We start from the raw sequence: 230,686 nt of genomic DNA, 5'->3' as shown, positions 1-230,686 counted from the left end.
CGCGCTCGCCGGCTCGCTCGTCGCCGCGTCGCTCGTGGCGAAGTTCGGCCGCGGCGCGGTGATGCTGGGCGCCAACCTCGTCGCGGCGGTCAGCCTGGCCGCCGTCTGGGCGGCGCCCGAGGCGATCACCGCGACCATCGCCTACGGGCTGATGGCCGCGGCCGTCTCGGTGTGGAACGTGCCGTGGGGCGCGCTGCGTCAGACGATCGTTCCCGGTCACATGTTCGGCCGCGTGCTGGGCATCAGCCGCACCTTCACGTGGGGCATCTTCCCGTTCGCCACGCTCCTCGGCGGCTGGGTGGCGCGCATCGACCTGCGGCTGCCGTTCCTCATCGCCGCGGGCGTCACACTGGTCGCGACGCTGGTCGCCGTGCGGCTGCTCCTCTCGGCGTCGCAGCACAACGCCCCCGAGGAGTGAGGCCCGGCGCTCAGGCGAAGCCGTCGTCCGGATCGTGCCGGACGACGGCTTCGCCGTCCGCGTCCAGCGACACGATCACGCCGGTGTCGAGCTCCGCGATCGGCTTGCCCTCCAGCCACGTGAGCGTCCAGCGCGGGCGCGGCTGACCGAGCTGATCGGCCGGGATGGTCTCGTCGACGGAGCGGATGCCGCGCACCAACGCATCGGGGACGGCCTTCGGCGGCTCGTCGCCCGAGGTCCAGCGTGTTCCGAGCTGCATGTCAGTCCTCCTGCGGGGCGAGTTCGATCTCGGTGACGGAGACGGCCTCGCCCTCCACGTACGCGATCTCGGCGATCCGGCCGACGGCCTTGAGGTCGCCCTCTGCGAGCCGCAGCGCGTCGAGTGCCGCCGCGGGGCCGGCCAGGACGGCGCGGGCGACCGGGGTCTTCTGCGAGGCCTTCGCCTCGGTCTTCGCGCGGCGGACGCCGATCAGCGCGGCGCTCACGGCGGTCAGCACGGCGGAGTCGCCCCACTCCTCCTCCGGCGCGACGGGCCAGTCGGCCGTGTGCACTGAGCCGTCGTTGAACCACGACCAGGCCTCTTCGGTGGCGAATGCCAGCACCGGCGCGAGGAGCCGCAGCAGCGCCGACATCGCCAGGCGCAGCGCCAGCGCGGCGGAAGCCTGGCCGGCGTCGGTCTGGTTGTACGCGCGCTCCTTCACGAGCTCGAGATAGTCGTCGCAGAACGTCCAGAAGAACGACTCCGTGACTTCGAGCGCGCGGGCGTGGTCATAGTTCTCGAGCGCCTTCGTCGCGTCGCGCACGACGCCGTGGAGCGTCGCGAGCATCGAGGCGTCGAGGGCGTGGGTCACCTCGGCGCCCTCGGGCACCGGGAACGAGAGCACGAACTTCGCGGCGTTGAGCACCTTGATCGCGAGGCGGCGGCCGATCTTGATCTGCGTGGGGTTCTGCGGGTCGAACGCCGCGTCGGTGCCCAGGCGGCTCGAGGCCGCCCAGTACCGCACCGCGTCCGAGCCGTGCTGCGCCAGGATGTCGGCGGGCGTCACGACGTTGCCCTTCGACTTCGACATCTTCTTGCGGTCGGGATCGACGATGAAGCCGGAGATGGCAGCATCCGCCCACGGTGCGCGGTGGTCCTCGAGGGCGCTGCGCAGCATCGTCGAGAACAGCCACGTGCGGATGATGTCCTGACCCTGCGGACGCACGTCGAACGGCGCCACGAGGCTCCAGAGCTCCGGGTCGCGGTCCCAGCCGCCGGCGAGCTGCGGAGTCAGGGACGACGTCGCCCACGTGTCGAAGATGTCGTTCTCACCGTCGAAGCCGCCCGCGACGCCGCGCTGGTCGGCGGTGTAGCCCGGGGGCACGTCGGTCGACGGGTCGACCGGGAGCGACGCCAGGTCGGGGGTGAGCACCCGGTCGTAGTCGCGTTCGCCGTTCTCGTCGAGCCCGTACCACAGCGGGATCGGCACGCCGAAGAAGCGCTGACGCGACACGAGCCAGTCGCCGGTGAGGCCGTTGGTCCAGTTCTCGTAGCGCACCCGCATGAAATCGGGATGCCACGACATCTGCTGTCCGAGTGCGATGAGCTTGTCGCGCAGCTCGGCGTCGCGTGCGCCGTTGCGGATGTACCACTGGCGCGTCGAGACGATCTCCAGCGGGCGGTCGCCCTTCTCGAAGAACTTCACCGCGTGGCTGAACGGCTTGCCGACGGCCGTGATGTCGCCGGTCTCCTGCAGCTTCTCGACGAGCGCCTTGCGTGCGGAGAACACCGTCTTGCCGGCCATCTCGGCCTCGTACCACGCGCTCGCCTCGGCGTTCGCGACGATCGAGGGCGCCTGGGGCAGGAAGCGGCCGTCGAGGCCGATCGTGGTCATGTTCGGCAGGTGGCGGCCGTCGGTGGTGCGCAACTCGCGCCACCACACGATGTCGGTCACGTCGCCGAAGGTGCAGACCATCGCCGCGCCCGTGCCCTTGTCGGGCTGGGCGAGGTGGTGGCCGTGGATCTCGATGTCGGCGCCGAAGAAGGGACTCCGCACCTTCGTGCCGATGAGGTGCTTGTGCGGGCCCTCGGGGTGGGTGACGATCGCGACGCACGCGGGCAGCAGCTCGGGGCGGGTGGTCTCGATCGTGATCGCGCCGGAGCCGTCCGCGAACGGGAAGTCGATGGTGTGGAACGACGCCTGCTGCTCGCGGTCCTCGAGCTCGGCCTGCGCCACGGCGGTGCGGAAGTCGATGTCCCACATCGTGGGCGCCAGGTCCTGGTAGGCCTCGCCGCGCTCGAGGTTGCGCAGGAACGCGCGCTGGCTCGTGCGGATCGTGTCGTCGGAGATGGTGCGGTACGTCTGCGTCCAGTCGACGCTGAGGCCCAGCTGGCGGAAGAGCGCCTCGAACTGCTTCTCGTCCTCGACCGTGAGCTTCTCGCAGAGTTCGATGAAGTTGCGGCGGCTGATGGGCACCTGGTCGGCGGCACGGCTCGACTTGTTGTCGCCGCCCTCGAACGGCGGCGTGAAGTCGGCGTCATAGGGCAGCGACGGGTCGCAGCGTACGCCGTAGTAGTTCTGCACGCGGCGCTCGGTGGGAAGGCCGTTGTCGTCCCAGCCCATGGGGTAGAACGTGGTCTTGCCGCGCATGCGCTCGTAGCGCACCTTGAGGTCGGTGTGCGTGAACGAGAAGACGTGCCCGATGTGCAGGCTTCCCGACGCGGTGGGCGGGGGAGTGTCCACCGAGTACACGCCGGCGCGACCGACCTGTGCGGCGCGGGCGCGGTCGAACAGGTACGTGCCCTGCTCCGACCATGCGGCATCCCACTTCTCCTCGAGGCCCTCCAGCGCGGGCTTGTCCGGGATCTGACCCTGTGCGGGGCGGGCGTCGGTCATGGCGTCTCCTCGAGGCGATATGTGCGGCACTGTGTGAGCGTGCCTGAGTGTGGGATGTCGCTCGATTCTACCTGGAGTGCAGCTGCACCTGGAGCGGGACGGACGCTGCGGGCCGCAGCATCCGTCCTCGTTCAGGCGTTCGCCGTCGCGGTGGCGGGGTCACGAGACCGGCACGACGCCCGTCTCGGGCGACACGGCGACGCTCGAGCCGAACTGGGGGCCCGTTAAGGTCAGGGTGTACGTGAGCAGATCGGCACTGGGCGCATACGTCGCCTGGGTTCCGTCGGGAAGATCCGCGATGATCTCACCCTGAGGCGTCTGCAGCACCGACGTGCCGGGCGTGAGGGTGAGTTTTTCGGGGCGGGTGCCGCCGGCACTGTGCTGGTCGATGACGAACGCCGCCGTTCCGGCGGACTCCACCAGCGCCGCCTGCTCTTCGGCGGGCGATGCGAACTGCGGTGCGGGCGGCGTGGGCGAGAGCGTGTTGACGAGTGACGGCAGTCCCCACCACGCGAAGGCGAGGGCTCCAGCGATCGCGAACAGGCCCACCAGGCCTTGGCGCCGCTTGCGCCGGGATCGCGAGCTGCGGGCCGGGGCCGACGGTGCGGGCCGACGTGGCGGCTTCGACACCGGGCGAGGTGAGGCGCCTGTCGGCACTGCGCGCGCCGGCACGGCGGTCGCCGCGCTCGCCCGCGCACCCGCTTCGACGCGCGCTCGCAGCGCTTCGAACCGCAGCCGCAACTGGTCGCCGTCCGCTGCGGGCACGGGAAGCGGCGTCCACGTCTCGGGACGCACCGCTGCCTCGACGATGCGCGCCACCTGCTCGTCGCTGAAGACGCGCCGCCGGCCGCGGAGGAACTCCACCAGGTGCTCCGCGTCCATGACGTGCGCCTCGCGGTGGAGCAGCTCCGGGGGTGCCGTGACGGTCACCGCCGCGGCGTCCACCACAGCGATGACGCCGACGGCGTCGACCGCCAGCCCGGATGCGGCCTTGATGGCCGTCTCGGTCCTGCTGATCTCGAGCTCGAGATTGCGGAGGTGATGAACCTGGTGATTTTCGACGCGGAGTCCGTGTCCGGCGGCCCAGACGCGCTTTCCGAAGTGCCGCTTGGTGTTGATGATGTAGACGCCGGCGGGGCCGATCACGAGATGGTCGAGGTCGCTGCCGCGCTCGCCGACCGGCACGGCGTGCAGCACTGTGAAGCCGGGGTCGAGAGTGGCGAGCATCAATCCCACCCGGATCTCGCCGAGCGCACCGGAGTACCAGCTCTCGGCTTCCGGGTCGAGTGTGCAGCGCAGGTCGTCGTCCAGCGGCCGACTGCCGGCCGTGCGCTCCTGACTCGCGAGCAGCTGTTCGATGACGCCGTGGCCGGCGATGCGCGCACGAAGCCCCACGACTTCCGGCGCGATCGCGATCGGCGGCGGTGCAGGCGGTTCGACCTCGGACACGAGGCTCACCGTACTGGAGCGCCGCCTTCCCGAGCCACCGCGAGGCCCGAAGACGTCGCGAGAACGGATGCCGCGGGCCGCAGCATCCGTCCTCGTTCAGGCGTTCGCGGTCGCGGTGGCGGGGTCCGTCGCGAGCTCCGGCTCGACGGCGTGACGGGAGGCGAACCACGCCGAGACGAGCGTGATGGCCGACATGACCGCGAGGATCACGCCGGGGTGCCACCAGGCGAAGCCGGTGGCCACGCCGAGCTCGAAGGTCAGGTAGGGCACGAACCCGCTGATCGTCGCAGCGAGCGCGTACGAGAGCGACAACGCCGAGTAGCGGAAGCGGTCGGGGAAGAGGTCGTTCATCAGACCCCCGAGCGCCGCCCACGCCATCGTCGGCAGGATCCCGCCGACGAGCATCGTCGCGACGAGGATCGGGAACGTCGCGAACTGGAGCAGGAAGTACATCGGGAACGTGATGAGGAGCGTGCCGAGCGCTCCCCACACGACGACGTTCGCCGAGCCGACCCGGCTCGCCCAGGCGCCGAACAGCGGGATGGTGACGAGCTGAAGGAGGCCGCCGATCGTGGTCGCGATGAGCAGGTCCTGGAAGCTGAAGGCCAGCTGCTCCACACCGTAGTTGACCGTGTAGGTGTTCATCAGCGAGTACGACCCGATGCCGAGGAGGGCCGCGCCGATGGCGATCGCCATCGCGCCGGGGCGCTTGGCGAACATCGTGAGGAAGGGGACGCGGTCGCGGCGGCCCTCGGCGACGACGCGCTCGAACACCGGCGTCTCGGTGATCGACCACCGCAGGTACAGCGACACCAGCAGCAGCGGGAGCGCGAGGAGGAAGGGGATGCGCCAGCCCCACTCGGCGATCTGCTCCGCCGGGAGGACGGCGGTCAGAACGATGAACACGGTCGCCGACAGGATCGAGCCGACGGGGGATCCGAGCTGGGGGACCGCGGCGTAGAACGCGCGCTTCACGGGCCCGGAGTTCTCGGTCGCGATGAGGATCGAGCCGCCCCACTCGCCGCCGAGCGACAGCCCCTGCACGATGCGCAGGAGGATGAGCAGCACGGCGCCGAGCCAGCCCGCCTGCGCATAGGTCGGCAGCAGGCCGATGAGGCCCGTCGCGACGCCCATGATGGCGACGGTCCACAAGAGGGTCGTGCGGCGGCCGAGCCGGTCGCCCATGTAGCCGAAGATCACCGCACCGATCGGGCGCACGACGAAGGCCAGTGCGATGGTGAGGAACGCGGCGCTGGTGGCGCCGAACTCGCCCAGCGGGTCGAAGAACAGCGGGCCGACGAAGAACGCCGAGAAGTAGGCGAAGAGATAGAAGTCGAAGGATTCGAGCGAGGTGCCCACCATCGACGCCCACGCGACGCGGCGCGTCGGGGCGGTCTCGAGGGCGAGCGCGGTTTCGGGTGCTGCTGCGGTCACGGGCGTCAATCTTGGCACGAGTCCAGAAACCCCGGCGACCGCCTCCGCATTCCCCCTTGCATCGCCACGGTAGAATCGACCCACCAGCGCGGATCCGGCCATCACCGGGGAGCTCTCGGAAGAACAGGACGCCACGAACGCGGCGTTCCCCATTAGAACCGAGCGGGGCAGGCCCGTCACAGCCGCAGTGAGAGAGGACGGATGCCTCGGCACCGTCAATGCAGGGTGGTACCGCGGTACGTCTGGTCACGGATCCAGGCAGTGTCGTCCCCGCAGGAAGCACACGAGCGAGCACCTGCGAGAGAAGATGACCTACCCCCGCCCCTCCGCCTTCGGGCCCGCGGCCGACGCCGCGCCCGCCCCCGTCGTTCCGAGCCCCCGCTTCCCCGAGATCGAGCAGGAGACGCTCGCGTTCTGGGAGGCCGACGGCACCTTCCGCGCGTCGATCGACCAGCGTGACGGCGCCGACGAGTGGGTCTTCTACGACGGCCCGCCCTTCGCCAACGGCCTGCCGCACTACGGTCACCTCCTCACGGGCTACGCGAAGGACCTCTTCCCGCGCTTCCAGACGATGCGCGGCAAGAAGGTCGACCGCGTCTTCGGCTGGGACACGCACGGTCTGCCCGCCGAACTCGAGGCGATGAAGCAGCTCAGCATCACCGAGAAGAGCGAGATCGAGGCGATGGGCATCGCCACGTTCAACGCGAAGTCTCGCGAGTCGGTGTTGGCGTACACGCGCGAGTGGGAGGACTATGTCACCCGCCAGGCGCGCTGGGTCGACTTCGAGCGCGGGTACAAGACGCTCGACCTCACGTACATGGAATCCGTACTGTGGGCGTTCAAGACGATCTACGACAAGGGCCTCGCGTACGAGGGGCACCGCGTGCTCCCGTACTGCTGGCGTGATGAGACGCCGCTCTCGGCGCACGAGCTGCGCATGGACGACGACGTCTACAAGATGCGCCAGGACCCGTCGGTCACGATCACGTTCCCGCTCGTGGGCGCCAAGGCCGAGGCCCTCGGCCTTACCGCCGTGCGCGCGCTCGCCTGGACGACGACCCCGTGGACGCTGCCGACCAACCTCGCGCTCGCCGTCGGCCCCGGCATCCGCTACGTCGTCCTGCCCGGGGGCCCGAACGGCGCCGCCGACGTGCACCGCCACGACGAGCACGCCGAGGCCGAGTCGCACCGCTACCTCCTCGCCGAGGAGCTGCTCGCCGGCTATGCCAAGGACCTCGGCTACGACTCCGCCGAGGCGGCGCGCGATGCCGTCGAGCAGACGGTGCTCGGCGCCGACCTCGAGAACGTGTCGTACGACCGCCTGTTCGACTACTACGCGGATGACTCGATCTGGGGCACGCAGAACGCCTGGCGCATCCTCGTCGACGACTACGTGACGACCGGCGACGGCACCGGCATCGTGCACCAGGCCCCGGCCTTCGGTGAGGACGACCAGCGGGTGACGGAGGCCGCCGGCATCCCGCTCATCATGAGCCTCGACGACGGCGGCCGCTTCCTCCCGCAGGTGACCGACGTCGCCGGCGAGCTGTGGATGGACGCCAATCGGCCGCTCATCCGCCTGCTGAAGCAGGAGGGCCGGCTTCTCCGAGAGGCGAGCTACGAGCACTCGTACCCGCACTGCTGGCGCTGCCGGAACCCTCTGATCTACCGGGCGGTGTCGAGCTGGTTCGTGCGGGTGACCGACATCAAGGAGCGCATGCTCGCGGGCAACGAGCAGATCACCTGGGTGCCCGAGAACGTCAAGCACGGCCAGTTCGGCAAGTGGCTCGAGGGCGCGCGCGACTGGTCGATCAGCCGCAATCGCTACTGGGGCTCGCCGATCCCGGTGTGGAAGAGCGACGACCCCGAGCACCCGCGCGTCGACGTGTACGGCTCGCTCGAAGACATCGAGCGCGACTTCGGCCGGCTCCCGCGCAACGCGGAGGGGGAGGTCGACCTCCACCGTCCGTACATCGACGACCTCACGCGTCCCAACCCGGACGACCCCACCGGCAAGAGCACGATGCGCCGCATCGAGGACGTCTTCGACGTGTGGTTCGACTCGGGCTCGATGCCGTACGCCCAGGTGCACTACCCGTTCGAGAACCAGCAGTGGTTCGACGAGCACTCGCCGGCGGACTTCATCGTCGAGTACATCGGGCAGACGCGCGGCTGGTTCTACGTCATGCACGTGCTCTCGACGGCTCTCTTCGACCGGCCGGCGTTCACGGGCGTCTCGTGCCACGGCATCGTGCTCGGCAGCGACGGACTCAAGATGTCGAAGTCGCTGCGCAACTACCCCGACGTCAGCGAGGTGTTCGACCGGGACGGCTCCGACGCGATGCGCTGGTTCCTGATGTCGAGCTCGGTGCTGCGCGGCGGCAACCTCGTCGTCACCGAGGAGGGCATCCGCGCGGGCGTCCGCGAGTTCCTGCTGCCGCTCTGGAACGCGTGGTACTTCTTCGCGACGTACGCCAACGCCGCCGGCGGCGCGGGCGGCGAGGGCTATCAGGCCTCGTGGCGCACCGACTCGACCGACGTGCTCGACCGCTACATCCTCGCGCTCACCGGCGACCTCGTGCGCGACGTCGCCGCCGACCTCGAGGTGCTCGACTCGACCCTCGCGGCGGCGAAGGTGCGCGACTTCGCCGAGGCGCTGACCAACTGGTACATCCGCCGCTCGCGCGACCGGTTCTGGGTCGGCGTCTCCGCCGACGACCCGAAGAGCCGCGAGGCGTTCGACACGCTCTACACGGTGCTCGAGACGCTCACGCGCGTCGCCGCCCCGCTCATCCCGCTGGTCTCCGAGAAGATCTGGCAGGGCCTCACCGGCGGACGCAGCGTCCACCTGCAGGACTGGCCCGACGCCGACGCCTTCCCCGCGGCGGACGACATCCGCACCGCGATGGACGCCGTCCGCGAGGCGTCCAGCGTCGCGAATGCGCTGCGCAAGAAGGAGGGCCGTCGCGTGCGCCTGCCCCTTCCCACCCTGACGGTGGCGGTTCCGGATGCTGCGTCCCTCGCGCAGTTCGACGGCATCCTGCGCGATGAGCTCAACGTGAAGTCGGTCGAGCTCATCGAGCTCGGCGACGACGTGTCGGAGCGCTACGGCATCAGCAAGCGCCTCACCGTGAACGCCCGCGCCGCGGGTCCCCGCCTGGGCAAGCAGGTGCAGCACGTGATCTCGGGGGCGAAATCCGGTGTCTGGGAGGAGCGCGACGGTGTGGTGGTCGTCGACGGCATCGCCCTGGAGCCGGGCGAGTACGACCTGACCCTCGAGGCCGGCGGCGTCGCCGACGGCACGGCGATCGCACTCCTCGCGGGCGACGGCTTCGTGCTGCTCGACACGACGACGACGCCCGAGCTCGAGGCGGAGGGCCTGGCGCGCGACGTGATCCGCGCCGTCCAGGACACCCGCAAGTCGGCCGGCTTCGACGTCAGCGACCGCATCCAGCTCGGCCTGCTCTTCGACGACGTGGCGGACGGCGAAGCCGTCGCGGCGGCGTTCGACGTCGCCGACGTCGCGGGCGAGACGCTCGCGGTGGCGTACACGGTGCGCACCCGCACGGCCGAGCTGCGCTCCCGTGGCACCTCGGGCGCGGCGGTCGAGTTCGAGACCGACGTCGCCGCCGGCACCTATGCCAACCGCGGCGTCTTCACGGTGGACGTGGCGAGGGCCGCGGCATCCGTCATCGATTCCCAGAGCGAGCGAGGCGAGTCCTGATGAGCGATCGCGACCGGCGGCGCGCCGACGCCGTCTACGAGACCCTCCTGCAGAGGCAGGGGGAGCAGTGGGTGCAGCCGCGCGTCGAGCGCACGCGGCGGGTGCTCGAGCTGCTCGACGACCCGCAGAAGACGTACCGCGTGGTCCATGTCACCGGCACCAACGGCAAGACGTCGACGAGTCGCATGATCGAGAGCCTCGTGCGCGCGCACGGCCTGCGGACGGGCCTGTTCACGAGCCCGCATCTGGAGCGGTTCACCGAGCGCATCATGGTCGACGGCGAGCCGATCGAGGATGCCGCGGTCGCCGACGCGTGGGACGAGATCGCGCCGTTCGTCGACCTGGTCGACGCGGAGCTCGCCGCCGCCGGCGATGCCGCGCTGACCTTCTTCGAGCTGCTCACGGTGCTGGCCTTCGTCGCCTTCGCCGACGCGCCCATCGACGTGCTCGTGCTCGAAGTGGGCATGGGCGGGTCGTGGGACTCCACGAACACCGCCGACGGCGACGTCGCGGTGTTCGCGCCGATCGACCTCGACCACGCGGACCGCCTCGGCGACACCATCGCCGAGATCGCGAGCGTGAAGGCCGGGATCATCAAGGACGGCGCGTCCGTGGTCTCGGCACGACAGGATGCCGCCGCCGAAGCGGTGCTCCGCGACGCGGCCGCCGCGCACGGCGCCACGATCGCGTTCGAGGGCGCCGACTTCGCGCTCGCCGAGCAGCGACTCGCCGTGGGCGGACAGCAGATCAGCGTGCGCGGACTCGCCGGCACGTACGAGGGGGAGTACCTGCCGCTGTACGGCGCGCATCAGGGCTTCAACGCCGCCCTGGCGATCGCGGCGGTCGAGTCGCTCGTCGGCGGCGCGACGCAGCCGATCGCCGGCGACGTCCTCGCCGACGGCCTCGGCGCGGTGACCTCGCCCGGGCGCCTCCAGCTCGTCGGCGCGGCGCCGACGGTGCTCGTCGACGCCGCCCACAACCCTCACGGCGCGCGCGCCCTCGTGACCGCGCTGCGTGAGGCGTTCGACTTCGACGAGTGGGGCGTGGTGCTCGGGGTTCTCTCCGACAAGGACGCCGCCGGGATCGTCGCCGAGATCGCGCCGGTCGCGGCGCACGTGTTCGCCACCGCCCCTAACTCGGAGCGCGCGGAGGACGCCGACGCCATCGCCGACCTCGCCGAAGCGCACGACCTGCGTGTGTCGGTGCACCGCGACCTCGCAGAGGCCGCGGAAGCGGCGCGCGCGTGGGCCGCAGCATCAGATCGTCGCGCCGTCGTGATCGCGGGATCGGTCGTGCTCGCCGGCGAGGCGCTCGCCCTCGCGGCCGACGAGGACTGGAAGGCCGGGTGGAACGCGTGACCGACGCGAAGCAGCCGAAGCCCCGCCGCCCACGCGGAGCGGCCGAGTCGCTCGCCACGATCGTGCTCGGCTTCGAGTCGATCGTCGTGTTCCTCGGCGGACTGGTCGTCTACGGACTGAAGGCGCTGCCCGCCTCGATCGAACCGTGGTGGGGGATCATCGCCGGTGCCGTCGTCGCGGCGCTGATGATCGTCACGACGCGCGTGGTGCGCTACCGCTGGGGGATCGTGCTCGGCTGGGCACTGCAGGCGGTGGTGCTGCTCGGCGCGCTCCTCGTGCCGGCGCTCGCGATCGTCGCGCTCATTTTCGGCGGCATGTACGGGTATGCGACGATCAAGGGGGCCGCTCTCGACCGGCGCAACGCGCGCCTCGCAGCGGATCCTCCGCCCCACGCCTGATACGAACGAAAGGCTCCGCATGCCCATCGAAGAGACCCTCGTCCTCGTCAAGCCCGACGGCGTCGCACGTGGCCTCACCGGCGCGATCCTCGCCCGCATCGAGACGAAGGGCTACGCCCTCGTCGACATCCGCCTGGTCGAGCCCGACCGCGAGACGCTCGAGCGTCACTACGCCGAGCACGAGGGCAAGCCCTTCTACGAGCCGCTGCTCGAGTTCATGATGTCGGGCCCGTCGGTCGCGATCCGCCTCGCGGGCAACCGCGTGATCGAGGGCTTCCGCTCGCTCGCGGGCACGACCGACCCGACCACAGCCGCCCCGGGCACCGTCCGCGGCGACTACGGCCGTGACTGGGGCCTCAAGGTGCAGCAGAACCTCGTGCACGGCTCCGACAGCACCGAGTCGGCCGCGCGCGAGCTGGAGATCTGGTTCGGCTGATCGCTTGTTCGGCTGACCTCGCGAACACTCTTTCGGAGGTCAGCCGAACAGCGTCTGCCAGATGTTGACGACGGCGTTCATCTCGAGCTGCGCGAGCAGCAGGATGATCGCGTAGCTGACGATCGCCGCGAGCGGCACCCACGCCATCAGGCGGTCGGCCGCCTCGCGCACCCGATCGGAGGCGGGGACCAGGCGGGCGCGCAGCAGGTGCAGCGTCACCGCATAGAAGGTCGGGATCGTGACCGCCCAGGTCACCATGCACCAGGGGCACAGCGTGTGCAGGTTGGGTGCGTAGATGCTCTGGCTGATCAGCCAGATCACGAGGCCGAACGCGAAGGCGATGCCGGCCCAGAAGCACCACCAGAACCAGCGGGCGAACCGGGCGCGCGCGAGGATCGCCATGCCGACGACGATCGGCGCGACCCAGCCGGTGAGCCCGAGGATCGGATTCGGGAATCCGAACGCGCTGCCCTGCCAGGAGTCGAGGTTCGCGCTGCACTGCACCAGCACGCTCAGATCGCACGCGGCGATCGCGTCGGGGTTCGCGAGCTTCTCGAACTTCTCGATCGTCAGTGAGAAGGCCGCCCACCAGCCGATCACGCCCGCGATCACGAGCCATACGGCGAGTCCGGTCGGACGGGTGCGGGTCTGCTGCTCGGGCATGTGTCGGATTATGGCATCGAGATCTGCATGGATGCCTCACCCCCGCGCCGTGGCAAATCGCCGATCTCCGGCGTGGGGAAGGCAGGGTCGCACCACGAATGGGCATTCTGGCGGGGGAAGTGCGATAATGGGGGTCGATGACTCACGGCCGCGCCGTGACGATCATCACCAGAAGACTTCAGGGCGACGAATGCCCTTGGCAGCGCGAGCATCCGCCTAGCGGCGGACGGCCGCTGCAGACCGAGTGAGTTCGCGGCACCGCCCCGTCCAGAGGGGCATGGGCGGCGCTGCACGAGATTTCGCCGGGCGACGCGCGGTGTCGCCCCGCTAGGAGTACGCCAGTGATGGCTGATGGAACCGATGCAGAATTCACCCCTCAGACCGAACCCGACGCGCCGCTGATCCCAGCGGGCGACGAGGCGACTCCCGCGGCCGACGCGGACTCGCCGGTCGAGGAGCCGCAGGAGGCCGTCGAGGTCTCCGAGTCCGCCGACGAGAGCCCGGCCGAGGCGCCGGTCGACGAGGCCGGAGCGACCGAGCCCGCTGACGACGCGGCGCCCGAGGCCGTGGCGGAGCCCGAGGTTCCGGCGGAGCCCGAGGCCCCGGCGGAGCCCGAGATCCCGGCAGAGCCCGAAGCCCCGGCGGAGCCCGAGACCGTGACCGCCGTGAGCCTGGGGCTGCTGCCCGAGGTCTTCGTGTCGGCGGTGTCGACGCAGCTCATGTTCTACGCGCCCGAGATCACGCCGCTCCCGGCGCGTCCGGGGCGCCCGCAGCCCGAGCCGGAGCCCGAGGCCGCGCCGTCGTCGAGCACCTCGCGCCGGCGCAGCCGGCGCCGCGGCGAAGGCAGGGACGAGGCATCCACCCCTTCCGAGCCGTCGCAGCCGCGCCAGCGTGCCGTCGAGCTCATCACCGAGCCGCAGCGCATCAAGGGCTCGACGCGGCTCGAGGCCAAGAAGCAGCGCCGTCGCGACGGCCGCGAGGCCGGCCGGCGCCGTGCGGTCGTGACCGAGGCGGAATTCCTCGCTCGCCGTGAGGCGGTCGACCGCGACATGATCGTGCGCTCGCGCAACGGGCGCATCCAGATCGCCGTGCTCGAAGACAACGTGCTCGTCGAGCACTACGTCGCCCGCAACCAGGACGCGTCGCTCATCGGCAACGTGTACCTCGGCCGCGTGCAGAACGTGCTGCCCAGCATGGAGGCCGCCTTCGTCGACATCGGCCGTGGCCGCAACGCCGTGCTGTACTCCGGCGAGGTGGATTGGGACGCCGTCGAGACGGGCAACCAGCCGCGCCGCATCGAGCTCGCGCTCAAGACCGGCGACCGGGTGCTCGTGCAGGTCACCAAGGACCCGGTCGGGCACAAGGGCGCGCGCCTCACCAGCCAGATCTCGCTCCCCGGTCGCTACCTCGTGTACGTGCCGGGCGGCAACATGAACGGCATCTCGCGCAAGCTCCCCGACACCGAGCGCGCGCGCCTCAAGAAGATCCTCAAGGAGGTGCTGCCCGAGTCGTCGGGTGTCATCGTCCGCACCGCCGCCGAAGGCGCCACCGAGGACCAGCTGACGCGCGACGTGCAGCGCCTCACCAACCAGTGGGAGCACATCTCGAAGCAGATCGAGACGATCCAGGCGCCGGCGCTGCTGCACTCCGAGCCCGACCTGCTCGTCAAGATCGTCCGCGACGTCTTCAACGAGGACTTCTCGAAGATGCTCATCCAGGGCGACGACGCGCACCACACGATCTCGAAGTACCTCGAGTCGGTGGCGCCGGACCTCCTCGAGCGCGTCGAGCGCTACGAGGGCGAGCACGACCCGTTCGACGTGTTCCGCGTGACCGAGCAGATCGAGAAGGCCCTCGACCGCAAGGTGTGGCTGCCCTCGGGCGGCTCGCTGGTCATCGATCGCACCGAGGCCATGACGGTCGTCGACGTCAACACCGGCAAGTTCGTGGGTTCGGGCGGCAACCTCGAAGAGACGGTCACCAAGAACAACCTCGAGGCTGCGGAGGAGATCGTCCGCCAGCTGCGCCTGCGCGACATCGGCGGCATCATCGTGGTCGACTTCATCGACATGGTGCTCGAGTCCAACCGCGACCTCGTGCTGCGCCGCCTCGTCGAGTGCCTGAGCCGCGACCGCACGAAGCACCAGGTCGCCGAGGTCACCTCGCTCGGCCTCGTGCAGATGACCCGCAAGAAGCTGGGCCTAGGCCTCCTCGAGACCTTCAGCGAGGCGTGCGAGGTCTGCGCGGGCCGCGGGCTGATCGTGCACCACGACCCCGTCGTGAAGCACCGCGCGCCCGCCTCGGGCGGGGCGCCGTCGTCCGGTCGTCGCCCGCGCGGCGGCACGCCCGCTCCCGCGACCGGCGGCGGATCGAACGGGACCCACGTGATCACCGAGGGCGTGAAGTCGGCGCTGGCGCAGATCGCGGCATCCACGATCCACCACGAGGAGGCCCCGCACGCCGAGGCGGCGCCCGTCGTCGAGCAGGCTCCTGCCGAGCGTCCGAAGAAGCCGCGCAAGAAGCGTGGAGAGTCCGGCGCCAAGAAGGAGAACCGCACCGAGAAGGATCTCCTCCTCGACTCGGTGCTGAACGCCCTTCCCGAGCCCAAGGCTCCCGGTCAGGGGCGCTCCCGCCGGCGCGTGACGACCGCGGCGCTCACGGGCACTCCGGTGCCCCACACGCCCGCGGAGGACTGAGACCTGTCCGTCGAGCCCCGCCCTGCCTTCGTGCCGGGCGGGGCTCGACGCGTGTCGGGGCACTCGACGGACCCGGCCGCGGTGTGGGCGTTGCTCGAGATTTCGGCCGCCTCCGCGCCCGTGCGCTCAGTGGCGGTCTCGTCCGCGAACGCGCAGCCCGGAGGCGATGAGCCGCCTCACCAGCTCGTGTCCGCTCACATGGAGCGCGCCCGCGGCGACCAGGCGGGCGTGCGCCTCTTCGGGCACGTCGTAGTGGTCGAGGTCGAATCCGCGCGCGGGGATGCCGTTCGCCGCGGCGAACGCGTGAAGCTCGGCGAGGTCGGTGTCGGTCACCAGGTGCGCCCACAGCCGACCGTGCGCCGGCCAGAGAGGATCGTCGATCAGGATCGCCACGTGCAGATCTTACGCACCGGATGCCGCGACACGGCCCCGCCCGCTTTCGCGGTCTGTTCTGGCATCTGGTAAAGTAGACCCTTGGTGCGTCGAGATATCCGCACCAAGTCTTCGTTGACGTCCCCGAGTGCGTGCGCGCGCTCCCAGAAGAAACAGGTGTGAAGTGGTTTACGCAGTTGTGCGCGCCGGCGGCCGGCAGGAGAAGGTCGAGGTCGGCACGATCGTCGTCCTCGATCGTCAGGCGGCGAAGATCGGCGACAAGATCGAGCTCCCCGCGGTGCTCTTCGTCGACGGTGACACCGTCACGACCGACGCCGACAAGCTCGCGAAGGTCACCGTGACCGCCGAGGTGCTCGGTGAGGAGCGCGGCCCGAAGATCGTGATCCAGAAGTTCAAGAACAAGACCGGCTACAAGAAGCGCCAGGGGCACCGTCAGGACCTCACGCGCGTCAAGGTCACCGGCATCAAGTAAAGCCACAGGAGACGCAGAGATGGCACACAAAAAGGGCGCAAGCTCCACCCGCAACGGTCGTGACTCCAACGCTCAGCGCCTCGGCGTGAAGCGCTTCGGCGGCCAGGCCGTCAACGCCGGCGAGATCCTCGTCCGCCAGCGTGGCACGCACTTCCACCCCGGCGCCAACGTCGGCCGCGGTGGCGACGACACGCTGTTCGCGCTGGCCGCGGGTGCGGTCGAGTTCGGACACAAGGGCGGCCGCAAGGTCGTCAACGTCGTGGCGGTCGCGGAGTAATCCAGCGGGTCGCACAGACTTCCGGAAGGGGCGGGCTTCGGCTCGCCCCTTCCCTTTATCCGCCTCCCGGCACGCCGGGAAGCAACAACAGCTGAGGGGGACCGCATGGTCACGTTCGTCGATCGGGTGACGCTTCACCTGCGCGCCGGCAAGGGCGGCAACGGCTGCGTGTCGGTTAAGCGCGAGAAGTTCAAGCCGCTCGCCGGACCGGACGGCGGCAACGGCGGTCACGGCGGCGACGTCGTGCTCGTCGCCGACCCGCAGGTCACCACGCTGCTGTCGTACCACCACTCGCCGCATCGCTCCAGCGGCAACGGCGGTTTCGGCATGGGCGATCACCGCTCGGGAGCGCTGGGCGAGCCGCTCGAGCTGCCCGTCCCCGTCGGCACCGTGGTGAAGGACGCCTCCGGCGAGACGCTCGTCGACATGATCGAGCCGGGCATGCGCTTCGTCGCCGCCCCGGGCGGGCTCGGCGGGCTCGGCAACGCAGCCCTCGCAAACCCCAAGCGCAAGGCGCCGGGCTTCGCGCTGCTCGGCACTCCCGGCTGGGAGGGCGACGTCCTCCTCGAGCTGAAGACCGTCGCCGATGTGGCGCTCGTCGGTTTCCCCTCGGCGGGCAAGTCGAGCCTCATCGCGGCGATCTCGGCCGCGCGGCCCAAGATCGCCGAGTACCCCTTTACGACCCTGCACCCGAACCTCGGCGTCGTGCAGGCGGGGGAGCAGCGCTTCACCGTCGCCGACGTTCCCGGCCTCATCGAGGGCGCGAGCGAGGGCAAAGGGCTCGGGCTCGAGTTCCTCCGCCACGTCGAGCGGTGCACCGCGCTCGTGCACGTCCTCGACTGTGCGACGCTCGAGCCGGGCCGCGACCCGCTCAGCGACCTCGACGTCATCCTCGCCGAGCTCGCGGCCTATCCGGTTCCCGAAGGCCAGCTCCCGCTGCTCGAGCGCCCGCAGCTCGTGGCGCTCAACAAGGTCGACGTCCCCGAGGCGAAGGATCTCGCGGACCTCGTCCGCCCCGACCTCGAGGCGCGCGGCTTCCGCGTGTTCGAGATCTCGACGGTCAGCCACGAGGGTCTGCGTCAGCTGACGTTCGCGCTCGGCGACATCGTCGCGCAGCACCGCGCCGAGCAGGCCTCGGCTCCGGCACCGGAGCGCATCGTGATCCGCCCGAAGGGTTCGCAGAAGGAGTTCTCGGTCCGGGTCGAAGGCGGCACGTACGGCAACATCTACCGCATCCTCGGCGACAAGCCGCTCAAGTGGGTGCAGCAGACCGACTTCCAGAACGAGGAGGCCGTCGGATACCTCGGCGACCGCCTCGAGAAGCTGGGTGTCGAGGATGAGCTGTTCCGCGCCGGCGCCACGCCGGGCGCCACCGTGGTGATTGGCGAGGGCGACGGCATCGTCTTCGACTGGGAGCCCTCGATCTCGTCGAACGCCGAGCTGATGACCGCTCCGCGTGGGACCGACCCGCGCCTGCTGCGCGACAACCGCCGCACCACGTCCGAGCGCCGCGAGCGCTATCACGACATGATGGACGCCAAGGCCGAGGCGCGCGCCGAGCTCGAGGCCGAGCGCGTCGCCGAGCGCTACCGCGACCAGGAGGACGACGAGTGAGCGCGCGGGAGCGCATCGACCTCCCGTCCGCCCGCCGCGTCGTCGTCAAGGTCGGATCCTCGTCGATCAGCGGCGACAACGCCCACAAGATCGCACCGATCGTCGACGCCCTCGCCGTCGCACACGCGCGCGGCACCGAGGTCGTCCTCGTCTCCTCGGGCGCGATCGCGACCGGAATGCCGTATCTGCTCCTCGACGAGCGTCCCAGCGACCTCGCCACGCAGCAGGCGGCCGCCGCCGTGGGTCAGAACGTGCTCATCTACCGCTACCAGGACGCACTGCGACCGTTCCGCATCGTCGCCGGCCAGGTGCTCCTCACCGCCGGCGACCTCGAGAACGCCATGCACCGCTCCAACGCACGCCGCGCGATGGAGCGGCTCCTCGGGCTGCGCATCCTCCCGATCGTGAACGAGAACGACACGGTGGCGACCCACGAGATCCGCTTCGGCGACAACGACCGGCTCGCCGCCCTCGTGGCGCAGCTGATCGGCGCCGACGCCCTCGTCCTGCTCAGCGACATCGAGTGCCTCTACACGCGCCCACCGGACGAACCCGGCGCCGTCCCGATCCCGCGCGTCGCGTACGGCGACGACCTGCACGGCTTCGAGTTCGGCTCGGTCGTCGTCAACAGCGTCGGCACCGGCGGCGCGGCCACCAAGGTGTCCGCCGCGCGGCTGGCCGCAGCATCCGGAATCGGAGTCCTCGTCACGAGCGCGGACCTCGTGGGCGAAGCGCTGTCGGGCGACGAGATCGGCACCTGGTTCCAGCCGAATCCCGAGCCTGCGGCGCCCGCCGCGACCGGTCCCGTGCGAACGGCGGTCGATAGACTGGGTGGATGACCACCACCGCCACGACGGCACGTGAACGGATGCTGCTCGCCAAGGATGCGGCGCGCAGCATCGGCCTCCTCGGCGACGAGGCGAAGCGCGATGCGCTCCTCGCGATCGCCGACGCGATCGAGGCGGCGGCGCCGGAGATCGTGGCGGCGAATGCCGAGGATCTGCGTCGCGGCGCCGACACGGGACTGTCGACGGCGCTGCAGGACCGGCTCCGGCTCGACGAGCCGCGCGTCGCCTCGCTTGCCGCGGCCGTGCGCGAGGTCGCCGCTCTTCCCGATCCCGTCGGCCGCGTCCTCGACGAGCGGACGCTGGCGAACGGCGTCTCGCTCACCAAGGTCGCGGTGCCGTTCGGCGTCGTCGGCTCGATCTACGAGGCGCGTCCGAACGTGACGGTCGACATCGCCGCTCTGGCGCTGCGGTCCGGCAACGCGGTGGTCCTGCGCGGCGGCACCGCCGCCGAGCACACCAACGCAGCGCTCGTGCGCGCGATGCGCGGTGCGCTGGCCGAACGGGGGATCGACCCCGAGGGCATCCAGACGGTGGACGAGTTCGGGCGCGAGGGCGCGCGCGAGCTCATGCACGCCCGCGGCGTCGTCGACGTGCTCGTGCCGCGCGGCAGCGCACAGCTGATCGAGACGGTCGTGACGGAGTCCTCGGTCCCCGTCATCGAGACCGGCGCGGGCGTCGTGCACATCGTCCTCGACGAGACCGCGCCGCTCGACTGGGCCCGCGACATCGTCGTCAACGCCAAGACGCAACGGCCCAGCGTGTGCAACGCGGTCGAGACCGTCCTCGTGCACCGCGGCGCCGCCGACCGTCTCGTCGGCCCCGTCGTCGCAGCCCTTCAGCAGGGCGGTGTCACCGTCCACGGAGACGAGACCGTCGAGCGCCTCGCGGCCGGCGTCACGCCCGCGACCGACGAGGACTGGGCGACCGAGTACCTCAGCCTCGATCTCGCGATGCGCGTCGTCGACGACCTCGACGACGCGCTCGACCACATCCGCCGGTACTCGACGCACCACACCGAGTCGATCGTGACGCAGGACGCCGCCAACGAGGCCCGCTTCCTCGCCGAGGTCGATTCGGCCGTCGTCATGGCCAACACGTCGACCCGGTTCACCGACGGCGGCGAGTTCGGCTTCGGTGCCGAAGTCGGCATCTCGACGCAGAAACTGCACGCGCGCGGCCCGATGGGGCTCGCCGAGCTCACGAGCTCGAAGTGGCTCGCGCGCGGTGCCGGGCAGGTCCGCCCGTAACGGAATAGACTTGTCCAGTCCCGCGCCCCAGAGGCGAACCCGAACGGAGCCCGAATGACACTCGCCACGATGATCGCCTTTGCCGCCGAAGAGTCGGAGCACCACGGCAACGTCGCCCTCGAGACCGTCGGGTACGGCATCACCGCGATCGTGGTCTTCGCCGCGCTGGCGCTCGTGACGCTGTCGTACCGCAACGTGGCCAACCGCCACGCGCACAAGGCCGAGGCGTACGCCAAGGCTCACGCGAACGACGTCCAGCGAGCGGGGCACGGCCACTAAGGCTGCTGCATGTCCTTGGCGACAGCCCCGCGGATCGGGGTCATGGGCGGCACGTTCGACCCGATCCATCATGGGCACCTGGTCGCCGCCAGCGAGGTGGCGCAGTGGTTCGATCTCGACGAGGTCGTCTTCGTGCCGACGGGCGAGCCGTGGCAGAAGACCGAGGTCTCGCCGAGCGAGCACCGGTACCTCATGACCGTCATCGCCACGGCATCCAATCCCCGCTTCACGGTCAGCCGCGTCGACATCGATCGCGACGGGCCCACCTACACCATCGACACGCTCCGCGATCTGAAGGCCCAGCGCCCGGACGCGGAGCTGTTCTTCATCACCGGTGCCGACGCCATAGCGCAAATTCTCAGTTGGAGGGACCATGATGAGTTGTGGGATCTCGCCCACTTCGTCGCGGTGTCCAGGCCCGGTCACGTGCTGAACACGGACGGTCTGCCCAGCGACGACGTCAGCCAGCTCGAGATCCCCGCCCTCTCGATCTCATCGACGGACTGCCGCGATCGAGTTCAACGAGGACACCCCGTGTGGTACCTCGTCCCCGACGGGGTCGTCCAATACATTGCGAAGCACCATCTCTACCGGAGCAAGGAATGAGTACACCCGAGCACCCGGCGACGCCAGCCCTCACCCGTAAGCAGATCCGCGAACTGCGGAACACGGGCTCGACCCCCGTGATCACCGCGACGCCCGACGCCGACGCCGACGAGGCGCCCGACACCGCGGGCGAGTCGGTCGCGGCACCGGCGATCGATACGGCGCCGCCCGCGCCGGTCGCCTCCGCGCCGGTCGCCTCCGCGCCGTTCCCGCGCCCGTCCGAGCCGGCCGCCGTGGCCCCGGCCCCCGTTCCCGACTCGGCCGTCGACCTGGGCGTCTCGCCGCTCACCCGCCGTCAGGCGCGTCAGCAGGAGCGCATCCGCACCGCGTCGGTGCCCGTGATCACGCCCGAGGTCGTCGCCGCACACGCGGCCGCCACCGGCGGTGGCGCACCGGCGTTCACCTTCCCCGTCGCCCCGCCCGCAGTGGCGCCGTTCGACGAGCCGGCGCCGTCGCTCTTCACGCCGGCGCCCGACGACGCGCAGGTGTCGACCGACAGCGGCATGCACGCGCTGTTCGGCATCCCGCGCGAGAGCGAGGCCGCGCCCGCACCCGCACCGAGCTGGCAGCAGGCCGCGCCGGCAGCGCCCGTGCCGACGCCCGCCTTCACGGCCGAGCCCACGGCGCCCGAGGCCGACGATCACTCGCTCGGCGACGTGTTCGGCGCCGACGACGCCGAGGCGCCGGCCGCGCCGGTCGCCGCCAAGGCGGTCAGCCCGCTCCTCGGAGCGAGCCTGCTCGACGAGCCGCCCGCCGCCGGCCAGCCCGAAGCCGTCGAGTTCCCGCCGTCGTTCGACCAGCTCCTGACGCGCACCACCGGTGCGATCGCGATTCCCAACGCATTGATCGTGTCGCAGGCGCCCGAGGTCGCGCCGCTCGTGGCACCGGTCACCGCGACGGGCGAGGTCATCGTCACGGGCACGTTCAACCTGCCCGAGGGCCTCGGCTCGACCGGCCACGCGAAGGGCACCGCCGACGGCAAGGAGATCGACGCGACCCTCGTCGACGGCGAGCTGCCTTCGCACTCGTCGCCGACGCCGATCGCCGCGAGCGCTGCCGTCAGCACCTCGAAGGCACCAGGCGACGTCATCAAGCCGCCGGCACCCGAGAAGGGTGGCAAGCTCATGATGTCGCTCGCGATCACCGCGGGCGTGCTGGCCCTGGCCCTGGTCGGAGTGCTCATCCTGGCTTTCGCGACGGGGGTGTTCTCCTGATGGTGGCGAGCGCGCAGTCGCACGACATGCTCCAGATCGCCGCCGCTGCGGCGGACGCGAAGGGCGGCGAGGATCTCGTCGCGCTCGACGTGTCGGAGCCCCTTCCTCTCGTCGACATCTTCCTGCTCGTGACAGGGCGCAGCGAGCGCAACGTCGCGGCCATCGCAGACGAGATCGAAGACAAGCTGCTCGAGGCGGGCCACAAGCGCCTGCGTCGCGAGGGTCGCGAGGAGTCGCGCTGGATCCTCATCGACTTCGGCGACCTCGTGGTGCACGTGTTCCACGAGCAGGAGCGCGTGTACTACGGCCTCGAGCGGCTGTGGAAGGACTGCCCCGTGGTGCCGGTCACGCTGCCCGCACGGGCGACCGCCGAGGAGTGACCTTGGTACGGAGCACCCTTCGGAGTGTTGTAAGCTAGACGAGTTGCCCCGCGAGAGCGGGAACAGCGTCTGGGCCTGTGGCGCAGCTGGTAGCGCACCTGCATGGCATGCAGGGGGTCAGGGGTTCGAGTCCCCTCAGGTCCACCAAAACTCCCGGTAAAGCACCAAAACTTCACTCCCTGATCAGGGAGTTGGAATGTTTGGTAGTCAAGTACTGGACACTTCGCCGAGTAGCCGCAGGGCGCTTTCGAGCCTTCTAGAGCTATCTGGAAGGTACGCGGCGACGCCCGCGCACCTTGGCTATATGGATAGCGGTGGCACCTCAGAGTCGGGACTCGGCAACTACGTCTCGCTGGCTGAGCTTGCCGTCGAGTTGAAGGTCTCCGTTCAGACGATCTACGACCTGCGGAGCAAGGGCCGTGGGCCGCACGGATTCCGTGTCGGCACCCAGTTGAGGTTTCGCAAGGCCGAGATCGATGCGTGGGTCGAGCGCATGGAACAGGCTGACGAGCAGCGCCACGCCGGCGGTGAAGCATGAATGGTGGACGGCCACGCACACTGATCGGTTCCTACGGGGTCATCAGCATCAGCAGGCGCGGAACCTCGTACGTGGCTCTCGCGCGCATCCGCGACACCGACGGGCGCCTGCGCAGAGTCACCGGTGCTGCCCGCACCGAATCGGCGGCTCGAGCCCGGTTGAAGGAGCGCCTCCTCGACAGACCTGGTTTCGGATCCCGCGGCCTGCTCGACCTCAGTAGCTCGTTCCGAGACCTTGCTGACCTGTGGCTCGAAGATCTGGAGTTGCGCCAACTGTCGGACGGCACCAAGAAGAACTATCGCGACGATCTCCGGCTTCGAGTGAGGCCGCAATTCGAGCACTTCTCACTCGGGGAGATCACCACCGGCCGCGTCGAGTGGTTCCTTCGCTCGGAGGCTGCGGTGTCCCTATGGCGCGCACACAACTCGCGCACGGTTCTCAACCAGCTCTTCAATTTCGCTCTCCTGCACGACGCGATCCCGCGGAATCCGGTGCAGGGGACGAGTCAATTGCGGAGACCGAAGGGCGAGCGGCAGGCGCTGAACATCGAGCAGATTCGTGCAATCCGCGACGCCGCCGGTCGCTGGCGGACCGGTCCCGACGTCAAGGGACCCAAGCCCGACGGTCAGGTGCGCGACATCATCGAAGTGCTTCTCGGCACCGCGCTGCGCATCGGCGAGTGCCTGGCTCTTCGCGTATGCGATGTCGACGACGGTCCCAGCGGGATGACCATCTCCGTAACAGGAACGGTCGTGTTGCGCACCGGCAGCGGCGCGGTCCGGCAAGACCACCCCAAGACCGAGCACTCCATCCGCCGCATCGCCGTACCCGACTTCGCAGCTGCCGTGCTGCGCGCACGGCTCGCCTGCATCCCGACCAGCGACCCGCAACGGACGATCTTCGCCAATCGCGCGGGCAACCCTCTCAGCCCGTTCAACGTTCGACGGACCTTCCGCGCGTTCCTCGAGCTGGCGGGTCTTGCGGGAGAGGGGATCACCCTTCGCTGGTATCGCCGAACTGGCGCGACAGTCATCGCGCGCGGGTCGAGCGCCGATGCCGCCGCCACCTTCCTCGGCCACGGCTCGACCGCAATCACCGAAGGGCACTACATCGAGCCCGACCGCACCGTGGATCGGGCGCCGGCAGGAATTCTCGAGCGGACCCTGCGCCGCGAGAGCCCCGATGCTTCGCTTCTTTCGAACGATGATGGCGTGGCCGAGTTCCCCGCTCTCGACTTCCTTGATCACGAAGACACCGAAGCGGCGTAGGGCTTCTCGGCCTATCGCTCCCGTTCGTCCGTGCCCCAGCTGGCGATCGGTCCGCCGTTGGGGCCGTGGCTGCGTAGGAACTCGGCGTGCAGTCGCTCACACCCGAGGCGGAGGGTTGTGGACCAGCCGATGACGTCGCCGCGGAAGCTGACGCGGTAGCGGAGGTCGGTGGCGCTCACGCGACGCAGCTCGATCGTGCCGTAGACGCGGTCGAAGGCGTCGGTCAGGCTCCACATGCCCGTCGGACCTTCCCGCGCTGCGAGAAGCGGGTGCCATCGGCTCCGTTCGGCCATGAGCGTCCTCCCTCCGGCCGAACACGGAAGAGCGTAGGGCGAGTCTCAGACATCGCCGAGCGCTGTTGGGCGCCGCACGCGCACCTTCCTGCCATGAGCGATCGTGAGCGCGTTGACGCTGTCCTGGAGCACGTGGCTGTGCTGGCGTTCCTGTACTACCCCGGGATTGAGGATCATGATCCGGGCTACAGCCTCGCCGAGGACGTCGAGTGGTGTCTCGTACGGCTCGGTGATGTTTCCGACGTCGAGCGCGAACGGATGGGCGGGCTTTTCGCGCGAGCGATTACCGACCCGACGGCGACGCGTGAGGAGCTGTTCACGGCGCTCGCGGAGCTCGACGGCGTGCTCGCGGCGGACGGCCATGAGTGACGCGCAGTCGCGCGATGAGGAGCGCGCGGCGCGGCTGGCCGCGCAGCGGAAGGCATGGAACGACGCGCACCCTGGGTATTACGCGGAGTACCGTGACCGGAACCGTGAGGAGATCCGGAGGAAGAACCGCGAATACGCGCGTGGGCAGGCTCAGCGCGAGCGCGAGGAGAAGGAGCGGCGCCAGAAGGGGATCGATCGCGCGAAGGCGTGGGCGGCGGAACATCCCGAGGAGCGTCAGCAAGCCCGCGAGCGGTACAAGCAGAAGCATCCGGAGGAGTACAAGCAGGCTCAGCGCGACTACTACTACCGGAATCGTGAGGCGATCGCTGAGCGCCGGCGTGCTCGGGAGGCGGCGGATCCGGAGAAGGCGAACGAGGCGCGGCGTCGGGCGGTCGATCGGGCCCGGGAGGCCGGCCGGGATTCGGCCTGGTCACCGACGCCCGATCAGCGCGCGACCTACCGTAAGCGCGAGAACGAAGCGAGGCGCATGGCGCGTCGTCGTGCGCGCGCCGGATTGCCCGAGCGCCAGCTTCACCGGGTGCACGCGCCGGAGCGCCGCCACAACGATGTGGCGGCGGATGCCTTCTTTGCGCAGAAGCGCACGGGGGAGGACGTCGCTCGAATCCGTGCTCAGGACGAGCCGACGCCTCCCGATCTGGTCCAGGGTCTGCAGGAGCGGTCGGAGAACCGTCGCGTCGTGCGCGAGATCCTCGCCATCGCGGACGAGTACTTCGCCGAGCATGAGGTCGAGTTGCGGGCGCGGGTCGCCGAGGTGTCCCGCGCTCGTTTCCGGGGAGGGATGCTGCCCCTCGACGTCTACACCGAGCCGCGTCGTCACGCGCTGGAGTTCGCGAGTCGCGGTTACCTCCGTGCAAGCGTCGCGTCTCCGACGTCGTCATTGACGGTCTTCCGCTGGCTCACGACGGACCGGGCCAAGCGCGGGCCGGACATCTCGCTCTGATTGATTCTTATCGGAGTCGGGCTCTGCAGACCGTTTCGCGGGCAGTGGCGCCGCTTACCCCTAGGCTGAGCGAATGATCGACTATGGGGAAGTCGTTGGCGACGGCATCGCCGCCGGGCTCGGGATGCTGTGGTCGGGGATTACGGCAAACCCGTGGACGGTGATTCTCTTCGCGGGGATCATCGTTGGCGCGCTGTGGCTACAGCTCACCCCCACCCGCCGGCGTCGCCGCCGATGACGGCGACCGAATCGGCTGGCGGCATCGGAACGATCCCAGCTGCGGCAGTAATCGCCGCATGCCTGAGTGCCCAAGCTGGTGTATCGCGCCGGTCGCGAGTCGCCCGCGTCTTCGGTCGATCACCTCTGACGGAAGATTCCAAGCCGTGGTATCTCGGTGCCCTCGGCGAGCTGCAAGTCGCCGAACGGTTGGCGAGGCTCGGTCCCGACTGGAGAGTCCTGCATTCCGTACCCATCGGTGAGCGGGGGAGTGACATAGACCACGCCGTTGTTGGTCCTGCCGGGATCTTCACGATCAACACGAAGTTCCACGAGGACGCCCGTATCTGGGTCGGAAGTACGCGGCTACTTGTCAACGGACAGAAGACCGACCATCTGCGCAACTCCCGCTACGAGGCGCAACGGGTCGCGAAGAAGCTGACGGCGATGGCGGGTGAGCCGATCGCTGTCCATCCGGCGATCGTGCTCGTCGGCGCCCGCAGCGTTACGTTTCGGGAGCGTCCCGCAGATGTGATTGTGCTCCGCGACACGGAACTCGTCCGCTGGCTCACTCGCCGAGCTGCGACGCTAGACCCCGGCCGGCGCGACCGCGTCGCTGACATGCTGACACGCCCGGAGACACTGGCAACGATGTCCGGCACGCCAGCAGACGTGGATCTCCCGGCGTTCGCCGCTCTTCGTCACGAAGTGGGTGCGGCACGGCGCGTACGGATGCTGTGGGGAACGGCGGTGCTGCTCGCCGGCGCTGCGCTGGCAGCGACTGTCGCCATCAACACATACACAGCGCTCCTGGGTGGATGGGCCGGATGATGGACTCATGCCGCTGAGCTCGACCGTCGCGATGCTTCCCGAAACTCCCGACTCACGGCTGCTCGCCGAACTGAGTTCCTACTCGGACGACCTATCCGAGGCGGGCGACGCGATCGACCAGGCACTGGAAGCCGGCCACGACTCGCCCCTCTGGCAGCCGCTGACAAGCTACGCGGTGATCGCCTACATGCGCGCGTTCGCGCACTCCAACGTCCGCTCCGGCCTGCTCGCGCACATTCCCATCCCGGACGATCTGGTCGACACGCACGACTTGATTCGCGGCTACCGGAACACGACGATCGCGCACTCACAGTCGGAACTGTCGATGTCGCTGCCCCTGGCCACGCTCACGCCAGAGGGCACCGTCAGGAAGGTGATCCCGATCACCATCCGCCACAATCTGCCACAGACCACGGCGCGTCGCATCGCCGAAGCCGTCGACCGGATGAGCGGCCTTGTATCTGAGATGATCAAACCGCTTGCCGAGCGAATGACCGCCGAGTACCAGGATGCGAGCCCCGACGCCGTTGCGGCCTGGCCCGTTCCCGATCTTGACCACGAGCACGCCGACCGTTTCACCGCGCAATCCAGGAGACGGCGACAGCCACGCTTCGTCGCATACTGGGACGTCGAGGTAGTTCCCGTCGACGACCCTCTCTAGAGTGCAGCACAGGCATCGTCGTCTTCGACTCCGGCGATCCCTAAACGGGCAGCGCACGTGAGCGGAGCCTCCACCGTGCATCTATCTTGATTCTGTGCTCGAGCGCGCGAGCCGAAGGTCAGCGACAGGAGCACCCGCTGCAAACCGCTCGGCCGGTGGGCGGGGCTCTATCGCGCGTCCGCCGAGTGGTGACACCTGACTGCGGTTACGTTGACGGTATGGAGACGAAGATCGCCGGTACGACGATGCCCGTGCTCGAACTCACGCTGGCAGCAGGTGAGCGGATCATCGCCGAAGGAGGTGATGTGTCATGGCTGACGCCCGGGTTCGACATCGAGACGTCGACGGGATTCGGGTCTGGGGGCCAGGGCGGCTTCATGAGCGGCCTGAAGCGGATGGTCGGCGGTGGGCAGCTGTTCCTGACGCAGTACACCGCGTCGTCGGCCGGTGGCTTTGTGGCGTTCGCGGCGCAGCTGCCCGGCACGATCCGGGAGCTGGCGATCGATGCGGCGGACGAGTACATGGTGCAGTCGGGGTCGTACATGGCGAGCACCCCGGATGTCGAGGTGTCGGTCGGCCTGCAGAAGAAGCTGGGCGCGGGCATCTTCGGCGGCGCCGGGGTGGTGTTCCAGAAGCTCGCCGGCAACGGGACGGCGTGGGTGCAACTGGCCGGCGAGATCGTCGAATACGAGCTGCAGGCGGGTCAGTCGCTGCTGATCCACCCCGGCCATCTCGCGCTGTTCCGCGCGAACATGCAGCTGGAGTTCGCGAGCATCAAGGGCATCAAGAACAAGTTGTTCGGCGACTCGATGTTCCTCGCCCAGCTGCACGGTCCCGGACACGTCTGGCTGCAGTCGATGACGCCCGCCAAGCTGGCCGCCGCGATCGAGCCGTACCTGCCCGACAAGTCGTCGTCGAACAACAGCTGACCCGACGGAGCCGCCCGGGCCGCGGCATCCGTCTTCGTCAGATCTGCGGTGCTGTCACGGCTGCCGCGGCTGTCGCCTGCGTGCGCGCCTGGCTGCGGCGGTAGAGCAGGAACGCGAGCCCGGCGAGGATCGTCAGGAGGATCGCCCCGGGTACTCCGCCTTCGGGGCCGAATGATCCGCCGGTGAGCCAGTCGGCGGCGCCGGGGGTGGGTTCGAGGTAGATGAGTCCGGCGGTGCGGACGTTGATGCCGTCGACCTGGACACCCCAGATGTTGCCTTCGGCCCAGTTCCAGCCGCCGTGGATGCCGATGATCAGCCAGAGCGAGTTCTGCCAGAGCACGATGAACGCGGCGAAGATCGCGTACATCATGATCGTGGTGAACCCGATCGGTCGGCTGAGGACGCCGTGCATCAGGGTGAACAGCAGGGCCGGAAGGAGGATCGCGAGCCAGCCCGGCATCTGCAGGCCGGAGTTCTGCAGCAGGAAGCTGCGGATCAGGATCTCCTCGTTGCCGCCCTGCACCACGTGGGTGAGTGCCAGGGCGAGCACCAGTCCGACGGCCACCCAGCCGGTGGTGGCGTTCGCGGGTGCGGCGGTGAGTTGGTACGAGCCGGTCGCCCAGAGGAACAGGATGGGGATCGAGATGATCGCGGCGCCGATCGGGAGGCCGAGCAGGAGCAGCAGCAGACCGCGTCCGGGGCGGCGGAACCCCATGGTCTTGATGTGTCGGCGCTCGTAGAGCACTACCCACAGGATCATGAGCGCGGCGGGGATCAGGTTCGCCACCATTTCCAGCCACTGCGCCTCGGGTGAGCCTTCCTGCGTGGGGAAGATCAGCGCGAACACGCCCATCGTGCCGAACTGCACAATGAACACGAGCACCACGAACACGAGCGGGTAGGCGATCCACCAGCGGGTGACCCGCTTGCCGGTGGCGGCGTCCTGGACGAACGGGGTGTCGCGAATCGACATCAGGGAGTCCCTTCGGCGGGGTCAGGCGGCTGCCGCGGTAACGCGGCGCTTGACGGGGTCGGGGGCGAAGGTGAGGGTGCGGATGCTGCCGCCCGGCCAGGTGAGCTTCAGGTAGACGAAGACGAGAGCGATGATGGCGACCCGGGCCAGCATCCCCGGCAAGCCCGCCTCGGGGCCATACGCGCCGCCGTTGAGCAGTTCGGCGCCGTCGACGGAGGTGGAGGCCACCCACCCCGGCCAGCGAGTGCTGCCGCTGACCGGGAAGCCCCACAATGCTTGGCTGAGGTTCCACGAGATGTGCAGGAACAGCGGCAGCCAGATGGCGCGGGTGCCGAGGAACGCGATGCCGTAGATGAGTCCGCCGAGGGCGGTGCCGAACGCGCCGATGAGCGTCGCGTTCTCGTTCGTGAGGTGCACGGCGCCGAAGATCAGCGCGACGATCGCGACCGCGATCCATCGGCCCGCGGCGAGGCGCCGCAGCAGGATCACCAGCGCGGTGAGCATCAGCACCCGGAACAGCACCTCTTCGAACACCGCGTAGAAGACGATCTCGCCGAGCGCGCCGCCCAGTCCCGACCAGTCGCTCGCGCCGGCGGCGACCCGGATCGCTCCGAGCCCCCATTCGACGAGGAAGACGAGTCCGATCACCACGAGGGGGATCGCCAGGCCGATGACGATGTCCAGCAAGGTCCACCGGTTCACGGTGAACCCGAGGCTCCGCCACACGGGGCGATCGTTGCGGAGCAGCCACACGATCGCGAAGATCCCGAACGCGACCGCCACTCCCATGACCACGAGGTCCATGCGTCAGCCCTTCCCGTCGACGGTCCGAACCTGGCCGCTCACGCGACGTCCGCCACAGGGATCGCGGGCACCTCGGCGGAGCGTCGCGCGTCCCACCGGCGGTAGACGACGAACGCGACCGCTGCCGCGATGACCAGCACGATGACCGCGGGAAGGCTGGCCTCGGTGCCGAACTCGCCGCCGGTGAGCCAGTCCGGTGCACCGGCGGCGTGCTCGAGGAAGACCGCCGAGGTCGTCAGCGGCGGCAGGCCGGAGACGGGGACGCCGTAGATGTTGCCCATGGTGAAGTTCCAGCCGGCGTGGATGCCGATCACCAGCCACAGCGCGCCGGTGCGCAGCACGAGGAAGGACGCCATCAACGCGAACAGGAAGATCATCGCGAATGGCAGCGGCTTCAGCAGCACGCCGTGGATGAGCGTGAACAGCAGTGCGGGCAGCAGTACCGCGAGCCACCCGGGGAACTTCAGTCCCCCGTTCTGAAGCAGGAACCCACGGGTGAGGAGCTCCTCCACCCCGCCCTGCACCACGAACGTCAGCGCCAGCAGCACGAGCAGCCCGGCCGCGGCGGCGCCGCTCGTGGACTCCGCGGGCGGATCCACCTGCACATACGCGCCGGTCACCCATAGGAACATCGTGGGGATGGACAGCAGCGCGAACCCGACGACGAAGCCGACGAGGAGACTGACGAGGCCTCGTCCGGGGCGGCGGAATCCGAGGGTGCGGACTTTGCGGCGTTCGAACAACACCACCCACAGCACGAGCACGAGGCCCGCGGCGGCGAAGCCGATCATCTCTTGCAGTTGCGCTTCGGGCGTGCCGCGCTCGACGGGCCATGTCTGCGAGAACACCGCCAGCACGCCGGCCTGGACGCCGAGGATGAGGACGAGGAAGACGAGGATGTAGGCGAGCCACCACGGCGTCACCCGCTTGCCGGTCGCGGCATCTTGAACGAAGGGGGTGGTGCGGACAGACATCGGTCTCCTTGTGTGGGGCGAGCAACAGGCGGGAGGGGTGCTGGTCCGCTCACGCTATCGCATGGCGGAAAACGCATTCGCTGGATTCGCGGGCGTGCCGGAGGTCCCAGGCGTCGTTCGGTCGGATCCCTTAGCGCGCAGCGGCCGGTAGCGGGACGGCCAGCGCGCAAGCGGCGTCCGATAGTGCCAAAGGCGAGAGCCCTCCCGACCGTCAGTCACCCAGGTCCTCGCTCGGGCAGCGCTCGAAACCACACGTTTAGGGGGCGTGCCCGACGCGATCGTTGACCATGAGACGGAACGTCTATATCGTCGCGATCAAAGGGACAGTGCCGCTCCGGCCTCCGAATTCGACGCCTGGAGCCACAAAGGACGAGGACCGATGCCGCACTACTATTCGCCAGATTCGGCCGCCGGAGATCACGCGATCCGTGGACACATCGTCACCGTCAAGGCCGATCCATTCCTCTTCTCCGACGCCCTGGTCGAGTACAACGATGGGCTGATTATCATCGAGGGTGGCGTGATCACGGCGGTCGGTGAGTACGCCGAGATGAAAGATAAGCTGCAGCCGGACACACATGTCGATCACCACCCGGATGGGATCATCACGGCGGGGTTCATCGACACGCACGTCCACTATGTGCAGACGGGGATTATCGCGGCGTTCGGGGCACAGCTGATCGACTGGCTCAACACGTACACGTTCGTCGCGGAGCAGAAGTTCGCCGACAAGGCGTATGCGGATGCGGTCGCGAAGGTGTTCTTCGACCAGCTGCTCGCGAACGGGACCACTACGGCCCTGACGTTCTGCGCGGTGTACCCGGACTCGGTGGACGCGTTCTTCGAGGAGGCGTCCCGCCGCAACATGCGGATGGCGGGCGGCAAGGTGCTGATGAACCGCAACGCCCCCGAGCACCTGCTCGACACCACGCAGTCGGGGTACGACGATTCGAAGGCGCTGATCGAGAAGTGGCACGGCAAGGGCCGCAACCACTATGCGGTCACGCCGCGGTTCGCGCCCACCAGCACGCAGGACCAGCTCGAGGCTGCTGCGACGCTGCTGCGGGAGTACCCGGGCACGCTGATGCACACGCACGTCAGCGAGAACCTCGGCGAGATCGCCTGGGTGAAGTCTCTGTTCCCCGACGCGAACGGCTACCTCGACGTGTATGACCGCGCGGGGCTGCTGCAGCCAGGGGCAGTGCTCGCGCATGGCGTACATCTGACCGCGCATGAGCGTCTGCGGGTGCACGAGACGGGCTCGGCGATCTCGCACTGCCCGACCTCGAACCTGTTCCTGGGCAGCGGACTGTTCCACGTGCACCAGGCGAAGAACCACACGCACCCGATGAAGGTGGGGCTCGGCACGGACATCGGCGCGGGCACGAGCTTCTCTCTGTTGTCGACCATGAACGAGGCGTACAAGGTGGCCCAACTTGTCCAGTACCCGCTCGACGCGGTGAAGATGCTCTACCTCGCCACGCTCGGCAGCGCCGAGGCGATGGGGCTGGAGGACAAGATCGGGTCGATCGAGGTCGGCAAGGAGGCGGATCTCGTCGTCCTCGACACGAAGGCCACCCCGCTGCTCGAGTTCCGCAGCGCCCAGGTCGAGACTCTCGAGGAGCAGCTGTTCGTGCTCGCGACCATGGGCGACGACCGCGTCATCCACACCACCTACATCGCCGGCAACGTCGCGTACTCCCGCGACGGCCACTGAACTCGGAGGCTTCTGCATGAGTGAGACCGTGACGACCTCGAGCGGTCACGCCGCCTATCACGCCGCATCCAAGGGTTGGTTCCACGGCGACCACCGCCGCCTCGGCGGACCCGAAGCCTGGCTGATCTGGGTGCTGGCGACCACGTTCGTGGTGTGGCTGTTCGCGATCCAGACCGGGTACGCGGTGGTCTCGCCCGACATCCAGCAGGACGCGGGCCTGACCATCGGCCAGATCGGGCTCGCAGCATCCATCTACACGTGGGTGTTCGCGCTGGTGCAGTTCTTCTCCGGCGCACTGCTCGACAGGTTCGGGCCGCGCCCGCTCATGGCGATCGCTGTCGCGTTCGTCGCCGCCGGCGCCTTCCTCTACGCCGGGACCACCAACTTCGGCACCCTCGCGACCGCACAGGCCGTGCTCGCCATCGGGTCCTCGTTCGGGTTCGTCGGCGCGGGCTATCTCGGCGGCAACTGGTTCGGCGCGGCCAAGTACGGGCTCATGTTCGGCCTCGTGCAGACCTTTGCCTCGCTCGGCTCTGCGGTGGGTCAGCCGCTTATCCTCGCCACCCTCGACAACATGAGCTGGCAGCAGCTGCTCGTCGCGTTCGGCGTGTTCGGTGTGCTGCTGACGATCCTGTTCTTCGCGTTCGTCCGAAACCCTGCCCCGGCGCCCGGCGTCGTGGTCGAGAAGCCGCGGGGCAACGTCTTCGGCAACATCCTGCGCGACCTGGGCAAGACGTTCGCCAACATCCGGGTGGTGCTCGCCTCGATCCTCGCCGGTGCATCCTTCGGCGCCATGCTCGCCGTCGGCACCCTCTGGGGACCCCGGGTCATGGAAGCTCGCGGAGCCGACACTGACTTCGCGACCGTGCTCACCGCCCTCGCCTGGCTGGGCCTTGCCGTCGGGGCGCCGTTGGCGAACCTGGTCTCCAACCGATGGGGCAGCCGCAAGTGGCCCGCGTTCTACTCGCTGATCTTCCAGGCCCTGGCGATCGCGCTGGTGATCTACCTTCCCACCGAAGGTCAGGGCGCCGCACTGACGCTAATGTTCGCGATCGGGTTCTTCGCCGGCGGCCACATGCTGGGATTCACGATCGCCGGCGAAGTCGTCCCGGGCAGTCTCGTCGGCAGCGCCTCGGCGATCGTCAACGGCATCTGCTTCATCATCGGCGGCCTGCTGCAATCCATCCCCTCGCAGCTGCTGCCCGACGACGCAGACCTGTCCGACTTCCAGGCCGCACTGTGGCTGATCCCCGTCGTCGTCGTGGTCGGTGCGGTGGCTGCACTGGTCCTCCCCGAGAAGAAGACCGCAGCGGCCTCCGCATGACCGGAGTGCGCGGCGGATCGATCGGGGCATCGTGACCGAACCGGGTGTTGCGACGACCGCGCAACCCAAGAGCAGAATCGGCGGCCCCGAGGCGTGGCTGATCTGGGTACTGGCGACCACCTTCGTCGTGTGGTTGTTCGCGATCCAGACCGGGTACGCGGTCGTCTCACCTGAGATCCAGGACTCGGCCGACCTCACCCTCGCGCAGATCGGGTTAGCGGCATCCGTCTACACCTGGGTGTTCGCGTTCGTGCAGTTCTTCTCCGGATCGCTGCTCGACCGCTTCGGCAGCCGCCCCCTGCTCGGCATCGCCGTCATCCTCGTCGCCGTCGGCGCGTTCCTCTACGCGGGAACCACAGACTTCACCACCCTCGCGATTGCTCAGGCGGTGCTCGCCCTCGGCGCTGCGTTCGGCTTCGTCGGCGCCGGGTACATCGGCGGCAAATGGTTCCCCGCCGCCCGCTACGGCCTCATGTTCGGACTCGTGCAGGCAGCGGCCAGCCTCGGCTCGGCCGTCGGACAGCCGGTCATCCTGCTCGTCCTGCAGTCCCTGAGCTGGCAGCAGCTGCTCGTCGCATTCGGAACGTTCGGCGTCATCCTCGCCGTGCTGTTCTTCCTCATCGTCCGCGACCCCGTCCACCCGGCGCCGTCGGCGCCACGCGACCGCCCGAACGTATTCGCCGAGATCCTCCGCGACCTCGGCCGCTGCTTCGCGAACCTCAACGTCGTGCTCTCGGCGCTCTTCGCCGGCGCCGCGTTCGGCACCATGCTCGCGCTCGGCACGCTGTGGGGCCCGCGGATCATGGAGGCCCGCGGCGCGAGCACGGAGTTCGCGACGATCCTCACAGCGCTCGCGTGGCTGGGGTTGGCGGCCGGCGCACCGCTCGTCAACATCCGGTCGGATCGCGTAGGCAGCCGCCGCCGACCGGCGATCACCTGGCTAGCCCTGCAGACGCTCGCGATCGCCGCCGTCATCTATCTCCCGGTGGAGAGCAACGGCGTTGCCGCCGTACTCATGTTCGCCGTCGGCCTGTTCTCGGGCGTACAGATGCTGGGATTCACCGTCGCCGGAGAATCGATCGACGGAGCGCTGATCGGCAGCGCATCCGCGATCGTCAACGGGTTCTGCTTCCTCATCGGAGGCATGCTCACCTCCATCCCGTCCAGCTTCATGCCCTCCGACCCGACGCTGCAGGACTACCAGCGAACCCTCTGGCTACTGCCCGCCGTCCTCGTCGCGGGCGCCATCGCCGCAGGCTTCCTCCGCGGAACGAACCGATCGGCGTCGGCCCCGGCGACATGACCGGCTCGGCACAGCGCTCGAAGCCATCGCGCCCGCCGGTGTCGTGGTCGTGGCTCAACGCCGCGCATGGCGCGGTCCTCGCCATCCCCGCCGTCGTCGCATGCGTGTTCGACCCGGCGATCGGGCTCCCCCTCGCGGTCGGTGTGCTGCCCGCAGCGGCGCTCGGGTTGCGCCGGCCCCGCCGGCAGCGGTTCCTTGTGGTCATCGTGGGGGCGCTGGCCGGGGTGAGCATGATCATCGGCTCGCTGGTCGCACCGTTCCCCATGATCGCGGTGCTCACGGTCTTCGCACTGTGCGTGGTCGTCGCGGTACTTATGGTCAACCCGCGTCGACGCTTCGCGCCGCTGGCGCTCATGCTCGGGGTTCCGCTCATCGGCGTCGGCCTGTCCGAGACCCCCAGCGCGGCCCTGGCCGCGGGCGTGCTGATGCTCGTGGGCTCCGTGTACGCGTGGCTCGTCTCGCTCATCTGGCGGGACGCCCCTGCTCCGCCGCGGCCGGCGAAGCAGGCTGCCGACCGTCGCGCGATGCTGGTGTACGGCATCCAGATCGGTCTGGCAGGTGCCGCCGGCGCGGCCCTGGGATTCGCGCTCGGCGTCGACCACCCCGGCTGGGCATCCGCCGCCGCGATGCTCATCAGCCGGCCCGACCGCGACCTGCTCGATACCCGGAGCATCGGCCGCGTCGTCTCGGTGCTCCTCGGCGCGATCATCGCATGCGCGATCGCCGCGCTCAACCCGCCTGACCCGGTACTCGCGGGCGTCGCCCTGCTGGTCCTGGCCGGCGCCTCGGCCACCGCCGGTAGCCGGTGGTACGTGATGCCGTTCTTCTCCACCACCCTGGTGCTATCGATGCTCATCGGGAACGAGACCGAAACGGCCGCACACTGGTTCCTCGAACGCGTCCTCCTCACCCTCGCAGGCGCCGCGCTCGCGCTCCTCGCCGCCTGGATCGTCCCCAACATCGCAAGGTTCATTAGACCGCACGATCACCGCCCGACCTGAATCCATCCAGGCAATCTGTGGGAGGACAAGCCCGCACGCGCCTCTATCGGATCCCCGTACGGGCGATGCGCGAATGCGGGACCAGCGGGATGATCTCGGCCACCGAGTGCGTGAACTAACAGTCGGTCCGTGGCGATTCTGAACGCGAGCAACCATCGGACGAGTAGCGCCGACTCAGTGGCGGCGGAGATGTGCGACGAGGCCGGCAAAGTCCGGGTACACGCTGTGCTCAGTCATCAATTTTTGTGCGAGGTACTCACGAATCGCGGGCTTGGCCTCGGCCGTGATCCTGAAGCTAAACAGCGGCACGATGTTGGCATCGTTGGCTTTGGCGACGACGTCATGCCTCGACGGCACGCCGATGACGGAGGTTGCCCGTGTGATCTCATCGACTCGCCAGTCCGCGCCCATCGCCTCACTAAAGATTGCGAGAATTGGATCCGAAATGATGGGGCCAGCATCGAACAGGAAACCAGCGCGCTGCGCCCGCATCCGGTCGTTGAACGGGTTCGGAAACCATGACCATGTGCGGGTGCCTGTTCCCCATTCGACTCGTACTCGCTCTTGCTTCTCGTTCCATGCATGCCAGAACGGCAATGGCCCTTCGTCGCGCGGATCGTTCGGCTCAGCCGGCGCACTACGTTGTCGGGGAGCGGGTACACGACCCCACCCCACAACTCGTGCGGGTTGCTGGTCGTGTTCTGGGTGTGCCTCGACAGCGAACCAGACTGCGATCTCCGGATCGACCGAAGCATCTATCAAGCGAGTTGGAGCTCCACTGTGCTGCAGATCGGCAAGGAATCGCAGAGCTCGCGACGGTGGGAAGCCCCATCGCTCCGCCGTGGCGAACGCCCTAACTTCCTTCGCGATCAATTCGTCCTCGCTCGTCTGGCCGGCCGCTCCGATCTGTCGTGAAAGCGAACTTCGCACGGCCCAGGAGGCATCTTGCTGCCCGCGCCAGACGGGTCGAAGTCGTGCATGCTTCGTTTGTGCCCGCGCAAGTTCTTTGAGTAGGGGCTGGACACCGTCGATTAGGACCTCGTGGACTTCGAAGAACTGCTCAACCGTTCTCGATGACCGTGCAGGTGCGGGCTTCGCCGGCAGTTCTCGGTAGAGGGAAGGGCGTGACTGCGCCTTCAGCAATGAGTTGATTGTCACGCCGAGGGCGTTTGTATCCACAGGCGTCGACGCCGCCGCGATGTGTCGCCACAGCCGGTCGATCGCTTCGGACCTCTGCAGCGGGATGATGTTCGCTGTCGCTTCGCCAAGAAGGGTCCTCAGGCGTTCCCAACTCTCCGACGACGGGGCGACTGTCGACGACTCGACTATCTTGCGGAAGGACTCGAGCACCGCCGGGTCCTGCTCGAACACGAAGTTGGCAGCGGCGCGGGTCGGGTCGATTCGTCGCTCGACCTCCGAATGCTCGTCGGCGGGTTCTTCGTCGGTACCAGTCACGGAGCCAAGATAGCGGGCCAACGAACGATACAAGGTCTGGGAGTGGCCACGATTGCCACGCGACGATCGCTATTCGGACAGTTCCCGGGAGGGGATCGAGGAGTGCGCGTCAGGATTGTCGAATGCGCACCGTGAGCACGTCGGATCGGCAGCGCGGTCCCGCAGGCGCTCCCGGGGAAACTGAATCTGAAGCACTCGGCCGAGGATCTGTTCGCCTGCGGTAGCCGATCCTCACCAGTACATTCGTGAGCCTCGAGAACAGTCAGGCGTGATCCGATCTAACCATTGTCGGAGAGACCAATCAGCCGAGCATCGAGAAAGGCAACGACGTTGTAGAAGTACCTGTCTGAGACATACTTCTCGCGAGCGGCAATCAGTTGAGACGCGTCCGCGTTCTCGTATAGCAAACGCGCCGCGGTGAGCCGTGTTGAGTCCGTGCCACTACGAAGAAGTCGAAGGAGTACGGCCCTGGCCGGAGTTGCTTCTCGGCGGCGCAGTTCGACAATCGCGGCATCTACGACACTCTCCGACTCTTGAACCAGCAACTTCTTCAACTCTCGAGTCCGTGTGCGGGAGACAAGGTACTTCCGCCTGTCCGACTCGTAAGGCCCGACTGCGAGGATCCGCGTCTCTGGGCTAGGGCACATCTCGTCTACTAGTCGGGCCCAGGCGTCCCTACCGATTGTCGCCGACGCAGCCAGTTGCTGAACGGCATCCTGAACGGTCTGGTCCACGACCGACGCTCCGAGGGTCAGGAGGTACTGCGCGGCGTTGAACTGGATTGACTCGATCAGCACAGAGATGACTCGCTCCGCAGTTCCGGAAGAGCGCAACTGATCGGCATAGTGGCTCAGAACCGCGCTGTCGTCGGCCAACCAAGTCATTGCATCCGAAAGGTACTTCGCGTTGCCCGCGTGGGCCGCAAACGGAATGGCCTCCTCGGGGACCGCAGCTAGCCGGAGTAGCCGCTCGAAGGCGGGGCGGACCGAGTCGGACAGCGTCACGCGCGCGAGCCGCCATCGCCCCGGAATGTAGAGGACAGACCGCTTTCGCTTCGCGACGACGGCATCGATGGCAGCTGCCAGCAGTGGATCCGCCACGTTTCGTAACACTGCTAGCTCAAGCTCCGCTAGTGCCGGCGGCGTCGAAGTAGAGGACTCCTCCGTGTCGTCGATGAGCACCTCCACCAGCGACTGGGGGAGGTCCCTGCGGGTCGCGAGCTCTTGGAAGGCGACTTCCCTGACGACATCGGATGCGTAGCGGTTCGTTGCCATCGTGCCGAGTGTTTCGCTCGAGGCCTTATCGGCGACATCGGCGTCAAGGTAGGCGCGCAGGTGCTGACTGACGATCAAGTCGCGGTTGAGCAGGAGGAGCTCATCAGTGGTGCCGTCAGGCGCTGCTGCCGCCAGAATAGATGCCGCAACTCTGGCGGCGATATCGCTGTCTCCTTTGCTGAGTGCCCGGAGTAAGTACCCGTCACTTGTCTTCGATTGTCCGCACCAAAGGTCGACGGCCAGGCGCACGTCGTCGAGGGCGAGTCGCGACCAACGGGCGATGACGCCGCTCCTATCGTCGAGCTTCCTGCTCCAAAGGAGATCGGATCGCGTGTTTAGCGCAAGGCTGACTCGCGCCGCCCCCACCCGAACGTCTCTATCGTCGTCAGCATGGAGCTCGGCCGCACGACTCGCTATCTGCTCGGCGGCGGCGGGGCGGCGTGCAATTTCTCCAAGTGGAAACACCCTGCCCGCATGGTCAGCCGAGCGTCCGACATCAGCAAGATACGACCGTATCCACGACCGCCACTCGATCGTGCGGAGGTCCTCGATCTCGGGGCCCGAGGCGAGTCGATTAGCGAGGTGTACAGGAATATGTTCGTTATCTCGCGACGCGCTCAGTGCGAACAAGAGCAGGCGATCAGCGTCTGCATCGACCGCTGGGTCGTCGCCGGAAGCCAGGCTGGCGAACGCTTTCAGCGTTGATACAAGGGGAGCAGATGGAGCGGTGGTGTCTTGGCCGACCTCGATCTCGACTTGCGCACTTGATCGGCCGGGTGTGTGCCCGCGCGATGTATCAATCGCTTTGCGACGTGTGTGGAGCTGCTCGACCAGTAGGTGGAGAATCAGGGACTTGAATTGCTCGGGGGAGTCGAAGGTTTGATACAGAACGCGGTGATTCTTTTCGATTTCCCCGCGAAAGTCCATCACCCTCGCGAGTTGCGGCCCCGGGTCTTGCAGGCTCGGAGCATCGACGGCCTTGAAGTAAAGCGCGACAAACGGTGATCCCGTTCTGCGATAGCGGTCGAACGCGCGCTCAAACTCTTCTTGAAAGCCAGTCTCATACTCGCTTCCAGCAGGTGACCCCCACCTTCGATGGACAATCGCGATGAGTACGTCGCAACTGTCTACCCATTCGTTGATCTTGTCCTGGGGTCGCCCAGGCTGAGCCGTGAGTTGCTCATACCGCCGAACACTAATGTTGGCGTCGAGATGGTCGGAGATCGATGCGTTGAGAGTAGACGCCACGTCCTCTACTAGATCTCTTTCGATGCTTAGCCCGGCAGGGGAAGCGAGGAAGACTCGTAGCTCAAGCTTGTCGGGCAAGATGCTCCTCGAGGTTCGGGTCGAACCGCATACCATGTTCGACGAATAACGGGCGGACTGCAGTGCAGCGACGGCCTGACTCCCCGAAGCGGAAACCCAGCCAGCTACGATCTGGCGTTGAATGAGAGAGTCAAGTTCTCACCCATCCTCCGAACTATGCCCTAAGAGCGCCGGCTCCGCGGCTCGCGCGAACTCTCTCCTCGCCTTATCGACAACGATCGCTGTGCCCCATGCAAGGTCGACCGTGAACTTGGATTCCTTCGCCGTCTCTGGTGCGCTGGCAGGTCAGGTCGCGCTTTCCCGGTCACTCCACTGACGGAAGTCCATGAAGCCTTCACACGGTGCTAGGCATTCTTGGCAGTGGATCTCGCCCCGCTCGATCTTGGCCAGCAATTCTGGTTGAACGCTAAGGTCACCAAGGTCCAGTTCGAGTTCATGAATGCGCGCCATAGGGTACTGAGGCCTATCAACTATCGACGCCTCGCCCATCTTGATGTTTCGTGCGTTCCCAAAGGCCATCGTTTCATACGACTCGCCCACGACGTGATCACACCTGCTTGCATCACAGATGTTGCACTCGCCGCTCTCGGTCGTGGCCGCGACCTTCGCGTACTGCTGTCCCGAAATGTGCTCGTCGCAATCTTCGACGGGTAGCCCGCAGATCGAGCACTCGAAATCGCTCTCGATTCCGACCGACGCGCCCACCCGGATGTGGTGAATGCGCATCGAACACCGCGTCCACACTTCACCCGCCTTTGCATAGACGGCACAGCCCCCAAAGCCGCTACGCGCGAACGCCGCGCGATGAATCGCGGCGTGTGCGGCGTGTGCTAGTTCGTGATCCTCGAGGAAGTTGAGTGCCGCGACCGCGGAAGTTTCGGACCGCAGGAGGTGGGGGGTCACGGTCGCGATGATCTCGTCTGGCACTGTCGCATTGAAGGAGGCCCACTCCTTCGCCTTTTCCTTTTGGATCGCGATGCGCAACTGCCTGTCGGGCTCTGTCAACGGTGAGTGGACGATGGGCATCAACGATGCGAGATCACGGAGCAGGTCTAGGGCGATCGCATAGTGCTCGTCCGCATCAGCCAGCGCGCGCCGACCATTGGCGTCGAGGTACCCGTCTCGATACGGACCACCAGACGGGGGGACGGGCCCCCACGTCATGAGCATCAAGCCAACCCCGTGACCGCGGCCGCCTCCGAGGCTCACCCCTTGCCCTTGCCCTTGCTCTTGCCCTTCACGTTGAGTTCGCGAATGGCCTCAATCACTTCACTGCCTTTGCCTTCGATCTCCACGGTTCGTGAAGATTTCGTCTCCACGATTGAGATCTTGAGCGGCAGTTGCTGCGCTTGTTCGGGCGCCCAGCCCTGGGCTCGACCGCGCATGTCTATGAACGCCTGTGTGACGAAGATGAGCCAGTCGTTGCTCATGGTCAGCACCGCAAGTCCGAGCGCCCAGACGTCCGGGTCGATGCTGTACTCGGAGATGAACTTTCGCGAGCCACTGGGGATGGAGAACTCAACGGGCAGCCGTGGCTCCGAGTTCCGGGCCTCCCTCGGGAAGTACCGCATCTGGTCGGTGTACCGAGGCACTTTGTCGGCTTCGTCATCGTTGCTCACGGGCGTCCGCGTGGGGATGACGTAAACGATGTCATCGCTGATCTGCCCGGGCAGCGCTCCGGGCAGGGGAGTCCACTCGTCCTCCGTGATTCGGGCGGTCATGATCGGGAGCCTACCCGCGACTCGAGACAAAGTTTCATCAGCGGACTTCGTGGCGAAGGGCACGGCTTGGTCGACATGCCCGCACTGCGGTGGTCCAGCGAGTGCGGCGGGTAACCTTGGGCCAGTTTCGCGAAGGGGGCGACGTTGCCTAGCAACATCGGGCCGCTCGACATCACCTTCACCGCCACTCTTGGTCGAGTGCGGGAAGGCGACACGTGGATATGCGTGCAGTTGCCAGACTCGGCCATGATCTTCGGCACCCGTGGACTCGTCAAGGTGTCGGGAACCGCCGACGGTCACCCGTTTGACGGAGCGTTCATGGCCCTGGGTGACGGAACCCACAGACTCCCCATCTCCGCCGCGATCCGCCGCGCGATCGACAAGAACGAAGGCGACGAAGTCACCGTTCACCTCACCCACCGACGCAGCTAGACCAACCGGAAGTCGGTCGCTGATCGGTGCTTGCGAGGGCTGTGATCGAGTCAGCCGCAAATGGGTTCGGGGTTTCCCCCAGAAAGCTCGGCGGGGGTCCCCGTTCCGACTCAGGTGGCCAGTTCGTAGCTTCGAGGGATGACTTCTCCATCCCCGTCGTCTTCTGAACGGCCCCCTGCTCGACCTTCCACGCCCGCATCACGGAGGGGACTGGGGCTTCCACTTCTTGCAATCATCGGCCTCGCATGTCTCGCTGTTCCGCGGATCGTGGCGCACGATCTAGGCCTCGCCGCCCCAGGGAGCATCGCGAACTCCCTGCTGGCGATCGTCCCGCTCGTTGTCTGGGTGACTGTGGCGGTTGTGTGGTCGAACCGTCCGCTGGTCTCGCTCTTGGTCACGGGCGGGCTCTATGGTGTCGCGCTCGCTGTCGTGCACAACCTTTCCTGGGGCGTCGTCTTCGCCGACTCGGCACCGAAGCTGGGCGGGAACCTGGCGGGCACCTTCTCGCCCGCGGTGGAGGAACTCCTCATGCGTGGCGCGATCGTGGTCAGCGGACTTGCCACCGGGGTCGTCACGGGAATCGTCTGCGGGCTGATCGCTTGGGGTGTGCAAGCCCTGGCACGGACTGCGGGAGCCAGGCTTCCGCTCATCCCACGGTGAAGCACGGGAGCCAGAACCTCGCGGCGGGGGTGGCCGGTACAACCGCACCATGGATCGATCCCGGCTCAGATCACGGTCCGCTCCCGAGCGCTGCGCCCATCGCGGTGCTCGCGTGCAAGAAGCGCATTCGATCGCGGCCGCTCTGCGTGCGCCCATCGGTCCTGTTGACCTGAACACAGGGGAAGGGCGACGACTCAGTCCCAGGCTGCCTTTTCGTGGCGGCCGGCAAATGCGTAGTGCTCCTCCCATACGGACGCCTCGACGACGTCGACCCACATGAGTTTGAGAGGTGCGCCGTCGGGGTACACGAACTGGCCCTCGTGCAGCTCGCTTCTGATCTCGACGTCGTGTTCCCAACCGTCGTCCCAGCCATCAGGATGCCGCTTGGGCCAGTCCTCAGCCATCTCGAAGAACCATTCAATGAACTCCACCGGATTCACGAGGCGTGGCCGTCCCAGGAGCCGTCGAACCTGTTCGCGCCGGACGTCTACTCGCGTGGACAGAAACCCGACAAGAACGCGTTCGTCGTATACCCGGGCAAGGCCCATCCGAAAAGGATCTAACCGCGAGTCGGGCTCGGGGTCGGGACCTACGATCGTCCGCTTCATACTTGATTATTGACTAGCCATGCGACGACGCCCCCTGGGCGCTCACCGGGCGGAGTTGCTGCCTGTGCTGCCAGGTCGCCTGGGCTCAGCAGCGCCGCGTATTGCTCGCTTGTCGGTCCGCCACCGAGCGCGCTCGAGAGCGATTGGCCACAATGAACGTGTGCCATCAATCGACCCGGGGACGATTCTGCCGAACCTGATCTTTGGGGTGCTGGTGGTCTCGGCCGGCATCCCAATCGTGATCTATCGTCGGGTGCTCTTCAAGTCGACAGTTCGAAACCTTCAAGGGCTGAGCCGTGGGTCGAGCAGAGCGGTCGCGAGGTTGTCGTCGCCGTTCTGGGTCGGAGCCGTCGGCGTCGCCGCCATTGTCATTGGGCTGTTCATGATCGCCGGCGCGTTGGTTGGCGTCTTTCAGTTCGCTGCGTAGCGAACCGCCCACGACCGCCCGCCGCCCGGTGGGTCTGCGAGCGATGGGGAGTGATGCGCTCGGCGCACGCGAGGCCTTGCGTGGCACGGATGCGACGCGGACCGGCGTCGCCCGTATGAGCGGCGCGCCGAATTGAACGTCCGCGGTACGCCTTGCGAGCTGCGGTCGCTTGGCGGACCGCCGTCACAGGGCGCAGAGCAACGGCCGTCGAATGGCGCTACTCCGGTTGGTCGCGATCGGCCGCGATGAACGCGTCCTCGATGGCCCGGCGACGGGCGACGTCCTCGACGACGAAGGTGCGGAAGTCGGCGGCTCGATCGTGGATCGGCGCCTCGGCGATTGCGGGTGCGGGTTCCTCTCCCGGCCATGAGGTTTGCCGGGTGGCGCGGTCGCGGTCGAGGCGTGAGCCGCAGGCGGCTACCCAGTCGTGCAGTCGCTCGCGTGCTTCGGCGAAGTCTTGGTGCCAGCCGAGTGGGGCGGAGCCGTTCTGCTGCTCGTGGTAGGCGCCGAGCCAGTGGAGGTGGAGGGCAGAGAGTTCCCAGACGAGCTCTGGGTGGCGGTGCCAGAGCGGGGGAATGATGGATGGGCCGAGCCCGTAGGTGCGGCGCAGCCAGTTCACCCATCGGTCGAGTTCGACCCACTCGAATGCCGCCTGGTCTGAGGTGAGCAGGTTCCAGTTCACGGGGCGCGGGACCGGGGGAAGACCTTCTGCCTCGGCATCCGGTTCGTCCTGCGGGGGAGGGTCGAACTGGAAGCCAGGGAACTGAAGGGGCTCGTCGGCAGTCATCGGTCGACCTCAGAGCGAGACGGGCCGCACGGCCGGCTTTGAGTTCGACGGTGCCGACGGGGCGAGCTGCGGGGCGGTGCGGCGGCGCTGCAGGGTGTAGTTCGTCCGGGCGGAGTCATGTCCGAGGCGTTTTGCGACGAACTCTTCGGCCTCGACTGTTTCCCCGTCCCGTTGCCGTGTCGAGGTGTGGGTGTACCCCTCGGCGATGAAGGCGTCGCCCTTGTTGAACATGGCGTACGCGCGTTCCGCGTTCCGGCGGAACATCACGAGATCGTGATACGTCGTTTCGGTCTGGGTGAAGGTGCCGTCGTCGTTGCGTTCGAAGTGCTCCTGCCCGATGCGAACCCAGAATCGGGCCTCGCCCTTCGCATTGAACGCGAGCTGGGGTTCCGAGGCGATGAAGCCGGAGAGAGATTGCTGGGTCTGGATCGTCATCGGATTCTCCTCCCGAGGCGGCCGAGGTTCGGCCATCAACAAATAGGTGCGTGCGCTATCCCCGCCGCAGCTGCCCTTCCACATGCGCACGGTCAGCGCGCAACTGTGCACCGTCGGGCCTGGCCGACCACTCGCGCAGTTGCGTGACGATCGGCGGCGAAGCCCTCAGCATGAGCAGGGCGGTGCCGTAGGGCATGGTGCGGATCACGTCGGGAGGCATGATCGGAACCCGCCGGGTGGATCGTTGGTTGGAGCGCAGGCCGCGCTCGCCGACGGTGATCGAGTCGGTGATCTCGTCGCGCTCGCCGATGAGGGTGGAGATGTCTTGGAGGTCGCGAGATCCGGATGCTCCGCCGAGCACGATCTTGGCGATGCTGGCGTCCCAGATCGCTGTGGCGGCGTTGTCGCCCCAGCGTTGCCGGGCCTGCGCGAGGGACTGCAGCACCGGCATCGTGGTGATCCCGGTGCCGCCCCCTTCCGCCATCAGGACGGGCAGCGACGGCAGAGGTGCGAGGTTACCGATCTCATCGAGCGCGAGGAGAAGCGGCGGGTCGAGACGCGCGCCAGGGGAGCGGGCCGCCACTCGCCGCGTCGTCTCCACGAGGTCTTCCACAAGCGCGGCGACGAGGGACGAGGAGGCGCCAGCGCCGGCGCCGGTGGCCAGGAGGTAGAGCGTGCCGTTGTGGCGGAGGAAGGCTTCGGGATCGAAGTGCTCGTCCTCGTCGGGGCTGACGGCATCCAGCACCCGTGGATCGGCGAGCGCGGCGAGTGCGAGCGAGACGCCCTGCCAGATGGAGTCGCGGGTGCGGGGGTCGGCGTCGATCATCGCCTCGAGGGACTCCGCCCAGCCGGTGGCGGCGCCCGGGTTGGTCGTCAGGATCGCCACAGCGTCCTGCGCCGCAGCCGGGTCGAGCGTCCACCGGTACAGCTCGGCGGGTGACCTGCCGTCCAGCGCTGCCGCGTGAAGGAGAGCCTGCAGGGCTGTGCGTGTCTTTCCCTCCCAGAACCCGCCATTCTCGACGCCGACGCTCGATAGGCCGGTGCCGGCCGCGAGACCCGCAGCGCGGATCATCGCTGTCAGCGGGACTTCGCACCCGCGCACCGGCGACCAACGCAGGCCCGCAGGCACTCCCGGCGCGAGGTGTTGCGGATCGAACACGGCGACGGGCCCCCGCCTCATCCGCGCCCGAATTGTCGTCGTGAGGTTATCGGGCCGGGTCGACGTCGTGACGACGGCCCCCGGGGCGTCGAGGATCGCGTTGATGACGATATGGGCACCCTTACCTGATCGGGGAGGACCGATGACGAGGATCGAGTCCTCGACAGACGTCCAGACCTTCGATCCGCGCGCCACGCCGACGAGGTAGCCCACGTCGCCGGGCTGCGGTTTTGTGACGGATGCCCGAAGATGCGCGGCGCGTGAGAGTAGCGCGCGATCCGACGCGGCGCGGCGCACGTCGGCTGATGATGCGATCCCGGCGATCCGGTGGGGATCGGCCCGCGCGTGGCGACTGAGACTGCGGATGAGGCGCCACACCCACCACGCCGCGACACCCACCACAGCGACCAGCACAGTCACGGCGGCCCAATAGGCGATCGGGTTGAGGCCGGAGGAACCCAGGGGCGCCCCTGGGTCGCCGGGGGAGCCGAACACCCCGAAGCCGGCGGCGAGCCCACCCGTCGGTTGCTCGACACCGGTCACGAACGCGGCAAGGTTCCCTGCGACGCGAAGTACGCCGGCGATGGCGACGATCGCCCCGAGGGCGAGCAGCGCGAGGTTGGTCAGCCCGTCGTGACCGGAAACGTCGAGGCTGTTGTTGGCGCTCACGTCAGGCCCGCGACCACGCATGTGCCGGAGATACGGCCGACGAGAACGACTTCACCGTCCACGCTGACTCGGCAGAGGCCCGGTTCCAGCAGGGCTCGCGCTGAGCCATCCGCCGAAGCCTTGGTGTGACGGACGATGATTGCGACGGCGACCTCTTCGCCGGGGATGAACCCTTCTTCACCGAGTGCCACGCGCGGCGGGGCGATGACCGGTGCCGGGTCGAACAGGCCCTCGGTGGCGGGGGCCGACGTCGGGGCGCCGGGTTCCCGGCCCGGGGGCTGTGCGGCGGGGTCCAGCGTTCTCTGCAGTGGTTGGGTGACGAGATCGGTGAACACGGTGCCGTCGGCTTCGTAGACGAGGACGCGTACGGGCGACCCTCGCTCTGTCAGCACGGAATCGATGACGGTGGCGAACGATGACCGTTCCCACGGCGGTCCGAATGGCGGCGGTTCGAGTGGGACGCTGTCGACCGTGACAGTCATGGTGCCGTCCGCGGCGATCGTCATCGCGATCACGGGAAGGACCGGCGGCACGGCGATTGCCTCTGCCGCGGGTCGGACCGCATGGATTGTGCTCATTTCACGCCCTCCGTCATCCGGCTTGTCGTGTCGAACGCCGCGAGCTCCGCAGGATGCAGCTGGTGCTGCACGACGAAGCTCCGGTCCTTGATTCGCCAGAGTCCCTGACCCGTCCCCAGCCCCGGCAAGAGACTCTGCTCGGTGCCGGTCAGGCCGAGAGCACTCGCGGTGGCTCCGAGCTGGTCGGCTTCCTGCCGGTAGATGATCCGGGTCTCGGCGTTCGCGAGGAGGGATGACGCGATCGCGCGCATCGCGGAGCCCTGATCGCCGACGTTGTCGAGGTCGGACAGCTTGTGGAACACCAGCAGGTTGGCGATCCCGTAGTGCCGGGCGAGTCGCCACTGGGCATCCATCCGTCGCAGCAGCGCCGGGTGGGACATGAGGCGCCAGGCTTCGTCGTAGATGACCCAGCGTTGCCCGCCGTGCGGGTCGAGGAGTGCCGATTCCATCCACGCGGACGAGCACGTCATCAGGACGGAGACGAGCGTCGTGTTCTCGGCGACCCGCGAGAGGTCGAGGGAGATCATCGGGAGGCTGGGGTCGAACGTGACTGTGCTGGGGCCGTCGAACAGTCCGGCGAGGTCGCCGGCGACGAGGCGGCGGAGCGCGTGGCCGACGACTCTGCCGTCTTCGACGAGTCGTTGGTCGGCTTGGTATGACGCGTCGGGCGAGAGGATTCGTTCGACGACCATCGGCAGGATGGGCGTTTCGCACGAACGGACGGCGTCGGCGAGGGCCAGGTCGATCGCGGTGTGCTCGAGCGGGCTAAGGGGTCGCTCGAGCACAGTTTCGGTGAGCGCTCCGATGAGGTCGCGGCGGCGTGAGGCGACTTGGCCGGCCCAGTTCTCGTCGGTGAGGCCGGATGGGCGGTGTCCCTCGTCGAGCGGGTTGAGGCGGTTTGCCATGCCGTGGCCGAGCACGATCGCCTGTCCGCCGACTGCTTCGGCTACGGCCGTGTGCTCGCCTTTCGGGTCTCCTGGTACATAGACGCGTCGGCCGAAGGGGATCGACCTTGTGTAGAGACTCTTCACCAGCGACGACTTGCCCGAGCCCACGATCCCCGCGAGCACGATGTTCGGGGCGGTGATCATTCCGCGGGAGTAGAGCACCCAGGGGTCGTAGACGAACGACGCACCCGAGTAGAGGTCCTGTCCGACGAAGACGCCTTGAGAGCCGAGGCCGCCCTCGGCGAGGAACGGGTAGGCGCCGGCCAATGTCGCGCTGGTGTCTTGGTGACGTGGGAGGTGGAGGCGGCCAGGGGTGCGCAGCGCTGCCGGCCGGGGTTCGCCTGATGCGGGCAGGTAGGTGGTTGCTCGTTGGTCGGCGCGTAGCGCCTCGAACTCGGCGCGCTGAGCCGCAGTCGCGGCCGCTCGCGAGTCAGCGGTGAGCTTCTGGGATGCTGTCCGCCTGGCTCGACGATCCTTTCGCCGCTCGCCGGCCGGGTCGACGAGTACCGCGGTGTGAACCTTCTGGTCGTGGCGGGCGTTCACAGCGACATCCCGCTGCGTCGCCGACTCTTGGGTCTCGAGCCGGGGGAGAGGAAAGGTGCGGTGCGCTGGAAGGAGTCGCTCGCGTTGATCCTCGGCGCCATCGACTCGGGGACCGGGGACAGCGCGGCGGGGGTGGCGGAGTCCCACACGATGCGTCCGGAGTGCTGCGATGCGCGATCGACGGCCATCTCGGCTCGTGCGACAAGTGTCGACGCGTGGCGCAGCGCGCTTGCGGCTGCGTACGCTTCTTCGATCCCTGCCCAATAATCGCCGCCCTCGGCGCGGGGATTCGCGCTTTCACTCGTATGCGCGGAGGCGAGTTGGTCGAGCACTTGTCCGAGCGATCGGAGGCCTCCCAGCACGTCCCCGACGACGACGTAGGTTTCAGCCGGCTGCTCGAACGAGCGCGTTGCATGCGCGAGGGCTCGGAGCGCCTGGCACGCTTCCTCGCCATCGACGACGGGATCTTGGAATGTGGGCATTTCGCTTCCCTTGCAACGGGTTCATGGAGGAGGTGCGTGCGGGGTCCCCGGGTGGAGTCGGTCGACGGTCGGTCACTTCTCGGTCAGATCGTTCGGCACAGCGGCAGCGCGGCGGCCGCGAACGATTGCGCCTGCTGCCCGACGAGCCGTCGCGTTTCGCAGGCCGCCTGTACCGCGGCTTGCTCGATCGCGGCGACCGCGGCATCGAGATCGTCGGCGGAGGGCGCCGAGACGGCGACGAGGCCGGTGTAGCGCAGGACGCCGTGACCTGCGGTCAGGTCTGACTCCTGCTGGATGACGTCGTTGTACTCGGCCGTGCGCGCGGCATCCTCGATCTGGCCGATCTTCGCCCGCTGCGCGGCATCCGACAGGAGTCCCACCTTCTTCCTCCGGATGTCTCGTGCCGCGACATCGGCACGGACCGGGGTGCAGATGAGACTGAAGGTGCGCTGGATGCCGGAGGTCAGCAGCAGCGGGGAGAGGAAGCCGGGGAAGACCTGCGATCGCGGCCACTCCGAGATCCAGAGGACCGCGTGGTGGGCGGAATCGGTGCGAAGTCGATCCCAGGACTCGGTGACGGCTATCGGTCCCGCGGTGGCGAGCGATCTGCCGATGTCGCCGTGTCGCTCGAGTGCGGGGGCGGCCGCGGGGTCGTAGGCGGAGCGGAGGGCGACGGCGACTTCGCCAGGTGTGAGCCATTCGGTGGGTGTCAGGTCGGCGGCACGCAGCGCGGTCGCGAAAGTGGTCATCTCTTGCCGGAGGACGCTCGCCGCGCCCTTCATCCCACCGCCGGCGGCGCGGATCTGGCGGGCGGCGGCACGCAGGTCCAGTGCGAGCGAGATCGTGGTCGCGTGGCGTTCGCCGGCGGGACCGGCGCGTTCGATGAGCTCCTTGTATGTCACCGCCGGCCAGGACTCGTCGTCGATACCGTGGCGGGCCCACCACTCGGCAAGGCCGCTCCCGGAACTGGGGACGGTGCGCTCCGAGATCTGGACGCGGGCGATGCGACTCGATCGGCACACGGTCGCGAGCACGCGGCTCCACCCCGCGACCCGACGCTCCTGCTCGCCGCTGTCGAGCAGGACGAACGCCGGATGCGTGATGTTCACGACCGCGGTCAGCGTCTGTGCATGCGGGTCCTGGATCATCGCCGCGCCGGTCTCCGGATCCACCCATTCGCGTAGCGCGGCGGCATCTCCGGGCAGAGCGAGCGTTCCCGCGGGGCGCGGTTTGACGACGTCCGCTCGAAAGAGCAGTTGGCCGCCCAGACTTCGCCACACCCAGCGGACCGCGATCGGAACCCACTCGATGATCTTGCGCCCGCCGACCGGGACGAAGGCGAGCACGAGGCTGGTGGCCCAGATCGGTGAAGTGAGGCCGAACAGGATGCCGCCGCCCATGTAGACGGCGGTTGTGAACGCGACGAGCCCGATGGCGAGGGTCACGAGCTGCGCGAGCGAGAGGCCGAGCAGCACGCCGCGCTTCGGGAGCCGGGAGAACTGCACCGGGCGGAGCTGATTCGCGCGGTGGGAGTTGGTGGTCGTCATGCTCGTGTCCTTTCGCGCGGAGTGGGGAGTGGTCGTGGGGGAGCAGGTGTCGGCTTCGGCTGTGGGGCAGGTGAAGCGCCAGCCGGCGCACCCGTCGGTGTCGGCAGCTCAGTCGGGGCTGCGCCTTCGGCATGACCTGATGCGGCGAGGCCGGCGGCATTGCCGAGTTTCGGACCGGCCGTCGCGGCCTTGCTGATCACCTGGCCGCCGATGACAACGGCTGCGGCGGGGCCGGCGGCAGCAGCGGCGCCGGCGCCGCCCGCTCCCGCAGCTCCGACCCCGGAGGCTCCCACACCGGAGGCCCCCGCACCGCTGGCGCCGGAAGCGCCCGCGCCGGCCGCTGCTCCGCCAGCGCCCGAGGCTGCGCTTCCGGCGGGCGCGGCGCCCTTCGATGCGCCGGCGCCGTCGAGGATCGACTTCGCGGATTGCGCATTGGCGGGGGTCACCGGCACCGGCACCGGGCGATTCATCGCGCCCTTCGCCTCCTGCTCGGTCGACATCGCGTGGTACATGTCGACGCCGACGAACGATATGAACTTGTATGTCATGTACGGGGCGAACGCCGCCACGAGCATGAGGACGACTCCGGCGATGGGGTCGCTGATGGAGGCGAGGTCGAGGTCGATCGGTGCGGCTGTCTGGTTCACGGCGACGAGGAACAGCACGACGAGAACGAGCTTCGAGAACACGAGTGCGACGACGAACGCAACCCATTTGCCGAACCAGCCGCGCGCGGCATCCCACGAGAAGCCGGCCAACGCGATCGGGGCGAATACGATCGCGACGAGGAGGAGCGCCTTTCGGATGAGGAGCGAGAACCAGACGATGGCGGCAGCCGCGATCGCGAGTCCGGCGAGGAAGATCGTCATGATCGCGCCCACGCCGGGGCTTGTGATGTTGATCGCCACCAGGCCCGTCGCCATCAGGGCGATCCGGTCGCCCATCCCCTCCATCGTGTTTCCGGTTGCCTGGACGATGCCGATCGCCAGCCGATCGGTGATCTCGAGCAGGGTCGCGGTCAGGGTGATGGCGACGAATGAGCCGAGGACGGACTTGCCGAGTCCGATCGCGGCGCGCGACAGAGCGGTCGGGTCCCGGTGCGCCAGCCCGGTGATCAGCTGCAGGCAGAAGAAGACGAGCATCACGAAGAGCGCGACGCCGAAGAGCAGGTTGTAGACCTGGACGTACTGGCCACCCGTGACGTCGACGAGGGTCGTCGTGTCGAAGACCGCCCATACCGCTTGGAAGAACCAGGCGGCGGCTGCGCCCAGTGTGTGGGCGAGCCATTCGAAGGGTGCGGCGACGAGCGACACGACCCCCGAGCCGACGGTCTGGCATACCTCGGCGATGGCCGGGATGTCACATACGCCGCCCACGCGCGCGCCTCTCGATGCACCAGCCAGCTCACACGGACTGGCCGACGCCCCAGAAGAAGTTCACGAGCGTGACGGATGCGCCGCAGATGACGGCTGCGCCGCATGCGACGAGCACGCCGAGCTTGCCGCGCGACGCGAGATGGGGGTTTGACGAGTTTGCGCCATACCCCCACGCGACGGCGGCGATGATGAGGGCGAGCACGGCGAGGATGAGTCCGACAGTCATCACAGCGCCCACGATGACGCGGAGCTGCTCGATGCCGGGAAGTCCCGACCCGTTCGGTGCGATATCAATCACGGTCTTGCTCCTTGTCTGGGCAGAAACGAACCCGCGTACAAGGTGCGTGCGGCGTCCCCGCGCATCGGCCGCGCGAAGCGGGCGGTGCGCAAAGGCGCCGCTACAGCTGCTGGCCGACCCCGATGAGGAAGTTCATCCACGCCACACCGGCGCCGGCAAGAACCGCCGCTCCGACAGCGACGAACAGGCCGGCGCGCGACCGGATGGCCGAATGGTAGTTGCCGCTCGAGGACGAGAGCGCCCAGGTCGCCGCGCAGACCAGGATCGCGAGCACCGCGAAGATCAGCACGTACATGAGAAGGGCGCCGACGATCGCGCGAAGGTCACCCGCGCCCCCGACGGCCCCGAAGTCCGGAAAGATGTCCATCCGTCACCCCGATGTGCCTGCCAGGCACGCGGACTGGCCGGACGTCGCAGCATCCAACCCCGCAGCCCCATGTTCGGAGAGCCATACCTCGGCGTCCACCGATGCCTCGAACGAACCACCGGGCCGGATCTCGAAGTGCAGGTGCGCGCCCTGCGATTTCCCGGAGGCGCCGACGTCGCCGATGTGCTGCCCGGCCGTGACCCGCTCACCCACCGACACGTGGACGCCGGACTCCCACATGTGCGCGTAGGCGGACGCCACGCGGCTGCCGCCTACGGTGTGCTCGATGACGATTAGCTGCCCGTACAGGCCGAGTGGCCCCGCCCACGTGACGACACCATCCGCGATCGCGAGGATCGGCGTGCCGTCGGCTGCGGCGTAGTCGGTGCCCGCATGGAGGGCGCGACGTCCGGTCATCGTGTCGTTGCGCCACCCGTACCCGCTGGTCCGCACCCACGTTCCGGTCGGCAGCGGGAACACCACCCTCGTCGTCTCGGGGACGTCGTCGAGGGGTGCGGCGGTGTTGCTGCCGGAGAGTGCCGGCTTGGTCAGGGCCGCGATGATGGCTTCGGCGACGGGCTGATACTCCTGGTAGCGGTCGGGATAGGCGGAGCGTTCAACGGCCTGTGCTGCGGACCCCGGATCCGCTGTCTGCCATCCTGCGATGTCGAGGAGTCCCGCCGGAGACGGGTAGTTGGGGCCCTCCGGGCCGCCGAAGAACGCGCGCACCTGGTAGGTCGGATCCATCAGCTCGGCAACGGTGCCCCATCCGGAGCTCGGCCGCATCTGGAAGAGTCCGAGGGAGTCGTGGTCGCTCCCGACGCCGTCGTTGGGCATCTCGAGCGATGCGGGATGCGCAGCGTTCGCCAGCATCCTCAAGGTCGACTCCGTCAGCGCCGCCATCAGGCCGATGAGCACACCCTGACGCCCGACGCCTTCGATTCCGCTTCCAACGGTGATAATCGTCGCCGCATGGGTGAGCTGCGCATGCCGAAGCGTCACGGAGACTCCGTCACTGCGTGTCGCGGTGAGCATATCCGGCACGTGGGAGACGACGAGCTGGCCCGACGTCTGGCATGCAGCGAGGGCGGCCGGGGAGAGGACGACCGGGACCGCAAGTATCCCCGCGAAGGGAAGCGCGAGCAGCGCCAGCACCAGTCCGATGACGAGTTTCTTCATGTGTGCGCCGTCATCGGAGGGGGTTGTCGACCTCGGACAGACGGAGGAGATGACACTCAGCGAAGCTCGGCTCGCACGCGATGAACATCGTGAACGCGATCGGCCGGGACGTCTCCTGTGCCTCGGTGCCGACGACGCCGGCCCGATGCCGCGTTCCCGAGATCGTGTACGCGATCGTTCCAGGGAGGAGGTCGCCGTCGGCCGCCTGATCGAGGGCGTCGTCCCAGGATGCGGGGATGTAGACGTCGTCGATCGTCAACCACTGGCGGGTTCCATAGGTGCGCAGCTGGGCCCAGGCATCCGGTGTCGGGAAATAGCTCCGAACGTCGGACGCGAGAGCGGCCGTCTCGAAGCCGGACGGATCACCCGCATCGACGATGACCTGCGCGTACGCGGTCAGTTCGAACGCGGTGGTGTCCCACGTGATCAGTGCTTCAGCGGCGTCACGGGCAAACTCCTCCGCATCCGTGGTGGACGCGATCGCGGGGAGCGTGTCGGCGGAGGATGTCGGAGTCGGCACGGCAGGCGCAGCCTCCGGCGCTGTCGGATCGCCGGCTGGCGTGCCCGCGTCAGGGGCGGGAGCCAGGGTGAGCCCGTAGATCCCGACCCCGATCAGTGCGGCGAGCAGACCAAAGCCGACAGCGAGGAGGATCACGAGGCGTCGGCGACGTCGGTGTGCGGTGAGTGCCATCACGCGATCTCCCGCCTCAGCTGAACGCGTGCGCTTCGCAGCTGGTCGAAGAACTCGACCGTGGATGCGAGGGTCTCCTCGAACTGAGCGAACTGCTCGTCGGTCAGCTCCGTCGCGACAGCGGCGACGTCGTAGTTGGTCCACCACTGGTCGAGGTCTTCCCACACGCGTACAAAAGCGCGGACAGGGAAGACATGCGTCGACGCCTTTCGAGCCCGGCGGGCGTTTCGGCCACGCTTGGTCTCCTTGACCCTCGCCAGCGCGGCGTTCGCCAACTGCTCGAGCTCGTCGGGCGGCTCAAAGTCCTCAGGTGCTTCGAAGTCCTCGATCGTTCGCGGCGTCGGACGGATCACTTCCCGGATCCGTGCATGGGCGGCAGTGACGCTGCCGCCATCGTCGATGATCCGCAGCTCCTGGATCGCCATCTCCCTCACCTCGGGGTCGGTGACCGGGCTGGCGACGAGTCGTTGGAGCTCGGCGATGCGATCGAGCGTCGTGTACGACGCCTTTCCCGTCACCATCAGCGCTGCCTGCAAGCGGCTCTTCCCCGGCTTGAATTGCGGTGGTGCCACCGTGGCACCACCGTGGTTTCCGCCGGAATCGCCCAGCCGGGGGAACTGCGTCGCGGTCTGGCGTCGCTGCGCGTCGTCGGAGATGTAGTCCTTCAGCTCGGTGTAGAGCGTCGTCGCTTCGGTGGGGGTAAGCGGCTTGTGCAGCACGTTCTCGGCCTGCTCGGCGAGAAGTTCGGCAAGCCGATCCGAGACGCCGGATTGCACCCAGACCTTGATGTTCTTCTCGCCGAGCATCTTCAGCGCTTCGAGTCGCCGCGCTCCGCAGACGAGGATGCCCTCGGGTGTGACGGTGACCGGCTGCAGAAGTCCGTCGCGAGTGATCGACGCAGCAAGCTCGGCGATATCGCCGTACTCCTGCCGGTGGCGATTACCGACGACGATCGACGCGATCGATCGTTCGAGCTCGATGTGGCCGATTCTCGCGCTCATCGTCACTGCCTCGCTCTCTCGGCCGGCGCCGCGAGGCTGACGGTGAGAACGAGATCGTCGTCCGTCAGAAGGGACCGAAGCGGTTCACCGATCAGAAGACGGAGCAGGATGCCGCGGCCCGCGGTCGTGCGTGCGACCTCGGGCTCGGGGTTGCCGAGCACCGCGCGCAGGAGCCCGTTCCATGACGCGGAGGACAGGTCGAGGAGAGTCCGACCGTGGATGTCGCGTCGAAGCGACTCCCAGGCGGTCGCGCGCGAGGGGACTTCGCTGAGGCGCGCGCAGATGTACTCCATCGCGGTTCGTGCGGGTGTGCGTGGCCAACCGAGGAGGGTCATGAACGCGATCGCGTTCTCGACGGCCTCGAGGATCCCCGTTCCTTCGCGCATGTCGTCCGTGTCGTCTGCGCTCTCGGCCGACTCGACCCGCAACGCCGGGTGGTAGTCGCTCAGCGGATTCTCCCGATCGCTGAACCGCTCGGGGTCGTGGAACGAAGAGAACTCGGGGCGACGGGCCTGATAGACCGAGCACAGCAGACCGTTCGCCCGCTCCTCGGCGATCATCGTCACCTGGACGGCCCGCGTCACGACCGCCCACGGATCATCCGCATTCCGGACCGCGGCCGAGCGCATCGCATCGAACGCGGCCGCCCCGGCATCCCACGGGTCGAGCCCGTGCTTGCGCGCGAGCTTCGCGTACCGCTTCACCACATAGGCCATGAGCGCCGCGGCTTCCCGATCGTGGCGCCACGCGCCGTGATCCTGCGCGGCGAGACGTTCCAGGAGTGCGCGAAGACCCTCCGAGCTCTCGAACTCGTCACTCGCGTGCTCGGCCATGTCGCTGTTTCCGACCGCGGACGGCGAAGCGCCCGTCTCTGACCATGAGTTCCGGCTGGGCATGACGAACTCGCTACCGGCCGATGCCCGAGCGCCGGACTGCGCCATGCGGGTGGCGCCCGCGTCCGAACGCGGTGACAGGTGGCAAGTGAAGCGCACGGTCGCGAATGGCTCGCCGCGTCGCTGCGACGCCCTGGGTCGGCAGCGTGCGTGCGCGGCGCGCGAGGGATGCCTCGAGGTCGATGCCCTGCCCGGCGACGCGGCCGGTCACGACGGGAACGAGTTCCGTGGGGCGCATCCACACGACTTCGCTCCGGACGCGCTCAGATCCCGACACGCTGAGGGGCTGCCTCTCGAGCGAGGGATCGCCGTGTCGCGCGAACTCGGATACCTCGTCTACGGCAGGGTGTTCGGCGCGGACGGGTTCGCCGGCTGACGCGCGAAAGCGCACCCCGGCCGGGTCGTCTCGGTCGTACTCGTTCATGGCGTGGCCCCCTTCTGAAGGTCAGGTGTGTTGAGCGTCCCCGCGAACCATCGGCCGACGGTCGACGGGTGGACTCCGGTGGCGTTCGCGATCTCTTTGTTCGACATGCCCCGCTGACGCATCAGCGCCGCAATGTCTCTGCGTGCACCCTTCTCCGGAACGTCCTCGATCGGGCGGAGTTGCACGACTTCTGTGGATGACGTGCGAGCGGCTGCTGCTGTGGAGGAATGGGAGATTCGGAACCGCTGCGTCAGTACGACGGTGAGGTGTGTGATCGCAAGCAGAACCAGCGGCGGTACAGCCGCGACGGATGCCGCGAGTACCGGCGGCACGTCGGAATCGGCAGCGACGATCGCGTGAATCGCATTCGCAGCGACCGATGCAGCAGCGCCCGCGATGAGAAGCATCCAGGGATACCAGGCATCCCGGTCGCCGGCGAGCGCGACGACGGAGACAGTGCCCACGACGATGATCCCGTCGACGATGAGAGGCCAAGCCCAAGCCTGATTCGCTGCAATGCCGGAGCGATGCGCGAGATCGGCGAGGGCGGTGAAGGACAGCCAGAAGGCCCCGATCGCAATGAAGATCGTCCCAGCAACGGCGGTCCACACGGCGATCCGCCCTGACCGCAGCGGTGTCGATTCGAGGATCACGAGATCACCTGCCCCTTCAGCGGCCTACCGGGTGCGCGGGTTCGAAAGGGCGCTGTTGGCCCCACCACCGTCCGGTAGGCAGAGCGGATCGTGGTGAGGATCTCGGACGTCTGCAGCCCGGCGTGCTCTGCGGCAGGGCCGAGCACGTTTCGTGCGTTGTGATCGGGCACGCCGTTCTCCGCGAGCCGGCACGCTGCCCAGTACAGCGCCCGGTTGCGTTCGCCTTCGACCCGCGTTGCGAGCCACGCGGCGATTCGATCCGCGTCGACGTCGCGACGGACCTGGGTGGTCGGGCTCGCCGGAGGTGCGGGCTTCGGGTCGAGGAATTGTCGCAGCGCGGCGGAGTCGACGGGTACGGCGTCGTGCCGCCCGACCCCGATCAACTCGTAGCCCGAACTGTTGCCTTCGAACAGCACCCGCGACGGAGGGACGACGACGTAGCCGCCTTCGCCACGGAAGTCGATGCCGGCCCGCGCAGCTTGCCACGATGGCTGCGGGCGTTGCGGATCGACGGGATAGTAGGCGTGCATCCCGCCGGATGCTGTCTTCACGAGGACCTGCCAGCGGTCCACCAGACCCTCGCGGCGGGCGAGTTCGAAGGCGGCGAACCCGCGAACGCGACCGTGCACGTCGATGTCGACGACCTCGAGTCCGGAGACCGCTCCGGTCGGCATCCCGATGTTGGCCTCGGGCCATCTCGTCCACCAGCGTCGGATCTGGTCGAAGTCGGCGGTCGCATCGCGGAACCCGTGCTGAGTGAGAGGCCGCTTCTCTGAGGGCTTGCAGGGAAAGATCGGCACGCTGGCCTCGGCGAACCGCTGCACCCCCTGCCGCGGCGGAAGTCCCACCAAGGAGGCGAACAGGGCCGCGGTGTCCATCACAGCCCCCGTCCCGCCGTCGCGGCACGACGGACGTGCCGCTTGTCGGATGTCGAAGGGCGACCGTCGTCGATCTCGGCCGAGGCGCGTCCGCGCACGGTCGGGTTAGCGTGCGGCTCTCTTGTGAGGCCCGGCGGATCGCCGGATCCCACCTGTGGCGTATGCAAATGCGCGAGGATCGCGAGTGCGGCAGACCGCACCCGATCGCCCGTCGCCTGGACGACTTCCGCCGGCGTCTTCCCGTCGACAGTCGTCGCCCAGCTCGACACGTAGGGGATCGTGTAGCCGGCTGTGTCGAGACCGTGGGCCGCGCCGATCATCAGCGCGACGGACTCCGCCTCGACCTCTGTGATGCCGCGATGAAGCGACGACTCGGGGTGATCGGGCCCGTGCAGATCCACATGCGCAAGCTCATGTGCGAGAGTCTTCGCGCGCGCAGCGGGGTCGATGTCGCCTCGAATGGTGACCATCCGTGTGAGGTAGTCGGTCATGCCGTTCGCTCCTCCGAGATCTCGACTGCTGTCGACAAGGCGCAACGAGTACCCCCGTTCCCGTACGAGCGCCGCGAGGCCGTCCCACATCCCGACCGGCGCCTCGCCCTCGAGGAGGTGGGGCAAGGGCACCTCTGGGATCGGGGCACCGCTGGTCTGAGATGCGTCCCACACGTATGCAGGGCGCACGCCGACCAGTCGCGACTGAAGCACTTCGCCGCGTCCTGGCGTCTCGCGGGGCGCCAGACGGCGCCACGACTCGGCGATCTGCGGAGTCGACGAGGCGAACCGGCCGAGGACGGGGGCGAGGATCATGTAGCCGGGCTGGCCGCGATCAACAGATCGCCCCAGCGTCAGCCACTGCCGGAAACCGGCGACGTACGTGGGCGTTGGCTCGGAAACCCTGCCTTGCTCGAATGCGGCTGCGTGCTGCATCCAGATCAGCAGGGTGTTGTTGAACGAGCGGGACCTGAACCGCGCAGCGAACGCCAGAGCGCGCTTCCAGTCATCTCCCGTCACGAGATCAGCTACCGCACCCGCAAGTTGGGCGTGCAGCCGGTCCAGCTTCGCCTCCGTGACATCGGCATCGGACCTCTGATGAGCCATGGCGCCGTCCCCTCCTTCGCAACCGCCGGCGGCGGCTTTCATAAGCAGGAGGTGCGCGTGGCTCCACCGTCGAGGTCGTCAATCAGCTGGCGGCAAGCGGGGGAGTGCGCAAGAATCGTGTGCGTACATAGGAGCAAGATACGCCGGATGTGCTGAAATAGATAGCAAACGAGCGTGTTGTGCGTAGCGATAACCTGTCGTCGTGGGTAGACGTTCCCAGGGCGAGGCCGGCGCGTGGTCGATGGACCTCGTGCGAGCGATTTCGACGCTTCGTGATGCTGCCGGGATGACGAATCAGGAGCTGATCGAGCGCTCCGAAATGTCGGCGAGCTACTTCTACGGTCGTTTGCGGGGCGCGGCGCCGTTCGATGCGAACGACATCGAGAAGCTCGCCCAGGCTCTGGGAACCCATCCGCACGAGATCTCGCGTGTCGCAGCATCCATCGGCGACGCTCGAGAGATCGAGCCCATCGTCGACACCGACTCCAAGGAGTTGGGTCGCCGACTGACCGCGGCATCGCAGGCGCCTCGCCTGGACGGATCCGAGTTCGAGGTCGACGGTCTCATCAGTGAACTCGCCGAACGAGGCGTCTCGCTGGACCGCGATGAGTGGTCGACTCTGCTTGCGGGGGACTCCAGCGCACCTATTCGTGTGAGAGTGCTCGAAGGCGTCGGCGCGTACGCTGGGGTCCCCACGGCGTACCTCCTCGACCTGGATGATGCTGCCGCGGTCGAAGCCGCAGAGGCGAACTTCGAATTCCGCGAGGCGCTGAAGGCATCCGGAGCGGACTCGGTGTCAGCGCGCGCAGTCGGCGAGATCTCGCCGGCCGCGCTGCGCGCGATCGCACAGACCCTCAGGTCGATCTCTGCGCATTAGCGCATTCACCTGACCTCCACTGCGCATCGGCGTACAGTGGGACCATTCGAGCGATCGCTGTGCCGAGATCGTGATCGGAGGTCGGGCATCATGAGCTACCGCGCTTCTCGAGATCATGAAGAGTTGCGCGCCCACGCCGAGGCGCAACTCGAACGCCTCGACCTCCCCAATGACGTCGAACTGGAAGACATCGTCAGACAGGTCGCCAAGGCCACCGGCAAGCGGATCGACGTCGAGCCCGTCGGCGATCGCGACTGGGAGAACATCACCGGGCTGGTCCTGTTGACCGCCGACTCTGCCAAGATCCTCGTGCGCAAGTCCGACCCACGTTGGTACCAGTTCCACACGGTGCTGCACGAACTGTCGCACGTCGTGTTCGAGCACACCGGCTGCACGACACTGCCCGTCAAGCATCCTGGATCTCGCCACGTCCGCGCGGGCCAGACCGTGCTCGCGCGAGGAATCGTCACTGCGGACTTCGAACTCGACCTCGACTTCGCCGACACCGAACTCGTTATGGAAGCTGAGGCCGAGAAGCTGTCGCAGATGTTGTCGCGGCTCCTCCTTCAACCTCGCCACGGGCATGACGAGGCGGTGTTCGGCTGATGACGCTCAGCATCGAAGCCGTCGCGTTCCTCGCGCTGCTGGTGCTCACTCTGATCCGGTTGCCGTCGGCTATTCGAGAGCCGTCAAGCCGGCTGACCTGGCTCGCCACCATCACGGGGCTCGCAGCCGTATTCATGGTCGGAGTCGTCATCCCCCTGCCGATCATCGACGGCTGGCTCGGCGGAACGAACGTCGCCAACCTCATCCAGAACATCCTCGCGACGACGGCATTCTGGTTCGTCATGCAGGCGGCGCTGACGCTCGACGGGAGCAGGTTCAACCCGCGCAGCCTCTGGGAACTGCCCGCGATGTACCTCTCCTTCACCATCCCATTTCTTCTGATCGCCGATCGCGGACCGACAACGGACGAGTTCATCAAGGAGACGGCAGATCAGTTCGGCCTGTGGGCCTACGCATCGCTCTACATGGGATGCGTCGTCCTGATCATGATCCGGATGCTGCGCGGTATCCGCGGGCGCAAGCCGCGGCCGTACATCCTCATCCGCATCGGTGCCTGGGCGATCCTCGCGGCGAGTCTCATCGAGATTGTCTACCTCACCCTCCGTGTCGCAGGCCTGGGGCGGGCGCCGTCGGTGGAAACGGTCGGCGCGCTGTTCACGATTCCGTTCTACGGCGGTGTCGTTCTGGTGTGCGCCGGGATCATCTGGTTCGCGATCGCCCGCGCGGGCCGCAGATCAATGAACGCGACACTCGGACGGCTCCTCGCCAAGGCGAGCATCGACCGCGGGATGATCGTTAAGCCCATTCCTGACGAGGATCCTGTGCACGAGACATACCGACTGGCCGTTCGACTGACCGACGTCGCCAACAGCCAGGAACTAACCAAGCGCGAGCGGGTTCTGCTTCGCGCTGCGACCGAGATGCTCGATCGGCAGATGCGAGCGCCGGCTGTGGTTCGGATGTCGAGCGCTGCGGGGGCGGTGAGCCCACCTTGAAGATAGTCGGCATCGGTGCCGCGATCCTTGGTGTGCTCGCAACTGCTGTCGCGTTGCTGATCCGGATGCTGGCCCGTCGCGTTGTGGGCGTTGAACCGCGTCGCAAGACGATCACCGTGCGTCGTGTCGGCGACACGATCGAACTTCCACGGAGCGATCTCACCGTCGTCAACGGGAACTACGGCCTCTGGTTTGGGGATCGATTCGAGCACCATGCGCTGATCGGGCCTGTGGTGTCGTCGGATGGCGATCGCGTCACCCGACGCATCCTCAAGACCACCGCGCCAATCAGCACGGAGCCATTCGAAGCTCAGTGGACCGGTCACACCATGAGCGGGCCTGCTGAGATCGATCCCGACTGGGAGGACGTGACGGTGCCGTTGCGCGACGGCACTTCGGCGCCTGCATGGCTCTTCCGGGGTACCTCCCTCGAGGCCCCGTGGGTGATCCATGTGCAAGGAATCCGAACCTCCCGACTCGTAACGCTGCGCTCCGTCGATGTGGCGCAGGATGCCGGGCTGACTTCGCTCGCCATCACATATCGCGGTTCCGGGGATGGGCCGTCGGCGTCCGCCTCGACGCTCGGGCAGCGCGAGTGGATGGACCTGGCCGACGCAATCGCGTACGCACGTTCCCGCGGAGCTACGTCCGTGCGCGTGGTTGCGTGGTCGATGGGCGCGGGGCTAGCCCTCGAGTTGCTGCGCCACGTACCAAGGGCGTTCGATCAACTCGCGCTCATCGCGCCCGCTACAGATTGGCGAGCGACCATCCAGCACGCTGTGAATCGGGCGAATCTGCCAAGCGCTGTCGGTCCGGTGTTGGTGCGGGCGCTCGGTGCGGGCGTCGCAACTCGACTGATCGGGCTACCAGTGCCGCTTGACTTCAACAGGCTCAACTGGGGCCGCGACTTCAGAATGAACGTGCCGGCACTCATAATCCACTCGACAGGGGATTTGGAGATCCCGTTCGAGCTGACTCGAGCGTTCGTCTCTTCGCACCCCAATGCCACGCTTGTTGAGACCTCGCCTGCGTCGCACGGCTGGGAGGCAAACGTGGACTCCGAGGTCTTCAGATCAGCTCTAACTACGTGGCTTGCCGTGGGCAGCTAGGGTGAGAATAGCGATCACCTTCCCGGCTTCGATGCGACCCATGGCCACGGGACACGGGTGACTCTCCTCGTAGCCGGCATCGATCGGTCGCTCAGGCAGATTTGACTGGCCTCAAGCGGCTGTGCACCGAGGCTGGCAAAATCGCCGCCGAAAGCGCCAGCGTCTGCCAGGATGTGCTCATGTCCCGAACGAAGGCACAACTCGGGGTGTCGAGTGTCTGACGTGCCTGGGTCGAAGTGGCGTCGACGCGCCCTTGCACGCAATCCGGATACTCCACCGAGCACGCTATCTCGACTCGCCCGAGAGACGGGAAGCGTTCGAGTCGCAGTGTCGAGCAATCCCGCGACACCGCTCGGCACGCTCGTCGTGCTTTCGCATGACCTTGATCCACGGGTACGGGAGGGCGTGGGCAGGAATCCCAATGCGCCGTTGCCGACGCTGGTCGTGCTTCTTCGAGATTCCTCGAGTTCGGTGCGAATGGCCGCAGAACGTCACCCAGAGGTTGCCGCGAACGTCCATTCGCTACGTGCGCCGGAAAGGCGACCTGCTGACATCCCATTGAACGGTGACGACGCGCTACGCGCGCTTCTGTTTGATGGCGGTTCGGCCTTCGCGGAGGCACACAAGCGCCGGACATTCGATAGCCCCTGTGACCCAGTTGCCCTCGCTGTGCTTGCTCACGCGCAACATCCTCACGTGCTCCATGCGATTGCGACATGCCGATCGGCGAAGTCCGAAACTCTCGATCTGATCGCACACTACTCCAGTGAAGCCGTGCTTGAGGCGTTGGCCGACAATCCACGAACATCGCCTGCAACACTTGCCCAGCTTGTCCGTCGAGGGGCCCTTGGCTCCGCTGGCCTCTTGCCAGTCCTACTTGCCGAGAACCGGAACACCCCCGTCGAATCCCTAATCGCGTTGTCGAATGCACGAAATCCATCAGCGAGGCGTGCAGTTGCTATGAACCCCTCAACGCCCGATGAGATCCTCGCGCACCTCGCCAGTGATTCTGTCGTGGATGTCGTGAAGGAGGTTGTCGCGAACGAACAGACACGGCCCGGCGTGCTTGCTACTGTCGCCCAGCGGCTCATCTCGGTCTGGGGGACGTCAACGTATCCAGAATCTATGCTCGCAATGCCGGAGGTCGCGACCCAGAACCACGGGTCAGGCATTGCATCGACGACGTTGCTTCCCCGCTATCCGAGCTCCCCAGGCGAGATTCTCGAGCGCCTCGCCCGAAACCCGCGCGCGCCCGATACCACGCTTCGAGCGATTGCCGACGGACGACTGTACAGGCAAACAGTTGCGGGCAATGCTGCTGCACCGCCCGATCTGCTAGCTCGAATGTTGGAGGAAGCCCGTCCCTGGGGGTATGACGACGATGGCTACGTCGTAGACGACACCGGGCTCGTTCTGGCGATCATTCAGAACCCGCGGACCTCACCGTCCACCCTGAGTCGCGTCATGAATACGCGCGCGGGGCGGGGCCCGAACGAGTATCACATTGCCCTCGCAGAGAATCCGGCAACGCCAATCGCGATACTGCGTGAATTGGCGGGCAGTACGAATCCCTACGTCCGCGAAGCCGTGGCGCGCAACGTCAGTTCGACGGACGAGATCCTCCACAAGGTACGTTCTCAGCATTGGTAACCGATCGGGTGCCGCCCCAAGCGGCGATCGCCCATCGGGAAGTACGCGGTGCTCCCAGCCTGGGCTGAGGGCTGAGTCGTCCTGTTCCGATCGTTCCGGCTCGAGGCCGAGTCCGCTGACAAGACGGCACGACCGCGCAACGAACGATCGCGCTGAACGATGTCTCACCACTCCTCTCGCGTCACAAGTCTGCGGCAGGCCGCTTCGGCATCAGCGGCCACACGTCTTGCAGATCGAGGGCGGGCCCACTGACGCGGGCCCGGCTGCACCACCTCTCTGACAGAGAGAGGCGGTGCCGGGTGTCGGTGTCGATGCGGGTCATGAGCGCGGGGGATGGGTACAAGTACCTCCTTCGCACCGTGGCTGCCGCTGACGGCGCCCGACCACTCTCCACCCCGCTGACCCGCTACTACGCCGAGGCCGGCACACCGCCGGGTCGCTGGCTCGGGAGCGGTCTGCCAGCTCTGGCCGACGGTCGAATCGACGCGGGATCGAGGGTGTCCGAGGCCCAGCTCGAGCTGCTCCTTGGGATGGGGCGCGAACCCGGGACGGGCGCACCGCTCGGTCGGGCCTATCCCGTGTACGCGGCATCCGATGCGACCCCCGACCGCCCGAGCCCAGACACCCCAGCGCTGACCTACCGCCGCGCGGTCGCCGGCTACGACTTCACCTTCTCGCTGCCGAAGTCGGCATCGGTCCTCTGGGCCGTCGCTGATGCCAATACTCAGGCCACGATCGCCGCCGCGCATCACAAGGCGATCGATGACGTGCTCGCCTTCATGGAGCGTGAGCTCGCCGCGACACGAGCTGGCGAAGCGGGCCATGACGGAGCCGTTGCGCAGGTAGAGGTCCACGGACTCATCGCCGCCGCGTTCGATCACTTCGACTCCCGCGCGGGCGATCCGCAACTGCACACGCACCTCGTGGTGAGCAACAAGGTCCGCACGGTGTTCGACGGCAAGTGGCGGTCACTCGACGGACGGCCGCTGCACGCGGCGACGGTTGCGCTGTCCGAGCTGCACACGGCCGTGTTCGCTGACCACCTGTCGCGTGCGCTCGGCGTGCAATGGGAGCGGCGCGAGCGCGAAGCCGACCGCAACCCGGTCTGGGCGGTCGCCACCGTTCCCGAGCAGCTCGTCACCGAGTTCTCGTCCCGCTCGCGTCACATCGACGTCGAGAAGGACCGGCTCATCGACGAGTACATCGCCGCGCACGGCCGTGCGCCGACGAAGGTGACGATCATCCGGCTGCGCCAGCAGGCGACGCTCGCGACCCGTCCCGAGAAGCAACTCCGCTCGCTCGCCGACCTCACCTACGAGTGGCGCACCCGCGCCACTCGACTGCTCGGCCGCGACGCGACCGCCTGGACGCGCACCGCAGTGAATCACCGTGACACCCCGCGGCCGCTGCGCGCCGAGGACATCAAGCGCAGCATCCTGAACCAGCTCGCAGCGCGTGTCGTCGAAGCCGCGAGCGAGCGTCGCTCGACATGGACTCGCTGGAACCTCTACGCCGAGGCCTCGCGGCAGACGATGGGTTGGCGCTTCGCCGCGACCGAGGATCGCGAGGAAATCGTCGGCATGATCACGGATGCTGCGGAGCGGCGCTCCACGCGACTCACGCCACCCGAGCTCGCGGTCTCGCCCGCGGAGTTCCGACGCGCCGATGAGACGAGCGTTTTCCGGCCGCGCAACTCCGCGCGCTACTCATCGATTGCGCTGCTGGATGCGGAGGAGCGACTGCTCGCAGCGTCGCACGCGACTGATGCGCCGGTGGTCAGCGCTGCAACTCTCGAGCGTGCCGAGCGGGCTCGCCGCAATCACGGGATCGTGCTCGGGGAGGATCAGCGCGCGGCGCTCCACTCGATCGCAACCTCCGCGCGCTCACTCGATGTGCTGATCGGCCCGGCCGGTGCGGGCAAGACGACCGCGATGCACGCGTTGCGCCTCGCGTGGGAGCACGAGCACGGACGCGGTTCGGTCATCGGGCTCGCGCCGTCGGCAGCGGCCGCGCGCGAACTCGCCGAAGACCTCGGCATCGCCACCGAGAACACCGCCAAGTGGCTACACGAGCACAGTCAAGGCCGCGCGGCGGTCCGCGCATCACAGCTCGTCATCATCGACGAGGCATCCCTCGCCGGCACCCTCACTCTCGATCACATCAGCACGCTGGCGACGCAGGCGGGCGCGAAGGTTCTCCTGGTGGGGGACTGGGCGCAGCTGCAATCGGTCGACGCCGGCGGGGCGTTCCGGATGCTCGTCGAAGCCCGCTCCGATGCTCCTGAACTCGCCGACGTGCACCGCTTCCGCAATGCCTGGGAGAAAGAGGCATCCCTCGACCTGCGTAACGGGCGACTGCAAGCCCTCGATACGTACGGCGCGCACGACCGGATCGTCGGCGGAGACGCCGACGCGATGGCTAATGCGGCGTACAGCGCGTGGCACCAAGACATCGCCTCCGGCATGTCGTCGGTTCTCGTCGCCGAGACGGGCGAGGCGGTCGCGACGCTCAATCGACGGGCGCGCGCCGAGCTGATCCTCAGCGGGGTCGTGGATGCCTCGGCCGAAGCGTCCCTGCGCGATGAGTCCGCAGCATCCGTCGGTGATGTCGTCATCACTCGCAAGAACGACCGTCGCCTGCGCTCTGGACGCGACTGGGTACGCAACGGCGGGCGATGGAAGGTCGTCGCGGTTCGTCGCGACGGCGCGCTGCGCGTGCAGAACACCGACCGCGCCGGCGCCCGACCGATCACGCTGCCTGCCGAGTACGTGGCCGAGAACGTCGATCTCGGCTATGCGGTGACCGCCTACCGCGCGCAGGGGATCACGACCGACACCGCGCACGCCGTCGTCGAGCCCGGAACGACGCGCGAGAACCTGTACGTCGCGATGACGCGAGGGAGAGCCTCGAACACGGCGTATGTGGTCGTGTCGCGCCCTGACGACAATCACTCCGCTCGGCATCCCGGTGAGCGCCCGGACGCCACGGCCCGCGACATCCTCGCAGGCGTGCTCGGCCACATCGGCGCCGAACTGTCGGCACACGAGACGATCGCCGCCGAGCAGGAGGCCTGGGGATCGATCGCGCAGCTCGCCGCCGAATACGACACGATCGCGGCCTCCGCCCAACGGCCACGGTGGACTCGCCTCGTTCACGCGTGTGGGCTACCCGCCGAACTGGCCGAAGCGGCGATCGAGTCGGACGCCTTCGGGGCGCTGAGCGCGGGCCTTCGGCGCGCCGAGGCGCTCGGCCACAACGTCGAGACGCTTCTGCCGCGCATCGTCGCCGCGCGTGGATTGGAAGATGCTCAGGATGCCGCGGCCGTGCTCCACGAGCGCCTTGAGCGCGTCCTTGCTCAGCGCTCGAGCGGCAGCTCGCAGGGGAGTGGACGCCGGCTCGTCGCCGGCCTCCTCCCAACGGCGATGGGGGAGATGGATGCCGAGGAGCGGCGTGCCCTCGACGAACGAGCACACCTCATCGAGGAGCGGGCGTCGGTGCTCGTCGAGACGGCGCTCGCGGCACGGTCGAGGTGGATCGCGTCGCTTGGACGCGTCCCGGTCGATCCAACGCGAGCAAGTGCTTGGCGGCATCAGGCGCGCATCGTCGCCGCCTATCGTGACCGGTACGGCGTTTTCGAGGATGACGCGCTCGGCGCACCCGCGACGTCACCGAACCAGCGAATGGATGCCGCGGCCGCAGGCGTCGCGCGGGATCGCGCGAATTGGCTGACGCGGGCGGATGCTCCTACACAGCCGCGTCGGGCCCCCAGCCGCGCGGGGGCTGTCCACAGCCTGTAGCGGGTGCTCCTATCGACGCCGGAGGGCCGGGCGTAGCCTGAGCGCAACCGCAAGCCCCAGGCCTGAAGGAGAGGCTGGCCGATGTTTCAACTGCTGATCGCTTTCGTGAGCCGCACCTACGCGTTCTTCCAGCGGACCATGCCGACAAACATGATCATCCGCGCAACCCACACGCGCCGGGGCCTTAAGTGGGGCGCGCCAGCGATGCTTCTTGCGGTCGTCTACATCGTGATCGCGGCTGCGCTCGCGCAGTGGGTCGCCAGCGGTGCGCCGGGTTGGATCAATCTGCTCGTGCTGGTGTGCCTGTGGAACTCGCTGAAGTTCGTGGTGAACGGGCCGGTCACGCTCGTGCGGCTGGTGCGCGTGCGGGCGGTTGAGCGACGAAATCGGGACGTCGGAGTGAAAGCGAACGAATCGCTTCCAGTCCGCTGAGGCAACGACCCCAACGCGGTGGAGCCGATTTGACGTCGCAGGCTCGATAGCCGCGCGCTCATCGTCTATCTGATCGCATTCGTCATTCTGGCGGAAACGGCGCACGCCCGGTGAGAACGGCGCGGGCCATCCCGTGAGCCCCTCCGGGGAGCGCGTTACGTTCGCGCAAGAAGCTGCCTGCCGGCGGAAGGCGGTGGCACGTCGGCAGGATTTCGTGTGCGTTGGGTCACGATGGCTCGTGCAGTCTTCTGAAGTCCTTCCCGAGGATGCGCCGGATGCGCCGGACCCGCGGCTCGAACGCGAATCGAGACTGAAGGACATGCAGATTCCGATTGTCGTGCCCGTCCCGCAGACATCGGCGGCTCCCGCTACACGCCACCCCCGCCGCTTCCGAAGTGGTGTCGCTCTCGATCACTAGTCTGAGAGCGATGCCCTGGGGGACATCACCAACGATCGCGCGCATATGCGCAGAAGGAACTTCCAAGAATGACTCACGCCACACCCCGACACACCAATCGCTGCGCGCTACCGAAGAGTGCTGCTGCGCGGTCGAGGGCGGTGGCTTGGTAGTGGCCCTCAAGAAGTCGGACCTCTACAGCTCCCTCTGGAGCAGCGCTGACGAGCTTCGTGGCGGCATGGACGCCAGCCAGTACAAGGACTACGTGCTGACGCTCCTCTTCGTGAAGTACGTCTCAGACAAGGCGAAGGCAGACCCTTACAGTCTGATCACCGTACCGGAGGGGGGCTCCTTCGACGACCTCGTGAAGCTCAAGGGCAAGGCCGAGATCGGTGACTTCGTCAACAAGGCGATCTACAAGCTGGCCGAAGCCAACGACCTTGTGGACGTGCTCAAGAGTGCTGACTTCGACGACAAGACGAAGCTGGGCGACGGTAAGGAACTCGTCGATCGCGTCTCGAACCTGATCGGCATCTTCCAGGACTTGGACTTCTCGGGCTCCAAGGCTGAGGGCGACGATCTTCTTGGGGATGCCTACGAGTACCTCATGCGCCACTTCGCGACCGAGTCTGGAAAGAGCAAGGGGCAGTTCTACACGCCCGCCGAGGTCTCGCGCGTGATGGCGCAGCTCCTCGAGATTCCCGCGAACACCCCAAAGTCCACCACCGTGTACGACCCGACCTGTGGATCCGGGTCGCTCCTCATCAAGGTGGCTGATGCCTCCCCGAACGGACTGTCCATTTATGGGCAGGAGAACGACGTGGCGACCTGGGCGCTTGCGCGCATGAACATGATCCTTCACGGCAACGACACCGCGACTCTGGAGCGCGGCAACACGCTCTCGAAGCCGATGTTCAAGTCAAGTGAGAAGGAGCTCCAGCGCTTCGACTACCTCGTCGCCAATCCGCCCTTCTCCGTCAAGACGTGGACCAACGGCTTCGATGCGTCATTCGGTCGCTTCGACGGCTACCCAGAGCCTCCGGCAAAGAACGGCGACTACGCGTTCCTTCTCCACATGCTGAAGTCTCTCAAAGCCACCGGTCGTGGAGCGGTAATCCTTCCGCACGGGGTGCTCTTCCGTGGAAACACCGAAGGCTCGATTCGTGAGCGACTCATCGAGCACGGCTACATTAAGGCCATCATCGGGCTGCCTGCGAACCTCTTCTATGGCACTGGCATTCCGGCGGTGATTCTCGTGCTCGACAAGGCCGGCGCCAAGGACCGCAAGGGCATCTACATGGTGGACGCGTCGAAGGGCTTTGCCAAGGATGGCCCGAAGAACCGTCTCCGCCCTCGCGACATGCACAAGCTCGTGGATGCGTACATCAAGCAGGCAGAGATCCCTGGATACTCCCGATTCGTTCCGAAGGACGTGATCAAGAGCGCGAAGAACGCCTACAACCTCAACATTCCGCGCTACATCGACTCGTCGGACCCTGAGGACATCCAAGACCTCGAAGGGCACATCAAGGGCGGCATCCCGAACCGTGACCTCGATGCGCTGCAGCCGTACTGGGATGCGTTCCCCTCCCTACGCGCGACGCTGTTCCGCCCGCTTCGCGACGGCTACTCGGAGCTGGAGATCGAGCAAGCCGCGATCCCGGCAGCCGTCACGGCATCGGCTGAATACCAAGGCTTCACCAGCGGCACCGCCGATGCAGTGACCGAATGGTGGTCGGGCAGTCGTGCGGCACTTGAAGCGATCTCGAAAACGACACTGCCGAACGATCTGATCTTTGACATCTCCGAACGCCTCCTTAGCGTGATCAGGAACCGCCCGTTGCTCGACGAGTACGGCGTCTACGAGCAGCTGATGAGCTACTGGAATGACTCCATGCACGACGACGTCGCGCTCATCGCCGCCGAGGGTTGGGAAGCGGCAAGCCGTCCGCGTCCAGCCCGCACCTGGAAGGACAAGAACGGTAAGACCAAGTACGAGGATGCGAATCTCGCCTTTGGTACTGGCACCAAGGCCGCGCGTTGGGTGATGGATCTCATTCCGCCCGAGCTGATCGTCGGGCGATATTTTGCGACCGAGAAGCAGGAGCTCGACGAGCTTGTCGCCGCGCAGGAAGCTGCGTCCCAGGCAGTTGCGGAGTTCGTCGAGGAAAACGCTGTCGAGGAGGGGTTGCTCTGGGATGCGGCTGACGAAGACGGCAAAGTATCTGCGGCTCTGGCGAAGACGCGCCTGAGGGATGCGCGCGCTGAAGGCGCAACGAAGGACGAGCTCGACGCTCTGGGGGCGGTCATCACGCTATACAACGCGGAAGCGACGGCGAAGCGGAAGGTGAAGGACGCGGTTCTAAAGCTTGACCAAGTCACACTCGCTCAGTATGCCAAGCTCGCTCAGCCGGATGTCCGACTGCTCGTTATCGAGGACAAGTGGGGGAAGGAGGTCGAGCGGCGTGTTCAGTCCGAGATCGCAAAGCTGCGCCACGTGTTCGTTACCCGACTAGAGGAACTCGCTTCGCGGTACGCCGCAACGGTGGCGGACCTTGAGTCGGAAGTCGACAGACTTGCGACGGCGGTTGCGACTCATTTGCAGGGGCTTGGAGTGTCGGCGTGACGATGCCATTACTGACGACTCTTGGCGAGATCGTGCGCAGTACGGGTGGCACTATTCAAACGGGCCCCTTCGGGAGCCAACTGCATGCAAGCGACTATCAGCTTGAGGGCACACCACTCGTCATGCCGACCAATCTCCGCGACAATGGAATCGCCGCCGACGGAATAGCAAGAATTGGTGATGAGGACGTGAAGCGCCTTGCGCGACACAAGTTTCGACCGGGCGACATTGTGTTCAGCCGACGGGGCGACGTGGGGCGGCGAGCGCTCGTTCGCGAGGATCAGCGTGGTTGGATCTGCGGAACAGGGTGTCTGGCAGTGCGCTTTGGAAAGAACCTGACAGACATTAGCCCCGCATACATTGCTCATCTCGTGGGTGCACGGACCGCTCAGTCGTGGCTCGTCGATAACGCGGTCGGCGCAACCATGCTCAATCTGAACACCGGAATACTCGGAGCGCTCCCGCTAGCTGTTCCTTCAAAGGACGAGCAAGACAGCGTAGTTGGCGCACTGGATGACGCTCACGCGCAGGTCGATCTCCTCGAGGCGACGATCGCCAAGAAGAAGCTCATTCGGATCGGAGCAATGCAGCACCTGTTGTCAAATGGACATCCGGATGACGGGGAATGGTCTCTTGGTGATCTCGCCACGTTTCTGTCAGGTGGCACTCCGCGCCTTGACAACGCGGCTTTCTGGGCGGGCAACATCCCATGGATTAGTGCCCTCACACTAAAGGAATTGGAGGTCCGCGACTCCGATCGGCGAGTCACCGCTGCTGCTGTAGTAGCGGGAAGCAAGATGGCGCCAATCGGGTCAACGTTGCTTCTTGTGCGCGGCAGCGCGCTCCACTCCGAAATTCGAGCGTCCCTCGTCGTCGGAGAAGTCTGCTTCAATCAGGATGTAAAGGCTCTCGTGCCGAAGCATGATGTCCTGCCAAAGTTTCTTACCTACTCGTTGCACGCCAACGCCGATCGGCTTCTCCGCATGGTGACCTCCGCGGGCAACACTGCGGGCGTCCTCGACACCAAGGCACTAAAGAACATGAAGGTTTGGGTTCCGGACACCCCTCGCCAAGACGAGATTGTGACGATACTCGACGACATGTCGGATGAACTGCATGCGCTCGAGCGCCGCCTCGAGTCAGCTCGTGCGGTCAAGCAGGGCATGATGCAAGAGCTACTGACCGGACATACTCGCCTCGTCGAAGGAGGCGCGCTATGAGTGATGTTGGTCAGATCGAACGAAAGACACAGAAACGCGTGATCAAGCTCTTCGTCGACCAGCTCAACTACGAGTATGGCGGCGACCGCTCCGACGTCGACAACTCGAACGTCGACGAAGATCTCCTGCGTCAGAATCTGGCAGCGCGTCGTTACGACGATGTCATCATCAACCGCGCGATTCACGAGCTGAAGACAACGGCCGCGGTGAGCTCGCCGCCGCAGCTCTACGACGCGAACCACGCGGTATACAAACTGCTCCGCTACGGAGCGAAGGTGAAGCGCAGCACCTCCGAGAACTTCGAGACCGTCTGGCTCATCGACTGGGGGAGGCCTGAGGAAAACCACTTCGTCATCCGTGAGGAGGTCACGGTCAAGGGCGAGCACACAAAGCGCCCCGACCTCGTGCTCTATGTGAACGGGATCGCACTCGGCATCATCGAACTCAAACGCTCAAAGGTGAGCATCAGCGAGGGAATCCGCCAGAACATAGGAAACCAAAAGCAGCACTACGTGCGGCCGTTCTTCTCGACCGTCCAGTTCGTGTTCTCGGGCAACGACGTGGAGGGCCTTCGCTACGCCGTCATCGACACTCCGGAGAAGTACTGGCTGGAGTGGAAGGAACCGAGCACCGAGCAGAATCCGCTCGATCGCGCTCTGCTTCAGATGTGCTACAAGGAGCGCTTCCTCGAGCTGATCCACGACTTCGTTGTGTTCGACGCAGGAACCAAGAAGACCGCCCGCCACAATCAGTTCTTCGGCGTGAAGGCAGCGCAGCCGCGCGTGGAGACTCGTGACGGCGGCATCATTTGGCACACGCAGGGCTCGGGAAAGAGTCTGACGATGGTCTGGCTCGCGAAGTGGATTCGCGAGCACCAGGAGGACGCGCGCGTCCTCATCATTACGGATCGCACAGAACTTGACGAACAGATCGAGAAGGTATTCAACGGAGTCAACGAGGCGGTCTATCGGACAACCTCGGGTACCGATCTCATCACCACCTTGAATCAGAGCCAGCCCTGGCTCATCTGTTCGCTCGTGCACAAGTTTCGCGGAGGCTCCAAGTCGGAGACCAGCGACGAGCGCGACGCGGCCGGCGAAGACTTCATCAAGGATCTGCGCGCGCGTATCCCCGCTGACTTCAGGGTCAAGGGCAACCTCTTCGTCTTCGTCGACGAAGCGCACCGCACCCAGAGCGGCAAGCTCCACAAGGCGATGAAGGAGCTGGTACCGGAGGCCATGTTCATTGGCTTCACCGGAACGCCGCTTCTGAAGGACGACCAGGAGAAGAGTATCGAGACCTTCGGACGCTTCATCCACACGTACAAGTTCGATGAGGCAGTCCGGGATGGCGTCGTGCTCGACCTCCGCTACGAGGCTCGCAACGTAGAGCAGGAGCTGAAGGGCTCCACGCACATCGATAAGTGGTTCGACAACAAGACGAAGGGCCTCACCGACCTGTCGAAGGCGCGCCTGAGGCGCAAGTGGGGCACGATGCAGAAGGTCGTGTCAGCGAAGTCTCGCGCCGCCATGATCGTGCAGGACATCTTGATGGACTTCGACCGAGAGCCGCGCCTCATTAGTGGTCGCGGTAACGCGATGCTCGTCAGCTCCGACGTCTACCAGGCGACCAAGCTCTACGAGCTCTTCGTGCAGGCGGGCTTCGGCGGCAAGGTCGCGATCGTCTCCAGCTACGTGCCGAGTGCGAGTGCCGTCTCGAAGGAGGACGCGGGCGAGGGCGACAACGAGGAACTCATCAAGTACGAGATCTATCGCAAGATGCTCGCGGACTACTTCGCGATTCCCGCGGATCAGGCAGTCTCACGCATCGAAGAGTTCGAGAAGGACGTCAAGCGGCGCTTCATCGAGGAGCCCGGTCAGATGCGGCTGCTGATCGTCGTCGACAAGCTGCTTACCGGCTTCGACGCACCAAGCGCGACCTATCTGTACATCGACAAGAGCATGCGCGATCACGGTCTCTTCCAGGCCATCTGCCGCGTCAACCGGCTCGATGGGGAAGACAAGACGTATGGCTACGTCATCGACTATCGCGATCTCTTCAAGTCGCTCGACAAAGCCATCACCGATTACACCTCTGGGGCCCTCGACGGCTATGCCAAGGAGGACATCGAGGGGCTGCTCAAGAACCGCACCAAGCAGGAGCGCGACGACCTCAACGAGGCACTCGAACGTGTGCGGGCCCTGTGTGAAGCAGTGCTTCCGCCGAAGGGCACGATCGAGTACCAGCACTACTTTGTGGCCGAGACTCCAGGCGATGCAGAGCAGATCAAGGCCAACGAGCCGAAACGCGTTGAGCTGTACAAGTCCGTCGCCTCGCTCGTCCGCTGCTACTCGGTGCTGGCGAACGACATGCTCGAGGCGGGCTACACGGACGCCGAGGCAACGGCGATCAAGGCAGATGTGGCGCACTTCGTCAATGTGCGCGACGAGGTCGAGCTCGGCGCCAACGAGAAGATCGACATGAAGCAGTTCGAGGCCGGCATGCGTGCGCTCCTCGACACGTACATTCAGGCCGACCCCGTCGAGAGCGTCGCCACCTTCGACAAGGGGCTCGTGGAGCTCATCGTCGAACGTGGCCCAGCAGCTATTGACGCCCTTCCGCCCGGCATCAAGAACGATCCCGAGGCCGTCGCCGAGGTGATCCTCAACAACGTGCGAAAGACGATCATCGATGCGCACGCGCTGAATCCCAAGTACTACGACCGGATGTCGAGTCTGCTCGACGCCTTGATCGAACAGCGTCGCCTGGCGGCGATCGAGTACGCCGATTTCCTCGCCCGCCTGTTGGACTTGACGGCCGAGGTTGGCAAGGCAGAGTCGAGCATCAAGTACCCCGAGTGGGCGGCGACCGCCGCACGGCGCGCGCTCATCGACTTTGGGCTACCTGAGCAGATCGATCCGCAGTACTTCCACGACGTGATCCAGAACAGCAAGGAGCACGGCTGGAGCGAGAGCAAGATCAAGGAGCGGGCGCTCGCACGTTCTCTGCGCGCGGAGTTGCCTGAGGGCTTCGAGAACGAGCAGCTCGACGCGTTGCTCACGCTCCTGAAGGGCCATGATGAGTACCGCTAGCGGCTATCTCACGGTCGCGGGCTTGGCGATTGATGTCATCTACAAGGACATCAAGAACCTCCACATCTCGGTGTACCCGCCCGCGGGGCGCGTTCGCATCGCGGCACCAGAAGAGATCGACGAAGAGGTGATTCGGCTCGCGGTGGTTCAGCGGTTGCCGTGGATCAAACGGCAGCAGCAGCAACTTCAGAGCGCCGAGCGTCAGAGCAAGCGAGAGATGCTGTCTGGTGAAACCCACTACGTGTGGGGCTCCCGCTATCGCCTCGACGCGTCGCGTAGGAGCGGCAACTACTCGGTGGCCATCGAAGGCCAGTATTTGGTCGTTGTTACTCCCGAGTCGGCGGATGCCGAGGCTCGTCGAGCTGCACTTGACCGGTGGTATCGGCGTGAAGTGAAGGCCGCAATGCCAGCGCTCCTCGAGAAGTGGCAGCCCATCGTCGGAGCTCAGGCCGACCACATCGTCGTGCGCCGCATGAAGACCAAGTGGGGGACTTGTAAGCAAGACTCTCGGACGATCTGGATCAATCCGGAGCTCGCGAAGAAGACTCCTCGCTGCCTGGAGTACATCGTCGTCCATGAACTTGCTCATCTCCATGAACGCACGCACAACGAACGGTTCGTTGCGTTGATGGACGACTTCATGCCGGACTGGCGCGCGCGTCGAGATGAGCTCAACGGCGCCCCGCTCGCTGAAGAGGATTGGACGTTGTGATCAATTCGGATTGCGCGGCAGTTGCGGAGCAGGCGTTGAGGCTCGATCGGGCACATCCGATCCTTCGACCTGTCAGGGGATACGCGCAGTGAGAACGGCCAACGATCAAATCCGGAGCGCCGACCGCGCGATCTGTGACAGCATCGCCGCGCTCAAAGGCGACCGCGCCCTCATGTCACTTGCTGTCCTCGCGCAGCTTCGGAATCTTGTCGAGGGTGCGGCCGTCCGGCTCCACACGGGGCGCGATGACGCGGAGTTCGACTACGACGCGATTCAGGCTGCGCTTGCGGCTCTCGGCTCAGCTCCGAAGCGGGTTCAGTTTCTCCATCGTTTCCACAAGCTGCTCCAGGAGAGCGTCTCGCACTACACGATGGACGGTGATACGTCTGAGCGTCTGATGCTGAAGTACTACGAGTACCTGATCAGGTTGCGGCTGCTGCTTCGAACGGCCTGCGGAATCGAAACGCTCGAAAACCTCAAAGACTTCCCGGTCAACCTGGATCCGTCGCTTCGGGAGTATCACCGGAAGATTGCTGATCGCATCGATGCTGTTCGCGCCAACCCCACGCCTGGCGGCGTCCGCAGCCGGTACTACGTGCACCGCAGCCGCCCCTTCTTCACGAAGGGGAGGATCCTATACGAGGTTGTCTTCCGCGCCACGACCGACCACATGCAGAAGGTCGATCGGATCATTGCGTTCACTGACATCGAGATGACCGACAAGTACGCGGCCAACCTCACCGTGGTGCCGGATGCGATCGACGTTCTGGGGCAGACCATGCCGATCACGATCATCACTGAATGGCAGGTGTCGATCCGGCCTTGTGAGTTCGACAACTTCGCCCGCCTGTTCGGCATCGCCACGAAGGTGTCGTCTACGTCGAGTGAGTATCGCGCGCTGATGGACCACCTGACTCAAACGGAGACTGGACTTCTCGACGTCGTGGCCCTCCCCGATGACCGGTTCGCCGAGTTGCAGACGGAAGCAACGCGGCGGATGCAGAAGCCGGCCATCTTCCCTGTGCTTGTGAAGGCCCGCGACTTGATCGCTCGAAAGCGCCCCGGGCACAACATGATCCGCTACCTCATGCTGAGGATGAACAATCTGATCCTCAAGCAGCAGTACAGCCCGCAGACCTGGAGCCAGCTCTCGAATCTGAATCTCGATCGAGGTTGCAAACCGTTCGATTCCATGCCTTTCTGCACGTCGCCGAAGAAGCACAACGTGACGTTCTCTGACCTCGTGGAGAGCCTGGATGCACGCGATCGCAAGCACGAGCTGCTGGCGCGACGGGTGAAGAACAATGTCGAACAGCACGGGATGCTGTACACGCCGGAAGAGGACCTCGCGGGGTTCGGTGACATCGACGCGCTGATCGCGAAGTACAACAGCGAGCTCTGGTTCGGACATCGCCCCGCGCGAGATCTGGTGCACGACAAGAAGCACGTCTTCATCCAGGAGTACGAGGACGACTCCGTCGCAATCATCGAGGAGCTTCAAGCGCATACGAAGGCTGGGATCGGCGGCTACACCGCAGCCGTGGAACGGTGGCTTGATGAATCTCCGTCCATCACCATCGATGATCCGGTGAAGGAGAGCGCCCTCAAGGCGCTATTCGCCCAGTCGCAGGTCGCGTTGATCTATGGGGCGGCCGGCACCGGCAAGTCGACGATGATCGACCACATCGCGAACTTCTTCAACGACAAGAAGAAGCTCTTCCTCGCTCACACCAATCCCGCGAAGAACAATCTGGAGCGTCGCGTGAGCGCGCAGAACTCCACGTTCCGGACCATTGCGAGTCATCTATGGAACGACAGTGGCACTGAGTTCGACGTCTTGTTCATTGACGAGTGCAGCATCGTGAGCAACGAGGACATCCTTCGGGTGCTGCGACGGACTTCATTTCAGCTGCTTGTACTCGTGGGAGACAGCTACCAGATCGACTCCATCAAGTTCGGGAACTGGTTCACCCTTGCGCCGGCCTTCCTGCCGGACTCATCGGTCTTCGAGCTCACCAATCCGTATCGGACGAAGAGCAACAAGCTGCTGAAGTTCTGGGGCGCTGTTCGCGGGATTGAACCCAACATCGAAGAGCTCCTGGCGCACTACGGCTACTCAGCTGTCCTCGACGAGACGCTCTTCGCGCCGCGCAACGACCAGGAGATCATCCTGTGTCTGAACTATGACGGGCTCTACGGCATCAACAACGTCAATCGCTTTCTGCAGAGCAGCAACCCTGGCGCCGCGACGGTCTGGGGTGTTTCGACGTACAAGGTCGGCGATCCTGTACTGTTCGGTGACACGTCTCGCTTCCGAGGCGTCATCTACAACAACCTCAAGGGCACGATCGTCGGGATCGAGACCTTCCCGGGGCAGATTCAGTTCGACATCGAGCTCGACCGGATTCTGACCGCCTTCGACGTTGCGCGCGTATCCGAGCTTGAGTGGCTCGGCGGCTCGACCGTGAGATTCTCGGTTCTCGAGCAGGGGAGTACGGACGGCGAGGACGAGTCCACGAGTAAGACTGTTCCGTTCCAGGTTGCGTACGCGGTGTCGATTCACAAGGCGCAGGGTCTGGAGTACGACTCGGTGAAGGTCGTCATCACGGACGCCAACGAGGATCGCTTCTCCCACAACATCTTCTACACTGCCGTCACGCGGGCTCGTCAACGCTTGAAGATCTTCTGGACGCCGGAGACTCAGCATGCAGTCCTCAGTAGGCTCGAGCGCCCGAGCCAAGGGCGAGACCTCGGCCTTCTCCGTGGTCGCCGCGGGTTGAAGTCGATCGGATCCAAGAAGCGACCGTAGAACGGACGCGAGCCGCGGAGCCGTTCCCGATAGGTCGAGTGCTATGACTTCGGACGCCATGCACCTTCGGATGCGGCGCGCGGACTGTGCGATCCGCTCGTGCTTGACGTGTCCCCGCCCACTGTCATAATCAGGGGCACAATGCAGCAACTCCTACTGAAAGCGCTGGAACGCGCAACTGAGAAGGTGCGCAGCTGGGGGAGCAAGGAGGAGTTGCCGACTCCGGTGCTGCTGCCGCTGACGCCTAAGTTCGACCGCACGAAGCACGGCGTCTACCTCGACATCATTGAGGCGGCGCTGAACAACCCTGCCAAGGAAGTACGCAACATCGCGCTCACCGGAAGCTACGGCGTCGGCAAGAGCAGCATCCTGAGCGAGGTAGGGCGACTCCACGAGCCCAAGGTCATTGCGGTATCGCTCTCGTCGCTCGGGTTCCCTGACGACGAGCCGCTCCCGGCCGGTGACGCGGCCAAGGCGGCGTCCACCAAGACCAACCGCATCCAGAAGGAGATCGTCAAGCAGCTCCTTTATAGCCAGGATCCGCTCAAGACTCCGGGCTCGCGGTATCGCCGCACCACGAGGTTCCGCTTCGGTCGAACCCTGGGCCTATCGGCGCTGCTCTCGCTGCCCGTCGCCCTCGTCTTCTTCCTCACTGGATGGACGGCGTCCATCGCAACCCTGATTCCTAATGCAAGCGACGTTCCGTGGCTCGCGCCGCTACTGGTGTACGTGGCGTCGACGCTCCTGCTGCTGGGGCTCTTTGCTGCCTTCCATAACCGATTCCAGATTGAGAAGCTCGGCGCCGGCGCCGCCACGATCTCACTCTCCGCGAAGTCGGCCACGTACTTCGACGAGTACCTCGATGAGATCGTCTACCTCTTCGAGGTGGTGAAGCGCGACATCGTCATCTTCGAAGACATCGACCGGTTCGACGATGCCCACATCTTCGAGACGCTGCGTTCTCTCAATTCGATTCTCAACGGGGCTAAGCAACTCGGGGGTCGCAAGATCCGGTTCATCTACGCCATCAAGGACAGCATCTTCGACGAGCTCGGCGCGCGTGCGGCGAAGGAACAGGCGTCCGGCGACCAGGAGAACGACGAGACGAAGCGCAAGGAGGATCCGAACGCGAAGGCGCAGGCAGACGCCGCTGAGGTTGAGATCGCCCGTGCAAACCGGACGAAGTTCTTCGACCTCGTCGTGCCCGTCGTGCCGTTCATTACGCACCGTAGTGCGCGCGACATCCTCGTCCAGGTGATGGGCAAGGATCTCCAGCACGGCGTGTCTGACGAGCTCATCGACCTCACTGGGCGCTACGTCGCCGACATGCGGCTGATCAAGAACATCCGCAACGAGTACGCTATTTTCAAACGCCAGGTGATCGATTCCGGCACCATCGAGCTGAGCGAGAACGGCCTGTTCGCGATGGTGCTCTACAAGAGCACGCACCTCGCAGACTTCGAGCTGATCAAGCTGGGCAACAGCAACCTCGACTTGCTCTATCGCGACGGCCGCAGTCTTGTCGCCGCCAACATCAAGACGCGCAACGCGACGATTCGCACTGCGCGCGCCAGCCGCCCACGGGCGTCGATCGGGGCCGATGAGGCCAAGAAGCTCGGCAAGCTTTTCGACGAGCACATGAAGCGCACCTTGAGCCACCTCGGGCTTGGTGCCGTGCAGACGCAGCCGCGGACACTCAACGGGGAGGAAGTCACGGACGCCGAGCTGCTCACGCCGCAGTTCTGGGAGAAGTTCGCAACGACTAACGGAACGGTGCAGTTCAACTACCTTCGGCCGAACCAGGGACGATGGGAGACGCTCCACTTCCAACGCGCCGACGTCGCTCAGGCGCTGCGTCGCCCTATCGACTCGAACGAGTGGATCGAGCAGGAGAGGGCACGGCTGGACGCTGAAGTCGCGGACGCAATCGCCGACCGCGACTTCCTCACCCACGCGGATATGAGCGATCTCATGGCGAGGACGGAGTTCACGCTCGACGTCGACGGCAAGGGGCTCTCGTTCGCTGACTTGGCGAAGAAGCATTTGAAGTCCGAGCTCGCACAACGCCTGCTCGAGGCCGGCTACATCGATCGGAACTTCACCCTCTACACGTCGACCTTCTACACAGACCGGGTCAGTGCGAACGCCACTAACTACATCCTGAAGAATGTCGATACGAACGAAATCGACATGCACTTTGAGCTGTCGGATGAAGAGGTGGCTGCGATTCTGCGCGAACGCGGTCGCGGTGTCCTGGGCGAGAAGTCGGCGTACAACCTCAGCGTCGTGCGTTACCTGTTGGCATCGGATCGACCTGGGCTGGAAGTCGTGCTTGGGCGCCTCGCACGCCAAGGTGACGACGAGAAAGAGCTCATCCTCACCTACCTCGACGAGGGGGCGAACACGCCATCGTTCATCTCTGCGCTTACTCCGGAGTGGGCGGCCGTCTTTACCTTCCTCGTCTCGGAGTCCGGGGTCGAGGAGCGCGCGCGCTTGACGCTGCTCGACGCAGCGTTCCGAGCGATGGATACGGCTGTCGTGTACAAGACCGACGAATCACTTCGCGACTTCCTCGTCGCGTCCTATCACAGTATCCCCGTATTCACGGCAACGGATGTCTCCGAGCACATTGCGGGGCGCGTGGCGGGTCTCGTCGAACGTGCGGACGCGTACTTGCCGTCGCTCGATGGGCTTGGGGCCACCGTGCGGGCGGCTCTTGCCGCGAACGGCAGTTACGACATCACTCGCGAGAACCTGCTGATCGCGTTGGGTGACCCCACACACTCCCTCTCTCTGGACGCCATCAAGTCCTCGAGCGCGGACGTCTATGGCCGAGTGCTGGGCGGCGTGGGGGAGTACCTCTCCGTCTTGGCCGAAGGCGAGCCCACAATCGTGGAGCCGACGGCCTTCGCAGCGATCCTTGAGGAAGTCGCGGAGACCGACGAATCGGCGCTGCAGGTCGTCGTCGAGCGTTCTGCGACCGACTGCGTCGTCACCGCTCTCGCAGACATCGAGAGCACGACGTGGAGTGCCCTTGCCGAGCACGGGCGGTTCCCGGTGACGTTCGCCAACGTCTACGCCTACATCGCCGAGAACGGTTTGGATGATTCGCTGGCGCGGATGCTTGAGGCGAGTGGCGAGATTGAGACCCCGGCAGGTGCTGACGAGGCGCCAAAGCTTGAGGTCGCGCTCACGATCCTCCGCGACGCCGATCGGCTTCCCTCTGCGAAGCTTCGCGCCGAACTGGTCGACAGCCTGGGCCTGACGACCCACATCGACGTTGCATCCATCCCTCGAGAGGCCGGGGAATTCGTCGGCTGGTTGATCGCTGAAGATGTGATCAGAGACGATGCCGCCACGTTCTCGGTGATCGGAGCGAACGACATCGACGGACTCGCGTTCGCGATCACCAAGTCTGCCAACTTCGCCAGTTTCATGACCACGGCGGAAGTGACTCCAGCTCGCGTGGGCGCCCTCACTGTGCACGCACGAGTTCCCGAGGCTGTGAAGGACACGATTCTTGCGCGCTTCACGGACTTCACCGTTGGCACGAGCCGAACAGGACTCTCGCTCATCGCGCGGTATGCGGTCGACAACAACAAGCGCCTCGCCTTCGACGAAGTGGCTCGGCTCGCTCGTGAGGGGGTTGATGCCGAACTGGTAGTTCCGCTCCTGGGTTCCTACCTTCCGAGTGTTGGAATCGCCGAGCTTGAACCCGTCCTCATTTCGCTTGGCGGCGAGTTTGAGAAGTTGTCAGCCGCCAACGGCAGGCACCCTCGAGTTCCGCTGACGAGCGCGAACCGAGCACTCGTCGATCGGCTTGAGGCACTCGAGATCGCGAGCTCGAGCACGGAAGCTGACGGCGAGATCAAAGTCAACATGAAGCACGGGTAGGGCTCGGAGGTGTGCTGAGTGCGACGCATGCTAGCTGCGCGTCCGCGAGGTTCACAGTCGGATCCCGTTCGCACGGCGTGCGGGCCCATGTCGACTGAATCCAAACCGTGCTGGTCGTGCCACGGATTCTCGCATGTCCTCGACGACCGAATCGAAGCGGCCGAGAAGCGACACGTACCCGAATTGATGGTTGTAGGCGAGCGCATACCCGGAAGCCTTATCGCGAATGACACGGTCGGTCGGACTCCGAGGGATATCGTCGTAGACGTATCCGTTGACCAGCGCGGCATCCCTCGTCTCGTCGCCGAAATCCCACTGGGACAGATGCTGGATTGCGGTTTCGGCTCCCTTCTTGTCGATCGTGTCGAGCACGGTGGCGGCTTCCTCGCCCTGCATGAAGACGATGCTCATCCAACGCAGTTCGACAGGTAGTGCCAGTGAATCGGTTGACGCGGGGGTGGTGCTGTTCATCTCGAGCTCCCTTCTTTATCGGGAAGGTGCGTGCCGGTTCACCAGCGCCCACAACCCCGCCGACGAGGCGAGCTGTGCGCTGGCAGAGCGGCGGGCAGGACTTGAGATGTAGACACTTACTCGACGGTTCAGATACCTCGAGATCGCTCCAAAGGCGTCAAGATCTCTCGAAGTCCCGTCGCGTATGCTGGCTATCACCACCACCGGAGTGAAGTCGAACGGCAGGTTTCCGGGGGTTTTGGGCATCCGCGAGACCATCAGGGCCTGTGGCGCAGCTGGTAGCGCACCTGCATGGCATGCAGGGGGTCAGGGGTTCGAGTCCCCTCAGGTCCACCGAAAAGGCCGCCCGATCAGGGCGGCCTTTCGAGTTTCCCGGCGACTCGCGGACCCGACTCATCCGTGCATCCGCGGGTCCTGGGTCGGATCGACGTACGGTGTCGGGCAGCCGAGATCGATCGCCTCGGGACGCAGCTCGAAGTGCCATGACTCGTTCGCGTACGTCTGACACAGTCCGTACGCGGCACCCCGGCGGGCGAGCCAGTCCACCGCGTCGTACGAGCCGACATCGACCGCCTCGCCGGCGACGTGCGCCGACGTCGAGGAGGACGCCACCCACCGCGCCGCCTCCTCGGCCGAGCCGTACTCGGCCACGGCGTCCTGCAGCAGGCGATCCTGGTACTCCGCGGACCGCCAGCCGCTGTTGACCCGCACCACGATCCCGTCGGCGGCCGCGTCGTGCGCGGCCCGTTGCAGCGCGTCGCGCAGGCCGGGGGAGAGGCGCGCCACACCGGGGTACCCCTCGTCGAACGCGGTCGCGCCTTCGGGAAGGAGCCCGTCCTCGGCGGTGACGGCCCCGTCGGGTGCGGCCGGCGCTCCGGGAAGCGACCCGTCGACGGTGCCGCTGAGGGGCACCGCGGCGGAGGCGGAGCGATACACCGCGACGCCGGCGACCGCGAGGGCGGCGGCGATCAGGCCTACCAGTGCATACCGGAGTGCGCGTCGAGGCTTCGGGGGAACCGTTGCTGCGGGGATCATGCTGCCAGCCCACACGCGCGCGTGTTGCGAGGGCGTTAAGGCTTCTCCATACGCGGACGATATGCGCCGGCTCGTACCATCGGGTCATGCGTGTGCTGGTGGTCGAGGATGAACCCCTGATGGCGGAGGCCATCCGTGACGGACTGCGCCTCGAGGCGATCGCCGCCGACATCGCCGGTGACGGCGACACCGCGCTCGAACTGCTGAGCATCAACGCCTACGACATCGCCGTGCTCGACCGCGACATCCCCGGCCCATCGGGCGACGAGGTCGCGGCGCACATCGTGGGCTCGGGCAGCGGCATCCCGATCCTCATGCTCACGGCGGCGGACCGGATCGACGACAAGGCCACCGGCTTCGAGCTGGGCGCCGACGACTACCTCACCAAGCCGTTCGACCTGAAGGAGCTCGTGCTGCGGCTCCGGGCACTGGATCGTCGCCGCGCCCGCAGCCGGCCGCCGCTGCGCGAGCTCGCGGGGCTCCGGCTCGATCCGTTCCGGCGCGAGGTCTACCGCAACGACCGCTACGTCGCCGTGACGCGCAAGCAGTTCGCCGTCCTCGAGGTGCTGATGACCGCCGAGGGCGGGGTGGTGAGCGCCGAGGAGCTGCTCGAGCGCGCGTGGGACGAGAACGCCGACCCCTTCACGAACGCGGTGCGCATCACCGTCTCGGCCCTGCGCAAGCGGCTGGGCGAGCCCTGGGTCATCGCCACGGTGCCCGGGGTCGGCTACCGGATCGACGTCGAGGACGGACCCCGCGCATGAGGAGGGCTCCGGGCATGAGCGTGCGGCTCAAGCTCACCCTCAGCTACGCCGGCTTCCTCATGCTGGCCGGTGCGCTCCTCCTGGCCGTCGTGTGGGCCTTCCTCCTGAGGTACGTCCCGGCCGGCCAGAACACCGGCCCCGGGCCGTTCGTCCCGAATCGCGGCGATCTCATCCGCGCGTTCACGCCGGCTGTCTCGTGGGCGCTGGTGTTCCTCCTCGTGTTCGGACTGCTCGGCGGCTGGTTCCTGGCCGGACGGATGCTGGCGCCGCTGGCGAGGATCACGGAGGCCACGCGCCGGGCCGCGGACGGATCGCTGTCGCACCGGATCGCGCTGCCGGGCCGCCAGGACGAGTTCCGCGAGCTCGCCGACAGCTTCGATGCGATGCTCGCGCGCCTCGAGGCGCAGGTCGCCGAGCAGCGCAGGTTCGCCGCGAACGCCTCGCACGAATTGCGCACGCCGCTCGCGATCACCCGCACGCTGCTCGACGTCGCCTGCCGCGACCCCGATCGTGATGTCGACGAGCTCATCGAGCGGCTCCGCGCGGTCAACGCGCGCGCGATCGAGCTGACCGAGGCGCTCCTGGTGCTCAGCCGTGCGGAGCAGGGGTCGTTCGCCCGGGACGCGGTGGACCTGTCGCTCGTCGCCGAGGAGGCTGCCGAGACGCTCCTCCCGCTCGCCGAGGCGCGCGGGGTGACGATCCGGACGACCGGGACCATCGCGTGGACGTCGGGCTCGTACGCGCTGCTGCTGCAGCTGGCCTCCAATCTCGTGCACAACGCCATCGTCCACAACCTCCCCGTGGGCGGCAGGGTCGAGATCAGCACCGCCGTGCACGGTGATCTCGCGGAGCTCGTCGTCGAGAACACCGGCGCGGTCCTCAGCCCGGAGCGCGTCGCCACGCTCACCGAGCCGTTCCAGCGCGGGAGCGAGCGCATCCGCACCGACGACCATGCCGGCGTCGGGCTGGGGCTCGCGATCGCCCGGAGCATCGCGACGGCCCACGGCGGGGCGCTCGCTCTCACCGCCCTGGCTGGCGGCGGGCTGCGCGCCACGGTGCGGCTGGAGGCGCAGCATCCATGAATCGTCCGCCTGTTGCGCGGGTGCGACGCGTCGACAAGGGTGGGACGCATGAGCGCAGTGACCCCGTTCCTCTGGTTCGATGATGCGGCCGAGGAGGCCGTCACGTTCTACACCGCGCTGATCCCGGACTCCGAGCTGGTCACGATCGACCGGTACCCCGACGAGGTGCCGGGCATGGGCGGGAAGGTCATGCACGTGCACTTCCGCCTCGGCGGCCGCGACTACTTCGGCATGGATGCCGGCCCGCAGTTCCCGTTCACCGAGGCCGTCTCGCTGTACGTCGCGTGCCGCGATCAGGCCGAGGTCGACCGATACTGGGACGCGCTCACGGCGGGCGGCGGTCAGGAGCAGCCGTGCGGCTGGTTGAAGGACCGCTGGGGCCTGTCGTGGCAGATCATCCCCGACCGCCTGGTCGAGCTGATCCGCCACCCCGACCCTGAGATCGCCCACCGCGCGGTGCAGGCGATGCTGCGGATGCGCCGCATCGACCTCGCGACCCTCGAGGCGGCGGTGGCGGACGGATGAGGCGCCACGCCCGGTGGACGGCGGTCGGATGCCTCGTCCTCGCGCTGACCGCGGCCTCCGGGTGCACCGTGCCGGCGCCGCAGCCCGCGCCGTCGGCGCAGGCGCCGACGATCGGCGAGAGCACGGCTCCCGCGGCGAGCACGTGGTGGCGCGCCGGGGCGGTCACCGGAACCCTCGCGTCGGACCTGCAGGCGCCGTGGTCGGTCGTGCCGCTCGACGGCGGCGGAGCGCTGATCTCGGAGCGCGGCGACGGCACGGTCCTCGAACTCACCCCGGACGGCGACGTCCGCACGGCCGGCGTGATCCCCGGCGTGGTGTCGGGCGGGGAGTCGGGCCTGCACGGCCTCGCGCTGCGGGAGGGCGGCGACAGCCCGGTGCTGTACTCGTATTTCGGCGCCGCCGACGACAACCGCGTGGCACGGATGCCGCTCCTCGGCGAATCGGGGTCACTCGCTCTCGGCGAGCCCGAGGTGATCCTCGACGGCATCACGCGCGCGAGCACCCACGACGGAGGGCGCCTCGCCTTCGGGCCGGACGGGTACCTGTACGTCACGACGGGCGATGCGCAGCAACGGGACGCCGCGCAGGACCCGGAGAACCTCGGCGGGAAGATCCTGCGGATCACCGTTGACGGCGACCCCGCTCCCGGCAACCCGTGGAACACACGGGTGTGGTCGATGGGGCACCGCAACGTGCAGGGGATCGCCTGGACCGCCGACGGCACGATGTGGGCGAGCGAGTTCGGCCAGAACACGTGGGACGAGCTCAACCGCATCGAGCCGGGGGCGAACTACGGATGGCCGCTCGTCGAGGGCATCGCGGGGGAGGAGCAGTTCACCGACCCGGTCGCGCAGTGGCCGACGAGCGATGCCAGCCCCAGCGGCATCGCCGCCGTCGGCGACACGGTGTTCATGGCGGCGCTCCGCGGCGAGCGGCTCTGGCAGATCGATACCGAGGCCGGCGAGATGCGCGACGAACCGGTGGGCGCATTCGTGGGGGAACACGGGCGCCTGCGCGACGTCGTCGCGCTGCCCGACGGGTCGCTGTGGCTGCTGACGAACAACACCGACGGGCGCGGTTCGCCGCGGCCAGGCGACGATCTGCTGCTCCGGGTGGAGCTCGCGCCGTCGCCGTGACACGGGCGTCTGCCCGCTCCGCGGCACGCTACGGTGAGACCGTGACCTCGCAGCCCCGCTGTCCGCATTGTCGCCACTTCGTCTACCTGGACACACTGCAGTGTCCGAACTGCGAAGCCGAGATCGGCTACCACATCCCGACACGCGAGTTCTTCGGGCTGCGCCACGGTCAGGCCGTCATCGACGGCGAGGTCTGGTACACCTGCTCGAACCGCGAGTGGGCGTGCAACTGGCTGGTGTGGGAGAACGCCCCGGCAGGACGCTGCTTCTCGTGCCGGCTGACCCGCCGCCGTCCCGCCGCGGACGACACCGTGGCCCTGGAGAAGCTCGCGAAGACCGAAGAGGCGAAGCGACGGCTGCTGCTCCAGCTCGCCGACCTCGGGCTGCCGATCGTCGGCTGGGACGTCGAGAAGGGCGGCCTCGGGTTCGACCTGATCTCCAGCCTCTCCGACGGCAAGCCGGTGACCATCGGCCATGCCAACGGCATCATCACGATCGACCTGGCCGAGAACCTCGACGACCGGCGCGAAGCCCTGCGTGTGCGGCTGGGCGAGCCGTACCGCACCATCCTCGGGCACCTCCGCCACGAGGTCGGTCACTACTACCAGAACGTCCTCCTCGCCGACGACGAGCTGTGGGCCCGGTGCCGCGAGCTCTTCGGAGACGAGCGCGCGAGCTATCGCGACGCGCTGAAGCGCCACTACCGGTTCGGCGCCCCGTCCGACTGGCATGAGTCGTTCATCTCCGAGTACGCGACGATGCACCCGTGGGAGGACTTCGCCGAGACGTTCGCCCATTACCTCCACATCACCGGCACGCTGCAGACGGCGGCGGTCATCGGCATCCATCTCGATGCGTCCGTGACGAACCTGCGTGACACGGATGTCGTGCCGCTCGACTCGTACGAGAACGAGCCGATCCAGCGCCTTCTCACCGACTGGGAGTGGCTGTCGCAGGCGTGCAACCGCATCAACCGGTCGATGGGCTTCGGTGATCTGTACCCGTTCACGATCGTGACGCCGGTGCGGCACAAGCTCGCGTTCGTCCATGACATCGTGACGCGGGCGCCGCTCAGCCCGGGGGAGCAGTACACCCTCGCCATTGCGGGTGCCGGGGCAGGGGAGACGGAGACGTCATGACCTCGTTCGCGCGGGGGCAGCGGGTGATCGGTGCGGCGACGCACTACGTCGAGAACCAGCCGCCCTGGCGCGTCGACGTCGACGAGTACACGCTCAACGCGCCGCTCGGTGCGGCGGTGCACGCCTTCGGGGCGGACTGGGCCGAAGACGGTCTGCGCGAGGCAGGCACGCTCGTGGGTTCCGGCTCGTTCCAGCGGGATGCGGACCTCGCGAACGTCCACACTCCTGTCGCGCACGCCCACGACCGGTGGGGCTTCCGGCTCGACGAGGTCGAATACGACCCGTCGTACCACCGTGTGATCGCCGAGGCGCTCTCGCGCGGCGCGCACACGTCGGCGTGGGCGGACCCCCGACCCGGTGCGCACGTCGCGCGCGCGGCGATGTTCATGCTGTTCGCGCAGGTGGAGCCCGGCCACGCGTGCCCGGTGTCGATGACCCACGCCGCGGTGGCCTCGATCGAAGGGTCGCCCTGGGTCGCCGACGAGTGGCTCCCGCGCCTGTATTCGCGCGAGTACGACCCGCGGCTCATCGTCGACGGCGGCAAGACGAGCGCCCTGATCGGCATGGCGATGACCGAGAAGCAGGGCGGCTCCGACGTCCGTGCGGGAACGACGGTCGGCGAGTCGATGGGCGGCCACGCCTACCAGCTCACCGGCCACAAGTGGTTCTGCTCGGCGCCGATGTCGGACGGCTTCCTCGTGCTCGCGCACACGCGCAGCCGCGGTGTCGACGAGGGGCTCACGTGCGTGTTCGTGCCCCGGATCCTGTCGCCGCACGGCATGCGCAACGCGTTCCGCATCCAGCGACTCAAAGACAAGCTCGGCAACCGGTCCAACGCGTCGGCGGAGGTCGAGTTCGACGGCACCATCGGGTTCCTCATCGGCGAACCCGGCCGGGGCGTGCGGGCCATCATCGAGATGGTCCAGCGCACGCGCCTGGACTGCGTCCTCGGCACCGCCGCGGGCATGCGGCAGTCGGTCGCCGAGGCGCTCTGGCACGCGCGCGGACGCGAGGCGTTCGGCAAGCTCCTCGTCGAACAGCCCGCGATGACGGGAGTGCTCGCCGACCTCGCCCTCGAGTACGAGGCAGCGATGCTCACGGGCCTGCGCCTCGCGCAGCTCTTCGAGGCTGAGGCATCCGATCGCGACATCGCCCTGCGCCGCCTCGCGACGCCCGTGTCGAAGTACTGGGTGTGCAAGCGGGGTCCCCACCACGCGTACGAGTCGCTCGAGTGCCTCGGCGGCAACGGCTACACCGAGGCGTTCCCGCTCGCCCGGCGCTACCGCGAGCAGCCGGTGATGGCGATCTGGGAGGGCTCGGGCAACGTCATCGCCCTCGACGTGCTGCGGGCGCTCACGCGCGACCGCGCGTCGGGCGAGGCCTTCGCCGACGAGCTCGCGACGACGTCAGGCGCCTCGGCGGTGCTCGACCGCCACGTGGAGCGCACGCTCGTCCTCCTGCCGCGCCTCGCCGCCGACCCCGACGACGCGCCGTCGCAGGCGCGCCGGCTCAGCGAAAACCTCGCGCTCGCCTTCCAGGCGTCGCTCATGCTGCGCCACGCGCCCGGACGGGACGCCGACACGTTCATCGCCGCGCGGCTCGGCGAGGACCGTGGCGCGCAGTACGGGGTCCTCCCTTCGGGGACGGATGCCGCGGCCATCGTCGCGCGCCACTGACCGCGGTACCCGCCTAGGCTGGTCGAGTGACTGCGGCGCGACGATCCCTGCTCTTCGCCGCGGTCGTCGCCGCGGCGTTGATCGCCTCGGCATCGTGTGCGGCGACCCCCACCGCGAAGCCGTCGCCGACCTCGTCGCCGTCCGTCACCGTGACCCTGTCGCCCGAGGCGGCAGCGCTCACCCCGGCCGAGCAGGCCGTCTCGGCGATGTCGCTGCGCGAGCGCGCGGCGAGCGTCGTGATGGGCCATGTTCCGACGACGGATGCTGAGACCCTGCGCTCGTACATGGAGTCCACCGCCATCGGGGGCTTCCTGCTCATGGGCGCGAACATCCCGGGCGACGAGGCCACGCTCCAGGAGCTCACCGCCGCCCTGACGGTCGACCCGGCTGAGCCGCCTCTCATCGCGATCGACCAGGAGGGCGGCGACGTGTCGCGGCTGCCGTGGGACGGTCTGCCGTCGCCCCTCGAACTGCAGCAGGCCGATGCCGCCGCCGTGGAAGCGGCGTACGCGGGCCGCGCGGCGCTCGTCCGCCAGGCGGGCATCCCCGTGAACTTCGGCATCGTCGCCGACGTCACCGCGGACCCGAACTCGTTCATCCACCGCCGGATCCTCGGCACCACGCCCGACACGGCGGCCGCCCACGTGGCGGCGGCGGTCGACGGCGAGTCCGGGAGCGTGTTCTCGACGCTCAAGCACTTCCCGGGGCACGGTGCCGCGCCGGGGGACTCGCATTCTTCGATCCCGTCGACGGCGATGCCGCTCGACCAGTGGCGCAGCACCGACGCCCGGCCGTTCCAGGCCGGGATCGACGCGGGCGCCGAACTGCTGATGTTCGGTCACCTGGCCTACACCGCGGTGGATCCGACGCCGGCGAGCCTGTCACCCGAGTGGCACCGGATCGCGCGCGACGAGCTCGGCTTCGAGGGGGTGACGATCACCGACGACCTCGGCATGCTCGAGAGCTCGGGGCTCCCCGAGTACGCCGACCCTGTGGCGAATGCGGTCGACGCGCTCGCCGCCGGCAACGACATGGTGCTGACCGTCGTCTCCTCCACGCCCGACACGGCGCCGCGGATCGTCGACGGCATCGTCGCGGCGGTGGAATCGGGCGCGGTGCCGCAGGAACGGCTCGACGAGGCGGCGACCCGGGTGATGGAGCTGCGGCTCGCCCTCGCCGACGCCGGCGCTGGCGAACTTCCGTGCACGACGTGCGCGGACCCCGCCGGCTGAGTCAGCCGCCGGCGATCTCGATGAGCCGGGCGCGCAACAGCTGCCCTCGCTCCGCGAAGCCGCGCTGCGCGCGGATGTAGGCGGCCTTGCCCTCCGCCGTCTCGATCGGCACCGCGTCGTAGCCCCAGTCCGCGAGGTCGTACGGCGACGCGCGCATGTCGAGCACGCGGATGTCGCGCGCGAGCACGAACGCGTCGAGCAGCACCTCGCCTGGCACGAGGGGTCCGAGCTTGACGGCCCACTTGTAGAGGTCCATTCCGGCATGCAGGCAGCCCGGCTGCTCGAGGTCGGGCTGGCTCTCCCGTGTCGGGAGCTCACGGTTGCGCGGGACGGCGTCGGGCGTGAAGAACCGGAACGCGTCGAAGTGCGTGCACCGCAGGTCGTGCGCCTCGACGACCGCGTCCGTCGCGTGCTGCCCGAGCCGGAGAGCCACCGGATGCCGGTGCTCCGGCTGCCGATACACCATGGCCCACTCGTGCAGTCCGAAGCACCCGAAACCGGGCGCCCGGCCGGCGGTGGCCCGGAGGATCCGCGCGATGTTCGCGAGGAGCGCGCCGCGCTCGGCACGGAACGCCTCGCCGTCGACGGCCAGGGCCCCCGCCGCACGGCCGGCTCGGTACCAGCGCCACCCGGCACGCGCGTCGGCGGCGGCATCCGCCAGCTCCACAGCTTCGCCCGGATGCCAGCGGTGCAGGATCGCGGGCTTGTACGAGTAGTACGTGAAGAGGAAGTCCTCGACGGGGTGCTTCTCGCCGCGCGCGGCGCGGTCGCGATGCGCGGCGGTGAGGGCCCGCGCACGTTCCTCGTGGGCCGCCTCGCGCTCGCGCCAGACTGCGCCGGCGAGCACCGGGGCGTCAGGGGGCGCGATCGTCACCGTTCGAGGATACGCGGGCCGCCACGGCAGGGCCTGGGCGCGGCTCAGGACTCGACGGGCTCGATGAGCTCGGGCGAGTTGTTGCGGACGTTGCCCACCGCCTTCGACACCTCGTGGTCGTCGAGCGTGTCGGCGAGGGCCGGAGCCGCATCGATCGCCGCGTCCAGCACATCACGCACGTTGTCGGTCGTGGGATCGAGCCACGCGTCGGCGTGATCGGGGTCGAGGAAGAGCGGCATGCGGTCATGGATCGAGCCGAGGTGGCCGATCGCGTCGCGTGTGAGGATCGTGAAGCTCAGCAGCCACCGCTCGGGGTCGTCGTCGCCCTTGGTCTTGTCGCGCCACCACTCGTAAAGCCCGGCGAGGAACAGCGGCTCGCCGTCGGCGGGGTGGATGTAGTGGGGGATCTTGGTGCCGTCGACGTTCTTCCACTCGTAGTAGCCCGACACGGGCACCACGGCACGGCGCTTCTCGAGCGCACCACGGAACATCGGCTTGTCTTCGAGCTCTTCGGCGCGCGCATTGAACGCGCGCGTGCCGATCTTGATGTCTTTCGCCCATGAGGGGATGAGGCCCCAGCGCGCCGCCTCGAGCCGGCGCGTGGGCGGCTCTGTCTTGGCGGAGTCGAGCACGATCGCGGCGCTGCTGGTCGGCGCCACGTTGTACGAGGGCTCGGGCAGATCGTCGCCCTCGACGTCGACGCGCAGCACCCCGACGAGATCCGAACCGGCACTGGCCACTACGAAGCGTCCGCACATGCGGCCAGCCTACGCGGGGCCGCCGACGTCGGCGCGGCGGGGGCCGGTCAGGCCTCGAGCGCTCCGGCGGAACCCAGGACGCCGACGTCCTCGAGCCGCTCCAGGAGCCCCGCGCCGTCGCTGTCGCTCACCCACGGCACCTCAGCGGCCGCGTGGTCGTTGACGGCCGTGCGCCCGCCCGCGAGCACCGCCTCGGCGGGGGAGAGCCGCCGGATCGCGACCGCGACCACGCGCGACGGGTGCTCGTCGGTGAACGTGGTGTAGATCGCGTCGTCGTGCTGGCCGTCGTCGCCGATGAGCAGCCACCGCACGTGCGGGAACTCCTCGGCGAGGCGACGGAGGTTCGTGAGCTTGTGCACCCTGCCGCTGCGGAACCAGCGGTCGTGGGTCGGGCCCCAGTCGGTGAGCAGCAGCGCGCCCGGTGGGAAGACGTGGCGGCTCAGGAATCGCATGAGCGTCGGCGCGATGTTCCACGCGCCGGTGGACAGGTAGATGAGCGGCGCGCCGGGGTTCTCGCGGACCACGCGCTCCATGAGCACGGCCATGCCGGGGACCGGCTGACGGGCGTGCTCGTTCACCACGAACGAGTTCCAGGCGGCGAGGAGCGGGCGGGGGATGGCCGTGACCATGACGGTGTCGTCGACGTCCGACACGATCCCGAACCGCACGTCCGGCGCGACGACGTATGCCCGCGTCTCGACGGGAGCCCCGCCTTCGACCGACATCGTGAACGTCTGCCAGCCGGGCTCGAGGTCCGCGGAAAGCCTCGTGTCGATCACGCCGCCGCGGTCCGCGACGACCTCGTGGTCGACCCCCGCGATCGTCACCGTGACCTGGGCGTAGCCGATGGGCACGGCGGCGAAGCTGCGCCAGCCGCGGACGCCGGCATACTCGCCGGACGTCGTCTGCTTGACCGGCGGCACGATCATGACGCGGCCGAGGACCCGCACCCAGTCGGGGCCGCCGTAGCCCGGGAAGGGTGTGACGGTGGGCGTGTGGCCGCGACGGCGCGCGCGCCGTTCGCGCCACGCGTGGAACCGGTACTCCAGGCGCGCGAGCCACAGGACCTTTGCGCGCACATTCTGGGGATCGGTGTGGGGCACCCTTTCAGTCTTTCATGTCCGTCGCGGGCGTCTCGTCGGGACCGTCGTTCTCCAGGTGCTTGCGCTCTGCCCGCTCGATGACCTTCTTGCTCACGAACACGAGCACGAGGAACAGCACGATGACGCCCACGAAGATGTAGCCGGCGTAGTGGATCTGATCCGCGAGTTCGCGGTAGGTCCCGGCGGCGAGGGCGGCGACCGAGATGTAGAGCGTGGTCCAGATCACGCAGGCCGGCACGGTCCACGCCAGGAACCGGCGATACGGGTAGCCGCTCATGCCGACGGTGAGCGGTACGAGCGAGTGCAGCACCGGGAGGAAGCGCGAGATGAAGATCGCCGGTCCGCCCCGACGTCGCAGGTAGCGCTCCGAACGCGCCCAGTTCTCCTCGCCGATGCGCCGCCCGAGTTTCGAGTGCTGGATGCGCGGACCGAGGAAGCGGCCGAGCCAGAAGCCGATGCTCTCGCCGATGAGGGCGCCGATGACGACGGCGACGCCCAGGATCACGCCCTCGAGCACTGAGGAGACCGCCGTGCCCGCGACGATCACGATCGTGTCGCCGGGCACCACGAGCCCGATCAGCACGCTCGTCTCGAGCATGATCGCCACACCGGCGATCAGCGTCCTGACGATGGGGTCGACGCTCTGCACGGCGTCGAGCAGCCAGGTCAGGAACTCGTTCACGCCATGAGCCTAGAGGTGTGCCCTCCCCTCTAACCTGGGAACATGACGGAGCCCCTCGCCGCCGCCGACGTGGCGCACTGGGTGGATCCGGCTTCCGTCTTCGCCGCTCTCTTCGCGGAGGCGCCGCACTCCTTCTGGCTGGACGCGGGTCCCGACGCACGTGAGGGATGGAGCTGGATGGGCGCGGGCGCCCCGGACGACCCCGCGCGGGTGAAGGGCGCCGAGTGCTCCCCGACCGGGCCCGCCGAGACCGAGAGCCCGTTCCGCGGCGGCTGGGTCGGGTGGACGGGATACGACGCCGCAGCCGCGCGCGCGGGTGCGCCCGCGGTCGCCGAGGCGGACGACGTGCCGCAGGACCTCTGGCTGCGCGTGGACCGCCTCGTCGCGTTCGACCACGCCCGGCGGGCGGTGCGCGTCCACGCTCCGGCTGATCACGCGCACGCGCTCGCCACCGCGGTCGCCGCGGCGATCGACCCGCCGGCCCCGCCCTCGCCTGCCGCAGCGCGCGGCGTCGCGCGCGCCCGCCACCTCCCCGGCGAGTACGCCGCGCTCATCGAGCGCTGTCGTGACGCGATCCGCGAGGGCGACGCATACCAGCTGTGCCTCACGACGCGCTTCGAGGTCGAGGCATCCGTCGATCCCGTCGAGGTCTATGCCCGCCTGCGCGCGGCCACGCCCGCCCACCACGGCGGGTTCGTGCGCTCGGGAGACACGGCGCTCCTGAGCGCCAGCCCGGAGCAGTTCCTCCACGTCGAGGAGGCGGAAGGCGGCGGCGCGGTCGTGCGCACGCGGCCGATCAAAGGCACCCGGCCGCGCGGCGCCGACGAGGGCGCCGACGCGGCGCTCGCGGCGGAGCTGCGCGCGAGCGAGAAGGAGCGCGCCGAGAACGTCATGATCGTCGACCTCATGCGCAACGACCTGTCGCGCGTGTGCGCGCCCGGCACGGTGGGCGTCGACGCCCTCCTCGAGGTCGAGTCGTACCCCGCCGTGCACCAGCTCGTGAGCACCGTGTCGGGCCGGCTGACGACGAGGACGACCCTGGGCGACCTGCTGGACGCGACCTTCCCGGCAGGCTCGATGACGGGGGCGCCGAAGCTGTCGGCGATGACGATCCTGCACGGCCTCGAAGGTGCGCCGCGCGGCGTGTTCTCGGGCTGTTTCGGCTGGGTGGGTGACGACGGCGCGCTCGATCTCGCGATGGTGATCCGCTCGATCGTGGTCAGGCCCGAGAGCGCGTACGTGGGCGCCGGGGGCGGGATCACGTGGAGATCGGATGCTGCGGCCGAGGTCGCCGAGGTGGGCATCAAGGCCCGCGGGCCCCTGGCCGCGCTGGGTGCCGCATTGCCGCCGGGCTGGTGAACCGCCCGTTCCGCTAACCTGGAAGACGCGCTTCGCGCGCTGCGCGCGCTTTCCGGCTTCCATGATTGGCACTTTCCACGTGAGTCAGACCGAAACCCCCGACACGTCTGCGCCCTCTGAGGGCTATGACGCCTATTCGATCCAGCAGAAGTGGCAGGCGCGGTGGGCCGAGGCCGACCCCTTCCGCGCCGGCGGCACCGACGACACGCGCCCGCGCAAGTACGTGCTGGGCATGTTCCCGTACCCCTCCGGCGACCTGCACATGGGTCACGCCGAGAGCTACGCGTACGTGGACATCGTGGCGCGCTTCTGGCGCCACCGCGGCTACAACGTCCTGAATCCGATCGGCTGGGACTCCTTCGGCCTTCCCGCCGAGAACGCGGCGATCCAGCGCGGGGCCGACCCCCGTGAGTGGACCTACGCGAACATCGAGCAGCACAAGAAGAGCTTCCGCGAGTACGGCTCGTCGTACGACTGGAGCCGCATCCTCCACACGAGCGACCCTGAGTACTACCACTGGAACCAGTGGCTGTTCCAGCGCCTCTACGAGCGGGGTCTCGCGTACCGCAAGGAGAGCCCGGTCAACTGGTGTCCCAACGACCAGACCGTGCTCGCCAACGAGCAGGTCGTCGACGGGCACTGCGAGCGCTGCGGCGCCGAGGTGATCAAGAAGAAGCTCACGCAGTGGTACTTCAAGATCACCGAGTACGCCGACCGGCTGCTCGACGACCTCAACCAGCTCGAGGGCTTCTGGCCGCAGAAGGTCATCCGCATGCAGCGGAACTGGATCGGCCGCTCGGTGGGCGCCGACATCGACTTCGAGATCGAGGGCCGCGCCGACAAGGTCACCGTCTTCTCGACGCGCCCCGACACGCTGCACGGCGCGACGTTCATGGTCGTCGCGCCCGACAGCGATCTGGCCGCCGAGCTCGCCGCCGGCTCGTCCGCCGAGGTGCGCCTGCGCTTCCAGGACTACCTCGAGAGCGTGCAGCGCGAGACCGAGATCGAGCGGCAGAGCACCGACCGCCCGAAGACGGGCGTGTTCCTCGACCGCTTCGCCGTCAACCCGGTCAACGGCGAGCGCCTGCCCATCTGGGCCGCCGACTACGTACTGGCCGACTACGGTCACGGCGCCGTCATGGCCGTGCCCGCGCACGACCAGCGCGACCTCGACTTCGCCCGCGCCTTCGACCTGCCGGTCAAGGTCGTGGTCGACACCACCGCTCCGATCACCGGGGCGATCCCCGTCATCGAGCTCGACGAGGAGGGCGTGCCGATCGATCCGGGCCCCGTCGAGACCCTGTCCGACCTGGACCCCGCGACGACCGGCATCGCGCTGACCGGCGAGGGCCGTCTCATCAACTCGGGCTCGCTCGACGGGCTCTCCAAGCGCAACGCGATCGCGCGGATCATCGAGCAGCTCCAGGCGGCCGGCACCGGCCGCGCCGCCAAGTCCTACCGCCTCCGCGACTGGCTCATCTCGCGTCAGCGGTTCTGGGGCACGCCGATCCCGATGATCCACACCGAGGACGGCCGCATCGTGCCCGTGCCCGCAGACCAGCTGCCGCTGCGCCTGCCCGACGCGCACGGACTCGACCTCGCACCCAAGGGCACGTCGCCGCTGGGCGGCGCGACCGAGTGGATGCGGACCACCGACCCCGAGACGGGGGAGGCGGCGCTGCGCGACCCCGACACGATGGACACGTTCGTCGACAGCTCGTGGTACTTCCTGCGGTTCCTGGCGCCGAACGACCAGAACGAGGCGTTCCCCTCCCGCGAGGCGGACCGTTGGGCCCCCGTCGACTCGTACATCGGCGGCGTCGAGCACGCGATCCTGCACTTGCTGTACGCGCGCTTCATCACCAAGGTCCTCTTCGACATGGGGCTCATCGACTTCACGGAGCCGTTCTCGAGCCTGATCAACCAGGGCATGGTGCTCCTGGACGGCTCGAAGATGTCGAAGTCGAAGGGCAACCTCGTCGAGTTCGCCGCGAGCATGGTCGACCCGGGCGCCGATGCGGTGCGCACCGCGATCGCGTTCGCCGGCCCGGTCGAGGACGACATCAATTGGGAGGACGTGTCGACCACGGGCGCCCAGAAGTTCCTCGCGCGCGCCTGGCGCGTCGCGACCGACGTCACGAGCGACCCCGACGTGGTGTGGGCCGAGGGCGACGCAGCTCTGCGCCGCGTGACGCACCGCCTTCTCGCGGATGCGCCGGGCCTCGTCGAGCAGACGAAGTTCAACGTCGTCGTCGCTCGCCTCATGGAGCTGGTCAACGCCACCCGCAAGGTCATCGACACGGGTGCCGGCGCCGCCGACCCCGCCGTGCGCGAGGCCGCCGAGGCGACCGCGATGATCCTCGACCTGTTTGCTCCGCACCTCGCGGAGGAGATGTGGGAGATCCTCGGGTACGACGGCTTCGTCGGACTGGTGCCGTGGCGCAACGCCGATCCGACCCTGCTCGTCGAGGAGAGCGTGACCGCGGTCGTGCAGATCGACGGCAAGGTGCGCGGCACCCTGCAGGTGCCCGCACGCATCGACGCCGCCGAGCTCGAGCGCCTGGCCCGCGCCGATGAGAAGGTCGTGCGCTCCCTCGCGGGTCGCGAGATCACGCGCGTGGTCGTCCGCCCGCCGAAGGTCGTGAGCTTCAGCACGCACTGACCTTCCTCCACAGCGAGCCGGAACCCGGGGATGTGCACATCCCCGGGTTCCGCGGCGTCTCGGGCCTCTCCGGCCTCCTAACGTGGGGCCGTGACAGCCGGCGACCGCTCCGATCGCGCGCCGACCGAGCCGGTCGCCGCGCGTCGCAGGCTGGGGATCGGCGCCGTCGTGGTGCTCGTGATCGGCGCACTCGCGGTCACGGTGGGCATCGGCATCCTCCGTGGTGCGACGGCCCCTGTCGACGAGGTCGTCGTCGATGAGACGCCCGCCGCCGCCGCGACCCCGACGGACGCGCTGTACGTGCACGTCTCCGGTGCCGTGCGCACACCGGGCCTGTACCTGCTGCCGGCCGGCTCGCGGGTCGTGGACGCGGTCGCGGCCGCCGGCGGCTTCGCCGACGACGCCGACCGTGACGCCGTGAACCTCGCGCGCACGCTCGACGACGGCGAGCAGCTTGCGGTGCCGCGCGCGGGCGAGCAGCCTCCGCCCGTGGTGGGAGGTACCGGCTCCGCGCCGCCGGGTGAGAGTCGTGTGGACCTCAACACGGCCGACGCGACGCTCCTCGAGACGCTTCCGCGCATCGGGCCCGCGCTCGCCGAGCGCATCATCGCGTGGCGCGACGACAACGGTGGCTTCACGAGCATCGAGGACCTGCTGGCGGTGCCCGGCATCGGCGACAAGATGCTCGAGTCCCTCCGCGATCTCGTGACGGTGTGACGTGCGCGGCCGCCGCGTGCTGAGACTGGTCCCTGTGGCGGGCGCGTGCTGGGCCGTGGCCGCCGCGGCGATCCTCGCGCCCGCGGCGTCGCCGTGGATCGCCCTGACCCTCTGGACCCTCGTCATCGGCCTGACCGTCGTCGTGCGCGGCCTCAGCACGCACGCGACGCTCCCGTCGCAGCGCATCCGCTCACGGACGCGGTTCCGGATGCCTCGGCACGCGGTGCGCCGCACGCTCGTGATCGTCGTGCTCGCGGGTGCAGCCTCGGCCGCAGCGGCCTCCCATGTCGCCCTGGCGCAGCCTGCCCGGACCGCCGTGGCCGCTCTCGCGCTCGAGGGCGGACGGGCAGTGGACGTGCGCGCCGACATCGTCGGCAAGATCGAGCGCCGTGCCGACGGCTCGCTCGCGTTCGATGCCCGCGCCGAGCGCCTGTCGATCGGGGACGACAGCCACCCGGTGAACGTCGAGATCGCGGTGCGAGTGTCTCCGGAGGACGTCGACACGCTGTCGCGACTCGACGTCGGTGCGACGATCGTCGCACACGGCACCGCGAGGCCCGCGCGACCGGGGGAGCGGGCGGTGCTCGAGGTCCGGGCGTCACGCGGAGTGGAGGTCGTGGCGGCGCGGGACGGTGCCGCCGCGACGGCGGGCGGGCTGCGGCGCGGCCTCGTCGCGGCGGTCGGAGGCCTGCCCGGCGAGGGGGCGGGCCTGGTGCCCGGGCTCGCGGTCGGTGACACCTCCGTGGTGTCGCCGGCGCTCGACGCCGCGATGAAGGCGTCCTCGCTCTCACATCTCACTGCGGTATCGGGCGCCAACTGCGCGCTGGTCGTCGGCATCGCGTTCGCCTTCGCCGCGGCTCTCGGGGCTTCGCGGGGGCTGCGGGTGGCGGTCGGGCTGTCGGTGCTCGCCGGCTTCGTGCTGCTCGTCACCCCCGAGCCGAGCGTCGTACGCGCCGCGGCGATGGCGGCGATCGCGATGCTCGCCGTGCTGCTCGGGCGCGCCGGGGCCGGGATGGCGCTGCTGTCGTTCGCCGTGACGCTGCTGCTCGTGCTCGATCCCTGGCTCGCCTCGTCGCTCGGGTTCGCGCTGTCGGTGGTCGCCACGGGATCGCTCCTGCTGTGGGCGCGCCCGCTCGCCACGGGCCTCGCCCGCGCGCTGCCGCGGCCGCTGGCTCTGGCACTCGCAGTGCCGCTCGCCGCGCAGCTGGCGTGCGGGCCGCTCCTGATCCTCATCGAGCCGACCGTGCCCGTGTACGGCGTGCTGGCGAACCTCCTCGCGGGTCCCGCGGCGCCGCCGGCGACCGTGCTCGGCCTCGCCGCGTGCCTGAGCGCGCCGGCGCCGTGGCTGCAGTCGGGCCTCGCGGCACTCGCCTGGGTGCCGGCGTCGTGGATCGCCGCGACCGCGACGACCGCCGCGGCGCTTCCCGCCGACGCCCTGCCCTGGCTGGAGGGGGTTCCGGGGGCGCTGGCCCTCGCCGGGGTCGGCGTGGCGATCGGGCTCGCCGTCGCCCTCGACCGAGGAGGGCCGTGGGCGCGACGCACGGTGCGTGCCGTGTCGGTCGCCGTCGTCGCCGTCCTCGTGGGCGCAGGAGCCGGCACCGCTGCCCTGACCACGATCGCCGGCCGCTGGACGCTTCCGGCCGAGTGGTCCGTGCTCGCCTGCGACGTCGGCCAGGGCGACGCGGTGCTGCTGCGGTCGGAGGGCGCCGTCGCCCTGGTCGACACCGGGCCCGATCCTGAGCCGCTCGCCGCGTGCCTCTCCCGTGCCGGCGTCGACCGGATCGACCTGCTCATCCTCACCCACTACGACCTCGATGACATCGGCGGGCTCGACGCGGTGCGCGGTCGTGTCGCGGCCGTTCTGCACGGACCGGGCGACGCCGCGGGGCGCGCGGCGATCGCCTCTCTGACGGCGCACGGGGCGCGGGCGACAGAAGCGGCTGTCGGCCTCAGCGGGGCGCTCGGCGGCGCACGGTGGCGGGTCCTCTGGCCCAAGGCCGGCAGCCGCGCCTTCCCGGAGGGCAACGACGCCAGCGTCGTCCTCGATGTGCGGGGCGGCGGCATCCCTCCGACGCTGCTGCTCGGCGACCTCTCGGCCTCGCCGCAGCGCCTGCTGGCGGCTTCGGGTGTGCTGGATCCGCCGTACGCCATCGTCAAGACCGCGCATCACGGGAGCGCCGACCAGGATGCGGGGCTCTATCTCGCGGCAACGCCCTCGATCGCGCTCGTGACGGTCGGGGCAGGCAACGACTACGGGCATCCGCGCGACGAAGCGCTCGCGATCCTCCGCGACGCCGGCGCACGGATCGTACGGACCGACCGCGACGGCGCGATCGCGCTGTGGGCGTCGGAGAGCGGATCGGTGTCGCTGTGGCGCGACCGCGGGGGCTGAGCGGGAGCGACCGCCGTCGGTGGTCGTCGGTAGGCTGGAGGAATGGCCACCCCTGCACGCCGAGCACCCGCGAAAGCCGCGCGCAGCGCCATTCCCCAGCTCTCGTGGCGGGCTCCGCAGCCGGCACCCGTCGTGCTCGTCTCCGGACCTGAGGAGGTCTGCGCCGAGCGGGCGATCGCCGGTGTGCGCGACTACCTCCGGGCCGAAGACCCGACGCTCGAGGTCTCCGACATCCGCGCCGACGACTACGCCGCGGGAACGCTCTTGGGCGTCACCTCGCCGTCGCTGTTCGGCGAGCCACGGCTGGTCCGCGTCAGCGGCGTCGAGAAGTGCTCCGACACGTTCCTCGCCGAAGCGGTGGCCTACCTCGCCGCCCCACAGGACGGCGCGACCGTCGTGCTCCGCCACACCGGCGCGAGCGTCCGCGGCAAGAAGCTGCTCGACGCGATCCGTGCGGGCGAAGGGTCAGGCGTCGAGATCGCGTGCCCCGCCGTCAAGCGCGATTCCGACCGCTTCGACTTCGCGGCGGGTGAGTTCCAGGCCGCGAAGAAGCGCATCGCCCCGACGGCGCTGCGTGCGCTCGTCTCCGCGTTCGCCGACGACCTCACCGAGCTCGCCGCCGCGTGCCAGCAGCTGATCGCCGATGTTCCCGGCGACATCACCGACGAGGTCGTCGAGCGCTACTACGGCGGCCGCGTCGAGACGTCGGCGTTCACCGTCGCCGACACGGCGATCGCGGGTCGCTACGGCGAGGCGCTCATCGCGCTGCGCCACGCGCTGGCGTCCGGAGCCGACCCGGTGCCTCTCGTCGCGGCCGTGGCGATGAAGCTGCGCACGATGGCGCGGGTCGCGGGCAACCGTGAGCCGGCGAAGGCGCTCGCCTCGCGACTGGGGATGAAGGACTGGCAGATCGACCGCGCGCGCCGCGACCTGGTCGGCTGGAACGAAGAGAGCCTCGGCCGCGCGATCCAGGCGACGGCCCGGGCGGACGCCGAGGTCAAGGGCGGTTCGCGCGATGCGGTGTTCGCGCTCGAGCGCATGATCACGGTGATCGCCACGCGCGCACCTTACGGCGCCTGACATGAGGCCCACGAGCGCAAGCGAAAGGCCCGCCCCTTGCGGGACGGGCCTTCACGCGACCCGGGGTCGCGGAGCGTGTCAGAGGCTCAGAGAGCGGCGACCTGCTTGGCGATGGCCGACTTGCGGTTCGCCGCCTGGTTCTTGTGGATGACGCCCTTGCTGACGGCCTTGTCGAGCTTCTTGGTCGCCGTTCCCAGCGCCTTCTCGGCCGCAGCCTTGTCGCCGGCAGCAACCGCCTCGCGGGTGCGACGGACGTGCGTCTTCAGCTCGCTCTTGACGGCCTTGTTGCGCTCGCGCGCCTTCTCGTTGGTCTTGTTGCGCTTGATCTGCGACTTGATGTTCGCCACGTGTCGACGTTCTTTCGTTCGAAGGTGAATCGGATTGATGTGCCGGTCAGCGAGAGAGGGGCGCTTCGCGGCGGTCGTGAGGGCGAACCCACACGCAAGCCAAACAAGGATTCTACCAGGTGAGCCGACCCGTCGTTGACGGGCGCGCACATGCACGGCGGAGCCCTCCCATGATGCATGATCTACAGCGTGGGAGCGCGCTCACCCGAACGTGCTCAGTGACGAAGGAGTCCGCCGTGCCGCAGCATCCGTCCGTCGATCTCTCGCCGTTCCCGCCGGGCTTCCGGTGGTCGGCGGCGACCGCCGCGTTCCAGGTCGAGGGCTCGCGGGCCGCCGACGGACGCGGACGATCCATCTGGGACGACTTCGTCGCGACTCCCGGCGCGGTGCGGGACGGCGCGACGGCGGATCCGGGCCCCGACAGCTACCGGCGTCACTCCGAGGACGTGGCGCTGCTCGCCGCGCTCGGGGCCGACCGCTACCGCTTCTCGATCTCGTGGGTGCGCGTGCAGCCCGAACCCGGCGGACCCGTGCTGCGTGCGGGCCTCGACTACTACCGCCGCCTCGCCGACGACCTGCTCGACGCGGGCATCACGCCGTTCGCGACCCTGTACCACTGGGATCTGCCGAGCGTCCTCGAAGAGCGGGGCGGGTGGCTCGACCGCGACACCGCATTGCGCTTCGGCGACTACGCCGAGGTGGTCGCGGAGGCGCTGGGCGGCAGCATCCGTCACTGGTACACGCTCAACGAGCCGGTGTCGACCTCTCTGCAGGGCTATGCCGTCGGCACGCTCGCGCCGGGCCGGCAGCTGCTGTTCGGATCGCTGCCGACCGTGCACCATCAGCTGCTCGCGCACGGCCTCGCGCTGCGCGCGCTGCGCGCGGCGGGTGCCGAAGAGGCGGGGATCGTCAACAACCACACCCTGGTGCTGCCGGCGGCCGAGACCGATGGCGATCTCACCGCGGCCGCCGTCTACGACCTGCTCCACAACCGGGTGTTCGCCGACCCCGTGCTCACCGGCGCCTATCCCGATCTCGCGGCGTTCGGCATCCCGCCGATGCCGGTCGAAGAGGGCGATCTCGAGCTGATCTCGGCGCCGGCGGACTTCTACGGCATCAACTTCTACAACCCCACGACCGTCGCCGCGGCGCCCGAGGGCGGCCCGGTGCCGTTCGAGATCGTCCCGACGCCGGGCGCGCCGGTCACCGGCTTCGGGCCGGAGTGGCCCATCGTGCCGACGTCGCTCACCGAGCTGCTGCTCGATTTCGAAGACCGGTACGGCGATCGCCTCCCGCCGCTCGTCATCGGCGAGAACGGGGCGTCGTTCCCGGAGCCGGATCACGTCGACGGGCCTGTCGCCGACGACGACCGCATCGCCTACCTCGCCGGCCACATCGAGGCGGTGGGCGCGGCGGTGGCCGCCGGCGTCGACGTGCGCGAGTACACGGTGTGGTCACTCCTGGACAACTTCGAGTGGGCCGACGGCTGGACCCAGCGGTTCGGGCTCGTGCACGTCGACTTCGACACCGCGGCCCGCACGCCGAAGGCGTCGTTCGACTGGTACCGCGCCCTCATCGCGGAGGCACGCGCGTGAGCGCGCGCACGGGCGCCAAGGTCGGCGCGGGCTGGTTCACCCTCTTCACGCTCGCGTGGCTGGCGCTGTGGACGGTGCAGCTCACGCCGCTGCAGCTGCTCATCCCGCTGCAGCTCAACACTCCTGACGACGCCGACGGCTGGGTGTCGGGCGTGGTGTCGTCCGGGCTCGTGTTGGCGATCGGCGGCATCGCCGGCGTGATCGCCGCCCCGGTCGCGGGCGGGCTGTCCGACCGCACGCGCGGGCGGATGGGCCGACGCCGCCCGTGGGCACTCGGGGGAGTGTGGCTCGGCACCGCGTCCCTCGCCGGCATCGCCTTCGCCTCCGGCCCGTGGGGCGTGGGACTCGCCTGGGTCGGCGTCTCCGTCGGCGTCGCCGTCGCCTCTGCGGCCTTCACCGCGCTCATCGCCGACCAGCTGACGACGCAGCGGGGCGCAGCATCCGCCGCCGTCTCTTCGTCGCAGGCACTCGGCATCGTCGTGGGTGTCGGCGTCATCGTGCTGCTCGAGCTCGGCGTCGTGGTCGGCTACCTCGTGCTCGCGGGCTTCCTCGCGGTCGTCGGCACGGCGGCGGCGCTGCTGCTGCCCGACCCGCCGGCGCGCGCCGACGTGGCCGTGGCCCGCCAGGTGCGCACCATCGGCGAGCGGCTCGCGGCCCTGCGCGACCGCGACTTCGCGTGGCTGCTCGCGGGGCGGCTCACAGTGAACATCGGCAACGCGCTCGGCACCGGCCTGCTGCTGTTCTTCCTGCTCTACGGGCTGCAGCGCGATCCGGCGACGGCCGAGGACGAGCTGCTGCTGCTCATCCTCGTGTACACCGTGTTCGTGGTGGGCTCCTCGATCGCGTCGGGGTGGATCTCGGACCGCACCGGACGACGGATCCCCTTCGTGGTGTGGTCGGCCGTGGTCCAGGGACTTGCGTCGATCATCCTGGTGGTCGCGCCGTCTCTCACGTCGGCGATGATCGCCGCGGCGCTCCTCGGCGTGGGGTACGGCGCCTACATGTCGGTGGGCCTCGCGCTCGGCACGGACCTGCTGCCGCACCCCGAGGACCACGCGCGCGACCTCGGATTCGTGAACGTCTCTGCCAGCCTGGGCCAGCTGATCGGGCCGCTCCTCGGCGCGGGGCTGGTGGCCCTCGTCGGCGGCTTCTGGCTGCTGTTCCTCGTGGGAGGTGTGCTGTCGATCGCCGGCGGCTTCATGACCTATGCGATCCGCAGCCGCGACCGCCAGCCGTCAGCCGTGTGATGCCTCGAGCGTGGTGAGCGCGACCTCGAGTACGGCGTCGAACACGCGCGGGCGCATGACGGTCACATGGTGGGTCGTCCGCGGCACGACGATGAGCTCCGCGTGCTGGGCGACCCTCATGAACAGCTTCTCGTTCACCCGCAGCTGGTCGTACTGACCGTTGACGAACCAGAGCGGCACCTCGATGCGGTGCAGCGCCGCGAGCAGGTCGAGCACGGAGAGGCTTCGCAGGGCCACGTCCTGCGCATCCAGCGCGTAGCCGCCCGCCCCGAAGTCGGCGCGGGTCTCGTCGGGGAGGATGCGGTCGAGCATGCGGTCGGTCAGCCACATCCCGCGGTCGGGCAGCGAGTCGAAGCCGCGGGCCAGCACGCGGTAGGTCGCCAGCCCGATCCCGCGGGGGATCGCGGTGCAGGACGCCGCGACGAAGCCCGCCACCGGCGGCGGCTGCTCCGCCCCGACGTACTCGATGCACAGGAGCCCGCCCATCGAGTGGCCCGTGAGCAGCACCGGCCCGTGCTCTGCGGCGGCGCGCACGGCGGTGTCGATCGTCTCGAGCGCCGAGGCGAGCGTGAATTCCTCGGCCATGCGTGCTCCGTGGCCAGGGAGGTCCACCGCGGTGACCGGGTTGCCGCGCGCGGTCAGGTACTCGGTCTGGGCGCGCCACATCGTCGCGGACGTCCGGATGCCGTGCACGAGCACGACCTGGACGACCATGACGCCAGGGTAGCGGGGGAGTCTCGCCCGCGTGCGGGCACCCGTACAATCGTCTGGACATGTCACCGCGCGCCCTGAAGCCCCTCGAGCCCTCTGCCACGCCGCCCGAGCTGATCCGCAACTTCTGCATCATCGCCCACATCGACCACGGCAAGTCGACGTTGGCCGACCGCATGCTGCAGATCACCGGCGTCGTCTCCGACCGCGACATGCGCGCGCAGTACCTCGACCGCATGGACATCGAGCGCGAGCGCGGCATCACGATCAAGTCGCAGGCGGTGCGCATGCCGTGGGCGACCGCCGACCAGACCTTCGCGCTCAACATGATCGACACGCCCGGCCACGTCGACTTCACGTACGAGGTCTCGCGCTCGCTCGCCGCGTGCGAGGGCGCGATCCTCCTCGTCGACGCCGCGCAGGGAATCGAGGCGCAGACGCTCGCGAACCTCTACCTCGCGCTCGAGAACGACCTGCACATCATCCCGGTGCTCAACAAGATCGACCTGCCCGCCGCCGACCCTGAGAAGTACGCGGCGGAGCTCGCGGGCCTCATCGGCGGCTCTCCCGACGACGTGCTGCGCGTCAGCGGCAAGACCGGCATGGGCGTCGAGACGCTGCTGGACCGCATCGTCGAGCAGATCCCCGCTCCGAAGGGGAACGCGGATGCCCCGGCCCGCGCCATGATCTTCGACTCGGTGTACGACTCCTACCGCGGCGTCGTGACGTACGTCCGCATGGTCGACGGCAAGCTGGAGCCGCGCGAGCGCATCCAGATGATGTCGACGAAGGCGACGCACGACCTCCTCGAGATCGGCGTGTCGAGCCCCGAGCCCGTGCCGACGAAGGGTCTGGGCGTCGGCGAGGTCGGCTACCTCATCACCGGCGTGAAGGACGTCCGCCAGTCCAAGGTCGGCGACACGGTGACCAACCAGCGCAAGCCCGCGACCGATGCGCTCGCCGGCTACACGGATCCGAAGCCGATGGTGTTCTCGGGGATCTACCCCATCGACCAGAGCGACTACGCCGACCTCCGCGAGGCGCTGGACAAGCTGAAGCTCTCGGACGCGTCGCTGCAGTACGAGCCCGAGACGTCGGTGGCGCTCGGCTTCGGGTTCCGCTGCGGCTTCCTGGGGCTGCTGCACCTCGAGATCATCACCGAGCGCCTCTCGCGCGAGTTCGACCTCGACCTCATCACCACGGCGCCGTCGGTGACCTACGAGGTGACCACCGACACCGGCGAGACCGTGGTCGTCACCAACCCGAGCGAGTACCCCGACGGTCGCGTCGCGGAGGTGTCCGAGCCGGTCGTGAAGGTCGGCATCCTGCTGCCGAAGGACTACGTCGGCACCGTCATGGAGCTGTGCCAGTCCCGCCGCGGGTCGCTGCTGGGCATGGACTACCTCAGCGAGGACCGCGTCGAGCTGCGGTACCACATGCCGCTCGGCGAGATCGTGTTCGACTTCTTCGACCAGCTGAAGTCCAAGACGCAGGGCTACGCGAGCCTGGACTACGAACCCGCCGGCTCGCAGACCGCCGACCTCGTGAAGGTCGACATCCTGCTGCAGGGCGACAAGGTCGACGCGTTCAGCTCGATCGTGCACCGCGAGAAGGCCTACGCCTACGGCACGATGATGACCGAGCGCCTGCGCAAGCTCATCCCGCGCCAGCAGTTCGAGGTGCCGATCCAGGCCGCCATCGGCGCCCGCATCATCGCCCGCGAGAACATCCGCGCGATGCGCAAGGACGTGCTCGCCAAGTGCTACGGCGGCGACATCTCCCGCAAGCGCAAGCTCCTCGAGAAGCAGAAGGAGGGTAAGAAGCGCATGAAGATGGTCGGTCGCGTCGAGGTCCCCCAGGAGGCGTTCATCGCCGCGCTCTCGGGTGACGTCGAGGGTCCTGCCAAGAAGTGATGCGCCGGGCGAAGTAGGCTGGAATCCATGCGTCGAGGAACCTTCCGGGACGACACCGTCGACTATGCCGCTGTCGGGGCGACCCAGGCGCCGGATCTGATGCAGTATCCGCCGGAGCGCAGCATCCCGGCGGAGCAGTCGTGGCGGATCGGCAGCGGCGAAGCCCGCTTCCGCGCCGCGGGCGAGGCGCTCATGTCGTGGACGGCGCAGCGCGGGGCGGGTCTCAAGCTCACCGACGTGCGACCCGCGTCCGGCCCGATGTACTCGGGCGTGAGCTTCGACGCCGAGGGCCACCCCGTGGGGCCCAGTCGTTCGGAGGCGGAGCAGCGGTTCGACGCCGACGGCACGCCCTTCGTCGGCGCCGGAACGACGATCCGCGTCGACGGCCGCGTGAACGGCCTGCGTGTCGACGCGGAGCTGCGCGTCATCTTCGCGGTCGAGGAGCCCCGCCGCGTCGGATTCGCGCTCGGCACCGTCAGCGACTCCGTCGTCAGCGGCGAGGAGTCGTTCATGCTCGACTGGTACGACAACGACGAGGTCTGGTTCACGGTGCGCGCCTTCGACGCGCCACGCGCCGTGCTCTACCGGATGTTCCGCGGCCTGACGAAGCGTCGCCGTCGCGAGCTGTTCACGCGGTATCTGCGGGCGATCTCGCCCCTGTACACGACTCCCGCGTGACGCGCTGATGGGCTCCGCTCTTCCGCTCGGCGAGCCCGTTCCGCCGGACGGCTCGCTCCCTCGGGGCACCCGCATCGACCCGGCGAGCGAGTTCAGCGTGTACCTGCACGTGCCGTTCTGCCGCGTCCGCTGCGGCTACTGCGACTTCAACACGTACACGTCGTCCGAACTGCGCGGCGCGCGGCAGGACGAGTACGCCGACACGCTCCTCCGCGAGATCGCGCTGGCGGCGCCCGTGCTCGAACGCGCGGGCGGCACCCGTCCCGCCTCGACGGTCTTCTTCGGCGGCGGCACGCCGACGCTCCTCCCGCCCGGCGACCTCGCGCGCATGCTCGCCGGCGTGCGCGACACGTTCGGCATCGCCGACGGCGCAGAGGTCACGGTCGAGGCCAACCCCGACACCGTCACGCCGGCGGTCGCCGCCGAGCTCGCCGCATCCGGCGTCACCCGGCTGTCGGTCGGCATGCAGTCGGCCGTCCCGCACGTACTCGCCGCGCTCGACCGCACGCACGACCCCGACAACGTCCGCACCGCGGTCGCGGCGGCGCGCGGCGCGGGGCTCGACGTGAGCGTGGACCTCATCTACGGCGCACCGGGCGAGTCGCTCGACGACTGGCGGTCCTCCGTGGAGGCGGCCGTGGCGCTCGAGCCCGACCACATCTCGGCCTACGCGCTCATCATCGAGGACGGCACGAAGCTCGCCCGCCAGATCCGCCGCGGTGAGGTCGCCGCCCCCGACGACGACCTGCAGGCCGACATGTACGAGCTCGTCGACGATCGCCTCGCGGGCGCGGGCTTCGACTGGTACGAGGTGTCGAACTGGGCGCGCGGCGACGCGCACCGCTCGCGGCACAATCTCGCGTACTGGGTCGGCGCGGACTGGTGGGGGTTCGGCCCCGGCGCGCACAGCCACATCGCCGGCGTGCGGTTCTGGAACGTCAAGCACCCCGCCGCCTACGCGCAGCGGCTCGCGGCGGGCGAGTCGCCGGCGGCGGGGCGGGAGATCCCGGATGCTGCGGCCCGCACCCTCGAGACGGTCCTGCTGCGCACGCGCATCCGTGAGGGGCTGCCCGTCGAGGAGCTCCTCGGCGAGGGCCGGCACGCCGTCGCCGCGCTGATCGCGGACGGCCTCATCGAGGGTCCTGCAGCGCTGCGAGGACGGGTCGTGCTCACGCGTCGCGGGCGCCTCCTCGCCGACGCGGTGGTCCGCGCCCTGACCGACTGACGCCGCGCACCGCCCGCGCCCGCGAGAGCGACGCGATCGGACGCTGCGTCGCTCGACGATCCTGACAGGGGCATCGGCTAGAATTGGCACTCCAGTCATGCGAGTGCCAGCTCCGGCGTGAGGAGGCGGGATGGTCAGCGAACGAGGCCTGCAGGTGCTGCGGGCGATCGTCCAGGACTACGTCGACACGCGCGAGCCGGTCGGCAGCAAGGCGATCGTCGAGCGCCATGCCTTCGGCGTGTCGGCGGCGACCATCCGCAACGACATGGCGCTGCTCGAGGACGAAGAGCTCATCGTCGCGCCGCACACCTCGTCGGGCCGCGTGCCGACCGACAAGGGCTACCGCGTGTTCGTCGACCATCTCGCCGAGCTCCGGCCCCTCTCGCCGGCGCAGCGCTCCGCCATCGCGACGTTCCTCGACGGCTCGGGCGACCTCGACGACGTGCTCGTGCGCACCGTGCGTGCGCTCACACAGCTGACCGGTCAGGTCGCGATCGTGCAGTACCCGTCGTTCGCGCGGGCGACCGTCACTCACGTCGAGCTCGTGCAGCTCGGCGGCGGCCGCATGCTCGTCATCGTCGTCACCGACACCGGCCGCGTATCGCAGCGCCTGACGTTCGTCGGCGAGGACTTCGACGACGCCGACCTCGCCCGCATCCGCACCGGGCTCGGCACGCTCCTGGTCGGCCGGCCCGTCCGCGAAGGACTGCAGCGCATCGCCGAACGGCTCGACGGCCCCGACACGCAGGCCCCCGCGCACGAGCGCGCCACCGACGAGATCGTGCGCGCCGTCGCCGAGGAGCTCGAGGAGTTCCGCCAGGACAAGCTGGTGATGGCGGGCAGCGCCAATCTCGCGCGCCGCGAGTCCGACTTCCGCGGCAGCATCTATCCGCTCCTCGAGGCGATCGAGGAGCAGGTGACGCTGTTGCGGCTGATGGGCGAGATGGTCGCCGACGAACAGGGCCTGGCGGCCAGCATCGGCCGCGAGAACGAGGCGTTCGGCCTGGCCGAGGCATCCGTCGTCGCCAGCGACTACGACGCGACGGGCTCGCTCGCCCGCGTCGGCGTGCTCGGCCCGACACGCATGGACTACCCCACGAACCTCGCGACGGTCCGCGCCGTCGCGCGCTATCTCACGCGCATGCTCGAGCAGGACGACAGCTCCCGCTGACGCACGCGCGCACACACGATCCCGCGGCATCGCCGCGGCAGGAAGGCGAAAGTGGCTGACCACTACGAGGTCCTCGGCGTCGCACGCGACGCCTCCACCGACGAGATCAAGAAGGCGTACCGGCGGCTGGCCCGGCAGCTGCACCCGGATGTGAACCCGGGGGAGGAGGCGTCCGAGCGATTCAAGCTCGTGACGCACGCGTACGACGTGCTGAGCGACCCCGAGCAGCGCGCCCGCTACGACATGGGCGGGAACGAATCGCCGTTCGGCGGCGCGGGCGGCTTCGGCGGCTTCAACGACATCTTCGAGACGTTCTTCGGGGCGGCCGGCGGCTCGCGCGGCGGGCGCCCCCGGTCGCGCCGCGAGCGCGGCCAGGACGCGCTCGTGCGGGTCACGCTCGAGCTCGGCGACGTCGTTTTCGGCACGCACCGCGACATCGAGGTCGACACCGCCGTGGTGTGCGAGACCTGCCAGGGCTCGTGCTGCCAGCCGGGCACCAGCCCGGTCACGTGCGACATCTGCCACGGCACCGGCAACGTGCAGCGACAGGTCCGCAGCCTCCTCGGCAACGTCGTCACGACGCAGCCGTGCAACGTGTGCCAGGGCTACGGCACGACGATCCCGTACCCGTGCGCCACGTGCCAGGGCCAGGGCCGCGTCCGGGCGCGCCGCACCGTGTCGCTCGACATCCCCGCGGGCGTCGAGACGGGCCTGCGCCTCCAGCTTCCCGGCTCGGGCGAGGTCGGGCAGGCCGGCGGCCCCAACGGCGACCTCTACATCGAGGTGACCGTCCAGCCGCACGAGGTGTTCAGCCGCGACGGCGACGACCTGCTGGCGACGCTCGAGGTGTCGATGCCCGACGCGATCCTCGGCACCACCACGACGATCCAGTCGCTCGACGGCGCCGTCGACCTCGAGGTGCGGCCGGGCGTGCAGGCCGGCGACATCCTCACGATCAAGGGCCGCGGCATCACACCGCTGCGCGGCTCGCAGCGCGGCGACCTCAAGGTCGGCGTGCACGTGGTCACACCGACGCGCCTCGACCACAAGGAGCGCGCCCTCATCGAGGAGTTCGCCAAGCGGACCAAGGCGCCCTCCCCGAAGCTCGCCGAGTTCCACCAGGGCCTGTTCGCCAAGCTGCGCGACCGCTTCCGGAACGGCTGACCCGTGGCCCTCCACTTCCTCCTCGACCCGCCCGTCGACGCCGCCGCGGGCGACACGGTCACGCTCACCGGCGCGGAGGCCCACCACGCCTCCACCGTCCGCCGGGTGCGGGTCGGCGAGGAGGTGACGGTCGGCGACGGCCGCGGCGCCTGGCTCACGGGCGCCGTCGAGTCGGTGGCGCCGCGCGAGGTCGTGGTGCGCATCGACGGACGGACGGATGCCGCGCCCCCGCGCCCGCGCATCGTGCTCGTGCAGGCGCTGGCCAAGGGCGATCGCGACGAGCTCGCGGTCCAGGCGGCGACCGAGCTCGGCGTCGACGAGATCGTGCCGTGGCAGGCGGCGCGGAGCGTCTCGCGATGGGACGCCGCCAAGGCGGCGAAGGGCCGGGCGCGGTGGGCGACCATCGTGCGGGAGGCCGCGAAGCAGGCGCACCGCGCGTGGGTGCCGGAGGTGGCGGAGCTGACCTCGACCGCCGCGTTGGCGCGCCGGGCCGCAGCATCCATCGTCCTGATCCTGGAACCGACGGCGACCGAGCCGCTCAGCGGGCTCGCGGTCGAGGCCGCTGAAGAGCGCGACATCGTGCTCGTCGTCGGACCCGAGGGCGGCATCGCCCCGGAGGAGCTCGAGACGCTCGCCGCGGCCGGTGCACGGCTCGTGCGCCTCGGCGACACCGTGCTGCGCACCTCGACCGCGGGCCCCGCGGCGCTGGCCGTCGTCAGCACGGCGCTCGGCCGCTGGTGAACCCCGCGCCTCAGCCGTCCCCGCCCGCACCCCCGTCGGTAGACTTGCGGCATGAGTGAACCGTCGATCTTCACGCGCATCCTGGACGGCGAGATCCCGTCCGAGATCATCGCAGAGACCGAGAACGCATTCGCCATCCGTGACATCGCCCCGAAGGCGCCCGTGCACCTGCTGGTGATCCCCAAGACCGACGAGTACCGCAACGTCGTCGAGCTCGCCGCCGGCGACCCCGACCTCATGGCAGAACTCGTGGGCCTTGCCAACACCGTCGCCGCCGAGCACTCGGACGGCGACTTCCGCCTGGTCTTCAACACCGGCCCGCACGCGGGCCAGACCATCTTCCACGTGCACGCCCATGTGCTCGCGGGAGGCCTCGAAGAGAAGAGCCTCGGTGCCTGATCAACCTTCCCCTGAGACCGTGAGCGACCACGTCGAGGTCGACGGCGTCGCGATGGTGCAGCTGCTGGGTCCTCAGGACCGCCTGCTGCGGGTCGTCGAGAAGGAGCATCCGGATGTCGATGTGCATGTGCGGGGCAACGAGATCACCCTCACCGGCGAGGCGCCGGCCGTCGCGGCGGCCCGGACGCTGGTCGACGAACTCATCGCGATGACCAAGGCGGGCCAGTCGCTCGGCGAGGACGACGTCGCCTCGTCGAACCGCATCCTGCGCAGCGACGGCGGCCCCCGCCCCTCCGAGGTGCTGGGGGAGGCGATCCTCTCGTCGCGCGGCAAGGTGATCCGCCCGAAGACCCTCGGCCAGAAGGCGTACGTCGACGCCATCGAAGAGAACACGATCGTGTTCGGCATCGGCCCCGCCGGCACCGGCAAGACGTACCTCGCGATGGCGAAGGCCGTCCAGGCGCTGCAGCGCAAGGAGGTCGACCGGATCATCCTGACCCGCCCGGCCGTCGAAGCTGGCGAACGGCTCGGGTTCCTGCCCGGCACGCTCACCGACAAGATCGATCCGTACCTGCGCCCCCTGTACGACGCGCTCAACGAGATGATGGACCCCGAGATCGTCCCCAAGCTCATGGCGACGGGCACGATCGAGGTCGCGCCGCTGGCGTACATGCGCGGCCGCACGCTCAACAACTCGTTCGTCGTGCTCGACGAGGCGCAGAACACCACGCCCGAGCAGATGAAGATGTTCCTCACGCGGCTCGGGTTCGGCACGCGCATGGTCGTCACCGGCGACATCACGCAGATCGACCTGCCGCAGGGTGCGTCGGGCCTCCGGCTCGTCACGCGGGTGCTCGACAGCATCGACGACATCCACTTCTCGTACCTGACCAGCGAGGACGTCGTGCGCCACTCCCTCGTCGGCCGCATCGTCGACGCGTACAGCGAGTACGACGAGCGCCGCATCGCCGCGCGTCGCGAGCGGGACGAGGCATCCGAATTCGCCAACCGCGCCGAGCGGCGCGCCGGCATCGCCCGCAGCGGCGGACCCCGTGACCACCTTCCGAAGCGAGGACGCCCATGACCATCGAGATCGGCAACGAGTCCGGGATCGCCGTCGACGAGACGGTGCTGCTGCGCCTCATGGAGCACAACCTCGCGGAGCTGCATGTCAGCCCCGACGCCGACGTCGCGATCCTGCTCGTCGACGAGGGCGCGATGGAGGCGCTGCACGTCCAGTGGATGGACGAGCCCGGCCCCACCGACGTGCTGAGCTTCCCCATGGACGAGCTGCGTCCGGGCACCGATGACGCCCCCACGCCCGCGGGCCTGCTGGGCGACATCGTGCTGTGCCCGCAGGTCGCCGAGACGCAGGCGGTGGCCGCCAAGCACTCGACGCTCGACGAGCTCATCCTCCTGACGACGCACGGCCTGCTGCACCTGCTCGGCTTCGACCACGCCGAGCCGGAAGAGGAGCGCGAGATGTTCGGACTGCAGCGCGAGCTCATCACGTCGTTCCAAGCGTCCGAACGCCGACGACCTCGCGCATGACCGCCGCCCTCCTTCTCGTCGCCGCGGCGCTGCTGCTCGCGTTCGGCGCTCTCATGGTCGCGATCGACGCGGCACTCAGCGTCACGTCCCGGGCGGACCTCGCCGAGCTCGGCGCGGGCGGCCGCAACGCCGTGTCGCTGCAGAAGATCGCCGACGACCCCGATGCCCATGCCAACGCGGTGGTCTTCATCCGCGTGCTGGCCGAGACGAGCGCCGCGGTGCTCGTGACCGTCGCGTTCGTGGACCTGTTCAACAGCATCTGGTGGGCCATGCTCGCCGCCGCCGTGCTGATGACCGGCATCTCGTACGTCGTGGTGGGCGCGAGCCCGCGCACGGTGGGCAGGCTCCACGCCAAGGGGCTCCTGCGCGGCGCCGCGCCGATCGTCCGCGGGGTGCGCATCATCCTCGGACCCCTCGCACACGGTCTCGTGGCTCTCGGCACCCGCATCACGCCGGGCTCGTCGCGGGGCTCGTCGTTCGCCTCGGAGGAGCAGCTGCTCAGCATCATCGACGAGGCCGCCGAGAACGAGCTCATCGAGCAGGACGACCGCGAGCTCATCCACTCGGTGTTCGATTTCACCGACACGTTCGTGCGCGCCGTCATGGTGCCCCGCACCGACATGGTGACGGTGGATGCCTCGACCTCGACGCGTGAGGCGATGACGATCTTCCTCGAGAAGGGCGTCTCGCGCGTGCCGATCGTCGACGACGACGCCGACGACGTCGTGGGCGTGCTGTACCTCAAGGACCTCGTGCAGTTCGGGTTCCGCGACGAGACCGGCTGGCGGGACGCCCCGATCAGCCGGATCGCGCGGCCCGCGGTGTTCGTGCCCGAGTCGATGAAGGCCGAGACCCTTCTGCAGCAGATGAAGCGGGACGCGGTGCATGTGTGCCTGGTCATCGACGAGTACGGCGGCGTGTCCGGCCTCGTGACACTCGAGGACCTCATCGAGGAGCTTGTCGGCGACATCTCGGACGAATACGACGCGCGCGCCGACGAGGTTACCGAGCTCGAGCCCGGTCATTACCGGGTCAGCGCCCGGCTGGGCCTGGACGAGGTCGGCGACCTCTTCGGCCTCGAGCTCGAGGACGAGGACGTCGACTCCATCGGCGGGCTCCTCGGCAAGGCCCTGGGCCGGGTGCCGCAGCCGGGCGCCACAGCTGAGTACGCCGGCCTCGTGCTCACCGGCGGCGCGTCGCGCGGACGCGGGCGCGGCATCTCGACGGTCTTCGTCGAGCGCGGCGACCCCGCGCTCGACCTGGGCCGGTCGCCCCGCACCGGCGAGATCCGCATCGTGAGCCCGCGCACCGGCGAGATCCGGCTGCCCCGGAAGGAAGAGACATCATGACCGAGAACGAGCCCACCCCGGCGGCCGAGCCCGACCCGACCCCCGCGGCTGCGGAGGGACGTTCCGGCTTCGTCACGTTCGTCGGCCGCCCGAACGTCGGCAAGTCGACCCTCACGAACGCCCTGGTCGGCGAGAAGGTCGCCATCACCAGCGACAAGCCGCAGACGACCCGCCGCGCGATCCGCGGGATTCTGAACCGGCCCGCCGGTCAGCTCGTCATCGTCGACACGCCCGGTCTCCACAAGCCCCGGACGCTCCTCGGCCAGCGCCTCAACGACCTCGTCGAGCAGGTTCTCGGCGATGTCGACGTGATCGGCTTCTGCGTGCCCGCGACCGAGAAGGTCGGCCCCGGCGACCGCCGCATCGCGGAGTCGCTCAGCGGCTACGGCCGCGCCAAGAAGGTCGCGATCGTCACCAAGACCGATGCCGCGTCCCGTGACCAGATCACCGAGCGGCTCATGGAGGTCGACAGCCTCCGCGAGGACTGGGCGGCCGTCATCCCGCTGTCGGCGCTCACCCGGGACCAGCTCGACGTGCTGAGCGACGAGCTGCTCTCGCTCATGCCGGAAGGCCCCGCGCTGTACCCGGAGGGCGTCGTCACCGACGAGTCGACCGAGGACCGCATCGCCGAGATCATCCGCGAGGCGGCCCTCGACGGCGTGCGCGACGAGCTGCCGCACTCGATCGCGGTCGTGGTGCAGGAGGTGGAGCCCCGCGAGGACTCCGACCTCACCGACATCTACGCCGACATCGTCGTGGAGCGCGACAGCCAGAAGGGCATCATCATCGGGCACAAGGGCTCGCGCTTGCGCGACGTCGGCGCCCGCGCCCGCGCCCAGATCGAGCCGCTCGTCGGCACCAAGGTGTTCCTCAAGCTGCACGTGCGCATCGCCAAGGAGTGGCAGCGCGACCCCAAGCAGCTCGGCCGTCTCGGCTTCTGACGCGGCCGGCTCTCAGCCGCCGACCTCGGTGATCGCGGAGCGGATGACGACGGTGTCGGCGCCGTACGCCGCGTTCGCGGCATCCTGCCAGCTGCCGTCGTCCCAGACCACGTCGACCCACAGCCAGCCGTCCTGCGGATACGAGGCCAGGTAGGCGTCGCCGAGCTTGCCGGGGAGTTCGTCCTGGATGGCGGTGAGCATCGTCTCGTCGCCGGCGCCGGGCTTGCCACCCGTCGGGGCCTCCGGCCGGACAGGATCGAAGAGCGCGAGGAGGATCGGCGGCTCGGTTGACGTGAACGTCTCGCCGTCGTACGTGCCGCGCACGGCATACGCGCCCCATGTCACATCCCCCGAGGACTCCGCCCCCTCGATGCCGTCCCACGACCACCCCTCGAGGGGGAGTCCGGAGCACTGCGGCGGATACGACTCCGCGACCGCGCCCAGGCACAGCTGCACGTCGCCCGCGGTGTCGAGCACGGTGCCGGTGGCGACGACCTCACCCTCGGGCGGGATCGGCGTGACGACACCGAACGACGGCGGCGGCGTCCCGCCGGGACTCGCGCTCGCACACGCGGCGGCGCCGAGCAGGACGAAGGCGGCGGTGGCGGCGATGCCGACCGGACGACGAAGACCTCTCATGTCTCGATGGTGTCGCATCCGCGCCGATCGTCTCACAGGCGTCGGCGGCGGCATCCGTTCGTCATGTGTTCGCTGACTGCCCGGAACGGGGTGTAGCCTGATGGCATGCGCTTCGGCGGGCTTCTCCTTCTTAGCCGCCGCGACGAGACCTCGTTCTAGGGCCTTCCTCGTCGCGGAGCTTTGTGTTGGCCCGCATCATCAGGCACTGAGCCACCCCGATCGGGCTGAGGCTCGGAACTCACGAGAGAAGCGACGACATCATGGAGAACACCCAGAAGCCCTCGGGCCTGCCGACCCACAAGTATCGGCCGTTCCACGAGCAGATCACCGTCGATCTGCCCGACCGCACCTGGCCCGACCAGCGCATCACGACCGCACCCCGCTGGTGCGCCGTCGACCTCCGCGACGGCAACCAGGCGCTCATCGATCCGATGAGCCCCGAGCGCAAGCGCATCATGTTCGACCTTCTGGTGAAGATGGGCTACAAGGAGATCGAGGTCGGCTTCCCGTCGGCAAGCCAGACCGACTTCGACTTCGTGCGCCAGCTCGTCGAAGAGGACCTGATCCCCGAAGACGTCACGATCCAGGTGCTGACGCAGGCCCGCGAGCACCTGATCGAGCGCACGTACGAGTCCATCGCCGGCGCCAAGCAGGCGATCGTGCACCTGTACAACTCGACGAGCACGCTCCAGCGCGAAGTCGTCTTCCGCACCGACGAGCAGGGCATCATCGACATCGCCCTCGAGGGCGCGCGCCTGTGCCGCGAGTTCGAGAAGCGCATCCCCGAGACGAAGGTCTACTACGAGTACTCGCCCGAGAGCTACACCGGCACCGAGCTCGAGTTCGCGCTGAACGTCTGCAACCAGGTCATCGAGATCTTCGAGCCGACGCCCGAGCGCAAGGTCATCATCAACCTGCCCGCGACGGTCGAGATGGCGACGCCGAACGTCTACGCCGACTCGATCGAATGGATGAGCCGCCGCCTCGCGCACCGCGAGAACGTCATCCTGTCGCTGCACCCGCACAACGACCGCGGCACCGCGATCGCGGCGGCGGAGCTCGGCTACATGGCCGGCGCCGACCGCATCGAGGGCTGCCTGTTCGGCAACGGCGAGCGGACGGGCAACGTCGACCTGGTCGCGCTCGGCATCAACCTCTTCACGCAGGGCATCGATCCGCAGATCGACTTCAGCGACATCGACCAGGTCAAGCGCACGGTCGAGTACTGCAACCAGCTGCCCGTTCACGAGCGCAGCCCGTGGGCCGGCGACCTGGTGTTCACCGCCTTCAGCGGCTCGCACCAGGACGCGATCAAGAAGGGCTTCGAGGCGATGGAGGCCCGCGCCGCGGCCGCCGGCGTCAGCGTCGACGAGATCGAGTGGGCGGTGCCGTACCTGCCGATCGACCCCAAGGACCTGGGCCGTTCGTACGAGGCGGTCATCCGCGTCAACTCGCAGTCGGGCAAGGGCGGCGTCGCGTACCTGCTGAAGACCGACCACTCGCTGGATCTGCCCCGCAAGCTGCAGATCGACTTCTCGGGCGTGGTCCAGGCGAAGACCGATGCCGAGGGCGGTGAGGTCACGAGCGACCAGATCTGGAAGATCTTCACCGACGAGTACCTGCCCTCCGAGGTCGCCGACGAGCGCTGGGGCCGCTTCGAGCTGCTGGCCACCAGCACCCGCAGCGACCTGTCGGGCGACGTCGCGCTCGACATCACGCTGCGCGACGGCGACGACCGGTTCGAGGCATCCGGTCGTGGCAACGGCCCGGTCGCCGCATTCCTCGAGATCATCCGCGCACAGGGGTTCGACGTGACGCTCTACGACTACGTCGAGCACGCCCTGAGCGCAGGCGGCGATGCGCAGGCGGCCGCCTACATCGAACTCCAGATCGATGGCGAGCGCCTCTGGGGCGTCGGCATCGACTCGGACATCTCGACCGCATCGCTGAAAGCGATCGTGTCGGGCGTGAACCGCGCCATCCGTACGCGGCAGCGCTCCGGAGCCCTCGCGGGCGTCTGAGCGCGAACCGTCGACGGGTGTGCGCGGGTGATCCCCGCGCGCGCCCGTCGGTGTTCGCCCACGGGCATCCGGGATGACGGATGCCTCAGGGCTTGACGATCGGGATCGTCGAGGTCTCGACAGCAACCTTGCGGCGGTAGAGCGCGCGCTGCTCCGGCAGCGAGATGTCGAAGATCACCGCGAGCAGACGGATCACCGTCGTCACGACGATGCCGATCGCGGCGGCGATGACCACGTTCACGCCGAGTTCCGCCGATGTCGCGAGGACGAGGCATCCGACTCCCGCAGCGACCGCGTAGAGCGAGCCCACGTGCATGATCGCGACCGGCAGGCCCATGATCACGTCGCGGAGGATGCCGCCGCCGACCGCCGCGCAGACGCCGACGAACACGGCGGGCACGAGCGGGAGCCCGAGCACGAGGGCCTTGCTGGTGCCGAAAGCCCCGAACAGTCCGATGACCAGGGCGTCGAGGCCGACGATGACGGCGTTGAGGCGCTGGAAGAGGCCGGCGAGCAGCATGCCGAACAGTGCGGCCCCGCCCGCCGTGAGCAGGTACCAGTTGCTCTGCAGCGTGGTCGGGGCGACGTTCAGCAGCAGATCGCGGATGAGACCGCCGCCCATGCCCATGACGATGCCGATGATCGCCACGCCGAGCATGTCGAGCCGGCGTTCGCCACGGAAGCCCGACGCGAACAGGGCGCCCTGGATGCCGCCGAGACCCACGGCGATGAGGTCGGCCCACAGGGGGATCACGAAGACCGGCTCGTTCACCCCTCCATTGTCGATGCCGATCACGGGATGTGAGTGCGCACCGCCGTCATGAACCCGTCGATGTCATCGACCCAGAGCCGCACCGCGTCGATGCGGAACCGGCCCTGCGGGACGCGCACCTCGAGCGGATGCTCGAGCTCGATCCTGACGTTGGCCTCGTTCGCCATGCGCACCGCGTACGTGCGCCCGCCCGGCTCGTCCCTCACCCGCGGCGCCTTCTCGACGACGGACCGGTCGCGCTCGACCGACCGGACGACCTCCCACGGCAGGTCGAGATCGAGTTCCGCGCCCTCGCGGACGCGGATGCCGTCGGGGCCGACCGCGTGCGGCCGCGTGAGATAGCCGAAGAGAAGCCCGAGCATCCACGTCACGCCCCAGATGCCGAGGATCAGCAGCGGGATCCGCACGTACGGCCATGGATGGACGATGACGTCGACGATCGGGATCTCGACGGCCGACAGCACGACGAAGATGACGAGGAGGGTCATCACGGGGGAGTGGTACGAGAACGCGCTCGCCCCCGCGGGCACACGCGGGCGGCGGAACACGAGCCGATAGATGCTCCGGTAGACGCCGAGCTCCATGATCCAGGCGCGCCGGGCGAACCGCCCGAGCCGGCGCGTCCCGTGCCCGCGTCGCGGGTCGGTGGGCGTGGCCGCGGTCTGCGCGGGAGGGTGGACGCCGGTCATGGTGTGTTCTCCAGGGGCCCGGCACGCCCGGCCTCGCTGGCCGCAGCATGCTCCGCGACGAGCGCGGTGAGCCTGGCCAGCACGTGCTGGAGCCCGATGACGGTGGCCTCAGCAGTGGCGGGATCCAATCCCTCGGTGAGCGCGGCACCGAACTCCTCGTGTTCTGCGTCCATGCGGGCCATGACGTCGCGCCCGCGCTCGGTGAGTGTCACGCGAACCGCCCGGCGATCCTGCGGGTGCGGTGTGCGCTGGGCGAACCCCGTCGCCTCGAGCGCGTCCACGAGCGTCGTGACGTTGCGGGGCGTGACCTGGAGCGCGGTCGCGATCTCGGCCTGCGTCCGGGGGCCCTGGTGGTGAATCACCCACAGCAGATGCACCCGCGCGCGCGTCAGCCCTCGTCGCTCGAGCTCGCGTTCCTCGTCGGCGGCGAGCACCGTGCTCAGTGCCAGCAGAGTGTCGAGAAGCTGAGTGTTGGACATAGTGAATATGGTACACGAGTGTGCGACACCGATCGATGAGGCCCCGCCCGACGATGCGAGCCGGGATAATTGACGCGTGCCCACCTACCGCGATGAAGTCGTGGTCCTGCGCACCCACAAGCTGGGGGAGGCCGACAGGATCGTGACGATGCTCAGCCGCCGCCACGGCAAGCTCCGCGCGGTCGCCAAGGGGGTGCGACGCACGTCGTCACGGTTCGGTGCGCGCCTCGAGCCGTTCATGGTCGCCGATGTGCAGCTCTACCAGGGGCGGTCGCTCGACATCGTGCAGCAGGCCGAATCGCTCGGCTCGTACGGCGCCGAGATCGTGGCCCACTACGACCGGTACACCTCGGCGCACGCCATGGTCGAGGCGGCCGACCGCCTGAACGAAGCGGAAGCCACCCCGCAGCAGTACCTGCTCCTCGTCGGCGGCCTGCGTGCGCTGTCGCGCGGCGAGCATGCCGCCCGCAGCGTGCTGGACTCCTACCTCCTCCGCGCGATGGCACTGTCGGGCTGGGCGCCGGGTCTCGGCGAGTGCGCGCTGTGCGGCCGCCGCGGTCCGCACGACATGTTCGTCGCTCAGCAGGGCGGCATCGTCTGCCGCGACTGCGCTCCCACCGGCGCCGCCCGCGTCGACGCCGCCACCGTGTCGCTCCTGCAGTCGCTGATGGCGGGGGAGTGGGACGTGGTGGATGCTGCGTCCCCGGGTTCGACGGCTGCCGCCTCGGGCCTCATCGCCGCCTATGCGCAGTGGCACCTCGAGCGCGGCATCCGTTCGCTCTCCCACGTCTCGGCAGCTCCGCAGGAAGGCCCCAGGTGACCCCGAAGCCCTACACGCACCGCGACGCGGTGCCGTATCGCCCGCTCGACTGGACCGGCGTCCACCCGCCGGAGTATCCGCGCGGCGCAGTGCCGAACCACATCGCCATCGTCATGGACGGCAACGGCCGCTGGGCCAACCGCCGTGGCCTCACGCGCATCGAGGGGCACAAGGCGGGGGAGGCCGCACTGCTCGACGTCGTCGCCGGCGCGATCCAGGCCGGGGTGAAGCACCTGTCGGTCTACGCGTTCTCGACCGAGAACTGGTCGCGGTCGCCCGACGAGGTGCGCTTCCTCATGGGCTACAACCGCGACGTGCTCCACCGCCGCCGCGATCAGCTCAACGAGTGGGGCGTGCGCATCCAGTGGGCGGGGCGGAAGCCGCGCCTGTGGGGAAGCGTCATCAAGGAGCTCCAGTTCGCGGAGCAGCTCACCACCGGCAACGACGTGCTGACGCTGACGATGTGCGTGAACTACGGCGGCCGCGTCGAGCTCGTCGACGCGATGCGCTCGATCGCCGACGACGTCGCGGCCGGCCGCCTCAAGCCCTCGGCGGTGTCGGAGAAGCTCATCCAGCGGCGCCTGTACCGCCCCGACATGCCGGATGTGGATCTGTTCCTCCGCTCGAGCGGCGAGCAGCGCACGTCGAACTTCCTGCTGTGGGAGTCCGCATACGCGGAGTTCGTGTTCCTCGACACGCTGTGGCCGGACTTCACCCGTGAGGACCTGTGGCACGGGATCGACGCCTACCTCGGCCGTGATCGCCGCTTCGGCGGCGCGGTGGACGCCCCGGACGCCGCGACCACCTGATCCGGGCGCCCGCTCCCTGGGCTTTCGGGAAGACCGACGCATTCGGCGGAATAGATGCGCGCAGGCGCGCGGTTGTCCTCAGCATGACGGACGTGATCAAGATCGACGTGTGGAGCGACATCGCCTGCCCGTGGTGCTACATCGGCAAGCGGAACCTCGAGAACGGGCTGGCTGCGGCATCCGCGGACGACGACGCCCCCGCCGTGGAGGTGACGTACCACTCGTTCGAGCTCTCGCCCGATACGCCCGTCGACTTCGAGGGCGATGAGCTCGACTTCCTCGCGAAGCACAAGGGCATGCCCCGCACGCAGGTGCAGCAGATGCTCGAGCGCGTGACCGGCGTCGCCGCCGACGCGGGGCTCGAGTACCGCTTCGACCTCCTCAAGCACACCAACACCGTGAAGGCCCACGAACTCCTGCACTTCGCGAAGGAGCAGGGGCGCCAGCTGGAGCTCGCCGAGCGCCTCATGTCCGCTTACTTCACCGAGGGGCGCCACCTCGGTCGCGAGGACGAGCTCGTCGACCTCGCGACGGATGCCGGGCTCGACGCCGATGCCGCGCGCGAGGCCCTGCAGAGCGGCCGCTACCTCGACGCGGTGCGTGCCGACCAGGCTCAGGCTGCCGCCTACGGCATCAACGGGGTGCCCTTCTTCGTGATCGACGGCAAGTACGGCGTGTCGGGCGCGCAGCCCGCCGACGCCTTCGCGCAGATCGTGCGGCAGGTGTGGTCCGAGCACCGCGAGCCCGCCGACGTCGACGCCTGACCCCCCGGCGAGACAACGGGCCCGCCGCGATGAATCGCGGCGGGCCCGTTCGGTGTCTCGGGGTCAGCGGGGCAGATTCGCCTCGATGACCTCGACGATGGCCGGGTCGTCTGGCTTGACGTTCGGCCGGAAGCGATGGATGCCGCCCTCCGGCGTCAGGACGAACTTCTCGAAGTTCCAGACGATCGGGCCCTTCTTGCCCTCGGTGTCCCGCGACTTCTTCAGCGCCTTGTAGACCGGGGCGGCGCCCGGGCCGTTCACCTTGATCTTGTCGAAGACCGGGAACGTCACCCCCCACGTCACCGAGCAGTACTCGAGGATCTCCTCCATCGAGCCCGGCTCCTGCCCCATGAACTGGTTGCAGGGGAAGCCCAGCACCGTGAAGCCGCGGTCGGCGTACGCGCGCTGCAGCTGCTCGAGCTGCTCGTACTGCGGTGTCAGGCCGCACTTCGACGCGACGTTGACGACCAGGAGGACCTGATCGCTGTAGTCGGCGAGGGTGGCGGTGCCGCCGTCGGCGGTGTCGAAGGGGATCTCGCGCAGGTCTGTGGCGGTGGCCTCGGTCATGCCCCCAGGCTAAGCCCTCCACATGGTGAGGAGGCCATTCAGCCAAGCGACGGATTCCTGTAAGAGAATGGAAGGCGTGACGACTGCCCTCGCCCCCGCGCGCGCTCTGCGCATCGGGCCCATCGAACTCGACGCCCCGGTGGTGCTCGCGCCGATGGCCGGCATCACCAACACCGCCTTCCGCCGGCTCTGCCGCGAATACGGCGCCGGTCTGTACGTCAGCGAGATGATCACGACGCGTGCGCTGGTGGAGCGCAACGCGACGACGATGCGCCTCATCACGCACCACGAGTCCGAGACGCCCCGCTCGATCCAGCTGTACGGCGTCGACCCCGCGACGACCGAGGCAGCCGTCCGGCTCCTCGTCGAAGAGGATCGTGCCGATCACATCGATCTGAATTTCGGATGCCCCGTCCCCAAGGTGACCCGCAAGGGCGGGGGAGCGGCGCTGCCCTGGAAGCTCGGCCTGTTCCGTGACATCGTGACGCGCGCGGCGCGCGCCGCCGGCGACATCCCGCTCACGGTCAAGATGCGCAAGGGCATCGACGCGGATCACCTCACCTACCTCGATGCCGGCCGCATCGCCGAAGATGCGGGTGTCGCCGCCGTCGCCCTGCACGCGCGCACCGCCTCGGAGTTCTACTCGGGCGAGGCCGACTGGTCGGCGATCGCCCAGCTCAAAGAAGCGGTCACGAGCGTTCCGGTCCTCGGCAACGGCGACATCTGGTCGGCCGACGACGCGGTGCGCATGATGGACGAGACGGGCTGCGACGGCGTCGTCGTCGGCCGCGGCTGCCTCGGGCGTCCCTGGCTGTTCGGCGACCTCGCCCGCGCGCTGGGCGGTCCCGGTGCGGCGCCGGCCGAGCCGATCGACGCGACGCTCGGCTTCGTCGCACGTGCGTTCCGCCGCCACGCGGAGCTGCTCGTGGAGTTCTTCGAAGACGAGGGCCGCGGCTGCCGCGACATCCGCAAGCACGTCGCCTGGTATTTCAAGGGCTACCCGGTGGGCGGCGAACTCCGCGCCAGCCTGGCGACCGCCTCCACCCTCGCCGAGATCGACGACCTGCTCGCCACGCTCGACCTGGCCGCCCCCTATCCGGGCGCGGCCGCCGAGGGTCAGCGCGGCCGGGCCGGCACGCCCAAGCGCCCCGCGCTGCCCGACCGCTGGCTGGAGTCGCGCGAGCTGAGCGCCGAGGCATCCACCGCCATCGCCGAAGCGGAACTCGACCACAGTGGCGGGTGATCTGGCCGGCGCGTCCGAGCGCCCTGTGGGCTACGACGACGCCGATGCCGCGCGTTTCCACGCCGAGCGCCACCGATCGCAGCGCGACGACTTCGCGCGCGACCGCGCGCGCGTGCTGCACTCGGCGGCGCTGCGCCGCCTCGCCGCGAAGACCCAGGTGCTGAGCCCTGCGAGCCCCGCCGACTTCGCGCGCAACCGCCTGACCCACTCGCTCGAGGTCGCCCAGGTCGGCCGCGAACTGGCGACGGCACTCGACCTCGCCGCCGACGTGGTCGACACCGCCTGCCTCAGCCACGACCTCGGCCACCCGCCGTTCGGCCACAACGGCGAACGCGCGCTCAACGAGTGGTCTGAGGACATCGGGGGCTTCGAGGGCAACGCGCAGACCCTCCGCATCCTCACGCGGCTCGAGCCCAAGGTGATCGACGCCGACGGGCAAAGCTTCGGCCTGAACCTGACGCGGGCGAGTCTCGACGCCGCCTGCAAGTACCCGTGGACCGTGGACCACCCGCTGCCCGATCCCGGTGGCCGGCTCAAGTTCGGCGTCTACCCCGAAGACGAGGCCGTGTTCCATTGGCTCCGCGAGGGCGCGCCGGGCCGGCTCCGCTGCATCGAGGCCGAGGTCATGGACCTCTCCGACGACATCGCGTACTCGGTCCACGATTTCGAGGACGCCGTCGTGAACGGCTACCTCGACCCGGCCCGCCTGGTCGATCCGCGCGAGCACGAGTGGCTCCTCACCGCGATCCAGTCGTGGGTCGGGTTCGACTTCGCGCGCGACGAGCTCGAGGACGCCCTGTTCCGGCTCACCCGCATGCCGGAGTGGATCGATTCGTTCGACGGCACGCGAGCCGCACTCGCTCGGCTCAAGAACCTCACCTCCGACCTCATCGGCCGCTTCGCGCGCGCCGCGACGACCGCCACGCGGGAGTCGTACGCATCGTCCGTGCTCACCCGGTACCGCGGGCACCTGATCGTGCCGCGCATCGTCGAGGCCGAGATGGCGGTGCTCAAGGGCATCATCGGCGCTGCCGTCGTGTCGATCGAGGGCCGTAAGGACCTGTACAAGGAGCAGCGGCGCGTCCTCAAGCGCCTCGCGACGGCCCTGTGGGAGCGCCCCGAGGCGCTCGACCCGCTCCACACCGAGGACTTCGCGGCGGCGGACACGGATGCTGCGCGCCGCCGTGTCGTCGTCGACCAGGTCGCGAGCCTCACCGATCAGCTCGCGATCGCATGGCACGGGTCGCTCGTCGCACCCGTGGACGCAGCATCCGTCGGCGTCTGGGCACCGGGCGCACGGCCCATGGACACGGCCTCACGCGCCTTCCGCGCTGCCGAGGCGCGCTGATGGCGGGGCGCATCCGCCAAGCGGACGTCGACGAGGTCAAGGCGCGCACGAACATCGCCGACATCATCGGGGAGCGCGTCGCGCTGAAGTCGGCCGGCGTGGGCTCGATGAAGGGCCTGTGCCCCTTCCACGACGAACGCAGCCCGAGCTTCAACGTGCGCCCCCAGGCGGGCTTCTACCACTGCTTCGGCTGCGGCGAGTCGGGCGACGTCTACTCGTTCCTGCGGGCGATGGACCACGTGACGTTCACCGAGGCGGTCGAGCGGCTGGCGGGCCGCATCGGCTACGCGCTGCATTACGAGGACGGCGGCGCCGCGCCCGAGCACACCGGCCGCGCGCGCCTGTACGCCGCGAACGCGGCGGCGGCGGAGTTCTTCCGGACTCAGCTCATGACCCCCGAGGCCGACATCGCGCGGCGCTTCCTCGGCCAGCGCGGCTTCGACGCGGGCGCCGCGGCCCATTTCGGCGTCGGGTTCGCCCCGAAGGGCTGGGAGGGCATGACCAAGGCGCTCCGCACGCAGGGCTTCACCGACGAGGAGCTCTCGTCCGCAGGCCTCGTGTCGCAGGGGCAGCGCGGCGTGTACGACCGCTTCCGCGGGCGCGTCGTGTGGCCGATCCGCGACGTCACCGGCCAGGTGATCGGGTTCGGGGCGCGGAAGCTCTTCGACGACGACAACGGCCCCAAGTACCTGAACACGCCCGAGACCACGATCTACAAGAAGGCGCAGGTGCTGTACGGGCTCGACCTCGCCAAGCGCGAGGTCTCGCGCCAGCATCAGGTCGTCGTCGTCGAGGGCTACACCGACGTGATGGCGTGCCACCTCGCCGGCATCACCACCGCGATCGCGACCTGCGGCACGGCCTTCGGTTCCGACCACATCACGGTGCTCCGGCGGGTGATGGGCGACGACTCCACTGCGGGCGAGGTCGTCTTCACCTTCGACCCGGACGCGGCGGGACAGAAGGCGGCGCTGCGCGCCTTCGCCGACGCCAAGCGCTTCAACGCCCAGACGTACGTGGCCACGGGGCCCGAGGGACTCGATCCGTGCGATCTGCGCCTCGCCCGCGGCGACGGCGCCGTGCGCGGCCTCCTCGAGACGAAGGTGCCGATGGTCGAGTTCGTGCTCGACCAGCGCATCGCGGGCTACGACCTGCGCAGCGTCGAGGGCCGAGTCGGTGCGCTGCGCACGGCGGCCCCGGTCGTCGCGGAGCTGCGGGATCCGCTGCTGCAGCCCGAGTACGTGCGCGTGCTCGCCCGGCGGCTCGGCATGGACACCGAGGACGTCCGCCGCGAGGTCGAGCGCGCGGGGCGGAGCGGCGCAACGGCCGGCGGTCGACGCGAGGCCGCGGCCGGCCCCGCCGACGCACCGCAGGCGCCGGTCGACGACGCGGCCCTTCGGGTCACACTCGCGACCCTTCCGCGCGTTCCCGATGTCGGGATCGAGCGCGACGCCCTCATGGGGGTGCTGCAGTTCGGTCACCGCATGGACCCGTCGCTCGTCGCCCGTGCGCTCGACCTGCCGTTCCGGCATCCGGCGCTCGACGCGGTGCGGGCGGCCGTCCGCGAGTCGCCGGGCATGCAGCGGCCCGGATGGGCGGTGGATGCCGTGGCCACCGTCCGCGAGCCCTATCGCTCGCTCGCTGCGGAGCTGCTCGCCGCCGACTTCCCTGCGCTGAACGACGACGAGGCGGTCTCCTCGGCGAGCGACCTCTCGCGACGGCTGGTGATGCGCGGTTTCGACCGCGACAAGGCAGAACTGCTCGGAGCGATCCAACGCGTGCCCGCCGACTCGGAAGAGGGCCGCGCGATCCGGCTGCGCCTGCGCGAGCTCGACGCCCAGCGCCAGGCGCTGGCCGACGGGGCGTCCTGATCGGCTCCCGCCGGCTGGCGTCGGCGCCCGCCAGCAGGCAGGATGAGGATATGGCTCGCCGACGGGACGCGGATGTCGCGATCGACTGTTCAGATCTGTCGATCGCCCGCTCCGGCCGTGGGGGCCCTGCTCAACGCGTCGTCGACGGCGTCTCGTTCCAGCTCGCGCACGGCGGGATCCTCGCGCTCATGGGGCCGACCGGGGCCGGCAAGTCGTCGCTCGCGGCAGTGCTGGCCGGTGCCGACGAACCCGGCCTCGCCGTCGTCGGGGGCCGAGGCCTCGTCGAAGGCGTCGCGGTGCGACGTCCGGGTCGCGCCCATCGCTACCTCACGTACTACGCCGGCTACGTCCCGCAGACGGCCGGAGCGCATCTGCCGGCGCGCCTCACCGTCTCCGAGGTGATCGGCGAGCCCATCACCAGCCGCGACCGCCACGTCAGTCCGCGCGCGCTCGCGGTGCGCGTGGCATCGCTCCTCGACGAGTTGATGCTGCCGCTCGGCGCCGCCCCCAAGTACCCGTACGAGCTCAGCGCGGGCATGCGTCAGCGTGTCGCGCTCGCCCGGGCTCTGGTGCTCCAGCCCCGCGTGCTGATCGCCGACGAGCCGTTCGCCAACATGGATGTGGAAGTGCGCAAGGCGGCGCGCGACGCGGTGCTCCGCCGCCGTCGCGAACTCGACATGGCCGCTCTCGTCGTGACGAACGAGCCGGAGGTCGTGCGCGAGCTCGACGCGGACGTCCTCGTGCTGCGGGGAGGCCACGCCGTCGCCTACGGTCACGGCACGCAGGATCTGCTGTGGACGCCCGACGGCCAGGCGGGTCGACGCGTCGTCAACCGCTGAACCGCCGCGGTGGTCATGAGCACCGGTTGAGCTTTGCTAGTATGGACTGGTTGCCCGCACGAGAGTGCGGAACATTCCTCCATAGCTCAATTGGCAGAGCAATCGGCTGTTAACCGATAGGTTCTTGGTTCGAGTCCAAGTGGGGGAGCGAAGGCCTCGGGGCTCCACCCCCGGGGCTTTCTTCGTCTCCGGGTATGCGATCGAGGAGTGCACATGGCGGCTCGCGCGAAGGCTGCGCCGCGTCTCGCGGTCGAGGGCGGCGTCCCCGCCCCGGCGCCCATCTACCGCTCCGTCGCGCTCCTGCTCGCGCTGGCCGCATTCGACGCCACTGTGGTGTGGGTCGGCCTCGTCGTGCTGTTCGGCGGCGAGCCCTGGATGTTCCCCGTCTCCGCGCCGGCGCCCTGGCTCTTCCTCGCGCTGGTGCCTTCGGTCGCCGCGATCCTGCTGGCGGTGCGAGGGATCGCCCTGTGGGCGCTTCTCACCGCGCTGGTGAGTGTGTGGCTCGTTCCCACGGGCATCGCGACGATCGTCGTCGTGCTCGTCGCGCTCTGGACGGTCCGCGGCATCCGCCGTCAGTGGGCGGCACACGACCTCGACACCGTGATCGCCACGGCCGCCGCGCACGGCCTGCCGGTGCTGGTCGTGCAGCACGTGGCCGGCAAGGGGCGGCCGCGCAAGACCACCGACACCACGCAGGTGCAGGTGCGCGACGTCGACACCGGCGAGCTCTCCACCGCGCGCGTGTGGGGACCGATGCGCACCGGCACGACCTTGGTGCGGCAGGGGATGAACGTCATCGCGCAGGCGCCGCCAGGAGCGGACGCCGAGCTGCGCCGCTGGGTCGAGCGCCAGAACCGCAGCCGGACGGACTGACGCGCTCGTCCCGGCTCGCGCTCAGGCGTCGAGGTCGTCGATGCCCGGGGTCCAGGAGTTTCCCGGCCGGCCCCAGCCGCGCTTGCGTGCGATCTTCTGCACGGTCTTCCAGTCGCCGTCGTCGAGGCGGTCGACGTAGAGCGTGCCGTCGAGGTGGTCGAACTCGTGCTGCATGATGCGCGCCCGCCAGCCGTCGACCTGGATGCGCACCGGCTCGCCCTCGAGGTCGGTGCCGGTCACGAGCACCTCGTCGGAGCGCCGCAGCGGGAACCGCTCGCCGGGGAACGACAGGCAGCCCTCCGCCTCCTCGTCCGGGTCGGGCGAGCCCGGCTCGAGAGGCCGCATCCAGAGCTCGGGGTTGATGACCACGCCGCGCCAGGGCGAGCCGTCGTCGTCCGCGTACGTGTACGTGTAGATCCGCAGGGGCACACCGACCTGGGGCGCCGCGAGCCCCACGCCGGGCGCGGCATCCATCGTCTCGAACATGTCGGCGACGAGCGTGCGGATCTCGTCCGTGATCTCTTCGACGGGGGAGGCGGGGGAGTGCAGGACGGGATCGCCCATGATGCGAATCGGGAGAACAGCCACGCCTTGAGCCTATCGAGCGATGCCTGCGGCTAGTGTCGATGTGTGGTGTGGACTGCGGTGGAGCTCGAGGACATCGGCGATCAGCTGGTCGGCGTGTTCCAGAACCCCGGCATCCTCATCGGCATCCCGCTCGCTCTCCTCGGCGCCGTGTTCATGTCGTTCGGCGCCCAGTACCAGCACCGCGGCGTCACGAAGGTCGAGCGCCTCTACGGCTCGCAGGCCAACGGCGGGCTCGGTGCCGGCCACCTGCTGAAGCTCCTCGCGCGGCCGTCGTGGGTCATCGGCACCGTCATGCTGGGCCTCGCCATCGTGTGCCAGCTGTGGGCGCTCGCCTTCGCGCCGCTCATCGTGGTGCAGCCGCTCGGCGCGATCGCCCTGGTGATCACGACACTGCTGAACGCCCAGATCAGCGGCCACAAGCCGACCAGGCGATCGCTGACCGCGATCGGGGCGTGTGTCGGCGGCATCTTCATCTTCGTCACCGTCGCGGCGCTGTTCGCGACCGAGAAGCCGGTCTCGAACGGTCAGCTCATCACGATCCTGGTGCTGCTCGGCGTCGTCGCCGTGGTCTTCGCGGGCCTGTGGATCTGGCTGCGCTCGCGCATGGGCGCGCTCTTCTACATCATCGCCGCCGGCGTCATCTACGGCTTCGTCGCGACGCTCGCCAAGGTCGTGATCGTGCGCATCCAGGCGAGCGATTTCAACTGGCTCACCTTCACGTGTCTCGCCGCGCTCATCGCCGGCGCCATCATGGGCGCCTACTTCGTGCAGAACGCGTACGCCTCGGGGCCGCCCGACCTCGTCGTCGCCGGACTCACCGTCATCGACCCGATCGTCGCGATCATCATCGGGCTCACCGTGCTGCAGGAGGCCGCGGGCGCCCCGCTGTGGGTGTACATCACGTTCGCCATCGTGGGCGCCGTCGCGGTGTGGGGCGTGTTCCAGCTGGCCCGCCACCACCCGCAGGTGCTCAGCGAGAGCCAGGAGCTCCCGATCCAGCGGGGCAGCGGCGGAGGGGCGGCGGATGCTGCGCACCCGCGCACCGGCTCCATCAAGGTCACCGAGGCCGTCGCCAAGGTCTGGCCCGAGCCGCCGGTGAAGGATCGGGCCGACAAGCCCGAAGGCGACACGGGCAGGTAGGCTCATCAGCGCGCGTGACGCGCAGGGGGCGGTGGCCAAGCTGGTCAAGGCAGCGGGCTCATAACCCGACGATCGTGGGTTCAAGTCCCACCCGCCCTACGTTTCGAGGTCCGTCGCACCCCGCGGGTGCGGCGGACCTCTTGCGTACACGCCCGAAGATCACGGGCCGATGAGAGATTCGTTCATACCCCTAACTTTCGGAGGGGGACCTGGTGACGCCCGGACCGGTTTGGCTGTAGCGTCAGCCACATCACCTGTCCCTGGCTCCTGATGGAGGCGAACAATGAAGTTCTTGCAGAGGCTCGGCAGATCGATCATGCTGCCGGTGGCTGTGCTGCCGGTCGCTGCGATCCTGGTCGGCATCAGCAACTGGATCAAAGGAACGGTCGGCGGCGGCGTCGTCGTCGACTTCCTCTACACAGCGGGCGTCTCGCTGCTGGACAACCTCGCCCTGCTCTTCGCGATCGGCATCTCGATCGGCATGGCGAAGAAGTCCGACGGCACATCCGCGCTGGCGGGCCTGGTGTCGTGGCTCGTGATCACGACGCTCCTCAAGCCCGAGTCCGTCGCGCTGTTCACGGGGGTCGAGGACGTCAACGACGTGCCCGCCGCCTTCCTCAAGGTCCAGAACGTCTTCATCGGCATCATCTGCGGCCTCATCGGAGCGTGGACGTACGACCGGTTCAAAGACACGAAGCTCCCGGACGCGCTGGCGTTCTTCTCCGGCAAGCGGTCTGTCGCGATCGTGACCGCGGGCATCTCGCTGGTCGTCGCCGTCGTGCTGCTCTTCGTCTGGCCCTGGGTGTACGGCGGCCTCGTCACGTTCGGTGAGTGGATCTCGTTCCTCGGTCCCTGGGGCGCGGGGATCTACGGCTTCCTGAACCGCCTGCTCATCCCGATAGGCCTGCATCATGCGCTGAACTCGGTGTTCTGGTTCGACGTGGCCGGCATCAACGACCTCAACAACTTCGCGGCCGGCACCGGCACGTACGGGGTCACCGGGCAGTACATGACCGGCTTCTTCCCGATCATGATGTTCGGCCTCCCGGGCGCCGCGCTCGCGATGTATCTGACGGCCAAGACGACACGCAAGAAGATCACCTACGGCATCCTGCTCAGCGCCGCGGTCTCGTCGTTCTTCGTGGGCGTGACCGAACCGCTCGAGTTCTCGTTCATGTTCCTCGCCCCGGTGCTGTACCTCGTGCACGCCGTGTTCACCGGCATCTCGATGGCGATCAGCGCGATACTGCCGGTGCGCATGGGCTTCGGGTTCTCGGCGGGCTTCGTCGATCTCGTCCTCAACTGGACGAACCCCATGGCCCAGAACCCCTGGCTGATCCCCGTCATGGGCGTCTTCTGGTTCTTCATCTACTTCGGGGTGTTCTACTTCTTCATCAAGCGGTTCAACCTCAAGACACCGGGGCGCGAAGACGACAACATCCTCGAAGAGGGGACCGACCTCGACACGCACTCCGCCGACGACAAGTACCTCGTCACCGGCAGCCGCTTCATCGACGCGCTGGGCGGCAAGGAGAACATCCTCGAGCTCGACAACTGCGCGACGCGCCTGCGAATGGAGATCAACGACGTCAGTCAAGTCGACGACGCAGCGCTCAAGCGGGCGGGAGCGGCCGGCACGATGAAGCCCGGCGGCAAGTCCGTGCAGGTCATCTACGGCACGAACGTCCAGTTCGTGAAGGATGCGATGGAGCAGATCATCTCGGGACGTGCGGAGGCGCCTGCCGCCGCGGCGCCCGAGCCGGCGATCGCCCCCGCTGCCGGCGGCACGGCGGTGCTCACCGACACCCCGGCCACCACCACGGTGCGGCTTCGCCAGCCGCTCGAAGGCAGGGTCGTGCCGTTGTCGGCGGTTCCCGACCCGACGTTCGCACAGGGCATCATGGGCCCGGGCGCCGCGATCGAGCCGACTGGCGACACGGTCGTCGCGCCGGCGGACGGCACCATCGGCGCCACGTTCGAGAGCAGCCACGCGGTGGCGCTCGTCCTCGACGACGGCACCGAGCTGCTGATCCACGTCGGCATCGACACGGTCGACATGAAGGGCGACGGCTTCCAGACCCTCGTCGAGAAGGGACAGAAGGTCACGGCGGGAACGCCGCTCCTGCGCTTCGACCTCGCGAAGATCCAGGCCGCCGGCCACCCCTCGATCACGCCGGTGATCGTGCTCAACAACGAGAACGCCGCGGTCACCTTCGAGTGACGTAGAAGAAGAGCGGGACGGATGCCTCGGGGCCGAGGCATCCGTCCCGCTCTCACATCGCGTTGCCGATGTAGGAGTACTTGACGAACACCTCGGGGGCGATGCCGGCCTCTTCGAGCACGCCCTGCACGGCGCTGAGCATGTAGCTGGAGTCCCAGCCCATGTAGAGCGAGTGCTCGTCGTCGAGGCGGTCCCACTGGCCGTTCCAGGACTGCGCCGTGTAGACCGGCCCGCCGCGGCGCGCGCTGTACGCGACGACCGAGGCGCGGGAGTCCGCCCAGAGCCGCTTGAAGACGCGGTTGAAGAGGTACTTGACGTCGGGCACCTCCCAGTGCTCGCCGCAGTACTCGACGTAGGACCACTCCCGGTGCCACCCCGGCGGCCAGCCGCGACGGCGCACGGCGTCGAGGATCGGGGTCAGCCCGTCGTCGTCGATCGCCGGGCCCCCGGGACGCTTCCAGACGTCGACGAAGCGGCCGGTGAGCTCCGCCGACCGCTCGGCGATCGCCGCCGTGCCCCACGACGGGAGCTCGGCGAGCTGGGCGGTGGCGGCGACGGAGCTACGCGCGTACAGCGCCCGCTTCTCCGGGAACGAGCGGTCGAAGGCGCGGAGAGCCAGGTCCTCTTCGAGGACGGTGAGGTTGCCGATCGTGTTCGCGAGGGCGCGATGGCTGTTCTGCTCGTCGTCGGTGTAGGACGCCCATTCGCGGATGCCGTCCCCCGACCAGCCGTCGCCGGGTGCGAGCGGGAAGATGTGCTCGACGTCGAGGCCGCCCGCGCCGTCGACGCCGGCGATGCGGCCGAGGACGTAGGAGGCGTGGGGAAGCTCGGAGTACTTGAGCGCCACCGCGATGCGCTCGTCGGAGGGGGTGATGCGCGAGATCGCGGTCACGAGCGCTTCCGCGCCCTGTTCGCGGGCCCGGCACAGGCGCGCGACCAGGCGATCCACGCCCGTGCCGACGACCGCGCGGCGCACCAGCAGCGACTGCACCATCTCGAGCGTGTCGATCAGCTCCTCGCGCCCGAGCGATCCCAGCTCGACGTCGCGGTACGCCCGCATCACGAGCGGGTACATGCCGGTGCCGAAGGTGCCGAGGTAGGCGAGGTGGCGCGTGAGTTCGGCATCGGGAGCCTCATCGGGCCGGAGCAGGACGCGGTACACGCGCGACAGCTCGCGCCACTCGGCAGCATGGCGCAGCAGATCGCCGAAGTCGAGCCGTGGGAACTCGTGACGGAACGCGTCGTACACGCCGCGGCCGCCGACGACCGTGACTTCCCGTCCTGTCCGCATGACCAGGTACTGCCGCCAGAACTCCGCGATCGAATCGCCGGTGTTCTGCTCGATCGCCTGCCAGTATTCCGATTCGATCTCGCGCTGCTCCGAGTGGTTCAGCCCCATGAGCACGTAGTTGTGGATGAGCTCGTGGTCGCGCAGCGGCTCACCGGTCGAATTGAGGCTCTCGAAGATCTGCTGTGCATTGGCGCCCGTGCCGAGCGTGATCGCGACGTGTTCGAGCTTCTGGAGACCGCGCCAGATGTGCGGCGCCTCGTCGAGACTGATCTGGCTGCGGAAGAAGGCGTAGTTGTCGTCGAAGCGCGAGTCGCGGTGCTCACCGCGCGCCGGTGGCAGATCGAGCACGACGCGTTCGAACACCGCGGCCCACGCCCGGTGCGGGCGCAGCTTCGTGCGCGTCGCGTCGTGCGAGTGCACGAGGACCCGCTGCAGCTCGTCGGCCAGGTCGGGATCGGCCTCGCGCACGGTGTGATGGAGGGCCGCGACCAGCAGCATGAGCGTCGTGGTGCGCTGCTGGCCGTCGATGAGCACGAGCTCGGCGTCGGATCCCTCACCGCTGGCAGAGGAGAGGATCGAGCCGATGAAGTGCATCTGCCGGTCGTCGAGATCGGCCACCGCGCGGATGTCGGAGAGGAGTTGTTCGCACCCGCCGATGTCCCACCGGTACTGCCGCTGGTACACCGGGACGACGATCGTCCAGTCCGCGGCGGAGAGCCAGCCGATGGTGTTGACAGCAGTGGCATCGACGTTCGTGGCAGTGACCATGGCCCGTCCAGTCTAGGCCGGGCTCCCGGCAGGGGAGCGGGCCGGCGGCGGTCGCCGGTTATTCACGGCGCGGTCCTCGGGAACCTTCAGACCCCCGAGGTAGGCTTACCTAAGTTGAGCCTGTTAAAACGTGCTGGCTCACTGACCGAAAGGCATGATTCGTCATGGGTTACATCAAGTCCGCCGCTCTCGATGAGACCGGCTTCGTGGTGCTCGACTCCTACGGTGAGGAGATCGACCCGCAGGAGTGGCTCTCGATCGAGTACGTCGACTGGAAGTCGTCGGGTGACACCCGCTTCGCTCCTCTCGCGTCCGCCAAGGGCGAGATCGAGTGCAACGGGTTCTGGAACCACACGCCCCCGCGCACCGACAAGGACGGCGTCTGGATCCCCGAGCAGACCGAGAAGTCCCCGACCCTGACGCGTCGCGCGCAGGAGCCGGGCTCGAACGTCGGCCGCTGCCGCATCATCGAGCTGCAGCCGAACACGTACGCGGACGCGCTGTACAACCTTCACCAGGACGACAACAACCGCCTCAACCCCGACGGCACCGGCTGGGTCGTGCGCGGGTTCTTCAACCTCACCGACGACAAGAACAGCTACTTCGTGCTGCGGGAGAACCGCACCGACCCGAGCATCGAGTACCGGGTCGCGCTTCCCGCCGGCGCCCAGCTGATCGTCGACACGCAGCGCCTGTGGCACGCCGTCCACCACGACGGCACCGAGCCGCGCTACTGCCTCATCACTTCGTGGGAGTCCGGCCCCGAGCTCGACGCCTACATGGAGAAGTACCACGCCGTTCCGACCGCACCGCAGTTCGAGGTCGCGCAGGAGGTGCTCGACGCCGGTCAGGCCGAGCAGGCCCGTCGCGACGCCGCACGCGCGGCGTACTACGCCGCCAAGGGCAAGGCCGAGGTCCAGGCCATGAGCGAGGCCTGAGCCTCACCCGCGTGATCGCAGAGGGCCCCGGAATCACAGTCTTGTGATTCCGGGGCCCTCTCGGCGATAATGGCCGCAGCACAACCGAACAGCACGTCATGACACCGTCACAGGTCGTAGGGGAAGACGCACCTGACGAACGGAGAGATCATGGCGACACAAAAGGCGCGTGGGGTGATCTTCATCCACTCCGCGCCACGAGCGTTGTGCCCCCACCTCGAGTGGGCGGTCGGGCGGGCCCTGGGCCGCGCCGTCAGCTTCGACTGGGCAGACCAGCCCGTGCTGACCGGCAGCAGGCGTTCCGAGTTCTACTGGGAGGGGGCCGCCGGAACGGGCTCAGCCCTCGCGACGGCCATCCGCGGCTGGGAGCACCTGCGGTTCGAGGTGACCGAGGATCCCACTCCCCGCAGTGACGGCGGCCGCTGGCTGCACACGCCGGGTCTCGGCATCCACTACGCCCAGACCGACACCGCGGGCAACGTCGTGATCGGCGAGGACCGCATCCGGTACGCGATGGAGATCGCCGCCGGCGACGCGTTCGAGCTGCAGCGCGAGCTCGATGTGGCGCTGGGGGCTGCGTGGGACGAGGAGCTCGAGCCGTTCCGGCACGCGAGCGACGAAGCCCCCGTGGTCTGGCTGCACAAGGTCGGCTGAGCGCTCACAACCCCACAACCCCACAGACGCAGGCGGCGTGAGGCGCCACTACCGAGGCTCGGAGGCCGTGAATCCCGGGCCACGGGACCGCGAACCGCCGCCTGACACGACAGACGCCCCCGGTCGGCTTCACCGGGGGCGTCTTCGCGTCGTGCGGCGCGTGTCGCGTCGTGTCAGATCGAGCGGAAGGCGACGACGGCGTTGTGGCCGCCGAAGCCGAACGAGTTGCTGATCGCGAGCTGGTCGCCGGCGCCGAGGGCGATGGGGGCGTCCGAGATGCGCAGCGGGATGTCGGGGTCCTGAGTCGTGACGTTGATGGTCGGCGGTGCCTGACGCTCGCGCAGCGCGAGGAGCGTGAAGATCGCCTCGAGCGCACCGGTGCCGCCCAGCAGGTGGCCGGTGGCGCCCTTCGTCGCCGAGACCGGGATCTCGTGGACGCGGTCGCCGAAGACGCTCAGCAGCGCCTTGTACTCGGCGATGTCGCCCGTCGGCGTCGACGTGGCGTGCGCGTTGATGTGCGTGACCTCGTCGGGCGTCGCGCCCGCCTGCTCGAGCGCGAGGCGCACCGCGCGCGAAGCACCCAGGCCCTCGGGCTCGGGAGCGGTGATGTGGTACGAGTCCGCCGTGACGCCGCCGCCGACGACCTCGCCGTAGATCTTCGCCCCGCGGGCCTTGGCGTGCTCCTCGGTCTCGAGGACCAGCGCTGCCGCGCCCTCGCCCATGACGAAGCCGTCACGGTCGACGCTGTAGGGCCGCGATGCGGTCTCGGGCGAGTCGTTGCGCTTGGAGAGCGCCTGCATCGCGGCGAAGGCCGCGATCGTGAGCGGGTGGATGACCGCCTCGGCGCCGCCCGCGATGATGATGTCGGCGCGACCCGCGCGGAGGCTCTCGAAGGCGTTGACGAGCGACTCGGTGCTCGACGCGCATGCCGAGGCGACCGTGCGTGCATAGGCACGGGCGTTCAGGTGCATCGAGACGGCGGCGGCGGGCGCGTTCGGCATGAGCATCGGGACGCTCATGGGCATGACCCGGCGCGGGCCCTTGGTCTTGAGCGTGTCCCAGCCCGCGAGCGTCGTCTGGAGGCCCCCGATGCCGGTCGCGAAGTCGACGGCGAACCGCTCGGGCTCGACCTCGGGCTTGCCCGCGTCCTCCCACGCCTCGAACGCCGCCACGAGCGCGAACTGCGCCGAGGGGTCCAGACGGTTGGCGACGGGTCGCTCCAGCACGGTGTCGGGCCGGACGAGCGCCTGTGCGGCGAAGGTGACGGGGAGCTGGTACTCCTCGACCCATTCCTGCTCGATCGTGTGCGTGCCGGACGCGCCGTTCAGCAGCGCCGACCAGCTCTCGGGGGCCGTGCCGCCGATGGGGGTCGACGCGCCGATGCCGGTGACGACGATACGGGGTGTGCTCATGGAGATCAGAGTCCTCGTGATGCTGGCCGGTGGGGGCCGCGGCCCCCACCGGGATGGTCCTACGCCTGGTTCGACGTGATGAAGGTGACGGCGTCGCCGACGGTCTTGAGGTTCTTGACCTCGTCGTCCGGGATGGTGACGCCGAACTTCTCCTCGGCGTTGACGACGATCGTCATCATCGAGATCGAGTCGATGTCGAGGTCGTCGGTGAACGACTTCTCGAGCGCGACCTCGTCGGCCGAGATGCCGGTCTCGTCGGTGATGAGCTCCGCGAGTCCGGCGAGGACCTCGTCGTTGGTGAATGCCATGGGATTCTCCTGTTTGTTAGGGGTAGGCGTGCCCGAGCGGGCCGGGAATCAGTCTAGGGTCGCGGCTCGCCGCGTCAGGGAAGGACGACAACCTGCGCGCCGAAAACCAGGCCGGCGCCGAAGCCGATCTGCAGCGCGAGTCCGCCGCTGAGCTCGGGGTGCTCCTCGAGCAGGCGGTGGGTGGCGAGCGGGATGGACGCCGCCGAGGTGTTGCCGGTGGTCTCGATGTCGCGCCCCACCACGACGGTGTCGGGGAGCTTGAGCTGCTTGGCGAACTCGTCGATGATGCGCATGTTCGCCTGGTGGGGGATGAAGGCGGCGAGATCGGATGCCTCGACCCCGGCTGCTTCGAGCGCCTGACGCGCGACCTTCACCATCTCCCACACGGCCCAGCGGAAGACGGTGGGGCCCTCCTGACGGAGGGTCGGCCACGGCGCGAGGCCGTCACGGAAATCGGTGAGCGTGTGGTTCATCGCCACGGCGTCGGACTTGGAGCCGTCCGAACCCCACACCGTGGGACCGATGCCGGGGGTGTCGCTGGGGCCGACGATGACGGCTCCCGCGCCGTCGCCGAGCAGGAACGAGATGCTCCGGTCGGCGGGGTCCACGATGTCGCTCAGCTTCTCGGCGCCGATCACCAGCGCGTACGTGGCAGCGCCGCCGCGGATGAGCGCGTCCGCCTGGGCGACGCCGTAGGCGAAACCTGCGCAGGCGGCGTTGACGTCGTACGCGGCCGCCGGATTGGCGCCGACGCGGTCGGCCACGATCGCCGACACCGACGGGCTCTGCTTCGGGTTGCTGATCGTCGCGACGATGACCGCGTCGACCTGCGACGGGTCGACTCCGGAGCGCTCGATCGCCTCACGCGCGGCGTCGGTCGCGAGGTCGATGGCGTCGGTCTCGGCCACGGCCCGGGTGCGGGTGATGATGCCGGTGCGCTGACGGATCCACTCGTCGCTCGAGTCGATCGGCCCGATGAGGTCGTCGTTCGGCACAGCGATCTCGCCGCGGGCGGCGCCGTACGAGTAGATGCGCGTGTGGGCGGCACCGGTGGGCTGGATGAGGCTGCGGGTCATGCGGGTACTCCGGTCAGGCGTCGGCGGCCACCAGCGCGGCGGCGGCCTCCAGGTCGGCGGGCGTCTTGACGGCGACGGCGGGGACTCCGCGAAGCGCGCGCTTCGCGAGCCCGACGAGCGTGCCCGCGGGGGACAGCTCCACGATGCCCGACACGCCGGCGTCCGCGAAAGAGGCCATGCAGAGGTCCCAGCGCACCGGCGACGCCACCTGATCGACGAGCAGATCCACGAACGCGCGGCCCGACGCGACCGCGGAGCCGTCGCGGTTGGTCCAGAGCGTCACCCCGGGGTCCGAGACGTCGTGGTCGGCCGCAGCCGCCCGGAGGGCCTCCACGGCGGGAGCCATGTAGTGGGTGTGGAAGGCGCCGGCCACCTGCAGCGGGATCACGCGGGTGCCGGCGACCGGCTCCGCAGCGAGCGCCTGGAGGGCGTCGAGCGCGCCGGCGACCACGAGCTGGCCGCCGCCGTTGTAGTTCGCGGGCGAGAGGCCGAGCTCTTCGAGGCGGGCGAGGACGGATGCCTCGTCCCCGCCGATGACGGCGCTCATGCCAGTCTCGGCGGCGGCCGCGGCCTCGGCCATCGCACGGCCGCGGATTCCGACCAGGGTCAGCGCGGACTCTTCGCTGAGCACGCCCGCGGCCGCAGCGGCGGCGAACTCGCCCACCGAATGCCCGGCCACGCCGCCGATGCTCCCACGGTCGGGCAGCGCGTTCCACGAGAGGAGGCTGGCCGCGACGATGAGCGGCTGGGCCACCTGGGTGTCGCGGATCTGGTCCGCGTCCCACTCGGTGCCGGCGGCGACGAGATCGACGCCCGCCCACTCGGAGTACTGGGCGAGGCGCTCCGCCGCGCCGTCGGATTCGAGCCAGGGAGTCAGGAAGCCGGGGGACTGGGAGCCCTGCCCGGGGAAGACCGCGATTCGCACCGTTCCATCCTGCCAAGGATCAGAAGGGTCGTTCTGGCGACACCGTCACAAGAATCACGCGCGGCTTTGTGCGTGCTCCACACAGACGGCGGGTCAGGCGGGGTTCCGGCGCGCGGGCGGGCGGCGGCGCGAGGCATCCGTCCCGATCGATCCGAGGATCAGCGCCGTCTGCAGGATCAGCGCCTCACGGGGCCCGGTGGCGTCCCAGCCGATGACCTCCGAGACGCGCTTGAGGCGGTAGCGCACCGTGTTCGGGTGCACGAACAGCTCGCGGGCGGTCGCCTCGAGCGAACGGCCGTTGTCGAGGTAGGCCCACAGCGTCGACACCAGGTCGGCGCTGTGCGACTGCAGCGGCCGGTAGATGCGCTCGACCAGCGTCAGCTTGGCGAGGGGGTCTCCGGCGAGGGCGCGCTCGGGAAGCAGGTCGTCGGCCTCCACCGGCCGGGGCGCGTGGCGCCACGCGCGGGCGACGGCGAACCCGGCGAGAGCAGCGCGCGCGCTCTGACTGGCGTCGACGAGTGCGGGCACCGTCGGGCCGAGCACGAGGTAGCCGCCGCCGAAGCCGGGCTCGAGGCGGCGCGCGATCTCCCCGAAAGGAAGGTCGCTCACCGCGTCGTCGGCGACGGCGGACGGCTCGGCGCGCCCGACCACCAGCACGAGCCGGGAGCCCTGCACGCCGATCAGCACGTCGACGCCCAGCTTGCGGGCCGTGCGACGCAGCTGATCGACGTCGAACTGCGGGGGAGTCGTGCCGACGAGCACCGCGACCTCCCCGTGTCCGTGCCAGCCGAGTGCCGCGATGCGGCTGGGCAGCTCCTCGTCGGCCTCGCCCGTGAGGATCGAGTCGACGACGAGCGCCTCGAGCCGCGCGTCCCAGAGGCCACGGGCCTCGGCGGCGCGGGCGTAGACGTCCGCCGCGGCGAACGCCACCTCGCGCGAGTACAGCAGGATCGCCTCGCGCAGGTGCTCGCCCTTGCCGGCGACGCGTTCCTCGGTCACCTCGACGGTGACGCGGATGAGCTGGAGGGTCTGCTGCAGGCTGACGCTGCGCAGCAGCTCACGCGGAGCGGCGGCGAAGATGTCGGCCGCGATCCACGGCGTCGACTTGGGGTTGTCGTACCACTGGATGAACGACGTGATGCCGGCCTGAGCCACCAGCCCGACGGCGGAGCGTCGGGCCGGCGGCATCTCGGCATACCAGGGCAGCGTCTCCTCGAGGCGCTTGATGGTGACGGTCGCGAGGTCGCCTGAGATGCGCCGCAGCCAGGCGAGCGTCTCGACCTTGTCCATCACCTCGGTGGACTTGCCCATTCGCAGGTCAGCTCTCGCCGCCCGCGTTCCCGCTCGTCCCGGCGGTCACGTCGTGCAGGCGGTACTTCTGGATGGCCTGCGCGGCGAGGCTGCGGTCGACCGCGCCCTCTGCGGCCAGCGCCTGCAGCGTGCGGACGACGACCGACGGGCCGTCGATCTTGAAGAATCGACGAGCCGCGGCACGCGTGTCGGAGAATCCGAAGCCGTCGGCGCCGAGGGTGGCGAAGTTGTGCTGCACCCACGGACGGATCTGGTCCTGCACCGCGTGCATGAAGTCGCTGACGGCCACGACCGGACCGGGCGCGCCTGCCAGCTTCTGCGTGATGTACGCCGTCTTCGGCTCCTCCTCGGGGTAGAGGAAGTTGTGCTCGTCGGCGGCGAGGCCGTCGCGGCGCAGCTCGCTCCACGAGGTGACCGACCAGACGTCGGCCTGGACGCCCCAGTCGTCGCGCAGCAGCTGCTGCGCCTCGAGCGCCCACGGCACGCCCACGCCCGAGGCGAGGAGCTGGGCCTTGGGGCCCTCGCCCTGCGCCGTCGAGATGCGGTGGATGCCGCGCACGATGCCGTCGACGTCCACATCCTCGGGCTCCGCCGGCTGCACGAGCGGCTCGTTGTACACCGTGAGGTAGTACATGACGTTGGGGTCGGGGTGGTTGCCGCCGTACATGCGCTCGATGCCGGAGCGGACGATGTGCGCGATCTCGTAGCCGTACGCCGGGTCGTACGACACCGTCGCCGGGTTCGTCGACGCGAGCAGCTGCGAGTGGCCGTCGGCGTGCTGCAGGCCCTCGCCGGTGAGCGTGGTGCGACCGGCCGTGGCGCCGATGATGAAGCCGCGCGCCATCTGGTCGCCCGCCGCCCACTGGGCGTCACCGGTGCGCTGGAACCCGAACATCGAGTAGAAGACGTACACCGGGATGAGGGGCTCGCCGTGCGTGGCATAGGACGTGCCCGCCGCGGTGAACGCGGCGACGGCGCCCGCCTCGTTGATGCCGACGTGGACGATCTGGCCCTGCGGGCTCTCCTTGTAGGCCAGCAGCAGCTCGCGGTCGACCGAGGTGTAGTTCTGGCCGTGCGGGTTGTAGATCTTCGCCGAGGGGAAGAACGCGTCCATGCCGAACGTGCGCGCCTCGTCGGGGATGATCGGCACGATGCGGTGGCCGAAGTCCTTGGCGCGGAGCAGGTCCTTGAGCAGACGCACGAACGCCATGGTCGTGGCGATCTCCTGCGTGCCCGAGCCCTTCTTGGGCAGCGCGTACGCCGCGTCGCCCGGCAGCTGCAGGCCGACGTGGTGCGTGCGACGCTCCGGGAGGAAGCCGCCGAGCGCACGCCGGCGCTCCAGCATGTACTGGATCGTCTCGTCGCTGGAGCCGGGGTTGTAGTACGGCGGCAGGTACGGGTTCTCCTCGAGCTGCGCGTCCGAGACCGGGATGCGCATCGAGTCGCGGAAGTACTTCAGGTCCTGAAGCGTCATCTTCTTCATCTGGTGGGTCGCGTTGCGGCCCTCGAAGTGATGCCCGAGGCCGTAGCCCTTGATCGTCTTGGCGAGGATCACCGTGGGCTGGCCCTTGTGCTCGGTGGCAGCCTTGTACGCGCCGTACACCTTGCGGTAGTCCAGGCCGCCGCGGCGGAGCTTGCCCCAGATGTCGTCGTCCGACCAGTCCTTCACGAGAGCGGCCGTGCGCTCGTCGCGCCCGAAGAAGTGCTCACGGATGAACGCGCCGTCCTCCGCGCGGTACGTCTGGAAGTCGCCGTCCGGCGTCGTGTTCATGAGGTGCACGAGGGCGCCGTCGGTGTCCTTGGCGAGCAGCTCGTCCCAGCCCGAGCCCCAGACGACCTTGATGACGTTCCAGCCGGCGCCGCGGAAGAAGCTCTCGAGCTCCTGGATGATCTTGCCGTTGCCGCGCACCGGGCCGTCGAGGCGCTGCAGGTTGCAGTTGACGACGAAGGTGAGGTTGTCGAGGCCCTCGTTCGCCGCGACCTGCAGCTGGCCGCGGCTCTCGACCTCGTCCATCTCGCCGTCGCCGAGGAACGCCCAGACGTGCGAGTTCGAGAGGTCCTTGATGCCGCGGTTGGTGAGGTACTTGTTCGACATCGCCTGGTAGATGGCGTTGATCGGTCCGAGACCCATCGACACCGTCGGGAACTGCCAGTACTCCGGCATCAGGCGCGGGTGCGGGTACGACGGCAGCGCGTTCGGTGCCTTCGACTTCTCCTGGCGGAAGCCGTCGAGCTGCTCGGAGCTCAGGCGGCCCTCGAGGAAGGAGCGGGCGTAGATACCGGGGGAGGCGTGGCCCTGGATGAAGATCTGGTCGCCGCCGTTCGGGTCGTCGAGACCACGGAAGAAGTGGTTGAAGCCGACCTCGTACAGCGACGCGGAGGACGCGTACGTCGAGATGTGGCCGCCGACGCCGATGCCGGGACGCTGGGCGCGGTGCACCGTGACCGCGGCGTTCCAGCGGATCCACCGGCGGTACCGGCGCTCGAGTTCCTCGTCACCGGGGAACTCGGGCTCGTTCTCGGGGGCGATCGTGTTGATGTAGTCCGTCGTGGGAACCTGCGGAACGTTCAGCTGCAGCTCGTGGGAGGTCTGCAGCAGGCTCAGCATGATCTCGCGGCCACGTCCGTGGCCCTTCGCCTGCACGAGCTGCTGGAGGGACTCCTGCCACTCGGAGGTCTCATCGGGATCGCTGTCGAGGGGTTCCTGCGAGTACGGATCCTGATCGTTGACAGTCACAGAAGACCTTTCGTCGTCTGGCAGATCGTGCCAGGGAATCGCTACCGGAGCGGCGCGGGCATTGTCAGCCCTGCACAAACGCACCAACTGCCAGCCTAGCGAGTTCAGGGCGTTCCGGACGCACCTCGTAGACTGTCGGCGAGGGCCTTTAGCTCAGCTGGTAGAGCGCCACGTTTACACCGTGGATGTCGTCGGTTCGATCCCGGCAGGGCCCACCGAGTCCTTCATGGCCGGTCCGCGGACGAATCCCCGACACCGTCCCTTCGGCCGTCGTCGCGTTCGTGCGAGACGACGTGCGGGAGGGCGAAGTCCTGGTACCCGGGCTGGCCGATCCGCGAGTGGCGGTGCGAGTAGGCGAAGTAGATCACGAAACCGATCGCGAGCCACACGAGGAATCGCAGCCATGTCTCGACCGTGAGGTTGAGCATCAGGTAGACGCAGATCGCGGCCGACAGACCCGGCAGCCACGGGCTGAGCGGCACGCGGAACGAGCGATGCAGGTCGGGGCGCTTGCGCCGCAGCACGATGACGCCGATCGACACCAGCACGAACGCCGACAGCGTGCCGATGTTGACCATCTCTTCGAGCAGGCCGATCGGCGTGAAGCCCGCGACGACGGCGACGACGATCGTGACCAGGATCGAGATGACCCACGGGGTGCGGAATCGCGGGTGCACCTTGGCGAGGCGGATCGGCAGGAGCGCATCGCGCGACATCGCGAAGATGATGCGCGTGGCGCCGATCAGGAGGGTCAGCACGACCGTCGTGAGGCCGGCGACGGCGCCCGCCGAGATCAGGGTCGCCATCCAGGTCGCGCCGTGGAAGGCGAAGGCGTTCGCGAGGGCCGCCGCGGGGTCGAGGTCCTGATAGGGGACCATCCCGGTGACCACGAGGGCGACCGCGCAGTACAGCAGCGTGCAGATCACGAGCGACGCGATGATGCCGATGGGCAGGTCGCGCTGCGGGCGACGCGTCTCTTCGGCCGTGGTCGCCACGACGTCGAAGCCGATGTACGCGAAGAACACGAGCGCGGCGCCGGCGAAGATGCCCCCGACGCCGAACGCCGTCGGCTCGATGCCCGACAGGAACTGGAGCAGCGGCTGGCTGAGCCCCGTCGCCGTCTCTCTCGGAGCCGGCTCGGGGACGAACGGCGACCAGTTCGCGGGGCTCACGAACAGCAGTCCCGCGACGATGACGAACAGCACGATGAAGAGCTTCACCGCGACGAGCACCATGTTGACGCGCAACGACTCCTTGATGCCGAAGGTCATGAGCCCGCCGAGCACCAGCACGAGAAGGATCGCCATGAGATCGACGGTGCCGCCGTAGCCGATCTCGGCAGGGATCGGCATCCCCAGCTGCTCGAAGAGCGTGCCGAGGTACGCGCTCCATCCCTGCGCCACGACGCTCGCTCCGAGGAACATCTCGAGGATGAGGTCCCACCCGATGATCCAGGCGAACAGTTCGCCGAGAGACGAGTACGAGAACGTGTAGGCGGAGCCGGACACCGGCACGGTCGACGCGAACTCGGCGTAGCAGAGGGCGGCGAGCGTGCAGGCGATCGCCGCGACCACGAAGCTGATGACGATGGCGGGGCCTGCGACCTCGTGCGCCGCGCGGCCGGTGAGGGTGAAGATCCCGGCGCCGATCACGACGCCGATGCCGAAGACCGTGAGGTCCAGGGCCGTCAGGGACTTCTTGAGTCGGAATTCCGGTTCGTCGGTGTCGGCGATCGACTGTTCGACGGACTTGGTGCGGAGAACGCCCATGGTTCGCGCCTTTCGTCTTCGGAAGGGCCGGTCGTCGAATGGTAGCCCTCACCGCTCGCGCCGTCGATGCCCCACGGTAGGTTGGTGACGTGAACGCCAGCCCCGCAGACCAGCGCCGCCTCGTCGAGGTCGCCCAGCTCGACGCCCGCATCCGCCAGGCCGACAACGCACGCAAGAATCCGCCACAGGCCGGCCGCGTGCAGGAGCTGCTGGGCCGCCGGCAGGAGCTGTCGCAGGAGCTGGGAACGCGCCTCGGCGCCCGCGACGATCTGCGCACCGAGCTGGCGCGCATCGAGTCCGACGTCGCCGTCGTCGACGCCCGCGCCGCACGCGATGCGGACCGTCTCGCCGCTTCGACGAACTCGAAGGAGGCGCAGGGGCTCGAGAGCGAGCTGGCCGCGCTCGCGCGCCGCAAGAGCGACCTCGAAGACGCCGAGCTCGCCGTCATGGAGCGGCTCGAGATCGCCGACGCCGCCGTCGCCGAACAGGAGGCCCTCATCGCGGCGACCAACGCCGAGGGCGCCGAGCTGAGCGCCGACGGCAAGCGCGCCGTCGCCGAGGCGACCGCGGCATTCGATGCCGCCACCCGTGACCGCGCGGCCGTCGCGGGCAGCGTCCCCGCCGACCTCCTCGCCCTGTACGACCGCCTCGCGGTCCGCAGCGCCGGTGCGGCGTTCCTGCGGCGCCGGACGTGCGAGGGCTGTCACATGGTGCTCGCCGGCACTGACATCCAGGTGCTGCGCCAGGCCGGCGAGAACGACGTCGTGATGTGCCCCGAGTGCGGCTGCGTCCTCGTGCGCGACGACGAATCCGGGCTGTGACCGCACCCGGGCTGTGCCGCGGTGGGCGTGTCTGACGCCCCCGCCTGGATCGTCCTCGGTCGGACCGGACGCGGTTCCGCCGCCGTCCTCCTCGATGCGGACACGGACGAGATCGGCCGCCACGCCGTCGAAGCCCCGGCTCTGTCGTCGTGGATCTCGGAGGCGGAGGCCCGCTGGGCGCCGCGGTGGATCTGGCACGACACCCCGCAGTGGTACGCCACGCTGCTCGCCGACGGCGTTCGCGTCGCCCGGTGCCACGACCTGCGCCTGTGTCACGCGATCCTGCGCGACTCCGCGCTGGTCCCCGAGACGGCAGGGGTCGGACAGGCACGGGAGTGGGATGCTGCGGCCCACGTGAATGCCGAAGCAGCGGCGCCCGCCCTGTTCGACCTGGACGCCGTCGCACGCCCGACAGGCCCGCCCGCCGATGCCGACGCGGCGCTGGCCGAGTTCGCACGCCAGCGCGATGCCATCGCCGGCAGCGCCGAGCCCGGTCGTCTCCGGCTGCTGACGGCGGCCGAGTCCGCGGGTGCGCTCGTGGCCGCAGAGCTCAGGGCCGCGGGACTGCCGTGGGACGCCGCGGCGCACGACCGCATCCTCGTCGACACGCTCGGGGAGCGCCGCCCCGGTGGCGCGCAGCCCGTGAAGCTCGCCGCGGCGGCCGAACGCGTGCGGGCGGCGCTCGGCGATCCTTCCGCGAGCCTCGACTCCCAGCCGAAGCTGCTCCGGTCGCTGCACCGGGTCGGTGTGCTGGTCGAGTCGACCAACCGGTGGGAGCTCGCCGAGCAGCGCCACCCCGTCATCGAGCCGCTGCTCGAGTACAAGAAGCTGTCGCGGCTCCTGTCGGCGAACGGATGGACGTGGCTGTCGGAGTGGGTCTCCGACGGCCGGTTCCGTCCGGTCTACGTTCCGGGCGGGGTCGTCACCGGGCGCTGGGCGTCGTCTGGCGGGGGAGCGCTGCAGCTTCCGCGTCAGCTGCGCGAGGCTGTCCGCGCCGACCCCGGGTGGCGGCTGGTCGTGGCCGATGTGGCGCAGCTCGAGCCGCGCGTGCTGGCGGCGATGTCGGGCGACACCGCCCTGGCCGCGGCGGCACGCGGCCGCGACCTGTACGCCGGGATCGTCGAGAGCGGCGCGGTGGCCACCCGGCAGGAGGCGAAGATCGCGATGCTCGGCGCGATGTACGGCGCCACGACGGGGGAGTCCGGGCGCCTCGTCCCGCGCCTGCGCCGCGCCTACCCGCGCGCGATGGGGCTCGTCGACGACGCGGCGCGCACCGGAGAGGACGGCGGCGTCGTCTCGACGTGGCTCGGCCGCACCTCGCCCGCGCCGTCGCCGGAATGGGCGGCCGCCCAGTCACGTGCGACCGAGGCCGAGGCATCCGGGGCAGACGAGACCCGTGCCAGGCGCTGGGCGCGCGACCGCGGCCGCTTCACGCGCAACTTCGTCGTGCAGGGAACCGCCGCCGAGTGGGCGCTCGCGTGGCTGGCCGACCTGCGCGGCCGGCTCGCCGCGCTCCCGCCGGTCGAGCCGCATCGTGCGGCGCCTCGCTCCGGGCCGGCGTTCGCCCGCCTCCCGCACCTCGCCTTCTTCCTGCACGACGAAGTGATCGTGCACGCCCCCGAGGAGCACGCGGATGCCGCCGCGCAAGCGGTGACGGATGCTGCGGCCACCGCGGGACGCCTACTCTTCGGTGGCTTCCCCCTCGACTTCCGGCTCGACGTCCGCATCGCCGAGAGCGCGCTCAAGGACTGACGCCGGCGGGGCACCCTTCACCGACGCGCAGCGCCGGGGCGTTCATCAGAGGCGTGTGGACGATCGACTGGGCGTTCGCGTCCTCCCGGGAGACGAGGAAGTGGAACTCGAGCACGTTGACCTCGTCCGGGGAGAGGTTCACCCTGGCGGTGCTGGCTGCACGGTCGTCGTCGACGGCGGACGCCGCGGGGTACGGCTCGCCCTTCACCACGACCTCGCCGACGAACGAGCCCTTCGGAGCAGTCACCGTGACGTTCGTTCCGATGTCTCCCGCGCCGACGCCGAACAAGCCCCCGCCGGTCAGGCTGAGGGGGAACGCCTCGACATCCGCGGGGGCGTGGCTTCCCATGGTCACCGTCACGACCACGTCCGCCAGTCCGTCCTCGCGGCACTCGACCGTGCGGCTCTCGATCGCGACATCGAGGTAGCCGGCCATCTTGCCGCCGGTCGCGTCGTTGAAGTACACGGCGAACGCCCCGGCGCCCGCGGCCTCCTGCCGTGCTGACGCGCCCCCGATGGGCGATCCGCCGATGACACTCTGCTCCTCAGCGTGCGCGCTCCACACCGAGATGCGTCCGTCCGCCGCCGGCTGCTGCACGGCACGGAGGAGGGCGAGCGCATCCATCGAGCCATCCGACACCCGCGCGAAGACCGCGTCGACGGCGGTCGCGAAGAGTTCTGTCTGCTGCTCGGACGACATCGACAGGTAGGGCTGCACGAGAAGCTCGTCGAGAACGTTGCCGGCCTCCAGCACAGCGCCCGAAGGCAGCGGGACGGGGCCCGTCACCGACAGGAGCGCCTGCAGCACGTAGGGGTCGACGGCGACGACCATGTCGGGCGTACGCCCGCTCAGGCCTGCCCACCACGCCGACGCCATCTCACCCGACACGGCGAAATCGGGGGTCATCGATGCGTTCTGCACGTATCGGCCCACCCCGTCTCCGAACAGCGCGGTCGTCGCTTCGGGCAGATCCACGATCGGCGCGGCACGCCGCGGGAACGCGGAGGAGTCCGCCTGGCCGACGAGAGTCAGGGCGCCGTCGGCTGCACGCAACTCGACGAAACTGCCCGAGATGCCGCCGCCCGTGCGCAACTCGGCCGGATTCTGCACCATCAGCAGGATCGACCGTGCGCCGTCGCCGCCCAGCGCCGACGGCAGGACTCGAGCAGCGCCCGCCGCGACGTCGGCGAGTGGAGCGAGAAGGTCCGCTGCTGCACGCAACTCCGTGACGCCCTTGGCCACGGGGGAGATCAGGGCATCGACATCGACGGCGTGCAACGACTCGGCCGAGCCGGTGAGAGACGCCGCTGCCTGTTCGACCGATGCCGCGGAGGCTGCCAGCGCAGCCGTGTCCACGAGTGTTCCGGGCGCGCGGTCTTCGAGAGCGCCGGCGATCGCCAGGACTCCCGGCAGGGCGGACGAGATGTGGCCCAGCTCCTCGGACACCACGCGTACCGCGACGAGGTTCGCGCCGATCGCCGGGGTGGCCTCTGCCAGCCGCCAGATCGGGTCGCTCGTCGCACTCGCCGTGCGGTCGGCGTGCGCCGACATCTCTTCGGCCACCGACGTGAGCTGATCCAGGTCTTGAGCGTCCAGCGCGCTGCGCGCCTGCGCCGCCAACGGCACCAGCGCATCAAGCTCAGACTTGACGGACCAGATCCGCCAACCCAGCCACGCAGCGCAGGTCAGCGCAAGCACCCCGATCGACAAGACTCCGATCAGGATCCAGCGTCGAGCCTTCCGCGGCGCCCCCTTCGCCGTGGACATCACCACGTCAGCGTCGCGCGGAGCGTCGTCGGAAGATCACGAAGGCGAGGCCGATCGCGAGGGCGATCGCACCGGCGATCGCGATCGGGCCGACCGCCGCCGCCATGCCTGTCGCAGGGAGCGACGCAGTGGACGGATTGTGCGGTCCGGCCGCACACTGCGGCGTCGCGGGCGGGTACGACAGCGGAACGACGAGCGAAGGGTTGACCTCGATCGTCGCGGTGATCGGACCACGCGTCCAGGCGAAGTTGCCGGATACCTCGACCCACTGGCCGTTCTCGAACGCCCAGCCCGGCCAGCCCGTTGCTTCACCTGCGGCGTTCACCGATGCGCCGGGCCAGAGGACCCGACCCGACAACCCGCCGTCCACCAGCGTCCCCAGGACGATGGTCTCGGTGTTCGCCCCGTCCGTGATGACGAGCTTCGCCTCATTGCTGGTCACCTGCGAATCCGGGTCGATCAACGCGACGTTGAACGCGATCCACGGCGCGTCCTTTTCGCAGACGCCGACCGCGGTGGAGCCCGCGAGAGTCGGGGTCGCCGGATTCGTCGGCGTGTAATCGTCTCCCTCGGCCATAGCCGCCGTGGGTGCGCTCAACGCGACGAGCGCGACGACAGCGAGCGCGAGAAAAAATGGTCGCTTCACAATTGCCTCCCCAGCAGGCATGAACGACCCAACTCCCCAGAAGGGCCGTGTTGCTGACTTTACTCCATCGCGCGGCTCCTCGACAGCACTTCTGGACGAGGTTTCGCTCTGATTCACCTAAAATCGTCGGAGCGAATGGGTCGGCTGGACGGTCGCGTCGCGGGCGGTTCGCCGCCTCGTGCCGAGGAACGTCCGGGCTCCACAGGGCAGGGCGGTGGGTAACACCCACCCGGAGCGATCCGCGAGACAGTGCCACAGAGAGCAGACCGCCCGGCTTCGGCCGGGTAAGGGTGAAAGGGTGGTGTAAGAGACCACCGGGGTCGTGGTGACACGGCCCGCACGGTAAACCTCGCCCGGAGCAAGGCCAGACAGGGGATGACGACGCGGCCCGCCGAGTCCCCGGGTAGGCCGCTGGAGCGGCACGGCAACGTGTCGCCGAGAGAGATGACCGTCCACGGGGCTCACGCCCCCGGACAGAACCCGGCGTACAGGCCGGCCCATTCGCCCTCTCCGCCGCCCCACGCGGGGGCGGCGCGTCCCGCCGCGGCGTGCCGCTCGGTCAGCCGCGCGCGAGCGCCGCGGCGCCGATGATCCCCGCGTTGTTGCGGTGCACGGCAGGCACGATCGGTGTCTTGATGTCGAGCAGGTGCAGGAACTTGTCGGAGTGCTTCGACACGCCGCCGCCCACGACGAACAGGTCGGGGCTGAAGAGGAACTCGATGTGGCTGTAGTACCACTGCAGACGTTTCGCCCACTGCTCCCACGAGAGGTGATGACGCTCCATCGCGGAGTACGCGGCGTAGGCCTCGGCGTCCTTGCCGTGACGCGCGCGCTGCACATGGCCGAGCTCCGAGTTCGGAACCAGCACGCCGTCGTAGAGGAGCGCCGAGCCGATTCCCGTGCCGAGGGTGGTGAGGATCGTGAGGCCCGACTGGTCCTTCGCCGCTCCGTAGCGGACCTCCGCGACGCCCGCGACATCCGCGTCGTTCGCGAAGTGGATCTCGCGCCCGAGCCCGTCCTCGAAGAACTTCTCGGCCGCGAAGTCGATCCATTCGTCCGACACGTTCGCAGCCGACAGCGTGCGCCCGTTCTTGACGATCGCGGGGAAGGCCACGCCGAGCGGCACGGACGGGTCGTCGGCGACGCCGAGCGTGGAGAGCACCTCGGTGACGGCGGCCAGCACGTCCGGCGGGTGCGCGCCCGCAGGTGTGGCGACCTTCACGCGGTCGCTGACGAGTTCGCCCTTCTCGAGATCGACGATCCCCGCCTTGATTCCGGTACCGCCGATGTCCACGCCGACGGCGCGTGCCGCGTCAGATGCCATGTCGACAGCCTATCGACGCCGACGCGGTCGCTGACGAAGCGGGCGTCAGTAGGATCGTGCTGAGGGCGCCCGGCCCGCGATGCGAGGAGCGTGCACGATGACGAGCGGCAGCGAGAAGTACTGGTACAACCTCAAGACCGGCGAGGTGGAGAAGGGCTTCGAATCGCCCGCGCCGGACCGCGCCGGCCCCTTCGACACTCCCGAGGAGGCGGCCAAGGCCCCCGAGGTCATCAAGGAGCGCTCGCGCGCGTGGGCGGCGGACGAGGCCCGCGAGGACTCGTGGGGCTCCGACACCGTGTCGGGCGACGGCGGCGACGACCAGTAGTCTGGCTTGCGCCCCGCCGTTTCAGGCACCGGGGCTGATCCGGCACCGGAGAGGACGCGATGGACAAGCAGCGTGACTTCGTTCTGAGGACCATCGAAGAACGAGGCGTGAAGTTCGTACGGCTGTGGTTCACAGACGTGATCGGCACGCTCAAGTCCGTCGCCATCGCTCCCGCCGAGGTCGAGGGAGCCTTCAGCGAGGGCCTCGGCTTCGACGGCTCGGCGATCGAGGGACTGACGCGTTCGTACGAGTCCGACCTGCTCGCCCACCCCGATCCCACCACGTTCCAGACGCTTCCCTGGCGCGGTGAGATCGATCCGACCGCGCGCATGTTCTGCGACATCACGACGCCGGACGGGCAGCCGGCGGTCGCCGACCCGCGCCACGTCCTCAAGCGCACGCTCGCGAAGGCCGCGGACGCGGGGTTCACGTTCTACACGCACCCCGAGATCGAGTTCTACCTGCTGAAGTCCTCGTCGTTCGGCACCGACGGCCCCGAGCCGGTCGACTCGGCAGGCTACTTCGACAACGTCCCCGGCGGCACCGCCCACGACTTCCGCCGCCGGTCGGTGCGCATGCTCGAGGACCTCGGCATCTCGGTGGAGTTCAGCCACCACGAGGGCGGCCCCGGTCAGAACGAGATCGACCTGCGCTACGCCGACGCGCTGACCACGGCCGACAACATCATGACGTTCCGCACGGTCATCAAAGAGGTGGCGATCGAGCAGGGCGTGTACGCGACCTTCATGCCGAAGCCCCTCACGGGCAAGCCCGGCAGCGGTATGCACACGCACATGTCGCTGTTCGAGGGCGACGTCAACGCGTTCTACGAAGAGGGCGCCCAGTACCAGCTCTCGAAGGTCGGCCGTCAGTTCATCGCCGGCCTGCTGCGCCACGCGAACGAGATCTCCGCCGTGACGAACCAGTTCGTCAACTCGTACAAGCGCCTGTGGGGAGGCGACGAGGCGCCCAGCTTCATCTGCTGGGGGCACAACAACCGCTCGGCCCTCGTGCGCGTGCCGCTGTACAAGCCCAGCAAGGGCCAGTCGTCGCGGGTCGAGTACCGCGCGCTCGATTCGGCGGCCAACCCCTATCTGTCGTACGCGCTCATGCTGGCCGCGGGCCTCAAGGGCATCGAGAACGAGTACGAGCTGCCGCCCGAGGCGGAGGACAACGTGTGGTCGCTGACGGATGCGGAGCGCCGGGCGCTCGGCTACGCCCCTCTGCCCGCGAGCCTCGACCACGCGCTCGAGTACATGGAGGAGTCGGAGCTCGTCGCCGAGACCCTCGGCGAGCAGGTCTTCAACTATGTGCTCCTCAACAAGCGCCGCGAGTGGCAGGAGTACCGCTCGCAGGTGACCCCGTTCGAGCTCAAGAGCAACCTCGAGATGCTCTGAGACCGGCTGACGCATGTCCGCGAGCGAACGTCCGGCTTCCCTGACTCCGCTCGCACGCCTGGGTTTCAGCCGGCTCACCGACGCCGAAGCTCTGCTCGGCGAACTCTCCGAGCTCACCGATGCGCCCCGCGATGCGCTGCTGGACGGAGCCGCCGATGCGGCCGATCCCGACGAGGCGCTGAACGCGCTGGCGCGGCTCGCACGCCGGGACGCAGCATCCGTCCGCCGCGCCAGCGAGCGACAGGGCGCCTGGCGCGCGCTGTGGGCGCTGCTGGGCGCATCGACCGGCTTCGGCGAGTTCTTCTTCCGCCACCCCGCAGAGCTCGACCAGCTCGAGGGAGCGGGGGAGCGTCTGCCCACGCCCGGCGAACTGCGCTCGGAGCTGCTCGCGTCGGTCGACGCCGTCGACGGGTTCGCGGCGGACGCGGGGGAGAGCGCGTGGGTCGCGCTGCGCGTGCGGTACCGCCGGATGCTCGCGCGCATCGCCGCGTACGATCTCCTGAGCCCGGCGCCCGTCGACGAGGTGGCCGCGGTGTCGGCCCGCCTCGCGGATGCCGCCGGCGCGGCGCTCGAGGCGTCGCTCGCCGTCGCCCGCACCCGTGTCTCGGGGGGCGCCGTCGGGGCGGGGCTCTTTCCGCGCGAGCAGGTGGCGCGCACGAAGCTCGCGATCATCGGCATGGGCAAGACCGGTGCCCGCGAGCTCAATTACGTCAGCGACGTCGACGTCATCTTCGTGGGCGGGGGCGACGACGACGCCGTCGAGGAGTTCGGTGAGAGCCGCATCGTCGACATCGCGACCCGGCTCGCTGTGCAGACGATGCGCGGCATCTCGGGCGTCGAGATCGAGCCGCCGCTATGGGAGGTGGACGCCAACCTGCGTCCCGAGGGCAAGCAGGGTGCGCTCGTTCGCACGCTCGACTCCCACCTGGCCTACTACGACCGCTGGGCGAAGAGCTGGGAGTTCCAGGCGCTGCTGAAGGCCCGGCCCATCGCGGGCGACGAGCAGCTCGCCGAGGCCTACATCGAGGCGGTCCAGCCCAAGGTGTGGACGAGCGCCGCCCGCGAGAACTTCGTCGACAGCGTGCAGCGCATGCGCGAGCGCGTGACCGAGCACATCCCCCCGGCCGACGTCCCCTACCAGCTCAAGCTCGGCCCGGGAGGCATCCGCGACATCGAGTTCACCGTGCAGCTCCTGCAGCTGGTGCACGGCCTCTCGGACGACCGCATCCGCCAGCGCGGCACGCTCGAGGCGCTCGACGCGCTCGTCGCCGAGGGGTACATCGGCCGGGTCGAGGCGTCCGCCTTCTCGCGGGACTACCGCGTGCTGCGGCTGCTCGAGCACCGCGTGCAGCTGCGCCAGCTGCGCCGCACGCACCTGATGCCGTCGCGTCCGGAGGAGCTCAGGGTCCTCGCGCGCGCGACCGGCCTCGCCGACACCGGAGACGGGATCTGGCAGCTCTGGGAGTCGGTCAAGCGCGAGGTGCGCGACATCCACGTCCGGCTCTTCTACCGGCCGCTGCTGTCGGCGGTCGCGGCGCTGCCGGCCGACGAGCGCGTGCTGTCGACCGAGCAGGCGCACGACCGGCTGGCGGCCATCGGCTTCGCCGACCCCGCCGGCGCGCTGCGCCATATCGCCGCGCTCACCACGGGCCTGAGCCGCAAGGCGACGATCCAGCGTCACCTGATGCCCGTCATGATCCGCTGGTTCGCGGACGGCGTCGATCCGGACTACGGGCTCCTCGCCTTCCGCCGGCTCAGCGAGCGGCTCGGCGACACGCACTGGTTCCTCCGCATGCTGCGGGACTCGTCGGGCGCCGCCGAGAGCCTCTCCCGCGTGCTGTCGGGGTCCCGCTACGTGGGGGAGCTCATCGAGTGGATCCCCGAGTCCGCGGCGTGGCTCGATGACCCCGAGCTGCTGCGGCCGCGCTCGGGCGTGGCGCTGCAGCAGGAGGCGCGGGCCATCCAGACCCGCCACCACACGACCATCGACGCGATGCGCGCAGTGCGCGCGCTCCGCCGCCGCGAGCAGCTGCGCGTCGCGATGGGCGCGATCCTCGGCAGCGTCACGATCGAGGAGGTCGCGGATGCCCTGACGACCATCACCGAGGTCACGATCCAGGCGACGCTGCGCGCCGTGCGCCGCGAGATCGTGCCTGCCGAGGACGCCGCCCTCGACTTCTCGGTGATCGCGATGGGGCGCTTCGGCGGCGCCGAACTCGGCTTCGGCTCCGACGCCGACGTCATGTACGTCTACCGCGCGAACGGCGTCGATCCGCAGCGGGCGCACGAGCTCGCCCTCAAACTCGTCGCGGCGCTGCGCACCCACTCCGAGGATCACCGCGTCCCGCTCGAGCTCGACGCCGACCTGCGCCCGGAGGGCCGCAACGGCCCGCTCGCGCGCTCGCTCGACGCGTACGAGGAGTACTACCGGCGATGGGCGCTCTCGTGGGAGGCGCAGGCGCTGCTGCGGGCGCGCGGCGTCGCCGGCAGCGTCAAGCTCATCGGCGACTTCATGGCGCTCGCCGATCGCGTGCGCTATCCCTCTGCCGTCGACCTCGCCGCCACGCGCGAGATCAAGCGGATCAAAGCGCGCGTCGAGAGCGAGCGGCTGCCGCAGGGCGTCGACCCCTCGCGGCACCTCAAGCTCGGTCCGGGTTCGCTCAGCGACGTCGAGTGGCTCGTGCAGCTGCTGCAGCTGCAGCACGCCCACGCCGTGCCCGAGATGCGCACGACGTCCACTCTGGGGGCGTTGCGCGCCGCCGAGAGCGCCGGGCTCATCCCCTCCAGCGCTGCGGACCGGCTCGCCGAAGCCTGGCGCCTCGCGAGCCGCCTGCGCTCGGCCAACACGCTGCTGTCCGGCCAGACGAGCGACGTGCTGCCCGTCGACCGCAAGAAGCTCGACGGCATCGGCCGGCTGCTCGAGTACCCGCCGCGGTCGGCCACGCAGGTCGAGGAGGACTATCTCGGAACGACGCGCCGCGCACGTCGCGTGTTCGAGAAGCTCTTCTACGGCTGACCGGTTGGATGCTGCGACCCGCGCCCGCTCTCGCTCAGGGGCAGTGCGGGATGCCGTCGATGCGGTCGCCCTCCAGCGGGCTGCCGGTGACCGCGGCCACCACGCGGACCGCGCGATCCCAATAGCGGGCGTAGTGGTACGGATCGGCGTTGATCTGCGTCCGGTGCGCGACGAGCGTCGGCTCGACACCCGCGCGATCGGGCACGCGCTCCGCCATGGCCCGGTAGAACACGGTCGCCGCCGTGTAGGGATCCAGCCTCGCCTCTCGCGTTCCCCAGGAGTCCTGCTGCTGGAAGAGCCCGATCGAGGTGGTCCGCGAGCCGTCGGGATTGGTGACGCCGCTCGTCTCCCAGTCGCCGTAGTCGATGTTGCGCAGCGACGATTCGCCCATCGCCGTCATCACGGCGATCGTCTGGTCCCGAGTGTCGAACCCGAGATCCCGTCCGGCGACGAGGATCGTGCAGGCGTTCGTGAGCTGCTCGACCCGGTACCCGGCGACCGTCGACTCGATCTTGGGAGGCGGCGCCGGCGAACGCTCGCTGGGCGCGAGAGCGAGCTCATCCGCCCAGGACATCCGGAAGCTGCCGGCCAGGAGCGCCGCACCGACCAGGAACGCGGCGAAGAAGACCGCCGGCACCGCGATCGCCAGCGCGACGCCGGCACGTCGCGCACGACCGCGCGCGTGCCGCTGCTGAGGCCGGCGGCGCCTGGCGGATGCCCTCTTCCGGCGCGCACGACGACGCGGTTTCGCGGGGGTGGGGCCGGCGGGCATCGATTCGGGTCGCCTTCGGTCGGTGAGCGCGGACGGGCTCGTTCAGCCTAAGCCGCGTCCGGAGACGGTGCGATCCCCTGCAGGAGGAACTCCACGATCTGCTCGCCGAACGATCCGAGTTCGGCCTCTAGATCGCGTTGGAGTTCGGACGTCCAGACGTCGAGCAGGGACTCCACCAGCGTGACGGCGACATCCAGCGGCATACGGCGGAACGCGCCTTCGTCCATACCCTCGCGAAGGATCCGGCGCAGCAGCGACGAGTCGTCGGGGTCTCGCAGCAGGTAGAGGGGCGTGCCGTCCTCGACGCGGTGCGAGACGACGATCTCCACGCCAGCGGTGACCTCCGCCCGATGGCCGTCCACGTACGACAGGTAGGCGCGGGCATACGCGCCGAGCCGCGCGGCGGGGCCGCCCTCGACCACCTCTGCCGCGGCGACCGCCGTCTCCACGCGGCTGAAGACCTCCTCGACGACGCTGAGCATGAGGGCGTCCCTCGACGAGAAGTAGTAGACGATCGCGCTCTTGGCCACACGAGCGCGCGTCGCGATCTCGGCCAGCGATGCCCGGTGGAACCCGATCGCGTTGACGGTGTCGATCGCTGCGGCGATGATCTGCGCCCGGCGTGCGGTCTCGGTGAACGTGCGGGCGCGGGATTCCGACGGCGGCATCCCTTCATCATCCCTGGTGCGGGGGCGTACGGGGCACCATGAATTCGTCGATCAGTCCGGGGGCGGACGCCGCAGCGAGCGCGACGGCATCGGACGCCCGCACGTCGGCCGCCTCGTACGCCCACCACCCCGCCGCCGTCATCGCCGACACCGTGCTGAGCCCCAGCCTGCGCTGGAGCACCGACTGCCGGACCGCGACCGTGCTGACCGCGTCACGTCGCAGGGCGGACGTGGTCCGGCTGAGGAGTCCTGCGCGCACGACGACGTAGGGCCCGGCGACGGTGTGGCCCAGTGCGCGGTTCGCGATCCAGGCGCCCGCCAGCGCGAAGGGGAGGATGCCCAGCGTCGCCCACGGCAGCCAGCCGGGCACCGCACCATGCAGGGCCGGCAGGGTCAGCGCGAGCGCCGGCGTCACACCGATCGCTGTCGCCCACCACAGGCGCCGGCGCAGCGCGGCGGGAGGGTGGGAGGTGAGCGGTGCCGCGAGCGGATCGTGGTCACCGAAGATGTCACCGGCGACCCGTCGCGCGACGCGCACGGGCCCTCGCGGCAGGATCGCACTCGGAGCCGCGGGATCCCAGACGTTGAGGCCGGTGGTGATGAGGTTCGTATCGGCCATGCCCATCCACCGCCACAGCAGGGGCTCGCCGATCGACATGCCGCGCACGCGCGCCTCGTCGCGGTTGACCTCCCTCGTGCTGAGCAGCCCACGCCGCGTGCGGAGGTAGGCGGCATCGCCCGACCGCACCCGGGAAAGCTCGAAGCGCCCGTAGTCGAGCACGAACTTGACGCCCATGCTGATCGCCCCGAACACGCCGACCGCCACCAGGCCGATGAGGACGGCACCCGGCCAGCCGATCGCCTCCCAGTCCACGACGCGTGCGATGATCCCCACCGGATCGACGCCGAACGACGACACGAGCCAGTACGCTCCCCACAGCAGACCGGCCGCCATGAGGTAGGCCCAGATGCTGAACATGTTGTACCAGACCCACGACGGCTGGAAGGTAGCGAGGACCTTCGCCGCCGCCTCAGCCTGGCCGGTCTCCTCGGGCTCCGCGGCCACTGCGGCGTCCGAGCCCGCGCTCGGAGACCGGGTCGCGAGCAGCCGCTGCTGCAGCCGCTCCGCGTCTGCCGCCGACAGGGCGTCGAGCACCAGGGCCGACTCGCCGGCGCCCGTCTGCTGACCGGCGCCGATCGTGACGACGCGCAGCCCCGAGAGCCGGTGGCGGAGCTTCGCGGCCGTGTCGACGCTGCGGACGCGCTCACGGCGGATCGCGCGGTGTCGTCGAACGAAGAGGCCGGTTCGCCGCTCGATGTCGTGATCGGTGATCCGGAAACTCGTGAAGGCCCACCGGAGGATGTCGCCGACCGCGCCGACGACCCCGACCACGGCGATGAACGCGAGCGGCCACAGCACTCCGGACGACGGGTCGAGACCGACGACGCAGATCGCGATCGCGCCGGGAAGGAGCGACAGGATGCTCACGACGACGTCCACCCACACGACGCGTGCGCTCAGCCGCTGCCACTCGGGGTGGCCTTCGGTGACCGCGTTCACGTCGCGTCGCCTTCGGACAGCTCGGCGATCGCCGCCAATCGGGCGGCCGCCTGCTCGGCGGTGCGCCGGTCGAGCCCGCGCACGTCGACGGATCCATACGAGGACGCGGTCGTGACGCGCAGAGTCGAAAGGCCGAACAGCTGCTCGAGCGGGCCGCGCACGGCATCCACCGTCTGAATCCTGGATGTGGGGGAGACCCGCCACTCGACGACGAGCCAGCCGCGGGACGCATACGTGGCGCGTTCGGTGATCTCCCACCGGTGGACGCGATAGCGCCACCACGGTTCGACCGCGACCTTCGCGATCAGCACGAGCGCGAGCACGACGATCGGCGCGACGAGCCAGACCCGGATCGGCTCCCAGAGGGCGGCAGCCGCAATGAGCACGCCGAGCGGGATGCCCGAGGCGAGCGCGCCGCGCAGCATCCACCACCCGATGGCACGCGGATCGATCCTCTGTGCGGGCTGTCGGACCTTCGGCGGGACGGGCGGGACGGGCGGGACGACATCGGCGACGCTCATGTCTGAGAGTCTAGACCGATCGGTTGCAGATTGGTCCGATCGGTCTAAATCTCTCAGAACCCGACACAGAAGGGCCCCGCTTTCGCGGGGCCCTTCTGTGTCGGAGCTGGAACGTCAGACGCCGAAGTACAGCTCGTACTCGAACGGGTGCGGACGCGCGTTGAGCGGCTGGATCTCGTTCTCGATCTTGTACTCGATCCACGTCTCGATCAGCTCGGGCGTGAAGACGCCGCCCTTGAGCAGGAACTCGTGGTCGGCACGCAGCGCCTCGAGCGAGTCGAGCAGCGAGTTCGGCACCTGCGGGATGTTCTTCGCCTCCTCGGGAGGAAGCTCGTACAGGTCCTTGTCGACCGGCTCGTGCGGCTCGATGCGGTTCTGGATGCCGTCGAGGCCGGCCATCAGCTGAGCGGCGAAGGCGAGGTACGGGTTGCCCGAGGCGTCCGGCGCGCGGAACTCGATGCGCTTGGCCTTGGGGTTCGAGCCCGTGATCGGGATGCGGATCGCCGCGGAGCGGTTGCCGGCCGAGTACACCAGGTTGACCGGCGCCTCGTAGCCCTTGACGAGGCGCTTGTACGAGTTGAGCGTCGGGTTGGTGAAGGCGAGCAGCGCCGGCGCGTGCGCCAGGATGCCGCCGATGTACCAACGGGCGAGGTCGGAGAGCTGCGCGTAGCCCTTCTCGTCGTAGAAGAGCGGCTTGCCCTCGAGCCACAGCGACTGGTGGGTGTGCATGCCCGAGCCGTTGTCGCCGAAGAGGGGCTTCGGCATGAAGGTCGCGACCTTGCCCCACTCGTTCGCCACGTTCTTGACGATGTACTTGAACTTCAGGATGTCGTCAGCCGCGTGCACCATCGTGTCGAAGCGGTAGTTGATCTCCTGCTGGCCGCCGGTGCCCACCTCGTGGTGCGCACGCTCGAGGTGCAGACCCGACTCGATGAGGCGGAGGCTGATGTCGTCGCGCAGGTCGGCCGTCTTGTCGACGGGCGAGACCGGGAAGTAGCCGCCCTTGAACGGCGTCTTGTTCGCGAGGTTGCCGCCCTCTTCGGCGCGGCCGGTGTTCCAGGCGCCCTCTTCGGAGTCGACCGAGTAGAAGCTGGAGTTCTGCTTCACCTCGTAGCGGACGTCGTCGAAGATGTAGAACTCGGCCTCGGGGGCGAAGAACGCGGTGTCGGCGATGCCGGTCGAGGCGAGGTACTTCTCGGCCTTCTTGGCGACCTGGCGCGGGTCCTTCGAGTAGATCTCGCCGTTGCGCGGGTTGTAGATGTCGAAGACCATGATGAGCGTCTTCGCCTCGCGGAACGGGTCGAGGTACGCCGTCGACACGTCGGGGATCAGCTGCATGTCCGATTCGTGGATGTTCGCGAAGCCCCGGATGGAGGAGCCGTCGAACAGCTGGCCGACCGTGAAGAACTCTTCGTCGACGGTGGAGGCCGGGATGTTGAAGTGCTGCTGCACGCCAGGGAGATCCGTGAAACGGATGTCGAGGAACTTCACGTCCTCGTCCTTGATGAACTTCAGCACCTCGGATGAATCTTTGAACATGAAGACTCCAGAGGTAGGGCATTCGGATCCGCCCGTGCGGGTCGGGCTCTTTGGCAAGCTACCCGCAGGGCATTGCCCTCCAGTATCACTTGTGTTTCGGGGATGTTACGGCCACCTGGGTACGCTGGGGAAGTGACGCAGAGCACCCAGGACTATCCCGGCGAACGCCTCGGACTGCCCCGCGAGGGCACCGGATCCATCGGCCGACTGGGCCGCCGTGTCGGCGCTCTCTTCCTCGACTACGGCGCCGCCTACCTCATCTCGGGATTCTTCGGATGGGACCCGCTGGCGATCCTCGCGATCTTCGCGGCCATCCAGATCGTGTTCCTCCCGACACTCCAGGGAAGTCCGGGTCACCGCATCTTCGGCCTGCGGCTGGTGCGCCTCGACGGCGCGTGGGTGGGCCTGTGGCGGCCCGTCGTCCGCACGGCCCTCCTCATCCTCGCGATCCCGGCGGTCATCTGGGACGCCGACCAGCGCGGCCTGCACGACAAGGCCGCGGGCACCGTCCTGATCCGCTCCTGAGACGACTGAACCCGGTCGGGCACATCGGGCCGGACCGGGTTCAGACGCGCGCGCTCAGCGCGGACGCGGTGCGCGGACCTTCGTGGGGTCGATGCCCTTCGGGATCGGCAGCGACGTGAGCGACTGCGAGACCGACTCGATGCGCTTGATGACCGCGGCCATCGTGGCGCGGTCGATCTTCGTGGGCAGCGCCTTGATGGTCGGCGTGAGCTTGGAGATCGGTGTCTCGCCCTCGCCGTGGCCCACGTAGAGGACGGTCAGGGGAACGCCCGACGCGACGCGCTGCACCTTCGAGCGCTCGTCGTTCACGAGACGGGTGAGACGGCCGCGGGCGCCCTCGCCCACGATCACGACGCCGCCGCGACCGATCGCGCGGTAGACCGCCTCCTGCGTCTTGGGGTTGATGCCCACCGGCATCTCGCTGGCCTGCCACTTGCGGCCCAGCGACGTCGAGAGGACGTGGCCGGTGGCGCCCGGCATCCCGTCGATCTTCTTGTACATGGCGCGGGTCGACAGGCGGGTCATCGTCATCATCGACGCGAGCACGCCGAGCATGAGGCCGGTCACGCCCCACAGGATGATGCTCCAGACGGCGACCGGCGGGATCAGGAACCCGACTCCGACGCCCGCGGCGATGCCGAGGAGGAGGATGCCGGCCAGCAGGAACGGCAGCCAGCGGAACTCCTTCTGGGTGAAGGTGTACAGGGTGCGGATCTGGGAGAAGAATCCCGGGCCCTTCTCGGGGGCGGAACTGCGCGCGGCCATAGCTTCCAGCCTACCTTTTCGCGAGCTCCTGCTCGGTTCCTCCACAGCGGCGGGCGGACGGCATTCATCCACAGATGCCCGGCCGCCCGGGCGGGTGCCGGGTGCACGGTCGCACAATGGCGTCATGACGTCCGCCGACAGCCCGCTCGGGACCCCGTACCGCGCCATCCGCGCGGTACGGGCACGGGACGACGGCCCCTGGTCAGGCACGCTCGTGCGCACCGCGAGCGGCGAGGCGTACGTGCTGGTCGATGCCGCGGGGCTGGGTCCGCAGTGGCGGGGATGGGATGCTGCACCGGACGGGCATCTGCTGGCTCCCGTCGACGTCGTACGCCGCGTCGACGGGCATGATGCGGTGCTCCCGGTCTGCGCGGAGCGCCTCGAGGAGTTCGTCCGCCGGCGCGCGGGACGGATGCCGCTCGCCCTGGGCGAGGCCGTGACGCTCGGGGTGAGCGTGCTGCGCGGCTGCGCGCAGATCGCCGGGGAGCCCGACGCCGCAGGCGATTGGTGGCTCGACGAGACCGGCAGGCCGGTGCTGGCGACGGATGCCTCGACCCGGCGCGCGTTCGAGGCCTCCGCCGCCGTGCTCGAGCAGGTGGCCGTCGACGCGCAGGCGCAGCGCACGTGGCAGACCGCGCTGCGCGCTCTCGCCGCAGAGCGCATCTCGGTCCACGAACTCCAGGCCGCGGAGGAGGCGCTGTTCACCCTCGCCGAGGCGGAGCCGCTCAGCACGGTCAGCCTGCACCCGCGCCGCGCCACCGACGGCGTCGCCGGCGCGCACGACACGGCCAGGCGGGTCACGGACCTGCCGCATGATCCCGCACCCCGCTCGATGTGGCACACGCTCGTCGCCGGCGTGGACGACGATCTCGCCGACACGGTGTCGCGGGCGACGACCGCGGTGTGGCGCCGGCTGCGGCGCACCGCCGATCGTCCGACAACGGGAGCGCGACGCGCGCCGTGGCTGTTCGGCGGGGCGGTCGCGGTCGCCGTGCTCGCCGGCGGCGCGCTGTGGCCCTCCGCGAGCGGTGTCGCGACGGACGCCGGCCCGGGCGCGTCCACCCGAGCGCCGTCAGAGCCCGCGCAGCCCGCAGAACCTGCGACGAGGGACGCGGACCAGGCCGCGTCCCCGGCGGCGGACGGCGCGGCGCCGGGCCCCGTCGACCTGGCTCGCACGGCCGGCGAGCTCCTGGACGCACGGCTCACGTGCGCCGGCGACGTCGCCTGCCTCGCCGGCGTCACCGTCGACGCGGTTCCGCTGCCTGCCGGCGCCATCGACACGCCCGCCGCCGCCCGCACCGTAACGCTTCTGGACGACTTCGGCGACATCGCGGTGCTGCGGGTCGACGCGAACGACGGCTCCGTACCCCCGCAGATGGTCGTCATCCTCCGCAGAGACGAGAAATGGCTGCTGCGCGACGTCTCGGACGTCGCGCAGCAGCCCTAGCAGCAGGAGCCGCCCTGGATCAGACGCCCAGGTTGCCCTCGAACGCGGCCGCCTCGAGGCGCGTCTTCACGGCGCCGAGGAAACGTGCGGCATCCGCACCGTCGACGACACGGTGGTCGTACGACAGCGCGAGGTACACGTACGAACGAACCGAGATCGCGTCCTTGCCGTCGACCGTCACGACGCCGGGGCGCTTGACGACCACACCGGTGCCGAGGATCGCGGTCTGGGGCAGGAACACGACGGGCGTGTCGAACAGCGCACCGCGCGAGCCGGTGTTGGTCAGCGTGAACGTGCCGCCGGCGAGCTCGTCGGGCTTCAGCTTGTTCTCGCGCGTGCGAGCGGCGAGGTCGGCGATCTCGTGCGCGATCTGGGCGAGGTTCTTGCCCGCCGCGTCGCGCAGCACGGGGGTCAGCAGGCCCCGCTCCGTGTCGACGGCGATCGACAGGTTCTCGGTCGCCGGGTAGACGATCTGGTCACCGTCCACCGTCGAGTTGACGACGGGGTACGCCTGCAGCGCCTCGGCCGCGGCCAGTGCGAAGAACGGCAGGAACGACAGCTTGTCGCCGGTCTTCGCCAGGAAGTCGTTCTTCACCTTGTCGCGGAAGGTCGCGAGCTTGGTGACATCGACCTCGACCACCGTGGTGAGCTGCGCGGTCGACTGCATCGACTCCACGGCACGCGAGGCGAGAACCTTGCGCAGCCGCGACATCGGCTGGGTGGTGCCGCGCAGCGGCGACACCTCGAGCGGCGCGGGCGCGGCGGCGGCGGCCGGCGCGGCAGGCGCCGATGCGGCGGCCTCGGCGGCCTTCAGGACGTCCTCCTTGCGGATGCGACCGCCGACGCCCGTGCCCTTGACCGAGCCGAGGTCGACGCCCTGCTGCTGAGCGAGGCGACGCACGAGCGGCGTGACGTAAGTGATCCCGTCCTCCTCGGCCACGAGTGCCGGGGCGGCGGGAGCGGCCGGGGCCGCGGCGGGCGCCGCAGCCGGAGCAGCCGGCGCCTCCGCAGGGGCCGCAGCGGGTGCTGCGGCAGGGGCAGCAGCCGGCGCCGGAGCCTCCGCGGGAGCGGGCGCAGCAGCCGGAGCCGGAGCAGCGGCCGGTGCCTCGGCCGGCGCGGGCGCGGCAGCGGCAGGCGCCGCACCGGCCTCGCCGACGCGGGCGAGCGCCGCGCCGACGGCGACGGTCTCATCCTCGGCGACCAGGATCTCGGTCAGGACGCCGGCGAACGGCGACGGGATCTCGGTGTCGACCTTGTCGGTCGAGATCTCGAGAAGCGGCTCGTCCACGGCGACCTCTTCGCCGACCTGCTTGAGCCAGCGGGTGACGGTGCCCTCGGTGACGCTCTCGCCGAGTTCGGGAAGGAGCACCTCCTTGCCACCGCCCGCGGGTGCGGCGGGCTGCTCGGCGGCGGGCGCCGGTGCGGCCTCGGCCGGAGCGGCGGGAGCCTCGGCGGCCGGAGCCGGAGCCGGTGCGGCCTCGGCGGGGGCGGCCGGAGCGGCCTCGGCAGCAGCGGCCTCGGGGGCCGGGGCGGCGTCGGGGGTGCCCGAGCCGTCGCCGATCTTCGCCAGGACGGCGCCGACCTCGACGGTCTCGTCCTCCTGCACGAGGATCTCCTCGATCACGCCGCTGACGGGCGAAGGGATCTCCGTGTCCACCTTGTCGGTGGAGATCTCGAGCAGGCCCTCGTCCGCCTGGACCGTGTCGCCGACGTTCTTGAGCCAGCGGGTGACCGTTCCCTCGGTCACGCTCTCGCCGAGAGCGGGGAGGACCACGGATGTGCTCATGAGGATGTCTCCTTCTGAAGAAATATCGGATCTAGCTTAGTGATGGGGCGCGGCCGTAAGGGTCACAGCGCGTGCAGCGGCTTGCCGGCGAGAGCGAGGAATGCCTCGCCCAGCGCCTCGGACTGCGTCGGGTGCGCGTGGACGAACGGCGCGATGTCTTCGGGGTGGGCTTCCCAGCCCACGACGAGCTGGCCCTCGGTGATGAGCTCGCCGACGCGGTCGCCGATCAGGTGGACGCCGATCACGGGTCCGTCCTTCACTCGGACCACCTTGACGGTCCCGCTCGTGCCCAGGATCTCGCTCTTGCCGTTGCCCGCGAGGTTGTACTCGTAGGCCACGATCCCGTCGGCACCGTGGGCGTCGGCCGCCTGGGCCTCGGTGAGCCCGACGGAGGCGACTTCGGGGTGGCTGTAGGTGACCTTGGGGATCTGGGTGTCGGGGATCACGACAGGGGAGAGCCCCGCGATCTCTTCGGCGACGAAGATGCCCTGCTGGAACCCGCGATGCGCGAGCTGGAGGCCGGGCACGATGTCGCCGACGGCCCACACATGGTCGACACCGGTGCGCAGGCGCTCGTCGGTGATGACGAATCCTCGGTCGATCGTGACGCCGGCCTCCTCATAGCCGAGGCCGGCGCTGGCCGGACCGCGTCCGACGGCGACGAGCAGGTAGTCCGCCGTGAAGGTCTTGCCGTCTTCGAGCGTGACCGTCACGGCCTCCGCGGTCTGCGTCGCGCTCTGGAAGCGCACGCCCAGCGAGTACTGGATGCCGCGGCGGCGGAACGCGCGCTCGAGGCCCTTGCTCAGCGCCAGATCCTCGTTGGGCACGAGGTGCTCGAGCGCCTCGACGATCGTCACCTCGGCGCCGAACGAGCGCCAGACGCTTGCGAACTCGACCCCGATGACACCGCCTCCGAGGATGATGACGCTGCCCGGGATCTCGTCGAGCTCGAGCGCGTGCTCGCTGGTGAGGATGCGCCCGCCGACCTCGAGGCCAGGCAGCGTACGGCTGTACGAGCCGGTCGCGAGCACCACGTCGGTGCCGCGGTACAGGTCGTCTCCCACGCGCACGCCCGGTCCTGCCTCGAGGCGCCCCTCTCCGTGCACGACGGTGATCTTCCGCGCCTTGACCAGGCCTTCGAGCCCCTTGTACTTCTTCGCGACGATGCCTTCGCGGTAGGCGCGCACGCCCGCCGGGTCGACGCCGTCGAAGGTCGCGCGGATGCCGATGGCCGCAGCATCCCGTGCCGTCTCGGCCACCTCGGCCGCGTGCAGCAGGGCCTTCGTCGGGATGCAGCCGCGGTGCAGGCACGTGCCGCCCACCTTGTCCTTCTCCACGAGGGCGACGGTCTTGCCGAGCTCCGCGGCGCGCAGCGCGGCCGCATAGCCGCCGCTTCCACCGCCGAGAACGACGAGATCGAAGGAGTGGTCGGTCATCGTGCCTCCTCATCGAGGTCAGTCATGACGAAGCGGATCAGGCTGCGCACGGTGGCGGCAGTCGGTCCCTTGTCGGTGATGCCGTACGGCGCGCCCTTGTGGGTCCCGCTGCCGGCGATGTCGAGATGCACCCAGGGGATTCGGGGCGCATCCGTCTCGTCGGCCGTGCGGCCGACGAAGTGCCGCAGGAACAGTCCTGCGAAGAGCGAGCCGCCCGCGGGATCGCCGATCTTGGCGTTCTGCAGGTCGGCGATGGGGGAGTCGAGCTCCTCGACCATGTGGGCGGGCAGCGGCAGCTGCCACGCGGGCTCGCCGGCCTCGGCGGCGGCGGCGAGATAGGCGGCCACGGCGGCGTCGTCGCCCATCACGCCGGTGTGGCGCGTGCCGAGGGCGATGAGGATCGCCCCCGTCAGGGTCGCGACGTCGACGATCACATCGGGCTTCTCGCGGCTCGCGGCGACCAGGCCGTCGGCGAGCACGAGGCGTCCCTCGGCGTCGGTGTTGAGCACCTCGACGGTCGTGCCGTCGACCAGGCGCAGCACGTCGCCCGGGCGCGTGGCGCGCCCGGACGGCATGTTGTCGGCGACGCAGAGCCACGCCGTCACCTTCACCGGGGCGCTGACGGCCGCCGCCGCGCGCAGCACGCCGAGCACGGTGGCGGCGCCCGCCATGTCGTACTTCATGCCGACCATCGAGGCGGCGGGCTTCAGCGACAGGCCGCCGGTGTCGAAGGTGATGCCCTTGCCCACCAGCGCGATGTGACGCGAGGCGCCGTCGGGCGCGTACGCCAGGCGGATGAGGCGCGGCGGGCGGTCCGAGCCCTGCCCCACGCCGAGGATCCCGCCGAAGCCCTGCTCGCGGAGGGCCTCCTCATCGAGGATCTCGACCGTGACCGGCAGGTCCGCGACGGCCGCGGCCGCCTGCGTCGCGACATCGGCGGGTCCGAGCCATTCGGCCGGCGTGTTGACGAGGTCCTTGACGAGGGCGACGGATGCTGCGGTCTCGATGATCAGCGTGAGCGCGGCGTCGTCCGGCTCGGCGGTGCCGTGCACCACCACGCGCTGGGCGCGCGGCTTCGGCGCCTCGGTCTTGTAGCCGTCGAAGCGGTACCCGCCGAGAGCGGCGCCCTCGGCGGCCGCCGTCCACAGCGAGGGGTCTGCGAAGGGGGCGGCGACGGCGACGGTCGCGAAGCCGGTGATCGCGCGGATCGCCGCGCCGACCGCATCGCGCAGGGTCGCGGCATCCGGAGCCGAACCGGTCCCGACGACGGCCAGCGGGAGCGTCGTCGCCTCGGGCGCGTAGACGCGGACCCAGGAGCCGGCGGCGCCGGTGAAACCCACTCCGGACAGCGCTTCGCCGAGGCCCGGCCACTCGGAGAGATCGGGCGATCCCTCGGCGTCGAGCGGGGGAAGGGCGAGGAGGAGGAGGTCTGCGTCGGACTCTCGGACAGGTGCGGTGCGGTACTCGAGGTCGGGAAACGACATGGTCTCCATCCTAGGGACGACGACTGTTCGCTCTGAGCGCGACCATCGTGACCCGAGCTCCGCGGACGGCTCGTAGCATGGGTGCATGCCTTTTCCCGGCCCGCTGTTCGAGCGTGCGGCTTCAGCGCCGCCCGTCCCGCGCGGGCTGCCGCTGGTGATCGCCCTGACCGGGTTCACCGATGCCGGCAGCGCCGTCAGCCGTGTGATCGACTACTTCCGCGACGAGCTCTCGCCTTCGCCGCTGGCCGTGTTCTCCAACGACACGCTGCTGGACTACCGCGCGCGCCGCCCGATCGTGTCGTTCGAGAAGGATCACCTCACGGACTACCGCCCGGCCCGCCTGGAGCTGTCGTTCGCCCACGACGCACTCGGACAGCCGTTCCTGCTGCTGGCGGGATACGAACCGGACTTCGCATGGGATGCCTTCACCGAGGCGGTCCTCGAATTCTCCGAGGTGTACGGCGTGTCGACGGTGACGTGGGTCCACGCGATCCCGATGCCCGTGCCTCACACCCGGCCGATCGGCACCACGGTCAGCGGAACGCGGTCGGAGCTCACCGAGGCGCACTCGGTCTGGCAGCCCCACACGCAGGTGCCCGCCACGGCGGGCCACCTCCTCGAGTACCGCCTCGCCGCCGCGGGCGTGCGCGTGGCGGGCTTCGTGCTGCTCATCCCGCACTACCTCGGCGACACCGAGTACCCCGCGGCCGCGCTGGCCGCGCTCGACAGCCTCACCGTCGCGACCGGCCTGGTGTTCGCCGGCGACGAGCTGCGCGAGGAGAACCGCGAGTACCTCGACAAGGTCACCGAGCAGATCGCGGGCAGCGACGAGCTTGCCCGCATGGTGCAGGGCCTCGAAGAGCGCTACGACGCCTACATGGCGGGATCGACGCTGGCGACCCCGATGATCCACACCGGCGACCTCCCCAGCGCCGACGAGCTGGCGGCCGAGCTCGAACGCTTCCTCGCCACCCGCCCCGCGGAGGACGACAAGCGCGGCTCCTGATCGCGTCCGCCGCGCGTCGGCGGAATTCCACGCCCGAGCGGGGTGTTGACACCAGGGATGGAGGTGCGCCGGTCTCGGCAGGGCGATGCTGGCGGCGCACGGCAAGTATGAGATACTAGACGCTCTGACCCGTTGTCAACCGTCTTCGTGGGGCTTCCTGTCGAAGACGTGGACTTGACAAGGGTCTTACTAGTGTCCGAAACCGACCGGAGAGGCGCACGGCGCTTCGACCGGTGAAAGGCGAAACGTGACTCCAGGCACGAACACCAAGGCTCGCTCGGCCGCGAAGGACACCGAGACGGACGAGACGAAGGCGGCGGCTGCCAAGAAGGCTCCCGCAGCCAAGGGCGCCGCCAAGACGAAGGCCGCGCCGAAGACCGCGTCCAAGCGCGCGAAGAAGTCGGACGACGAGTTCGAGGACGACGTCGAGGAGCTCGACGACGACGTCGAACTCGAGGACGACGGCGACGAGGCAGAGGGCGACGACGCAGCCGCGGCCGGCACGCCGGCCAAGGGCGCCAAGCCCTCGGGCGACGACGCGAACGCGAGCGAGGACGAGGAGGAAGAGGAGGGGAGCACCAAGCCGGCGTTCACCGAGCCCCTTCCCACCGGCGCGATCGTCATCTCGTCGAGCGACGAGGACGACGTCCCCGTCTACTCGACCCAGATCACGGGCGCGACGGCCGACCCGGTCAAGGACTACCTCAAGCAGATCGGCAAGGTGCCGCTCCTGAACGCGGCCGAAGAGGTCGAGCTCGCGATGCGCATCGAGGCGGGGCTCTTCGCCGAAGAGAAGCTGTCGCACATGTCGGCGGCCGAGAAGACCTCGCAGCTCGGACTGGACCTCCAGTGGGTCGCCCGCGACGGCCAGCGCGCGAAGAGCCACCTGCTCGGCGCGAACCTGCGCCTCGTGGTGTCGCTCGCCAAGCGCTACACCGGTCGCGGCATGCAGTTCCTGGATCTGATCCAGGAGGGCAACCTCGGTCTCATCCGCGCGGTCGAGAAGTTCGACTACACCAAGGGCTTCAAGTTCTCGACGTACGCGACGTGGTGGATCCGTCAGGCCATCACCCGCGCCATGGCCGACCAGGCGCGCACCATCCGCATCCCGGTGCACATGGTCGAGGTCATCAACAAGCTCGCGCGCGTGCAGCGTCAGATGCTGCAGGACCTCGGTCGCGAACCCACGCCCGAGGAGCTGAGCCGCGAACTCGACATGACCCCCGAGAAGGTCATCGAGGTGCAGAAGTACGGCCGCGAGCCGATCTCGCTGCACACGCCCCTCGGTGAGGACGGCGACAGCGAGTTCGGCGACCTCATCGAGGACACCGAGGCCGTGGTCCCCGCCGACGCGGTGGGCTTCACGATGCTTCAGCGTCAGCTCGAGTCGCTCCTCGACTCGCTCTCGGAGCGCGAGGCGGGCGTGATCCGCATGCGCTTCGGCCTCGGCGACGGCCAGCCGAAGACGCTCGACCAGATCGGCGACACGTTCGGGGTCACCCGCGAGCGCATCCGCCAGATCGAGTCGAAGACGATGGCGAAGCTGCGGCACCCGTCGCGTTCGCAGTCGCTGCGGGACTACCTCGAGTGAGTGAGGCGAACGCCGGCAAGGCGCTCACCGTCCAGGTCGAGGGCTCGTCGTTCGCCCGCATCCCGATCCGCACGCGGGTCGTGATGCCGGGCGACGACCTCGACGCGTTCGTGAAGGAGTACGCGGCCGATGTGGTGCGCGAGGGCGACCTGCTGTTCGTGACCGAGAAGATCGTCGCGATCACGCAGGGCCGCTCGTACCTCGTGGAAGACATCAAGCCCCGCAAGCTGGCGCTCTTCCTCTCGAAGTACGTGACGCGCACGCCGTACGGCATCGGCCTCGGCATGCCCGAGACGATGGAGATGGCGCTCCGCGAATGCGGCACGATCCGCATCCTGTTCGCAGCCGCCGTGTCGGCCGTGACCAAGCTCTTCGGCCGCAAGGGCGACTTCTACCGCATCGCCGGCGACAAGGCCCGGGCCATCGACGGGCCGACGTCGGGCACCATCCCGCCGTACAACAAGGCCGTCGTCCTCGGACCGGAGCGTCCGCGCGAGGTCGCGACGCACCTCAAGGCGCTGCTCGGCGGCGTGCCCGAGGTCGCGGTGGTCGACATCAACGACCTCGGTGGCAACATCCTCGGCTCGACGCTCGACAAGGCGGAAGAGAAGCGTCTCGTCTCGATCCTCAAGGACAACCCGCTGGGCCAGGGCCACCAGTCGACGCCGCTCGGCATCGTCCGCACGATCTGAACCACGCATCGCAGAAGGGCGCGGCATCCATCATGGATGCCGCGCCCTTCTCGCGTTCAGGAACGGCTCAGAAGCCGATCGCCGCGCGATAGCGGGGCTTGTGGCCGGTGCGGATGCCGGTGACGCTCGGTTTGTTCTCGTAGACGCCGGCGCCCCAGTTGCCCTCGACGAGCACCGGTCCGTCGGGCGAGACCACGATGTCCCAGCCGACGTACTGGATCTGCGGCACGACGCGCGCGACCTGGTCGACGAACGCCTTGACCTCGTCGACCATCGGCAGCTGGAAGTCGGCGATGACGAAGCCGCTGTCGGGATGCTTCTCGTGCACGTGGCTGTGCGAGTCGTAGCCGGGGCCGACGGCGCGACCGTTCTCGTCGAGCATCGTGTAGAAGCCGCCGAACGTCATCTGGTCGCTCACCGCGCCGCGGCCGAACTTCTGCGCCATCGCGAGGATGTGGGTCTTCTCGCCGTCGAAGAACGCCGTGACACGGGTCGTGTTGACCGTGCCGGGGCACACCGCCGCGAGGTCGGCGTGCTGACGGATGACCTCCTCGATGAGCAGCTCGCCGCGCGAGAGCAGGCCGCGGTGGAAGTCGTCCCAGTCGGTCACGTCGGCCGCGTGGTAGCGGTGCACGCCGGTGCCCGCCTGACCCACCGGCTCCTTGGTGACGATCGTGCCGTGCTTCTCGGCGAAGGCGCGCACGGCGTCGGCGTTGCCCTCCTCGACGACCATCCAGTCCCGACGCAGGAACTCGCTGAACGTGCGGTCGAACTCGACCTTGTCCTGGAACTGGCCGCGGTAGGCGGGGTCGTCGTATTTCTGCGAAAGCTCGTTCGACACCGGATGCGTCATGTACGTCGCGCGCTCCGCGCGGGTGAGGATCGCGAAGTCGTAGTCGACGTAGTCCTGGAAGCCGACCTGCCGGAATCCCGCCGACCACAGCATGTCGACGACGACCGCGGGAGTCCATTTGCCATGCTCGTGGGCGGTCTCTTTCGCGCGCTCCAGCACGGAGCCGACATCGATGCGACGGACCCGCCACGCAAGGTAACGAAGGCGGTTCGAGAGGGCGAGGCCCTGAGAAGACATGCGTGCTCCGGGTTCGGTTCGGGGACCCCGATAGTCTAGGGGCGTGAGTTCCGCGATCCCTGGGCACGACCACGCCGTGCCGGGATCGGACCCCCGTAGCGCTCCGGTCGCGTGGGTGTCGCGGGCCGCGCTGACCGCGAACGTCCGTGCGGCGCGGGAGCGCGGCATCCGTTCGTACGATCCGTCGGTCCTGGACGCGGATGCCTGGGGCCACGGCGCTGAACTCGTGCGCGACGTACTCACGGCCACGGGCTTCGAACGCTCTGACCCCGGGGCCGCACCCGGCGACGCGCTGGCCGCGGCGTCGCTCTTCGGACTCCCCGGTGCCGAGCACGCGGTCGCGCCCGCACTGCGGCTGTCGGGCACCGTGCTCTCGGTCAAGGACCTCCGCGCGGGCGAGGGCGTGTCGTACGGCTACGCGTACCGCGCGCCCGCCGACACCCGTGTCGCGCTCGTCACCGGCGGGTACGCGCAGGGCGTCGTCCGCTCGCTGGGCGGCGCCGTCGACGTCGCGATCGCGGGGGAGCGTCACCGGATCGTCGGCCGCGTCGCGATGGACGTGTGCGTGGTGGAGATCGGGGATGCTGCGGTCCCGCGCGGTGCGGAGGTGCTGTTCCTCGGCGACCCGGCGCACGGTGAGCCGTCTCTCGGCGACTGGGTGCGTGCGACCGGACTCACCGCCGGCGAACTCGTCACGACGGTCGGACTGCGCGCCATCCGGCGGGAGGCAGCGTGACCGCGCACCTGCACGTCGATCTCGATGCCCTCGCGGCCAACGTCTCGCGCGTGCGCGACACGGTGTCGCCGGCGGAGCTCATGCTCGTGGTCAAGGACGACGCCTACGGCCACGGCCTCGAGCCCGTCGTGCGGGCCGCAGCCGCCGCGGGGGTGACGTGGTTCGGCGCCTTCGACGTGCGGACGGGGTGCGCCGTGCGCGCCGCCGTGGGCGACGACGCCCGCATCTTCGCCTGGATCGCCGCGTCGCGCGAGGACCTCGACCACGCCGTCGCCGCACGGATCGACCTGGGTATCGGCGACGCCGATCTGCTCGAGGAGCTCGCGGACGCCGCCCGCGATGCCCGCGCGGCGGTGCGGGTGCACCTCAAGATCGACACCGGTCTGCATCGCAACGGCGTGCGCCCCGAGCACTGGCCGGCCTTCGTGGCACGCGCGGCCGCGCTGCAGGCGGAGCGCGTCATCGACGTCGTCGGCGTCTGGAGCCACATCGCGGAGGCGTCGGACGCCGAGGACGACGACGCCCGGCAGGTCTACGAGTGGGCGCTCGAGCAGGCCGCGACGGCGGGCCTGCACCCGGAGATGCGCCATCTGGCCGCCAGCGCGGCCGCGTTCGCACGCCCGCAGTTCCGCTACGACATGGTGCGCGTGGGGGCGTTCTGCTACGGCATCCGCTCCGCCGGAGGCCCCTCCGCCGACGACCTCGGCCTGCGGCCCATCGGCACTCTCACGGCGGAGGTCGTGGAGGTCGGCGAGGATGTCGCCCGCATCGACCTGGGCGCGCTGCACGGTCTGCCGTCATCCCTCCAGCAGCGCGCAAGCGTCGGGACGCCGGCGGGGAGCCGCTCGCTCGCGGCCGTCGGCGCCTCGGACTCGCGGGTCGTCGCGTGGTCGGGCGCGTCGGTCGGTGACATCGTCACGGTCTACGGACCGGGCGGAGCGGGGGAGAGCACAGCGACCGATCTCGCCGAGATCATCGGAACGATCGGTGAAGAGATCGCCCTGCGCGTGTCACCCCTCGTGGAACGCAGATACACCCGCCGCTGAAGCGACGGGTGCGGGTCTGCCGGGACGGAGCGCCTACTCGGCCAGGCGAGCGGTCTCGTCGTGCCACGAGGTGGCGATGGCGCGGAGCTTCTCTTCGTACTTGCGGCCGTGGTGGGCGCAGAAGAGCAGTTCGCTGCCGTTGACCTCTGCGGCGATGTACGCCTGCGCACCACAGGAATCACAGCGATCCATGGCGGTGAGGCGGTACTCGAGGACGGCGCCGGTCTCGGTGGGTGTCGATAGCGTGGTCATTTCGGTGCCTCCTCGTATTCGTAGAACTCTCTCGCGGTCATGAAATACAACCACGCCGAGGATTCGAGAATGCCGCGAATGGAGGACATTTCGCTGAGCGCGTACGCCCTCGACGTCGAAGCGTGTCTGTGCGGGTCTGTCGGGAGCCCCGATTACGATGGGAGATTGTGACCGCCGAGTACTCCGCCCATCATCTCCAGGTGCTCGAAGGGCTCGAGGCGGTCCGCAAGCGCCCCGGCATGTACATCGGCTCGACCGACTCGCGCGGCCTCATGCACTGCTTGTGGGAGATCATCGACAACTCCGTCGACGAGGCCCTCGCCGGCCACGGCTCGCGCATCGACATCGTGCTCCACGCCGACGGCAGCGTCGAGGTGCGCGACCGCGCCCGCGGCATCCCGGTCGACATCGAACCCCGCACGGGGCTGTCGGGCGTCGAGGTCGTCTTCACGAAGCTTCATGCCGGCGGCAAGTTCGGCGGCGGCTCGTACGCGGCGTCGGGCGGTCTGCACGGCGTCGGGGCATCCGTCGTCAACGCGCTCTCGGAGCGCCTCGACGTCGAGGTCGACCGCGGCGGCAAGACGTGGGCGATGTCGTTCCACCGGGGCGAGCCCGGAGTGTTCTCGAACGGGAGCCCCGATTCGGGCTTCACGCCCTTCGAGGAGCGCAGCGAGCTGCGCGTCGCAGGACGCGCTGCGAAGGGCGTGACCGGCACGCGCATCCGCTACTGGGCCGACCGGCAGATCTTCACGAAGGACGCCGCGTTCAACCTGCAGGAGCTCGAGCAGCGTGCGCGCCAGACCGCCTTCCTCGTGCCCGGCCTCGAGATCGTCATCCGCGACGAGCGCGGCGGCACCGAGTCGGGCGAGCCCGTCGAGACGAGCTACCGCTTCGACGGCGGCATCTCGGAGTTCGCCGACTTCCTGGCCCCTGACTCGGGCGTCACCGACACCTGGCGGCTCACGGGCGAAGGGAAGTTCACCGAGACGGTCCCGGTGCTGCAGCCGTCGGGCGCCATGGTCCCGACCGAGGTCGAGCGCGAGTGCCACGTCGACATCGCGGTCAGGTGGGGCACCGGCTACGAGACGACGTCGCGCTCGTTCGTCAACATCATCGCCACGCCCAAGGGCGGCACGCACCAGCAGGGGTTCGAACAGGGCCTCATGAAGGTGCTGCGCGATCAGGTGACGCAGAATGCGCGTCGCCTCAAGGTCGGCAACGACAAGCTCGAGAAGGACGACATCCTCGCCGGGCTCACCGCCGTCTTGACGGTGCGTCTTCCCGAGCCGCAGTTCGAGGGCCAGACCAAGGAGGTCCTCGGCACGCCGGCGGTCCGCCAGATCGTGTCGAACGTCGTCACCCGCGAGCTCACCGCGCGGTTCCAGTCGTCCAAGCGCGACGACAAGGCGCAGACCTCGCTGCTGCTCGACAAGGTCGTCTCCGAGATGAAGGCGCGCATCTCGGCGCGCACCCACAAAGAGACACAACGCCGCAAGAACGCGCTCGAGTCGTCGTCACTGCCGGCGAAGCTCGCCGACTGCCGGTCGAACGACGTTGCCGAGTCCGAGCTGTTCATCGTCGAGGGCGACTCGGCGCTCGGCACCGCCAAGCTCGCGCGCAACAGCGAGTTCCAGGCGCTGCTGCCGATCCGCGGCAAGATCCTCAACGTGCAGAAGGCTTCCATCAGCGACATGCTGTCGAACGCCGAGTGCGCCGCCATCATCCAGGTGATCGGCGCCGGCTCCGGCCGTTCGTTCGACCTCAGCACCGCTCGCTACGGCAAGATCATCCTGATGAGCGACGCCGACGTCGACGGCGCGCACATCCGCACGCTGCTGCTCACCCTGTTCTTCCGCTACATGCGACCTCTCATCGACGAGGGCCGCGTCTACGCCGCCGTCCCGCCGCTGCACCGCGTGGTCGTGATGAACCCGGGCTCCAAGCCGAACGAGACGATCTACACGTACTCCGAGGCGGAGCTGCACGGACTCCTCACGAAGCTCACCAAGGCCGGCAAGCGCTGGCAGGAGCCGGTGCAGCGCTACAAGGGCCTGGGTGAGATGGACGCCGACCAGCTCGCGACGACCACCATGGACCGCAACGGCCGGACCCTGCGACGGGTGCGGATGCAGGACGCCGAGGCCGCGGCATCCGTCTTCGAACTGCTCATGGGCAACGACGTGGCGCCCCGCAAGGAGTTCATCATCGACTCCAGCGACCGGCTGGTGCGCGAGCGCATCGACGCCTGAGCCACCGCGACGCACAGACAGACCTGAGGCGCACCGGCCGGGCCGGTGCGCCTCACGCGTGTGCGGTCTAGCGGACGCCGGTGCCGACGGCGCCGATGACGCCGTCGACCGGGGTCCCCGAGGCGTCGCGCTTCGCGCCGGACTCGGGCAGGGCGCGGGTCGCGCCGTCCGAGCCGATCGCGCGCGGATCGGTGCCGACCCAGGCGATGGTGAGCGCGTCTTCTCCCTTGAGGAACCGCTGAGCACGCACGCCGCCCGTGGCGCGGCCCTTGGCGGGGAACTCGCTGAACAGCGACACCTTGGCGCTGCCGGCGTCGGTGCCCGCCAGCGCCGTCGTCGAACCGGCGATCGTCACCACGACGGCGTCGAACTCGGAGGGGCCGACGACGTCGAACGCGATCACCTGCGCGCCATCGGTGAGACGGATGCCGGCCATGCCGCCGGCGGAGCGGCCCTGCGGGCGCACCGACGACGCGTCGAAGCGCAGCAGCTGCGCGTCGCTCGCCACGAACACCAGTTCGGCGCCGTCAGAGGCGGGGGCCGCTCCGACGACCCGGTCGCCGTCCTTGAGGGCGATGATCTCGATGTCGTGCTTGTTCGCGATCTCGCTGGCGGCCACGCGCTTGACGATGCCCTGCGCCGTGCCGATCGCGATCGGCGGGACGCCGGTGAGCGGCACGACGGCGACGATGTGCTCGCCGCCGCTGAGCCCGAGATACTGGTCGCCGCGCGTGCCGGCCGCGAGCTGCACCGAGTTGGCGGGAACCGACGGCAGGTCGACGGGGGAGAAGCGCACCAGGCGGCCGAGGTTCGTCACCGCGCCGATGTCGCCTCGCGTGGTGGCGTCCACGGCGGAGCGGATCGCGTCGTGCTTGGAGCGTCGCGCCGGCGCCACGATGCCTCCGCCGGGGGCATCGGCCACGAGCTCGGCGCGCACCATGCGGCCGGAGGCCGAGAGGAACACGCGGCACGGCGCATCCGCGATCTGCAGATCCGCGGCCGCCGCCGCTGCCCGCGAGCGCGGCTGGACCGGGCCGCCGTTGAGCAGCAGCGTGCGCCGGGGGGTGCCGAACGCCTCCGCGGCGGCATCCAGCTCCTTCGCCACCTGCGCGCGCAGCAGCACATCACTGCCGAGCAGCTCCTCGAGCTGGGCGATCTCCTTCTTGAGGTTGTCGCGCTCGGCCTCGAGCTCGATGCGCGAGAACTTCGTGAGGCGGCGCAGCCGCAGCTCAAGGATGTACTCGGACTGCGCCTCCGACAGGTCGAAGACGCTCATGAGGCGCGTGCGCGCCTGCTCGCTGTCGTCGGACGTGCGGATGACCTGGATGACCTCGTCGATGTCGAGGATCGCGATGAGGAGGCCCTCGACGAGGTGCAGGCGTTCCTTGCGTCGCTCGAGCCGGTAGCGGCTGCGGCGCGTGACCACGCTGATGCGGTGGTCGAGGTACACGCGGAGGAGCTCGCGCAGACCCAGAGTCTGCGGCTGCCCCTCGACGAGCGCGACGTTGTTGATGCTGAACGAGTCCTCGAGGGGCGTCAGGCGATAGAGGTGGTCGAGCACCGCCTGCGGGTCGAAGCCCGTCTTGATGCCGATGACGAGGCGCAGACCGTGATGGCGGTCGGTCAGGTCGTTGACGTCCGCGATGCCCTGGAGCTTCTTCGCGTTGACGGCGTCCTTGATCTTCTCGATGACGCGCTCGGGTCCGACGAGATACGGCAGCTCGGTCACGACGAGGCCGGTGCGGCGCGGGCCGAGCGACTCGATCGACACCTTGGCCCGGGTGCGGAAGCTGCCGCGGCCGTTCGTGTAGGCGTCCTTGATGCCGTCGAGGCCGACGATGATGCCGCCGCCGGGCAGGTCGGGACCGGGCACGAACTCCATGAGCTCGTCGACGGTCGCCTCGGGGTTCTCGAGCAGGTGGGTCGCGGCGCCGACGACCTCGATCAGGTTGTGCGGCGCCATGTTCGTGGCCATCCCGACCGCGATGCCGGTGGTGCCATTGACGAGCAGGTTGGGGAACGCGGCCGGCAGCACCTCGGGCTGCTGGAACTGGCCGTCGTAGTTGGGGATGAAGTCGACGACGTCCTCGTCGAGGTTCTCGGTGAGCGCCAGCGCCGGCGGTGCGAGGCGCGCCTCGGTGTAGCGGGGCGCGGCGGGGCCGTCGTCGAGCGAGCCGAAGTTGCCGTGCCCGTCGACCAGCGGCACACGCAGCGAGAACGGCTGCGCGAGCCGCACCAGCGCGTCGTAGATGGGGGCGTCGCCGTGCGGGTGCAGCTTTCCCATCACCTCGCCGACGACGCGCGCGCTCTTGACGTGCCCGCGGTCGGGGCGCAGGCCCATGTCGGCCATCTGGAAAAGGATGCGCCGCTGCACCGGCTTGAGCCCGTCGCGCGCGTCGGGGAGCGCCCGCGAGTAGATGACCGAGTACGCGTACTCGAGGAACGACGTCTGCATCTCGGACGAGACGTCGACGTCCTCGATGCGTCCGTGGTCGGCGGGGGAGGAATCGGTGCGGGAAGCGGGCATGTGTCGATGAAGCCTCGGGTGACGGCGGAGAGCGAGGGGGCGCGGCCGCGTGTGCGAGACTGGCCCCGATGACCCTCAGCCTACCCGTGGACCCACCCCGCGCCCGGAGCCTCACCCGTGTCGTGACCGAGATGTCGGCGGCGCTGGAAGGCGGATCCGAGTGGTTCGCCCCGGCACGGAGCGCCATCGTGTGGGTGCTCGACGGCCTCGGGGTGCACAACCTCTCCGCGCGTGCCGGGCATGCGCGCTTCCTCAGCGAGGCCCGGGCGAAGCGGGATGTCGCGCGCACGGTCTTCCCGTCGACCACGGCGGCCGCGCTGACCAGCCTCCTCACCGGCAGGCTGCCGGGCGAGCACGGCATCGTCGGGTACCGGGCCCGCGTGCCCGGCACCGACGACGTGGTCAACATGCTGCGCGGCTGGGACACCGACGGACTGCCGCTGGAATTCCAGCGCTCCGCCCCGCTGTCCGCGGCGCTCGGCCGGCCGTTCTTCGCCGTCTCGCGCAACGAATACGCCGGCACCGGCTTCACGTCGGCCACCCTGGGCGACGCGGAGTTCCACGGCGCCGATGACCTCGACGAGCGCGTGCGCGTCGCCGCGGACCTCGCGGCGCAGCATCCCGGTTCCCTCATCTATCTCTACGCCCCCGATCTCGACGCGATCGGTCACAAGCGCGGCTGGGAGTCCGACGAATGGGTCGCGACGCTGGAGCGGGTGGATGCTGCGGCCCGTACCCTCTCGTCATCCCTCGACCGCACGACCGGCGTGGTGGTGACATCGGACCACGGCATGATCGATGTGCCGCGTCACCGCCATCTGCTGCTGGAGGAGGGCGACGAGCTCCTCGACGGCGTCCGCCTGATCGGCGGCGAGCCGCGGATGCTGCACCTCTATGCCGAGCCCGGTACGGCCGACGCCGTGCTGGCTCGGTGGCGGGAGGCCGAGGCATCCCGTTCCTGGGTGTTCTCCCGCGCGGAACTCGCCGCGTCGGGCCTCATCGGCCCGGTCGACCCGGAGGTCGCCCCGCGGATCGGCGATGTGATCGTCGCCTCGCGCGCCGGCGTCGCCTACTACGACGACCGGCTCGCCGACAAGGCGCCGCAGAAGATGGTCGGGCAGCACGGCTCGCTCACGGACGAGGAGCGCATCGTCCCGCTCATCCGGCTGGGCGCGTTCGCCGGAACCTGAGGACTCAGTCGTCGGAGCGGGCGCCGAAGACGATCTCGTCCCACGACGGCATCGACGTGCGCCCCTTGCGGCGGCCGGCCTCGGCGACAGCGGCCGGAGTGGGCGCCGTGAAGTCGGACGCCGGCGGCTCCTCCTCGGCGGCGGACTCCTCGTAGCCCGGCTCGAGCGCGTCGAAGAGCGCGACAGGAGCGGGCGAGCGCGGAGCCGACGCCACCTCTTCGGCACCGGGCAGCGGCTCGCGCTGACCGCGACGACGGCGCAGCGCCTCGAGCAGGTCGGCGGTCTCGGCCGAGGTCACCACGGCGGGCTCGTTGGCACGCTTGATCGCCGCCTCCTGCACCGCGGCCGCGGCGGGCGCAGGGATCTCGGGCGACTCGATGTCGGCGTCAGGCAGGCGGCGCGGGCCGAACGCCCCGCTGTCGAAGCGGGAGTCGTCCTTCGGCGGCACGGCGTCGAGGGCGCGCAGCCGGGGGATGAGCCCCTCCGGAAGCGATCCCTGACGGGAGAGCTGTATGGCGTCCGCGTTGAGCGGCGACAGCGTGCTGCGTCGCGGGTCGAATCCCCAGCGGGCGTCATGGCCGATGTCGTTCGACGTGAACTCCAGCTTGATGGTCCAGCCGGACGGCTCCTTCCAGCTGGTCCAGCGTTCGCCGATCGCGCCCGCCTCGCCGAGCTTGGCGCGCACCGCGGAGCCGAAGGTGGCCTGACCGTCGCCCTCGAAGTCGCCGCCGAGGAGCACGGGAACAGCCAGCGCCTGGCCGACGATGTGCTCGCGCTCGGCGAGCACCGGGCCCTCGAAGCGCACGATGTCCTCGACGCGCGCGCCCAGGAGCTCGGCGACCTCGCGCGCCGACAGCCCCGCACGGATGTGGGCCTGGATCTCGCGAGGACTCGGGCGCGGGGTCTGCGAGTCGGATTCGCGGTCGCGTCGGGCTTTGCGCAGCTCGCCGCGCAGCACGTCGTCCACGTCGAGCGTGAATCTGTCGCCGGACTCCGTCGCCAGGATGAGCTTGTCGTCCTCGGTTCCGATGACCTTGAGCTGTTCCATGCGGACGCTCCCTGCTTCTCGTGCCGGCTCTGGGTTGCGCGTGTCCGGCGGACTCGCGGCTTCAGAGCCCGCCTGTCCGCCCCATCGTGTCACAGGGCATCGCGAGCGCCGGGAATATCCCGCGCGTGCCGCGAGTTTCACGCGAACGCACGGTCAGGACGGCGCCGGATCGCATTTGCGAAAAGGGAAACGGTCGTGCAAACTATCGCCGCCCGCAAGGGCGAGCGCAACCGCGAATACCCGGAAGTTGAGATCTTCACGCATGGCCACCGATTACGACGCCCCCCGCAAGACCGAGGACGACAGCGAGTCGATCGAGGCGCTCAAGGAGCGCGTTCCCGACAAGCTCTCGGGCTCGGTGGATGTGGAGGACGCCGACAACCCGTCGGGCTTCGAGCTGCCTGGTGCCGACCTGTCGGACCTCGAGCTCGACGTCGTCGTTCTCCCCGCACAGGAGGACGAGTTCACCTGTTCGAACTGCTTCCTCGTGAAGCACCGCTCGCAGCTCGATCACGAGACCGCAGACGGCCCTATCTGTACTGAGTGCGCCGCGTGATCTGAGCCCGCCGCACAGCGGCGGCCAGCCGATCCGGCGTCCGCGAGGAGATGACCCACGCGGTCGTCGGATCATCGGCATCTGTCACGGGGAACACGGCGACGCCGTCGATCCCGCCCCGGATCAGATGCCACGAGCGCGGGTCGAGTCCCGCGCCGCGCGCATGACGCGCATCCTCTCCGAGGTGCACCTCGCCGGCACCCAGGAGATCGACATCGATGTGCGCGCGTCCCGCCCGCAGCTCGCCGTCGCGCACCTCGACGACGGGAGCCGCGAGGATCATCAGCGCGATCAGCAGGATGCCGACACCGGCCCCCACGACGAGCGCGACGGTCGTGTCGATCGGCGTGACGACGAGCGCGGCCATGGGCGCCGCCATCCCTGCGGCGACGAGGATCCACAAGGATGGGCCGAGCCGCTCGCGATAGTTGTCGGCGTGCCCCGTCCGGGCACCGGCGTGAGGCGTTGAGTTCTGCATTACCCTCGTTGGGTGACTGAAACGGTGGACGTCCCCATTATCGCCCCCGACGTCCCGGTGTATGCGCACCCTGGGGATGCCGGAGCCGACCTCGTCGCGGCGGAGGCGGTGCGCCTGGAGCCAGGCGAGCGCGCCCTCGTCGGCACCGGCGTGCGCATCGCGCTGCCGGAGGGACATGTCGCCTTCGTGGTGCCGCGCAGCGGTCTGGCCGCCAAGCACGGCATCACCGTCGTCAACGCGCCGGGCACCATCGACGCGGGCTACCGCGGCGAGATCAAGGTGATCCTGCTGAACACCGATGCGAGCGAGGCGCACGACATCGCCGTGGGCGATCGCATCGCCCAGCTCATCGTGATGCCCGTCCCGCGCGCCGTGTTCATCCCCGTGGAAACCCTGCCCGACAGCGTGCGCGGCGAGGGCGGCTTCGGCTCCACGGGCTACCAGAAGGACGGAGTCCTCGCATGACCGATCCCTCATCCGTCGAAGGTCCGCGCAAGGTCGCACCCGACGACCGCGCCACGACCGGCCCGTTCGACGAGTCCGAGGCCAACCCGGTCCGCCCCTACATCGACCTCGGCGGGATCAAGATCCTTCCCCGCGAGGGCCTGAACCTGCGGCTCGAAGTCGAGGAGCAGACCAAGCGCATCGTCGCCGTCGGGCTCGACTACGCCGGCTCGACGCTGCAGGTGCAGCCGTTCGCCGCGCCCCGCTCGGCCGGACTCTGGGAGGAGACGCGCGAGCAGATCCGCCAGCAGATCCGCCAGCAGGGCGGTCGCGTCGAGGAGCGCGAAGGACCGCTCGGTCCCGAGCTCCTCGCCGAGGTCCCCGTCGTCGCCGGCCCCGACGGCACGGCGGGCAAGCGCCTGGCCCGCTTCGTCGGCGTCGACGGCCCCCGCTGGTTCCTGCGCGGAGTCATCGGCGGCGCCGCGACGGCCGATGTCGAGGCCGCCGCGTCCGTCGAGGACCTCTTCCGGTCGATCGTGGTCGTGCGCGGCGGCTCGCCGATGCCGCCCCGCGACCTCATCCCGCTGAAGATGCCGGCCACGCCGGGCTCGGCGTGAGCGACTCCTCCCGCCCCGACGACGCCGCGGACGCCACAGGGCACAGCCCTGCCGCCGCTTCGGACGGAACGGATGCTGCGGCTCCCTCGGCATCGGAGGTGCTCGGTGCCGCGCTCGGCGGCGCCGCGCGCCGCGCCGGACTCGACCCTGCCGAGGGGAAGACCACGGGGCACGTCGTGTGGGCCGCGATGGGCGGCTGGCGCGGGATCCTCGAGTCCGTCCTTCCCGGCGTCGTGTTCCTCGTCGCGTGGACCGCGACGTACGACGCCGAGACGCGGTCGGGCAACCTGATCCTGAGCCTCGGGCTGTCGGTCGGCCTCGCCGCGGTCTTCACGATCGTCCGCCTCATCCAGCGGCAGTCTGCGAGCGCCGCCATCGGCGGCCTGATCGCCGCCGCCGCGGCGGCGGGCCTGTCGCTGTGGACGGGCCGGGGAGAGGACAGCTTCATCCCGGGCTTCCTCACCAACACGCTGTACGGCACGGCGTTCCTCGTGTCGGCGCTCATCGGCTGGCCGCTCATCGGTCTCGCCGTCGGGTTCCTGATGGGCGAGGGCACCGCGTGGCGCGCAGACAAGCGCAAGCGGCGCGTCTTCTTCTGGCTGTCGATCGCGTGGGCGTCCCTGTTCGCGCTCCGGCTCATCGTGCAGGTGCCGCTCTACTTCGCCGGGGACGTCGCCGCGCTCGGCACCCTGAAGCTGATCATGGGCCTGCCGCTGTTCGCCCCACTGGTCGCGGTCACGTGGCTCGCCGTGCGCGCGCTCTACCCGCGCACGCCGAAGTGATACATTTATCTCGACATCAAGATAAATTTCCTCCGGACCGTTAGGTCGACCTCACTAGCCGAGGGCTTCGGTGCGGGGGAAGATGGGGAATGCCGCACTCCGGCACGACCCCGCCGCCGACGAAGGAGACAGACGTGTCCACGGTTGACAGCTTCGGTGCGAAGAGCACCCTGACGGTCGGCAGCACCGACTACGAGATCTTCCGCATCGACACGGTCGCCGGGTACGAGAAGCTCCCGTTCAGCCTGAAGGTGCTCCTCGAGAACCTGCTGCGCACCGAGGATGGCGCGAACGTCACCAAGGAGCAGATCCAGGCGCTCGGCTCGTGGAACCCCGACGCCGAGCCCGACACCGAGATCCAGTTCACGCCGGCCCGCGTCGTGATGCAGGACTTCACCGGCGTGCCGTGCATCGTCGACCTCGCGACCATGCGCGAGGCGGTCACCGGTCTCGGCGGCGACCCCTCCAAGATCAACCCGCTCTCGCCGGCTGAGCTGGTCATCGACCACTCCGTCATCGCAGACCTGTTCGGTCGCGAAGACGCCCTCGAGCGCAACGTCGAGATCGAGTACGAGCGCAACGGCGAGCGGTACCAGTTCCTCCGCTGGGGCCAGACGGCGTTCGACGACTTCAAGGTCGTCCCGCCGGGCACCGGCATCGTTCACCAGGTGAACATCGAGCACCTCGCCAAGGTCATCTACGACCGCCAGGTCGGCGGCGCGCTCCGCGCCTACCCCGACACCTGCGTCGGCACCGACTCGCACACCACCATGGTCAACGGCCTGGGCGTGCTCGGCTGGGGCGTCGGCGGCATCGAGGCAGAGGCCGCGATGCTCGGCCAGCCCGTATCGATGCTCATCCCGCGCGTCGTCGGCTTCAAGCTCGTCGGCCAGATCCCGGCCGGCGTCACCGCGACCGACGTCGTGCTCACGATCACCGACATGCTGCGCAAGCACGGCGTCGTCGGCAAGTTCGTCGAGTTCTACGGCGAGGGCGTCGCCTCGGTGCCGCTCGCCAACCGTGCCACCATCGGCAACATGAGCCCCGAGTTCGGCTCGACCGCCGCGATGTTCCCGATCGACGACGTGACGCTCGACTACCTGCGCCTCACCGGTCGCGACGAGCACGCCGTCGAGCTCGTCGAGGCGTACGCGAAGGAGCAGTCGCTCTGGCACGACCCGGCCCGCGAGCTCGCCTTCAGCGAGTACCTGGAGCTCGACCTCTCGACGGTCGTCCCCTCGATCGCCGGCCCGAAGCGCCCGCAGGACCGCATCCTGCTGTCCGACGCGAAGTCGCAGTTTGAGAAGGACATCGTGAACTACGCGACGGCCTCCACGAGCGACGACATCGTCGACCTCGAGTCGAAGCACTCCTTCCCGGCATCCGACCCCGGCGCCGTCCCCGGCGACGAGGAGCCCACCACGCGGCCGGTGCACATCAACAGCGGCGCTCCCGCGACGGCGTCCAAGCCGGTCAAGGTGACGACCCCCGACGGCGAGGCCTACATCCTCGACAACGGCGCGGTCACCCTCGCGGCGATCACGTCGTGCACCAACACGTCGAACCCCTCGGTCATGCTCGCGGCGGGCCTGCTGGCGAAGAAGGCGCTCGACAAGGGCCTCACGCGCAAGCCCTGGGTCAAGACCACGCTGGGACCGGGCTCGAAGGTCGTCACGGACTACTACGAGAAGTCGGGCCTCGACAAGGCGCTCGAGGGTCTCGGCTTCTTCACGGTCGGCTACGGCTGCACGATCTGCATCGGCAACTCGGGACCGCTCATCGAAGAGGTCTCGGCCGCCGTCAACGACCACGACCTCGCTGTGACGGCGGTGCTCTCGGGCAACCGCAACTTCGAGGGACGCATCAGCCCCGACGTGAAGATGAACTACCTCGCCTCGCCGCCGCTCGTGGTCGCGTACGCGCTGGCCGGCTCGATGCACTTCGACTTCGAGACCGACCCGCTCGGCAAGGACTCCGACGGCAACGACGTCTTCCTGAAGGACATCTGGCCCACGCCGGAAGAGGTCCAGGCCACGATCGACTCGTCGATCTCGCGCGAGCAGTTCATCAAGCAGTACGCGACCGTCTTCGACGGCGACGAGCGCTGGAAGAGCCTGCCCACGCCCGACGCGGCCCAGTTCGAGTGGGACCAGAAGTCCACTTACGTCCGCAAGGCGCCGTACTTCGACGGCATGACGATGGACCTCACCCCGGTCGCCGACATCACCGGCGCGCGGGTCATGGCCACGCTCGGCGATTCGGTCACGACCGATCACATCTCGCCGGCCGGCAACATCAAGGCGGGCACCCCCGCCGCGCAGTACCTCACCGAGCACGGCGTCGCGCAGAAGGACTTCAACTCCTTCGGCTCGCGCCGCGGCAACCACGAGGTGATGATCCGCGGCACGTTCGCGAACATCCGCCTCAAGAACGAGCTCGTCGCCGCGGTCAACGACGGCCAGATCGTCGAGGGCGGCTTCACGCGCGACTTCACGCAGGAGGGCGGCCCGCAGTCGTTCATCTACGACGCGTCGATGAACTACCAGGAGCAGGGCGTTCCGCTCGTCGTGTTCGGCGGCAAGGAGTACGGCTCGGGCTCGTCGCGCGACTGGGCGGCGAAGGGCACCAACCTGCTGGGCGTCAAGGCGGTCATCACCGAGAGCTTCGAGCGCATCCACCGCTCGAACCTCATCGGCATGGGCGTCGTGCCGCTGCAGTTCCCCGCCGGCGAGAGCTGGAAGTCGCTGGGCCTGGACGGCACCGAGATCGTCTCGATCACGGGCCTCGAGCAGCTCAACGAGGGCGTGACGCCGAAGACCGTCAAGGTCACGGCCGAGCCCAGCGAGTTCTCGCCCGAGGGCAAGCAGACCGTGGAGTTCGACGCGGTCGTCCGCATCGACACGCCCGGTGAGGCCGACTACTACCGCAACGGCGGCATCCTGCAGTACGTGCTGCGTTCGCTGGTCTGACAGCTGATTCACGGGGGACCGGATGCCGCGGCATCCGGTCCCTCCCTGTACGCCCCGGGTAGACTTGCAAAGCCCTTCCGGGGCCGGAAAGGAGCCGGGATGTCGCTGCTGTCGTCCATCACCGGACCCCGCGACCTCGACGCACTGAGCCTCGATCAGCTCGAGCAGCTCGCGGACGAGGTCCGCGGCTTCCTCGTCGAGAACGTCGCACGCACGGGCGGCCATCTCGGCCCGAACCTCGGTGTCGTCGAGCTGACGATCGCGCTGCACCGCGTGTTCGACTCGCCGGACGATCCGATGATCTTCGACACGGGTCACCAGTCGTACGTGCACAAGCTGCTCACCGGACGCCAGGACTTCACGAAGCTCCGCGCACGCGAGGGCCTCGCGGGCTACCCGCAGCGCTCCGAGAGCCCGCACGACGTGGTCGAGTCCTCCCACGCCTCGAGCTCACTGAGCTGGGCGGACGGCGTGTCGCGCGCCCTGACCCGCACCGGGCGCAAGGACCGGCACGTGATCGCCGTCGTCGGCGACGGCGCGCTCACCGGCGGCATGACGTGGGAGGCGCTCAACAACATCTCCGACGACAACGACCGCAACCTCGTCATCGTCGTGAACGACAACGGGCGCTCGTACGCTCCCACCATCGGCGGCATGGCGCGCTACCTCAACCGCGTGCGCACAGCGGATGCGTATCGCAACCTGCACCGCGGCTCCGACACGGTCTTCCGCAAGCTCGGCCCGGCCGCCCGCGCCGTGTACCGCGGCGTCCGCGGCGGCACGCACGGCTTTCTGTCGCGGTTCACGAACAACGCGGCCCTCTACTCGAACCTCGACATCAAGTACCTCGGCCCCGTCGACGGCCACGACCTGCCGACCCTCATCGAGACGCTCGAGCTCGCGAAGGAGTACGGCGCGCCCGTCATCGTCCACGCGATCACCGAGAAGGGACGCGGCTACGCACCGGCGCTCGAGGATGAGGCCGACCAGTTCCACGCGGTGGGCAAGATCGACCCGATCACGGGGGCGTCCCTGGGCGCCGGTGGCGGACCCGCGTGGACCGATGTCTTCGCCGATGAGCTCGTGCACGTGGGGGACCAGCGCGACGACGTCATCGCCATGACCGCGGCCATGCTGCGTCCGACGGGCCTCCTGCCGTTCGCGCAGCGCTTCCCGGATCGCGTCTACGACGTCGGCATCGCCGAGCAGCACGCCGTCGCCTCGGCGGCGGGCCTCGCGTTCGGCGGTCTGCACCCGGTCGTCGCGATCTACGCGACGTTCATGAACCGCGCGTTCGACCAGGTGCTGATGGATGTCGCGCTCCACCGCGCGGGCGTCACCTTCGTGCTCGACCGTGCGGGCGTGACCGGCCCCGACGGCCCGAGCCACCACGGCATCTGGGACCTCGCCATGCTGCAGATCGTGCCGCATATCCGCATCGCCGTGCCGCGCGACGAGGTGCGCCTGCGCGAGGAGCTGCAGGAGGCGGTGGCCGTCGACGACGCGCCCACCGTGATCCGGTTCCCCAAGGGCGGTGTGAGCCCCGAGCTCCCCGCCGTCGAGCGTCTCGACGACGGCGTGGACGTGCTGGTGCGCTCCGACGCGCAGGACGTGCTCCTCGTCGGCATCGGGCCCATGGCGCACATCGCGGTCGACGTCGCCGAGCGCCTGCGCGCGCAGGGAATCGGCGCGACCGTCGTCGACCCCCGGTGGGTCGTTCCGGTGCAGCCGTCGATCGTGGAGCTCGCAGCATCCCATCGTCTCGTCATCACGATCGAGGACGGCATCCGTGTCGGCGGCATCGGCACCCGGGTGCGCCAGGTGCTGCGCGAGGCGGGCGTCGACACGGCGGTCGACGAGCTCGGCGTGCCCGACGAGTTCATCGATCACGCGACGCGCGAGCAGATCCTCGAGGACGCCGGGCTCACGCCCGCGAAGATCGCGCAGGACGTCGTGGCGCAGGTGCTCGGCACCCGCATCCCCGTCGCGCGTGGTGCTCAGACGTCCGAGATCCCGACGCTGCCGGATCTCGCCCGCAGCCGCGACAAGCGCACCTAGAGCGTGTCTGACGATTTCGTTCGTCGGTAAGGCGTCGACCATGATGCGGGCCGGCTCGCTGTTTTGAGCCGGCTGGCTATCGTCTTGCGGTCGGTGAAACGCGGTTCTCCACAGGGCTGGGCCGTTGGTTGGCTTCCGCCTGGGTTGCATGCGAGCATTCGCATGTGAACCGCACCGTGAGGCTCGTCGTGGGAATATCCGCGATTGCGATCACACTGTCGCTAACGGGGTGTGCCGTGGCCACGGATCAAGCGGCGCCAGAACGCTCCGCGGGGGCCGCGTCGGCTGCCCCGACCTCAGCGCCGACAGCCTCCAACGCGCCCGAGTCGCCGACTGCGACGCCTAAACCCACGCACCCCGTGGACCCGCGTGATACGGCATACGAAGCGGAAGTCGCAGCTTGGGCTGACGCGATTCCTCCGGGCTTTGCGTGGCCGGCGTCGATCACCGGCCTCCCCGCTGGCCGGTATTTCGGGAACGGTGACTGGTCGCGCTATACGACCGCAGCCGGGATCTACCACTGCATGTTGGTCTACGCAGCCTGGGACGCCTACTTCGTCGACAACGACGCCCCCGCGTCGAAGGAATACGGAGCCCGCGCCGACGCGACGATGCCCGAACAGCCCGATCCGAGGTTGGTGATGCGAGACGACGGCACCGTCCGCGACCAGGAGCTCGCGAGTGAAAGCGGCATCTGCAACGGCTTCGTCGGAGATCTGCGAATCTGAGTGACAGCTCCGTGGAGGACGTGCGCGATGGCAGGGAGAGTCTGTTGACGGCAGGACACGACGCATCGTCAGACACGCTCTAGTGCCAAGCAGAGCATGGCAGGCGCACCGTCCGGGCCCGGCCGGAGGGGACCGCGACGGCGTGAAAGCATGGGGGTATGACCTCCGCGAACCTCACCCGTGACGAGACCGCGGCCCGATCGGGCGACATCCGTCTGGACACCGTCGAGGTCGACCTCGACGTGCGTGATGCGCAGGATCTGGCGACGCAGACGTTCCCGACGAGCGCCACGCTGACCTTCACCGCCACCGCGGACGCGACGTGGCTCGACTTCCTCGGCGAGTCCGTCGACAGCGTGACGGTCAACGGACAGCCGCGCGACGTGCAGTGGGACGGCGCCCGCATCCGCATCGACGGCCTCGCTGCGCACAATGTCGTGACCGTACGGGCTCGTGGCCGCTACAGCACATCGGGCGAAGGGCTGCACCGCTTTCGCGACCCCGTCGACGGCGAGGTCTACCTGTACACGCAGTACGAGCCCGCCGACGCACGCCGCGTGTACCCCGTCTTCGAGCAGCCCGACATGAAGGCGCGCTGGCGGTTCACGGTGACGGCGCCGGCCGGGTGGCGGATCCTGTCCAACGGCGCGGAGACCTCGCGCGAAGACGACGTCGCCGGCGGTGTGCGCGTCGCGTTCGCCGAGACGCTGCCGCTGTCGAGCTACATCACGGCCGTCGCCGCGGGGCCGTATCACCGGGTCGACGGCGAGTGGCGCAGCGACGACCGCGTCGTGCCGCTCGGCGTGCTCTGCCGTGCGTCACTGGCGCCCCACCTCGACGCCGACGAGATCCTGGAGATCACGCGGCGCGGCCTGGAGTTCTTCGAGCACGCGTTCGGCTACCGCTACCCGTGGGGGAAGTACGACCAGATCTTCGTGCCCGAGTACAACCTCGGCGCCATGGAGAACCCGGGCCTCGTGACGTTCACGGAGGTCTACGTCTTCCGCGGCGCATCGACCGCGGCGCAGCACGAGGGCCGCGCGAACACGATCCTGCACGAGATGGCCCACATGTGGTTCGGCGACCTGGTCACCATGCGGTGGTGGGACGACCTGTGGCTCAAAGAGTCGTTCGCGGACTTCATGGGCGCACACGCCGCCGTGGCCGCCGGCGGCTTTCCGGACGCCTGGGTGACCTTCGCCAGCCGACGCAAGGGCTGGGCGTACGTGCAGGACCAGCTGCCGACGACGCATCCGATCGTCGCCGACATCACCGACCTCGAGGCGGCCAAGCTCAATTTCGACGGCATCACGTACGCCAAGGGCGCGTCGGTGCTCAAGCAGCTCGTGGCTTTCGTGGGGGAGGACGCCTTCTTCCGCGGCGCTCAGCGCTACTTCGCGGACCACGCCTTCGGCAACACCACGCTGCCGGACCTGCTGACCGCACTCGAGGCGGAGTCCGGGCGCGACCTGACGACGTGGAGCCGGGCATGGCTGCAGACCAGCGGCGTGTCGGAGATCACGGTCGAACGGGACGAAGCCGGGGTCCCGGTGCTGACGCAGACCGACCCGCGGCCGCACCGGCTGACCTGCGGATTCTTCGCCGTCACCGACGGGCGACTCGTGCGGCAGGGCGCGGTGCAGGTCGACGCCGTCGGCGCTCGCACGCCGCTGCAGGATGCCCGGGCGGCGGACATCGAACTCGTGCTCGCCAACGTCGACGACTCCACCTATGCGAAGGTGCGCCTCGACGCACGGTCGACCGACGCGGTCGCCGCCCGCCTGTCGTCGATCGACGACCCTGTCGCGCGTGCCGTCGTCTGGGCGGCGCTGTGGAACTCCGCACGAGACGGCGACCTGCCGGTCGCACGATTCGTCGAGATCGTCGGCGAACACGCGACCCGCGAGACGAACATCGCACTGACCACGGACGCGATCACCCACGCCGCCGTCGCGATCGGAAGGTACGCGGCGACCGACGCGCGCACGCCGCTCGCCGATGCCTGGCTCGACACGTGCTGGGCCGCGCTCTGGGCCGCCGACCCCGGCTCGGACGCCCAGCTGGCCTGGGCCCGCGCTCTCGGCGCCGCCGCGGCGCGATCCGCGAACCGCGCGGCGGAGATCAGGAGCATGCTCGCGGGCACCGCCGCGGCACCTGCGGGGCTGGCCCTCGACCCCGACCTGCGGTGGGCGTGGCTCGTCGCGCTGGCGGCCACGGGGCACGCGACGGCGGAGGATGCCGACGCCGAGCTCGAGGCCGACCCGTCGGCGCAGGGGCACGTCGCGCACCGGAGCGTGCTGACGGCCCGTCCGGACGCCGACGTGCGTGCGGCGGCCTGGTACGCGGCCTGGGACGACGAGACCTTGACCAACGACCACCTCGCGGCGACGATCGCCGGAGTGCGCGCGGGCGACCGCCGCGACCTCATCGCCGACTTCGACGACGAGTACTTCGCCCGGATCCGTCCGACGTGGGCCGCGCGCAGCATCGAGATCGCACGCCGACTCGTGGTGGGGCTGTTCCCCGACTCGGAGTCGCTCGACGGGGTCGATGCGTGGCTGACGCAGAATCAGGATGCCCCTGCTGCACTCCGCCGGCTGGTGATCGAGCAGCGCGACGGACTCGCCCGGGATCTGCGTGTGCGCGCCGCCCAGCCGGCGGCTCCCTGAGCATCGGAACGCTCGCACGACGCAGCGACCCCGGGCACATGCCCGGGGTCGCCTCGTCGGTCGACGTCAGCCCGCGATGCCCGTGATCATCGGGTGGTGGAAGGTGTCGCCGAAGGAACGCTCCGAAGCGCCCTCGCGGTCGAGGTACGGCGACGCGCCGCCGTCGATGAACGGCCAGCCCGCGCCGAGGATGAGGCAGAGGTCGATGTCCTCGACCTCGGGCACCACGCCCTCGTCGAGCATGAGCTTGATCTCCTGCGCGAGGCCGTCCTGCACGCGGCGCAGGATCTCGCCGGCGGAGGCCGGCGACGACCCCACGGCGGGCTTGAGCACCTTCTCCGCGGCCTTGGTCCAGCCGGTCACGCGGCCGCCCTTGTCCTTCTCGACGACCTCCGGGAGTTCCGCGAGGGCGTGGAAGTTCTCGTTGGCGTAGAAGCGCTCGGGGAACGCGTGCACCATCGTGTCCTGCACGTGCGCGGCCACCTTCCAGCCCACCAGGTCGATGAGCTGGAACGGCCCCATCGGCAGGCCGAGGGGCGCGAACGCCTTCTCGACGTCGGCGACCGGGGTGCCCTCGTAGACCGCACGCGCGGCCTCGCCCATGACCTTCGCCAGCAGGCGGTTCACGACGAAGCCGGGCGCGTCGGCGGTGAGGACCGCGTTCTTGCCGAGGTTCTTCGCGACGACGAACGCGGTCGACAGCGCGGCCTCCGACGTGTTCGGCGTCTTCACGATCTCGATGAGCGGCATGACCGCGACCGGGTTGAAGAAGTGGAAGCCGACGAGACGCTCGGGGTGGGCGAGCTTCGCGCCGATCTCCTCGACGGACAGCGACGAGGTGTTGGTCGCGAGGATCGCATCCTCGGCGATGATCTGCTCGATCTCGCCGAACACCTGCTGCTTGACGCCGACCTCCTCGAAGACGGCCTCGATGACGAAGTCGCAGTCCGCGTACAGGCTCTTGTCGGTCGTGCCGGTGACGAGGGCGCGCAGCTTGTTGGCCGAGTCGCCGTCGAGGCGGCCCTTCGCCTCGAGCTTGCCGATCTCGTCGTGGATGTAGGCCACGCCCTTGTCGACGCGCGCCTGGTCGAGGTCGGTGATGAGCACCGGCACCTGCAGTTTGCGCACGAAAAGCAGCGCGAACTGGCTCGCCATGAGGCCGGCGCCGATGATGCCGACCTTGGTGACCTTCTTCGCGAGCGCCTTGTCGGGGGCGCCGACCGGACGCTTGGCGCGCTTCTGCACCAGATCGAACGCATACATGGATGCTGCGAACTGATCGCCCGTGACGAGCTCGGCGAGAGCCTCGTCCTCACGTGCGAAGCCCTCGGCCTTCGAGCCGTTGCGCGCCTTGTCGAGGAGGTCGAGCGCCACGTACGGCGACTTCGGCACGGTGCCGATCTTCGACTCGAGCATGCCGCGCGCCATCTTGATCGCGACCGGCCACTTCACCGCCCGCTCGATCTTGCCCGGCTCGTTCTTGCGGTCGACCTTGATCTTCCCGCCGAGGACGCCGTCGGCCCAGGCCAGCGAGTCCTCGAGGTAGTTCGCGGCCGGGAAGATCGCGTCGACGATGCCGTAGTCGAACGCCTGCTGGGGCTTCAGCATGCGGTTCTGCTTCAGCGGGTTCGAGATCACGACCTCGAGCGCGTTCTCGATGCCGATGAGGTTCGGCAGCAGGTACGCGCCACCCCAGCCGGGGATGATGCCGAGGAACACCTCGGGCAGAGCGATCGCGGCGGCCGAGGCATCCACCGTCCGATACGTGCTGTTGAGGGCGATCTCGAGTCCGCCGCCGAGCGCGAGCCCGTTGACGAACGCGAACGTGGGCACACCCAGTTCGGAGAGCTTTCCGAACACCTTGTGGCCGAGCTGCGCCACCAAGCGGGCGTTGTCCTTCGAGCCGACCTTGCTGATGTCGCTGAGGTCGGCGCCGGCCGCGAGGATGTACTGCTTGCCGGTGATGCCGACCGCCTGGATCTCGCCGGCGGCCGCGCGCGCCTTCAGTGCGTCGAGCGTCTCGCCGAGCTGGAACATCGTGGCCGGCCCGAGCGTGTTCGGGCGGGTGTGGTCGCGGCCGTTGTCGAGGGTGACGAGGGCCAGCACCTTGCCGGAGGCGAGGCGGATGTCGCGCACCCGCGAGTGCGTGATCACCTCGCCGTCGGTCACGGCGAGGATGGGGGAGAAGTCGATGTCGTCGTAGTTCGTCATTCTTCCGTTGCCTCAGCGCTTCTTCTTGCCGTCGAAGTAGGGGTTCTCCCAGATGACAGAGCCGCCCTGGCCGAGGCCCACGCACATCGCGGTGAGGCCGTAGCGGACGTCGGGTCGCTCGGCGAACTGGGCCGCGAGCTGGATCATGAGGCGCACGCCCGAAGCCGCGAGGGGGTGGCCGAGGGCGATCGCGCCGCCCCACTGGTTGACGCGGGGGTCGTCGTCGGCGATGCCGAAGTGGTCGAGCAGCGAGATGACCTGGATCGCGAACGCCTCGTTCAGCTCGAACAGGCCGATGTCGTCGATGGTCAGGCCGGCCTTGCGCAGCGCCTTCTCGGTCGACGGGATCGGGCCGATGCCCATGATCTCGGGCTGCACGCCGGCGAAGGCGAACGAGACGAGCTTCATCTTCGGCTTCAGCCCCAGCTCCTTGACGGCGCCGCCGCCGGCCAGCAGCGACATCGTCGCGCCGTCGGTGAGGGGCGAGGAGGTGCCCGCGGAGACCCGACCGTGCGGGCGGAAGGGCGTCTTCAGCCCGGCGAGGTCTTCCATCGTGGTCTGCGGGCGGCGGCCTTCGTCCTCGGTCGCCAGGCCCCACGAGCCGTCGGCGTCCTTGGTGGCGACCGACACCAGGTCCGGCTGGATCTTGCCGGCGTCGTACGCCGCCTGCGCCTTGTGCTGGCTGAGCATGCCGTAGCGGTCCGAGCGCTCCTTGGTGAGGTGCGGGAACCGGTCGAAGATGCGCTCGGCGGTGACGCCCATGTTGAGCGCACCCGGGTCGACCATCTTCTCGGCGACGAAGCGCGGGTTGGGGTCGGCGTTGCCGCCGATCGGGTGGTGGCCCATGTGCTCGACGCCGCCGGCGAGGGCGAGGTCGTACATGCCGACGCCGATGGACCCCGCCATCGTGGTGACGCTCGTCATCGCGCCCGCGCACATGCGGTCGATCGCGAAGCCCGGGACCGTCTGGGGGAGCCCGGCGAGGATCGCGACGCTGCGCCCGAGGGTCAGCCCCTGGTCACCGGTCTGGCTGGTCGCGGCGATGGCGACATCGTCGATGCGGTCCTTGGGAACGCCGGGGTTCCGCTCCATGAGCCCGATCGTCGCCTTGACGGCGAGGTCGTCCGCGCGGGTGTTCCAGTACATGCCTTTCTCGCCGGCGCGGCCGAACGGCGTGCGCATTCCATCGACGAAGAAGACGTCCGAAATCTCGGCCACTCTGCCTCCAAAAGTAGGGATGTCGCCAGCCTAGGAGGGCGCGTGAAGCGGTCGGAATCGGGTGGGGGAAACCTACGAAGCGGTTTCCGGCGCCTCCGACGCGGCTTGCACGGAATCCACAAAGGCATCGGCGATCACCTGTGAGGTCTGCGCAATCTGCCAGGGCCGCGCCCCCAACGCCGAGAGAGCTTCGCCGATGGATGCTGCGGTCAGCGGCTGCGGGGGAGTCCAGGCGACGCGGCGCAGCAGGTCGGGCGTGAGAAGGTTCTCGGTCGGCATGTGGAGCTCTTCGGCACGCTGCTCGACGACGGGACGCGCCGCCTTGAGACGGGCGTCGGCCTCGGGGTTGCGATCTGCCCAGGCCCGCGGCGGCGGCAGCGTGTCGCCGCCCGTCGCGCGCTCGAGCGGGAGCTGGGTCACGGCGCGCCCGGCCTCCATCGCCGCCCACCAGCGGTCGAGCTGCGAGCGGCTCGCGCGGCCGGTGAAGTCCTTCACCGCGGCGAGGGCGCTCTTCGTCTTGGGGTCCGCCAGAACGGCGGCCACGAGGGCGCGGTCGGGGACCAGCCGGCCGGGGGCGACGTCCTCTTCTCGCGCGTACTCCTCGCGCGCGGTCCACAGTTCGCGGGCGACGGCCAGCGCCTTGCGTCCGCGCACGGTGTGAAGGCCCGACAGCCGGCGCCACGGCTCTTCGCGAGGAGGCTTGGGCTCGCGTTCGAGGACCGCGCGGAACTCCTCCGCCGCGAACTCGGTCTTGCCCTGCTCGACGAGCTCGGCGACCAGCTTGTCGCGCACGTCGACGAGGTGCTCGACATCGAGCGCCGCGTACTCGAGCCACGACTGGGGGAGCGGGCGCGTCGACCAGTCGGATGCGGAGTGGGCCTTCGCGAGGGTGATGCCCAGCGTGTCCTCGACGACGGCGCCGAGGCCCACCCGCTCATGGCCGAGGAGCCGGGCGGCGAGTTCGGTGTCGAAGATCGAGGCGGGCTCGAGGCCGATCTCGCGCAGCGACGGCAGATCCTGGCTCGCGGCGTGCAGCACCCACTCCTCGGCGCCGATGGCGTCCTCGAGGGCCCGGAAGTCGCCGATCGGCGGTGGATCGAAGAGGAACACGCCCGCGCCGCGCCGGTACACCTGCACCAGGTATGCCCGCTGCGAGTAGCGGAATCCCGAGGCGCGCTCGACATCGACGGCGACGGGGCCGTCCCCGTCCGCCAGGCGCCGCGCGGCCTCTTCGACGCGCGCGGCCTCGTCGATCACGTCGTATTCAGCCACGCGGCGACCTGTGAGAACCGAGCATCGCGATCCCTTCCGAGCCGGGCGGGAGCCCGGCCAGCATGCAAACCAACTCCGCCCATGCTTCCACGTGCGGAGCGATCGCGCCTTCCGGAGACCACGATGCGCGCAGTTCGATCTGCGCGCCGTCGCCCTCCGCGGCCAGCGCACCGAACCCCTTGGAGAGGGTCTTCGTCGCTGTGCCGGAGGCCGAGTGGAAGGCAGCGCGCCGTGACTCGAGCGCGTCGGTGAGCCAGGTCCACGCGACGTCCGCGAGCAGCGGATCCACCCCGATCTCGGGTTCGAGCGGAGCCTGGGCGAAGCACACGATCCGCCACGGCCCGTTCCACGGCGCCGGCTCCTCCGGATCGTGCAGGAGCACGAGGCGTCCCGTGCCGTAGGGGGAGTCGGTGGCGTCCGGTTCGGGACGCACATCGCCGGCGATCGCGAACGCATTCGGCGCAAGACCCTGCGGCGCGGCGATCTCGCGCACCGTGAGGTCGTCGCGGAAGGAGATCGCGCGCACCGCCTCGGCGGCCTGCTCGAAAGAGCCCGATGCCGCCGGGGGACGCTGCTCAGTCACGCGGACAGACTAGGCTGATGCCTCGATGGTCGCCTCCAGGCGCGCCGCATGGGACGGCGCACGCAGTTACCCGGGAGGGCCGAAGGCTCTCGTTCGTCGCCGCGGGCGCAGGACGCCCGCCCTCGTCGCCGGGGTGAAGGCTGCGCTCACAGTGCTGAGCGTGGCGCTCGCCGCCGTGCTCGGCGCCCTCGCCGCGGGTTCCGTGGTGATGGCCCGCAAGGTCGTGACGCCGGCGCGCCGCCAGGCCGATACGCGCATCCTCGCGCTCGACACAGCCGCGCAGACGATCACGCTCTCTCGTACGCCCGACACCGAGCTTCCCGGTCGCTACGGCCTGTTCACGAGCGGCACGTCGGACTACATCAAGCTCGGATCGGTTCTCTCCGAGGATGCCTCCAGCGTCAAGCGCAAGCTCCTGACGCACATCCCGGCAGACGCGAGCCTCGCGCCGGAGGCAGCGTTCAGCGGCTGGTACTACGACCACCCCGAGCAGCTGCACCTGCCGTTCACCCCGGAGCTCATCGGCTCGACCGTCGGCCCCTGCCCCGCGTGGCAGTTCCCGGCCGGCGACGGCGAGACCTGGGTGATCCAGGTGCACGGGCGCGGCACGACGCGCGCGGAGTGCCTGCGGGCGGTGCCCGTGTTCCATGCCTTGGGCATCACGTCGCTCGTCGTCTCCTATCGCAACGACGGCGAGGCGCCCCGCAGCCGCAACGGCACGTACGCGCTGGGTGCCACGGAGTGGCGCGACGTCGACGCGGCGGTCGGGTTCGCGCGGCGACGCGGTGCGCGCCGGATCATCGTCATGGGCTGGTCGATGGGCGGGGCGATCGCCCTGCAGCTCGCGCTCAACTCGGCGCACGGCGACGTGATCGCCGGGCTCATCCTCGAGTCGCCCGTGGTCGACTGGCGGATCGTGCTGAACTACCAGGCGCGCGCAGAGCGCGTCCCCGGCGCTGTCAGCCGCCTCGCGATCGAGGCGCTCCAGGCCGAGTGGGCCTCACCGCTGACACGCACGGGCGCCGCCATCCGGCTCGATCAGCTCGATGTCGTCGCGCGGGCCGCGGAGCTGAAGCATCCCATCCTCATCCTCCACAGCGACGACGACGGCTTCGTGCCCTCCGACGCGTCGCACGACCTCGTCGCCGCCCGGCCGGATCTGGTCGAGATGCAGGTCTTCGAGGTCGCGCGCCACACGAAGCTGTGGAACTACGACCAGGAGCGCTGGAGCGCCAGCATCGGCACGTGGCTCGAGGCCCACGGGATCGCGGCGGACTGACGGTCTCGGGCCGGGGTCACGCGGTCGTCTTGGCGCGCACCTGACGCTGGGCGCGCAGCAGCATCCCGGTCATCCCCGCGATGCGCAGCGGCGACACCACACGGGTGAGTCCCAGCGTCTGCGGGAAGTCGCCGGGCACCGCCAGGGCTTCGGCGACGGTCAAGCCGGTGAGACCCTGCGCGAGGATGCTCGCGAACCCTCGCGTCGTCGGCGCCTCGGGCGGTGCGGTGGCGTGCATCGCGACGGTGCCGTCGGCATCGACATCGACGACGATGAACACCGGCGACTGGCATTCGGCCACCCGCTCGTACAGCTCGGGGTGCCCCTCGTACTCCTCGGGCACGGCGGGCAGCTCGTAGGAGTACTCCAGCAGCAGCTGCAGGCGGTCGGCTTCGGGCAGCTCGAGGAACTCGTCGCGGATCTCGGCGAGGCGTTCAGGCAGGACGGCTTCGGTCATCCCCGCCATTTTCCCATGGGACGGATGCCTCGGCTCAGCGCGCGGGCGCATCTCCCGGCTCCGCACCCGCCACGATCGGCACCCGCACGGCGCTGCCCCACTCGGTCCACGATCCGTCGTAGTTGCGGACGTCCTCGAAGCCGAGGAGGTGCTTCAGGACGAACCAGGTGTGGCTCGACCGCTCCCCGATACGGCAGTAGGCGACCACGGCGTCGCCGTCCTGGAGTCCCACCTCTTCGCGGTAGATCGCATCGAGCTCGGCGCGCGGCTTGAAGCCGCCGTCCTCCGCGACGGCGCGCGCCCACGGCACGCTCTGCGCCGACGGGATGTGCCCGCCGCGCAGGGCGCCCTCCTCGGGGTACGCCGGCGCGGACGTGCGGGATCCGTCGTACTCCTCGGGGGAGCGCACGTCGATGAGCGGGCCGTTGCCGAGGTGCGCGAGCACGTCGTCCTTGTATGCGCGCAGCGCGGAGTCGTCGCGCTCGACCACCGGGTACTCGGTCGACGCGGGGGCCGAGGCATCCGTCGTCAGCGGCCGGCCCTCGGCGATCCACTTGTCGCGTCCGCCGTCGAGGAGGCGCACGTCCTCGTGCCCGAACAGCGAGAACACCCACAGCGCGTACGCGGCCCACCAGTTGTTCTTGTCGCCGTAGATCACGACGGTGTCGTCGCGGGAGATGCCCTTGCGGCTCAGCAGCTCGGCGAAGCCCTCGCCGTCGACGTAGTCGCGCACGACGGGATCGTTGAGCTCGGTGTGCCAGTCCACCTTCACGGCGCCCGGGATGTGACCGGTCTCGTACAGCAGCACGTCCTCGTCGGACTCGACGACGACGAGCCCCGGCTCGCCGAGGTGCGCCTGGAGCCAGTCGCCGGTCACCAGCCGTCCCGGCTCGGAGTACTCGGCGAACTTCGCGGACGAGGTGTCGGTCTCGACGGTCATGGCATCTCCTGGTTCGGACGAGGGGCTCGGGCTGCTGTCATCCGGCGTCAAGCGCCCCCGGGCGCGCGCGGCTGACGGTTAGGGTTGAACCGTCGCCTCCGACCCTAGATTCCCGGTCGAGGCCGCACAGCCCCTCCGTAAGACTCCGACACAGGATCTGTATGACCGTCTCCGCCACCCGCACCGGCGTCGTCCACCTCGCGGAGCGCGCCCCGCAGCTCGCCGGCGCCGAGATGGTCGCAGCGCTCGTCCCGCCGCCCCAGTTCGCCGACGCGACGTTCGACACGTACCGCGCCGACCCCGCCTATCCGTCGCAGCAGGACGCGAAAGACCTGCTGCAGGCGTTCTCGGGCGCCGCAGCACCCGCCAAGGGCGGGCTGTTCCGTCGTGCGAAGCGTCCGGAGCTCAAGCCCGGCGTCTACCTCGACGGCGGCTTCGGCGTCGGCAAGACCCACCTGCTCGCGGCGGTCTACCACGCGATGCCCGCACGCCGGAAGTACTTCGGCTCGTTCATCGAGTACACCGCGCTCGTCGGCGCGCTCGGGTACAAGAACACCGTCGAGCTGTTCCGGGGCGCGGATCTGCTCTGCATCGACGAGTTCGAGCTCGACGACCCGGGCGACACCATGGTCATGACACGCCTGCTCGGCGAGCTCGTGACCTCGGGAACACGGCTGGCCGCGACATCCAACACTCCTCCCAACGCCCTCGGCGAGGGGCGCTTCGCCGCGCAGGACTTCCTCCGCGAGATCCACGCGATGGCGTCGAGCTTCCAGACGATCCGCATCGACGGCACCGACTTCCGCCACCGCGCGGTCGACGGGCACGCCGTCGTGCTCGATCCGCCGCAGTACGAGGCGGCGATCGCGGATGCTGCGGCCGCCGGTCTCGCGTCGGACGACACGTTCGACGCACTCGTCGCCCACCTCGCGCACGTGCACCCCTCCCGCTACATCCGCCTCATCGAGGGCCTCGCGGTCGTGGGCCTGCGGGACGTCGCCCCCTTCACGGACCAGTCCGCGGCGCTGCGCTTCGTCGCCTTCATCGACCGCGTGTACGACGCGCAGCTGCCGATCCGCGCGACGGGCACGTCGCTGGACCTCGTCTTCCCCGACGAGATGCTCGCCGGCGGGTACCGCAAGAAGTACCTGCGCGCCGTCTCGCGGCTGGTCGCCTCGACCCTCGCGTGACGCCGGGCCGGGCCCGCGCACGTCCGATTCGCGGCGCGCTCCCGCCGCTCGGAAACCTGATGTTTACATCCCAGGGGTGGACGTAACCATCGCGAAACACGGCACGCACGGCGGGTGAAACCGGCCGTCGCGAAACTGTGGTCAGCACAAGGCGGACACCCGTGACGCCTCGTGGACATGTCACTGACCCGATGCGAGGTATCACCCCATGGACGCACCCGGCAACATCGCCTGGGCGGTCACCGCAACCGCTCTAGTCCTTCTCATGACGCCCGGCGTGGCGTTCTTCTACGGCGGTCTCGTCAAGGCCAAGTCCGTCGTCAGCATGATGATGATGAGCTTCGGCGCTCTCGGCCTGGTCGGCGTGCTCTGGATCCTGTACGGCGCGAACATGAGCGTCGCCGACAGCACCTGGAGCTTCGCCGGCAACCCGTTCAGCGACTTCGGCCTGTCGGACCTCGCGAGCGGTGAGGGCTCGAACGTGGGCCTCCTCGGCACCGCCTACGGCGCCACGTTCGCGATCATCACCGTCGCGCTCATCTCGGGCGCCATCGCCGACCGCGCGAAGTTCGGCGCGTGGATGATCTTCGCGGGTCTGTTCGCGACGCTCGTCTACTTCCCGGTCGCGGCCTGGGTGTGGGGCGGCGGCTGGATCTACAACCTCGGCACGACCATGTTCGGCGAGGAGAGCGGCGTCGCCGTCATCGACTACGCCGGCGGTACGGCGGTGCACATCAACGCGGGTGCCGCGGCCCTCGCCCTCGCCCTGGTCCTCGGCAAGCGCATCGGCTTCCAGAAGGGCATCCTCAAGCCCCACAACGTGCCGCTGACGCTCCTCGGCGCCGCGCTGCTGTGGTTCGGCTGGTTCGGCTTCAACGGCGGCGCGGAGTGGCTGTCGGAGGACATGGGCGGCGTCGGCCTCATCACGATCAACACGCTGGGCGCCACCGCTGCGGCCGTCATCGGCTGGATCGTCGTCGAGCGGTTCAAGGACGGCAAGCCGACCTCGGTCGGTGCCGCCTCGGGTGCCGTCGCCGGTCTCGTCGCCATCACCCCCGCGTGTGCCAACCTGACGCCCGGCTGGGCACTGCTGCTGGGTGTGCTCGTCGGCGCGATCTGCGCCCTCGCGATCGAGCTCAAGTTCAAGCTCGGCTTCGACGACTCGCTCGACGTGGTCGGCATCCACCTGGTCGGCGGCCTGTTCGGAACGATCTACCTCGGCTTCTTCGCGACCGAGACCGGTCTGTTCCTCGGCGGCGGCCCCGACCAGCTGATCGTCCAGGTGATCGCCGCCGTCGGCGTCCTGCTCTACTCGTTCATCGTGGCCTTCGTCATCGGCTTCGTGATCGAGAAGACGATCGGCTTCCGCGTCAAGAACGAGGACGAGCTGGCCGGCGTCGACACCGTCGTGCACGGCGAGGAGGGCTACCTCCTGGACGAGCGCGTCTGATCCTGACGGATCCCCCCGGATCCGAGGGCGCCGTGGCACCGCCACGGCGCCCTCGCCGTGTCTGCGGGGTGTGTGGCTAAGGTGACGGTGTGACACAGCGAAGCGGGCTGCGAGGCATCCTGAGCGGCATCCTGCGGCCCCGTCGCACGGCGTCGCCGCCGGCGACCGCGCCGGCGCCCGCGAGCGGCCGCAGCGGCCCGACGGCGACCGTCGAGGTCGCGCCGCCCGGCAGGGGAGCGCTGCGGATCACGTACGCCCCGGATCACGACGGCGATCCCGACGCGGGCGAGATCATCTGGACCTGGGTGCCGTACGCCGAGAACGACGGGCGGGGCAAGGATCGTCCGCTCCTCGTGATCGCCCGCCAGAGCGCCGACCGCGTCTACGCGGTCCGCCTCACCAGCAAGCCGCACGACGGTGATCGGGACTTCCTCGCGCTGGGCACGGGGGACTGGGACGCCCAGGGCCGGCCGTCGTGGATCGACATCGAGCAGCTCTACAGCGTGCATCGAGACGGCATGCGGCGCGAGGCATCCGCTCTCGATCTCAACCGCTTCGCACGCGTCGCCGACGCCCTCCACCGCCGCTACGGCTGGGACGTCGGCTCCTGACGCGAGAAGGCCCGATCACTTTCGTGACCGGGCCTTCTGTGGTGGTGGGCGATACCAGACTCGAACTGATGACCTCTTCCGTGTGAAGGAAGCGCGCTACCAACTGCGCCAATCGCCCGTTCCCCGAGGGGGACGAGTAACAACCTTACCGGATGCGGGACGGTGCCTCGAACCACATCGGCGAGACACGCGCGGGGTGCACGCGGTTTTGCAGGACGCCCAGGATCGGTTAGAGTCTTTCAAGTGCCCGGGTGAACAAGCCGGGAACGAAATGCGGATGTAGCGCAGTTGGTAGCGCACAACCTTGCCAAGGTTGGGGTCGCGAGTTCGAGTCTCGTCATCCGCTCGAGTGCAGGGGTCTCTTCGGGGGCCACGGCACGTGGGGTCAAACCACACGCGGTGGCGTGGCCGAGCGGCTAGGCACCGGCCTGCAAAGCCGTTTACACGGGTTCGAATCCCGTCGCCACCTCCACTCGAACTGAATAGCCCTTCACGGGCGCGATTGGCGCAGCGGTAGCGCGCTTCCCTGACACGGAAGAGGTCACTGGTTCGATCCCAGTATCGCGCACCACCTGAAACCCCCGCTTCGGCGGGGGTTTTCGCATTCCTGCGCCGCGTTCCGATGCCCGCCTCGACAGAACCACTGGCTAGACTCGTCGCGTGGAACTCGTCTGGTCGACCGCCGCAGCGGCAGTGAAGACCGTCACGCGAACGCTCGGCGCCTGAGCGGGCGGGGCGCGTCGCGCGTCCGAAGCTGAGTAGCCTTGAATCCGAGCCATTCCCAGGAGAGTTTCCGTGACTGACGCTGTGCCCTATCCCGCCGACGGCTTCGCCCTGTTCCCCGACCGCTCCGTGGTCGCCCTTCGCGTGAACGGCGAGCTGAAAGACCTCGCCACGGTGGTGGAGGAGACGGATGCTGTGGAGCCCGTCACCATCGACAGCCCCGACGGCCTCGCGATCCTGCGCCACTCCACGGCGCACGTCCTCGCCCAGGCCGTACAGCGCATCAACCCGCAGGCCAACCTCGGCATCGGCCCGCCCATCACCGACGGCTTCTACTACGACTTCGGAGTGGAGCACCCCTTCACCCCGGAGGACCTCAAGGCCATCGACAAGGAGATGGCGCGCATCATCCGCGAGGGTCAGCGCTTCGTCCGCCGCGTCGTGAGCGACGAGGAGGCGCGTGTCGAGCTCGTCGACGAGCCGTTCAAGCTCGAGCTCATCGGTCTCAAGGGCGGGGGAGCCGAGAAGACGGAGGGCGCTTCCGTCGAGGTCGGCGCCGGCGAGCTGACGATCTACGACAACGTCGACCGCGACGGCCAGACGGTGTGGAAGGACCTCTGCCGCGGCCCGCACCTGCCGAACACCCGCATGATCGGCAACGGCTGGGCGCTGCAGCGCATCGCCGGCGCGTACTGGCGCGGCAGCGAGAAGAACCCGCAGCTGCAGCGCATCTACGGCACCGCGTGGCCGACCAAGGACGAGCTGCGCGCGTATCAGACCCGCCTCGAGGAGGCCGCCAAGCGCGACCACCGCAAGCTCGGCAAGGACCTCGACCTGTTCTCGTTCCCCGACGAGATCGGCTCGGGCCTGTCGGTGTGGCACCCGCGCGGCGGCGTCATCCGCGGCGAGATGGAGCAGCACGCCCGTCGCCGGCACATCGAGGGCGGCTACACCTACGTGTACACGCCGCACATCTCGAAGGAGGACCTGTTCCTCACCTCGAACCACCTCGTCACGTACAAGGAGGGCATGTTCCCGCCCATCGTGATGGACGAGGAGCGCGACGAGAACGGCGAGATCACCAAGCACGGCCAGGACTACTACCTGAAGCCGATGAACTGCCCGATGCACATCCTGATCTACAAGGAGCGCGCGCGCAGCTACCGCGACCTGCCGATGCGCCTCGCCGAGAACGGCACGGTGTACCGCAACGAGCTGTCGGGCGCCCTGCACGGCCTCACCCGCGTGCGCGGCTTCACGCAGGACGACTCGCACCTGTTCGTCACCCCCGAGCAGCTGGAGGAGGAGGCGACCCGCGTCCTCGGATTCGTCATCTCGATGCTGCGCGACTTCGGCCTCGATGACTTCGAGCTCGAGCTGTCGATGCGCGACGACGAGAAGGACAAGTGGATCGGCTCGGAGGAGTTCTGGGACTACTCCACGAATGCCCTCCGCAACGTCGCGGTCGCGAGCGGTCAGAAGCTCACCGAGGTGCCCGGCGAGGCCGCGTTCTACGGCCCGAAGATCGACCTCAAGACGCGTGACGCGATCGGCCGCACCTGGCAGCTGTCGACGGTGCAGGTCGACCCGAACCTGCCCGAGCGCTTCGAGCTCGAGTACACCGACCGCGACGGCCAGAAGAAGCGGCCAATCATGATCCACCGTGCGCTCTTCGGCTCGATCGAGCGGTTCTTCGCGATCCTGCTCGAGCACTACGCCGGGGCGTTCCCGGTGTGGCTGTCGCCCGTCCAGGTCGTCGGCATCCCCGTCGCGGAGGACTTCGCGGACTACCTCGGCGAGGTCATCGACCAGCTGAAGGCCGAGGGCGTGCGGGCCGAGCTCGACCACTCCGACGACCGCATGCAGAAGAAGATCCGCACGCACACCACGCAGAAGGTGCCGCTCCAGCTCATCGCGGGCGCGCAGGACCAGGCCGGCGGCACCGTGTCGTTCCGCTTCCGCGACGGCTCGCAGGAGAACGGCGTGCCGATCGCGGACGCCGTCCGGCGGGTCCGCGAGGCGATCGCGTCCCACGCGCTGGTGAACACGGCCGAGGACTTCGCGTGAGCTCCGACGAGGTCGGGTCGGTGGCGCCGGGAGTGGATGCTGCCGACCCGGCGCTCGTCGACGCCGCGACGCTCGCGGGGGTCCCCGACGAGTTCCAGCGCCTCTGGACGCCGCACCGCATGGCGTACATCCAGGCGGGGCCGGAGGTGCTGCGCAAGGCGTGCCCGTTCTGCGAGGCGCCCGAGAAGTCCGACGAGGACGGCCTCATCGTGTTCCGCGGCAAGACGGCCTACGCGCTGCTGAACCTCTTCCCCTACAACTCCGGCCACCTCCTGGTGTGCCCGTACCGCCACATCGCGACCTACGACGAGGCGACCGAGGAAGAGGTCGCCGAGATCGGGCTGCTCACGCAGCAGGGCATGCGCGTGCTCCGGCAGGTCTCGCGCTGCGACGGCTTCAACATCGGCATGAACCAGGGCCACGTGGCCGGCGCCGGCGTCGACGAGCACCTGCACCAGCACATCGTGCCGCGCTGGTCGTCTGACGCGAACTTCTTCCCGATCATCGCGAAGACGAAGGCGCTCCCGCAGTTGCTCGGCGACGTGCGCCGCGCCGTCTGGGACGCCTGGAACGCGTGAGGTGAGAGCAACGGATGCCGCGGCCTGCGGCATCCGTTCCGCTCGATGCGTCAGCGGACCCGCGTGACCTCGAACTGCAGGCGGGGGTTCGCGTAGGCGTCCTGCGACTCGACGAGCTGGAGTTCGCGCTCGCCCGAGGCGTGGGTGCGCTCGAGCAGGTCGTAGACGCTCGACGTCGTGCGGGCGAGGGCGTCGGCCGCGTCGCCGGTGCGGCGGTAGTGCGCCGTGAACAGCGCCGCCGTGACGTCGCCCGAGCCGTTGGCCTTCATCGGGATGTGCGGCGTCTGCACGATCCACGCGCCGTCGTCGGTGACCGCGAGCATCTCGATCGTGCCCTCGGCGCGATCCGGGCGCTCGACGCTCGTCACCAGCACAGTGCTCGGGCCCATCGCGCGAGCGGCGTCGGCGGACGCGAGCGTCGAGTCGAGGTCGGACGGATCGGTCTCGGTGAGAAAGCCCAGCTCGAACTGGTTCGGCGTGATGATGTCGGCGGCGGGGACCACGCGATCGCGCAGCAGCACCGGGATCGCGGGGGCCACGAAGCACCCCGACTTGGCGTTGCCCATCACCGGGTCGCACGCATAGATCGCGGACGGGTTCGCCTGCTTGACGCGCGCGACCGCTTCGAGGATGACGTCGGCGATGCCCTCGCCGCCCTGGTAGCCCGAGAGCACCACGTCGACCTCGGGGAAGACGCCGCGGTCCTCGATGCCCTGGATGACGTCGCGGACGTCGTCGGGGCTGATCATCGGACCGCGCCACGCGCCGTACCCGGTGTGGTTCGAGAAGTTGACCGTGTACACGGGCATGACCTCGACGCCGATGCGCTGCAGCGGGAAGACGGCGGCGGAGTTGCCGACGTGGCCGTAGGCGACCGCGGACTGGATCGAGAGGATCTTCACCGCTCGATCATGCCACTTCGCGGGTGACGAGCCGTCCACCGGCCGCGTGCACGGCGGCGGCCACGTCGACGGCGAGCCGTTCGGCGTCGGCGTCGTCGAGGTCGTGCACCGTGAGGCGCAGGCGGCGCGAGGGCCCGCCGTCGCCGAGGACGAAGTCGTCGCCCGCGCGCGCCAGCCATCCACGCCGCATGAGCTGCTCCGACACGGCGCGCGCGGGCACGGGAAGGGGGATCCACAGGTTCAGCCCGTCACCCGCCTCCGCCGGGACGCCCTCGTTCGTGAGCCGTTTGACGAACGCGGCATTGCGCGCCGCGTAGTGCGCACCGGCGCGTTCGATCGCCGCCGCGGTCGCAGCATCCGTCACCAACGCCAGCGTGAGCCGCTGCAGCAGGTGGCTCACCCACGTCGTCCCGGGGGTGAGGCGCATGGCGAGCCGCTCCGCGGTCTCGGGATCGGATGCCGTGACCGCGAGGCACATGTCGGGTCCGAGGAACTTCGACACCGACCTCACGAGCGCCCAGCGGCGGTGAGCGGGAGCGATCAGCGAGTGGAACGGCCGCCGCGACAGGAGCGAGAAATGGTCGTCCTCGATCACGAGCACATAGGGGTGATCGCTGAGCACGGCCCGCAGCTCCTCGGCACGGCGCGCCGACAGGCTGGCACCCGTCGGGTTCTGCGCCCGCGGCGTGTGGACGACCGCGCGCACGCCCTGTTCGAGCGCTGCGCGCAGTCCCTCGACGGTCATGCCCTCGTCGTCGACGGGAACCGGCACGGGGCGATAGCCGCCGATCCTCACGGTGTGGATGCTGGTGAGGAAGCACGGGTCCTCGAGTGCGACGGCGTCGTCGCGGGTGAGCGCCTGGGCGAGCAGCCGCTCGACCGCGTCGGCGGCGCCGCTGGTGATGGTGAGCCGCAGGTCGGCGGCGGGCGCCAGCCCTTCTCGCATCCACGCGAGCGCCCAGCGCTCGAGCCCGGGGTCGATGACGGGTTCGCCGTACAGCACCGGCCGGCCCGCCATCGTCGCCAGCGCACCCGACAGATCGGGGATGAGCGCGGGGTCGGGGTTGCCGGTGCCGACGTCGCGCAGGACGCTGCCGGCGGCGAAGCCCTCCTGCGCGACGGGGGAGAGGTCGGCGACGCGCGTGCCACCCCTTCCGCGCGTGACGATGACGCCGGCCTGGGTGAGCTGGCGGTACGCCGCGACGACCGTGTTGCGGTTGACGCCGAGATCGTCGGCGAGGGTGCGAACCGGCGGCAGGATGTCGCCGGGATGCAGCTCGCCGCGCTCGATGCGGGCCCGCAGGCTCTCGGCGATCTCGGAGGCGGATCGCCCGCTGATGTCGAGGTCCATGCCCGCCCTTCCGTGACGTCCTGCCCCGCCGAGTGTACGGCCCAGCCCATGCTATCTTTTGGCCTAGGCCAATACCCGCATTGTCCTCACCCGTTGCGCGTCCGCGCTCCGATCGAAGGGAAAGCTCGTGACCACTGCCGACACGGGAACCGACCGCGTCAAGCGCGGCCTCGCCGAGATGCTCAAGGGCGGCGTCATCATGGACGTCGTCACCGCCGACCAGGCGAAGATCGCCGAAGACGCCGGCGCCGTCGCCGTCATGGCGCTCGAGCGCGTGCCCGCCGACATCCGCGCGCAGGGCGGTGTCTCGCGCATGAGCGACCCCGACATGATCGACGGCATCATCGAGGCCGTCTCCATCCCGGTGATGGCGAAGGCGCGCATCGGCCACTTCGTCGAGGCGCAGGTGCTGCAGGAGCTCGGAGTCGACTACATCGACGAGTCCGAGGTGCTCTCGCCCGCCGACTACGTGAACCACATCGACAAGTGGAACTTCACGGTGCCGTTCGTGTGCGGCGCCACCAACCTGGGCGAGGCACTGCGACGCATCAACGAGGGCGCGGCGATGATCCGCTCGAAGGGCGAGGCGGGCACCGGCGACGTGTCGGAGGCCACCAAGCACATCCGCAAGATCACGAGCGAGATCAACGTGCTGCGCTCCATGACGAAGGACGAGCTCTACGTCGCCGCGAAGGAGCTGCAGGCGCCGTACGACCTCGTCGCCGAGATCGCCGAGACCGGCAAGCTCCCCGTCGTGCTCTTCGTCGCGGGCGGCGTCGCCACTCCCGCCGATGCCGCGATGATGATGCAGATGGGCGCCGACGGCGTGTTCGTCGGCTCGGGCATCTTCAAGTCCGGCAACCCCGCCCAGCGCGCCGCGGCCATCGTGAAGGCGACGACGTTCTACGACGACCCCAAGGTGATCGCGGAGGTGTCGCGCGGGCTCGGCGAGGCCATGGTCGGCATCAACGTCGCCGATCTCCCCGCGCCGCACCGTCTCGCCGAGCGCGGCTGGTGACGACGACGGCGCCGCGCGTCGGCGTCCTGGCGCTGCAGGGCGACGTCCGTGAGCACGTGCGCGTGCTCACGGACCTGGGCGCCGAGGTCACGAAGGTCCGCCGCCCCGAGGAGCTCGCCGCCGTCGACGGCCTCGTGCTCCCGGGCGGCGAGTCCAGCGTGATCGACAAGCTCTCGCGCGCGTTCGGCATGCGCGAGCCGGTGCGGGCCGCGATCGCCGACGGCATGCCGGTGTACGGCACGTGCGCGGGCCTCATCCTGCTCGCCGACCGCATCACCGACGGCATCGAGGGCCAGCAGACCTTCGGCGGCCTCGACGTCACCGTGCGCCGCAACGCCTTCGGCAGCCAGGTGGACTCGTTCGAGGTGGACCTCGACATCGCGGCGCTCGGGGATCCGCCCGTGCATGCGGTCTTCATCCGCGCGCCCCTCGTCGAGGAGTCGGGCGAGGGCGTGGAGCGGCTCGCCGTCCTCGAGGACGGCCGCGTCGTCGCCGTCCGGCAGGGCTCCCTGCTGGGCACCTCGTTCCACCCCGAGGTCACGGGCGAGCACCGCTTCCACCGGCTGTTCCTCGACATGGTCCGCGATCGCGTGCGGTGACGGGACGCAGGAGACCCACCGGGGTAGGTTCTGCAGCATGACGATCAACGACTGGTGGCGCGAGCACCCCGAGGAGCGGTACTGGATGATCGCCCCGTCGCGCGGCATCGTCGGCGACGCCCTCTCGGCCCCGAAGGCCCAGGACGAGCGCCGGTTCGAATGGTCGCACGAGCTCGTCGGCTTCACCGAGCCGGGCGACACCCTGTTCGTGTGGGATCGCACGCTGCCGGTCCCCGGCATCGCCGCGTGGGGCCGTGTGCTCGGCCCGCTGGGGGAGGAGACCCGCGATCGCCGCGGCGACGACCTTCCGCATTGGCGCATGCCGATCAGCGACACGCTGCGGCTCGCCTCGCCGATCACCCTGCTGAGCCTGCGCCGCGTCGGCAGCGAGATCGTGTCGGTGCGCGACCGGGTGGAGGAGCTCACCGAGGGCCCCGTCTACTTCCCCTTCATCGGCACGGCCGAGACGCTCGCACCGGCTCCCGCATACCTCACGAAGGTCCCGCGCGACCTGGTGGCGCTGCTGTCGTCGCGGTTCGGCTTCGAGTTCGCGCTGTAGCGCGGGGATAAACTAGTCCGTCGGACGAGGCGTTCAGGCGCCCGCACCCGACGAGCGTGAATACAGGAGGACCATGTCCGGGCATTCCAAATGGGCGACGACCAAGCACAAGAAGGCCGTCATCGACGCGCGCCGTGCGAAGTCGTGGGCCAAGCTCATCAAGAACATCGAGGTCGCCGCCAAGCTCGGCGGGCCCGACCTGCAGGGCAACCCGACCCTGTTCGACGCCGTGCTCAAGGCGAAGAAGACGTCGGTCCCGAAGGACAACATCGACCGCGCCATCAAGCGCGGCGCCGGCATCGGCGGCGAGTCGGTCGAGTACGCCTCGATCATGTACGAGGGGTACGGCCCCAACGGCGTCGCCCTCATGATCGAGTGTCTGACCGACAACAAGAACCGCGCCGCGGCGGAGGTGCGCACCGCGCTCACCCGCAACGGCGGCACGCTGGCCGACCCGGGCAGCGTCGCGTACAACTTCACCCGCAAGGGCGTCATCGTCGTCGGCGGCGAGGGCACCAGCGAGGACGACGTCATGCTCGCGGTCCTCGAGGCCGGCGCCGAAGAGGTCGAGCCGCACGCGCAGGGCTTCGAGGTCATCACCGAGGCGACCGACCTCGTGACGGTGCGCTCCGCCCTCCAGGACGCGGGCATCGAGTACGAGTCGGCCGACGTCGAGTTCGTCCCCAACCTCAAGGTCGAGGTCGACGCCGACACGGCCCGCAAGGTCTTCCGTCTCATCGACGCCCTCGAAGACAGCGACGACGTCCAGAACGTCTACAGCAACTTCGACCTCACCGCCGAGGTGCAGGCCGAGCTCGAGAACGACGAGGACTGACCTCGGAGCGGAGGACGGATGCCGCGGCCGGGCGCGCCTGGCCGCAGCATCCGTCCTCCTCGCCTAGCGTGGGGGAGTGGCATCCTCCCGCGGTCGTCTGCGCGTGCTCGGAATCGATCCGGGCCTGACGCGCTGCGGTGTCGGCGTCGTGGACGTGGCACTCGACCGCTCGGCGGTGCTCGTGCATGTGGGCGTCGTGCGCTCCGATCCGGCGATGCCGATCGAGGAGCGGCTCGCGCTCATCGCGACCGGGCTGCGCGCCGTGGTGGACGCGCATGAACCCGATGTGGTCGCGGTGGAGCGGGTCTTCGCGCAGCACAACCGCGCCACCGTGATGGGCACCGCGCAGGCCAGCGGCATCGCCCTGCTCGTCGCGGGCGAGCGCGGGCTCGCGGCGGCCACGCACACCCCGTCCGAGGTGAAGGCGGCCATCACGGGGTACGGCAACGCCGACAAACGCCAGGTGCAGACCATGGTGGCGCGCGTGCTCCGGCTCGACGAGCTGCCGAAACCCGCCGACGCGGCGGATGCCCTCGCCCTCGCGCTGTGCCACGCATGGCGCGGCGCACCGGCCCGTGCCGCCGCATCCGGCCCGCTCACTCCCGCGCAGCGCGCGTGGGCCGACGCGGAGCGACTCGCCCGGCGATGAAGCCCGGCACGGCCGTGCGTGTCGCTCGAACAAACGTCCGAACCGCCGCGTAGGCTCGACGCATGATCTCCTCAGTCCGCGGCACCGCCGTGCACGTCGATGCGGATGCGGTCGTCGTCGAGGTCGGGGGAGTCGGCCTCCACGTCGCCGTGACGCCCCAGGTCGCCCGCACCACGCACCTGGGCGACACCGTCACCCTCCACACCACTCTCATCGTCCGGGAGGACGCGCTGTCGCTGTTCGGCTTCGAGTCGCGAGAAGAGCTCGTCGTGTTCGGCCAGCTGCTCGGCGTCACCGGCGTGGGGCCGAAGTCGGCACTCGGCGTGCTCGCGACGCTGACGGTGCCGCAGATCGCCGACGCCGTCTCGGCGGACGACGACGCCCCCTTCCGCCGCGTCTCGGGCATCGGCCCGAAGACGGCGAAGCTCATCGTGGTGCAGCTCGCCGGCAAGATCGCGGTGACACGCCCCACGGGTTCTGCAGGGACGGATGCCGCAGCCTCCGCCGCGATCCCGGCACAGGTCGTGCAGGCCCTCGTGGGTCTCGGCTGGTCCGAGCGGGTCGCCGTGGACGCCGTCGAGACCGTGGCCGCCGACGCGCCCGAGCAGGATCGGGGGTCGGTGCCGGCGCTGCTGCGCCTCACGCTCGCGACCCTCGGCCCCGCCCGGAAGGAGACCGTGAGTGGCTGACGTGCGCGAAGCCGAGGAGCCCGTCGACGAGTCCGAGCTCGCGATCGAGGGTGCGCTGCGCCCGACGTCGCTCGCGGAGTTCGTCGGCCAGCAGAAGGTGCGCGGTCAGATGCAGCTGCTGCTCGACGCGGCGCGCATCCAGCAGCGCCCGGCCGACCACATCCTCCTGTCGGGTCCGCCGGGACTCGGCAAGACGACGCTCGCGATGATCGTCGCCTACGAGAGCGGGCGCCCGCTGCGACTGTCCAGCGGCCCCGCCATCCAGCACGCGGGCGACCTCGCCGCGCTGCTGTCGAGCCTCACGCCGGGCGAGGTCCTCTTCATCGACGAGGTGCACCGCATGGCGCGCTCCGCGGAAGAGATGCTGTACCTCGCCATGGAGGATTTCCGCATCGACATCATGGTGGGCAAGGGCGCCGGTGCGACCAGCATCCCGCTCGATCTGTCGCCGTTCACCCTCGTGGGCGCGACGACGCGGTCGGGCCTCCTGCCCAATCCGCTGCGCGACCGCTTCGGCTTCACCGCGCACCTCGAGTACTACGAGCCCGAAGAGCTCGAGCGGGTGATCGAGCGCTCCGCCGTCATGCTGGGCGTCTCGCTGCCGCCCGCGGCGCGGGCCGAGATCGCCCGGCGCTCACGGGGGACACCCCGCATCGCGAACCGCCTGCTGCGGCGCGTACGCGACTACCTCGTCGTCCACGGCCGCACCGGCGCCGACATCGCGGCGGTCGACGCCGCGCTCGACCTCTACGACGTGGACCGGATCGGGCTCGACCGGCTCGACCGCGCAGTGCTCGACATGCTGGTGCGGCGCTTCCGCGGCGGGCCGGTGGGACTCAGCACGCTCGCCGTCGCCGTGGGCGAAGAGCCCGACACCATCGAGTCGGTGGTCGAGCCGTACCTCGTGCGCATCGGCTTCATGGGCCGCACCCCCCGCGGACGCATCGCCATGCCCGACGCCTACGCCCACCTGGGGGTGCCGCAGGCCGACTCGGTGCTGGGATTCGATGACCTATAATCGCTGGAGGTTCACACCCATCCCTCCCTGCAAGGCAGCGCCGCCCCGGCGCCTGCCTGACCCGAAAGGTGCTTCCGCTCCATGGACTTCCTGAGCAACTACGGCCTGATCATTCTGCTGGTCGTTCTCCTCGTCTTCATGTTCTGGAGCTCCCGTCGTCGCATGCAGAAGCAGAAGGCCGAGCAGGAGGAGAAGGCGCGTCAGACCGTTCCCGGCTCGGAGGTGCTGCTCCAGGGCGGCCTGTACGGCACGATCATCTCCTACGACGCCGAGAACCTCGACCAGCCCGCGATCGTCGAGCTCGCCCCTGGCGTCGAGATCAAGGTGCACAGCCAGGCGATCCTCCGCGTCGTGAACCCCGGCGAGCACGCGGTCACCGAGGACGAGTACCTCGCCGCCGAAGAGAGCCACGCCGAGTACGCCGAGGGTGTGGCCAACGGCGACATCACGTCCATCAGCGACGACCAGATCAGCGCCGCGGGCAAGGAGAAGACCGACCCCGACGCCGAGACCGGCCCCAAGTCGCAGGGCTGACGCCCCTCCGTTCGCCCGTTCGGGCTCTCAAGAAAGCAAAGACGTGGCGACTTCCACCCCCGTCCGGCATGCATGGCGCGCGCTGACCGGACTCCTCGCGATCACGGCGCTCCTGTTCGGCATCAACGCGCTCGGCGTGTACGTGTTCGGGCAGAGCTCGTGGACCCCGGCGCTCGCGCTCGATCTCCAGGGCGGCACGCAGATCGTCCTCGAGGCGCAGACCGAGGACGGCGCCGACCCGTCGACCGAGCAGATGCAGCAGGCCGTGACGATCATCCGCCAGCGCGTCGACGCCTCGGGCGTCGGCGAGGCCGACGTCACCACCCAGGGCGGCAACCAGATCGTGGTGCAGATCCCCGGTCAGGCCGACGAGGAGACCCGCAACCGCATCGAGGCCTCGGCGCAGCTCCAGCTCCGCGCCGTCCTCTACGCGGGCGCGCCTGCCAACACGTTCGTGGGAGACGACGGCAAGACCACGCCCTACCCCACGCCCGACCCGTCGCTGCAGGCGACGCCCACCACGTCGCCGACGAACGGCAGCGACCTCGCGTGGATCACGCCGGCCCTGCAGGCCGAGTTCCAGGCGTACGACTGCGCCGATCCGGCCAACGACCCCGCCAACGCGCCGGCCGACGAGCCGCTCATCACGTGTGACGCCGACGGCACGGTCAAGTACATCCTCGGCCCGGTCGAGCTCGACGGCTCGTCGATCGACGACGCCACCTTCGGCCTGCAGCAGAACAACGGCCTGTGGGCGGTCAACCTCTCGTTCGATTCCGAGGGCACCCAGACGTTCGGTGAGATCAGCCAGCGCCTGTACGGCGCGCAGGCGCCGCTGAACCAGTTCGCCTTCGTGCTCGACGGCTACGTCCTGTCGGCACCGTCGATGAACGGCGTGATCCTCGACGGCAAGCCGAGCATCACGGGCAGCTTCACGCAGGAGTCCGCGAAGGTTCTCGCCGACCAGCTCAAGTACGGCGCACTGCCGCTGAGCTTCACGGTGGAGAGCTCGAACTCGATCTCCGCGACGCTCGGTTCGCAGCAGCTGCAGATCGGCCTCATCGCCGGTCTGATCGGTCTGATCCTGGTCGCGATCTACTCGCTGATCATCTACCGCGCGCTGGGCTTCATCATCATCGCCTCGCTCGCGGTGATGGCGGTGCTCACGTACGTCACGCTGTGCATCCTGGCGTGGCGCATGGGCTTCCGCCTCTCGCTCGCCGGTGTCGCGGGCCTGATCGTGACCATCGGCTTCACGGCCGACTCGTTCATCGTCTACTTCGAACGCATCCGAGACGAGCTGCGCGACGGAAAGTCGATCACCGCCGCCGTCGAGGACGGCTGGGGCCGGGCGAAGCGGACTATCTACATCTCGAAGTCGATCAACATCCTCGCGGCCGTCGTGCTGTACATCCTCGCGGACTCGACGGTGAAGGGCTTCGCCTTCACCCTCGGCCTCACGACCGCGATCGACGTGCTGATCTTCATCCTGTTCACCCACCCCGTGCTGCAGCTCCTGGCGCGCACGCGCTTCTTCGGGTCGGGGCATCCGCTGTCCGGTCTCGACCCCACCGCGCTCGGTGCGGTCTATCGCGGGCGCGCGCAGTTCCGCGACCCGGTGCTCGCCACCGGCGCCGCAGGTCGCCGCAACGCCAAGTCCCGCGGTGAAGCCGCGCGTCGCCAGACCATCGCCGAGCGCAAGCAGGCGGAGCTCGCGGCCGCCGACAGCGCGAAACCCGGCACGACGCCCAAGGAGGGAGACGAATGATGCGCTCCATGAGCCAGTTCGGCAACGACCTCTACACCGGCAAGACGTCGTTCCCCTTCGTCGGCCGCCGACGCCTGTGGTTCCTCATCGCCGCGATCCTCGTGCTCGGCTCGGCGCTCGTGCCGCTCCTGCGCCCCATCCAGTTCTCGATCGAGTTCACGGGCGGATCGCAGTTCACGGTCAGCGGTGTCGCCGCGCCCATCGACCAGTCGCTCGCCACCGACGCCGTCCACTCGGTCGTCCCGGAAGCGACGACCAAGGTCGTCACGATCGGCGATGACGCGGTGCGCGTCCAGACCGACCAGGTGACGGATGCCGAGAGCCGCGAGATCTCGGCGGCCCTCGCCGACACCTACAACGTGCCCGAGAGCGAAGTCAGCTACGCGTTCATCGGGCCCAGCTGGGGAGCCGACGTCACGCGCCAGTCACTGTGGGGCCTCGCGATCTTCCTGGCGCTGACGGCGATCATCCTGGCGCTGTACTTCCGCACCTGGAAGATGTCGCTCTCGGCGATCATCGGCCTCGTGGACGTGCTCATCATCACGATCGGCATCTACGCGCTGTTCGGCTTCGAGATCTCGCCTGCGGCGGTGATCGGCTTCCTGACGATCCTGTCGTACGCGTTGTACGACACGACAGTCGTCTTCGACAAGATCAGGGAGAATACGAGCGAAGACGGCGAAGTGTCAGGGCGCACGTTCGGTGAATCGGTCAACCTCGCGGTGAACCAGACGCTCGTGCGCTCGATCAACACGACAGTCGTCGCGATCCTGCCGACCGGTGCGATCCTGATCATCGGCGTCATCTGGGCCGGCGCGCAGACGCTCACCGACCTCTCGCTGTCGATCTTCGTGGGAACGATCGTGGCCGCGTACTCGACGATCTTCGTCGCAGCGCCGCTGTACTCGCTCCTGCGTGAGAACGAGCCGGCCATCAAGACGCGCGACGCGCGCGTCGTGGCGGCGCGCGAGCTGGCGGGCACCCCGGCCTGAGGGCTCGCCGCGCGGGCGTAGGATTGTGAGGTCCGGCGGAGGGGAGGGGAACGAGTGACCGAGACCGTCCCCCCCGCCCAGTCCTCGTCCCTCCGGCGTCTGGTCCCTCGGATCTTCTCGAGGTCCGCCCGCCGCGACGACGTCGAACAGCTGCTTCGGACGGTGCGCACGCACCATCCGAAGGGCGATCTGTCGATCGTCGAACGCGCCTACTCGGTCGCCGAGACCGCGCACACCGGGCAGCTGCGTCAGAGCGGCGAGCCGTACATCACGCACCCGCTGGCCGTGGCGCAGATCCTCGCGGATCTCGGGCTCGGGCCGCGCGCGATCGCCGCCGCGCTCCTGCACGACACCGTGGAGGACACCGAGTACTCGCTCGAGATGCTCACGAGCGAGTTCGGCGACGAGGTCGCCATGCTCGTCGACGGCGTGACCAAGCTCGACAAGGTCAAGTACGGCGAGAGCGCGCAGGCCGAGACCGTCCGCAAGATGATCGTCGCGATGTCGCGCGACATCCGCGTGCTGCTCATCAAACTCGCCGACCGGCTGCACAACGCCCGCACATGGGGCTTCGTGCCGCCCGAGAAGTCGCGCAAGAAGGCGACCGAGACGCTCGAGATCTACGCGCCGCTCGCACACCGGCTCGGCATCCAGGCGATCAAGTCCGAACTCGAGGACCTGTCGTTCGCCGTGCTCCACCCGAAGCTGTACGCCGAGATCGACAGCCTCGTGAAGCAGCGCACGCCGCAGCGCGAGCAGTACGTGCAGAACGTCATCGACGCGGTCGACAGCGACCTGCGCGAGCTCCGCATCCGCGGCCGCGTGATGGGCCGGCCCAAGCAGCTGTACTCCGTGTACCAGAAGATGGTGGTCCGCGGCCGCGAGTTCGACGACATCTACGACCTCATCGGCATCCGCGTGCTCGTCGGCAGCGTGCGCGACTGCTACGCCGTCCTGGGCGCGATCCACGCACGCTGGACGCCGCTTCCCGGGCGCTTCAAGGACTACATCGCGACCCCGAAGTTCAACCTCTACCAGTCGCTGCACACGACCGTGATCGGCCCGGGCGGCCGCACCGTCGAGATCCAGATCCGCACGCATGAGATGCACCAGCAGGCGGAGTACGGCGTCGCGGCCCACTGGAAGTACAAAGAGCAGATGAACGGCGGCAAGGCGGACTCCAAGTCCGTCGACACCGACATGGCGTGGCTCGCGCACATCTCCGACTGGCAGGCCGAGACCGCCGACCCGGGCGAGTTCCTCGATTCGCTGCGGTTCGAGATCGGCGCGAAAGAGGTCTACGTCTTCACGCCGAAGGGCCGCGTCATCGGCCTGCCCTCGGGGGCGACCCCCGTCGACTTCGCGTACGCCGTGCACACCGAGGTCGGCCACCGCACGATGGGTGCGAAGGTCAACGGGCGGCTCGTGCCGCTCGAGTCCGAGCTCAAGAGCGGCGACGTCGTCGAGGTGTTCACGTCGAAGAACCCCGACGCCGGCCCCAGCCAGGACTGGCTCGGGTTCGTGCGCAGCACCCGCGCGCGCAACAAGATCCGCGGCTGGTTCACGAAGGAGCGCCGCGAAGAGGCCATCGAGCAGGGCAAGGAGTCCATCGCCCGCGCGATGCGCCGGCAGAACCTGCCGCTGCAGCGCCTGATGAGCCAGGACTCCTTCACCGAGGTCGCCCATCAGCTGCGCTACGAAGACGTGTCGGCGCTGTACGCCGCCGTCGGCGAGGGACACGTCTCGACCCAGTCCGTCCTCGAGAAGGTCACCGCCCTCGTCGCGGCCAATGACACCACCACCGGCCCGATCGACCTGCCGGTCGTGGGCCGGGCCCGGGCCGCGCGCAACGGCGACTCGGGCGTCCTCGTGCGCGGCGCCCCTGACATCCTCGTCAAGCTCGCGAAGTGCTGCACGCCGGTGCCCGGTGACCAGATCGTCGGGTTCGTCACGCGCGGCAGCGGTGTCTCGGTGCACCGCGCCGACTGCACGAACGTGAAGTCCCTCATGCAGGACCCGGAGCGCCTCATCGACGTCGAATGGGCGCCCACGACGAAGAGCATCTTCCTGGTGCAGATCCAGGTCGAGGCGCTCGACCGCTCGGGTCTTCTCAGCGACGTCACGCGCGTCCTGAGCGAGCACCACGTCAACATCCTCTCGGCGACGGTCTCGACCTCGAACGACCGTCTGGCGCTCAGCCGCTTCGTCTTCGAGATGGGCGACATCGTCCACCTCGACCGCGTGCTCAACGCCGTGCGGCGCATCGACGCCGTCTACGACGTCTACCGCGTCACGTCGTCCTGACCCGCGGCCACGATCGACCGGAGGCACGCGAGCGCCGAGCGCTTGTGGGGGAGCGACCCCGCCTCGAGCCGCGCGATCGCGCGGGCCGCAGCATCCGATTCGATGTCCGCGAGAAGCCGCGCGGCCGCGATGTGCTCGTCGTCGCCCACGCGCGCGAGGTCGGTGAGCGTGCGCTCGGGGCTCGTGACGAGCACGCCCCCGACCAGCTGCAGGTCGCTGGGAGGCACCTGCACGTCGCGGTAGACCAGCCGGCGGTCCGGCAGGACGTGCAGGCGCCGCGGCACCGCGCGCTGCACCGCATGCCGCGACGGCGGCAGGTCGAGTGCCCCGTGCACCCAGGCCGCCGACAGGTGGGTCGCCGCGAGCGTGTCGCCCAGCGTCTCGGCGAGCGACCCTGCGCGGAGCGCCGCCGTCTCGACGGCATCGGCGGGGATGTACGCGTCACCGAGGGCGACGAGGTCGCCGTCGAGGCAGGCGGCCGTGAGCTCGGCGTGCGAGAGCCGCTCGTCGGCGAAGTAGAGGAAGGGCGATCCCACGCAGGCAGTCTGTCGCACTCCGGACGGGAGACGGATGCCTCGTCCCCGGGTTGTGGAGAACCCGGCCGCCGCGTACGCGACGACCGGGTTCGTGAACTCAGGCGGGACGGATCAGCCGCCGAGCGCCTTCAGCCACGTGCGACGGGCCTCGAGGGCGTCGGTCGCGTTCGCGATGGCCTTCTTGTCGCCCGACTTCTTGGCGACCTCGAGCTCGTCCTCGAGCTTCTGGATCGCGTCGTTGAGCTGGCGCGTCATGTCGTTCGCGCGCGCCTTCTGCTCGGGGTCGTTCCGCTTCCAGTCGGCGTCCTCGCGCGAGCGCAGCGCGTTCTCGACGCGACGCAGCTCGTCGTCGAGCGAGCGCTCCGTGTCGCGCGGGAAGATGCGGCCGATCTCGTCCCAGCGGCGCTGGATGCTGGTGAGGATCGAGCGAGCCTTCGTGATGTCGCGCTCGTCGCCGACGACCTTGGCCTCGTCGAGAAGCGCACGCTTGAGATCGATCTTCTCGCGCGAGGCTTCGGCATCCGCCGCTTCGCGCTCGATCCGCGCACCGTAGAGGGCGTCGCCGGCGGCCTTGAAGCGCGCCCAGAGCGCGTCGTCGACCTTCTTGCCCGCGCGCCCGGCCGTCTTCCACTGGTCGAGCAGCTCGCGGTACGCGGGGATGCCGTCCTCGCCCTTGGGCGCGAGGGCCTCGGCCTTCTCGACGAGGCGCGTCTTGCGGTCGCGGACGCCCTTGTGCGCTTCGTCGAGCTCGGCGTAGAACGCGCGGCGGTGCTTGTCGACGGTGGCGCGTGCATCGCGGAACCGCTTCCAGAGCTGCTGGGCCGTCGACTTCGGCAGGCGCGGGCCGTTCTGCTGCTGTGACTGCCACTGGTCGAAGAGCGAGTTGAGATCGGCCGTGGCCTGCTTCCACTGCACGGTGCGCGGATCACGCGCGGCGAGGGCCTCGGCCTTCTCGACGAGCTCGGTGCGCGCCTTGACCGCGTCGTCGACCGCTTCGCGGGCGGCCACGGCCTCGGTCGCGGACTCGGCGGCGAGCGTCTCGGTGAGCGCGGCGACGCGGGCCACGAGGCTCGCGAGGTCGCCCACGGCGGCGGCGCCGTCGAGCTTCCCGTTGATGGTGCGAGCGGTCGAGCGCAGATCGGATGCCGACGCGCCGCCCCGGCGGTGGCGCACCTCGAGGAGCGTCACCTCGCTCGCGAGATCGGTGTACTTGCGCTCGAAGTACGCGAGGGCCTCTTCGGCGGAGCCGTCGGGGTACTGCCCGACCACGCGCCAGCCGTCGGCCTCGCGGACCGAGACGGTGCCGTCCTCGTCGACGCGGCCCCACGGCTCGTCGGCGGACGGCGCGGTCTCGACGACGACATCCACGACCTCGACCGCGACGACGTCACCGTCTTCCACGACTTCGGCGACGCCGACCACCTCGACGGCGACGACCTCGGAGTCCTCGACGACCTCGACGACCTCGACCACGTCGATCTCGACGACCTCGACCTCGACGTCCGCGGGAGCGGACTCCTCGGCCGGGGCGTCGGGCGACGGCCGCTCGGACCCGGTGGCATCGTCGGCATCTGCCGGAGCGTCGTCGTCGGGCGCGGATGCCTCAGGGGACGCGGCGTCGGCGTCGGTCGCGACATCCGCCGCGGTGGCGGCGTCGGCGACGGCCTGGGTGTCGTTGTCGTCGGCCCCGGTGGTCTCGGGGGCGTCGGTCTCGGGCTGGAAGTCTGCTGCGGCAGTCACGTGTTGCACCTCATCGCGGCTCGCGCCGTCTGTAGGGAGTAGGACGGCTCACAGCCTAGTACGGCGGATGCCCCGCCCGAGGTGCAGTTCTCCCGTGAGACGCCGGATGTCAGGGGGTCGGCGCGGGCGTCGCGGACGGTTCCGGCACGGTCGTCTCGGACGGGGCCGGCTCGGGCGTCGTCGCGGTCGGAGCCGGAGTCGACGACGGGGAGGGCTCGGGGGCACCGGGGCCGGCGACGAAGTAGAGCGTCTGCGCGCCGATCAGGCCGAGAACGAGCAGGCCGCCGACGATGCCGGCGATCAGATTGTCGCGCGTGCGACGGTGAGCCTGGCCGTCGTGGAACTGACGTCGCGCCTCGTACAGCCGTGAGCGCTCCCTCGCCGCCCGCGCGTCGCGGTCCTTGCCACCGGTCGCCACGTGACCTCCTCGTTCCGTTCGTGTCGGGCGCGTGCGCCCCGTGCCAGGCAGCGCCCGGGCGGCTTGATCCTACGGGCCTGCACCGCGGCGGCCAAACCACGAGGACCCGTGTCGCGGGTGCGGGTTAGCCTGGTGTGGTGACGGGTCCGACTGCGCTCTTCCAGGGGCTGACGCCTCTCGCCGTGCGCATGCGGCCGACCTCTCTCGACGAGGTCGCCGGCCAGTCGCACCTGCTGCGGGCGGGGTCGCCGCTGGTGACACTCGCGAATCCGGATGCCGCGGCCCGCGCCGCGAC

General features: G+C 69.1%; 204 protein-coding genes, 9 tRNA genes and 1 other RNA gene (2 of these 214 running past the window's edge). 131 read left to right on the top strand and 83 right to left on the bottom strand.

All coding sequences use genetic code 11. The features are described from left to right. A protein-coding gene (locus ACFC1I_RS03545) for an MFS transporter (RefSeq protein ID WP_376006477.1) crosses the window boundary here: on the top strand, positions 1-418 show its end. It extends 944 nt beyond the left edge of the window; only the last 418 of its 1,362 coding nucleotides appear in the window; its start codon lies beyond the left edge, outside the window; it ends in the stop codon at positions 416-418. Positions 419-428: 10 nt separating this feature from the next. On the opposite strand, the gene ACFC1I_RS03540 is transcribed toward ACFC1I_RS03545, so the two are convergent. The 4 genes from ACFC1I_RS03540 to ACFC1I_RS03525 all read right to left on the bottom strand — a co-directional run bounded on the left by ACFC1I_RS03540 (position 429) and on the right by ACFC1I_RS03525 (position 6,177). Beyond that, positions 429-677: a hypothetical protein gene (locus ACFC1I_RS03540; RefSeq protein ID WP_045302758.1), complete on the bottom strand. Its 249-nt coding sequence runs from the start codon at positions 675-677 to the stop codon at positions 429-431. A 1-nt stretch (position 678) separates the two neighbouring features. After that, entirely contained in the window at positions 679-3,294 is a 2,616-nt protein-coding gene (valS, locus tag ACFC1I_RS03535) for a valine--tRNA ligase (RefSeq protein WP_376006476.1), read from the bottom strand. 159 nt (positions 3,295-3,453) lie between these two features. Further along, a complete protein-coding gene (locus ACFC1I_RS03530; RefSeq protein WP_376006475.1) occupies positions 3,454-4,743 on the bottom strand; it encodes a nuclease-related domain-containing protein in 1,290 nt (429 codons plus the stop codon). A gap of 96 nt (positions 4,744-4,839) precedes the next feature. Beyond that, positions 4,840-6,177, bottom strand: coding sequence for an MFS transporter (locus tag ACFC1I_RS03525; RefSeq protein ID WP_376006474.1), 1,338 nt, complete (start codon positions 6,175-6,177; stop codon positions 4,840-4,842). Positions 6,178-6,484: 307 nt separating this feature from the next. Here ACFC1I_RS03525 and ileS point away from each other — a divergent pair, with 307 nt between their 5' ends. Genes ileS through ndk form a run of 4 tightly spaced genes read left to right on the top strand, consistent with a single transcriptional unit; the run spans position 6,485 to position 12,093 of the window. Continuing rightward, positions 6,485-9,901: an isoleucine--tRNA ligase gene (gene ileS / locus ACFC1I_RS03520; RefSeq protein WP_376006473.1), complete on the top strand. Its 3,417-nt coding sequence runs from the start codon at positions 6,485-6,487 to the stop codon at positions 9,899-9,901. After that, complete coding sequence (locus ACFC1I_RS03515; protein WP_376006472.1) at positions 9,901-11,259, top strand: bifunctional folylpolyglutamate synthase/dihydrofolate synthase; 1,359 nt, start codon at positions 9,901-9,903, stop codon at positions 11,257-11,259. Before ileS ends, ACFC1I_RS03515 begins: the two co-directional genes overlap by 1 nt. After that, on the top strand, positions 11,247-11,657 hold the full coding sequence (locus ACFC1I_RS03510; RefSeq protein ID WP_376006471.1) for a DUF4233 domain-containing protein: 411 nt from the start codon (positions 11,247-11,249) through the stop codon (positions 11,655-11,657). The genes ACFC1I_RS03515 and ACFC1I_RS03510 overlap by 13 nt, the downstream gene beginning before the upstream one ends. A gap of 19 nt (positions 11,658-11,676) precedes the next feature. Next, positions 11,677-12,093 carry a nucleoside-diphosphate kinase gene (ndk, locus tag ACFC1I_RS03505; protein WP_376006470.1) on the top strand — a complete coding sequence of 139 codons (417 nt, stop codon included), beginning with the start codon at positions 11,677-11,679 and terminating at the stop codon, positions 12,091-12,093. A gap of 39 nt (positions 12,094-12,132) precedes the next feature. On the opposite strand, the gene ACFC1I_RS03500 is transcribed toward ndk, so the two are convergent. Continuing rightward, positions 12,133-12,756: a vitamin K epoxide reductase family protein gene (locus ACFC1I_RS03500; RefSeq protein WP_376006469.1), complete on the bottom strand. Its 624-nt coding sequence runs from the start codon at positions 12,754-12,756 to the stop codon at positions 12,133-12,135. 344 nt (positions 12,757-13,100) lie between these two features. Here ACFC1I_RS03500 and ACFC1I_RS03495 point away from each other — a divergent pair, with 344 nt between their 5' ends. Then, positions 13,101-15,452, top strand: coding sequence for an Rne/Rng family ribonuclease (locus tag ACFC1I_RS03495; protein WP_376006468.1), 2,352 nt, complete (start codon positions 13,101-13,103; stop codon positions 15,450-15,452). Between the two features lie 126 nt (positions 15,453-15,578). On the opposite strand, the gene ACFC1I_RS03490 is transcribed toward ACFC1I_RS03495, so the two are convergent. Beyond that, complete coding sequence (locus tag ACFC1I_RS03490; RefSeq protein ID WP_376006467.1) at positions 15,579-15,845, bottom strand: DUF4031 domain-containing protein; 267 nt, start codon at positions 15,843-15,845, stop codon at positions 15,579-15,581. A gap of 163 nt (positions 15,846-16,008) precedes the next feature. Between ACFC1I_RS03490 and rplU the strand changes: the two genes are divergently transcribed. From rplU to xerC, 12 genes are all read left to right on the top strand, one after another. Continuing rightward, a complete protein-coding gene (gene rplU, locus ACFC1I_RS03485) occupies positions 16,009-16,317 on the top strand; it encodes a 50S ribosomal protein L21 (RefSeq protein WP_026059456.1) in 309 nt (102 codons plus the stop codon). A 19-nt stretch (positions 16,318-16,336) separates the two neighbouring features. Beyond that, the gene (gene rpmA / locus ACFC1I_RS03480) at positions 16,337-16,594 is read left to right on the top strand and encodes a 50S ribosomal protein L27 (protein WP_109211194.1); all 258 of its coding nucleotides are present in this window, start codon (positions 16,337-16,339) and stop codon (positions 16,592-16,594) included. A 105-nt stretch (positions 16,595-16,699) separates the two neighbouring features. Further along, entirely contained in the window at positions 16,700-18,208 is a 1,509-nt protein-coding gene (obgE, locus tag ACFC1I_RS03475; protein WP_376006466.1) for a GTPase ObgE, read from the top strand. Continuing rightward, a complete protein-coding gene (proB, locus tag ACFC1I_RS03470) occupies positions 18,205-19,047 on the top strand; it encodes a glutamate 5-kinase (protein WP_376006465.1) in 843 nt (280 codons plus the stop codon). Before obgE ends, proB begins: the two co-directional genes overlap by 4 nt. After that, the gene (locus tag ACFC1I_RS03465; protein WP_376006464.1) at positions 19,044-20,303 is read left to right on the top strand and encodes a glutamate-5-semialdehyde dehydrogenase; all 1,260 of its coding nucleotides are present in this window, start codon (positions 19,044-19,046) and stop codon (positions 20,301-20,303) included. Before proB ends, ACFC1I_RS03465 begins: the two co-directional genes overlap by 4 nt. Positions 20,304-20,357: 54 nt before the next feature. Then, positions 20,358-20,582, top strand: coding sequence for a hypothetical protein (locus tag ACFC1I_RS03460; protein ID WP_376006463.1), 225 nt, complete (start codon positions 20,358-20,360; stop codon positions 20,580-20,582). Positions 20,583-20,591: 9 nt separating this feature from the next. Continuing rightward, positions 20,592-21,188 carry a nicotinate-nucleotide adenylyltransferase gene (nadD, locus tag ACFC1I_RS03455; protein ID WP_376006462.1) on the top strand — a complete coding sequence of 199 codons (597 nt, stop codon included), beginning with the start codon at positions 20,592-20,594 and terminating at the stop codon, positions 21,186-21,188. After that, positions 21,185-22,402 (top strand): hypothetical protein, encoded by a 1,218-nt coding sequence (locus ACFC1I_RS03450; RefSeq protein ID WP_376006461.1) that lies wholly within the window; start codon positions 21,185-21,187, stop codon positions 22,400-22,402. The genes nadD and ACFC1I_RS03450 overlap by 4 nt, the downstream gene beginning before the upstream one ends. Next, a complete protein-coding gene (rsfS, locus tag ACFC1I_RS03445; protein WP_376006460.1) occupies positions 22,402-22,782 on the top strand; it encodes a ribosome silencing factor in 381 nt (126 codons plus the stop codon). The genes ACFC1I_RS03450 and rsfS overlap by 1 nt, the downstream gene beginning before the upstream one ends. Positions 22,783-22,853: 71 nt before the next feature. Continuing rightward, positions 22,854-22,929, top strand: a tRNA-Ala gene (locus ACFC1I_RS03440). Between the two features lie 157 nt (positions 22,930-23,086). After that, positions 23,087-23,320 (top strand): helix-turn-helix transcriptional regulator, encoded by a 234-nt coding sequence (locus ACFC1I_RS03435; protein WP_376006459.1) that lies wholly within the window; start codon positions 23,087-23,089, stop codon positions 23,318-23,320. 71 nt (positions 23,321-23,391) lie between these two features. Further along, positions 23,392-24,588, top strand: a complete 1,197-nt coding sequence (xerC, locus tag ACFC1I_RS03430; RefSeq protein ID WP_376006458.1) for a tyrosine recombinase XerC — start codon at positions 23,392-23,394, stop codon at positions 24,586-24,588. Positions 24,589-24,599: 11 nt separating this feature from the next. Here the strand turns inward: xerC and ACFC1I_RS03425 are convergent, their stop codons facing one another. Beyond that, positions 24,600-24,824, bottom strand: coding sequence for a hypothetical protein (locus tag ACFC1I_RS03425; protein WP_376006457.1), 225 nt, complete (start codon positions 24,822-24,824; stop codon positions 24,600-24,602). A gap of 150 nt (positions 24,825-24,974) precedes the next feature. On the opposite strand from ACFC1I_RS03425, the gene ACFC1I_RS03420 reads away from it, so the two are divergent. The 6 genes from ACFC1I_RS03420 to ACFC1I_RS03395 all read left to right on the top strand — a co-directional run bounded on the left by ACFC1I_RS03420 (position 24,975) and on the right by ACFC1I_RS03395 (position 28,848). Then, positions 24,975-25,250: a hypothetical protein gene (locus tag ACFC1I_RS03420; protein WP_376006456.1), complete on the top strand. Its 276-nt coding sequence runs from the start codon at positions 24,975-24,977 to the stop codon at positions 25,248-25,250. Then, positions 25,243-26,211 (top strand): hypothetical protein, encoded by a 969-nt coding sequence (locus tag ACFC1I_RS03415; protein ID WP_376006455.1) that lies wholly within the window; start codon positions 25,243-25,245, stop codon positions 26,209-26,211. Before ACFC1I_RS03420 ends, ACFC1I_RS03415 begins: the two co-directional genes overlap by 8 nt. A 73-nt stretch (positions 26,212-26,284) precedes the next feature. Next, positions 26,285-26,449, top strand: a complete 165-nt coding sequence (locus ACFC1I_RS03410) for a hypothetical protein (RefSeq protein WP_376006454.1) — start codon at positions 26,285-26,287, stop codon at positions 26,447-26,449. Beyond that, on the top strand, positions 26,446-27,258 hold the full coding sequence (locus tag ACFC1I_RS03405; protein WP_376006453.1) for a nuclease-related domain-containing protein: 813 nt from the start codon (positions 26,446-26,448) through the stop codon (positions 27,256-27,258). The genes ACFC1I_RS03410 and ACFC1I_RS03405 overlap by 4 nt, the downstream gene beginning before the upstream one ends. Positions 27,259-27,265: 7 nt before the next feature. Next, positions 27,266-27,919 carry a hypothetical protein gene (locus ACFC1I_RS03400; protein ID WP_376006452.1) on the top strand — a complete coding sequence of 218 codons (654 nt, stop codon included), beginning with the start codon at positions 27,266-27,268 and terminating at the stop codon, positions 27,917-27,919. Positions 27,920-28,137: 218 nt separating this feature from the next. Then, positions 28,138-28,848 (top strand): AIM24 family protein, encoded by a 711-nt coding sequence (locus ACFC1I_RS03395; RefSeq protein ID WP_376006451.1) that lies wholly within the window; start codon positions 28,138-28,140, stop codon positions 28,846-28,848. Between the two features lie 37 nt (positions 28,849-28,885). Here ACFC1I_RS03395 and ACFC1I_RS03390 read toward each other — a convergent pair whose 3' ends face one another. The 3 genes from ACFC1I_RS03390 to ACFC1I_RS03380 are packed head-to-tail and all read right to left on the bottom strand — an operon-like array spanning position 28,886 to position 31,599. Beyond that, a complete protein-coding gene (locus tag ACFC1I_RS03390) occupies positions 28,886-29,821 on the bottom strand; it encodes a lysostaphin resistance A-like protein (protein ID WP_376006450.1) in 936 nt (311 codons plus the stop codon). A 21-nt stretch (positions 29,822-29,842) separates the two neighbouring features. Next, entirely contained in the window at positions 29,843-30,625 is a 783-nt protein-coding gene (locus ACFC1I_RS03385; protein WP_376006449.1) for a lysostaphin resistance A-like protein, read from the bottom strand. A gap of 38 nt (positions 30,626-30,663) precedes the next feature. After that, the gene (locus ACFC1I_RS03380; RefSeq protein ID WP_376006448.1) at positions 30,664-31,599 is read right to left on the bottom strand and encodes a lysostaphin resistance A-like protein; all 936 of its coding nucleotides are present in this window, start codon (positions 31,597-31,599) and stop codon (positions 30,664-30,666) included. Positions 31,600-31,978: 379 nt separating this feature from the next. Between ACFC1I_RS03380 and guaD the strand changes: the two genes are divergently transcribed. Genes guaD through ACFC1I_RS03360 form a run of 4 tightly spaced genes read left to right on the top strand, consistent with a single transcriptional unit; the run spans position 31,979 to position 36,944 of the window. Next, a complete protein-coding gene (gene guaD / locus ACFC1I_RS03375; RefSeq protein ID WP_376006447.1) occupies positions 31,979-33,316 on the top strand; it encodes a guanine deaminase in 1,338 nt (445 codons plus the stop codon). A gap of 16 nt (positions 33,317-33,332) precedes the next feature. Then, entirely contained in the window at positions 33,333-34,640 is a 1,308-nt protein-coding gene (locus ACFC1I_RS03370; protein ID WP_376006446.1) for an MFS transporter, read from the top strand. A gap of 31 nt (positions 34,641-34,671) precedes the next feature. Next, the gene (locus ACFC1I_RS03365) at positions 34,672-35,943 is read left to right on the top strand and encodes an MFS transporter (RefSeq protein WP_376006445.1); all 1,272 of its coding nucleotides are present in this window, start codon (positions 34,672-34,674) and stop codon (positions 35,941-35,943) included. Beyond that, positions 35,940-36,944: an FUSC family protein gene (locus ACFC1I_RS03360; protein ID WP_376006444.1), complete on the top strand. Its 1,005-nt coding sequence runs from the start codon at positions 35,940-35,942 to the stop codon at positions 36,942-36,944. Before ACFC1I_RS03365 ends, ACFC1I_RS03360 begins: the two co-directional genes overlap by 4 nt. A gap of 174 nt (positions 36,945-37,118) precedes the next feature. On the opposite strand, the gene ACFC1I_RS03355 is transcribed toward ACFC1I_RS03360, so the two are convergent. The 4 genes from ACFC1I_RS03355 to ACFC1I_RS03340 form a co-directional block, all read right to left on the bottom strand. Beyond that, positions 37,119-38,399, bottom strand: coding sequence for an FRG domain-containing protein (locus ACFC1I_RS03355; RefSeq protein ID WP_376006443.1), 1,281 nt, complete (start codon positions 38,397-38,399; stop codon positions 37,119-37,121). Between the two features lie 278 nt (positions 38,400-38,677). Next, a complete protein-coding gene (locus tag ACFC1I_RS03350; RefSeq protein ID WP_376006442.1) occupies positions 38,678-40,999 on the bottom strand; it encodes a DUF4062 domain-containing protein in 2,322 nt (773 codons plus the stop codon). Between the two features lie 285 nt (positions 41,000-41,284). Then, on the bottom strand, positions 41,285-42,163 hold the full coding sequence (locus ACFC1I_RS03345) for a hypothetical protein (RefSeq protein ID WP_376006441.1): 879 nt from the start codon (positions 42,161-42,163) through the stop codon (positions 41,285-41,287). A gap of 41 nt (positions 42,164-42,204) precedes the next feature. Further along, positions 42,205-42,720 (bottom strand): hypothetical protein, encoded by a 516-nt coding sequence (locus tag ACFC1I_RS03340; RefSeq protein ID WP_376006440.1) that lies wholly within the window; start codon positions 42,718-42,720, stop codon positions 42,205-42,207. Between the two features lie 144 nt (positions 42,721-42,864). Between ACFC1I_RS03340 and ACFC1I_RS03335 the strand changes: the two genes are divergently transcribed. Together ACFC1I_RS03335 and ACFC1I_RS03330 are read left to right on the top strand one after the other, a co-directional pair. After that, the gene (locus ACFC1I_RS03335; protein WP_376006439.1) at positions 42,865-43,152 is read left to right on the top strand and encodes a DUF1905 domain-containing protein; all 288 of its coding nucleotides are present in this window, start codon (positions 42,865-42,867) and stop codon (positions 43,150-43,152) included. Between the two features lie 267 nt (positions 43,153-43,419). Then, positions 43,420-43,812 carry a hypothetical protein gene (locus ACFC1I_RS03330; RefSeq protein ID WP_376006438.1) on the top strand — a complete coding sequence of 131 codons (393 nt, stop codon included), beginning with the start codon at positions 43,420-43,422 and terminating at the stop codon, positions 43,810-43,812. Between the two features lie 194 nt (positions 43,813-44,006). On the opposite strand, the gene ACFC1I_RS03325 is transcribed toward ACFC1I_RS03330, so the two are convergent. Next, positions 44,007-44,420 carry a hypothetical protein gene (locus ACFC1I_RS03325; protein ID WP_376006437.1) on the bottom strand — a complete coding sequence of 138 codons (414 nt, stop codon included), beginning with the start codon at positions 44,418-44,420 and terminating at the stop codon, positions 44,007-44,009. 160 nt (positions 44,421-44,580) lie between these two features. On the opposite strand from ACFC1I_RS03325, the gene ACFC1I_RS03320 reads away from it, so the two are divergent. Further along, positions 44,581-44,847 carry a hypothetical protein gene (locus tag ACFC1I_RS03320; protein WP_376006436.1) on the top strand — a complete coding sequence of 89 codons (267 nt, stop codon included), beginning with the start codon at positions 44,581-44,583 and terminating at the stop codon, positions 44,845-44,847. 217 nt (positions 44,848-45,064) lie between these two features. Here ACFC1I_RS03320 and ACFC1I_RS03315 read toward each other — a convergent pair whose 3' ends face one another. The 14 genes from ACFC1I_RS03315 to ACFC1I_RS03250 all read right to left on the bottom strand — a co-directional run bounded on the left by ACFC1I_RS03315 (position 45,065) and on the right by ACFC1I_RS03250 (position 57,739). Beyond that, the gene (locus ACFC1I_RS03315) at positions 45,065-45,634 is read right to left on the bottom strand and encodes a hypothetical protein (protein ID WP_376006435.1); all 570 of its coding nucleotides are present in this window, start codon (positions 45,632-45,634) and stop codon (positions 45,065-45,067) included. A gap of 9 nt (positions 45,635-45,643) precedes the next feature. Then, the gene (locus ACFC1I_RS03310) at positions 45,644-46,069 is read right to left on the bottom strand and encodes a single-stranded DNA-binding protein (protein ID WP_376006434.1); all 426 of its coding nucleotides are present in this window, start codon (positions 46,067-46,069) and stop codon (positions 45,644-45,646) included. Between the two features lie 55 nt (positions 46,070-46,124). Continuing rightward, the gene (locus tag ACFC1I_RS03305; RefSeq protein ID WP_376006433.1) at positions 46,125-47,918 is read right to left on the bottom strand and encodes a type IV secretory system conjugative DNA transfer family protein; all 1,794 of its coding nucleotides are present in this window, start codon (positions 47,916-47,918) and stop codon (positions 46,125-46,127) included. Continuing rightward, positions 47,894-48,403, bottom strand: coding sequence for a hypothetical protein (locus ACFC1I_RS03300; RefSeq protein ID WP_376006432.1), 510 nt, complete (start codon positions 48,401-48,403; stop codon positions 47,894-47,896). The genes ACFC1I_RS03305 and ACFC1I_RS03300 overlap by 25 nt, the downstream gene beginning before the upstream one ends. Before the next feature lie 68 nt (positions 48,404-48,471). Then, a complete protein-coding gene (locus ACFC1I_RS03295; protein ID WP_376006431.1) occupies positions 48,472-49,965 on the bottom strand; it encodes an ATP-binding protein in 1,494 nt (497 codons plus the stop codon). Further along, a complete protein-coding gene (locus ACFC1I_RS03290) occupies positions 49,962-50,153 on the bottom strand; it encodes a hypothetical protein (RefSeq protein WP_376006430.1) in 192 nt (63 codons plus the stop codon). The genes ACFC1I_RS03295 and ACFC1I_RS03290 overlap by 4 nt, the downstream gene beginning before the upstream one ends. Positions 50,154-50,530: 377 nt before the next feature. Then, entirely contained in the window at positions 50,531-51,994 is a 1,464-nt protein-coding gene (locus ACFC1I_RS03285) for an SCO6880 family protein (protein WP_376006429.1), read from the bottom strand. Then, positions 51,991-53,370, bottom strand: coding sequence for a conjugal transfer protein TrbL (locus ACFC1I_RS03280; protein ID WP_376006428.1), 1,380 nt, complete (start codon positions 53,368-53,370; stop codon positions 51,991-51,993). Before ACFC1I_RS03280 ends, ACFC1I_RS03285 begins: the two co-directional genes overlap by 4 nt. Before the next feature lie 28 nt (positions 53,371-53,398). Continuing rightward, complete coding sequence (locus ACFC1I_RS03275; RefSeq protein ID WP_116193375.1) at positions 53,399-53,668, bottom strand: DUF6112 family protein; 270 nt, start codon at positions 53,666-53,668, stop codon at positions 53,399-53,401. A gap of 100 nt (positions 53,669-53,768) precedes the next feature. Next, positions 53,769-54,035 (bottom strand): DUF6112 family protein, encoded by a 267-nt coding sequence (locus tag ACFC1I_RS03270; protein ID WP_376006427.1) that lies wholly within the window; start codon positions 54,033-54,035, stop codon positions 53,769-53,771. A gap of 3 nt (positions 54,036-54,038) precedes the next feature. Then, positions 54,039-55,214: a M23 family metallopeptidase gene (locus ACFC1I_RS03265; RefSeq protein ID WP_376006426.1), complete on the bottom strand. Its 1,176-nt coding sequence runs from the start codon at positions 55,212-55,214 to the stop codon at positions 54,039-54,041. A gap of 10 nt (positions 55,215-55,224) precedes the next feature. After that, complete coding sequence (locus ACFC1I_RS03260; protein WP_376006425.1) at positions 55,225-55,905, bottom strand: hypothetical protein; 681 nt, start codon at positions 55,903-55,905, stop codon at positions 55,225-55,227. Next, positions 55,905-56,906 (bottom strand): ParB N-terminal domain-containing protein, encoded by a 1,002-nt coding sequence (locus ACFC1I_RS03255; protein ID WP_376006424.1) that lies wholly within the window; start codon positions 56,904-56,906, stop codon positions 55,905-55,907. Before ACFC1I_RS03255 ends, ACFC1I_RS03260 begins: the two co-directional genes overlap by 1 nt. A gap of 2 nt (positions 56,907-56,908) precedes the next feature. Continuing rightward, positions 56,909-57,739: a hypothetical protein gene (locus ACFC1I_RS03250; RefSeq protein ID WP_376006423.1), complete on the bottom strand. Its 831-nt coding sequence runs from the start codon at positions 57,737-57,739 to the stop codon at positions 56,909-56,911. Between the two features lie 148 nt (positions 57,740-57,887). Between ACFC1I_RS03250 and ACFC1I_RS03245 the strand changes: the two genes are divergently transcribed. Continuing rightward, the gene (locus ACFC1I_RS03245) at positions 57,888-58,175 is read left to right on the top strand and encodes a hypothetical protein (protein ID WP_376006422.1); all 288 of its coding nucleotides are present in this window, start codon (positions 57,888-57,890) and stop codon (positions 58,173-58,175) included. A gap of 44 nt (positions 58,176-58,219) precedes the next feature. Here ACFC1I_RS03245 and ACFC1I_RS03240 read toward each other — a convergent pair whose 3' ends face one another. The 3 genes from ACFC1I_RS03240 to ACFC1I_RS03230 are packed head-to-tail and all read right to left on the bottom strand — an operon-like array spanning position 58,220 to position 60,851. Beyond that, positions 58,220-58,876 carry a DUF2637 domain-containing protein gene (locus tag ACFC1I_RS03240; protein ID WP_376006421.1) on the bottom strand — a complete coding sequence of 219 codons (657 nt, stop codon included), beginning with the start codon at positions 58,874-58,876 and terminating at the stop codon, positions 58,220-58,222. Further along, positions 58,873-59,754 (bottom strand): bifunctional DNA primase/polymerase, encoded by an 882-nt coding sequence (locus tag ACFC1I_RS03235; protein WP_376006420.1) that lies wholly within the window; start codon positions 59,752-59,754, stop codon positions 58,873-58,875. The genes ACFC1I_RS03240 and ACFC1I_RS03235 overlap by 4 nt, the downstream gene beginning before the upstream one ends. Further along, the gene (locus tag ACFC1I_RS03230; protein WP_376006767.1) at positions 59,754-60,851 is read right to left on the bottom strand and encodes an ArdC-like ssDNA-binding domain-containing protein; all 1,098 of its coding nucleotides are present in this window, start codon (positions 60,849-60,851) and stop codon (positions 59,754-59,756) included. The genes ACFC1I_RS03235 and ACFC1I_RS03230 overlap by 1 nt, the downstream gene beginning before the upstream one ends. Positions 60,852-61,053: 202 nt before the next feature. Here ACFC1I_RS03230 and ACFC1I_RS03225 point away from each other — a divergent pair, with 202 nt between their 5' ends. The 13 genes from ACFC1I_RS03225 (at position 61,054) to ACFC1I_RS03165 (ending at position 85,028) form a co-directional block, all read left to right on the top strand. Next, positions 61,054-61,728: a helix-turn-helix domain-containing protein gene (locus tag ACFC1I_RS03225; RefSeq protein WP_376006419.1), complete on the top strand. Its 675-nt coding sequence runs from the start codon at positions 61,054-61,056 to the stop codon at positions 61,726-61,728. A gap of 90 nt (positions 61,729-61,818) precedes the next feature. Next, positions 61,819-62,334: a hypothetical protein gene (locus ACFC1I_RS03220; RefSeq protein WP_376006418.1), complete on the top strand. Its 516-nt coding sequence runs from the start codon at positions 61,819-61,821 to the stop codon at positions 62,332-62,334. Continuing rightward, positions 62,334-63,290, top strand: a complete 957-nt coding sequence (locus tag ACFC1I_RS03215; RefSeq protein ID WP_376006417.1) for a hypothetical protein — start codon at positions 62,334-62,336, stop codon at positions 63,288-63,290. Before ACFC1I_RS03220 ends, ACFC1I_RS03215 begins: the two co-directional genes overlap by 1 nt. Further along, positions 63,287-64,399 carry an alpha/beta hydrolase family protein gene (locus tag ACFC1I_RS03210; RefSeq protein ID WP_376006416.1) on the top strand — a complete coding sequence of 371 codons (1,113 nt, stop codon included), beginning with the start codon at positions 63,287-63,289 and terminating at the stop codon, positions 64,397-64,399. The genes ACFC1I_RS03215 and ACFC1I_RS03210 overlap by 4 nt, the downstream gene beginning before the upstream one ends. A gap of 327 nt (positions 64,400-64,726) precedes the next feature. Beyond that, entirely contained in the window at positions 64,727-66,049 is a 1,323-nt protein-coding gene (locus tag ACFC1I_RS03205) for a hypothetical protein (protein ID WP_376006415.1), read from the top strand. Positions 66,050-66,369: 320 nt separating this feature from the next. After that, positions 66,370-69,846, top strand: a complete 3,477-nt coding sequence (mobF, locus tag ACFC1I_RS03200) for a MobF family relaxase (RefSeq protein WP_376006414.1) — start codon at positions 66,370-66,372, stop codon at positions 69,844-69,846. 81 nt (positions 69,847-69,927) lie between these two features. Further along, positions 69,928-70,278, top strand: a complete 351-nt coding sequence (locus tag ACFC1I_RS03195; RefSeq protein WP_376006413.1) for a sulfate permease — start codon at positions 69,928-69,930, stop codon at positions 70,276-70,278. A gap of 569 nt (positions 70,279-70,847) precedes the next feature. Further along, complete coding sequence (locus ACFC1I_RS03190) at positions 70,848-73,301, top strand: N-6 DNA methylase (RefSeq protein ID WP_376006412.1); 2,454 nt, start codon at positions 70,848-70,850, stop codon at positions 73,299-73,301. Positions 73,302-73,303: 2 nt separating this feature from the next. Further along, entirely contained in the window at positions 73,304-74,521 is a 1,218-nt protein-coding gene (locus ACFC1I_RS03185) for a restriction endonuclease subunit S (protein ID WP_376006766.1), read from the top strand. Next, positions 74,518-77,613, top strand: coding sequence for a type I restriction endonuclease subunit R (locus tag ACFC1I_RS03180; protein WP_376006411.1), 3,096 nt, complete (start codon positions 74,518-74,520; stop codon positions 77,611-77,613). Before ACFC1I_RS03185 ends, ACFC1I_RS03180 begins: the two co-directional genes overlap by 4 nt. A 22-nt stretch (positions 77,614-77,635) precedes the next feature. Then, positions 77,636-78,325 carry a M48 family metallopeptidase gene (locus ACFC1I_RS03175; protein ID WP_376006410.1) on the top strand — a complete coding sequence of 230 codons (690 nt, stop codon included), beginning with the start codon at positions 77,636-77,638 and terminating at the stop codon, positions 78,323-78,325. 88 nt (positions 78,326-78,413) lie between these two features. Continuing rightward, positions 78,414-81,134: an ATP-dependent RecD-like DNA helicase gene (locus ACFC1I_RS03170; RefSeq protein WP_376006409.1), complete on the top strand. Its 2,721-nt coding sequence runs from the start codon at positions 78,414-78,416 to the stop codon at positions 81,132-81,134. Between the two features lie 141 nt (positions 81,135-81,275). Then, a complete protein-coding gene (locus ACFC1I_RS03165) occupies positions 81,276-85,028 on the top strand; it encodes a hypothetical protein (protein WP_376006408.1) in 3,753 nt (1,250 codons plus the stop codon). A 51-nt stretch (positions 85,029-85,079) separates the two neighbouring features. Here ACFC1I_RS03165 and ACFC1I_RS03160 read toward each other — a convergent pair whose 3' ends face one another. Further along, a complete protein-coding gene (locus ACFC1I_RS03160) occupies positions 85,080-85,499 on the bottom strand; it encodes a hypothetical protein (protein WP_376006407.1) in 420 nt (139 codons plus the stop codon). A gap of 260 nt (positions 85,500-85,759) precedes the next feature. Here ACFC1I_RS03160 and ACFC1I_RS03155 point away from each other — a divergent pair. Further along, positions 85,760-85,832 (top strand) — tRNA-Ala (locus ACFC1I_RS03155). A 60-nt stretch (positions 85,833-85,892) separates the two neighbouring features. On the opposite strand, the gene ACFC1I_RS03150 is transcribed toward ACFC1I_RS03155, so the two are convergent. Continuing rightward, positions 85,893-86,534: a M15 family metallopeptidase gene (locus ACFC1I_RS03150; protein WP_376006406.1), complete on the bottom strand. Its 642-nt coding sequence runs from the start codon at positions 86,532-86,534 to the stop codon at positions 85,893-85,895. Between the two features lie 86 nt (positions 86,535-86,620). Between ACFC1I_RS03150 and ACFC1I_RS03145 the strand changes: the two genes are divergently transcribed. Genes ACFC1I_RS03145 through ACFC1I_RS03115 form a run of 7 tightly spaced genes read left to right on the top strand, consistent with a single transcriptional unit; the run spans position 86,621 to position 94,088 of the window. Beyond that, positions 86,621-87,298, top strand: a complete 678-nt coding sequence (locus ACFC1I_RS03145; RefSeq protein WP_376006405.1) for a response regulator transcription factor — start codon at positions 86,621-86,623, stop codon at positions 87,296-87,298. A 14-nt stretch (positions 87,299-87,312) separates the two neighbouring features. Then, complete coding sequence (locus ACFC1I_RS03140; protein ID WP_376006404.1) at positions 87,313-88,380, top strand: sensor histidine kinase; 1,068 nt, start codon at positions 87,313-87,315, stop codon at positions 88,378-88,380. A gap of 48 nt (positions 88,381-88,428) precedes the next feature. Continuing rightward, positions 88,429-88,905, top strand: coding sequence for a VOC family protein (locus tag ACFC1I_RS03135; protein WP_376006403.1), 477 nt, complete (start codon positions 88,429-88,431; stop codon positions 88,903-88,905). Then, positions 88,902-90,041 (top strand): PQQ-dependent sugar dehydrogenase, encoded by a 1,140-nt coding sequence (locus ACFC1I_RS03130; protein WP_376006402.1) that lies wholly within the window; start codon positions 88,902-88,904, stop codon positions 90,039-90,041. The genes ACFC1I_RS03135 and ACFC1I_RS03130 overlap by 4 nt, the downstream gene beginning before the upstream one ends. A gap of 41 nt (positions 90,042-90,082) precedes the next feature. Further along, the gene (locus ACFC1I_RS03125) at positions 90,083-91,180 is read left to right on the top strand and encodes a putative zinc-binding metallopeptidase (protein WP_376006401.1); all 1,098 of its coding nucleotides are present in this window, start codon (positions 90,083-90,085) and stop codon (positions 91,178-91,180) included. Continuing rightward, complete coding sequence (locus ACFC1I_RS03120) at positions 91,177-92,856, top strand: acyl-CoA dehydrogenase family protein (RefSeq protein ID WP_376006400.1); 1,680 nt, start codon at positions 91,177-91,179, stop codon at positions 92,854-92,856. The genes ACFC1I_RS03125 and ACFC1I_RS03120 overlap by 4 nt, the downstream gene beginning before the upstream one ends. A 26-nt stretch (positions 92,857-92,882) precedes the next feature. Beyond that, entirely contained in the window at positions 92,883-94,088 is a 1,206-nt protein-coding gene (locus tag ACFC1I_RS03115; RefSeq protein ID WP_376006399.1) for a glycoside hydrolase family 3 N-terminal domain-containing protein, read from the top strand. Between the two features lies 1 nt (position 94,089). On the opposite strand, the gene ACFC1I_RS03110 is transcribed toward ACFC1I_RS03115, so the two are convergent. Genes ACFC1I_RS03110 through ACFC1I_RS03095 form a run of 4 tightly spaced genes read right to left on the bottom strand, consistent with a single transcriptional unit; the run spans position 94,090 to position 97,505 of the window. Continuing rightward, entirely contained in the window at positions 94,090-94,962 is an 873-nt protein-coding gene (locus tag ACFC1I_RS03110; RefSeq protein WP_376006398.1) for a 3-methyladenine DNA glycosylase, read from the bottom strand. 44 nt (positions 94,963-95,006) lie between these two features. After that, a complete protein-coding gene (locus ACFC1I_RS03105; protein WP_376006397.1) occupies positions 95,007-95,720 on the bottom strand; it encodes an SOS response-associated peptidase in 714 nt (237 codons plus the stop codon). 47 nt (positions 95,721-95,767) lie between these two features. Further along, positions 95,768-96,823, bottom strand: coding sequence for an App1 family protein (locus tag ACFC1I_RS03100; protein ID WP_376006396.1), 1,056 nt, complete (start codon positions 96,821-96,823; stop codon positions 95,768-95,770). A gap of 4 nt (positions 96,824-96,827) precedes the next feature. Next, on the bottom strand, positions 96,828-97,505 hold the full coding sequence (locus tag ACFC1I_RS03095; RefSeq protein WP_376006395.1) for a DedA family protein: 678 nt from the start codon (positions 97,503-97,505) through the stop codon (positions 96,828-96,830). A 42-nt stretch (positions 97,506-97,547) separates the two neighbouring features. On the opposite strand from ACFC1I_RS03095, the gene ACFC1I_RS03090 reads away from it, so the two are divergent. The 5 genes from ACFC1I_RS03090 to holA all read left to right on the top strand — a co-directional run bounded on the left by ACFC1I_RS03090 (position 97,548) and on the right by holA (position 105,715). After that, positions 97,548-98,864, top strand: a complete 1,317-nt coding sequence (locus tag ACFC1I_RS03090) for an anthranilate synthase component I family protein (RefSeq protein WP_376006394.1) — start codon at positions 97,548-97,550, stop codon at positions 98,862-98,864. Between the two features lie 61 nt (positions 98,865-98,925). Beyond that, complete coding sequence (gene leuS / locus ACFC1I_RS03085) at positions 98,926-101,526, top strand: leucine--tRNA ligase (protein ID WP_376006393.1); 2,601 nt, start codon at positions 98,926-98,928, stop codon at positions 101,524-101,526. Between the two features lie 90 nt (positions 101,527-101,616). Further along, positions 101,617-102,243, top strand: a complete 627-nt coding sequence (locus tag ACFC1I_RS03080) for a helix-hairpin-helix domain-containing protein (protein WP_376006392.1) — start codon at positions 101,617-101,619, stop codon at positions 102,241-102,243. Between the two features lie 34 nt (positions 102,244-102,277). Continuing rightward, positions 102,278-104,635 carry a ComEC/Rec2 family competence protein gene (locus tag ACFC1I_RS03075; RefSeq protein WP_376006391.1) on the top strand — a complete coding sequence of 786 codons (2,358 nt, stop codon included), beginning with the start codon at positions 102,278-102,280 and terminating at the stop codon, positions 104,633-104,635. Positions 104,636-104,677: 42 nt separating this feature from the next. Further along, positions 104,678-105,715, top strand: coding sequence for a DNA polymerase III subunit delta (gene holA, locus ACFC1I_RS03070; protein ID WP_376006390.1), 1,038 nt, complete (start codon positions 104,678-104,680; stop codon positions 105,713-105,715). Between the two features lie 86 nt (positions 105,716-105,801). Here holA and rpsT read toward each other — a convergent pair whose 3' ends face one another. Next, positions 105,802-106,062 carry a 30S ribosomal protein S20 gene (gene rpsT / locus ACFC1I_RS03065; RefSeq protein WP_341999261.1) on the bottom strand — a complete coding sequence of 87 codons (261 nt, stop codon included), beginning with the start codon at positions 106,060-106,062 and terminating at the stop codon, positions 105,802-105,804. A 236-nt stretch (positions 106,063-106,298) separates the two neighbouring features. Here rpsT and ACFC1I_RS03060 point away from each other — a divergent pair, with 236 nt between their 5' ends. Beyond that, positions 106,299-107,657, top strand: a complete 1,359-nt coding sequence (locus ACFC1I_RS03060) for a GH1 family beta-glucosidase (protein ID WP_376006389.1) — start codon at positions 106,299-106,301, stop codon at positions 107,655-107,657. Beyond that, positions 107,654-108,904, top strand: a complete 1,251-nt coding sequence (locus ACFC1I_RS03055; RefSeq protein ID WP_376006388.1) for an MFS transporter — start codon at positions 107,654-107,656, stop codon at positions 108,902-108,904. Before ACFC1I_RS03060 ends, ACFC1I_RS03055 begins: the two co-directional genes overlap by 4 nt. On the opposite strand, the gene ACFC1I_RS03050 is transcribed toward ACFC1I_RS03055, so the two are convergent. After that, positions 108,893-109,618, bottom strand: coding sequence for an alpha/beta fold hydrolase (locus ACFC1I_RS03050; RefSeq protein ID WP_376006387.1), 726 nt, complete (start codon positions 109,616-109,618; stop codon positions 108,893-108,895). The genes ACFC1I_RS03055 and ACFC1I_RS03050 overlap by 12 nt on opposite strands. Before the next feature lie 59 nt (positions 109,619-109,677). On the opposite strand from ACFC1I_RS03050, the gene lepA reads away from it, so the two are divergent. The 11 genes from lepA to era all read left to right on the top strand — a co-directional run bounded on the left by lepA (position 109,678) and on the right by era (position 120,747). Next, the gene (gene lepA / locus ACFC1I_RS03045; RefSeq protein WP_376006386.1) at positions 109,678-111,528 is read left to right on the top strand and encodes a translation elongation factor 4; all 1,851 of its coding nucleotides are present in this window, start codon (positions 109,678-109,680) and stop codon (positions 111,526-111,528) included. A gap of 27 nt (positions 111,529-111,555) precedes the next feature. Next, the gene (locus tag ACFC1I_RS03040) at positions 111,556-112,206 is read left to right on the top strand and encodes a DUF1990 family protein (RefSeq protein WP_376006385.1); all 651 of its coding nucleotides are present in this window, start codon (positions 111,556-111,558) and stop codon (positions 112,204-112,206) included. A gap of 7 nt (positions 112,207-112,213) precedes the next feature. Beyond that, the gene (gene hemW, locus ACFC1I_RS03035) at positions 112,214-113,431 is read left to right on the top strand and encodes a radical SAM family heme chaperone HemW (protein WP_376006384.1); all 1,218 of its coding nucleotides are present in this window, start codon (positions 112,214-112,216) and stop codon (positions 113,429-113,431) included. A gap of 130 nt (positions 113,432-113,561) precedes the next feature. Further along, the gene (gene hrcA, locus ACFC1I_RS03030; protein WP_376006383.1) at positions 113,562-114,602 is read left to right on the top strand and encodes a heat-inducible transcriptional repressor HrcA; all 1,041 of its coding nucleotides are present in this window, start codon (positions 113,562-113,564) and stop codon (positions 114,600-114,602) included. A 51-nt stretch (positions 114,603-114,653) separates the two neighbouring features. Continuing rightward, positions 114,654-115,766 carry a molecular chaperone DnaJ gene (dnaJ, locus tag ACFC1I_RS03025; protein ID WP_376006382.1) on the top strand — a complete coding sequence of 371 codons (1,113 nt, stop codon included), beginning with the start codon at positions 114,654-114,656 and terminating at the stop codon, positions 115,764-115,766. Positions 115,767-115,769: 3 nt separating this feature from the next. Further along, on the top strand, positions 115,770-116,507 hold the full coding sequence (locus tag ACFC1I_RS03020; RefSeq protein WP_376006381.1) for a 16S rRNA (uracil(1498)-N(3))-methyltransferase: 738 nt from the start codon (positions 115,770-115,772) through the stop codon (positions 116,505-116,507). 51 nt (positions 116,508-116,558) lie between these two features. Next, positions 116,559-116,906 carry an HIT domain-containing protein gene (locus ACFC1I_RS03015; protein ID WP_376006380.1) on the top strand — a complete coding sequence of 116 codons (348 nt, stop codon included), beginning with the start codon at positions 116,559-116,561 and terminating at the stop codon, positions 116,904-116,906. A 52-nt stretch (positions 116,907-116,958) separates the two neighbouring features. Continuing rightward, a complete protein-coding gene (locus ACFC1I_RS03010) occupies positions 116,959-117,990 on the top strand; it encodes a PhoH family protein (protein ID WP_376006765.1) in 1,032 nt (343 codons plus the stop codon). Further along, positions 117,987-118,457 (top strand): rRNA maturation RNase YbeY, encoded by a 471-nt coding sequence (ybeY, locus tag ACFC1I_RS03005; protein ID WP_376006379.1) that lies wholly within the window; start codon positions 117,987-117,989, stop codon positions 118,455-118,457. Before ACFC1I_RS03010 ends, ybeY begins: the two co-directional genes overlap by 4 nt. Continuing rightward, the gene (locus ACFC1I_RS03000; protein ID WP_376006378.1) at positions 118,454-119,806 is read left to right on the top strand and encodes a hemolysin family protein; all 1,353 of its coding nucleotides are present in this window, start codon (positions 118,454-118,456) and stop codon (positions 119,804-119,806) included. The genes ybeY and ACFC1I_RS03000 overlap by 4 nt, the downstream gene beginning before the upstream one ends. Next, positions 119,803-120,747 carry a GTPase Era gene (era, locus tag ACFC1I_RS02995; protein WP_376006377.1) on the top strand — a complete coding sequence of 315 codons (945 nt, stop codon included), beginning with the start codon at positions 119,803-119,805 and terminating at the stop codon, positions 120,745-120,747. Before ACFC1I_RS03000 ends, era begins: the two co-directional genes overlap by 4 nt. A 12-nt stretch (positions 120,748-120,759) precedes the next feature. On the opposite strand, the gene ACFC1I_RS02990 is transcribed toward era, so the two are convergent. After that, on the bottom strand, positions 120,760-121,386 hold the full coding sequence (locus tag ACFC1I_RS02990) for a hypothetical protein (protein WP_376006376.1): 627 nt from the start codon (positions 121,384-121,386) through the stop codon (positions 120,760-120,762). Between the two features lie 260 nt (positions 121,387-121,646). Here ACFC1I_RS02990 and leuA point away from each other — a divergent pair, with 260 nt between their 5' ends. Further along, complete coding sequence (leuA, locus tag ACFC1I_RS02985) at positions 121,647-123,407, top strand: 2-isopropylmalate synthase (RefSeq protein WP_376006375.1); 1,761 nt, start codon at positions 121,647-121,649, stop codon at positions 123,405-123,407. Between the two features lie 85 nt (positions 123,408-123,492). Here leuA and ACFC1I_RS02980 read toward each other — a convergent pair whose 3' ends face one another. The 3 genes from ACFC1I_RS02980 to ACFC1I_RS02970 are packed head-to-tail and all read right to left on the bottom strand — an operon-like array spanning position 123,493 to position 125,347. Beyond that, complete coding sequence (locus ACFC1I_RS02980) at positions 123,493-124,179, bottom strand: trimeric intracellular cation channel family protein (RefSeq protein ID WP_376006374.1); 687 nt, start codon at positions 124,177-124,179, stop codon at positions 123,493-123,495. Between the two features lie 20 nt (positions 124,180-124,199). Next, positions 124,200-124,868, bottom strand: coding sequence for a hypothetical protein (locus tag ACFC1I_RS02975; protein ID WP_376006373.1), 669 nt, complete (start codon positions 124,866-124,868; stop codon positions 124,200-124,202). Beyond that, the gene (locus ACFC1I_RS02970; protein WP_376006372.1) at positions 124,865-125,347 is read right to left on the bottom strand and encodes a MarR family winged helix-turn-helix transcriptional regulator; all 483 of its coding nucleotides are present in this window, start codon (positions 125,345-125,347) and stop codon (positions 124,865-124,867) included. The genes ACFC1I_RS02975 and ACFC1I_RS02970 overlap by 4 nt, the downstream gene beginning before the upstream one ends. Positions 125,348-125,423: 76 nt before the next feature. On the opposite strand from ACFC1I_RS02970, the gene recO reads away from it, so the two are divergent. From recO to ACFC1I_RS02955, 3 genes are all read left to right on the top strand, one after another. Further along, positions 125,424-126,167, top strand: coding sequence for a DNA repair protein RecO (gene recO, locus ACFC1I_RS02965; RefSeq protein WP_376006371.1), 744 nt, complete (start codon positions 125,424-125,426; stop codon positions 126,165-126,167). Beyond that, positions 126,164-126,976 (top strand): isoprenyl transferase, encoded by an 813-nt coding sequence (locus tag ACFC1I_RS02960; RefSeq protein WP_376006370.1) that lies wholly within the window; start codon positions 126,164-126,166, stop codon positions 126,974-126,976. Before recO ends, ACFC1I_RS02960 begins: the two co-directional genes overlap by 4 nt. An 83-nt stretch (positions 126,977-127,059) precedes the next feature. Then, on the top strand, positions 127,060-127,740 hold the full coding sequence (locus ACFC1I_RS02955; protein WP_376006369.1) for a DsbA family protein: 681 nt from the start codon (positions 127,060-127,062) through the stop codon (positions 127,738-127,740). 63 nt (positions 127,741-127,803) lie between these two features. On the opposite strand, the gene ACFC1I_RS02950 is transcribed toward ACFC1I_RS02955, so the two are convergent. Next, a complete protein-coding gene (locus ACFC1I_RS02950) occupies positions 127,804-128,307 on the bottom strand; it encodes a glutathione peroxidase (protein WP_376006368.1) in 504 nt (167 codons plus the stop codon). A gap of 67 nt (positions 128,308-128,374) precedes the next feature. Between ACFC1I_RS02950 and dusB the strand changes: the two genes are divergently transcribed. The 6 genes from dusB to ACFC1I_RS02920 all read left to right on the top strand — a co-directional run bounded on the left by dusB (position 128,375) and on the right by ACFC1I_RS02920 (position 134,481). Further along, positions 128,375-129,550, top strand: a complete 1,176-nt coding sequence (gene dusB, locus ACFC1I_RS02945; protein WP_376006367.1) for a tRNA dihydrouridine synthase DusB — start codon at positions 128,375-128,377, stop codon at positions 129,548-129,550. After that, positions 129,540-130,898, top strand: a complete 1,359-nt coding sequence (locus ACFC1I_RS02940) for a deoxyguanosinetriphosphate triphosphohydrolase (protein ID WP_376006366.1) — start codon at positions 129,540-129,542, stop codon at positions 130,896-130,898. The genes dusB and ACFC1I_RS02940 overlap by 11 nt, the downstream gene beginning before the upstream one ends. Next, the gene (gene dnaG, locus ACFC1I_RS02935) at positions 130,898-132,769 is read left to right on the top strand and encodes a DNA primase (protein ID WP_376006365.1); all 1,872 of its coding nucleotides are present in this window, start codon (positions 130,898-130,900) and stop codon (positions 132,767-132,769) included. The genes ACFC1I_RS02940 and dnaG overlap by 1 nt, the downstream gene beginning before the upstream one ends. Positions 132,770-132,819: 50 nt before the next feature. Next, positions 132,820-133,608 (top strand): ATP-binding cassette domain-containing protein, encoded by a 789-nt coding sequence (locus ACFC1I_RS02930; protein ID WP_376006364.1) that lies wholly within the window; start codon positions 132,820-132,822, stop codon positions 133,606-133,608. Between the two features lie 75 nt (positions 133,609-133,683). Continuing rightward, a tRNA-Asn gene (locus tag ACFC1I_RS02925) sits at positions 133,684-133,756 on the top strand. A 65-nt stretch (positions 133,757-133,821) separates the two neighbouring features. After that, positions 133,822-134,481 carry a hypothetical protein gene (locus tag ACFC1I_RS02920; protein WP_376006363.1) on the top strand — a complete coding sequence of 220 codons (660 nt, stop codon included), beginning with the start codon at positions 133,822-133,824 and terminating at the stop codon, positions 134,479-134,481. Between the two features lie 21 nt (positions 134,482-134,502). On the opposite strand, the gene def is transcribed toward ACFC1I_RS02920, so the two are convergent. After that, positions 134,503-135,069, bottom strand: coding sequence for a peptide deformylase (gene def / locus ACFC1I_RS02915; RefSeq protein WP_376006362.1), 567 nt, complete (start codon positions 135,067-135,069; stop codon positions 134,503-134,505). Between the two features lie 42 nt (positions 135,070-135,111). Here def and ACFC1I_RS02910 point away from each other — a divergent pair, with 42 nt between their 5' ends. The 3 genes from ACFC1I_RS02910 (at position 135,112) to nagE (ending at position 138,430) form a co-directional block, all read left to right on the top strand. Further along, positions 135,112-136,209 (top strand): DMT family transporter, encoded by a 1,098-nt coding sequence (locus tag ACFC1I_RS02910; protein ID WP_376006361.1) that lies wholly within the window; start codon positions 135,112-135,114, stop codon positions 136,207-136,209. Positions 136,210-136,234: 25 nt separating this feature from the next. After that, positions 136,235-136,308 (top strand) — tRNA-Ile (locus tag ACFC1I_RS02905). Between the two features lie 184 nt (positions 136,309-136,492). Next, positions 136,493-138,430: an N-acetylglucosamine-specific PTS transporter subunit IIBC gene (nagE, locus tag ACFC1I_RS02900; protein WP_376006360.1), complete on the top strand. Its 1,938-nt coding sequence runs from the start codon at positions 136,493-136,495 to the stop codon at positions 138,428-138,430. Positions 138,431-138,482: 52 nt separating this feature from the next. Here nagE and ACFC1I_RS02895 read toward each other — a convergent pair whose 3' ends face one another. Continuing rightward, positions 138,483-140,489 (bottom strand): DUF262 domain-containing protein, encoded by a 2,007-nt coding sequence (locus ACFC1I_RS02895; protein WP_376006359.1) that lies wholly within the window; start codon positions 140,487-140,489, stop codon positions 138,483-138,485. 164 nt (positions 140,490-140,653) lie between these two features. Here ACFC1I_RS02895 and ACFC1I_RS02890 point away from each other — a divergent pair, with 164 nt between their 5' ends. Together ACFC1I_RS02890 and ACFC1I_RS02885 are read left to right on the top strand one after the other, a co-directional pair. After that, positions 140,654-141,427, top strand: a complete 774-nt coding sequence (locus ACFC1I_RS02890) for a hypothetical protein (protein WP_376006358.1) — start codon at positions 140,654-140,656, stop codon at positions 141,425-141,427. 150 nt (positions 141,428-141,577) lie between these two features. Next, positions 141,578-142,081, top strand: coding sequence for a DUF3145 domain-containing protein (locus tag ACFC1I_RS02885; RefSeq protein ID WP_376006357.1), 504 nt, complete (start codon positions 141,578-141,580; stop codon positions 142,079-142,081). Between the two features lie 173 nt (positions 142,082-142,254). Here the strand turns inward: ACFC1I_RS02885 and ACFC1I_RS02880 are convergent, their stop codons facing one another. From ACFC1I_RS02880 to aceE, 6 genes are all read right to left on the bottom strand, one after another. Next, entirely contained in the window at positions 142,255-143,493 is a 1,239-nt protein-coding gene (locus tag ACFC1I_RS02880) for a beta-ketoacyl-[acyl-carrier-protein] synthase family protein (protein WP_376006356.1), read from the bottom strand. A 59-nt stretch (positions 143,494-143,552) separates the two neighbouring features. Continuing rightward, the gene (locus ACFC1I_RS02875; protein ID WP_013586517.1) at positions 143,553-143,801 is read right to left on the bottom strand and encodes an acyl carrier protein; all 249 of its coding nucleotides are present in this window, start codon (positions 143,799-143,801) and stop codon (positions 143,553-143,555) included. 74 nt (positions 143,802-143,875) lie between these two features. Further along, positions 143,876-144,877 (bottom strand): beta-ketoacyl-ACP synthase III, encoded by a 1,002-nt coding sequence (locus ACFC1I_RS02870; protein WP_376006355.1) that lies wholly within the window; start codon positions 144,875-144,877, stop codon positions 143,876-143,878. Between the two features lie 13 nt (positions 144,878-144,890). Further along, positions 144,891-145,802 carry an ACP S-malonyltransferase gene (locus tag ACFC1I_RS02865; protein WP_376006354.1) on the bottom strand — a complete coding sequence of 304 codons (912 nt, stop codon included), beginning with the start codon at positions 145,800-145,802 and terminating at the stop codon, positions 144,891-144,893. A 93-nt stretch (positions 145,803-145,895) separates the two neighbouring features. Beyond that, complete coding sequence (locus ACFC1I_RS02860; protein ID WP_376006353.1) at positions 145,896-147,113, bottom strand: PucR family transcriptional regulator; 1,218 nt, start codon at positions 147,111-147,113, stop codon at positions 145,896-145,898. A gap of 7 nt (positions 147,114-147,120) precedes the next feature. Continuing rightward, a complete protein-coding gene (aceE, locus tag ACFC1I_RS02855) occupies positions 147,121-149,850 on the bottom strand; it encodes a pyruvate dehydrogenase (acetyl-transferring), homodimeric type (RefSeq protein ID WP_376006352.1) in 2,730 nt (909 codons plus the stop codon). A 142-nt stretch (positions 149,851-149,992) separates the two neighbouring features. Here aceE and ACFC1I_RS02850 point away from each other — a divergent pair. Next, positions 149,993-150,065, top strand: a tRNA-Val gene (locus tag ACFC1I_RS02850). 9 nt (positions 150,066-150,074) lie between these two features. Here ACFC1I_RS02850 and ACFC1I_RS02845 read toward each other — a convergent pair. Then, positions 150,075-151,619, bottom strand: a complete 1,545-nt coding sequence (locus ACFC1I_RS02845; RefSeq protein ID WP_376006351.1) for an amino acid permease — start codon at positions 151,617-151,619, stop codon at positions 150,075-150,077. A gap of 89 nt (positions 151,620-151,708) precedes the next feature. Here ACFC1I_RS02845 and ACFC1I_RS02840 point away from each other — a divergent pair, with 89 nt between their 5' ends. Next, positions 151,709-152,440: a zinc ribbon domain-containing protein gene (locus ACFC1I_RS02840; protein WP_376006350.1), complete on the top strand. Its 732-nt coding sequence runs from the start codon at positions 151,709-151,711 to the stop codon at positions 152,438-152,440. A gap of 27 nt (positions 152,441-152,467) precedes the next feature. Then, the gene (locus tag ACFC1I_RS02835; RefSeq protein WP_376006349.1) at positions 152,468-154,192 is read left to right on the top strand and encodes a bifunctional 3'-5' exonuclease/DNA polymerase; all 1,725 of its coding nucleotides are present in this window, start codon (positions 152,468-152,470) and stop codon (positions 154,190-154,192) included. Here the strand turns inward: ACFC1I_RS02835 and ACFC1I_RS02830 are convergent. Further along, entirely contained in the window at positions 154,182-155,819 is a 1,638-nt protein-coding gene (locus ACFC1I_RS02830; protein WP_376006348.1) for a DUF4012 domain-containing protein, read from the bottom strand. The genes ACFC1I_RS02835 and ACFC1I_RS02830 overlap by 11 nt on opposite strands. Before the next feature lie 148 nt (positions 155,820-155,967). Next, positions 155,968-156,723 carry an LPXTG cell wall anchor domain-containing protein gene (locus ACFC1I_RS02825; protein ID WP_376006347.1) on the bottom strand — a complete coding sequence of 252 codons (756 nt, stop codon included), beginning with the start codon at positions 156,721-156,723 and terminating at the stop codon, positions 155,968-155,970. 19 nt (positions 156,724-156,742) lie between these two features. Between ACFC1I_RS02825 and rnpB the strand changes: the two genes are divergently transcribed. After that, positions 156,743-157,110: RNase P RNA component class A (rnpB, locus tag ACFC1I_RS02820), an RNA gene on the top strand. Between the two features lie 55 nt (positions 157,111-157,165). On the opposite strand, the gene ppgK is transcribed toward rnpB, so the two are convergent. Next, positions 157,166-157,930, bottom strand: a complete 765-nt coding sequence (ppgK, locus tag ACFC1I_RS02815; protein WP_376006346.1) for a polyphosphate--glucose phosphotransferase — start codon at positions 157,928-157,930, stop codon at positions 157,166-157,168. A 97-nt stretch (positions 157,931-158,027) separates the two neighbouring features. On the opposite strand from ppgK, the gene ACFC1I_RS02810 reads away from it, so the two are divergent. The 3 genes from ACFC1I_RS02810 to ACFC1I_RS02800 are packed head-to-tail and all read left to right on the top strand — an operon-like array spanning position 158,028 to position 162,668. Further along, positions 158,028-158,255 carry an SPOR domain-containing protein gene (locus tag ACFC1I_RS02810; protein WP_376006345.1) on the top strand — a complete coding sequence of 76 codons (228 nt, stop codon included), beginning with the start codon at positions 158,028-158,030 and terminating at the stop codon, positions 158,253-158,255. A 59-nt stretch (positions 158,256-158,314) separates the two neighbouring features. Further along, complete coding sequence (gene glnA, locus ACFC1I_RS02805; protein WP_376006344.1) at positions 158,315-159,652, top strand: type I glutamate--ammonia ligase; 1,338 nt, start codon at positions 158,315-158,317, stop codon at positions 159,650-159,652. Positions 159,653-159,665: 13 nt separating this feature from the next. Next, positions 159,666-162,668 carry a bifunctional [glutamine synthetase] adenylyltransferase/[glutamine synthetase]-adenylyl-L-tyrosine phosphorylase gene (locus ACFC1I_RS02800; RefSeq protein ID WP_376006343.1) on the top strand — a complete coding sequence of 1,001 codons (3,003 nt, stop codon included), beginning with the start codon at positions 159,666-159,668 and terminating at the stop codon, positions 162,666-162,668. Between the two features lie 34 nt (positions 162,669-162,702). Here ACFC1I_RS02800 and ACFC1I_RS02795 read toward each other — a convergent pair whose 3' ends face one another. The 5 genes from ACFC1I_RS02795 to glnA (ACFC1I_RS02775) all read right to left on the bottom strand — a co-directional run bounded on the left by ACFC1I_RS02795 (position 162,703) and on the right by glnA (ACFC1I_RS02775) (position 167,729). Continuing rightward, on the bottom strand, positions 162,703-163,305 hold the full coding sequence (locus tag ACFC1I_RS02795; RefSeq protein ID WP_376006342.1) for a peptidase M23: 603 nt from the start codon (positions 163,303-163,305) through the stop codon (positions 162,703-162,705). 182 nt (positions 163,306-163,487) lie between these two features. After that, positions 163,488-164,108, bottom strand: coding sequence for a TetR/AcrR family transcriptional regulator (locus ACFC1I_RS02790; protein WP_376006341.1), 621 nt, complete (start codon positions 164,106-164,108; stop codon positions 163,488-163,490). 7 nt (positions 164,109-164,115) lie between these two features. Next, the gene (locus tag ACFC1I_RS02785; protein ID WP_376006340.1) at positions 164,116-165,669 is read right to left on the bottom strand and encodes a PH domain-containing protein; all 1,554 of its coding nucleotides are present in this window, start codon (positions 165,667-165,669) and stop codon (positions 164,116-164,118) included. After that, on the bottom strand, positions 165,666-166,190 hold the full coding sequence (locus ACFC1I_RS02780; RefSeq protein WP_376006339.1) for a PH domain-containing protein: 525 nt from the start codon (positions 166,188-166,190) through the stop codon (positions 165,666-165,668). Before ACFC1I_RS02780 ends, ACFC1I_RS02785 begins: the two co-directional genes overlap by 4 nt. A gap of 114 nt (positions 166,191-166,304) precedes the next feature. Further along, on the bottom strand, positions 166,305-167,729 hold the full coding sequence (gene glnA, locus ACFC1I_RS02775) for a type I glutamate--ammonia ligase (protein WP_376006338.1): 1,425 nt from the start codon (positions 167,727-167,729) through the stop codon (positions 166,305-166,307). A gap of 132 nt (positions 167,730-167,861) precedes the next feature. On the opposite strand from glnA (ACFC1I_RS02775), the gene ACFC1I_RS02770 reads away from it, so the two are divergent. Further along, a complete protein-coding gene (locus ACFC1I_RS02770; RefSeq protein WP_376006337.1) occupies positions 167,862-168,254 on the top strand; it encodes an RDD family protein in 393 nt (130 codons plus the stop codon). A 54-nt stretch (positions 168,255-168,308) separates the two neighbouring features. On the opposite strand, the gene ACFC1I_RS02765 is transcribed toward ACFC1I_RS02770, so the two are convergent. Continuing rightward, entirely contained in the window at positions 168,309-169,019 is a 711-nt protein-coding gene (locus ACFC1I_RS02765) for a DUF4191 domain-containing protein (RefSeq protein WP_376006336.1), read from the bottom strand. A 124-nt stretch (positions 169,020-169,143) separates the two neighbouring features. On the opposite strand from ACFC1I_RS02765, the gene ACFC1I_RS02760 reads away from it, so the two are divergent. After that, complete coding sequence (locus ACFC1I_RS02760) at positions 169,144-170,466, top strand: hypothetical protein (protein ID WP_376006335.1); 1,323 nt, start codon at positions 169,144-169,146, stop codon at positions 170,464-170,466. Between the two features lie 19 nt (positions 170,467-170,485). Here the strand turns inward: ACFC1I_RS02760 and sucB are convergent, their stop codons facing one another. From sucB to ACFC1I_RS02745, 3 genes are all read right to left on the bottom strand, one after another. Further along, entirely contained in the window at positions 170,486-172,252 is a 1,767-nt protein-coding gene (gene sucB / locus ACFC1I_RS02755; RefSeq protein ID WP_376006334.1) for a 2-oxoglutarate dehydrogenase, E2 component, dihydrolipoamide succinyltransferase, read from the bottom strand. A 62-nt stretch (positions 172,253-172,314) separates the two neighbouring features. Further along, a complete protein-coding gene (gene lpdA, locus ACFC1I_RS02750; protein WP_376006333.1) occupies positions 172,315-173,688 on the bottom strand; it encodes a dihydrolipoyl dehydrogenase in 1,374 nt (457 codons plus the stop codon). After that, a complete protein-coding gene (locus ACFC1I_RS02745; RefSeq protein ID WP_376006332.1) occupies positions 173,685-175,172 on the bottom strand; it encodes a leucyl aminopeptidase in 1,488 nt (495 codons plus the stop codon). The genes lpdA and ACFC1I_RS02745 overlap by 4 nt, the downstream gene beginning before the upstream one ends. An 85-nt stretch (positions 175,173-175,257) precedes the next feature. On the opposite strand from ACFC1I_RS02745, the gene ACFC1I_RS02740 reads away from it, so the two are divergent. The 3 genes from ACFC1I_RS02740 to ACFC1I_RS02730 all read left to right on the top strand — a co-directional run bounded on the left by ACFC1I_RS02740 (position 175,258) and on the right by ACFC1I_RS02730 (position 178,461). Then, positions 175,258-176,178 carry a proteasome assembly chaperone family protein gene (locus ACFC1I_RS02740; RefSeq protein WP_376006331.1) on the top strand — a complete coding sequence of 307 codons (921 nt, stop codon included), beginning with the start codon at positions 175,258-175,260 and terminating at the stop codon, positions 176,176-176,178. A 247-nt stretch (positions 176,179-176,425) separates the two neighbouring features. Beyond that, positions 176,426-177,769 (top strand): RNA polymerase sigma factor, encoded by a 1,344-nt coding sequence (locus ACFC1I_RS02735; protein ID WP_376006330.1) that lies wholly within the window; start codon positions 176,426-176,428, stop codon positions 177,767-177,769. Next, the gene (locus tag ACFC1I_RS02730; protein ID WP_376006329.1) at positions 177,766-178,461 is read left to right on the top strand and encodes a coenzyme F420-0:L-glutamate ligase; all 696 of its coding nucleotides are present in this window, start codon (positions 177,766-177,768) and stop codon (positions 178,459-178,461) included. Before ACFC1I_RS02735 ends, ACFC1I_RS02730 begins: the two co-directional genes overlap by 4 nt. A gap of 67 nt (positions 178,462-178,528) precedes the next feature. Here ACFC1I_RS02730 and ACFC1I_RS02725 read toward each other — a convergent pair whose 3' ends face one another. Further along, the gene (locus ACFC1I_RS02725; RefSeq protein WP_376006328.1) at positions 178,529-179,551 is read right to left on the bottom strand and encodes a sugar-transfer associated ATP-grasp domain-containing protein; all 1,023 of its coding nucleotides are present in this window, start codon (positions 179,549-179,551) and stop codon (positions 178,529-178,531) included. Positions 179,552-179,594: 43 nt separating this feature from the next. Between ACFC1I_RS02725 and ACFC1I_RS02720 the strand changes: the two genes are divergently transcribed. Together ACFC1I_RS02720 and ACFC1I_RS02715 are read left to right on the top strand one after the other, a co-directional pair. Then, entirely contained in the window at positions 179,595-180,287 is a 693-nt protein-coding gene (locus ACFC1I_RS02720) for an alanine racemase C-terminal domain-containing protein (RefSeq protein WP_376006327.1), read from the top strand. Then, positions 180,284-181,333: an alanine racemase gene (locus ACFC1I_RS02715; protein ID WP_376006326.1), complete on the top strand. Its 1,050-nt coding sequence runs from the start codon at positions 180,284-180,286 to the stop codon at positions 181,331-181,333. The genes ACFC1I_RS02720 and ACFC1I_RS02715 overlap by 4 nt, the downstream gene beginning before the upstream one ends. Before the next feature lie 33 nt (positions 181,334-181,366). On the opposite strand, the gene ACFC1I_RS02710 is transcribed toward ACFC1I_RS02715, so the two are convergent. Further along, on the bottom strand, positions 181,367-181,585 hold the full coding sequence (locus ACFC1I_RS02710; protein WP_376006325.1) for a hypothetical protein: 219 nt from the start codon (positions 181,583-181,585) through the stop codon (positions 181,367-181,369). A gap of 167 nt (positions 181,586-181,752) precedes the next feature. Here ACFC1I_RS02710 and ACFC1I_RS02705 point away from each other — a divergent pair, with 167 nt between their 5' ends. Beyond that, entirely contained in the window at positions 181,753-183,834 is a 2,082-nt protein-coding gene (locus tag ACFC1I_RS02705; protein WP_376006324.1) for a type IIA DNA topoisomerase subunit B, read from the top strand. Between the two features lie 67 nt (positions 183,835-183,901). Here the strand turns inward: ACFC1I_RS02705 and ACFC1I_RS02700 are convergent, their stop codons facing one another. Beyond that, on the bottom strand, positions 183,902-186,361 hold the full coding sequence (locus ACFC1I_RS02700; protein ID WP_376006323.1) for a DNA topoisomerase (ATP-hydrolyzing) subunit A: 2,460 nt from the start codon (positions 186,359-186,361) through the stop codon (positions 183,902-183,904). Between the two features lie 68 nt (positions 186,362-186,429). Between ACFC1I_RS02700 and ACFC1I_RS02695 the strand changes: the two genes are divergently transcribed. Then, the gene (locus tag ACFC1I_RS02695; protein WP_376006322.1) at positions 186,430-187,551 is read left to right on the top strand and encodes an alkaline phosphatase family protein; all 1,122 of its coding nucleotides are present in this window, start codon (positions 186,430-186,432) and stop codon (positions 187,549-187,551) included. Between the two features lie 4 nt (positions 187,552-187,555). On the opposite strand, the gene sepH is transcribed toward ACFC1I_RS02695, so the two are convergent. Then, positions 187,556-188,599, bottom strand: coding sequence for a septation protein SepH (gene sepH, locus ACFC1I_RS02690; protein WP_376006321.1), 1,044 nt, complete (start codon positions 188,597-188,599; stop codon positions 187,556-187,558). Between the two features lie 262 nt (positions 188,600-188,861). Between sepH and ACFC1I_RS02685 the strand changes: the two genes are divergently transcribed. Further along, positions 188,862-189,155 carry a DUF4193 domain-containing protein gene (locus tag ACFC1I_RS02685; RefSeq protein ID WP_045302586.1) on the top strand — a complete coding sequence of 98 codons (294 nt, stop codon included), beginning with the start codon at positions 188,862-188,864 and terminating at the stop codon, positions 189,153-189,155. On the opposite strand, the gene ACFC1I_RS02680 is transcribed toward ACFC1I_RS02685, so the two are convergent. Then, the gene (locus ACFC1I_RS02680) at positions 189,130-189,633 is read right to left on the bottom strand and encodes a DUF3093 domain-containing protein (RefSeq protein ID WP_376006320.1); all 504 of its coding nucleotides are present in this window, start codon (positions 189,631-189,633) and stop codon (positions 189,130-189,132) included. The two genes, ACFC1I_RS02685 and ACFC1I_RS02680, sit on opposite strands and share 26 nt — an antisense overlap. A 12-nt stretch (positions 189,634-189,645) precedes the next feature. Between ACFC1I_RS02680 and dut the strand changes: the two genes are divergently transcribed. From dut to pepN, 7 genes are all read left to right on the top strand, one after another. Beyond that, complete coding sequence (gene dut, locus ACFC1I_RS02675; protein WP_376006319.1) at positions 189,646-190,098, top strand: dUTP diphosphatase; 453 nt, start codon at positions 189,646-189,648, stop codon at positions 190,096-190,098. Beyond that, positions 190,095-190,694, top strand: a complete 600-nt coding sequence (locus tag ACFC1I_RS02670; RefSeq protein WP_376006318.1) for a DUF3710 domain-containing protein — start codon at positions 190,095-190,097, stop codon at positions 190,692-190,694. Before dut ends, ACFC1I_RS02670 begins: the two co-directional genes overlap by 4 nt. Further along, positions 190,691-191,476: a DUF3159 domain-containing protein gene (locus ACFC1I_RS02665; protein ID WP_376006317.1), complete on the top strand. Its 786-nt coding sequence runs from the start codon at positions 190,691-190,693 to the stop codon at positions 191,474-191,476. Before ACFC1I_RS02670 ends, ACFC1I_RS02665 begins: the two co-directional genes overlap by 4 nt. Before the next feature lie 134 nt (positions 191,477-191,610). Beyond that, positions 191,611-194,445, top strand: a complete 2,835-nt coding sequence (locus tag ACFC1I_RS02660; RefSeq protein ID WP_376006316.1) for an aconitate hydratase — start codon at positions 191,611-191,613, stop codon at positions 194,443-194,445. Between the two features lie 99 nt (positions 194,446-194,544). After that, entirely contained in the window at positions 194,545-196,503 is a 1,959-nt protein-coding gene (gene dxs, locus ACFC1I_RS02655; protein WP_376006315.1) for a 1-deoxy-D-xylulose-5-phosphate synthase, read from the top strand. Positions 196,504-196,862: 359 nt separating this feature from the next. After that, positions 196,863-197,231, top strand: coding sequence for a hypothetical protein (locus ACFC1I_RS02650; RefSeq protein WP_376006314.1), 369 nt, complete (start codon positions 196,863-196,865; stop codon positions 197,229-197,231). Between the two features lie 158 nt (positions 197,232-197,389). After that, positions 197,390-199,900 carry an aminopeptidase N gene (pepN, locus tag ACFC1I_RS02645; RefSeq protein WP_376006313.1) on the top strand — a complete coding sequence of 837 codons (2,511 nt, stop codon included), beginning with the start codon at positions 197,390-197,392 and terminating at the stop codon, positions 199,898-199,900. A 66-nt stretch (positions 199,901-199,966) separates the two neighbouring features. Here the strand turns inward: pepN and ACFC1I_RS02640 are convergent, their stop codons facing one another. The 4 genes from ACFC1I_RS02640 to ACFC1I_RS02625 form a co-directional block, all read right to left on the bottom strand. Then, a complete protein-coding gene (locus tag ACFC1I_RS02640) occupies positions 199,967-202,111 on the bottom strand; it encodes a 3-hydroxyacyl-CoA dehydrogenase NAD-binding domain-containing protein (protein WP_376006312.1) in 2,145 nt (714 codons plus the stop codon). A gap of 12 nt (positions 202,112-202,123) precedes the next feature. Beyond that, complete coding sequence (locus ACFC1I_RS02635; protein ID WP_376006311.1) at positions 202,124-203,329, bottom strand: thiolase family protein; 1,206 nt, start codon at positions 203,327-203,329, stop codon at positions 202,124-202,126. Positions 203,330-203,401: 72 nt separating this feature from the next. Continuing rightward, the gene (locus ACFC1I_RS02630; protein ID WP_376006310.1) at positions 203,402-204,601 is read right to left on the bottom strand and encodes a ribonuclease D; all 1,200 of its coding nucleotides are present in this window, start codon (positions 204,599-204,601) and stop codon (positions 203,402-203,404) included. Next, positions 204,594-205,184 (bottom strand): DUF3000 domain-containing protein, encoded by a 591-nt coding sequence (locus tag ACFC1I_RS02625; RefSeq protein WP_376006309.1) that lies wholly within the window; start codon positions 205,182-205,184, stop codon positions 204,594-204,596. The genes ACFC1I_RS02630 and ACFC1I_RS02625 overlap by 8 nt, the downstream gene beginning before the upstream one ends. Before the next feature lie 25 nt (positions 205,185-205,209). Here ACFC1I_RS02625 and ACFC1I_RS02620 point away from each other — a divergent pair, with 25 nt between their 5' ends. Further along, positions 205,210-206,463, top strand: coding sequence for an alpha/beta hydrolase family protein (locus ACFC1I_RS02620; RefSeq protein WP_376006308.1), 1,254 nt, complete (start codon positions 205,210-205,212; stop codon positions 206,461-206,463). 16 nt (positions 206,464-206,479) lie between these two features. On the opposite strand, the gene ACFC1I_RS02615 is transcribed toward ACFC1I_RS02620, so the two are convergent. Then, positions 206,480-206,920 carry a SufE family protein gene (locus ACFC1I_RS02615; RefSeq protein WP_376006307.1) on the bottom strand — a complete coding sequence of 147 codons (441 nt, stop codon included), beginning with the start codon at positions 206,918-206,920 and terminating at the stop codon, positions 206,480-206,482. Positions 206,921-206,954: 34 nt separating this feature from the next. After that, positions 206,955-207,860, bottom strand: a complete 906-nt coding sequence (locus tag ACFC1I_RS02610) for a sulfurtransferase (protein ID WP_376006306.1) — start codon at positions 207,858-207,860, stop codon at positions 206,955-206,957. 161 nt (positions 207,861-208,021) lie between these two features. Here ACFC1I_RS02610 and zapE point away from each other — a divergent pair, with 161 nt between their 5' ends. The 3 genes from zapE to ACFC1I_RS02595 all read left to right on the top strand — a co-directional run bounded on the left by zapE (position 208,022) and on the right by ACFC1I_RS02595 (position 211,111). Beyond that, the gene (gene zapE, locus ACFC1I_RS02605) at positions 208,022-209,050 is read left to right on the top strand and encodes a cell division protein ZapE (protein ID WP_376006305.1); all 1,029 of its coding nucleotides are present in this window, start codon (positions 208,022-208,024) and stop codon (positions 209,048-209,050) included. Between the two features lie 208 nt (positions 209,051-209,258). Next, on the top strand, positions 209,259-210,500 hold the full coding sequence (locus tag ACFC1I_RS02600; protein WP_376006304.1) for an ammonium transporter: 1,242 nt from the start codon (positions 209,259-209,261) through the stop codon (positions 210,498-210,500). 89 nt (positions 210,501-210,589) lie between these two features. Further along, complete coding sequence (locus ACFC1I_RS02595; RefSeq protein ID WP_376006303.1) at positions 210,590-211,111, top strand: type II toxin-antitoxin system PemK/MazF family toxin; 522 nt, start codon at positions 210,590-210,592, stop codon at positions 211,109-211,111. A 42-nt stretch (positions 211,112-211,153) separates the two neighbouring features. On the opposite strand, the gene ACFC1I_RS02590 is transcribed toward ACFC1I_RS02595, so the two are convergent. Next, positions 211,154-211,229 (bottom strand) — tRNA-Val (locus ACFC1I_RS02590). 155 nt (positions 211,230-211,384) lie between these two features. Between ACFC1I_RS02590 and ACFC1I_RS02585 the strand changes: the two genes are divergently transcribed. The 5 genes from ACFC1I_RS02585 (at position 211,385) to ACFC1I_RS02565 (ending at position 214,479) form a co-directional block, all read left to right on the top strand. After that, positions 211,385-211,457: transfer RNA gene (locus ACFC1I_RS02585), tRNA-Gly, on the top strand. A gap of 52 nt (positions 211,458-211,509) precedes the next feature. Then, positions 211,510-211,583: transfer RNA gene (locus ACFC1I_RS02580), tRNA-Cys, on the top strand. Positions 211,584-211,607: 24 nt separating this feature from the next. Then, positions 211,608-211,682 (top strand) — tRNA-Val (locus ACFC1I_RS02575). A 224-nt stretch (positions 211,683-211,906) separates the two neighbouring features. Next, positions 211,907-213,901: a threonine--tRNA ligase gene (thrS, locus tag ACFC1I_RS02570; RefSeq protein ID WP_376006302.1), complete on the top strand. Its 1,995-nt coding sequence runs from the start codon at positions 211,907-211,909 to the stop codon at positions 213,899-213,901. 20 nt (positions 213,902-213,921) lie between these two features. Then, on the top strand, positions 213,922-214,479 hold the full coding sequence (locus ACFC1I_RS02565; protein WP_376006764.1) for an HIT domain-containing protein: 558 nt from the start codon (positions 213,922-213,924) through the stop codon (positions 214,477-214,479). A 50-nt stretch (positions 214,480-214,529) separates the two neighbouring features. Here ACFC1I_RS02565 and pdxY read toward each other — a convergent pair whose 3' ends face one another. Continuing rightward, positions 214,530-215,381 carry a pyridoxal kinase PdxY gene (gene pdxY / locus ACFC1I_RS02560; RefSeq protein ID WP_376006301.1) on the bottom strand — a complete coding sequence of 284 codons (852 nt, stop codon included), beginning with the start codon at positions 215,379-215,381 and terminating at the stop codon, positions 214,530-214,532. A 7-nt stretch (positions 215,382-215,388) separates the two neighbouring features. Then, a complete protein-coding gene (locus tag ACFC1I_RS02555; RefSeq protein WP_376006300.1) occupies positions 215,389-216,732 on the bottom strand; it encodes an aminotransferase class I/II-fold pyridoxal phosphate-dependent enzyme in 1,344 nt (447 codons plus the stop codon). Positions 216,733-216,859: 127 nt separating this feature from the next. On the opposite strand from ACFC1I_RS02555, the gene pdxS reads away from it, so the two are divergent. The 11 genes from pdxS to ACFC1I_RS02500 all read left to right on the top strand — a co-directional run bounded on the left by pdxS (position 216,860) and on the right by ACFC1I_RS02500 (position 227,697). Then, entirely contained in the window at positions 216,860-217,750 is an 891-nt protein-coding gene (gene pdxS / locus ACFC1I_RS02550) for a pyridoxal 5'-phosphate synthase lyase subunit PdxS (protein WP_376006299.1), read from the top strand. After that, on the top strand, positions 217,744-218,349 hold the full coding sequence (gene pdxT, locus ACFC1I_RS02545; protein WP_376006763.1) for a pyridoxal 5'-phosphate synthase glutaminase subunit PdxT: 606 nt from the start codon (positions 217,744-217,746) through the stop codon (positions 218,347-218,349). Before pdxS ends, pdxT begins: the two co-directional genes overlap by 7 nt. 37 nt (positions 218,350-218,386) lie before the next feature. Further along, positions 218,387-218,908, top strand: coding sequence for a hypothetical protein (locus ACFC1I_RS02540; protein ID WP_376006298.1), 522 nt, complete (start codon positions 218,387-218,389; stop codon positions 218,906-218,908). A 73-nt stretch (positions 218,909-218,981) separates the two neighbouring features. Beyond that, positions 218,982-219,743: a YebC/PmpR family DNA-binding transcriptional regulator gene (locus ACFC1I_RS02535; protein WP_159844203.1), complete on the top strand. Its 762-nt coding sequence runs from the start codon at positions 218,982-218,984 to the stop codon at positions 219,741-219,743. 76 nt (positions 219,744-219,819) lie between these two features. Next, on the top strand, positions 219,820-220,392 hold the full coding sequence (gene ruvC / locus ACFC1I_RS02530) for a crossover junction endodeoxyribonuclease RuvC (RefSeq protein WP_376006297.1): 573 nt from the start codon (positions 219,820-219,822) through the stop codon (positions 220,390-220,392). A 62-nt stretch (positions 220,393-220,454) separates the two neighbouring features. Then, positions 220,455-221,081, top strand: a complete 627-nt coding sequence (gene ruvA, locus ACFC1I_RS02525) for a Holliday junction branch migration protein RuvA (protein ID WP_376006296.1) — start codon at positions 220,455-220,457, stop codon at positions 221,079-221,081. Further along, entirely contained in the window at positions 221,074-222,099 is a 1,026-nt protein-coding gene (gene ruvB, locus ACFC1I_RS02520; protein WP_376006295.1) for a Holliday junction branch migration DNA helicase RuvB, read from the top strand. The genes ruvA and ruvB overlap by 8 nt, the downstream gene beginning before the upstream one ends. Before the next feature lie 81 nt (positions 222,100-222,180). Beyond that, positions 222,181-222,633, top strand: coding sequence for a preprotein translocase subunit YajC (gene yajC / locus ACFC1I_RS02515; protein ID WP_376006294.1), 453 nt, complete (start codon positions 222,181-222,183; stop codon positions 222,631-222,633). Positions 222,634-222,676: 43 nt separating this feature from the next. After that, positions 222,677-224,401, top strand: a complete 1,725-nt coding sequence (gene secD, locus ACFC1I_RS02510) for a protein translocase subunit SecD (protein WP_376006293.1) — start codon at positions 222,677-222,679, stop codon at positions 224,399-224,401. Further along, on the top strand, positions 224,401-225,393 hold the full coding sequence (gene secF, locus ACFC1I_RS02505) for a protein translocase subunit SecF (protein WP_376006762.1): 993 nt from the start codon (positions 224,401-224,403) through the stop codon (positions 225,391-225,393). Before secD ends, secF begins: the two co-directional genes overlap by 1 nt. A 54-nt stretch (positions 225,394-225,447) precedes the next feature. Further along, on the top strand, positions 225,448-227,697 hold the full coding sequence (locus ACFC1I_RS02500; protein ID WP_376006292.1) for a RelA/SpoT family protein: 2,250 nt from the start codon (positions 225,448-225,450) through the stop codon (positions 227,695-227,697). Here ACFC1I_RS02500 and ACFC1I_RS02495 read toward each other — a convergent pair. The 3 genes from ACFC1I_RS02495 to ACFC1I_RS02485 all read right to left on the bottom strand — a co-directional run bounded on the left by ACFC1I_RS02495 (position 227,676) and on the right by ACFC1I_RS02485 (position 230,391). Next, positions 227,676-228,233 (bottom strand): type IV toxin-antitoxin system AbiEi family antitoxin, encoded by a 558-nt coding sequence (locus tag ACFC1I_RS02495; RefSeq protein WP_376006291.1) that lies wholly within the window; start codon positions 228,231-228,233, stop codon positions 227,676-227,678. The genes ACFC1I_RS02500 and ACFC1I_RS02495 overlap by 22 nt on opposite strands. 111 nt (positions 228,234-228,344) lie before the next feature. Further along, positions 228,345-229,973, bottom strand: a complete 1,629-nt coding sequence (locus tag ACFC1I_RS02490; protein WP_376006290.1) for a DUF349 domain-containing protein — start codon at positions 229,971-229,973, stop codon at positions 228,345-228,347. 109 nt (positions 229,974-230,082) lie between these two features. Then, positions 230,083-230,391 carry a dioxygenase gene (locus ACFC1I_RS02485; protein WP_376006289.1) on the bottom strand — a complete coding sequence of 103 codons (309 nt, stop codon included), beginning with the start codon at positions 230,389-230,391 and terminating at the stop codon, positions 230,083-230,085. A 188-nt stretch (positions 230,392-230,579) separates the two neighbouring features. Here ACFC1I_RS02485 and ACFC1I_RS02480 point away from each other — a divergent pair, with 188 nt between their 5' ends. Beyond that, positions 230,580-230,686 carry the beginning of a replication-associated recombination protein A gene (locus ACFC1I_RS02480; protein ID WP_376006761.1) on the top strand. Its footprint extends 1,189 nt past the window's final position, so the window shows 107 of its 1,296 coding nt (coding positions 1-107); it begins with the start codon at positions 230,580-230,582; its stop codon lies beyond the right edge, outside the window.

Source organism: Microbacterium sp. NPDC056044 (assembly GCF_042267145.1).
In the GTDB taxonomy this organism is placed as follows: Bacteria; Actinomycetota; Actinomycetes; order Actinomycetales; family Microbacteriaceae; genus Microbacterium.
Note: the sequence above shows the minus strand (reverse complement) of the source record. Positions and strands in the feature narration are given on the sequence as shown.

What these genes read in the sequence shown, in the direction of transcription:
- ACFC1I_RS03250 (WP_376006423.1), bottom strand. Translation starts at nt 57,739, where the DNA reads ATGGCCGAGCACGCGAGTGACGAGTTCGAGAGCTCGGAGGGTCTTCGC.
- ACFC1I_RS02930 (WP_376006364.1), top strand. Translation starts at nt 132,820, where the DNA reads ATGGCTCGCCGACGGGACGCGGATGTCGCGATCGACTGTTCAGATCTG.
- ACFC1I_RS03120 (WP_376006400.1), top strand. Translation starts at nt 91,177, where the DNA reads ATGACCTCGTTCGCGCGGGGGCAGCGGGTGATCGGTGCGGCGACGCAC.
- guaD (WP_376006447.1), top strand. Translation starts at nt 31,979, where the DNA reads ATGCCGCACTACTATTCGCCAGATTCGGCCGCCGGAGATCACGCGATC.
- ACFC1I_RS02620 (WP_376006308.1), top strand. Translation starts at nt 205,210, where the DNA reads ATGGTCGCCTCCAGGCGCGCCGCATGGGACGGCGCACGCAGTTACCCG.
- ACFC1I_RS02680 (WP_376006320.1), bottom strand. Translation starts at nt 189,633, where the DNA reads ATGCAGAACTCAACGCCTCACGCCGGTGCCCGGACGGGGCACGCCGAC.
- ACFC1I_RS03130 (WP_376006402.1), top strand. Translation starts at nt 88,902, where the DNA reads ATGAGGCGCCACGCCCGGTGGACGGCGGTCGGATGCCTCGTCCTCGCG.
- ACFC1I_RS03360 (WP_376006444.1), top strand. Translation starts at nt 35,940, where the DNA reads ATGACCGGCTCGGCACAGCGCTCGAAGCCATCGCGCCCGCCGGTGTCG.
- dusB (WP_376006367.1), top strand. Translation starts at nt 128,375, where the DNA reads ATGGAAGGCGTGACGACTGCCCTCGCCCCCGCGCGCGCTCTGCGCATC.
- ACFC1I_RS02810 (WP_376006345.1), top strand. Translation starts at nt 158,028, where the DNA reads ATGACGAGCGGCAGCGAGAAGTACTGGTACAACCTCAAGACCGGCGAG.
- ACFC1I_RS03495 (WP_376006468.1), top strand. Translation starts at nt 13,101, where the DNA reads ATGGCTGATGGAACCGATGCAGAATTCACCCCTCAGACCGAACCCGAC.
- ACFC1I_RS03220 (WP_376006418.1), top strand. Translation starts at nt 61,819, where the DNA reads ATGAGCTACCGCGCTTCTCGAGATCATGAAGAGTTGCGCGCCCACGCC.
- ACFC1I_RS03105 (WP_376006397.1), bottom strand. Translation starts at nt 95,720, where the DNA reads ATGTGCGGACGCTTCGTAGTGGCCAGTGCCGGTTCGGATCTCGTCGGG.
- leuA (WP_376006375.1), top strand. Translation starts at nt 121,647, where the DNA reads ATGGAGAACACCCAGAAGCCCTCGGGCCTGCCGACCCACAAGTATCGG.
- ACFC1I_RS02615 (WP_376006307.1), bottom strand. Translation starts at nt 206,920, where the DNA reads ATGACCGAAGCCGTCCTGCCTGAACGCCTCGCCGAGATCCGCGACGAG.
- ACFC1I_RS03305 (WP_376006433.1), bottom strand. Translation starts at nt 47,918, where the DNA reads ATGCGTGGTCGCGGGCCTGACGTGAGCGCCAACAACAGCCTCGACGTT.
- ACFC1I_RS02880 (WP_376006356.1), bottom strand. Translation starts at nt 143,493, where the DNA reads ATGAGCACACCCCGTATCGTCGTCACCGGCATCGGCGCGTCGACCCCC.
- ileS (WP_376006473.1), top strand. Translation starts at nt 6,485, where the DNA reads ATGACCTACCCCCGCCCCTCCGCCTTCGGGCCCGCGGCCGACGCCGCG.
- ACFC1I_RS03380 (WP_376006448.1), bottom strand. Translation starts at nt 31,599, where the DNA reads ATGTCTGTCCGCACCACCCCCTTCGTTCAAGATGCCGCGACCGGCAAG.
- ACFC1I_RS03265 (WP_376006426.1), bottom strand. Translation starts at nt 55,214, where the DNA reads ATGAAGAAACTCGTCATCGGACTGGTGCTGGCGCTGCTCGCGCTTCCC.
- ACFC1I_RS03435 (WP_376006459.1), top strand. Translation starts at nt 23,087, where the DNA reads ATGGATAGCGGTGGCACCTCAGAGTCGGGACTCGGCAACTACGTCTCG.
- ACFC1I_RS02955 (WP_376006369.1), top strand. Translation starts at nt 127,060, where the DNA reads ATGACGGACGTGATCAAGATCGACGTGTGGAGCGACATCGCCTGCCCG.
- ACFC1I_RS03050 (WP_376006387.1), bottom strand. Translation starts at nt 109,618, where the DNA reads ATGGTCGTCCAGGTCGTGCTCGTGCACGGCATCCGGACGTCCGCGACG.
- secF (WP_376006762.1), top strand. Translation starts at nt 224,401, where the DNA reads ATGCGCTCCATGAGCCAGTTCGGCAACGACCTCTACACCGGCAAGACG.
- ACFC1I_RS03230 (WP_376006767.1), bottom strand. Translation starts at nt 60,851, where the DNA reads ATGGCTCATCAGAGGTCCGATGCCGATGTCACGGAGGCGAAGCTGGAC.
- ACFC1I_RS02540 (WP_376006298.1), top strand. Translation starts at nt 218,387, where the DNA reads ATGACGATCAACGACTGGTGGCGCGAGCACCCCGAGGAGCGGTACTGG.
- ACFC1I_RS02685 (WP_045302586.1), top strand. Translation starts at nt 188,862, where the DNA reads ATGGCCACCGATTACGACGCCCCCCGCAAGACCGAGGACGACAGCGAG.
- ACFC1I_RS03235 (WP_376006420.1), bottom strand. Translation starts at nt 59,754, where the DNA reads ATGGACACCGCGGCCCTGTTCGCCTCCTTGGTGGGACTTCCGCCGCGG.
- obgE (WP_376006466.1), top strand. Translation starts at nt 16,700, where the DNA reads ATGGTCACGTTCGTCGATCGGGTGACGCTTCACCTGCGCGCCGGCAAG.
- ACFC1I_RS02670 (WP_376006318.1), top strand. Translation starts at nt 190,095, where the DNA reads ATGACCGATCCCTCATCCGTCGAAGGTCCGCGCAAGGTCGCACCCGAC.
- ACFC1I_RS03285 (WP_376006429.1), bottom strand. Translation starts at nt 51,994, where the DNA reads ATGACGACCACCAACTCCCACCGCGCGAATCAGCTCCGCCCGGTGCAG.
- zapE (WP_376006305.1), top strand. Translation starts at nt 208,022, where the DNA reads ATGACCGTCTCCGCCACCCGCACCGGCGTCGTCCACCTCGCGGAGCGC.
- ACFC1I_RS02920 (WP_376006363.1), top strand. Translation starts at nt 133,822, where the DNA reads ATGGCGGCTCGCGCGAAGGCTGCGCCGCGTCTCGCGGTCGAGGGCGGC.
- ACFC1I_RS03255 (WP_376006424.1), bottom strand. Translation starts at nt 56,906, where the DNA reads ATGAGCGCGAGAATCGGCCACATCGAGCTCGAACGATCGATCGCGTCG.
- ACFC1I_RS03160 (WP_376006407.1), bottom strand. Translation starts at nt 85,499, where the DNA reads ATGAACAGCACCACCCCCGCGTCAACCGATTCACTGGCACTACCTGTC.
- ACFC1I_RS03145 (WP_376006405.1), top strand. Translation starts at nt 86,621, where the DNA reads ATGCGTGTGCTGGTGGTCGAGGATGAACCCCTGATGGCGGAGGCCATC.
- ACFC1I_RS02640 (WP_376006312.1), bottom strand. Translation starts at nt 202,111, where the DNA reads ATGACGAACTACGACGACATCGACTTCTCCCCCATCCTCGCCGTGACC.
- ndk (WP_376006470.1), top strand. Translation starts at nt 11,677, where the DNA reads ATGCCCATCGAAGAGACCCTCGTCCTCGTCAAGCCCGACGGCGTCGCA.
- ACFC1I_RS02845 (WP_376006351.1), bottom strand. Translation starts at nt 151,619, where the DNA reads ATGGGCGTTCTCCGCACCAAGTCCGTCGAACAGTCGATCGCCGACACC.
- dnaG (WP_376006365.1), top strand. Translation starts at nt 130,898, where the DNA reads ATGGCGGGGCGCATCCGCCAAGCGGACGTCGACGAGGTCAAGGCGCGC.
- ACFC1I_RS03315 (WP_376006435.1), bottom strand. Translation starts at nt 45,634, where the DNA reads ATGACTGCCGACGAGCCCCTTCAGTTCCCTGGCTTCCAGTTCGACCCT.
- ACFC1I_RS03370 (WP_376006446.1), top strand. Translation starts at nt 33,333, where the DNA reads ATGAGTGAGACCGTGACGACCTCGAGCGGTCACGCCGCCTATCACGCC.
- ACFC1I_RS03140 (WP_376006404.1), top strand. Translation starts at nt 87,313, where the DNA reads ATGAGCGTGCGGCTCAAGCTCACCCTCAGCTACGCCGGCTTCCTCATG.
- ACFC1I_RS03340 (WP_376006440.1), bottom strand. Translation starts at nt 42,720, where the DNA reads ATGACCGCCCGAATCACGGAGGACGAGTGGACTCCCCTGCCCGGAGCG.
- ACFC1I_RS03460 (WP_376006463.1), top strand. Translation starts at nt 20,358, where the DNA reads ATGACACTCGCCACGATGATCGCCTTTGCCGCCGAAGAGTCGGAGCAC.
- ACFC1I_RS02700 (WP_376006323.1), bottom strand. Translation starts at nt 186,361, where the DNA reads ATGCCCGCTTCCCGCACCGATTCCTCCCCCGCCGACCACGGACGCATC.
- ACFC1I_RS02725 (WP_376006328.1), bottom strand. Translation starts at nt 179,551, where the DNA reads ATGTCTTCTCAGGGCCTCGCCCTCTCGAACCGCCTTCGTTACCTTGCG.
- ACFC1I_RS03420 (WP_376006456.1), top strand. Translation starts at nt 24,975, where the DNA reads ATGAGCGATCGTGAGCGCGTTGACGCTGTCCTGGAGCACGTGGCTGTG.
- hemW (WP_376006384.1), top strand. Translation starts at nt 112,214, where the DNA reads ATGGGCTCCGCTCTTCCGCTCGGCGAGCCCGTTCCGCCGGACGGCTCG.
- ACFC1I_RS02975 (WP_376006373.1), bottom strand. Translation starts at nt 124,868, where the DNA reads ATGACCGGCGTCCACCCTCCCGCGCAGACCGCGGCCACGCCCACCGAC.
- ACFC1I_RS03400 (WP_376006452.1), top strand. Translation starts at nt 27,266, where the DNA reads ATGCCGCTGAGCTCGACCGTCGCGATGCTTCCCGAAACTCCCGACTCA.
- ACFC1I_RS02740 (WP_376006331.1), top strand. Translation starts at nt 175,258, where the DNA reads ATGCCTTTTCCCGGCCCGCTGTTCGAGCGTGCGGCTTCAGCGCCGCCC.
- ACFC1I_RS02765 (WP_376006336.1), bottom strand. Translation starts at nt 169,019, where the DNA reads ATGGCCGCGCGCAGTTCCGCCCCCGAGAAGGGCCCGGGATTCTTCTCC.
- ACFC1I_RS02800 (WP_376006343.1), top strand. Translation starts at nt 159,666, where the DNA reads ATGTCCGCGAGCGAACGTCCGGCTTCCCTGACTCCGCTCGCACGCCTG.
- hrcA (WP_376006383.1), top strand. Translation starts at nt 113,562, where the DNA reads ATGGTCAGCGAACGAGGCCTGCAGGTGCTGCGGGCGATCGTCCAGGAC.
- ACFC1I_RS03000 (WP_376006378.1), top strand. Translation starts at nt 118,454, where the DNA reads ATGACCGCCGCCCTCCTTCTCGTCGCCGCGGCGCTGCTGCTCGCGTTC.
- ACFC1I_RS02695 (WP_376006322.1), top strand. Translation starts at nt 186,430, where the DNA reads ATGACCCTCAGCCTACCCGTGGACCCACCCCGCGCCCGGAGCCTCACC.
- ACFC1I_RS03185 (WP_376006766.1), top strand. Translation starts at nt 73,304, where the DNA reads ATGCCATTACTGACGACTCTTGGCGAGATCGTGCGCAGTACGGGTGGC.
- ACFC1I_RS03015 (WP_376006380.1), top strand. Translation starts at nt 116,559, where the DNA reads ATGAGTGAACCGTCGATCTTCACGCGCATCCTGGACGGCGAGATCCCG.
- ACFC1I_RS02860 (WP_376006353.1), bottom strand. Translation starts at nt 147,113, where the DNA reads ATGGGCAAGTCCACCGAGGTGATGGACAAGGTCGAGACGCTCGCCTGG.
- ACFC1I_RS02535 (WP_159844203.1), top strand. Translation starts at nt 218,982, where the DNA reads ATGTCCGGGCATTCCAAATGGGCGACGACCAAGCACAAGAAGGCCGTC.
- ACFC1I_RS02885 (WP_376006357.1), top strand. Translation starts at nt 141,578, where the DNA reads ATGGCGACACAAAAGGCGCGTGGGGTGATCTTCATCCACTCCGCGCCA.
- ACFC1I_RS03390 (WP_376006450.1), bottom strand. Translation starts at nt 29,821, where the DNA reads ATGTCGATTCGCGACACCCCGTTCGTCCAGGACGCCGCCACCGGCAAG.
- leuS (WP_376006393.1), top strand. Translation starts at nt 98,926, where the DNA reads ATGATTGGCACTTTCCACGTGAGTCAGACCGAAACCCCCGACACGTCT.
- ACFC1I_RS03215 (WP_376006417.1), top strand. Translation starts at nt 62,334, where the DNA reads ATGACGCTCAGCATCGAAGCCGTCGCGTTCCTCGCGCTGCTGGTGCTC.
- ACFC1I_RS02890 (WP_376006358.1), top strand. Translation starts at nt 140,654, where the DNA reads ATGGGTTACATCAAGTCCGCCGCTCTCGATGAGACCGGCTTCGTGGTG.
- rsfS (WP_376006460.1), top strand. Translation starts at nt 22,402, where the DNA reads ATGGTGGCGAGCGCGCAGTCGCACGACATGCTCCAGATCGCCGCCGCT.
- ACFC1I_RS02950 (WP_376006368.1), bottom strand. Translation starts at nt 128,307, where the DNA reads ATGACCGAGGCCACCGCCACAGACCTGCGCGAGATCCCCTTCGACACC.
- dxs (WP_376006315.1), top strand. Translation starts at nt 194,545, where the DNA reads ATGTCGCTGCTGTCGTCCATCACCGGACCCCGCGACCTCGACGCACTG.
- ACFC1I_RS03290 (WP_376006430.1), bottom strand. Translation starts at nt 50,153, where the DNA reads ATGGCCGTCGATCGCGCATCGCAGCACTCCGGACGCATCGTGTGGGAC.
- nadD (WP_376006462.1), top strand. Translation starts at nt 20,592, where the DNA reads ATGTCCTTGGCGACAGCCCCGCGGATCGGGGTCATGGGCGGCACGTTC.
- ACFC1I_RS03325 (WP_376006437.1), bottom strand. Translation starts at nt 44,420, where the DNA reads ATGAAGCGGACGATCGTAGGTCCCGACCCCGAGCCCGACTCGCGGTTA.
- lpdA (WP_376006333.1), bottom strand. Translation starts at nt 173,688, where the DNA reads ATGACCGACCACTCCTTCGATCTCGTCGTTCTCGGCGGTGGAAGCGGC.
- ACFC1I_RS03450 (WP_376006461.1), top strand. Translation starts at nt 21,185, where the DNA reads ATGAGTACACCCGAGCACCCGGCGACGCCAGCCCTCACCCGTAAGCAG.
- ACFC1I_RS03040 (WP_376006385.1), top strand. Translation starts at nt 111,556, where the DNA reads ATGCGTCGAGGAACCTTCCGGGACGACACCGTCGACTATGCCGCTGTC.
- sepH (WP_376006321.1), bottom strand. Translation starts at nt 188,599, where the DNA reads ATGGAACAGCTCAAGGTCATCGGAACCGAGGACGACAAGCTCATCCTG.
- ACFC1I_RS02970 (WP_376006372.1), bottom strand. Translation starts at nt 125,347, where the DNA reads ATGTCCAACACTCAGCTTCTCGACACTCTGCTGGCACTGAGCACGGTG.
- ACFC1I_RS03135 (WP_376006403.1), top strand. Translation starts at nt 88,429, where the DNA reads ATGAGCGCAGTGACCCCGTTCCTCTGGTTCGATGATGCGGCCGAGGAG.
- ACFC1I_RS03415 (WP_376006455.1), top strand. Translation starts at nt 25,243, where the DNA reads ATGAGTGACGCGCAGTCGCGCGATGAGGAGCGCGCGGCGCGGCTGGCC.
- ACFC1I_RS03300 (WP_376006432.1), bottom strand. Translation starts at nt 48,403, where the DNA reads ATGACGATCGCCGCGGACGGCACCATGACTGTCACGGTCGACAGCGTC.
- ACFC1I_RS03500 (WP_376006469.1), bottom strand. Translation starts at nt 12,756, where the DNA reads ATGCCCGAGCAGCAGACCCGCACCCGTCCGACCGGACTCGCCGTATGG.
- era (WP_376006377.1), top strand. Translation starts at nt 119,803, where the DNA reads ATGACCGAGAACGAGCCCACCCCGGCGGCCGAGCCCGACCCGACCCCC.
- ACFC1I_RS02600 (WP_376006304.1), top strand. Translation starts at nt 209,259, where the DNA reads ATGGACGCACCCGGCAACATCGCCTGGGCGGTCACCGCAACCGCTCTA.
- ACFC1I_RS03405 (WP_376006453.1), top strand. Translation starts at nt 26,446, where the DNA reads ATGACGGCGACCGAATCGGCTGGCGGCATCGGAACGATCCCAGCTGCG.
- ACFC1I_RS02745 (WP_376006332.1), bottom strand. Translation starts at nt 175,172, where the DNA reads ATGTCGTTTCCCGACCTCGAGTACCGCACCGCACCTGTCCGAGAGTCC.
- ACFC1I_RS03465 (WP_376006464.1), top strand. Translation starts at nt 19,044, where the DNA reads ATGACCACCACCGCCACGACGGCACGTGAACGGATGCTGCTCGCCAAG.
- ACFC1I_RS02555 (WP_376006300.1), bottom strand. Translation starts at nt 216,732, where the DNA reads ATGGACCTCGACATCAGCGGGCGATCCGCCTCCGAGATCGCCGAGAGC.
- ACFC1I_RS02780 (WP_376006339.1), bottom strand. Translation starts at nt 166,190, where the DNA reads ATGAGCGTCGCCGATGTCGTCCCGCCCGTCCCGCCCGTCCCGCCGAAG.
- ACFC1I_RS02790 (WP_376006341.1), bottom strand. Translation starts at nt 164,108, where the DNA reads ATGCCGCCGTCGGAATCCCGCGCCCGCACGTTCACCGAGACCGCACGC.
- ACFC1I_RS03270 (WP_376006427.1), bottom strand. Translation starts at nt 54,035, where the DNA reads ATGGACATCTTTCCGGACTTCGGGGCCGTCGGGGGCGCGGGTGACCTT.
- holA (WP_376006390.1), top strand. Translation starts at nt 104,678, where the DNA reads ATGGCCACCCCTGCACGCCGAGCACCCGCGAAAGCCGCGCGCAGCGCC.
- nagE (WP_376006360.1), top strand. Translation starts at nt 136,493, where the DNA reads ATGAAGTTCTTGCAGAGGCTCGGCAGATCGATCATGCTGCCGGTGGCT.
- ACFC1I_RS03090 (WP_376006394.1), top strand. Translation starts at nt 97,548, where the DNA reads ATGACGGAGCCCCTCGCCGCCGCCGACGTGGCGCACTGGGTGGATCCG.
- ACFC1I_RS02760 (WP_376006335.1), top strand. Translation starts at nt 169,144, where the DNA reads ATGACGTCCGCCGACAGCCCGCTCGGGACCCCGTACCGCGCCATCCGC.
- yajC (WP_376006294.1), top strand. Translation starts at nt 222,181, where the DNA reads ATGGACTTCCTGAGCAACTACGGCCTGATCATTCTGCTGGTCGTTCTC.
- sucB (WP_376006334.1), bottom strand. Translation starts at nt 172,252, where the DNA reads ATGAGCACATCCGTGGTCCTCCCCGCTCTCGGCGAGAGCGTGACCGAG.
- ACFC1I_RS02710 (WP_376006325.1), bottom strand. Translation starts at nt 181,585, where the DNA reads ATGACCACGCTATCGACACCCACCGAGACCGGCGCCGTCCTCGAGTAC.
- ACFC1I_RS03180 (WP_376006411.1), top strand. Translation starts at nt 74,518, where the DNA reads ATGAGTGATGTTGGTCAGATCGAACGAAAGACACAGAAACGCGTGATC.
- ybeY (WP_376006379.1), top strand. Translation starts at nt 117,987, where the DNA reads ATGACCATCGAGATCGGCAACGAGTCCGGGATCGCCGTCGACGAGACG.
- glnA (WP_376006344.1), top strand. Translation starts at nt 158,315, where the DNA reads ATGGACAAGCAGCGTGACTTCGTTCTGAGGACCATCGAAGAACGAGGC.
- valS (WP_376006476.1), bottom strand. Translation starts at nt 3,294, where the DNA reads ATGACCGACGCCCGCCCCGCACAGGGTCAGATCCCGGACAAGCCCGCG.
- ACFC1I_RS02610 (WP_376006306.1), bottom strand. Translation starts at nt 207,860, where the DNA reads ATGACCGTCGAGACCGACACCTCGTCCGCGAAGTTCGCCGAGTACTCC.
- rpmA (WP_109211194.1), top strand. Translation starts at nt 16,337, where the DNA reads ATGGCACACAAAAAGGGCGCAAGCTCCACCCGCAACGGTCGTGACTCC.
- mobF (WP_376006414.1), top strand. Translation starts at nt 66,370, where the DNA reads ATGAGCGCGGGGGATGGGTACAAGTACCTCCTTCGCACCGTGGCTGCC.
- ACFC1I_RS03395 (WP_376006451.1), top strand. Translation starts at nt 28,138, where the DNA reads ATGGAGACGAAGATCGCCGGTACGACGATGCCCGTGCTCGAACTCACG.
- ruvA (WP_376006296.1), top strand. Translation starts at nt 220,455, where the DNA reads ATGATCTCCTCAGTCCGCGGCACCGCCGTGCACGTCGATGCGGATGCG.
- glnA (WP_376006338.1), bottom strand. Translation starts at nt 167,729, where the DNA reads ATGTTCAAAGATTCATCCGAGGTGCTGAAGTTCATCAAGGACGAGGAC.
- ACFC1I_RS03260 (WP_376006425.1), bottom strand. Translation starts at nt 55,905, where the DNA reads ATGGCACTCACCGCACACCGACGTCGCCGACGCCTCGTGATCCTCCTC.
- ACFC1I_RS03165 (WP_376006408.1), top strand. Translation starts at nt 81,276, where the DNA reads ATGCAGCAACTCCTACTGAAAGCGCTGGAACGCGCAACTGAGAAGGTG.
- ACFC1I_RS02875 (WP_013586517.1), bottom strand. Translation starts at nt 143,801, where the DNA reads ATGGCATTCACCAACGACGAGGTCCTCGCCGGACTCGCGGAGCTCATC.
- ACFC1I_RS03195 (WP_376006413.1), top strand. Translation starts at nt 69,928, where the DNA reads ATGTTTCAACTGCTGATCGCTTTCGTGAGCCGCACCTACGCGTTCTTC.
- ACFC1I_RS03010 (WP_376006765.1), top strand. Translation starts at nt 116,959, where the DNA reads ATGGTGCAGCTGCTGGGTCCTCAGGACCGCCTGCTGCGGGTCGTCGAG.
- ACFC1I_RS02870 (WP_376006355.1), bottom strand. Translation starts at nt 144,877, where the DNA reads ATGACCCGCAGCCTCATCCAGCCCACCGGTGCCGCCCACACGCGCATC.
- ACFC1I_RS03385 (WP_376006449.1), bottom strand. Translation starts at nt 30,625, where the DNA reads ATGGACCTCGTGGTCATGGGAGTGGCGGTCGCGTTCGGGATCTTCGCG.
- ACFC1I_RS03150 (WP_376006406.1), bottom strand. Translation starts at nt 86,534, where the DNA reads ATGATCCCCGCAGCAACGGTTCCCCCGAAGCCTCGACGCGCACTCCGG.
- ACFC1I_RS03540 (WP_045302758.1), bottom strand. Translation starts at nt 677, where the DNA reads ATGCAGCTCGGAACACGCTGGACCTCGGGCGACGAGCCGCCGAAGGCC.
- lepA (WP_376006386.1), top strand. Translation starts at nt 109,678, where the DNA reads ATGTCACCGCGCGCCCTGAAGCCCCTCGAGCCCTCTGCCACGCCGCCC.
- ppgK (WP_376006346.1), bottom strand. Translation starts at nt 157,930, where the DNA reads ATGGCATCTGACGCGGCACGCGCCGTCGGCGTGGACATCGGCGGTACC.
- ACFC1I_RS03410 (WP_376006454.1), top strand. Translation starts at nt 26,285, where the DNA reads ATGATCGACTATGGGGAAGTCGTTGGCGACGGCATCGCCGCCGGGCTC.
- ACFC1I_RS02895 (WP_376006359.1), bottom strand. Translation starts at nt 140,489, where the DNA reads ATGGTCACTGCCACGAACGTCGATGCCACTGCTGTCAACACCATCGGC.
- pepN (WP_376006313.1), top strand. Translation starts at nt 197,390, where the DNA reads ATGACCTCCGCGAACCTCACCCGTGACGAGACCGCGGCCCGATCGGGC.
- ACFC1I_RS03425 (WP_376006457.1), bottom strand. Translation starts at nt 24,824, where the DNA reads ATGTGGAGCCTGACCGACGCCTTCGACCGCGTCTACGGCACGATCGAG.
- ACFC1I_RS03310 (WP_376006434.1), bottom strand. Translation starts at nt 46,069, where the DNA reads ATGACGATCCAGACCCAGCAATCTCTCTCCGGCTTCATCGCCTCGGAA.
- ACFC1I_RS03515 (WP_376006472.1), top strand. Translation starts at nt 9,901, where the DNA reads ATGAGCGATCGCGACCGGCGGCGCGCCGACGCCGTCTACGAGACCCTC.
- ACFC1I_RS03345 (WP_376006441.1), bottom strand. Translation starts at nt 42,163, where the DNA reads ATGACGTGGGGGCCCGTCCCCCCGTCTGGTGGTCCGTATCGAGACGGG.
- ACFC1I_RS02990 (WP_376006376.1), bottom strand. Translation starts at nt 121,386, where the DNA reads ATGAGAGGTCTTCGTCGTCCGGTCGGCATCGCCGCCACCGCCGCCTTC.